Below are 194,051 nucleotides of genomic sequence, written 5' to 3' on the forward strand. Positions count from 1 at the left end.
TTTCTAAAACCGCAGCATTATTTTCTGTATTTATGCCTTTTAATTCCACATATTTAACATTTGGCAACCAAAAAGAACCACCTTCAATCCTCACAAAAATCCTGTCGAGCTGAATCTTTTTGTTATTAACCGTTACATAAACGTGGAACTTCTTGTCGTTCTCAGATTTAAGCAAATACATCGGCAGTTTTTTATGCGAAACAAACCTTAGTTCATAGTGGTCTTTACCTATCTCTTTGGCCTGAATACCATATGCAAATTTCTTTTGGATGTAGCTTAAATCCTTTTTCTCGCCCTCATCCCCATAACGAATCCAGTACACTAGAATAGGTTCTTTTCTGTCTACCTCTCCATTTTTATCTGCATTTAACTCACAGATGATTGTGTTGGTGTTAGGATCTCTCTGTAAATAAAAAAGCAGATTGGCAATTCCCTTTGGAGTTGGAAATTTTAAAGGTGAAGGATCACTTTTATCAACTACCTGAGCATATGCAGGTACAGGATTTACTATTGCTGTGATTAATAAACTAAAAAGCAACAGTATATTGAGGGTTAGTAATTTAGCGGTTCTCATTGGTAAAGTATTAGGGTTCAAAGATAAAAAGAGAATTCTAAACTCTTGATATTCAATTGTCAAATTGCCGACATTATCTTTCACAATAACACCTATAGTATAATTCTGAACCAGAACTGGTATATTGCAACAATTATGGGTTACGCGAAAGAAAGAGGAAAGCTTGAAAAGCTATCAACAAAAATAGTCGGCATAAGCATTTATGACGAGAAGAATTTAGGAATTCTAATCGATATTCATGAGCAGTACTCGCATACTGTAAGGATTCTAAAAAATAAAGAGCCGGAAACATTTAGTGATCTATACACCAATGAATTACAGGAAGTAAAAGCTGGCAAAAGGTCTCTTAGAGAGAGCGATTCAGACGAAACTCGCCAGGCTAATTTCATTGCATACAAAGAATCAATACAGCGTGCTTTAGAGAAAACGATTAAAGCTACAATAGAATCTTTATAATAATAGACTCTTTATAAGAAGAATTGAAAGTATAAAAAGACCCGATTGAAAATTCGAGGGCACTGAAAAAGTCCTTTACAAAAATGGGGCAGTTCATAAATCATGAATTGCCCCATTTTCATTAAGTTGTAAGAAGTTTTTCTAGTTAAAATTTTCTGTAGCCGACCCTGAGAGGGTCAAATTCAATTATTTCATAATTTTATTTCTCTCGGTTATTTTCGAGCCACTTTTTCAGTGCCCTTGAAAATTCAATCGGGTCTTTTTATTAAAGCCTTCTCACTCCGCTTTTCGACATCTCCTTTGGTTAATCAAAGGAGATGACGAATTATTTTTGCGTTACACGCACATCAATTCGACGATTTTGAGCCCTGCCTTCTGGAGTATCATTGCTCGCTATCGGATGATCCTGACCATAACCTTCGGCAGATAAACGCTTGGCATCTACACCTAGTTTAATCAACGCCTGCATTGCAGTATTCGCTCTTTCATTAGATATCTTCTGATTTACAGCGGCATCGCCTATATTATCAGTATAACCACCCATTTTTAGCTGCACATTTGGATAAGCTTTTAAAATGGCAGCTATATTTTTCAATTGCTCCTGAGATTCTGCTTTTAGCGTACTCTTTCCAGTCTCAAAATACAACCTATCAAATGTAAACCAGGTTGTTTTATCAACAGGTTTATTCTTATCCTCAATAAATGAAATAAGGCTATTCTCTACAGAATTCTCAGCAATGCTAAGTTCAGTACCATCTGGCAATTTCTTGCTAATTTTAGCACCCAGATCCTTAACAAAATCTCCTGCCTCGTTCAATTTACCTGCAACAGTAGATACCGCGGCATCCGCGCCCGCTTTCACCGCTCCGGCAGCAGAATCCATTGTGGCACCTGCCGAATCAATATTGGCCGATAAAGAATCTGTAACAGTGGTCATTTCTGTTTTGTTGCATCCAGATTTACCCATAATCCACCAGGCACCTAGCAAAATAACAAGCAACGGTATTAACCATTTTAAAAAGCTACCACCCGCTTTAGGCTGTTCCATAGGAGTAACATAGTTTGTTTTGGGTATTTTTACATCAGCAGGAATCTCAACCTTTGGAATATCAACTTTTGGGATATTAATACTAGCCAAACCTAAAGAATCACTTAAACCACTTGGTAGTGCAGCAGCGATAGCCGATTTGCTTTCAAAGATCTTACCTAATAAATCGGAGATATTCCATCCTTTACTGGCCATTAACTTAGAAATATAACCTGTAATTAATGGAACAATCATGGCCAGCAAACCTGTAGCTTTTGCACCACTTAAACCACTTGAAGAGGAAACCGCATCAGTTACTGCTCCTGTATCGCCACCAAATAAGCCACCAAGCAAAGATTTGCCTTTCTCCAATAAAGAATCCTGATCATCATTTAATAAATCTGCAGGGTTACTGCCGGAACCGGTAACACCGGATAAGATATTGCCTAGAAAGCCTGTATCACCGCTGGCTCCATTTTTCAGGATGCCCGCTAGAATAGCTGGGATACCTGCTGAAAACCCTGTTTGAACCTGATCTTCGGTTACGCCAGCTTTCTGACTTAAAGAAGAAATCGCATCACTGCCTATTTCATTCTTTATCATTTCAATTAAATTCATGTTTATAGTTTTAAGTTAGTATTCTAAAATAAAAACAAACACCCGCTCCTTTAATCTCCAATGGTACATAAAAAAACAGAACGTACCTACACGTTTATTAAATCTAAGATTAAGCTGCTATAAACACAAATCTAATACCTTCATAACAAACCATTTAGACATCATCCATAACATCTTGTCTCCTACAACAATTATTCATGATAGAAGTTTAGATTTGTAGAATAATAAATTTATTTTGGAGGAGCACACTACGTCAAAAATTTTTCATGAAGAGTTTTATGAAACAGGAAAAGAACTGTATGCCAAATATGGTGCTGAACTTAGGACAATCAGTTCAAGAGAAAGTGCAGACTACGGGGCACGCAATTTTAAACTACCAGGAAAAACTATTGAATTTAGAGTCTCTAAAGTTACCCCTAAAAAAGTAGGTCAATTTGTTGCTATTTGGAGAAGAAATGAACAAGGTTTAACCCAGCCTTTTGAAGAAACAGACGAGATAGATTTTATGGTAATCAGCTCAAAAACTGAGCATAATTTTGGACTATTTGTTTTTCCAAAATCCATTCTTATTGGGCAGGGAATTATCACAAGCAAGAATAAAAACGGGAAACGAGGAATCAGAGTTTATCCGCCCTGGGACAAACCAACAAATAAACAGGCTCAAAAAACTCAAAGCTGGCAAATAAAGTATTTCGTCCAAAACTTGACGTAAATAGATCAGAGTCCTAGTAGGCGACATAGTTTTAAAATGATTATCTCATGGTTTACTACATCCCCAAAGTTCCATACATAATAATCATACACAGTGGTCTGAACTCATTACCCTCACGTTGTCAAAGATCGACAAGCTGATAAACACTGGTTTTAAGGCTTTTGTAAAAAACAACACACCTGTAAATGCGGCTTATAAATACAACTCAGACCATCCTTTTATTAAGCAAGGCGAGCATTTTTTGCTCAACTAACCTAAGTTGGTATATAGCAGAGGGCATGTAGTTACTCCCGATGGTATACAGATCTCATCAGCCGAAGGGAAGATTACTTTTACCTGGCTGCCACAAAAACAGTCAACATATTGCCAATTTACCGATCTGGCGAGTTTTCTGGTGTACAATCCAGAAAAGGAAAGGGCAGTTATTTCGCAGGGCAAAGTGAATAGGTATGCGCAAAACTTTGCAATGGAAATACCTGCAGATCATCTGGGCGATACGGTCCATTACTATATCAGCTTTGCCTCGGCCAATGGAAAGTTGCAGGGCGATAGTTTGTATGTAGGCGAGAAACGGTGGGGTAACGCTCTCTATTTCGCTATATATGGGCGCAAAAAGCATTAAAAGTTGCTGTAGTTACATAGCAACAAGGCATCCATATCGCATAAACCCTTTATCAGCAAGTAAATTTGTGGATTTTTTTGACGAAGAGATACTAAAGTTTTGGAGAGCCCTTGAGGAGTATTGCTGGACAGATTGCCACTACGTCTAGTAAAACACACAATCCACTCCTCACATTAACTGTCGATTAAGAAAAAGACAGTTTTTGTTGTTATTCAAGAATCGTAATAAAGCCCCCCTATTTGTGTTGATATGTGGATTTGGGTTTTTGAACGAAAATTCACTCCCCCTAGTATACTTTAGGAAGAAAACTCCTCAACAGAATATGCAAGTGCATAACAATTTGTTTATGCTTGAATATTGAATAAAATGAACAAAATCAGAACTTATTCAAAACAAACTGTATTACAATAATTTAAGAACAAAAACCTCTCACTGACTTCCATTTCCCTCCGTTAAATAGTAACCTAAACGAAACTAAAACTGAATATAATGAACAAAAATCATTGAAAGAACTGTAATAAGTTTGCTATACCATACATCAAGGTAATTTTTTGTCCTAAAAATTATTCACTGATAGTATAGATTAAACTAATTTACCGCTCATAACCTTGAAAGCTTGTCGCTCATATGTTCAACTTTTGGGATTACTGTTAACAGTGATGTTGATGGTTTTTGGGGGCGAGGTGAAGGGGCAGACTTCGAACATTTATGCAACTTATGTAGGTCCCCCACCAACCAATACAGGTGGAAGTGCAGGGGCAGGGGGAAACGGTGGCTTCGGGGGGAGTAATGGAGTTATCGGCTCTTTCACCATAACTGGCCACAGCAATATTAACGATGCCGACCTGACCAATTTTGCTACACTAGCTCCCATAAGTGGTCAGGGAGGAGGACTGTTGGGAAGCACCGGGGGAACATCCTCTGCATACATCAATTTAAATTTCTCAGGGGCCATTTTACCAAAAACCGGCACGTCCATAATAATTAAACTAACAGCTGGAACTTTAAGCGGAGTTCAGGTACAGGCTTATAATGGTATTACTGCCCTTGGCAGTGCACAGTCATTTTCATCCCTACCGCTAAAAGGTACAAATGAATATGTATTTATTACTCCAGCAGATTGTAACAGCATAAGAATTACATCCACCACTTCTGCTGGTGCTCTACTAGGTGGGATCTCCACAAATTCAACAAATATTTACTACGCTTATATCCTTGATCCAAATTGCAATCCACCCGTTTATACAGCTATCAGAAAAACTACAATACTTGATCTGGGCTCTGCAATTAGCAACGAAACAAATGCCATTGATGGAAACCTGAATACCTTCTCCTTGTTTTCAAATGGTTTAGGTGTGGGAACAACATTGTACCAGACTGTTTATTTTTCCCAACCCTCACCTACGGGCAGCGTAGCCACATTAACCCTTTCCATTCCTCCGGCTGTCATATCTGCTGGTGTACTGGGCTACATAAATATCAACACCTACAACGGAGCAACGCTGGTCAGTAATACTTCATTCAGTGGATTATTGCTTGGAACCGATCTATTAACATTATTGAATTCAGGTGGAAAAACCACAATTTCCATTGCCCCTCCATCAGCATTTGACCGTGTAGAGCTCTCAGCAAGTTCCCTCTTAAACCTAGCAACAAGTCTAAACCTATATGAGGTACAGATAACCCCTCCAAAACCAACTTTTACAGCCCCCGGTTCAACCCCTGCTGTAATAATTTGTTCAGGAACATCCGTAACGCTTAAACCTGATGCGCCAGATTCAGGAAATGAATTGCGGTGGTATGATTCTTTAACTTCAACAACATTATTAGCCAACACCAATACTTATACGCCTACTCCATCACTTACAGCAACCAAAACCTACTATGTGGCAACCGCAAGAACAAATTGTAATGCTGAATCAGAAAGAGTTCCAATAATCGTTACCGTAAATCCTCTCCCAACTGTTTCTGCAATTATTGGTAACGCAAATATTTGCGTGGGTGTTGGTTATACATTTACCAATACGAGTGAAGATCCAGGTGTTTGGAGTACTAATAACTCTTCAGTAGCCACTGTTGATGGTACTGGATTTGTAAAAGGTGTTTCTGTTGGAACAGCTAGCATCACATATACTATTACCAATACAACTACACATTGTAGCAATTCAACTTCTTTCACTGTTGATGTATCTCCACTCCCAACAATATCTTTAGGAAATATTCCAGCCATATGTAAAGGGACTACAGCAGCCACCTTACCTTATACTGCTGTTTCTTCCGGTAGTCTTAAATATGACATCATTTGGAATACAACAAGTTTAACCAATGTTAGCGGAGCTGATCTTCCTACGAGTCCAATTCAATTGAGTATCCCTTCAAATGCACCTGTTGGTACATATACAGGAACTTTTAGTATCCGGAATACAACAAGCAATTGTACTAATTCATATCCAATAAGTTTAATGATCAACCAATCACCAGTCATTATTGTAATCACAAATCCAACTGCTTGTAAAGGAATAACAAACGCAACATTAACTTACACATCTACATATAGTCCAACCAGCTACAGCATCAATTGGGATTCCGCAGCAATAACAGATGGTTTTGTGAATGTATCATCTGATACTCCCTTACCAGCTTCTAATATAAGCATTATTGTTCCCACAACAGCAAATGTAACTACTTATGCTGGGACAATAAGTGTTAAAAATGCGAATGGTTGTATAAGCCCCCCTGTAACTTTTAACATGATCATACACCCTAAACCACCTCTTCCACAAGTAAACATAACTTCTAATTAATAAACAATTAACGTAAAACTTAAAATCAAAAAGACATGAAAACAAAAATTACATTTTTAAAAATGAGCTTCTTATTAGCTTCATTTTTAATCACTTCAACATCTGCAATGGCAGCGACATTTTATACTTGCTCTGGAACAACCCTAAATTTAGGTGTAACAAATTTACCAGCAGGAACTTCAGCTTTGTGGGATGTCAAGAAAGATGGAACTCAATTCGCTGGTTATCCCTCTGCCACCGCACCAACTTCGTTTACAGATCCAGGAAGTTACGAAGTGATACTAGTTTCGCAGACAGATGCAGCCTCAGGGCAATGTTCTTCCGATCCTGTAAGCAACACAATAATCATACTCCCTCCATTGGCATTTTCATTAAACGCACCTTCTGTTCCTGCCTATTGCCAATCCAACAACACGGTTAATTCTTCTGATATCACTCAAACAGGAGCTGCATTATCTCCAGTAAGCGGATCAGATCTAGTTTTAGAATATACTTATAGCGTTAATAATGGAACCACAACTGTAGATGGGAGTACCGTTGGTACTATTGACCAAGCTACTGGAAAGTTTACACTAACAACAACTACTCCAGGTGTCTATGTAATTACAGGAAAGGTAAAATATAAACAAGCAACAACGTTTACGAATACACTTCTAGGTACAGGTTGCGAGGTTACAGCTACAACAACTCAAACAGTCACAGTAACTCAAACTCCTGGTCAACCTACAGTTACTATTACAGCACCATAATTTAAATATTAAGGTCAGAGCTTTATGTCTAACAGAAAAATAAGTTTTGTGTCAAGTATGCTGTTGCTCAGTGCAACGGCATGCTTTGCGCAATCTTCTGGTCCGCAAACGGTGAATCTCCCGCAGGGGGCTTCTTTAAAGTTGCGGGCAAATTCTGTTAACGCATCAACCTATCAATGGCTTAAAGACAATCAAATTGTAAGTGGCGCTATTGGCCAGGAATTTACAGTATTTGTTTCTGGAACATACACTGTAATATCTTATAACACCGAAGGCTGTGCTTCCGATATTTCAGAGGCTGTCATCGTTGTAGGCGGAACAACTCCTCCTATTATTCTCAAAGCTGATATGATGGTTACCAAAACATCAGAAAACAGGGCTTTAACACTTAACGACTCATTCGATTACACCATTAACGTAAAAAACAATGGGACCGATAAGGCAACCAACATTAAGGTTACAGATGAGCTACCTCCCGAGGTCGAATTTCAGCAACTAACCCCTACTGCCGGTAGTAATGCAAGGTATAGCTTTGCAACCAGGACTGTGCTTTGGGAAATTGATAGCCTGCAAAATGGCGAATCTGCAGATTTAAGGATAAAAACTAAAGCTCTTAAAGCCGGTGTTATTTACAACACGGCAAAGGTCTCGGCTGATCAGTCAGATCCAAATATGGCTAATAACGTTTCCACTGCCAGTACTTCGGTAGCAGGTATTATTATACCAAACGTGTTTACGCCAAACGGAGATAATAAAAATGAAACCTTTGAAATACCAGGCGTACAAGCGTTTGAAAATGAAATCACCATCCTAAACAGATGGGGAGGAACTGTATACTTCAAAAAAGGCTACAATAACGAATGGACCGGACGAGGGCTTAATGAAGGTACTTATTTCTATGTACTAAGACTAAAAATAGGCACCAAATGGGAAATCTATAAAGGCTATATCACTTTATTAAGGGGCAAACAATGATGAAAAGAATCATACTTCTGTTTTTAGCATCTATTGGAATTGTGTGTAGCTCAAGTGCACAGCAAGACAGTCAGTTTACACAGTACATTTTCAATACAATCCATATTAATCCTGCTTATACAGGATATAAAAAAGAACTATACATACAGGCTTTTTATCGTGCACAATGGGTAGGCGTAAGAGGTGCACCAACAACAGTTTCAGTAGCTGTAGATGGTGCTATTGACGACGGAAATGTTGGTCTTGGATTCATCGCTTCAAACGATAAGATCGGTGCGCAAAAAAACCTTTCTGCATATGCAAACTATGCCTATAAAATTCAACTGGGTTATGATGAAAATTCCAGACTCTCTTTTGGTTTGGCAGCAGGTGTAATGCAACTTGGCCTTGATGGAGATAAATTAACCAGCATAGATCCCGATGATGAGGTTATCCCTACTGGAATGCAAACCAGATTTTTCCCTGATGCAAGGGCTGGTATTTACTACTCTAATGAAAAATATTTCGCCGGACTTTCGGCAAGTAACCTGATAGCAAGCTGGGCTGCAAAAAACTATAGCAACAATCTTCTTGTTCCTGTTCCGCAGCCGCACATATTTTTAACTGCAGGCGCTTTAATACCCATTACTTACGGATGGGCGTTAAAACCTGTTATTTTATTAAAAGACGACATAAAGGGTCCTACTTCTTTGGATGTTAACGCCTTCCTCCTACTCAATGAAAAGGTATGGATAGGTGGTTTTTATAGAACCACGGTTCCTTTGTACAACAAAAAATTCCTGCAAAAAGACCTCACTAAAAAGAATGCGCTGGGCATGATGTTCGAACTCTTTGCTACAGACAACCTAAGAGTCGGCTATTCTTACGACTATTCTCTAAACAAACTTCAGTACTACAACTATGGCAGTCATGAGTTTTCAGTAGGCATTTATTTAGGCCCCAGAAATATGCGAAAAATCAGATCATCCAGATGTTATGATTTTTAAAAGGACTATTCAGGTATTATTTTGTCCGTTTGAGCACTAAACATCTTTAATTCAAATGCCAAACCCTTCATTTTTGTAAGCACATAATTTCATGTGAACTTTGCGAGCTTTGTGATAAAATAAAAGTTCTTCGTTAATCATGAATATATTTGTACTAAATGAAAACGAAACTTCCTCTTAAAAATTTAATAAAAATAAGCTGCTGTTTTACTACAGCCGTCAGTTTGTTTTTATTTCTTTCTTCTTTTATTCAAGAAGGGGAACTGTATGGCTCTCTGGTAAAATGTTTATTTTTCCAACTGCTGCTCACGTTAATGTGCTTATCTAACATTCGTCTGTTAGTGGTTTTTGGCGATGAGAAATCGCCTCCGATAAGCAAAAGCACCAAAAAGTTTTACCTGGCAAGTTTTGTGATGAGTGCGGTAATAATTATATGTATTTACTGGCTTGGGCAATACCTTACTTTTCGCGGTATTATAGAACAACACGAACCATTTAGGGTTAGAGGTAATGTAATTTATCTGTACCTCAGTTTACAGGGATTCTTTATCAATGGTATTGTTTTGCTACTCCAAAACTTCATTATTGTACAAGATTCTAATAACCAGGTACAATTGGAGAACTCACGTTTAATTGCAGCAAGGTCTCAGGCGGCTAATGAATTATTACTTCAGCAAATACATCCGCATTTTCTGTTTAATGCCCTCAACATATTAAAATCTCTAATTAAAAGAAGTCCCGATAAAGCTGAGGATTATTTACTCCGTTTGTCTGACTTCTTACGTGTTTCCATATCGGGCAACAAAAGCGGAATAGCATCACTGAATGATGAGCTGAAATTATGTGCAGATTACCTGGAGATGCAAAAAGTAAGGTTTGGTGAGGCCCTGAGTTTTAATTTAGACATACAAGAGAAAGAAAGCTCAGGATTAGTACTTCCGGTTTTTTCGCTTCAACCGCTTCTGGAGAATGTGATTAAGCATAATGAACTAACGGATGCTGCTCCGCTGAATATAAATATCAAACAAAATGGCAACTGGATCAGTGTAACTAATAACATCCAGCTTAAGTCGAACCTGGAACATTCTACCGGTAGTGGTTTGGCTAATCTTGCAGAAAGATATAACCTGTTATCTGGTGATGAGATTGATATCAGAGATGATGGACTTACCTTTTCTGTTAGCTTAAAAATATTAAAACATGAAGATTGTAATTATAGAAGATGAACAAATAACAGCTGAGGATCTTGCTGATCTAATCATCAGATTACAACCTAATGCTCAAATTGTTGCAAGCCTAAGATCGGTAAAGGAATCACTGCATTATTTTAGAACGCATGGCATGCCTGATCTTATCTTTAGTGATATTCAACTTGGTGATGGATTAAGTTTCGACATATTTAAAGCTGTTGAGGTTACAGCTCCTATTATTTTTTGTACCGCTTATGATGAATATGCATTCAACGCTTTTCGCACAACAGGTATAGATTATATATTGAAACCAATCGTTTCATCAACAGTTGAACAGGCGCTAAAAAAATATCAAACCTTACGCAAGGAATTTACCACTTCGGCGGTTTCTTATGATTCTATTTTAGATCTGTTTGCAAACAAACCTGTGCAGAAAACATTTTCTATTTTAGTTACCCATAAAGACAAGATCATTCCTGTAAAAATGGAACACATTGCTCTGTTTTATATTAAACATGAAGAAACCTGTTTGTTTACTTTTGACGACAAAACGTATGCGGTTAGCAAGAAAATGGAAGAGCTGGAACGTATTTGTGGTGACGATTTTTTTAGGGTAAACCGACAGTGCCTGTTAAACAGAACAGCGGTTAAAGATGCCGCTCATTTTTTCTCTCGTAAGCTGATTATAAACCTCTTAGTTCCATTTAAGGAAACCATCACCATAAGCAAAGAAAAAACTCCTCAATTTTTAGACTGGCTTGCCAGAAAATAAATATACGTTTACAATTCAGCTTCAATTTTGTCCGTTTCGGTGTAAATTCTCTTTTCTTAAATTCACAAATCAACCATCTTTATATGTGTTAGGTTGAGGCAATGAGGATTGCAACCTGATAATTGTTAGACACAATCAATGAAGAGTGATGAACATAATTATTTTTAAAACCTCGGTACGGGACAAAAATGATCTTAGTACCATTAGGCGTAAGATGGACAATCTGCTTGGCACAAAAAACTGGACTTTTGCATTAGAGGATGAAGATAAAATCCTTAGGGTAGTTAGCGCCAGTTCCTATGTACCTGCCATCAGAAAAATTTTAATGAAATATGGCTTTATTTGCGAGGAATTGCCCTATTCTTTAGATGAGTTTAAAGTTTAGGTCATAATGCACACTACGCCCACTTCCGGCGGCTATTAAAATTTCTAAATCACTTAGTTCCTGCAAATCGCGTGTGGCTGTGGCTTTTGATGTTTTTGTAATTGAGATGTATTTTTTTGCTGTCATCCCTCCTTTAAATCCTTCGGTACCTGCATCTAACATTTTGATGATCGCTTTCTGCTGACGACTATTTAATTGTTCTTTATATTTATCAAAGAATCTGGTTTTCTGCAACGTAAAATTTACTAACGTTTTTGCTTTCCGTTGAGCAGTTAATGCTACTGAAACAAAATAGTTTATCCATTCAGAAATGTCATTACTTTGCTGGGCTTTTTTAAGCGCTGCATAATAGGCAGCTCGATCTATCTCAATCGCTTCAGAGAGACTAAGTAAAACCGGCCTTCCAAGAGTTTGAGAAAGTGCTTTCTCGGCAATTGCTCTTCCTATTCTCCCATTTCCATCTTCAAGTGGGTGTATTGATTCAAAATACAAATGGGCAATTGCAGATCTAACGGGCGCACTGTTAATTTCCCGAGATCCTCCTGGAGCTGTTTGATTAAACCATTCTATAAAATGCTCCATTTCTGCTGGCACCCGACTTGAAGGCGGGGCTTCAAAATGAACCGTTTCACTTCCAATTCTACCAGATATAACCTGCATTGGCTCGTCACCTTTTCTCCATGCTCCAATTCTTATTCTATTTGATGAACCCAAAAGGGCTTTATGCCACTCCCATATTTTTTTTTGAGTAAGTGGTTCTTTAAATGAATTTCGAACATCAATCATAAGTTCGCCAATCCCTGATGCTCTTCTGTCGTGCACAACATCAGATGGAATATTAAGTCCAAGATTATTACGAATGGAGGACATAATTTCCTGCCGGCTTAAAAACTCGCCTTCAATTTCAGAAGTCTTCACCGCTTCTGATATCATAATCTGCAACAATGCTTCTTGCTGAATGTCTGGTGGCAAAGTTTGTAATATGCCGTTCACTTCACCTGTTTCCAGTGTAAAGGCGTATAACATAGCCTCGCTTTTATTAAGCTGAATCTTAAAATCTGGCCAATCCGGTAGTTCCCAATTATATCTCATGAGCCGATTATTTTTACTAATCGGCTCAAATATAGTGAATTTATGAGCCGATTAGTAAAAATAATCGGCTCATAAATTCACTATGACTTTTAACGAACAATAACAGTTTTATACTGTTATGTAATCACTAAGTTCGTTACCTGCTGTGAAATCAGAAAAAAAAGATATAATTATAGTTGGTGGTGGCTTAGCCGGATTAACCTGTGCAATACATTTGCTAAAATCAGGATTTGGCGTTACCCTAATAGAAAAAAACCATTACCCGCAGCATAGGGTTTGCGGCGAATACATTTCAAATGAGGTTATTCCGTATTTGAAATGGCTTGATGCTGACCCGGCCGGGCTAAATCCAACAGAAATTACCCGATTGTCTATTTCTTCTGCCAACGGCAAAACAATAAACACAGAATTGCCGCTCGGCGGTTTTGGAATTAGCCGCTTTGCACTTGATCATTTTCTTTACCAAAAGGCGTTGCAAAATGGATGCACTTTCATAAATGATACTGTAACCGCTATTGATTTCAAGGATGATGTATTTAGCATTAGCACAGCCAAAACTGGTTTGCTTAACGCAAAAATTGCAATTGGCGCTTTTGGAAAAAGATCATCATTAGATCAAAAAATGGAACGGGGACTTATTCAAAAAAAATCGCCGTGGCTCGCAGTAAAAGCACACTACAAGGGCGATTTTCCGGATGATCTGGTTGCACTTCATAATTTTAAAGGAGGGTATTGTGGCGTTTCTAAAGTTGAAAACGACCGCATTAACATCTGTTACCTAACAGATTACCAAAGCTTTAAAGCGCATAAAAACATTACAGATTTTCAAAAACAAGTACTTTACAAAAACCCTCATTTAAAAGAAGTATTTGAAAACTGCATTCCATTGTTTGATCAACCGCTAACCATAAGTCAGATTTCTTTCGAGAAAAAAGAGTCTGTTTATAACCATATTTTAATGGTTGGAGATACCGCAGGTTTAATCCATCCTTTGTGTGGAAACGGGATGGCAATGGCCATCCACAGCGCCAAACTTTGTGCAGAATTAACCATTCAATTTTTGAATGGCAATATCTCATCAAGAAATCTATTAGAAGAAAAATATGAAAAAGTATGGAACCTGAATTTCAAAAATAGACTGGCCGTGGGGAAACTCTTGTCGGGGATTATAAGAAAAGGAAAACTCTTCGCTCCATTGTTAAATCTATTGATTAAATTCCCTTCTATATTACCTCAAATTATTAAAAAGACTCACGGAAAACCAATTATTTAAATGCTTGTAAACACCAGTCGAAGAAGCGAAGCACCTGAAATAATGGATAATTTCTCTATGGAAGGAGAAATACTAAGAGACGCTTTAGACAAAATTGCAAGCATAAACAGGTTGCTGGGCGGAAACAAAGTAACCTTGCAGGGCGTGATAACCTTAATAAAAAACACCGGGACTTTTAGCAATAATACCGCAAAAGAGATTAGCATTTTAGATGTAGGTTGTGGGAATGGTGATATGCTGAGAACCCTTGCAGATTATGCTGCCAAAAATAATTTAAAGTTTAAACTAATTGGAATTGATGCCAACAATTATACCATTGGCCATGCGCAGCAGTTATCCAAAAACTACCCAAACATTAGCTACGTATGTACAGATATTTTCAATGAAATTGAACAACAAAGCACTTACGATGTTATCCTTTGTACATTAACCCTTCACCATTTCAAAAATCCGGAAATACTGAAACTGATGAACGGTTTTAGAAATCAGGCAGAGATGGGTATTGTGGTTAACGATTTACATAGAAGTGCTATTGCTTATTACCTGTTTTTGGCGATATGCTTTGTTTTCAGGCTCAATAAAATGTCTAAAGATGATGGATTGGTTTCGATACTTAGGGGTTTTAAAAAGGCCGAGCTCCAATCTTATTCCAGGGAACTGGACTTTAAAAAATATACGGTAAAATGGAAATGGGCATTTCGTTATCAATGGATAATTCCAACTTTCAATTAACAAAAACCATTTATGAGCGTAAAGATCAAAACCATTGCTAAGCTGCTGCCCCGGTATTCAAGAAAAACTGAAGAAATTATACCTTTTTTAGATTCTTGGTTAAGCGGACAAGATGAACGTTTCATTAGAAAAGTAAAAAAGATATTTGAAAACGCAGGGGTTGATCAGCGCTATTCAATCATGTCGCCTGAAGAAGTATTCAGCAACCTGACTTTTGAAGAAAGGAATAACATTTATGTAAGAGAGGGCATAAACCTTGCTACCGAATGCTTAAAAAAAGCTTTGAAAAAAGCGACATGGTTACCTGAAGATCTGGATTATATAATTACAGTGAGCTGCACGGGTATCATGATTCCTTCGTTAGATGCATACCTCATCAATACCTTAAATCTGAAACAAGATATCGTTCGCTTACCGGTTACAGAAATGGGATGTGCGGCTGGTGTTTCGGGCATGATATACGCCAATAATTTTCTGAAAGCCAATCCTGGGAAACGGGCTGCTGTTGTGGCATACGAATCGCCTACAGCAACATTTCAGGTAAATGATTTTTCTATGGCCAACATTGTTAGTGCGGCAATTTTTGGTGATGGCGTGGCTTGTGCGTTACTGTCATCTCATTCTGATGATGAGGGTCCGGAAATTATTGCGGATGAAATGTATCACTTCTACAATGCAGAACAGATGATGGGTTTTAAACTGGTAAACAGTGGTTTGCAAATGGTTTTGGATGTTGCAGTGCCTGATACGATAGAGAGTCATTTCCCTGATATAATCCATCCGTTTTTAGCGAAACACGAGTTAACGATAGATGATATCGATCATCTGATCTTTCATCCGGGGGGAAAAAAAATTGTTCAGCTTGTTGATGACTTATTTGGTAAATTAGATAAGAATATAGAAGATACTAAAGCGGTTTTAAGATTGTTTGGAAATATGTCGAGCGCCACGGTTATGTACGTTTTAGAACGCTTTATAGAGGGTGAGCAAAAGGCCGGAGATTTGGGGCTGATGTTAAGCTTTGGCCCGGGGTTTTCTGCGCAAAGAATATTGTTGAAATGGTGATTTAAAGTTAGTTTTGCGTCATCTCGAACGCAGAGAGATCTCTCTTGAAATCGCAATCATAAACAAGAGATCTCTCTGCGTTCGAGATGACAAGACGAAAATAAAAAAGATATAAACATAACATGAATAAAGAAGAAATTTTGGCCCACTTGCCTTACTCCAAACCGTTTTTATTTGTAGATGAAATACTTCATATTGATGAAAACGGATCAAGCGGAACTTTCACATTTGATAAAGATCTTGACTTTTACAAAGGTCACTTTAAAGATCATCCGGTTACACCCGGTGTAATTTTAACTGAAACAATGGCTCAAATTGGTTTGGTTTGTTTGGGGATATACCTTACAGGAAGTGCTGAAGGTGGTGTACCGGGACATGTAATGCTAACTTCTACTGCTATTGATTTTATGAAACCGGTATTCCCGGGAGAAAAAGTAAAGGTTGTTGCAGAAAAGGTGTATTTCCGCTTTAAAAAACTAAACTGTACTGTACAAATGCTAAATGATCAGCATGAAGTGGTATGCAAAGGCACAATAGCCGGAATGGTAACCAATAAAATGAATGGATAACAGAGTTGTTGTAACAGGATTAGGTGTTGTTGCCCCAAATGGAGTTGGCTTAACTGCATTTACCGATGCCATAAAAAACGGTACTTCGGGTATTAAACACGATCCTCTGTTAGAACAACTGCAGTTTTCTTGTCAGATAGCTGGTAAACCTGAACTGTCTGATGATTTTATTGCACAATATTTTACAGCCTTAGAACTAAGGAATTTTAACAGTACAGGCATCCTGTATGGCGTTATTGCCGGTATGGATGCCTGGAAAGATGCAGGCTTAACCATTACTGAAGGTGATGAACCTGATTGGGACTGCGGAACAATATTTGGAACCGGCACTTCGGGTATTGATAAATTCAGAGAGTCTATCTATAAAGTTGATGACTTGCAACTCAGGAAACTTGGCAGCACTGTAGTGGTGCAAACGATGGCTAGCGGAATCAGCGCTTACCTGGGCGGCAAGCTTGGATTGGGAAATCAGACAACCACAAACTCATCGGCCTGCATTACCGGTACAGAAAGCATTTTAATGGCTTATGAGCGAATTAAAACCGGGCAGGCGACAAAGATGCTCGCTGGCAGCACAAGCGACAGCGGGCCTTATATATGGGCCGGATTTGATGCAATGAAAGTTTGCACTTACAAACACAACTCATCTCCAGAACAAGGATCGCGACCAATGAGTGCCAGTGCAAGCGGCTTTGTGCCTGGAAGCGGTGCAGGAGCGATGGTTTTGGAATCGCTGGATAGTGCCCTAAAGCGAAACGCAACAATTTATGGGGAAATAATAGGAGGCCATATCAATTCAGGCGGACAAAGATGCACCGGAACAATGACAGCTCCAAATAGCATTGCTGTTCAACGCTGCATAAAAGGAGCCTTGCAAAATGCAGGCATTAAAGCCAGCGAAGTAGATGCCATTAACGGGCATCTTACAGCAACCTCTAAAGACGCCACAGAAATCCAGAACTGGAGTATCGCCTTGAATAGAAAAGGTTCAGATTTCCCCTATATCAACTCTTTAAAATCTACAATCGGCCATTGCCTAAGTGCCGCCGGAAGCATTGAATGTGTTGCTTCAATTTTACAATTGCATCATGATTTTATATTCCCGAATATCAATTGTGAAGATCTAAATCCAGAGATTAGCGACGCGATAGATTTCAATAGAATTCCGCAACAATTGTTGAACACAAATGTTAATATTGTGGCTAAAGCAAGCTTTGGATTTGGCGATGTAAATGCTTGTATTATCTTAAAAAAATACGCTAAATAATATGGACAGAGCAGAATTAATAGCGAGGCTTACGCCTATTATTGCTACCTATGCACAAGATAAAGATGCAGTAGCCTCAATAAATGAAACCACTGATTTCATTAAAGATCTGAAGATCAATTCTGCAAACCTGGTTGATGTAATTTTAGATGTTGAAGAGGAGTTTGATATCGAGATTGACAACCTATCTATGGAACGAATGCTAAATGTAAGTGCTGCAATGGAAATCATTGAGGATAAACTGAAAACAAAATGATAGGCAACGATATAGTAGATCTTGTACAGGCCGCGATAGATAGTAACTGGAAACGGAAGGGTTATCTGGATAAGATCTTTAACTCTGAGGAGCAATTTATGATCACCTCCGGCATTCATCCTTCTATGATCATATGGTTGCTATGGAGTATGAAAGAATCGGCCTATAAAATATATTCAAGGGAGGCTAAACTCCGTGAGTTTGCCCCGCTTAAACTTCAATGCAGCAACCTGATCATTCACAACGATACAGCCACCGGAAATGTTTCTTATGAGAATGAGCTATACTATACTGAAAGCTATTTTGATGAGCATTACCTTCACACTATAGCCTCAACAAAACTGGAAGAACTGGGAAAGGTTGAAATTAAGATAACCGACCATGCACTGTTTGATTACAAAAAAACCAAACCGGCATCGGTAAGTCACCATGGTGCATACCTTGCCTTAGTTTATTTATAAATTCTCTTCTATCAGCAGGTTAATTATTCCATCTACCAATCCAACTTTAGGTACGTAGATCTGTTTAATGCCTGTCCACTTCATTAAAGTAATGTAGATTTCGCAGGCTGGAATAATTACGTCGGCCCTATCCGGATTAAGACCAAACACACTAATCCTTTCCTTTAAAGAATGTCCGTTCAGTTGGTTGTACAATCCTTTTAATTTCAGGAATGATAGTGGCATCCCGTCCTTTTCGTCCGACATTCTGAACAACTTATTGATGTTTCCACCAGTTCCAATACCTGCCACATTTTTAAGGTTTTTTGTATTCTCTTTGACCCACAGCCGCATATCTTCCCAGGTCTCGTCCTTGTCCTGGTTGTCGAGGATTCGGATAGTACCTATATCGAAAGATTTAGACGCTACCGGCTCTTTGTTTACAAAAACCGAAAGTTCAGTACTACCTCCACCTACGTCTATATACAGATAGCTCTTTTTAGCATCCAGGTTTTCTTCGATATGGTTAGCGTAAATGATGTTTGCTTCTCGCTGGCCTTCAATAATCTCCAGATCAAGATCGGCAACTTCTTTAATCCTTTTTATCACCTCAGCTCCGTTCTCCGCTTCGCGCATTGCAGATGTAGCACAAGCAAGATATTCTGAAACGTGATAAACATCCATCAGATTTTTAAAAGCACTCATTGTTTTAACAAGGTCTTCTACTTTACGATCTGATAACCTGTGATCTAGAAACGCATCATCTCCCAGCCTTAATGGTACCCTTACCAGGGTATTCTTTTTATAACTATAGCCTTTTTCTGTTTTTGAGATATCAGCTATCAGTAACCTTACAGCGTTTGACCCTATATCTATTGCAGCGTATCTTAACATTGCTCTATTGGTGTTTATTTTTTAAGTAATTATAGGTTTGCACCTGCGCCCTAACTTTTGTTGTGAGTCTGTTTTTATGGTATTTGTTGTTGTTTAAGCGAGTAATATCCCGGGCCTTTACATTATCTTGTAGTTGAAACTCAATGATATCTCTTATTTCCTGTCGCACTTCTTCATCTAAAACCGGGAAGCCCACTTCTACCCTATGTTCAAAGTTCCTGCTCATCAGATCTGCAGACGAAAGAAACATTTCCTCTTTATTATTATTGCCAAATATGAATACCCTGGCATGCTCCAGAAACTTATCAATGATGCTTATAACAGTGATGTTTTCACTAAAGCCTTCTATGCCCGGAACAAGCGTGCAAATGCCGCGAACAATAAGTTTAACAATTACCCCTGCATTACTCGCCTCGTAAAGTTTCTCTACTATCCCTTCGTCTGCAAGGCTATTTACCTTTAAGATTAGGTAGGCCGTTTTGCCTTGCTTTGCAAACTTAATCTCTCTATCTATCAAACCATATATCTTGGTTCTGGATTCGAGTGGCGAAACAATCAGATGCTTAAATCCTTTTATGACCATCCTTTTGTTTAAAGCATTAAAAAGCTTAAGCAAATCCTGTGTAATTTCTTTTTTAGCGGTAAAAATACTGTGATCGCAATAGAGCTTAGCTGTTTTCTCATTAAAATTACCGGTAGCAAGATTGGCGTAGTAAACGGCTCGCCCCTTCTCCATTCTTTTAACCAGACAGATTTTTGAGTGTACTTTATAATCCGTTAAGCCGTAATTAACATGTACACCTTCCTCTTCTAATTTGCTTGTCCAGAATATGTTTGCCTGCTCATCAAACCTCGCTTTTAATTCAACCAGGCAATGAACCTTTTTACCATTTTTAGCTGCATTTATCAGGGCATTTACAACTCTGGAGTTTTCTGCCAATCGGTACAGTGTAATATTGATTTCTGTTACCTTAGGATCAATTGCGGCCTCACGTAAAAACAGAATGATATAATCGTAGGACTGATAAGGTAAATTGATCAGATAATCACGTTCGCTTAGTTTATTAAAGATGCTTTCGGTACGGTGTAGACCCGCTACTTTCAAAGGTGCATTTTTTGCATATTCCAGATCTTTAGAACCTACGTTTGGAAAGGCAATAAAATCTCCGAATTTATGATATCTGTTTCCGGGAATTAAACTTTCGGCCTCTATCTTAAGTTTAGAAATCAAAACCGTAAGCATCTCAAACGGCATCTCAGTATCGTAAAGAAGGCGCATTGGTTTACCCTTTTTACGTTTATCCAGACTGGTTTTCAGGTCTTCAACAAATTTGTCATTGATGTTTTTATCTATATCCAGCTCCGCATCTCTGGTGAGCTGAATAGAATATGCATCTATAACATCATAATTAAAAACATAGAAGATATCATCTAAACAGTACTTAATTATATCCTCGGCCAGGATGATAAATTTAAGTCCATTTGTTTCAGGCAGAACAAGGAACCTTGGCAAATCCGGAGGCAGCTCTATTAGTGCATACTTCTCGCTTTTCTTTGATGTTTTTTTTGAAAGCCGAACAAAGAAATATAAATATCGATCTTTAAGTTCCGGAAAGGGCTTATCCAGATCAATCATAATAGGAACAAGAGTTGAAAGTATTCTGTCTCTGAAATGGTTGCGAACAAATTCTCCACGTGCAACGTTAAGTTGCGTTTCGTTTAAAATAAAGATCCTGTTCTGTGCTAATTCATTTATTAGTGTTGCCTGAAAAAGCTGCTCAAACTTACGCTCCTGCTTTACAACAATGTTCTTTATCTCGTTTAAAATCTTTTTAGGGTTAAAGCCCAATAATGCTTTGGCCTTATCATTTAGGTTAGATAACCGGCTTAATGTGGCTACCCTTACCCGATAAAATTCCTCAAGGTTCGACGAGAAGATAGATAAAAACTTGATCCGTTCTATGAGCGGTACGGTTTCATCGGCAGCTTCTTGCAAAACCCGTTCGTTAAAATACAACCAACTGATCTCTCTGTTTAGAAACGGCGCCTTTTTTTTCATTAAATATTATTGGTCCTCAAAACTGCAAATTCTATTGTTAAGTAATTGTTAATTATTACTCAATTAATAGGTTTAAACTTAACTCTTAATCTAACCGGCCTTATTTAGTCTTTTGGGGCGGTGTTTTTGGTGCAGCAGGCTTTGTGGCTTTTTTAACAGGAGTCTTACTTGCAGCAGGTTTTGCGGGTGCCGCCTTAGTTACGGGTTTAGCTGCAGTTTTAGCTACTGCTTTAGCAACAGGTTTTGGTGCAGTTTTTTCCGCTACTTTAGCAACAGTACCTTCTACTGATTTAGAGATTGCTTTAGCTGCTTTTTCTTCTGTTGCAATTGCAGCTACTTTAACACTTTGGGCCACTGGCCTTGCTTTTGCAACCGCTTTTTTGACTACTTTTTTTGCAGTTTTAGCTCCTTTAACTGTACTTTTCTTTACTTCTTCAACCTTTTTGCCTATAGGTTCTTTTGATGAAGTTGCTTCGTCAATTTTATTTTCTACAACTGTTTTTACATCCTTAAATTTCTTCGATAATTTTTTGGCAACAAACTTACTGGCAATCTCAATATCCTTACCTATTCTTTCTGCATCATGTCCCAGATGTTTTACAGCTTCCAGAAATTTCTCTCTTAAACTTTTTTCTAATTCTTTTTTAACCGCCTTTTTTGAGTCTTTTTTTTGCACCTTTGAGTTATTGGTTTTCATATGTTATAAGTTTTAATTTAACAGCTTATGAATGGTTCATAATAATTTCGTTTTTTTGTACAGAGAAATCAATATTTACTTAAATCTAATATATTTTTTACTATAAAGCTATAATCATGCCCACTTTCGATATTGTAAGCAAAGTAGATGCTCAAACATTTGATAATGCGATGAACAACGCAAAAAAGGAAATCCTTAACCGTTATGATTTCAGCACTTCAAAAAGCACCATTGACCACGATAAAAAAACCAATGTAATTACCATAGTTACGGAGGATGATATGCGCTTAAAAGCAATTGAAGATGCTATTATTTCCAGGATGGTAAAGCAGAATCTTGATGCTAAGAGTCTGGATTTTGGTAAAGAACAATATGCATCAGGCAACATGATCCGTAAAGAAATTACGGTTAAGGAAGGCATAGACAAAGAGACTGCAAAGAAGATAGTCGCAAAAATAAAAGCAAGCGGACTAAAGGTACAGCCATCTATGATGGATGATCAGGTTCGTGTACAAAGCAAAAGCATTGATGACCTGCAAGCTGTGATTTCACTTTGCAGAAAAGAGGATTTCGGACAACCTTTGCAATTCATAAACATGAGGAACTAATGGAAATTGAAGATCATGGTTTTATCTTTTCAGATGATAAGAATAAAATAGATCCTATTGCTATTCATCATTATCTGAGCACCCAATCTTACTGGGCAGAGAATATTCCGTTAGACATTGTTGAAAGATCCATAGAGAACTCATTGTGCTTTGGAATTTACAAAGACACTAAACAAATTGGCTTTGCCAGATGGATTACAGACAAGGCTACTTTTGCATACCTTGCTGATGTTTATGTTGAAGAAATATATAGAGGACAAGGCTTATCAAAAAAGCTGATGTCGCTAATGCTTTTCCATAAAGACCTTCAGGGATTAAGAAGATATATGCTGGCAACCCAGGATGCCCATGGCTTATATGCTCAATTCGGTTTTAAACCCATTGAACATCCCGACAGGCTAATGGGAATAGCAATTAAAAACCCTTATAAAGACTTGTAATATTTTGTAAAAACAATTTTTAAACTGTTTTTACATCATCGTCGCTATAATCCTGAATATCTGTAATATATCCATTTAGGATCAGAAAATCGAACAAAGGTTTGGCATCGGGAGTTACCGGCATATTTGCCGAAGTAACTACTTCATTTGTTTTCTTATCAAGGAATGGATAAGCAAAAAGTTTTACATTTTTGCTAAACATATCACTCACATAACTTAACAACAGACTGCTGTAATCTTCGCCAAAGTTATTTGAGTTAAATACAAATTTCAGGTTATTGATATTGGTAGATATACCTACACTTTTTGGTCTGCATCGATCCAGGTATTTAGCTAGTTTATTGTGTCTGGAAAAGTTTGATACGATTACCTTATTTCCGGTTTTACACATCTCTTCTGCTCTTTTTGCAACGGCCCTCAAATCTACTTCATGCAAGTCATCGCCGGTCGACAATAAGTTAGACATCAATACCTCTATAAGAACACTCAGGTTGTCTTCCTTTACATTTTCTGTCTTTACAAACTGATCAACAGCTTTGTTGAGCATGCTAAAATTTGGATGAGATTTTTGCGCATACTTTGTACGCAGAATCATGATATCTTTTTTATACAGCAAATCTTTAGGCAAACAAGGCTGACCCTGAGCGTCAAAAATAGCTGCATCGGAGAAGTCCTTAACGATCAGATATAGATTTAACAAGATGTTATCCGCACCTTTAAATACTGGCCCGTTCACAGAAATAAGATCTATTTCGACTGATCCAACAGTTAAATTATCTGCCAAAGACTCTATCATTGCCCTGCGGTCCTGATTGTAATAAAATGCTGCGTAAACAAGGTTAACACCAATTATACCCAAAACGTTTTGCTGTAAAGCGGCATCAGTATCAAGCAAACGAACATGAAAAAATATTTCGTTGGGCTCCCCTCCTGGCTCTGATTGAAAGCGAAGTCCTATCCAACCATGCGGGTCATTAGATTTGTTGTAGTTAAGTGTAGTTACGGTATCTGCAAAAGCGAAAAAAGTTCTGTCATCATACTTTTCGCCGCTCAATCTTTCAGTTAATAAACCAAATTCATGGTTTAACATTTTCAATAGCCTGGATTTGCTCACATATCTGCCAGACTCTTCAACACCATAAATTGCATCACTAAACGTCATGTCGTATGCTGACATTGTTTTTGCAACCGTACCCGACGCGGCACCTGCAGTAAAGAAATTACGGGCCACTTCCTGTCCAGCACCTATCTCTGCAAATGTTCCGTAAATTTTAGGGTTTAAGTTAATCTTTAAAGCTTTACGCTTAGTATCAAGGATTTCTCTTTCCATTTTGCAAAAATAGCACAATCAGATGGATTTAGACGATAAAATCCCTATATTGATGCCAATTATTTTCATACAGAAAATCTGTTCCGTAAAATCGATGCTGAACGTTAAAAACCTCGACATACAATTCCTAAACAAAGAGGATAAATCCTGGCTTAAAGCAGTTAACAATGTGAGTTTCTCCATTGACAAGGGTAAAGTACTTGGTATTGTTGGAGAGTCCGGATCAGGAAAATCTGTTACTTCCTTCTCTATTATGAGGCTCCATGATCCGCAAAGCACAATGATTGGAGGTGAAGTGGAATTTGACAACATTGATCTGCTAAATTTAACACCCGAAGAAATCAGAGACTATAGAGGCAATAAAATTGCCATGATTTTTCAGGAGCCCATGACTTCTTTAAATCCGGTTTTTACTTGCGGAGCCCAGGTCGAAGAAGCGATTATACTACATCAAAAGCTTGATAAGTATACGGCAAAAAATAAAACCATAGCTCTTTTTAAGGAAGTTCAGCTTCCGCGTCCGGAACATATATTTGACAGTTATCCCCATCAACTTTCCGGAGGACAAAAGCAAAGAGTTATGATTGCCATGGCGCTTAGCTGTAATCCGGAACTTTTAATAGCAGACGAACCTACAACCGCTCTTGATGTAACGGTTCAAAAAACGATCCTTGAGTTATTACTAAAGCTTAAACAGGAACGTGATATGGCCATGATATTCATATCTCATGACCTGGCCGTAATTAGCGAAATCGCAGATGAAGTGGCCGTTATGTATAAGGGTGAAATTGTTGAACAGGGATCGGCAGATCAGATTTTTCATCACCCACAACATCCGTATACTAAAGGTTTGCTTGCCTGCAGACCTGCACCGAATAGGTTACTAAAAAAGTTACCCGTTGTGGCCGACTTTTTAAATGAAGACTCGGATCAGGCGATTGCACATCTAATGGCACAAAATAGTTATACTGATTCTGAAATCGAACAGAGAAGGGCTCAGCTATATGGTCAAAAACCGCTATTAGAGGTTAAAGACCTGTGTACCTGGTATCCCATAAGGAATGGTTTGTTTGGCAAAACCACTGATTATGTAAAGGCAGTTGACCATATTAACTTCGATGTTTTTCCTGGTGAAACGCTTGGACTTGTAGGTGAATCGGGCTGTGGAAAAACTACCTTAGGCCGTAGTATCTTAAGGCTGGTTGAGCCTACCTCAGGACAGATCATTTTTGATGGCAACAACATCACCTCTCTTAACAGAAGAGACCTGCGTGGATTGAGAAAAGATGTACAAATAATTTTTCAGGATCCATACTCTTCTTTAAATCCAAGACTTACCATAGGCAATGCTTTAATGGAACCTTTACAGGTACATGAGGTATTAGATAATGACACCAAAAGAAAGGCTCATATATTAAATCTACTTGAACGTGTTGATCTGAAAGCCGAACATTTCAACAGATATCCACATGAGTTTTCGGGCGGTCAGCGCCAACGTATTGTAATTGCCAGAGCACTTGCCTTACAACCGCGATTTATTATTTGCGATGAATCGGTATCTGCACTGGATGTTTCTGTACAGGCCCAGGTATTGAATCTGTTGCGCCAGTTGCAGCAGGAATTTGGACTTACCTATATTTTTATCTCTCACGATCTTGCAGTTGTAAAACACATTTCTGATCGGATGATTGTGATGAATAAAGGAAAAATTGAGGAACAAGGATATCCTGATGATATCTATAACAATCCACAAGCTGAATACACACGCAAATTAATAACAGCAATTCCGGGTGCTAAATCCTTAATTTGATTGTTTAATTAGAGGGTTGTAGGCGTTGCTTGTTTATCGGTTTTCAGAACGGCCGATAATCTGATCAACGTAGTATTTATTGCTCTCCTGATCTCCCTTTCTTTAACCTTATCGTATCTTTTCAATAAGATCATTGCTTTAAAGATAACAACGTCTTTATTGATGGCTATGGTTTTAACGGTGAGGCCTCCGGGCATCACATTGTCGGCATAATTTTCAATAACCTTATTTAATTGATTTTCTATAAATTCAGGAGTATAACCATTTGCCAGCGACATTTCGAACTCGATACTTAGCTTTTTGGTATTTTGTTTGGACTGATTTACAATAACAGAGCTAAAAGCCAGCGAATTGGGAATAATTACCATATCACTATCTTCGTTTTGCAAAATCATATTGATGAGTGTAATATCTAATATTTTACCCTCATGGTCCCCTACCTTAATATGATCTCCTAATGAGAGCCTATCCGAAAACATGATAATTAAACCATTGATCATATTGGCAACATAGTCTTTGAATGTAACTGCCAATGCTGCTGCAACAATAGAAATACTAAATACCAGATCCTGTAATTTCACATCCCAGAATGAGGTTAATGCCAGCATAAAAAACACTGTGTTCAATATCGACTCAATCCGGTTAATACCCAGAATGAAATTATCCTTAATGTTGCTCTTAAACTTATGTTTTTTGATGTACCAATAAATAACCACCCATCTGATGATAGAGATTGCCAGACTTGGTCCCAGAAAGATCATAAAGCCACTCGTTATTCTTGCCAAACGTGGGTACTCAACATAGATTTGCGGCTTGTTGATATAAAAATAAACCAACAGCGAATAAATCAATGCCTTTATCAGGATCATCAGTAATTCCTTGCCGGTTTTTCTTTCTCTGTCTTCTATCATTTTATACTTTAAATAACAATAAGTTTAAAATTACTCTGCCTAAGCAAAGGTACAAAATACAACAATCTATCGCTTCAAATTGTTACCTTCGGGTGATTCATATTTTTATTATGGCAAAAAAGAAAACATCGCACTTAGAACTTGTTTTAATACAATTGATTAGTGATGTATTGGAAAAAAACAGCAATGAGGCACTGAACTACAAACAGGTTTCAGCTAAATTAAATATAACAGATCCTGAAGCAAGAGAAACAATTCTTGAGGTACTTAAAGAACAATCGAGAAAGGGTGTTTTTTTAGAACCAGAAAAGGGGAAATTCCGCTTAAAGGATTTGAAAACTTTCGTTATCGGTAAAGTAGACATGACCGCTGATGGCTCTGCATTTGTAGTTCCGGAAGATGAGTTTGAAAAAGACATTTTTGTATCGGCACGCAAACTTCATAATGCACTAAATGGTGATACCGTAAAAGTCTACATCTACGCTAAAAAAAGTGGCCGTAAAAATGAAGGCGAAGTAGTTGAGATCATTACCCGTGCAAAAACTGATTTCATTGGAGTGATAAAGATCTCTGATCGTTTTGCTTTTGTAAATATTGACGATCGTAAAATGCTCCATGATATATTTGTTCCTTTAAGCGACCTAAACGGAGCTAAAAATGGACAAAAAGTACAGGTTAGCATTACTGATTGGCCAGAAGGCGTTAAGAATCCAATTGGAAGAATAACAACTATACTTGGCGAGCAGGGCGAGAATAACACTGAAATGAACGCCATCCTGGCTCAGTTTGGATTTCCTTTGGTATTTCCGCCTGAGGTTGAAAATGAAGCAAATGCGATACCTGAAGAAATTACTGCTGCCGACTTAAAAGGACGCAAGGACTTTAGAGAAACAGTTACATTTACCATTGACCCGGCCGATGCCAAGGATTTTGATGACGCCATATCTTTTAAAACATTACCAAATGGAAATTATGAGATAGGTGTACACATTGCTGATGTGTCTCATTATGTTATCCCTAATAGTCATCTCGATAAAGAAGCTTATTCAAGAGCTACCTCAGTTTACCTGGTAGATCGCGTGATTCCTATGCTTCCAGAACGTTTAAGCAATGGTGTATGCTCCCTACGTCCAAACGAAGACAAGCTGTGCTTTGCAGCAGTGTTTGAACTTGATGATAAAGCAAATATCATTACAGAATGGTTCGGCCGTACGGTTATCCATTCGAACAGACGCTTTAGTTATGAAGAGGCTCAAGAAGTTATTGAAAATAAAGAAGGTGATTACGCTGATGAAATTCTGAAACTTAATGAACTGGCTTATATCCTGCGCGACAGGAAGTTTAAAAATGGTGCTATAAGTTTTGAAAGTACTGAGGTTAAATTTAAACTTGATGAAACAGGCAAACCAATTGGCGTGTATGTTAAAGAACGTAAAGATGCCCATAAGCTTATAGAAGACTTTATGTTACTTGCCAATAAAAAAGTAGCTGAGTTCATTGCCAAAAAAGGAAAAGGAAAGCAGAAATATACTTTTGTGTATCGTTCTCACGACTCCCCTAACCTCGAAAACCTGGGTAATTTTGCACTTTTTGCAGCCCGTTTTGGTTATAAGATAAATATGAAATCGGATAAGGAGATTGCAAAATCATTGAACTACCTGATGGAAGATGTTGAGGGGAAAAAGGAACAGAATGTATTAACACAACTTGCCATCCGCTCTATGGCAAAAGCTGTTTACACCACAAAAAAGACTAGTCATTACGGATTGGCTTTTGACCACTATACCCATTTCACCTCTCCTATCAGACGATATCCCGATGTTATGGTGCACAGACTTCTGGCTGCTTACTTAAACAACGAAAAGTCTGCAAATGAAGAAGAATATGAAATAGCATCTTCTCATTCCTCAACAATGGAAAAACGTGCTGCTGATGCAGAGCGTGCTTCTATTAAATATAAGCAGGCTGAATATCTGGAAGAAAACATAGGAAATACTTTCCTTGGCATCATCTCCGGAGTTACAGAATGGGGAATGTATGTTGAGATCATTGAAAACAAATGTGAAGGCATGATAAGGCTTCGTGATATATCTGATGATTTCTATGTACTCGATGAAAAAAACTACTGCATAGTGGGCCAGCGTAAAAAGAAAAAATACCAATTGGGCGACGAGGTAAAGGTAAAAGTAAAGAAAGTAGATCTGGCTAAACGTCAAATAGATTTTATTTTAGTACAGGATTAGACAACAACAATCAAAAGAATGCATTCTCCTTCAGAATTATTAAAGCACGTAGAACAAGCAATAAGCGAAATCCAATACCCAACATATCCTGGCAACTTATATGAGCCCATAAGCTATATTATGAGCTTAGGCGGCAAAAGAGTAAGACCTACTATGCTATTAATGGCAGTAGATTTATTTAATGGCGATATTTTTAAGGCTTTGCCCGCGGCAATGGCAATTGAAACATTCCACAACTTTACGCTTATTCATGATGACATTATGGACAATGCCCCACTTAGAAGAGGAAAGCAAACTGTACATGAAAAGTGGGGTACAAATACTGCTATACTAAGTGGCGACGTGATGATGGTTGAAGCAAACAAACACATTACAAATGTTGATGTAAGTATTTTAAAACCCGCTCTTGATACGTTTAATACCACTGCACAAGGGGTTTGTGAAGGTCAGCAACTCGATATGGAATTTGAAAACCGTAGCGACGTAAGCATTCCCGAATACATAGATATGATACGCCTTAAAACAGCTGTTTTATTAGGTGGCGCAATGAAACTGGGTGCAATTGTTGCAAAGGCAAAACCAGAAGAAGCGGAACTTATTTACGTGTTTGGAGAAAATCTGGGCATTGCTTTCCAACTGCAAGACGATATTCTGGACGTGTTTGGCGACCCGGAGAAATTTGGAAAACAAATAGCCGGTGACATCATAGCAAACAAAAAAACTTTTCTTTTGCTAAAATTACAGGAATTAGTGAGCAAAGAAGATCATACTAAACTTACCGATCAATTTACCAACAAGAACACAGAAGATAAAATCAAACACATTACCGACCTATACCATAGTTATAAGATCAGGGAGTTGGCCACACAGGAAATGAAAAGCTATCTTGACAAGGCATTTACAGCCTTAAACAAGATTACAATAGCTGAATCCAGGAAATCTGAAATTATTAAATTAGCTGAGGAGTTGATGAGCAGAGAACATTAATGATCAAATATTGATTTTACTTTTTCGTCGGTAAGTGGCTTAGCAATAAAATCTTTCACAAAGGAAAATGATTTTGCAATTGTTCTATCCATTGGATCAACTGATGAGGAGACAATAACAACATCAATAGAAATCTTGCTTTCGTCCAGCATCTTCAGAAATCTAAGACCATCAATATTAGGCATATGTAAATCCAAGAGAATAAGATCGGGCTTATTCTGCTTGATGTAATCCAGTGCATTTCCAGGATTATTGAACAAAACAACCTGCTTTTCTCTATGTTGATTTCTTATCAAAGCCTGATGCACTTTAATGGTCATCAGGTCATCATCAACAAGTACCACATGTTTTTTCTCTGGCTCTAACCCTTCATTTTCTGGCTGATTATCTGTTCCGGGCTTGCTAAGGGAAATGCAGAGTTCCTTAATTACACTATCCAGTTTTTTGGCCTGGTAATTAACATCGCTTAGCAGCTGATTTATCTTTGAAACATCATAACCTCCCAATCGACTATAGCTTGTAACGTTAAATAAGCTCGATACATTAGCCGTTAGTGAGCGTAGTTGATGAGAAGTAAGATGAGAATAATCATTAAGTTTCCTTAAATGATCCAGGCGTTCGTGATTCTTTATAATGGTGCAAACAACCTGTTCAATCTTATCTTTCATTAAAGGAGTAAACACGATCTGAAAAGATGAGTCTATCCCTTCATACGCAGAAGGGATTCTTACCTCTATGCTGAAACATTTATTGTTAAAACATTTTTCAAGTAGTTTTAGGAATTTATATTTATAAATTTGCGTAATTATTTCCTCAACATTGTCCCCAATTTTAGGCGAGCCAGTAATAAATTCCCGTAAATTATTATCAGGAACAATTTTGAAAAATAATAATTCATTTTTTCTATCAATTAGAAAAAATGAACAAGATGAATGCTCCCACACACTACTAACCAGCATTGTTAATCTTATCTAAACTATTATATTGCCCACAATTCATTTTTTACACGGATTTTTTAATTGTTTTATAAGTTTTGGCTTAATACTCATAAGGTCTATGGTGCAATTCTATACTAATATTATCCTAATTTATTTATGGTTTAGAATTTGCAACCAGATAATGGGTTTCTAATTTGACCGTATACAAATCAACACAATATAAATCAATTATGCAAGAAATACTGTCAAAAGTAAGCATCGGAGAAAGGATCAAAAACTTGCGATTAGACCACAATTTATCCCAAGCGGCTATAGCTAACACATTGAATATATCCAGAAGTAATTATTCACAAATAGAGTTAGGAAATCAGTTTCCTTCTTTTGACACACTACACTTAATCGCCAGATATTATAGCAAAAGTTATGAATGGATTTTGCATGGGGAGCCGCAAAATTCCGAAGACAATGAATCGGTTAATAAGATCCAATCTTTAATCAATAATCTTGAGAAATCCCTTGCAGGCTTTAAAAAGGCAATAGAGAACTTTGAACAGGAGTTAATTGAAATCAAAACTGAAAAATTCAAAGGCAACCACCCGAATGGGCATTAGAATTTGGCATTACTTTATAAAAAAAGGGTTTCAACATATGCTGAAACCCTTTTTTTTATAAAGTAAATATCTTACTATTCTGCAGATTCTGCTTTAGTTTCTACTTCAGCTTTAACCGCTTTTTTAGCAGGTGCTTTTTTTGCAGGTGCTTTTTCAGCAACAACTTCCTTTGCAGGAGCAGCAGCTTTCTTAGCAGGTGCTTTTTTAACAACAGGTGCTTTTTCTACAACTTCTTTAGCTACAGTAGGTAATACAGAAACATATGATTTGTTATCTTGTTTCTTTTTGAAGATTACAGTACCATCAACCAAAGCGAATAAAGTATGGTCTTTACCAATACCTACTCCTTTATCTGGATGATGTTTTGTACCACGCTGACGTACTAAAATGTTTCCAGCGATAGCTTCCTGACCACCAAATATTTTGATACCTAAACGTTTGCTATGCGACTCGCGTCCGTTTCTCGAACTACCGGCTCCTTTTTTATGTGCCATCTTGTTTTATATTTTATTAATTACCTGATTAACCTGGTAATCTTTGTTTAACAACTAATTATAAACTGATACCAGAAATCTGGATTTTGGTGAAATACTGACGGTGACCGTTTTTCTTTTTGTAACCTTTTCTACGTTTCTTTTTGAAAACGATTACCTTATCACCTTTTAAATGAGACACGATTTTAGCTGAAACTGAAGCACCTTTCAATGTAGGAGCTCCTACAGAGATTTTACCACCATCTTCAACCAACAATACATTGTCAAATTCAATACTAGCGCCTTCATCTCCTTGTAAACGGTGTACAAAAAGGTGCTGGTCTTTTGCAACTTTGAATTGCTGTCCTGCTATATTTACTATTGCGTACATTGTTAAATATTTATTATTTTAAATTGTTTATTTTTATCGAGGTGCAAATATAGAATTAATTTTTCTAAATCCACAACAGAATTACTTTTTATTCCCGTAACGTTCTTCAGCGTCATTTATACTTTGTCCAATAAGCTTTTGCATTTGAGCTGCAACATCTCTCAGCTTAGGTATTTCGTTATAATCAGTCAAATAAATCACTTTCTTTGACTTTGTTTTGTAATTGAACTGGATCTCATAACGCAGTATCTTAGGCGAATTTAAGTCAGACCCGTTATTTGCAATCACACCTGGAAAATTCCACAAACCCAATTCATTTGCTTTGCTGTGCAAATAGATCATGTCATTTTTTCTAAGCTTCACATGGGTCTTAACCAGCGAGTCTTTATCATCAAGGTATTGATAATCGCCTGTAGCAGAATTATAACTATTGGCAAGGGTTTTCCCTACTCCCCATTTGTATTCAAATGAAACAAAGTCTGCCGACCTGAAAGGGGCATTCTTTATCATTGGGGTATAATATACAATGCAATAAATCAAGAATGGCACCACAATACTTAGTGCTAAAAAAATCTTTTTTCCTTTGTTAGTCATAAATTAAGCTTCTATTGGTGCTTCATAGTCAGGATTATATTCACCCTCCCATTTTGCAATCACTACTGTTGCTAAACAGTTTCCTATTACGTTTAATGATGTTCTACCCATATCCATCAACTCATCTATCCCTAAAATTGCGGCTATAATAAATGTTGGAAGACCAAACTGATCTGCAGTAGCTATTAAAATAATTAGAGATGCTCTTGGTATTGCAGCCACTCCTTTACTGGTAATCATAAGCGTAAAAACAATCAATAACTGATCGCCAAATGACAAATGCATTCCTGCAGCCTGGGCTACAAAGATAGCAGCTAATGAAAGGTATAATGTTGTTCCATCTAAGTTAAAACTGTAACCAGTTGGAATTACAAATGATACAATTTTACGCGGAACTCCAAATTTTTCCATTGCACTCATTGCTTTAGGCAACGCTGCATCAGAACTGGTTGTAGCAAAAGCAATAGATACCGGTTCTTTTATTGCATTGATAAACTTCCGTATAGGTAATTTAATATATAAAGCTATAGGCAGTAATACAATAAGAATGAAAGCCAGCAATGCCGCATACAAGGTTGCCACCAGCATAAATAAATGCTTTAAGATATCTACTCCCATATGACCAACTGTGTAAGCCATAGCCGCCCCTACTCCAATTGGGGCAAAATACATGATCACATTTGTGAACTTAAACATGGTTTCAGATAAGCTTTCACAAAAATCAACCATAGGCTTTCGCTTCTTTTCGTCTACCATAGCTAAACCGATACCGAAGATCACAGAAAAGATCACGATCTGTAAAATCTGAGCGTCATAGATAGATTTCGCTATATTCTCAGGGAAAACGTTTCTAAAAAAGGCAAGTGTTTTATACAACCAATGTATGCTGTGTGGTAAACTCTGCAGAATGCTTTCATCAGTCAAATCCTTCACGGGTTTCGGCAATTCGTTATGAGGCATATTTTCAATATTAACCCCTACTCCAGCCTGCGAAATATTAATTGCTGCCAATCCAATAAATAATGCCATTGTGGTGGCGCAATAGAAGTACAGCATAGATTTCCAGGCCATTCGGCCCACTTGTTTCAAGTCAGAATGACCAGCAATACCATAAACCAGGGTTGCAAATAATATTGGACCAACTATAGTTTTTACGAGTTTAATAAAACCTTTGCTTAGTGGTTGTAATGCTATAGCTACATGCGGATAATCTATCCCAATAAAAACTCCTAAAATCATACAGACCAATATCCAGGTAGTTAGATTCTTTTTAATAACGGCATAAACAAACAGCTCCGCTGCAAGAATCCAACGCACTGCCATCATTATGTTATCTGGAACGGCAACAATGTCAAAATCTTTCAAAACTCCGAGCAAAGTAGCAATTGTAATAAATATCAACGTAATTAGCCCGATGCGGTTTTGTTTCATAAATTAGTTTTTAGTGGCAACAAAAGTAATTAATTGTGGTAAGCCCGCAAACATTTATTATTTTTGATACCGCAACCTGTTGTAACAATTAAAGATTACAACGATCAAACTACCATCAGCCGTTAATTAATGGAACAAAAGGATCAGTTATTTAAGCAAATTTTCGACACAAACTCCAAGAAAATCTTCCATTTATGTTATGGTTATACTGGCGACGAAGACTCGGCAAATGATCTTCTTCAGGAAACATTTTTAAAAGTTTGGCAGAATTTAGATAAGTTCCGTAATAAATCTTTGATTTCGACATGGATCTACCGTATCGCAGTCAATACTTGCTTAACCTATTTAAGATCAGAAAAAAGACAGGCAAAAGATGAGCTTACAGACAATATTATCGAAAACAGGCCAGAGGAATTGTCGGAAAAAAACGAACAGGTTGCACTACTTTACAAGTCAATATCAAAATTAGAAGAAAACGATCGCCTCATAATTACAATGGTACTCGACGAACTACCTTACAATGAAATAGCCGATATATCTGGCATCAGTGAAGGGAATCTAAGAGTAAAAATTCATCGCATTAAACAAAAACTTACAGAACTATACAATCAACATGCAAGAATTTGATCATATACAATCGCTTTGGCAATCACATTCAGTGGAGGTAAAAATCTCTTCTGAGGAAATGCTTTCGCAGGCAAAAAAAGAAGTATCGGGCATCAAAACAAGGTCACTATTGAACATTGCCGGAATGTTGATTTCTTTTGCATCTCTTGTTGCTCTTTTAATATTTTATCCATTCACATCCTGGACAACACCTGCCGGTTTAGGCATCATTATTATAGCAATAGCTGTATCTACCTTTATTCTATACAAGGATTACAAAATAATATCGAGGAATGATTTCACCCAACATCCCAATGAATTTTTATCGCAATTAAAGATCTATCAGTTAAATAAATTCTCTATATACAACAAGCTATATTGGTTTTATGCTGCAGCAATATGCCTTGGTTTTGTCCTTTATTTCTACGAAATGCTCGACAACCTGGAATTATGGTTTCAGATCGGAATAACCTCCTTCTCTGTTTTCTGGATGGCATTATGTGCAACCTTTTTGCGCAAAGCTTATTTAAAAAGAGAGAAAGAGCGCTTGGATCTTTTAATAGAGAAGTTTGAACGTATTAGCAGCCAGTTCAAAGAGCAGCCATAAAAAAAGTCATCCTACCTATCGGATGACTTCTATTATTAACTAACCCAAATTTAAATTTATCCAAACTTATTGCCGGGCTTCCTGGTTCAAATATAGGTTTAGGACTTAATGGTGAATAAGCGAAACTCACCAATTCTTTTTTAGCCATTAAATCTGTGGATCTGACTTATTTTCCAAATCCCGTTTTGGTCTTTTACAACAGTTACATAGTTCTCTTGCGTAAACAATGGATATTTAAAATCTACCCTTACCATCACTACGCAATCACTAGTTGATAAGATCTCGAAATTGGAGGTACAGTTTAATGTAATGTCGCCTCTTCTTTTATAAAAGTCTACCAGGTCCCTTTTGTTTTGTTCTACAATTTTGCCCTGCCTGGTTATTTTTAGCACAGCCTCGTTATCCATCACCTGATTAAGTAATGCCGCGTTACAATGAACATTCGCGTCAATGTAAGCTTCTATTACAGAGCTTGATTTTAAATTCACACTTGCCACTGGTTTATCAGTATCAGCAGATGCAAAAGTGAAGGAGATACTCAGTATCGCCATACACAATAGAATTTTTCTTTTCATAACCATTTTTAAAAAAAATTAAACTAAACACATATCGTACTCTAAAAGCATCGTATACGGTACAGATTACCTGTACTGGCCGGGAGTAACGTTAAATGAACTTCTAAATAACCTGATAAAGGAACTTGGGCATTCAAAGCCCACCCTATCTACAATCTCACTAACCGGATAATCCGTATTTCTTAAGTAGTATTTGGCTTGCTGAAGTCTGAATGTTGTTAAAAACTGGTGTGGCGACTGCTGATAAGCTTGTTTAAAAGTTCTAAGTAAATGGTTTATCGACAAACAAGCCATCTGTGCGATATCATCCAGTCGGATGTTCTTATTGTAATTGCTAATGATATAATCCTTAGCCATAGACAGGCGTCTTAATATTTCAGATTTGGTAACATGACTAAGGAACTTTAATGATGCAGTTCGGTTTACCACTTCAGTGTTGTATATGCTGTAATAATTTAACAAACAATCATGCAAACAATCATTCAAAAGTAATTGGTTGGTTGTGTTGCTATTGATAAGCCCTGCAAGATTTAGCAGGTTATCTTTTAATGCGCCCTGCAAAGGATAAATAGACTCTACAAAAACCGGGTTCTCATATTTATAATCAAATGGGTTATCCAGTAAAACAGCGCCACTTTTTCTGGAATATTCGAAATCCTGAACGAAACGCGGATCAAAGAAAACAGATAGTGCATTTACCGGTATTGCTGAATCAATTCTGCTGGAATAATTTGTATGATTATTTAAAAATATAAAGTTTTCCGGATGCAATCGCAACTCCCTTTTGTTTACTTTATAGTCCGCAGCGCCATTAAATACCATATTAATGGAATACTTTCCTGTTAAACCAGTAAAGCTGCTGGTACAAGAATTTTGACTTATAATTTCATTATCACCAACAAGTATTCTACTACTACTCATCACAATTAAATTAGCGTGTTTAACTCAAATCAGTCAACTTGAATGCTCAAAGTTTCTAATCAAAATTAAACCGGGATATCGTGTTTCTTTTCACCCCTGAAGGGGTATTTTGAGGTAAATGAAAAAAATACCCCTTCAGGGGTGATTTTTTAATTGTATATTGATAAATATATTTACAATCGGATTAACCTTGTATTTCCGTATCAAGTGGGCAAAAAGATATTGTTACTTTTTCTCATCCTTTTCAGCTATTGTCTCGATGGTTTTTCCCAGCGGTATAACTTTGAACAATATGACATAGAGGATGGGCTAACGCAATCGCAGGTAACTGCTATTACGCAGGACAACAAGCGTCGCTTGTGGATTTCGACTCTTGGAGGGCTCAGCTGTTTTAATGGCAAACAGTTTACCGATTACACCAAAATACGTGGTCTAAGCAGTAATTTCATTCTTGCACTGGCATCAGGAAAAAAGGATGAAATATGGATAGGATCTGCCAAAGGTTTATCAAAATACGATGGCAAGGGTTTCAGCAATTCGGCTGATACGAAAAAATGGGTTGGTGCACTAGCCACCGATAAAAATGGAACTACCTACTGTATAAAAGCCAAACGCTTATACAACGCCAACAAAGATCAACTAATAACCATTTCAAATGATACTACCGAAATAGTTACGGCTCTTAAAACAGACTATTCAGGTAACATATGGGTAGCTGTTCATGGGAAGGGATTGTATCAACTTGAAAAGGGTAAATGGAAATTATGGCCATTAGATGAAAAAATAAAGATCCTAATAGTTACCAATATTTTAGTAGACAAGCTTAATAAAGGAAAAGTATGGCTTTTAACTCCCGAAGGGATCTATGTTGCCCAGAACAATAACATTAATAAAGTCTATAACGAAATTACGAGTAAATGCAATGCCATAGCACAGGATGGGAAAGGATCAATATGGATAGGTACAAACAAGGGTGCCTACTACATTACTCCTGCCAGCGTTATCCATTTCAATTCCCAGAATGGGTTCACAGACAATGTTGTTAATGAGATATTTAAAGACGTCGAGAATAACATCTGGCTTGGCACAGATGGCTCTGGCCTATTCAGGTTTACCAATAACAGCTATGTAACATTCGACGAAACACAAGGAATAGAAAGTCGAATTGTAATGGCCATCGCCAACGGCCCTACTCCAGGATCAATATGGTTGGGCTCATATGGTGGCTTATATGAGTACAAACAGAATCAAAAGATAACAAACGTTAAAATACCATCTCAAAATCCGGACTCCTACCGTATTAATTTCTTATATAACGACCATAAAAACAACCTTTGGGTAGGCACTCCCGGTGGTGGTCTCTGGAAACACAACGGCAAGCGCCTGGAACGTATGGATACGGATAATTGGCATATAGCGTACAATGCAATGATTGAGGATAGCGGTGGCACCATATGGTTATCAACCAATCATGGATGCTTAACCTTTGATGTTAACAGCAGAAAATTTACCAGAATTACCCAACAGTTTGGTGGTGGATTAATGGAATTGGCGCGCGACTCAATAATTTTAGGCACTCAGGATGGCGCGTGGTTAGTTGCCAACAAGAAAATGCTCACCCCTTTAAAGATTAAAGGCTTATCGGGTTCTAACATACTCTGCATGCTTAAATACAAGGACTATGTGCTTTTCGGAACTGCAGATTACGGCTTAGTGATCTGGAACATTAAGACCGGGGCAACAAAATCTTTAAATACCAAGTCGGGTCTTGCATCTGATCACATCTATAGCTTGTTAGAAGATAAAAAGGGCATAATATGGGTTGGAACCGGAAGAGGCATTGATAGAATTGATCCTAAAAACTTTACAATTATACCACCGCAAAGCGAGGATGAACTGCTGGTAGAATGCAATCAGAATGCCATACTTCAACACAACAACAATGTATGGATCGGCACTACCAAAGGAGTTATTGTTTATGGAGTAAATCCTAATCCAGAGAAAAAAGTAAGTCCATATATCTACATCAATTCGGTAAATGTAACCCCAAATTACAAACCAAAATATGTTGAAGGTGTGCTTACGCTACCCTATAATCACAACCGCATTAATATCAGTTATACTGGAATTTATCTGAAAAATCCCGATGCTGTAATGTACCAATATCGACTTATAGGATTAGATAACAAATTCAGCCAGCCAAGCAGTAATTCATCTATGAATTTCACGGCTATCCCTCCCGGAAAATACACTTTCCAAGTAAAAGTGATTTCCAAAGACGGGCTTTTTTCAGTTAATACGGCTTCAGTTGTATTTGAAATACTGCCGGCATACTATCAAACGTCTCTTTTTAAGTTCTTTATTGTGATACTTATTATCCTGCTGATATTATTTATAGTGTACATCATCTTGATGCTCAATGAACGTAGACGCAAATTAAGACTAAAAATAAAGCTGGAGGAACAATTTAAGATCAGAAAACAAACTGCCGAAGATTTTCATGATGACCTGGGCAACAAGCTAACCAGAATAACAGTTCTTTCGGAAGTATTGGGTAGCATGATCGATAAAGATGATACCGAAAAAAGGAATATCTTAAAAAAGATCCGTTGCAATGTTGACGAACTGTATAATGGAACCAAAGATATATTATGGTCTTTAAATCCAAAAAATGATTCCTTAGAACAGGTATTAAACCACATTAAAGATTTCGGTCAGGAAATGGTTAATGAAACTCCTATTCTCTTTAAATTTGATATAGATCTCAATAACAAATACACCAAATTATCATTAGATATGAGCCGAAACATATTGATGATTTTTAAGGAGTCTATACATAACTCACTGAAACATGCCAAAGCCAGGGTGATAAATTTTGAGGCCAAATTAAACAACGGCATGCTGTTGATCACCCTTCAGGACGATGGAATCGGCTTTGATGTAGCACACGCTAAAGATGGGCATGGCATGAACAATATGTATGTTAGGGCAAAAAGAATAAATGCCGATTTAAAGATCATTTCTAATGACAATGGTACCAGTGTATTGTTACTTGTTAATTTTTCGACCCTAAAACATTTTAAAGATGCCTAATCAAGAAGCCGCAAGAATTGTAATTATTGAAGATGATAAAACCATCAGAGAAGGCTACCACTACCTGATAGACAATACCTCTCCATATACCGTGGTAAATGCTTATCCTTCATTTGATGTTGCAAAGCTTAAAATTGCAAAAGACAACCCGGATGTGATCATATTGGATATACAGCTGCCCGGTACAAGCGGCATTGACGCTTTACCGCAACTAAAAAAGATGCTGCCTGATGTTTACATCATTATGCTTACTGTTTATGAAACCGAAAAAATAATACTGGATGCATTGGCAAATGGTGCTTCAGGATACTTTACCAAGAATACACCTTCATCAAAAATAATCGACGCAATTAAAGAGGTAATGCATGGCGGCGGCCCCATGAGCCCAGATGTTTCAAAGAAAGTAATTATGTCTCTTCAAAAAAACCAGCATTCGCCGCTTACCAAAAGAGAAACACAGATACTGGAATTAATAGCCGAAGGCAAAGATCGTGGCCAGATCGCCAATCAGTTATTTATAGATGTAGAAACGGTTAAAACCCATGTAAAGAACATTTACATTAAGTTAGACGTCAACTCGAAAGCTGACGCCATAAATGTGGCAAGAACCAATAAGCTGATATAAGCCTATTCACTCTCTATTTCAGATATAGAGAAGCTATTACCGCTAAGTCTATATTGTAATGTTTTTAAAGTGCCATCCTTTTCAGTAGTATCTTTTGAATTTACAATAGGATAAGTGCGGAACAAGTCGCCATTCTTGATAACGAATTTATCATTACCTGCGTAGGTCTTTTTAGCTCTATCACTTAATGCCGGGAAGGTAATCTTGTTAAAATTACCATCAGAATATTCGAAAACGTTAAGATCCAGAACATTCTTCTTGCTTAACAGCTCGATGTAAATTTCCGGGTTACCATCATTATCTAAATCCATATTCCAGGCATCAGTTATAATGCCACTACGTTCATTAGAAAACGATTTGTAATTGCTTTTTAGCGAATCGGACATCAGTATCAGATAACCACCAACGCTATCAACCCCTTTACCCCAGCTTACTACCTCAAAATTGATACCTGGTCTTATCGCTATATCCTTGTAAAAAACAAACTGACCTTTTTGCTTAGCTGCAACAGGTTCACTCTGTTTTACAGCTTCATCTTTCTTAGAAGAGTCGCTGCAAGAAGCCAATAAAAGCAGCCCCGCAAATAGAAGAGGCTGCTTTATTAAGTATTTCATCAATTTCATCATTTACTTTTTAATGTAAATACAATTTATACAATGCAAACTACTATTTAGTTTTTACATCCGAAGCACCATTGTTCAAAATTGTTTCTGTAACAACGCTGCGTTTACCACTTGGCGCAATTACAATAGTTTTTAAAACACGTTTTTCGCCTTTAGGAACAATCACTTTAACAGGGCTGTTAACTAAGTTAGCAGTTTCAGACGGACGTGTAAGATCTAAAGTATAAAATACTTTAGAACCTGGTATTGGTGCTTTCAGATCAAGATTAAATTCTTCGCCGTTTATTACTTTTTCTGCTGTTAATCCAAGCGGAGTTGGAACCCAATAGTTCGTGTTGGTTTTATCTAATCTGGCCAGATGCACAGGAATACGCTCTTCAGAGAAGTTTTTAAAGTCCTTACGGTCAAGCTTGCTCCATGCAATCTCTGCCAATGAGAACATTCTTGGTAAAATCATATACTCCACTTTTTCAGGAGTTTGAATATACTCAGTCCACAGGTTGGCCTGTACACCCACAACATGTTTCTGCTGATCTGCAGTTAATTCTTTTGGCATTGGATCGTAAGCATATGCTAAAGAATAAGGTGCTAAACCACCAATATTTGTTGGTTCGTCAACAGAATTAGATTGTTTATGATCAAAGTAAAGTCCAATAGGTCCACCCGGGGTCATGATCACATCATGGTTTTGTTTTGCCGCTGCAATACCACCTTCTGTACCTCTCCACGACATTACAGTAGCGTTAGGCGCTAAACCACCTTCAAGAATCTCATCCCATCCAATAATTGAACGGCCTTTTGCATTGATGTGTTTTTCGATTCTCTGGATAAAATAGCTTTGTAATTCATGCTCATCTTTTAACCCAAGTTTTTTAATTAAGTTCTGGCAAAACTCACTTTCTTTCCAGTATTCTTTAGGGCTCTCATCACCACCGATATGAATGTATTTAGAAGGGAAAATCGCGATTACCTCGTCCAACACATCTTCTAAAAATTTAAAGGTATTGTCGCTAGGTACAAATACATCATCAAATACACCCCATTGCTGTTGCACTTGCTTTCCTTTTCTGGAACCAGACCAAGGTGTTTTAGCATCAACAAAAGTATCTCTGTTAGGGAAACAACTTAATTCAGGATATGCCGCAATTGCAGCTGATGCATGGCCAGGAAGCTCAATCTCAGGAATTACGTTAATATATCTTGCTGCTGCATAAGCAACAACCTCTTTAGCCTCTTGCTGGGTATAAAAACCTTTGTACTCTTTATTATCTGTACCTACCCCAGGGTGGTGACCAATAATGGTACCGCTTCTGGTTGCACCAACTGTTGTTAGTTTAGGATATTTCTTGATTTCAATTCTCCATCCCTGGTCTTCAGTTAAATGCCAGTGGAAATTATTTAATTTATATTGAGACATCAAATCGATGTACTTCTTGATAAAAGCTACCGGGAACATATGGCGTCCAACATCGAGGTGCATTCCTCTGTATTTAAAACGAGGATAATCGTTAATTTCTGCTGCACTTATGGTTAGCTCATTATTTTTCTTTTCAGGCATTAGCTGAATCATAGACTGAACTGCGTAGAACAATCCTGCATCTTTACCTGTTACAGTGATTTTTTTATCAGTAATATCAATAGTATAACCTTCTGCAGGTAATTTATCAGCCCCTGCCGAGGTTAATACAATTGCTCTTTCATTGGCTTTTATAGCCTTTGTTTCTCTAAGAGCAAATCCTGCCTTCGTGGTAATAGAAGCGTTTAGCAAATCTGCCATCTTTGCATTGGCTGCATCTGCAGACATCAATACAACAGTTTTGTCCAATTTAAAGGCTCCGCTTTTCTTTACTACCGAAACGGGGGCAGGAATAATGCCCATATTGGCATCTGTTTGCGCAAATGCACCCACAGACATAAATGCCACGAGAGCAACTGATAATAATCTTTTCATGTGTTAGGTTAAATAATTTATTTTAAATCAAGCCCCAAGATAAAAAAATCTTAGAGAAAGGTGGGCAAAAAAAAGGCAGAATCATACGATTCTACCCATATTTCTATTAAAATGATACTTACAACACTTCTTTTACTTCGTGTTCTTTTGCCGCCAGATAACGCTCTGCATCTAAAGCAGCCATACAACCAGAACCAGCGGCTGTAACTGCCTGGCGATAATAATGATCCTGAACATCTCCACTGGCAAAAACACCTTCTATGTTGGTTTTAGAAGTTCCAGGGATTGTTTTTAAATAACCAGTTTCATCCATATCCAACCATCCTTTAAAGATATCGGTATTAGGTTTATGGCCAATGGCCACAAAGAAACCTTCAACTGGCAAATCAGTTTCTGCACCAGATTGGTTATTTACTATTCTTACCGCAGTAACATTTTTACCGTTACCCAGAATTTCTTTAGTTTCAGAGTTATAAATCACTTCAATATTTGGCGTATTTAATACTCTGTGCACCATAGCTTTTGAAGCTCTGAACTCATCTCTGCGTACAATCATGTATACTTTTTTACAAAGCTTTGCAAGGTAAGTAGCCTCTTCGGCAGCAGTATCACCAGCACCAACTATCGCTACGTCCTGTCCTTTAAAGAAAAAGCCGTCGCATACCGCACATGCCGATACACCAAAACCATTATATTGTTGTTCACTAGGTAAACCAAGCCACTTAGCTGTGGCACCTGTCGAGATAATTACAGTATCAGCGGTGATGGTTTTAATTTCATCAACAACTACTTTGTGAGGCAAAGATGAAAAGTCTACAGAACTTACATATCCAAAACGGATATCAGTTCCAAAACGTTCTGCTTGTTTACGGAAATCTTCCATCATCTCAGGGCCCATAATGCCACCCGGGTATCCTGGGAAATTATCAACATCAGTAGTCTGCGTTAATTGACCACCAGGTTCCATACCAGTATACATAACCGGCTTAAGATCAGCACGGGCTGCATAAATTGCAGCAGTATATCCTGCCGGACCTGAACCTATAATTAAACATTGAACGTGTTCTATTTCTTCTGACATATGTGTTTCTTTCTTATTAAAGTACAAAATTACGCTTTATCCCGCTATCCGTCAAACGCTAGCGCACAACAAACGCAACATTGTGATTTCCAGATTATAATTCCGACTAAGTCTGTATAACACCTACGTTAAACTGCTTCTTTATAGGCGATTGATTGGCCGCTTCTATACCCATAGAAATTACTTTTCTGGTTTCTGAAGGGTCAATAACGCCATCAACCCATAACCTTGCCGCAGCATAATAAGGAGTAGTTTGACTGTCATACCTATCGGTAATTTCTTTTAACAGTTCTTCTTCTTTTTCCGGTGTAATCACCTCTCCTTTTGCTTTTAGTGATGCTTCCTGAATCTGCAACAACACTTTAGCGGCCTGCGAGCCACCCATAACTGCAATTTTAGCACTTGGCCAGGCATAAATTAATCGCGGATCATATGCTTTACCACACATGGCATAATTACCGGCACCATAAGAGTTTCCTATTACAATGGTAAACTTAGGCACAACGGAGTTTGCAACCGCGTTTACCATTTTTGCACCATCTTTAATGATGCCCCCATGTTCAGATCTGCTGCCTACCATAAAGCCGGTAACATCCTGTAAAAACACCAAAGGGATTTTTTTCTGGTTGCAATTCATGATAAACCGTGTTGCCTTATCAGCACTATCAGAATAAATTACTCCCCCGAACTGCATCTCCCCTTTTTTGGATTTAACAACTTTACGCTGATTGGCAACTATACCAACCGCCCAGCCATCAATACGACCTAATCCGCAGATGATGCTCTGTCCATACAATTTCTTGTATTCTTCAAATTCAGAGTTATCTACCAAGCGTTGAACTACCTCGAGCATATCATAAGGCTTTTCTCTGTTTTCTGGCAGTATTCCATAAATTTGTTCAGGATCGAGCTTAGGTAAAGCTGACTTAATTCTATCAAATCCGGCTACTTGTGGTGCACCCAGCATGCTCATGATGTTACGAATGCTATCTAAACAAGCCTGATCATTAGGATGCTTATAATCGGTTACACCAGATATTTCACAATGGGTAGTGGCTCCACCCAGGGTTTCATTATCCACATCTTCGCCAATTGCCGATTTAACAAGATAAGACCCTGCCAGGAACACAGAACCTGTGCCATCAACAATCATTGCTTCGTCGCTCATGATCGGTAAATAAGCACCACCAGCCACACATGAGCCCATTATTGCAGCAATTTGAACAATCCCATCGGCCGACATGATCGCGTTGTTTCTAAACATTCGTCCGAAATGTTCCTTATCAGGAAAAATCTCGTCCTGCATAGGCAAATAAACACCTGCGCTATCAACCAGATAGATTACCGGCAGTCTGTTTTCCATTGCAATTTCCTGCGCCCTAAGATTTTTCTTAGCAGTCATAGGAAACCAGGCACCTGCTTTTACGGTAGCGTCGTTCGCAACAATCATACATTGCCTGCCCGATACATATCCGATACCGCAAACCACACCGGCCGATGGACAACCACCCTGCTCAGCATACATTTCATCTGCCGCAAAAGCACCAATTTCTAAAAACTGACTTTCTTTATCTATCAGGTAAGAGATGCGTTCTCTTGCCAATAATTTACCCTTGTCCTTTTGTTTAGCAGCGTTCTTCTCTCCCCCACCTTTATATATCTTTTTGAGCCGTGTTTTTAAGTCATAAACTGATTGTTTATTAACGTCTTCATTCTTATTGAATTCTATATTCATATAGGCAAGTTAAATCTTTATTTTTAGGAGAACAAAAGTCCAATTTGGGCTTTGGTATAGCAGCGTTAAATATTGGTATTGTGCAGATAAAATAGAAAGGTCGTCATCATGAAATATATTCAGTATGACGACCTAAAGTAAGTATGCCAGTTAATTATTTACTATGCTTCATACTTTTTAAACACAGAAGTTGCAGTGTGACCACCGAAACCAAATGTGTTGTTCAGCACGTAATTAACAGGCTGGTGAATAGATTTACCTAATACAATATTTAAGCCTTCGGGAATTGCAGGATCAAGATTTTTAGTGTTGATAGTTCCCGGAATAATTCCATCTCTGATGGCAAGAATACTGATTATACTTTCTATAGCACCAGCACCACCAAGTAAATGACCGGTCATAGATTTGGTTGCACTAATTTTAACAGGCAAATCGCCAAATATTTTTTTAATTCCGTTTAATTCTCCAGCGTCTCCTAAACCTGTAGAAGTTGCGTGAGCATTGATATAATCAATTTTATCAGGAGTTATCCCTGCATCAGCAAGTGCTTTAGAAATACCTAAAGATGCCCCTAAACCATCCGGTGGCGTACCAGTAAGGTGATAAGCATCAGCTGCCATACCACCACCAACAATTTCTGCATAGATATGTGCACCTCTTTTTTGAGCATGCTCGAGTTCTTCCAAAATCAAAGCACCAGCGCCTTCACCAATTACAAAGCCATCTCTGTCTACATCAAACGGACGCGAAGCAGTTTCAGGATCATCATTTCTTTTTGATAAAGCATGTGCTGAGTTAAAACCACCTACTGAAGATTCAGTAATACCGGCCTCGGAACCACCCGCTACCATAATGTTGGCCTTGCCTAAACGGATAGAATCAAAAGCGCTGATAATTGCAGTGTTAGAAGATGCACATGCCGAAACAGTAGCATAATTAGGACCATGAAGTTTATTGCGTATTGAAATTACACCAGCGGCAATATCAACAATCATTTTAGGGATAAAATACGGGCTAAATCTAGGAGTTCCATCACCAAGATGATACTCTTTCAATTGCTCTTCAAAAGTACCGATACCACCATTTCCAGATCCCCAAATCACACCCACTTCATAGCGTTCAATTTCAGGCATTGTTGTAAAGTCTAATCCTGAGTCTTTAATGGCCTGATCGCTGGCTGCAATAGCGAACTGAGTATACAAATCATATTTTTTGATTTCTTTTTTATCAATATAGGCTTCGGCATCAAAGTTTTTCACTTCAGCAGCAAAGTTGGTTTTGAATTTTGAGGTATCAAATTTTGTTATTTTAGCTGCGCCACTTTTACCGGCAACTATATTGTCCCAAAATTCTTTTACTGTATTTCCCACCGGGGTTACAGCACCTAAACCTGTTACTACTACTCTTTTCATATTCACTTCTATTTTATATTTAGCGGTGCGTTTGTTTAAACTCACCGAGTTATTCCTTTTGCAAAATTACCATAAATACTTAAATCTGGTGGGCATTTATTTGTTACAATGTGTCATATTGTTCAATATTTCCATTATCCCCTCATTTTCAATTATCCACATGCCCATGCGTTCATCAGTTATACCCCCTTTCAGCTCATGAGTAAACATGGGTTTCCCATCTATTATCCTGGTTTCCAAAAAGCGGAAATTAATATTACTGTTATCATTTAGCTCTTTAGCCACTTCAACAATATGTGTTGAAATAACAAAAAAGCTCCCTCTGATCTGGCTAAATGCTGTTATGATTGAAAGTGAAGCATCGTAGGCATCTTTTACATTCGTTCCTCTAAACAGCTCATCAAATATAACCACCATATTCTTAGATGTGGTTACTTTTTGTGCAACTTGCTTTACCCTTAACACCTCGTTATAAAAATGGCTATATCCCTGATTCAAATTATCTGAAAGATTGATCGTAGTAATGAGGCCATCAAAAATGCTGGTCTCCATACTTTCTGCAGGAACAGGAAAGCCCAAATGGGCTAGATATATGGATACTGCAATAGATTTTAGCAAGGTCGATTTCCCTGCCATATTCACTCCCGTAATAAAACAAACATTTTTATCCGTACTGAAATCGATGTTATTGGGTATTGGGTGCTTCACAAATAAATGAAATACCCCTTTAATTACAATTGATCTCTCCTCTGAAGAATTGAATACAGGAAATGACAAGCCGTAAGTTCTTGCAGATTTTGCAACTGATAAATAGGCATCTAACGAATAACAAATTCCCAGAAGTTCCTTAATTTCTGTGACCTCTGAATTTCTGATTATAAAATCGTATTTCTCTAAATCAAAGAGTTTAAAAGTGTGAGGTCTTATTTGATTATGGCGCTTAATGTGTGCTTGCCTCTCTATCATTCCATGAACTTTATTGTGGAGTGATTTTAGTAGTTCAGGAGCGTTCTCAATAATTAATTCGCTGCAAAAGTCATACAACAAATGGATCAGCTTTAATACTTCCTGAGCCCCGCGTTGTCTTAAATACTGTTGCTGATTGTTCTTAAAGAAAAATCTGGAGGTAACCCCTATAATATCTATAGCAGCCGGCTGGTTGGGCTTATCATTTTGACGTAAGTAAAACTCAATAAAATCAAGCGATTCCTTATCGAAGGCTATAGTTTTATTATACTTCAACAGATATTGGATAAGATTTTTTCTCTCTTCAATTATCTGAATATCAGTTTGAGGATGATTAAAAAGGCTCCTTAACTTCTCTTTCCCTCCTATGGTTGAGCTGAAGTCGAAAAAAGAGAAAATGCACTTTTCACTAGCGGCACTTTCAAATATCTCGAGATCGTTTAAAGTTTGACTATCTATATCAAATGGAACCATTCACAAAACATGTTGATTTTCATCAATGAACTTACAACATTTTATGCTTTTTAAGTGCATTTATTTTATGATCAACTATGTGGCTTCTATGAAGCTTGGTATGGCCTGCGTTAACGCTGGTTCGGGACTGGTTCGGGAAAAGATGCATGTTTTCCGAAGCAATCTGCTCCCAGTCCTTAATCTGCCTTGATTAAGCCCAATAAGAGGTAGCTTAAAGGTCGTCATCTCCACGATAGGAGAGATCTCTGACCTTTAAATAGCTACAAAGCAAATTGGCGTAATCAAGAGATCTCTCCTATCGTGGAGATGACGACCGTATTAAAGAACCAAGACCGTCGTAAACAACAACGGCCTAGGTAACTGAATTTTAATAAACGCTTACTGCTTTCCGGTAAGCATTTTTATAGAATCAACTTCTGCTTTTTTATACGGGCTACCGTCTTTTCTGAAAATATCATGAAACCATAGTTTAGGTTCTTTTCCATCAGGCATTGGGCTATCCCATGCGTAAATAGTATTGGTTTTTCCTGCCACTAAGCCCCAGTTGTAAGCACCAATATTTTCTTTTTTAAGGATAGGCATGATGTTGCTGAATAAGCTGTTTCTTGATCTTGCCATATATTCTGTACAGATAAGCGGGCGTTTAGAAACACTTCTAAGGGTATCAATCCATTTTTGGTGATCCTTTACATCGCCATAATTATGATAAGTGGTTACATCAGAATTCTGAATCTGATAATCTGAAAGTTCTTTCAAATCTAATTTCCATACCCCTACAGAAAGCGGCTGACTAGGGTTAACTGTACGGCCCCATTCAAATACTTTTTTAAGCAGATCCATGCTTTTGTTGCCGTAGTTTGAATTTCCAGGTTCGTTGTAAAGATCCCAAAGTACAATGCGTTTGTCGTCTTTAAACGTTGTTAGTACATCTTTAACATAAGTTTCAAGCGTATCTACAAGCGTAGAGTCCTGATAATACAGATCTCCCGGGTCTCTTACCCAGCCGGAATTGTGAATACCAATTTTTGGTTCCGGTTGTTTTCCGGTTTTAAAAGTCGGATTCCAGCAATCATCAAATAGCACAAACAAGGTAGAAATGTGGTGCTTATCGGCGATATCTAAATATTGTTTTACCCTTCCTTTAAAGCCATCTTTATCTTGTTGCCAGGCAGCATGATGCAGGTAAACGCGCATTGAGTTCATGCCAATTCCTTCAGCATAACCCAGTTCCTTATCAATAGTTGTCGGGTCAAAAGTTTCCTTTTGCCACATTTCTAATTGATTGATTGCAGTACTTGGTATAAAGTCGCTACCTCTTAACCAGCCCCATTGCTCATACCATTTATTGGCCTGTTCTACAGTCCATATTTCTCTTGGCTTTTGTTCTGTTTGTGAAGTTTGATCTGCTGGTTTTTGTACGCACGACTGAAACGCGAGCCCAAGCAAACATAGTGCTAGATAATAGGTTTTTAGATTTCTCATTTTAAAAGGTTCTAGTTATAATTTAGTGATTTGTTCATTCTGTATGTTTATTAAATGTGGTGTTTTTATTTGGTTTCGGCACCAGTAAAAAGAAGTTTAAATGTCGATTCATCGGCTTGCAGCACATCAGCTTCATCGCCTTTAGCAAACTTTACATCTATAATTCCGGTTGACCGTGGTGATACTTTTGTAGCAGAATGATGAGTATGCATTACATATTTGTAATTTCCGGCTTTATCGGTAAACAAATCGCCATGCCCCGTTCCATTTTGCTTTAGTTTCTCTCTGCTTATGATCGGACTGCCTGCATATTTTTTCCATGGCCCCATAGGCGAAGTTGAAGTGGCATAACCTACTGCGTAATCCTTATTGCGAAAATCATTTGCAGAATAGATCAGGTAATACAAATTCTTATGTTTTATTACTGTTGGCCCTTCGGTAACCGGCCAATCTGTTTTCTCAGTGTTTTCCCATGGAAGCACTCCGCTAATACACTCTTTGGTGGTTTCCTGCAATACATCAGAAAGATCAGGTTTCATCTCTGAAACAAAAATCCTGTTGCCTTCTTTAAGCTTTACATGGTACATATAGGTTTTACCGTCGGTATCGAAGTACACAAAGGGATCAATCTGTTTGCCAATACCAGACAGCGACTTTATCTGCTCTTGCTTGAAGGGCCCTAGTGGACTATCGCTTTTCGCTATTGCAATCTGTTCATCAGCGGTGTAAGCCATGTAATAGGCATTTTTGTGTTTAAAAACCTGTGGTGCCCAAAAGCCTTTACTCCCAAAAGATTCTCCTTTTACAAGGGCGAAACCGTTGCTTTTACCTACAGGGCCTTTCCAGTTCTTTAAATCTGACGACTCATATACTTCAAAGCCCTTATCACTACTAGTGCCATACAAGTAATACTTGTCGTTATCCAGGAATATGGTAGGATCGGCAAGTGCTATAGGATCTTGCACCAAACGTCCTTTTATCATCCAGATTTCGGAATGGTTAGAATAGGCATTTGTGCTGGTTACCGCAACAATGGTGTTGTCGTTTAAAATAGCTACACTACTCCACAAGCACGACTTGTTTGCCGGGATAATGAATGGCGTAGATTTTCTATTGAAATTACGTGCCTCATCATCTCCGATAACCACCTTCATATCTGCAAATTCCATTTTATTGATACGCCCTTCGGTACCTTGATAAGAAAGTATGGTTTCGCCGGTTTTCAATTGCCTTAAATAAGGTGCGCCTGCATAGATATTATCGGCAATTTTATCTGCCAGGGCGTAGCTTCGGTTTGCGCTGCCAGCATCTACAGTGCTTGCCCAATTGTCTTTTAAAGTATTTCTGATGATGTAAGGTTTAAATGCGTCAAAGCCATTGTCTTCTATAGCAAAAGCGATCTCTTTTCCATTGCTAAGCAATAGAGGCACCGGCATACCATCTCGTTTCCCTGCTCTGAAACTTACAATTTGAGGTTTTTCAGTCCATGTTTGTCCGTTATCGCTGGAACGTAGCATGGAGATATTCTGCTCATCGGAATTTAGGTAGTCTCCCTCATTAGCAAAGTACAATTGAATTTCCCCATTGGGCAATTGCACTGCTGATGGCTCCCAACATCCATTTTTAAATTCATACCCTGCCTCATAAAGCAGTTTCTCGTCTTTCCATGTGAGTCCGCCATCATAGCTTTTCTTGGTGCGGATACCAAATTTTCTGGAAGGAGAAATGTCGTACGGTCTTGGGTTATAACAAGCCAGTAAGGAATGATCCTTTAATTCCAATATATCTGGTACAGACATATTTGTGCCATTGGCGCGTTGTGCAACTGAAACAGGTGCCGACCAGGTCGCTCCCAGATCGGCACTTTTGACACTAACAATATTTCCATCGGCCTCATATATGGCTAAGAGCGATTGATCGTGCAATTGAATCATCCTGGCATATCCGCAATACCTTTCGCCTGCGGCAGATGAGGAGACCTTTTTTAAGGTATTATAATCCCATTCGATATGGCTTTTAACGGATGGTTTTTGTGGAACACTAACCGTTTCGTTCTTTTTACCGCAGCCAAAAGACAGCAGTGCGCAGAATTGTACTATAGTACAGATTTGGATAACGACTCTCATTCACCTGAAGGTTTTAGGATTGGCGTATCGATCTTTACAGGTTCACCAAAATTTGGTGTTCCATCGGCATTCCAGGTAAACTTCTGCATCCGTGGGCTACGGTCGTTAGAACATGCTAACCCCGCTCTGGGATTAGCATGATAAAGAATCCAATCTTCCGTTCCGTCTGGTGATTTAAAAAAGCTGTTATGGCCTGGACCATAAGCTCCGCTTTCCGGTTTCTTAGTAAACACCGGTTTATCTGTTTTGGTCCAATCTGCCGGCTTCAGTGGATCGCCGTTCTCTTTTAAACTAATCATACCCAAAGAATAATCATCTGTCCAGCAACCACTGGCCGAAAAGATCAGAAAGGTTCTTCCATTCTTGTTGGTTAGGATTTCGGGCCCTTCATTTACATGAGGTAAACCTATCTTTTCCCAGTCGTATGTTGGAGTAGAAATCTCTGCTCTTGGTGTAGCCATTTTCCATGGTTCATCGGCTAACTGGGCAATATATAATCGCTGTGTATTATCAGTTGCTGAAATATGTCCGCTCCAGATAATGTAATTTTTACCATTGCTGGAGTACACCGTAGCATCTATGGCAAAGAAATCAGCATTGTTATCCTTTATCTGTCCTTTTACAACCCAGCTACCTTTTGTAGGATCGACATTACTGTTTTCCAGCACAAACATGCGCTGGGTAGATAAATCTCCAGACGATCCGGCAGTATAATAGATGTACCATTTGTTGTTCAGAAAATGTAGTTCGGGTGCCCATATATTCTTTGAATCTGCACCTGATGCAGGTGCTTTATAAGCCACGGTAACTTCAGCCCTGCTTAACTGTGAAAGGGCTTTTGTTTTACGTATAGCAACCTGAGTTCCCTGGGTATTCATGTAATAATAATACCCATCCTTTCTGATAACCCATGGATCTGGTCCGCTGCTGAGCAGGGGATTTGTGAAAGTGGTTATAGCAGGCGCAGGCTTGTCTTTATCAGGTTCAGACTTTTTCTGGCTCTTGCTACAACCAACTACGGCTTGCAATAGCAGAATAATGGTTACACTTCTTAAAAACATAGTTTCTGAATTAATAATTAGGGTTCTGTGAAAGGTTAGTGTTATTGTCTACTTCGACCTGTGGCAATGGCAATCTGATGTGTTTTCCTACAACGAAATTCTTAAAGTCGGGGTCGCGTAATGCAACTTTATCTACGTTCGCTTTGTTGTCAAGGTCACCCCATCTTTTTAAATCGGCCCATCTAACACTTTCACCACAAAGTTCTAAGCTTCGCTCTACTTTCAATCGCTCTCTGAAGAGGTCTTTATTGTTACCAATTGCAGGATATGCAGTAGCCAGGCCAGCCATGTTTACCCTGGTACGTACACGGTTTACGTATTGATAAGCATCCGCAGTTTGCCCAAGCTCATTTAATGCTTCTGCATACATCAGTAAAACATCGGCAAAGCGAATTACCCTGTTGTTAACCTGATTAAAATAATCTTCATTACTGCGCATATAGTCACGTGAGTATTTTTTGAACCAGGCTTCATCAGCACCCCACTCCCAGCTTCTGCCATAAGTCTTATCGCCAAAATCAGCTTCAAGACCAGGGTAGAATAAGGTATATCTTAACCTTGGATCAATTTTATTATCAGTAGTTTTCTCTTTTTTAAACTCATTAACCAACCAGAATCTGGCTTGTCCATCTGACCACCCTATACTTCTAGGTGCAAAAAATTGAGCACGATTACTACCCACATTTGCACTTGGCCCGTCACCTTCTGCAGATTTATTGACATCAGAAAATTGAATTTCAAATACAGACTCCTTGTTATTTTCGTTTTCTGCTCTGAAGTTATCTTTATAATCAACAAGATCATAATAATTTTTTCCTGCACCAGTTACAAGATAGTCAAAAGCGGTTTTAGCATCGGCCCATTTATGTTGTTGCATCAGTGCTTTACCCAGTAATGCTTGTGCCGCGCCTTTTGTAGCACGACCAATCTCACCTCCGGTCCATTGTTCAGGCAGGTCAGCGCTTGCCTCTGTAAGGTCTTTTTCTACCTGTGCCCAAACCTGAGCTAAAGAGCTTTGTTCAGGTAAATCTGTTGGTGTTTGAATGGTGGTTACAATAGGAAAGTTCTCCCACAATATAGCGGCGTAATAGTAATAAAAACCTCTCAGGAACTTAGCCTGCGCAAGTATTTCAGCTTTCCTTTTCGCGTCAGCAAAAGGAATTTCCGGCACATAGGTTAATACCTGATTACACCTGAAAATTGCCTTGTAGGTATCTCTGTAAGTATTCACATTTCCTTCCCAGAAATTGTAATTGATATACTGGAAACGGGTCCAATCGCCCAGCTCAGTCCAGGGACTGTTGCTCCATCCTTCATCAGAAGTTAAATCCAGTCTGAAATAAATCCACCTGTTCCACCCACCATTTTGGTAAAACATGGCATATGCTGCATTTACACCCTTTTGGGCATCGCTTTCAGTTTTCCAGAACTGGTCAACTGTTAATGTATTTGGGTTGTCCTGATCTAACAATGACTTTTTACAGGAGAACATCAGGACGAGTGCACTAAGCACTAATATTTTTGAAATTATCTTTTTCATGTTTCTAATATTAAAATCCGAAGTTTAAACCAATAGATACTGTTCTTAAGTTAGGAAATGCACCAAAGTCAAATCCTTTTTCAAAAACACTTCCGTTACTAAATTCAGGATCCAGTCCTGTATACTTAGTGATAGTGATCAGATTTTGTCCGGAGAGAATCACCTTAGCATTATTAAATCCTATTCTTTTTAATAGTGTATTTGGGATATTATAAGAGATACCAATGTATTTCATACGTGCGAAACTTCCATTTTCCAACCAACGATCGGTATCGCCCCTGGCATTGATGGTACTGCTATAAAAAGCGCGAGGTACACTTGTGTTAGGATTTTCAGGAGTCCATGGTTGAACACCGGCGCGATAGTTAGAATTGTCTGAGAAGTTATCCATTACACTTCTTGGTCCGTTAAACACTTTTGAGCCAAAAGAACCAAACCAGTCCATAGAAAATTCAAACCCTTTATATGCGGCCCCGATGTTTAAACCCAACTCATAATCGGCCCATGGACTCCCTACAACTACTTTATCTTTATTTGTGATTTCACCGTCACCATCGTTATCCTTATAACGAATATCACCAGGCTGAGCAGAAGGCTGAATAACTTTACCATTTGCATTTTTATAACTAGCGACTTCGTTTGCGTTCTGGAACAGACCATCTGTTTGCAGTACATACCACATACCAATTGGCTGACCAACTTCGGTAACCGTATTGCCGACAAAAGTTTTGTTCTTGTTATAGCCCAAACCCAGTACTTTATTATTTAACGTGGTTAAGTTTGCAGTAACATTGTATTTAAATTCACTTGAGTTTTCGACATATGATGCAGTAAACTCAAACCCTCTGTTACCTAATATACCACCGTTTACAAAAGGATTTCCTCCATCATTACCAGTAGAAATAAGCAATGGGTAGCGGATTAATACTCCATCTGTTTTTGAAATAAAGTATTCAGCACTGATTGAAAGTTTGTTGTGAAGAAAAGCAGCATCAATACCATAATTTTGCTGAGTTACTTCTTCCCAGTGCAAATCCCTGTTTGCAAGCTGTACCTGAGTTGAACCTGACTGAAGATTTTGGTTTGGCCCCATTGGAATTGTAGAGAAGGTATTAACAAAGGCCATATATTCATATGCACCAATATCACTGCTTCCTAAAGTTCCATAGTTAGCTCTTATTTTCAGATCATCAATCCAGGAAGACTTGAAAAAATCTTCCTTACTGATACGCCATGCACCCGACACAGATGGGAAGCTACCAAATTTATAATCAGGCCCAAATCTGGAAACACCATCAGTTCTGATAACTGCATTTAGTAAATACTTATCGGCATAATTGTATTCTAACCTGCCGAAGTAAGAAATGAGATCTGCGCGATTCCTGTAACCGCCAGTTTGTGCTTCATTTCCCTGATCTAAAACATCATAATAGTGACCTGTGGTAGAGTTCTGTAAGATATTACGCTTAGTTCCCCACATTAAAGCATAATTATCTTTTTGATAAGACTGTCCACCGATAACTGTTAATGAATGTTTGCCAAATTCTTTATTGAAAGTAAGTGTGTTTTCTATAAGGACTGTGGATGACTCTCCTCTATTCTCATTTAGTATTGCAGGGTCATAAGCTTGATTAAGTGTCCAGAATCCATCCTTTTTCAAATAAGTATAATGATCTCTGCTGGTTTCGTAACCAAGACTAGTTCTGAACTTTAATGGCTTAAGTAATTGCAATTCAGCGAATAAATTACCTCTGATTCTTAAATTTTGATTTATACGATCTTCAAGGTTCGCTATAGCAAGCGGATTAGTTCCAAATGTTCTGGCTTTGGCTTCGTCTCCGTAACCATACCCTCCCGGATGGCCGGCATCATAAACTGGTATAGTAGGCAACATACGAACAACATCAAGTATTGGGTTACCCGACATCTCGTTGTTTTTGGAACTGCTTATTGCCAGATTTTCACCAATGGTAAATATGCCTTTGGTCCCTTTTGTATTAACTCTAAAACTAAGTCGATCAAAATCAGTACTGATTACCGTACCTTTGTTTCCAAAATAACCACCTGAAACAAAATAGGTAGCATCCTTACTTCCACCAGAGAAACTTAGGTTATAATCCTGTACATTTCCTGTTCTAAATGCTACATCCTGCCAATCTGTATTTGTATTTAGATCCAGCTGTTGGCGGTTTATTTTGGCATTATCATAAGCCATAAAATTTAATCTCGAAAACTCTTCTGTTTCGGCAAGATCATACCTGGGAATAGTTTGCAAGCTACTTTTTCCTGAAAATTCTATTTTCATAGGACCATCAAGACCTCTTTTGGTAGTAATGATAATTACGCCATTCGCTGCTCTCGACCCGTAGATGGCTGCTGCAGATGCATCTTTAAGAATTTGTATGGATTCAATATCGGCCGGATTAAAGTCGCGGTTGGCACTGGTAACCAAACCATCAATTACATACAGCGGATTGTTAGCCCCAAAGTTCTTTAATCCTCTGATCTGGATCTGGGCTTCCGAACCGGGTTGTCCACCGCCCCTTACTCTGATACCGGTAGCTAAACCCTGTAATGATTCTGCAACAGTAGTTCCTTGTCTTTTCTGAACATCTGATGCCTTTACAATAGAGATAGCACCTGTGAGGTCCTTCTTTTTCTGCGTTCCGTAACCTACTACTACTACTTCACTTAAATCGGAAGCTGATTCAACTAGGGATACATTAACGGTTGATCGGCCGTTAACTGCAACCTCCTGAGTAGTGTAACCGATATAAGAAAACACAAGAACTGCATTTCCGGCATTAGGCACTGAAATGGTATAAGCACCATTCTGACTTGTTGTGGTAGATGCAGATGTTCCCTTGACCTGCACCCCAACTCCTATTAATGGTCCCGATTTATCTGATACGGTTCCAGTTATGTTGCTCTGGGCAAATACTGCCTGGCAACAGAGGATAAATAATGAACTAAGAATAAAGCAGAGCTTTAACTCTTTGCTAAAGTGTAATTTTTTTTTCATGCTCATTTACAATTTATATTTGGTTGGTTCAACTCATTCCGTAACGGCGTGAATTGTTATGCTAATTGAGGAATTAACATTTGATCTTACTGATCAAACGTTGTTCAATTTGTCTCAATTCCTCGCATAATGGCAGAAATAAGGAATTCATGTTCCTTTTTGGGGGTTTTCGACCTATCTTTATAATAACCAATATAAAATAGCATTGAACAAGTTTTTATTGATATTATCCATACTCATTGGTGTGGTCGTTTCAACATTCGCACAGTCATATACCTTCAGACATTATCAGGTTGAAAACGGCTTATCTTATAATTCTGTAATCTGCAGTTTGCAGGACAGAAAAGGATTTTTATGGTTTGGAACTAAAGATGGTCTGAACAGATTTGACGGTTATACCTTTAAAATTTTCAGGAATGACCCCGACAATCCTAAAAGCATAGGCAATAACTTTATACACAGCCTTTACGAAGATAAGAATGAGAACATTTGGGTTGGCACACTGATCGGGCTATACAAATACAATCCATTAAATGAAAGTTTTGATCTTGTTGAATCTACGAAAAACAGAGATATAAGGGATATTAAGCTAGATCGTAAAGGTAACATCTGGTATATAGCAGGTTTAACGCTTTGCAGATATAACGAGAAATCTAAAAAGCTAAACACATTTGAACAAAGGGTACACTCAGGAGCTACATCTTTAACTATTACTGCAAATGATGAGGTTTGGGTTTCAACAACGGATGGGTTTATTCAGAAATACAACGACAAAAAAAATACGTTTGAAAATTATAATGTATTTATTAATTCTAAGCCAACGATTTCGTCCTGGATAGAAAAACTGCATGATACGGGAAAAGGATTCTTTTTTATTGGGACATCGAACCAGGGTATTAAAACATTTGACCTCAACACCCTCACTTACAAAGATATTTTAGTTGCAAACCCAGATCAAACACCCATCTATGCAAGGGATTTTATTACTAAAGATAACACTGAATACTGGATAGCTACAGAATCTGGTCTGTTCATTTACAACATAAAAACAGGTAAATACAGTAACCTGCGGAATAAGTTTAACGATCCATATTCAATTTCTGACAACGCGGTATATACATTAGCCCGGGATAAGGAAGGAGGAATATGGGCAGGAACATATTTTGGAGGGGTAAACTACTACCCTAATCAATATACTTCGTTCGACAAATTCTTCCCCCAGGGCGGAGGCAACAGTATAAGCGGCTACGCGGTTAGAGAGATTTGTAACGACAAAGAGGGTAATATCTGGATTGGTACCGAAGATGGCGGGCTAAATAAATTGAACCATAAAACAGGTGTTTTTGAGCATTTTAAGCCTACCGGAGATAAAACAAGTATATCACATACAAACATTCACGGGTTACTTGTTGTGGATGATGAGCTATGGATTGGAACTTTTGAGCGTGGACTGGATGTAATGGATATAAAAACGTCGAAAGTGATCAGACATTATCGTGCCGGACAAGCCCCAAATGAATTGAAAAGCAATTTTATTGAAAGTCTGCTTAAAACCCGGTCGGGCGAAATTCTGGTGGGTACATCATTTGGCTTGTACCGCTACAATAGAGCGGGCAACGACTTCACCTTGCTAAACGAAGTGCCCGGGAACCTGCATTATTCAAATCTGATTGAAGATAGCCATGGTACTATTTGGGCAAGTTCTTTACGAGATGGACTTTATTTTTATAATCCGACCAATAGAACATCCGGCTATTACAAATACGAAGAAAATAATAGAAAAAGTTTAAGTTCCAATGCCATAAACAGCACATTTGAAGATGCAAACGGAGGTTTGTGGGTGGCCACAGAAAATGGTTTAAATCAGTTTAATGAGAAGGAACGAAACTTTAGGAGGTATAACAGCAAAAGCGGCTTTCTGAGTAACGTATTCTATAAAATTCTCGAAGACAGGAATGGTAATCTATGGATAAGTACCTCGAGAGGCCTGGTATGCTTTAACCCTGCTACCAATCGAATTAAATCATACACTAAGGCGAATGGGCTTCTTAGTGATCAATTCAATTATAGCTCCGCATTTAAAGATGCTAATGGAAGGATGTATTTTGGCAGCGTAAAAGGGTTGATTAGTTACTTTCCCGATCAGTTCAGACAGAATAAATTTGTCTCACCGGTTTACATCACCGGTTTTCAGGTTTATAATAAAGAGATAGAAATTAATAAGAAGAATTCTCCTTTAAGCCGCTCCATTAACTTTACAGACGAGATTGAGCTGGCCCATGACCAATCGACTTTTAGTATAGACTTTGCCGCTTTGGGGTATACAGCGCCGGAAATGACTGAATATACCTTTAAAATGGAAGGATTGGATAAAAGTTGGACTTATTTAAAAACCAACAGGAAGGTATATTTTACAAACTTATTTCCTGGCACATACGTATTCAAGTTAAAGGCAGCAAACAGCAGTGGTATGTGGAGCAACAAAATCACTGAGCTAAAGATCATTATAAAGCCACCGATATGGGCCAGTCCGCTTGCCTTTTTATTTTATGCCTTAGTAATTGCAGTGGCTATATACTATGCTATCCGTTATTATCATCAACGCATCAGCAACAAAAATAAGCGCAAAATTGAATTGTGGGAATCGAAAAAAGAGAAAGAACTGTATCATGCTAAGATTGAGTTTTTCACTTATGTTACCCATGAGATTCGTACTCCGCTAACTTTAATTAAAGGACCACTAGAGGAGGTAATGAAAAAGACCGAAGAGATACCTGCTATTACGGATAACCTGGTGATCATGAAGAAGAATACCAATCGGTTAATTGAGTTAACAGATCAGTTGCTGGACTTTAGAAAAACTGAAATTAAAGGGTTTAACCTCAACTTTGTAAACATTAACGTGAGCAAGTTACTGGAAGAAAATTGCTTAAGGTATAAATCAGCGATGGAACAAAAGGAGCTTAGGTTAACTGTTAATTCACCAGAGAAACCACTTTATGCATACGCAGACCCCGAAGCTTTAAATAAGATACTAAGTAATTTGATTGACAATGCGGTTAAATATGCCTCTGAACAGATTGCTATTACTTTAAATTCAGATCCGAATAATTTTGATATCGAAGTAAAAAGCGATGGGGATCTTATTCCGTTTAACATGCATAAAAAAATCTTTGAGCCATTTTATAGAATGGAAAGCAATAAAAATCAAAGAGGTACAGGAATAGGTTTACCCTTAGCCCGTTCATTGGCAGAACTACATGAGGGAACATTGCAACTTAGGACTAATGATGGCATTTGGAATGTATTCTCTCTTGTTTTACCTAAGCATCATGAAAGAGAATTTAAAATAAATGACGACCTGCCAGATGAATTACCAGTAGTTAGGGAGGTTACACAAGAAAATAAAAACATAGAATCTCCTGTTATTTTACTGGTTGAAGACAACATTGAGATCAGGGAATTTATAACAGATAAATTGATTAAAGATTTTCAGGTAATCCAGACCGGTAACGGAGAGGAAGCTTTGGATGTTTTAAAACAAAAAAGTATTCATTTAATTATCAGCGACATTATGATGCCTGTAATGGATGGTTATGAATTGTGTAAGGCCGTTAAAGACAATCTGGAATACACGCATATTCCGATTATCCTGTTAACAGCAAAAAACACGTTGCAGTCTAAAATTGAAGGTCTGGAAGTTGGTGCTGATGCTTACCTGGAAAAACCATTTTCTCCGGATCATTTGCTTACCCAGATTTCAAATCTGCTTGCCAGTCGTGATAAGATTAAGAATTACTTTGCCAGCTCTCCTTTGGTGCACATTAAAAGCATGGCATACAATAAAGCCGATGAAGCATTTCTTGAAAAGCTAAATGAAATTATAAATAAAAACATTGATAATAAATCACTAGATGTAGATCTGCTGGCAGATGCAATGAACATGAGCAGACCAACATTATACAGAAAGATAAAGGCGATCTCTAATCTTTCGCCACATGAACTGATTAATATAACAAGGCTTAAAAAAGCAGCAGAATTGTTAGTTGAAGGAAACTACAAAATATTAAAAATTGCTTCTATGACGGGGTTTAGCTCGCAAGCGCAATTTGGAAGATGTTTTGTTAAACAGTTTGGAATGACCCCGTCTGAATATGCAGGATCAAAACATTTAGTTATTACTGAGGGTGTATCATAAAATTATGATGCACCCTCAGTACAATATCTTTTTCTACTACCTAAAAAGTATAAATGCTATGATTAAAGTGATGATAATATTGAAGCCTTGTGCAATTAAAAAGGCATAGAAAGGTTTCTTACTGTTCTTACCAAACAGGTCCGCAAAATTGGTTTCTAATCCGATACTGGTAAAGGCAAGTACAAACCAAAGTCCCTGTAAGTTCTTTAAGCTACCTTTAACTTCGGCATTTACTTCTGGAGTAATGAAGAAAGAAAATAATAATGAGGCCGCAATAAAGCCGATTACAAATTTAGGGAAACGCTCCCAAATCACTTTAAGCGTTGGTTTACTTTCTTTATCTTTTCCGGCAGGATGTTGTGTGTATGTCCAGTATACTGAAATCGCAAATGCTGCAATACCTAACAATACATTTTGAGAAAATTTAACAATGGTACTGATTTTTAACGCTTCCTCTCCTACCAAAGAACCTGACGCGACTACTGCCCCAGTTGTATCTATACTACCGCCTAACCATGCGCCTGTAACTGCTTGCGGAAAATGAAAGTAGGCCGCAATATAAGGCATAAAGATCATCATAGGTATTGCCGTAATAAGTACCATGGATATCACATAGGATAGTTTTTTTGAATCGCCTTTAATGGCCCCTGATGTAGCTATTGCTGCTGATACACCACAAATAGAAACTGCACTGGAAATCATCATGGTTAACTCATCATCTATCTTCATTTTTTTACACAGCCAAAATGCAAAGTACCATACAGAAAGCACTACAACCAAGGCTTGGATTAGGCCCAGAGAGCCCGCCTTTAATACATCAGAAAAGATTACACTTGTACCTAACAACACCAACCCTATTTTAACAAACAGCTCGGTAGATAAAGCTGATTTAAACCATTCTGGTAACTTAAAAAAGTTACTGATTGCCAAACCAATAGCCAGACTAAAAATTACTGCTTCCAAATTCAATGCTTTAACCTGGCTATTGCCTGCAAGCACAAGCGCTATCATGGTTAAAACGTAAACAGATGGAAAGGTTAGCACTGCGCTTTTAACAGATTTCCCTGTTAAAAAAGAACCCAATGCAGCTATGATGATTACCAGTATAAATTGCAATCCAATATACCCAAGGTTGGATGCTGTAAGTACTGATGAGGTGAGATCAGCTATGCTGGACCAGTTAAATACTGGAACGGGCAATAGCAGTCCTGAAAGCGTTAAAATGATTGTTAATGCTCCAAGGATAACTACTACCCAATCTTCATGAATGTTTAGTTTTTTAGTTTCTGACATTTGAATTTAGTTTGATTTGTGTATTGTGTTTGTTTTGTTTTAAATTGTGATAGAGAAAACGTCTTTTAAGGCGCGTTTTGCGGCGTGATAACCACACATTCCATGTACTCCCCCTCCCGGAGGAGTTGATGAGGAACACAGATATAGACCCTTTGCAGAAGTTCGATAAGGTGAACTGCGTAAAGCTGGTCTTGTAAAAATCTGTCCAAGGTCAATTACACCACCGTTAATATCTCCTCCTATATAATTTGGATTGTAAGCCTCCACCTGTGCGGTATTCATGGTGTGCTTTGCCAATATCCTATCTCTGAAACCGGGAGCAAAGCGCTCTATTTGTTTTTCAATAGTTTCAGTCATATCTGTTACCGATCCATTTGGCACATGACAATAAGCCCATGCCGTATGCTTTCCTTCCGGAGCCCTCGATGTATCATATAAACTTTGCTGTGCAAGTAATACAAAAGGTTTGTCGGCATGTTTACCCTGCCAGCTAAGCTTTTCAGATAAGGTAATTTCTTCCAGCGTATTGCCAATATGTACCGTTCCAGCGCGACGTGCTTCTTTTGCAGTAAAGGGAATGGCTTCATCCAATGCCCAATCAACTTTAAAAACGCCCATTCCGTAGCGATATCTTTCCAATTGCCATTTATAAATGGAAGAAAACTTATGACCAGCTATTTGCAACAATTGCTTTGGTGTTACATCAAATAATACCGTTCGGGAAGAAGGCAATTCATCTAAAGATTTTATATAACGTCCCGTTTCAATTTTACCTCCTAACGCAATAAAATAAGATGACAATGCATTTGCAATTTCTTTTGATCCACCCACGGGAATAGGCCATCCTTTTAGATGTGCTGCAGCCATTAATACTAACCCTATTGCCGATGTTGTTAAGTTAGACAGCGGTTGAATAGAGTGTGCTGCCATTCCGGCCCATAATCCTCTTGCGGCTTTAGTTTTAAATCTTTTAGCTAAGAAAGTTGCCGATGTAAGTGCATTTAATCCAAATTTAGCCATAGCAATGGGGTGTTTAGGAAAATGCAAAGGACCAAGAACATCGACTGCTATATCTGGCCAGTCTTTAACAAGCGGCTTTAATAATTTAAGATAGGCTTGTTCATCGTCGCCAAGCAATCTTGCAGTTTCTTCTATAGAACTTCCCAGGACAGCCGCCGTACCGTCATCAAATGGATGAGCAGCAGCAAGATCTGGAAATGTATAAAACAATCCATAATCCTGAAGCGGAAGTGTATTAAAAAATGGCGAGCCAATTGCAAGCGGATGAATAGCAGAACAAACATCATGCACAAAGCCAGGTAAGGTAAATTCGGCAGACCTTAATCCGCCACCAATCTCATTCTTTCCCTCAATAATCAGTACCGACAGGCCTTCCTGTTGTAATGCTATGGCAGCTGCTAAACCGTTTGGCCCTGAACCCACCACTACTGCATCAAAATCTGGTTTTCCCACTATAATCTATTTCTTACTTAATGATAATTTATTTTCGTTTAACAACCTTGTTACTGCATCGTGAAGGTAGGGATATTTGAATTTAAATCCATTCTTTTCCAAAACTGACGATACCACTCTTCTTCCTGAAAGGACAAGTTCTGCCTCTGTACCAATAAAAACAGCACCTATTTTAATAAATATAGCAGGGTTTGGTAACCCAAAGGGAATGTTAACAGACTGTCTGATCGTTTTCATAAATTCTTTATTAGTTACCGGAAAAGGGCTGGCTGCATGAACAATTCCTTTAAAATCAGCATCTAAGATCGTATATCTAATCAGATCCGTAAAATCCTGCTCATGTATCCAGGTCATGTATTGGTTACCTGTGCCTATTTTGCCGCCTAGTCCAAACTTAGCCATATTCAGGAATGGTTTTAAAATGCCACCATTTTGTTGCAAAACCATTCCTATTCTTAAAAACACTTTTCGCGTTTTCGGAGTATCATATCTATCGAAAGCTTTCTCCCAGGCCTTACAAACTTCCGGAGAAAAACCACTTCCTGTAGGTGAATCTTCAACTTTCACTTCATCACCAGAATTCCCAAAAATAGCTGCAGATCCCGCATTAACCCATACTTCAGGCGGTTTGTTCAATTCTCCTATTGCCTTTCCAATAATTAGTGTTGCATCCACTCTCGAGTCAATGATTTCCTGTTTATTAGCATCTGTGTAACGGCAGTTTACAGATCTCCCTACCAGATTAATTATAGCCTTGCTGCCTTCCAGTTCCTTAGTCCAATTGCCTATGTTTTTGGCATCCCAAAGTATATATCTGATATTCTGTTCATTCTTCCTTATCGTTCTGGTCAGCAACACAATTTCATAATCAGGAAAAGCTTTTATTATTGCAGATCCTAAAAAACCCGTTCCTCCGGCTATAACTATTTTATTACTCATTGAATTTAAGGTTTAATATTCCTTTACTGAACTATATCGGCCTTCAACCAAAGGATACTTTTTATCAGATCTGTCTAAGACTACATAAATAGAATCTCTAAATTCATTAATTCCGTTAAGAATAATTCTATTTGCCGTGGGCCTGCTGTAGTGCAACACTTGCGTTTCTTCTTTGTGATTCTTGTTTTTGTTCTGCAAATAAAGGATATGGTTTACTGTATCTGCTTTATAGAAAAAGTACCTGCGTTCACCGGCCATACCACCAACCTCCCATCTGGTTACCCCCAGGTCACGGTTTTTCTTTAGCTTGTCTAACTGATCAGAATCTTGAGTATTTACCTGATTAAGTCTATTATTCTTTTTATCATTCTTTACACGGAGCGGAGAATAACCAATCATGCGGTCGGCAATGGCCCCACGATTGGTTTTATAGCTTAATGACGACCAACCTTCAAATGTTGCATCTTGCCAGCGTATGGAGTCTTGAGGGGTATAAGGAACTACCTTGTTATTTAACCTGTATTCTGTTACGTTATAATAGCCTTTTGCTCCCGCTAATCCGGGAGTACTCGGGATGTTATAATTGTTTCCGTTAAAAAAACCATATGCCCACAAACCAGCCGCAACCGGAACAAACAAGAAATTAAAAGTCCATTTTACACCTGCGGCGAGATTGCGCTGCCATTTTTCGGAGATAACCGGCTGATAACGGTAAGGTAAGATGTCTTTTTCATTTACCAGCAGATTCCAGATTTTAGGTAAATCGTACCACACTATAAATATACCAATAATGGCAAAATAAGCCGCAGGAACTGCTACACCAGCATCATAAGCATGGTTGGCAATACAGATGTTAAATGTTACCACAGCCGCTAGTGCCGCTCCCAAAGGAGAAGTTTTTCTATTTAACAACAACAGTCCGGGAAGGATTTCGGCGAATCCAAGAAATACAGTATACCAGAAAGAAACACCAACATGCGACCAGTATAACTTCTTCTCCGCCATATCGATAAATGGCGTATTTAGCATCCCAACTGTAGGAAAAACCATTTGCATCGGAAAAGCTTTCTTTAATCCCCATCCAATCATCCCATATGCCAGGCGATAACGAGCAAGTACCCTGATCCAATAATAAAGCTTACTATATTCTGTGGATTTCTTATCAAAAGCTGTCCAGATCAATCCTCCAACAATAGATCCTGCAAATAGCAGAATCAAATTAATATAATTTAATAACCCAAACACCCCTTCTTCTGATTCTATGGTTACAATCTGTGGGGGCCAGAACGCTACTATGGCTTGAAAATCATGATAAGTGATCTCCGAAAACTTTAAAGCGAAAAGCTCTTCATAAAACTTTGGATAAGTGGGAATACACAAAAAAAGCATATACAAAAAGCCTATCCGAAATGCTATTTTCTGATAGTTCTTCCATTTGCCGGTTTTAGGCGATTCTTTAACTACTTCCTGCTCTTGTTTGTCTGCTGCTGCTGCTTCTGCAGGAGCATCCAGGTTTATCTCTAATGTGGACATTTTAATTTCTTTTAAGTGACAACTAGATTTTTACAGGTTTACGGCGACCCTCGAACATCATATACTTCTTATTTATTTTGGCAAGAACCACATGTATCGAATCTCTGTTTTCGTTAATACCCGACAGTACTATTGTGGAATCATTTGGCCGCTCATACTTGAGCTGAAGCTTTTCATTCCGTTGATTTTTGTTCTTATTCTGTAATGAAAGCGTATGGTTTACAGTATCGGCATCATAGTAGAAATAGTGGCGACCGGCATATCCTGCCAGTTCATAGTTTCTATCAATATCTTTTTCATGAACTTCTTCGCCGCTCGACAAGTCTATTTTAACGGGGCGATTCACTTTAATCGTTAGTGTCGACCATTTTTCGAAAACCACATCCTGCCATCTGTTCGGATCAGTTTTGGAGTATGGTATAGTATCTTTATTTAATACAAACTCCTTTACATTATAATACCCAAATGCTTTACTTAAACCTGGTGTATGAGGTATTTTATAAGGATCATTTGTGTAATTATCATAAGCCTTATATGCAAAGAGTACAACAAAGGCCAGAAATGCTATTTTTAATCCTTTCCGCGCATTTCTTAAACGACTATCCGTAAATTTTGGAATAAATTTATTGGCATAAGCCGGTGTTTCTTTAATGAGCAGATCATATAATCTGGGGATATCGTATACAAATAAGAAAGTTGCTAAGAGCACAATAAAAGTACTTAGCGCCTGCTCACCTATATCATAAAATCCATTTGCTACCGCTACATTCCCTAAAAAACCGAATATTAGTCCTACACCAAACGTGACTGTCTTCCTGTTAAAAAGCAAGAAGGCAGCAAGTATTTCAACAAAACCTAAAAAAGATTCGTACTTAGGTGCTATGCCTACCGTTTGGAAATATATTTTCCAGGCAAAATAATCTCCATAATTAGTCAGCAGATTACTTAACGAAGGATATGGCATCTGCAACGGAAAAAATTTAATAAAGCCATAAGTAACCAGTACAAACGCAAGGCGATATCTCACCAATACCCTTAACCAGTAATATAACTTGGTATATTCCTTTCTTTGGGCATCTGCTTTACCCCAAATGACAGCACCTACGGCTGCAATAACGATAAATACTACCCAGTTTGCAAAACCTCCAATACCCCATTCAGCAATTTGATTGTCAGAAAAAAACTGAGGTTGGTACTTAGTTAACTTAAACAGATCGTGAAAATGGAGGTGAAGCCAATTGATAGAGAATAGCTCTTTGTAGAACTTCCAGTCTATAGGAATAATCTGTATCACGAGAAAGATAAAGAAGAACCGGAACAAATTCTTTTCCCAGGGTTTCCACTCCCGTGATTCATTGTTTGTGTTGGTTGTTATTTTGCTCATAACAAATATATTTTAATGATGTTAAAACTTTAATTTCTGCCGTAACCCGGGTTCTGAACAAGTGATGGATCGGCAATGATCTCTCCTGCCGGTATTGGAAAAATGTATTTATTAGGATCGTTCAGGTTCAGGACTGCAGGGGCTCTACCTGTTCTGACCAAATCAAACCACCTGAAAGGTTCCAGGGCAAACTCTACACGCCTCTCATTTTCTATAGCTAACAATACTTCATCCTTATTCAGACTTGCGCTTATTTCAGGCACGCTCGACCTAACCCTTACCGCATTTATATCTGCAATTGCACCGCTTAAATCAGGTACTGTTTTAAGTACACGTGCTTCGGCCCTGTTAAGAAATAATTCTGCCGTTCTGATAATGTATCCAGCAGAAGTGTTAGTGGGATAAATACCACCAATAAATTGTCCTGCAGCATTTTTCACAGAAAGGATTTTACGATCACCACCAACAGCAGGATCATTCAAAAGATTGTGAATTACTGCTTTTGGTTCAAGTGCCCTGTTACTGGTATTCCATTGAGCGTAACCCGCATTAACATCATTTACACTGTAAGAAAGTTCTAATACAGACTCTGATGTTCCCGCAGCAAGATTAAAAGGTTTAATCAATTTATACCCGGGATTTGCCAAAACAGTATTGATATCGGCTTCGGCCTCAGTATATTTTTTCTGATATAGATAAAGTCTGGCTCTCAATGCAACTGCTGTAGACCTGGTTATCCTGTTCCTCACAATAGTAGTAGGCAGCAAGGGTTCTGCCTTGTTTAAATCTTCGAGTACCTGAGCAAACACTTCCGCCTGTGTACTTTGCTTAACGCCTAGTTTATCAGCCACCACATTAGTTGGTGTTAAAAATATCTGCACATTGCCAAACACCCGGGCAAGATCAAAATAAGATAAGGCCCTAATGGCATAAGCCTCACCTAACAGCTGATTTTTAAGATCATTACCAAGCTTATTATCTGTTACCAGGGGCACCTTTTCAATAATATGATTGGTGCGGTTAATGGTGTTGTAGAAGTTCCCCCAATAGGTAGATAAGAATGCAATATCTGACCGCAGATCATAATTGATTACATTCAAATCCGTTTGGGCATTGTTTAGTGATTTAATGTCTCCACCCGATTGAAGTATTGTATTCTGGAAAGCGCTTCCATAATTAAGACTTGCCAATCCGCGGTAAGCGCCTCTTACTGCAGCTTCTGCTGATGATCTATCGTAGATCGTAGTTTCATCGGGTATGGTATCGTATGGTGAAACTTCTAAATATTTTTTGCAGGAGAACAGTGATGAACTGATCAGCAATAAAAATAGGAGTGTTTTATTTTTAGTATTCATGATTCTAGTATTAAAATGAAATGTTGGCTCCAAACTGAATTCCTCTTGGTTGTGGTGGTGTGGCTGTATCCAAACCGTCGAGATTCTGGCCTGCACTACCCGAACTTTCCGGATCAGCACCTGAATATTTTGTTTTAAGCCAAAGGTTAGTTCCCAAAACATACAGCCTTACTTTGCCCAACCTTACTTTAGAAGTTACTGATGCAGGCAAAGTATAACCTAAAGAGGCCGCTTTAAGTCTGATAAAAGATCCATCCTCCAGATATCTGCTGTTCTGTTCGATGTTGTAATTATTACCCACACTGGTAACTCGAGGAGTATTGGTTATATCTCCTTCTTTTTGCCACCTGTTCAGTTGGCTCTTTAAAATCGATCTGGAGGCATCTCTTGTGCCCCCACCTTCCAAAATGTATTTGTTAAAATTGAATACTTTATTGCCATATTGGTAAGTAAACAATACGTTAAAATCAAATCCTTTATAGCTGATATTATTAGAAAAACCTCCAAAGAAATCAGGAATGAGATTACCCATCAGCTGACGATCTGCCGTGGTCACAGTAGTTCCTGTGGTTCCATCGGCATGCTGAAATATAGCATCTCCGGTTGTAGGGTCAACATATAGCTGTTTGTATAACCAGAAACTTCCCAGTGCAGCCCCTTCCTGTGTTCTTCTATACTCTCTGGCTTCAAAGGTGATGGGGCTAACCAGTTTCTCCGCGCGGTTTACATTTCTTGAAATGTTAAAATTTGCTGACCATTCAAAGTCCTTAGATTTAATAATTGTTCCGGTTATTGCCAGCTCAATTCCCTTATTACTTACTTCACCGGCATTAGCTAATGTGCTTGAATACCCTGTTGACTGTGGCACAGGCAAATAAAGCAAAGCATCTGTGGTGTATTTGTAGTAAGCATCAAAATTCAGAAACAACCTATCCTTAAATAAACCCAAATCAATTCCTGCGTTGTAGGTAGTGGTTTTTTCCCATTTCAAGTCAGGATTTTTTAATTGAGCAGGTGCTACGCCAGGTTTAGGTCCGCTTGTCAGGTTATCAGGATACGCCGCCGAGCCAGACCATAAACCCAATGCGGCATAGTCATTAATACCATTTTGATTCCCGGCAGAACCGGCACTTAGCCTAAGCTTGAATTCAGATATGGTTTCTGAATTTTGTAGAAAGGCTTCCTGTTTGATCCTCCATGAAGCGCCTATACCTGGAAAGAATCCCCAGCGATTATTGGCACCAAATTTAGATGAACCATCAGCTCTGATTACGCCTTCAAGAAAATATTTGTTATCGAGACTGTAGTTCAGCCTACCAAAAAATGAAGCAAGTGTAGACTTCGATCTTCTCTGATCTGCTGTTCTTACAGAAGCAGCAGAGATTTGCTGAAAGAAATTATTTGGGAAACCCTGCCCTACTTCCTGAGCTACCTTAACATCGGTACTCTGAATACTATTTCCAATTAAAACAGTAATATTTTGTCTCGAATTAAGTGCCTTTACATAGGATAATGTTTGTTCATTCTGAATAATTGTGCTGGTAGTAAACACCTCTTTTCTATAACCCAATGGATTGGGGCTGCCACCAATAATTGTTTGATCGTTAAAGAACTCACGTTCATTATAGTTATCGTAATCTAAACCAATTGAAGATTTAAACTTAAGACCGGGTAAAATATTAACTTCTATAAACTGATTACCTATATACCGAATGCTTGTGGTTGAGATATTGGTAATATCAGTATTTACAAGATTATCAATATTTTCATAAATAGAACCTCTGGCTGGCGTTCCATCTGCGTTGTATAAAGGTAAATAAGTCGGGTGATGCAATGCGGCAAGTAAATGTCCGGCCTGCTGACCGGCGCCACCTCTAACTTGCTGTCTGAATGTTCTGTAAACACCATTACTTGAACTAAGGGTAACTTTATCATTCAGCTTGCTATCAAGATTTAGCTTAAAACTTCCACGCTGAAAATCAGCTGGCTTTAATATCCCTTCCTGATCGGTATAACCGGCACCTATATTATAACGGATCTTCTCACTTCCACCTTGAATACTGAGGTCATAATTCTTAACCTGCGCAGTCCTGAAAACCCTGCTTAATCGATCATAAGTTTGCTGATCTTCTGGGTTACCTCTTCCTGGAACACCATTAATAACATCTGTTACTGGTCTGAATGGACGATTCTCGTAGGTTTGATTTAGGCTAGGCTTGTCTTTACCTGAATTTACCCACTGTTCATTAACCAACATGGCGTGCTCCGGACCGGTAGTGAGTTCCCATAATCGATCAGGATCTGCCTTTTGCCAGCCATGTGATATCTCTAAATTATATTTTGTTTTACCTAAAAGGTACTCTCCTCTTTTAGTGGTTACTAAAATAACTCCATTGGCTCCACGAGAACCATAAATTGCAATAGCACTTGCATCTTTCAGTACTTCAATGCTTTCAATATCCGCGGGATTGATATCCGCCAGGGGCGATGTTTTTTTCCCACCCAAATCAAGAGTCGACAAAGAGTTGTTATTCACAAATACACCATCAATAACATATAATGGCTCGTTACTCGCGTTAATAGAAGCGGTACCTCGCACCTGTACTTTTACACCTTCTCCCGGAGAACCTGAGTAAGTTCCCACCTGGACACCTGCCGCCCTACCTTGTAACTGGGCATCAAAACTGGCTACAGGAATCTGCTTCGTTTCGGCAGCATTTACCTTAACAATAGCGCCTACAACACTTTTACGCGTTTGGGCACCATACCCAACAACTACAACGTCATTTAGCTGACTTGCACTCTCTTTTAATTCTACCAGGATTGGGCTTCCATTGGCCACAACCTGTTTTTTTTCGTAGCCTACATAAGTAATTTCTAAAGTATAAGGGAATTTCTGACCGGTAACAAAATCGAACTTTCCATTTTTGTCTGTCTGGACAACATGTGTAGTACCGGTAATGTGGATACTTACCCCAGGGATTCCAAGCTTTGTTACAGCGTCAATAATTTGACCTTTAAGAGTAGAATTAATAAGAGGTTGAGTTTGGGAGAAGGAAATGAGCGGTAAAAAGATCATTACCACGATACTGCTCTTCAATAGCAGTGTCTTTTTTAACAAGGAATAAGCACTATATAAATGCTTACCCTTTTTAAAATTTTGCATAACTTTAAAAAGTTTTAATTAATTAAATTCTATTGGTTGAAACGAGTTGGCATTTCAGTAAGTGATTGGCGTTGCGTACTGAATGCTTTGATAAAGGCAGGATTCTAATCCTGTCTTTATTATTTCTTTATAGCTTGAAATGCTATTGCATGGAACAGCAACAACAGTGAGAAGAAAATCTCAATCGATTTAGACTGCAGAGCGCAATTTCTTTTTTTAAGTGTAAAATTCTTTTCATTGTTTGGTTTTGTTTCTTATCAATTCAACGCAAATGTAATTGCATTTTTGTTAAAAACAAATAAAATCTATGGATTTAATAGAGTATTAGTGAAAAAAGATATAAAACAATACCTTAGGCTTTAATTAAGTTTAAACACATTATACGATCCAAACACATTAAAAATGAAGAAGTATCAACTTTTGCTCTGCCTTTCGTTCATAGCACTTTCCCTATCCGCACAAAAAAAATCAAAAGAGACTTCTGGAAATCCAATATTTCCAGGTTGGTATGCCGATCCTGAGGGAGCTATATTCGGCAAAGAATATTGGGTTTACCCAACCTTTTCTGCCAAATATGAAGAACAGACATTTATGGACGCCTATAGTTCCAAAGATCTTGTTACCTGGAAAAAACATCCGCACATTCTTGATACAAGCAATGTTAAATGGGCTAAAAAAGCTGTATGGGCACCGTCAATTACTAAAAAAGGAAATAAATATTATCTCTTTTTTGGTGCTAATGACATTCAAAATGATAATGAAATTGGTGGTATAGGTGTTGCCGTTTCAGATAAACCGAACGGCCCATTTAAAGATCTTATAGGAAAACCACTGATCGATAAATTTCATAATGGTGCACAACCAATTGATCAATATGTTTTTAAAGATAAAGACGGACAATACTATCTATTTTATGGTGGCTGGTCTCATTGCAACGTTGTAAAATTAAGTGATGATTTTAAAAGCATTGTGCCGTTCCCTGATGGAACAACTTATAAAGAGGTAACGCCTAAGGGATATGTTGAGGGAGCTTTTATGTTTATCAAAGATGGAAAGTATTATTTCATGTGGTCTGAAGGTGGATGGACCGGTCCGGATTATTCAGTAGCTTACGCCATATCAGATTCACCTTTGGGTCCATTTAAACGTATAGATAAGATCTTAAAGCAAGATCCATCTATCGCTACCGGCGCAGGTCATCATTCTGTAATCAAGAATCCAAAAACTGGTGATTATTACATTATATACCACCGTCGTCCATTAGGAGAAACCAATGGTAATCATAGGGTTACCTGCATAGATAAAATGGAATTCGATGAAAACGGACTGATCAAACCTATCAAAATCACTTTCGAAGGTGTAAGTTCTAATCCCCTGTAGGGCGGTTAGCATCCCCCCAGTCGGACAATAACCGGAGAACCGGCTCAAGCCGCAATCCTAACTCTGTAAGCTTATATTCTACCCTGGGCGGAACCTCAGGGAAGATCATTCTACTTACCAAACCATCATTTTCCAGTTCTCTAAGCTGTAAAATCAATATCCTCTCGGAAATATTAGGCATTGATTTACGAAGTTTACTATACCTTAAACTTCCACAATTTAACAGACGCCACAATATAGTGGGCTTCCAACGACCGCCAATTAAGTCTAAAGTATAGGCCATACCACAACTAGCATTTATCTGCACCTCGTTTTCAAGGTTTGTAGAGCTCTCTTTTCTCATTACTTACATTTATGTTAGTACTATACAATTTTATCAGTACATACAATTGTAAAAGTACAAATATACCTTTGCAATAAGTATTTAAACTAATATTTATTACAGAAAACAGATATGGAACATTTGAAAAACAAAGTAGCAGTAGTAACAGGTGGAAGTCGTGGTATAGGAGCTGCAATTGTAAAAAGACTTGCAAAAGAAGGTACAACTGTCGCTTTCACATATGTAAATGGGAAAGAAAAAGCAGACGCATTAGTTAATGAGCTAACAGAAATAGGTTCAAAAGTTTTGGCAGTTAAAGCAGATAACGCTATTGAAGGAGAAATAACAGCCGCAATACAAGAGGCAATTACAACTTTTGGGAAATTAGATATTTTAGTTAACAGCGCAGGTGTTTACATTGGGAAACCATTTGAAGAACATACCCTCGCTGATTATGACATCACTATGGCAGTAAACGTAAAAGCTGTAGTGGAGGCCTGTCTAATTGCTGCGAAAAAGATGGAAAACTCGGGTAGGATCATAACCATAGGAAGTAATATGGCTGATAAAGTACCTGCTGCCCAGGGCACATTATATGCAATGAGCAAATCTGCCCTAAGTGGACTTACAAAAGGCCTGTCGCGTGATTTGGGCCCGAGAGAAATTACTGTTAATCTGATACAACCGGGTCCTATAAATACAGATATGAACCCTGAGACCTCAGAACATGCAGACTTTCAGCGAAGCTTAATGGCAATAAAAAAATATGGCAAACCAGAGCATATAGCAGATGTGGTAGCTTATTTAGCAAACCCCGACAGTGGCTACACCACAGGCTCAATAATTACAATTGATGCTGGAACTACCAGCTAATGGCTAACATACAGCGCAACCATTTTAGTTTGCGCTGTATCCTTGTTATTCCCAAATATTATTTACGGCAGTAAGGATAACCGGCTTACCATCTGTAACCATTATAGTATGTTCATGTTGCGCGACATAGCCACCTTTATTACCAACCAATGTCCATCCATCCTTTTCCTGGTCAGCATAAGTTGAAGCGGTGGCAATAAATGTTTCAATAGCTACAATAGAATTCTTTCTGAAGCGTGTAGTATTAAATCTATCATAACAGTTCAAGATCTCATGCGGTTCTTCGTGTAAACTTCTACCTACTCCATGTCCGGCAAGGTTTTTTATCACCTTATATCCAGATTTACGGGCCTCTGTTTCAATCAATCTACCGATATCTGCAATCTTTACTCCTCCTTTTATCTGATCTATGGCTTTACGCAATATTTGTTTTGATGCATCTACAAGCGGCTGAAGCTCATTTATATCTTCCCCTAAAATAAAAGAACCACCATTGTCAGCCCAAAAGCCATTTAACTCGGCAGATACATCAATATTAATGATATCGCCTTCTTTAAAAACTTTATTTTCTGTAGGAATACCATGAGCAATCTCATTATTCACGCTTATGCACGTCCATCCAGGGAAGTCATAAGTCAGCTTAGGTGCCGATTTTGCGCCTAAGGCGCTTAAAATTGCTCCTCCAAAATCATCCAATTCTTTAGCTGTCATACCTGGAGCAGCATGTTCCCTCATTTGTTTAAGGGTTTCTGCTACCGCATTACTGATCTGTTGCATTCCTGAAAGTTCTTCGTCTGATGTAATTGACATGGTCTTTTTTTATACAAAGATAGAAATATTCAACAATCTGTAGAGGAACTCCACAGCTTTCCGAAACCGCCAATAAAATAAACCACTGAAAATCAGACTGGTGCCAAAAAACATATACTTAGGCACTATTATGTAGCATAGTCTAAACATAATTAACAAGAATATTAATTGAAATTTAAAATAAGTATTATGAAAAAGATCATTTTATCAGCAGCATTTTTAGCAGTAGCAGGATTAACAACAGTAAAAGCAAGCGACATTAAAAACTCAGTAGAAGTTGCTGTAAGACAAGATAGTACTACAAAAACTCCAGTTGAATTAAAAGACCTACCTGAGCCGGTTCAAAAAACTTTACAAGCTGAACCAGCAAAAGAATGGACTCCAACTGCAGCATTCCTTGTTGTTAACGCAGACAAATCGGAGTATTACTTGATCAATGTTAAAAAAGGAGAAGAAACAGGATCTCTTAAGATCGACAAAGACGGTAAAGTGGTTCAATAAATCACGATACATATATAGCTAATACACACAAAAGCCGGAGGATTCCGGCTTTTGTGCTTTTTATTAAACCGATATTTAGAATAAATCATCATATTTAATCGTTGTATATAAATATGAGAATAGGACTAATTACGCTTTTATTATTTTGCGGCTATGCTACTACGTATGCTCAATCTTTCAAGTATCCGGTGCTTAACCCTCAAGGAAAAACCATAAAATCACTTATACCAGCTCAATGGAAGGTTATAGATTCTGTGTACGGAGATTTGAATAATGATAAAGTTGAAGATCTGGCCTTGATTTATGAGTTTTACGCTGCTGTTAAAGAAAACAGGGCGTATGGAGATAATACAACAGAACTTATCACCGAAATCCAAAGACCCAGGATGCTGGCAGTCTATTTTAAATCGGGCAGAAATTACAAATTAGTTACCCAAAACAACAATTTTATTTTAAGATCAGAAGAAGGTGGCTCAATGGGTGATCCCCTCCGTCCTTTGGTTATCGCAGATAATGTACTCAACCTCGCTTTTGAAGGAGGCGCAAATTGGAGATGGAAACTTAATTACAGCTTTAAATATCAGGATAAAGATTGGCAGCTTACCAAGGCAAGCAATTACTCTTATCATAGCGGATCTGGTGATATGAATAGTAAAAAGTATGATTTTGTAAACAAGAAACGCATTATTACTATTGGTAAAATCAATAATAAGGATTCAGGAAACGAGATTATTGAACAGAATTTAACATTTAAAACGCTGCGTAATTTTTCGAGCTTTAAAAAACCCTGGACCTGGGAATTGGGCCCAGATGAGTTTCTATAACTCCTACCACATATCATACTCAACTTAGACTCTGGTAAAGTAGTCTGTTTTAACGCAAAAAAGGGCCTGAATCATCACTGATTCAGGCCCTTTTTTGAATTATTTAATCCAAATTATTAACGTGAATAATTTGGAGCTTCTTTAGTGATTGAAATATCATGAGGATGACTCTCTCTCATTCCGGCAGCTGTAATGCGTACAAATTTAGCTTTCTGTAAATCTTCAATAGTTGCAGCACCACAATAGTGCATACCTGCTCTTAAGCCTCCTACATATTGATAAATCACCTCGGCCAATGTTCCTTTATAAGGTACGCGACCAACAATACCTTCCGGCACCAATTTGGTAACTACATCTTCCTCATCCTGGAAGTAACGGTCTTTTGATCCTTGTTGCATTGCTTCAACAGAGCCCATACCACGGTAAGATTTAAACTTACGTCCTTCGTAAATGATGGTTTCACCTGGCGACTCCTCTACTCCGGCGAATAAAGATCCTGCCATAATAGAGCTAGCTCCGGCTGCTATAGCTTTAACAATATCTCCTGTTTGTTTGATACCACCATCAGCAATTACAGGAATTCCTGTGCCAATTAATGCCTGAGCACATTCAAAAACTGCATATAACTGTGGTACACCAACACCAGCAATGATTCTGGTAGTACAGATAGAACCTGGACCAATACCCACTTTTACTGCATCAGCTCCGGCAGCTGCCAAAGCTCTTGCAGCTTCCGCTGTAGCAATATTACCTGCAATAACCTGTAAGTCGGGGAACTTAGCTTTAATGGCCTTAACCATATCGATAACACCTTTAGAGTGACCGTGAGCAGTATCAACTGTAACTACATCAACTCCTGCTTGTACCAGTGCAGCAACACGATCAATGTTATCAGCAGCTACACCTACTGCAGCACCTACACGTAATCTGCCGCGTTCGTCTTTACAAGCTTTAGGATAGTTTTTATATTTTTGAATGTCCTTAAAAGTGATTAATCCTGCTAGTTTACCTTCTTTATCAATTACAGGAAGTTTTTCAATTTTATAATCCTGTAAAATTTCCTCTGCCTGTAAAAGAGTTGTACCCTCTGCAGCAGTGATCAGGTTTTCGCTAGTCATCACTTCAGAAACTTTACGTTGCATATCTTTTTGGAAGCGCAAATCTCTATTGGTAATTATACCAACCAATTTACCATCTGAATCTATAACAGGAATTCCACCTATTTTAAATTCTTTCATGATCTGGAAGGCATCCGCAACTTTAGCATCTTTACTTAAGGTAACTGGATCCTGGATCATTCCGCTTTCTGAGCGTTTTACTTTTCTTACCTCCTCTGCCTGACGCTCGATGCTCATGTTTTTGTGAAGCATACCGATACCACCAGCCTGGGCAATGGCAATAGCCAATCCAGATTCAGTTACAGTATCCATTGCAGCAGAAACTACAGGAACATTAATACGTATTTTTTTTGTAAGGAAACTCCCTGTATCCACGTCACGTGGCAGAACTTCAGAGTAAGCTGGTACTAATAATACGTCATCGTATGTTAGTCCTTCGGCGATAAATTTATTGGGATCGAGTTGCATAGCAAATAATTTATGAGTTACTATTTGCCGGGCAAAAATACGATTAATATTGATACTACGCAACAGTTTTGCAAATATTGGGCTTAGGCCCTAAAAGTTTACAATTAAATTAAATAGCGCCAGAAAATAATATTGAGCAAATTGTTTTATACTTTTGCGTAAAAATTAACGACATGAAGAAAACGCTCTTTTCAATTGCGCTTGCAATTGCTACAACGGCATGCTATGCCCAAACGCCAAAAGTTAAAACTGACACAGTTATAACTGATCTATCTTACACAACTGTTGATAAAACTACCCAATCTCTAAAGCCAACTACAGGTGCAATAGTTACAGAACTTAATTTCAATCCCTTTAAAGGAAACTTAAGCTTAAACAACTCTCTTAATCAGATTAAGGTAAGATATTTTATTAGCCCCGACATTGCTTTAAGACTAGGTTTTCACGCAAGTCAAAAGGATTCAACCGCAAACGTAAATAATCCCTACGGGCCACAGGGTATTTTTGTTAAAAATGAAAGAAAAAGCACTTTAATTGGACTTAATTTCGGTGTTGAAAAACATTTCAAAGGCACCAGGCGCTTATCCCCCTACATCGCTGCAGATATTTCGGTAAGCAGTAAATCTGCAAATCAGGAAATTAAGGACAATGGCGTTTCTACATCCATTAAAAATGGCTGGCTCGAGACAATCTATTTACCAAACAATCAGAGCTATTACACTCAACTTCAAGAAAATGCATACACTCGATATGGCATCAATCTAATTACAGGCTTTGATTTTTATATTGCCAAAGATTTCTTTTTTGGTTATGAGTTCAATTTTAACTTATCAAAAACTGAATATAAAAATATTCGAACCACAGTTACGGGACAAAATACTGGCACAGGGCAACCGACTACCAACTTCAACGATACAGGAAAGAAATCTGCATCAACATTTGGCCCTACACTAATAAATGGCGTCCGTATTGGCTATTCATTTTAATACGGAACTCGATATGAAAAAGAATATATTACTAATAGCGATTACTTTAATTTCTTTACTTCAGTTTCAAAGCTGCAAAAAAGACAATCTTACCGGTCCGGAAATTCAAACGTTATCAGCGACTGCACTGGCGCCAAACGCTGCAACCTTTATTGGCAACATTGTTAGTAAAGGTAATTTTAATCCTTCTGACTACGGTTTTATATACAGTACAACATCAGATGTTAGTGATGTAAAAGGAACAAAAGTTTCTTTAGGTAAAGATGTACCTCAAGGAGAATTTACAAAGGAAGTCCGTAACCTTAGCCTAAATAGTCCATATTATCAATCAACCCTTTTTGTCAGGGCTTATATAACAGATGAAAAAGGAACTGCATTAGGGAAAACTATACAAATAAACCTACCTACTCAACAGGCTGGGAATGTTAGTCCAAATTCCGGAAAAGTGGGAGATCAGGTTAAGATTACCGGAAAATTCTATATAGAATCCGATAGCGCAATTGAAGTTACCTTTAATAACATAAAGGCCAAAGTACTATCTACTTCCGATACAGAAATTGTAGCTGAGATACCTCAAGGGATTCAAGCAAGACATGGTAATCAGCTTAGTATAGAAGTAAGCATTAGCGGACAGAAGGTTTCAGTTTCAAATGGTTTTACTATATACGCCAATGTTAAAGATTTTTCTCCAAAATCAGGACCAATAGGTACACTGGTTACTTTTACGGGTGACAATCTTCCTGACTACTATAATTACCCAAGTACTTTTAGTATATTTTTTGGAAACATACAGGTAAATACCTTATATGGAAGCATCCCTCAAATATCCGTGCCTTCTACTGTTGAGGTGAAATCAGAAGTTTCAGTAAGATTAGCCGATAAAAAATTTGTTTTACCAGGCGAGTTTACAGTTACTCCTCCAGTAATAACTGGCCTGAATCCAGCGGTCACTTTACCCGGAACTTCAGTTGCAATTTCCGGTAATAATTTCCCAGGCAATTTCGAACATAATCAAGGGATGCCTACTGCTACTATTGGAAGCACGGATGCGCAAGTTTTTCCTGATTATCAAGGTGGTTTTACTATGATCGTTCCTGAAAGCTTGTCAGCAGGTGATTATACAATTACCTTTAAATCAGGTCCAAATACGGTAACCGCACCTAAGAAGCTTAAAGTCCTTTCTTATGCATTTACTAATTTTTCGCCTGCATCAGGTGCTCCTGGTATGGAAATAGATATTACAGGAAATTTTATTAAAGATCAGAGTTATTATGTTTACTTTGGAACTATACCTTCTTCTGGCGCCGCTACTTCCGCAACAAATTTAAAAATAGCCGTTCCAGGAGGAATTAATGCGGGGAATGTAAAACTTTATCTGGAATTTGCCGGAAAAAAATATACAATAGCTAAAGAATTTAAAATGCTTGGACCCGCTATTACTTCTTTTACACCAACATCTGCCGTTGCTGGATCCATTGTAACGATTAAAGGTGAGGGCTTTGCGCAGAATTATTATAGCACTGTTGTTAAATTCGGCACTATTGAAGCACCGATTACAAGCATCACCGAAAACACAATCACTGTAGCCGTACCTTCCAATTTAAATCCTGGCACAATGAAAATAACTGTGATTTCGAATGGACAAACGGTGATAAGTTCTACTAATTTTACCGCTACAAACTAAAGTGATAAACACATTATATTAAACTAAAAGAGCTTATCTAATAAATTGAGATAAGCTCTTTTAGTTTAGAAGCAAACCTTTACAATCCAGTATCAAAACGCTTAACCCCTGTCCCTATTCTAACAGGTTCAGGATTCTTTGCAGGATTAAATGGATCATAATAATAAATTGATGCTTGCTGAAACAGCGGCATATGCTTTTTTAAACGCTGCATAAATGCTTGGAAATCCTTTGCGTTTTTACTCCATGCGGCTTCTGCAAGTGCAGTTATTCGCGGAAACAACAGGTAATCTAATCGTTGATCGCTTTGAATCGTCTCTGTCCATAGATCAGCTTGTATGCCCAAGATCTGTTTTTTACTTACTGAACCATCTAAGTAATTATCCTGAGAAAAAGAATAAACGCTTTCTAATGCATTGTATAATTTATTGCTCCATTTGCGGCCGTAATTATGGGTGCTATCCTGAACAAAATCAAAATAAAATGGCAATCTCGGACACAACACGGTTTCATAACCCTTTTTAAGAGATAGATTTAGCATATCAGGTTTATCATGTCTCCACCAGAAGATAATTGTCTTGTCTTTAGGGAGATCAACTTCCGCCATCTCATCCCACACAAGTAATTTCGCATTCATACTGTATACCGAATCTGCCATACGTTTCATGAAGTATTTTTCTACTTCTTTAACATTTGCCAGTCCTTTACTTTGCATTAGCGTTTTAATATCCGCATTTGTAGACCATTGCTGATTGCCATAGCTTACCTCATCGCCCCCAAGGTGAATCATTCCTGAAGGAAATAATGCATTGGTTTCGCGCAGGATATTTGAAAGATATTGATAAGTACCTTCTTTACCAGGGTTGAATGTGAATTCAGGATGTCCTTCAGACCCACCTCCACTAAATTCTGGATATGCGCGGTTCGCTGCAGAAGCATGTCCCGGCATATCTATCTCTGGAATAACAGTAATAAATCTCTGGGCTGCATAAGCGACTACTTCCTTCACCTGTTCTTGCGTATAATACTGTGAGGGTAAAGTTCCATTCAAAAAATCACCAATGCCACCAATTAGAGCCAGCCCCGGATATTTTTTAATTTCAATACGCCATGCAGGCTCATCGGTAAGGTGCCAGTGGAAACGATTCAATTTATAGAAAGCCATCCAATCCAGAATAGATTTAACTTTTGCTACACCAAAGAAATGTCTTGATTCATCAAGCATCAAACCTCGCCATTTGTATAAAGGACTATCCTGTATCTTCCATCCTTCTAACGAAAGTGAACCTTTTAAATTTTTCGACTGTCTGGCAATCTGCAGCAACGACACAACCCCATAGAAAGCCCCTTCAGCATCACTAGCTGTTATTGCAACTCCTTTTGAATTGATTTCCAAAGTGTATATGTCTGAGCTCTTTTTTGATGTAAGTACTAATTTTACCCCAGGTTCTTTTGATGTATTGGCAACACTTAAGGGTAGACCCTGCTCTTTCAGTAATTCTTGTTGAAGATAATGAGCCACCGATTTTAAAAGTTCAGATTCTGCAAGTATAGGAGTATGCCCAGTGAGCACAAAAGAGCCATCGGTTTTAGCAAACTTTACTGGCTGAGGGATAATCGGACATACTTCCTGAGCATTTGTGATTTGATAACCAATCAGCAAACTACAAACCAGTATTAATCTTTTTAAATTCATTTACTCAATTATTTTATACCATTATCTGCCCATCCATCCCCCATCTACTGTCATCACGGTGCCGTGCATATAAGATGAGGCCTCTGTAGCCAGAAAAACTATTGGACCTTTAAAATCTTCTGGTTCACCCCATCGCCCTGCAGGAATACGCTCCATAATAGAGCGACTACGGTTCTCATCAGCTCTCAGTGCAGTTGTATTATCGGTTGAAATATATCCGGGTGCTATTGCATTTACATTTACCCCTTTAGCTGCCCATTCATTAGCAAAAGCTTTTGTTAACTGGCCAATTGCCCCTTTACTGGCTGCATAACCAGGCACGGTAATGCCACCTTGAAACGTTAGCAGAGAAGCTGTAAAAATTACCTTTCCTTGTCCACGCAAAACCATTTCTTTTCCAATTTCCCTGGTAAGGATAAAAGGAGCTGATTGATTTACGGCGACCACTTCATCCCAATACTCATCAGGATGTTCGGATATAGGTTTTCTTAAAATTGTTCCTGCATTATTTACAAGAATATCTATTATCGGGTGATCTCTTTTTACCTGATCAATAAATAGTTTAAGTGAATTGCGATTGCTAAAATCGCATTGATATGCGTAGAATTTCCTGCCAAGCGAGGTTATAGATTTTTCTACATCACTTCCTGATAGCTCTAAATTGGCGGATACGCCAATAATGTCGGCTCCTGCCTCTGCAAGGGCCTCTGCCATAGCCTTACCTATACCTCTTTTGCACCCTGTAACTAAAGCCGTTTTTCCTTTTAAATTAAATAAATCAAGTATCGCCATTTTTTCTTTGTTAAGAGAGTACCTCGTCATCTCGGCGCCAGGAGAGATGACGATTAGTGCTTTTTTAAAACATCATTTATTATTGAACATTAACCTTCAACGGTTGATTTAATTTCTGATTAAAAGTGTCCAGATGTTTAAACCATTCATTTGCAGTAGTAATTTCATTTCCCTTGCTCCATGCAGAGCCATTATAGTAAACAACCGGCTCTTTGCCTTTAACCAAAGTATGGGTTAGCAAATGAACCTTATCGGTATTCATTTTTACCTTTCCACCTGGAATAATCGTTGCTACCCCGGTAATTCCATCTGCACCATGCTCTGGCTCCCAGTAACCCATTATGCCTTGTTTTTCATCCATTAGGATAACCCCTGGCTCAGCTCTTTTAACTATCCCTATTACCGCAGGAAGATCCGCTCCGTCTGAATAAGTGTAATCAGCTTGTATACGGTTAAAGTGAGAGCCTGCATCCAGAGATATTGTTTTTACTACTTTTACCAGTTTACCTGCCACATTCCACTCATCATAACCTAACTGAAATGAGGTACGCAAAGGCCCATTATCCAATACCTTCCAGTTATGATAATTTTTAGAATAGTAAACTGAATCATTAACATAAGGAGCAATATCACCTGCCCCTAAAGTTAATCCTACACTATAATAATCCATTCCATCACCATGATCTGTATGGTAATCACCAGTTTTGTACCAATCATTAATTACCAGCTTACTTGATCTTTTAACCCAAATGTCTATTCCAAAGGCATTGTCCTTTCTAGTTTCTAATGCTTTACCGTACATGCGGTTAGCAACTTTATCGTTCTCCCACGCAAAGTCATCATAGCGTTCAGGGACATAGCGACCATATGTCTTTTTAGTTATAGCAGCAGGTTTGCCTGCAACTATTAGGAGTTTAGCAGTCCCTTTTGCTTTAACGTTAATTTGTACCAGTAAATTCTGTATAGCTACTTCTCCTTTGTGTTCCAACTGAAAAGGAATTTCTTTTTTGGTAGCTGCATCTAATACTTTGAAATTCGCAGTATCAATACCGGGATATTTTGTGATAATGGTAGCCCAGTTAATAGACAATACCTCACCTACCCGCGCTATATCAGATGAATTACTCACTATAATGGTTGTTTTCACCACATTGGTTTGTGCCTGTACAAAGAATGATGCTCCGGGCAGTAACAATAATAAAGCAAATACTTTTCTCATAATCTCTTTATTATTTAAGCTCATTAATTGCACAATGATCCATATCTCCATAGTCAAGATTTTCACCTGCCATACCCCAGATAAACGTATAATTACTTGTACCCGCTCCTGAGTGTATAGACCAGTTAGGCGAAATCACGGCCTGCTCATTTTGCATCCAGATGTGTCTGGTTTCCTGTGGTTCGCCCATAAAATGGCAAACACTTTGTCCTTGCGGTACTTCAAAGTAAAAATAAACCTCCATCCTACGGTCATGAGTATGTGCAGGCATAGTGTTCCAAACGCTTCCACTCTTTAACTCAGTCATACCCATTTGTAATTGACAAGTAGGCAAAACACTATTCACCAATAGTTTATTTATAACGCGGTGATTTGCTGTTTCAGGACTTCCGAGCTCAACAATTTCTGCCTCAGCTTTTGAAACCTTTTTACTTGGATATTTATGATGGGCCGGTGCAGAATTAATATAAAATTTTGCAGGCTTCTTTTTATCGGCAGATGCAAATGTTACATTTCTAGTCTCCTTACCAATATAAAGCGCTTCTTTAAAATCCAGATCATAATTAACTCCGTCGGCCACAACAGTACCTTTACCACCTACGTTAATAATCCCTAGCTCTCTTCTTTCTAAAAAGTATTCAGCTTTTAAACTATCAGGATTTGAAAGTTGTATAGTTTCATTTACGGGCATTATTCCTCCGGCTATATAGCGATCGTAATGAGACAAAGTAAAATGTATATGGTCGGCCTCGAATATCTCGGGGATTAAAAAATTTTTACGCAGATCCGCGGTGACCATTTGCTTTGTTTCATTTGGACTAAGAGCGTATCGGCTTTCAAAATGTGTTTGCATGTTTTATCTTTTTTATTAATATTTTTATAAATACCAGTTTTTATAGCGATGTAATGCCTCTAAGAAATAGTAATCTGCATAGGTCAACGGAACATCAACTTCGGATTTATGCGGTATTGAACCTACGCTATGTTTTAACAGAAATCCCCCATTCTCACCCAATTTTGCACGATAAGCATCAGAGGCTAACGTTTTTAATGCTGTTTCAGCGGCGCTCACATATTGTTTACCTTCCTTTTTATCTGAATACTGAGCGAGCTCCAATAATGCCGAAGCCATAACCGCACCCGCAGAGGCATCACGAAGCGCATTTGGTATTCCCGGAGCATCATAATCCCAGTAAGGAATCATGTCTGCAGGCATATTGCGATCATTTAACATAAATTTGGCAATATTTTTTGCCTGATTTAAATATTGTTTGTTTTTAGTAAAACGATACATCATGGTGTAACCATATAAGCCCCAAGCCTGTCCCCTGCTCCATGCAGATGAATCTGCAGCTCCCTGCGCGGTTATTTTTTGTAAAATTTTACCTGTTTTCATGTCATAATCAATAACATGATAGGAACTAAAATCTGGTCTGAAATGATTTTTAATGGTGGAATTTGCATGTCTAACTGCAATCTCTTTGTACTTTTTATCACCTCCATGGTCACTTACCCAGCTTAACAACTCAAGGTTCATCATGTTATCTATAATAACAGGACCAGCCATTTTTTTGCTGGAATTCCAGGATTGGATCACACCGGCCTCGGGATGGAAGCGTGTTGACAAAGATTCTGCGGCTGTATCTATTGTCTTTTTATACGAAGGATCTTTCAGGATTCGGTAAGCATTACCAAAACTGCAATACATCATAAAACCCAGATCGTGATTACCTGTATAATGCTTTTCCTTTTCTAAAATAGAAAGACGTCCTTTAGCCTCCTTCAGAATGTCAGCATCTTTTGTATACTCATAGATATAAAGCAGCGTACCAGGAAAAAAACCACTACACCACCATTTGGTATCACTTGTTTCTACTTTACCTGTGTTTTCGTAATAGGTTTTAGGCATTACATCTGCAGGTACATTTTTGGCAAGCACCTTGTATTGTTGATCAGCAAATTTAAATTGCTCGTCAATCAATTGGCTCATTTTTCCGTCCTTACTTTGGGCGCTTAGCATGCCATTATTTATCAGTAAAAAACAGATTACAACAAATAGTTTTCTCATCATCAATGTTATTTAATATTTAGTTTTTAGGTTGTCATTCTTCTAATTAACTGAACAGGTATCGTTATTGGTACTGTTCTTTCATCAGTTATATTGGTATTATTCTTCAAAGAATTTATTAAGGCTTCAACTATCTTTTTACCCACCTCGTCAGGAAACTGCTCTACTGTAGTTATCGCAGGAGTAATTATTGATGTTCTGGGGTCATTTGAGTAACCTATAATTTTTAATTCGCCAGGCACATCAATTCCCTTTTCTCTCGCAAATTCAAGAGCTGCTATTGCACTTGTATCATTGTCGGTAAATAAACCGTTAGGCACAACATCCCCTTCAAACATTTTTCGCATCGCTTCTCTCGCATTGGCATGTGTCAATTCCTGATGAAACACCCAGTTTTCATTTACAGAAAGCTTATGTTGTTCCATCGCTTTTACAAACCCCGCCGATCGGTCCTGATATAAATTTGAAGTTAAAGGCCCCGAAATATGAGCAATCTTTTTACAGCCAGTTTCAATGAGGTGTGAAGTTGCGATGTATCCTCCTCTAAAATCATCACCTTTTATTATGGTTGCTTTTTGTTCATTTAAAGGTACGCGATCGTAAAAAACTACTGGTGTACCATTTTGCAAAAACTTATCGAAATGGCTAAAATCTGTGGTACCCAACGTACATGCTGCAATTAAACCATCAACTCTTGAGGACAAAAGTATCTCTGTTAGTTCCTTTTCCATATCTAATGAGTCATTAGACTGGCATATGATCAGATTATATCCATACTTCTGTAAACCATTCTGAATAGTGGTAATAACCTCTGCGTGAAAAAACATTGAAATCCTCGGCACAATAAGTCCAATGGTATGTGTTTTATTGCTGCGTAAGCCTGAAGCCATATTATTGCGCCTATAACCCAGCTGAGCAGCCATTTTTAGTACATCATTTTTTGTTTTTTCCTTTACATGGGGATGATCATTAAGCGCACGTGAAATTGTTGCAGGCGAAAGCTTCAACGCTTCCGCAATATCCAGAATTGTATTTTGCTGTACCTTTTTTTGGTTGGCCATTTTAATATTATATGAGGCTATTGATTTAAGCTAATCCATATACCAAGCTAATCAATATTACAATTATATGAAAACGTTTTCATAAATTCCAACAAATTAATTCGGCAAGGTTTAAACATTATAAAAACACATAAGTAGTTCATGTAATTTAGGTTAAACTAAGACTTACCAACTTTTTTGTTACAAAAAAATGTCGAATGAATATCATTATATGAAATCGTTTCCGTTCTAAATAGCAAACTAATCTGCATAATATTCTTAATAACATTATATTTACCGCTGAGCACTGTATATTTGCTTGAACGCACAACCTAAACCAAATAAGATCAGATACTTTTAGCCATGACTGTTGGACTTTTTATTCCGTGTTATATTGACCAGTTCTACCCAAACGCCGCTATTGCAACCTTAACTTTATTGAAGAAACTAGGAGTCGACGTGGTTTATCCCACAAAGCAAACCTGTTGTGGTCAGCCTATGGCCAATTCGGGCTTTGAACATCTCACACAAGGATGCAATGATTTATTTATAGAAAACTTTTCTGAATTTGATTACGTGGTATCCCCTTCCGGGAGCTGTGTACTTCATATTAAGGATCATCTTCATGCCGATAAAGCCGAAGACAAGGCCCTTGGAATCAGAAAAAAGATCTATGAGTTAACTGAGTTCCTTACTGATGTACTTAAAGTGGAGAAATTAACTGCAAGCTTCCCTCATAAAGTCGGTGTACACCAAAGTTGCCATGGGCAGCGTGGATTAATGCTTGCGCAAATGAGTGAGCTCGTTGAGGCTCCTTTCTCTAAACCACTGCACCTGCTAAATATGGTTGAAGGTCTGGAACTGATTAATCTCAAGCGTCCTGATGAGTGCTGTGGTTTTGGTGGTACTTTTTGTGTTGCTGAAGAAGCCGTATCTGTAAAAATGGGTAAAGACAGGGTTGCAGATCATCTTAACGGTGGTGCCGAATATATTACTGCAGCAGACATGTCTTGCCTGATGCATATGGAAGGTATTTTACGCAGACAAAACAGCAATGTGAAAGTAATACACATTGCCGAGATATTAAACGCACAGGAATTTTAAACCTACAACCAGCAATAATAAGATGAGTACAGGAGCAAAAGATCACGCTCAATTATCAGATATCTTTAATAAAGATGAAGCGCGTGTAGACTGGCATGATGAAACGCTTTGGTTTGTGAGGGCCAAGCGGGATAAGGCTGCGAACAGTCTACCCGAATGGGAAGCCTTGCGTGAAACCGCATCACAAATAAAAGACAATGTTCTATCAAACTTGCATGATTACCTTTTGCAGTTTGAGGCCAATGCCGAAAAGAACGGCATAAAAGTTCATTGGGCAGCCAATGGTGAAGAACACAATAAAATAGTTCATTCCATTTTAAAGGAAAGCGGCGTAAACCGCATTGTTAAAAGCAAATCAATGCTTACCGAGGAATGCCATCTAAATGATTATCTCCATAAAAACGACATAGAGGTTATAGATACTGACTTAGGGGAACGTATTGTGCAACTGGCTGAAGAACCACCCAGCCACATCGTACTTCCTTGTATTCATAAGAAAAAGGAAGAGATAGGAGATTTGTTCCACAAGCATCTTGGCACACCCGAAGGTGCCTCTGATCCGGTATTTTTGACTGCCGCAGCAAGGGATCATTTACGTGAAAAGTTTATTACCAGAAAGGCTGCCATCACCGGAGTAAATTTTGCAATAGCTGAAACGGGCGAGTTTGTTGTATGTACAAATGAGGGAAATGCCGATATGGGTGCACATCTTGCCGATGTACATATTGCTTGTATGGGAATTGAGAAAATCGTACCCTTACGTAAGCATCTTTCTGTATTTCTAAGGATACTTACCAGAAGTGCGACCGGACAACCCATTACCACCTACTCCAGTCATTTTAAAAAGCCAAGGCCAGGGCAGACCATGCACATCGTTTTGGTAGACAATGGCAGGACTACACAACTTGGCAGAGAAGATTTCCGCAACTCACTTAAGTGTATCCGCTGTGCGGCATGTATGAACACCTGTCCGGTTTATCGCAGAAGTGGCGGACACAGTTATCACACTGCAATCGCAGGGCCTATTGGTTCCATATTGGCTCCAAACCTGGACATGAAAAACTATGCAGATCTTCCATTCGCTTCCACTCTTTGTGGGTCGTGCAGCAATGTGTGTCCGGTAAAAATAAACATTCATGAACAGCTTTATAAATGGCGTCAGGTAATTGTTAAAGAAGGTTATGCAGATCCAAAAAAGGCAATGGCCATGAAAGCAATGGATTTTACATTATCAAATCCATCAATATATAAAATCGCTGGAAAAGCAGGTCGCTGGGTTTTAAAACATGCCCCCTTCACCGTAAACAACAAACTTAATCTTTGGTATAAACACAGAGAAATGCCTGAGTCTCCAAAACAATCATTTGGAGAATGGTATAAACAAAATAATAAAAATGACTAGCAGAGAAGAAATACTGGCTAAAATAAAAATCAATCAGCCAGGCACCAGGCCGTTACCGGCAGACCTTACTACTGTACCAGGTGGAATGGAAAGCATAACACAATTTAAAACGGTACTATCTGCCATAGGTGGAGCAATAGTTGAAGTTTCAAATTTTGAAGAAATCGCGCAATACATTCAACAGGAATTTAAAGCTAAAAAAAGACTCATATCTACTCTACCTGAACTTGCTTCAGTAACCGAATCGGGATGGGAGAATAAAGATCCGCATAGCTATGAAGATGTTGATCTTGCTATAATTAAAGCCCATTTTGGTGTTGCCGAAAACGCAGCGCTATGGGTTACCGAAGATCTGATGCAACAAAGGGTTGTCCCCTTTATTTGTCAGCAATTAGCTGTTGTGGTAAACAAAGCCGACATTGTTGCTACCATGCACGACGCCTATAGTAAAATAGGTGACGCCGAATATGGATTCGGATCCTTTATTGCAGGGCCATCAAAAACTGCAGATATTGAACAATCTTTAGTACTTGGAGCCCACGGGCCAAAAAGTATGACCGTATTTTTATTAGGCTAGGGATAACCCTAGCCTAATTTAAAATATTCTTTAGCGTTGTAATAACAGATATCGCTGATAATCTGCCCAATCCATTTCTCGTCATTAGGTAATATTCCATTCTCCATTTCTGCTCCAAACAGGTTACATAGTATTCTTCTGAAGTATTCATGTCGTGAATAAGAAAGGAAGCTACGTGAGTCAGTAAGCATACCTACAAAATTGCTCACCATCCCCATATTAGACAATGCGTTCAATTGCTTTTCCATGCCATCTTTTTGATCCAGAAACCACCAGCCAGAACCGAATTGCATTTTACCTTTCATCCTTCCATCGGCAAAATTACCAGTCATAGCTGCAAAAACCTCATTATCTGCAGGATTAAGATTATAAATAATGGTTTTAGTAAGCTGATCAGTTACACTCAGATTGCCTAAAAATCCTGACAATCTTTCAGCATGTCTAAAGTCTCCTATAGAGTCATACCCCGTATCAGCACCTAATTTATTGAACATTCCAAGGTTGTTATTTCTAATTGCGCCCAAGTGAAACTGTTGTACCCAATCCTTTTCATGATATAATTTGCTCAATTCCGTTAAAACATAACCGGCAAAAGCGTCCGGATTAGAAAACACAGCACCATCGGTTTTTAAGAAACTGATAAATTCCTTTCTCTCCCCGTCAGTTAAGTTATATGTCGCAGGCAAAGTAGCTAATCCATGGTCAGAAACACTGCAATTATGCGCAGCGAAATAATCAACACGCTGTCTTAAAGCCGCGATTAACCCATCAACATCTGTTATAGCAATTCCTGAAACAGCAGAAAGCTGTTTTACATAATCCTTAAATTGAACTGCCTTATCAATCAATAAAGCTTTATCTGGTCTGAACGAAGGTTTTACTTTTACTGAAAAATCACTCTCACCTAACTGTTTATGATATCTAAGATCATCGCAAGGATCATCTGTTGTACCAACCATTTCAACTTTAAAATGGTTTAACAATCCTTGTGTAGAAAACTCATCTTTTGTAAGCAACGCATTACAGTCTTCATAAATTCTTTTACCGGAATCAGCATGTAGAAAAGAATTGATACCAAAAGGATTTTTAAGTTCCATATGCGTCCAATGAAATAAGGGGTTTCTAACTGTTGCAGGCACCACCCTTGCCCAGGCCATAAATTTATCCTGATCTGCAGCACTTCCTGTAATCAGCTCTTCGCTAACACCCAATGCACGCATGCCTCTCCATTTATAGTGATCACCTTTCAGCCAGATCTCAGTCAGATTAGCAAACTTCTTATTTTCTGCTATTTCTTGTGGTGGCAGGTGATTATGATAATCAATTATAGGTAGGTTTTTTGCATAATCATTAAAAAGTATTTTCGCTTTTTTGCTGCTCAACAAAAAATCTTCAGGTATTACTGCTCCTTCTATCATGTTATTTATCTAAAAACTGGTTTATTATTCCGAACTCTAATCCTCTCAACTCAGCGAGGCCTTTTAATCTGCCGATGGCTGAATAACCTGGGTTAGTTTTTTTCTTGAGGTCATCAAGCATCTGGTGACCATGATCAGGTCGCATTGGAATGCTAATCTGTCTTTTCTGTTGTATCAAAATGATTTGTTTTACAACATTATACATATCTACATCACCTTCTAAATGGTTGTCCTCATAAAAATCACCCGCTTCATTTCTTTTTGTACTCCTTAAATGAATAAAATGAATTCTTTCTCGAAATACATCTACCATTTCAGGCAGGTTATTATCCGCTCTTACACCAAAAGAACCTGTACAGAAGCAAAGTCCGTTATTTAATGAAGGAACAGCAGTAAATAATTTCTGAACCTGCCCGGCTGTACTAACAACTCTTGGTAAACCAAAAATAGGATAAGGTGGATCATCAGGATGAATAGCCAGTTTTATTCCTGCAGCATCGGCAACCGGAACAATTTCTGAAAGAAAATGAATAAGGTTTTGAGAAAGTCCGTCTTCATCGATTCCTTTATACTTATCTAATGCGTCCTGAAACTGTTTTAAGGTGAAACTCTCTTCACTTCCAGGCAAGCCTGCAATAATATTTCTTTGCAACACTAACCGTTCCTCGGAAGTCATTTGCTCGAAACGCAATCTACCCTTTTCAAGTTCCTGATAGGTGTAATCATTAACTGCATCTGGCCTGTTCAGCATATATACATCAAATGCCACAAGTGCTGCTTTTTCGAACTTTAAAGCTTTAGCGCCATTTTCAAGTTCAAAGGCAAGGTTGGTTCTTGTCCAATCCAGCACAGGCATAAAATTGTAGGTAACAACCGATACACCACAAGAAGCCAGATTCTTTAAGGAAGTCTTATAATTGGATATATAATTTTCAAAGCCTTTATCCTGAGTTTTTATAGATTCATGAACGGGTACACTTTCTACAACATTCCACTCAAGACCAGCTGTTTCAATTAGATTTTTATGTTTTAAGATCTCTTCAACCGTCCAAATTTCTCCATTTGGAATATGATGAAGTGCACTAACAACTCCTGTGCAGCCAGCTTGTTTGATGTCTGATAAGCTTACCGGATCTTTAGGACCAAACCACCTCATGGTTTGTGTCATTCTGTGTATTTTACTGCCTTGGCTCATATTATATTTAGTTTCCTTATACCGTAATTTACTTTTGTAGTAATAGATGGTATAAAAACTAAATATATATGTTGTTTACAAGATTAAATGCATACTAAACCGCATTTATTATCGAAAACGTTTGCGTCCGGTTATTATGCAGGTACTTCTTCTTTCTCGAACAAGTCCATTACATCATTCCAGTTATCAACTCTTTGATGATGTGTTTTGTAAACATTATGTGCAGCAGTAAACATAATCGTTTTGCCCTTAAAATAATCAAGATTTTTGCAATGGTCATCTATCATGTAATCTGTATTAATAATACTTTTATCGCCACAAAAAACTATGTTTTTCCAACTAATGAATGGAAAATATTCTTGCAACCATTCTTGCTTTTCAGATAAACATTGAGGAAATTCCATTGCCGCTGAAACAACGTATACATCGTAAGTTTCCATGAGTTCTTTTACCGCCTCAATTGCTCCTGGCATTACAGGTATTGTCCTGAAAAATCCAGGCGTATAAACAAATCTTTTTACCGCTGTCTTATCAGGAAACCCTTCCGATTCAAGTACTCCCAACATGTCTTTACGATTTACTTTAACACCATAGTCTCTCTCATACCAGTTTATGAAATGGGTCTCTGTATCGGCGAGCACACCATCCATATCAATAGCTATTGTTTTTTTCATATTTTATTTATTTATATCTTGTAAGAAGTTGCAACAAAAATACAATGTTTTGCAACATATTGCAATTTAATTTTCTTAATATTGCATAATATTGCAAACAAATTATGATAAAGGCAGAAAGACTACAGCAGATAATAGATCACATCACTAAAGAAGGCAAAGTTCTTTTAGGAGATTTAAGTAAACTATTAAATGTTTCTGAAGACACGGTAAGAAGAGATATTAAGGAATTATCAGATGAAGGTTTGCTTAAAGCAGTTCGCGGAGGAGCAGTCTTGCACTCTCCTATTCCAAGACATTATAGAGAAAGAGAAAATTACGACGTTGGCCATAAAGAGATAATTGCGGCCAAAGCCCTAAAATTCATTAAGGATGGCCAGGTAATCATATTCGATGCCGGAACATCAGCTTTAGCTGTTGCAACCGGCTTACCTAAGGAAATTAACATAACCGTAGTAACCAATAATTTCCCTGTAGCCAATATCTTGGAAGACCACCCAAATGCAGAGGTGATTTTTGTAGGCGGACGATTAAATAAATCCTCCTTCTCTACAATGGGGCATGATGCCATACAAGCCATTAAAAATGTTCGTGCCGATATTTGCTTTCTGGGTATCTGCAGCATCGACCTAAACATTGGGGTTACAGGCTTAAATTATGAAGATAGTCAGATGAAGAAAGCGATGGTTGAAACATCTAAACATATTATTGCACTTTCAACATTTGAGAAATTGGATACAGCTGAAAATTACTACATCTGTGCAACAAATGAGTTAGATACCATCATCACAGATATAGATCCAAAGGAAGGCAAGCTACAACGATATAAGGATGCTGGTATTGAAATTATTTAACCTGATAACGATAAACCTGTCTTCCAAGTAAACCATCTGCGTTGATCCCTTCTACAGTTACGCGGTAAGTTCCTTTGTTATCTGAATTGAAATAACTGAGCCTGGCTTTACCTTCCTTATCAGTAACCGTTGCAGGGTTCCAATAGATAGTGCTTCTTAAATCTGCAAGGGAGTTGTTAACTTCGTTATTACCATATTTAGGTACATAGAACTCCTTTACCGAAGCAAACCCTTTTGGAGCATAATAAACTACCGATGGATCATATTTTTGACGAAAATTACCACTTTTAGTATAAATTGCCATAACAGAAGGAAGCTTTTCAGGAGGAAATCTGGCAATATAACCAGACAATAATCTTGCGGTTATAACCTTACTGTTATAGGAGAAATAGATCTTTTTTATATCAGAAACATCAGATAATAAAAGGCTCTGATAATCTTCAGGTTCAATCAAGACATCGTCTATTAATGTAACATAATATCCATTTAATAGCCAATTACCATCTTTAAAGACAAACGAAATCCTGGTTTTATCCATTTCTTCTAAACACTCTTTAAGTGTTGCACATGGTCGCCGACTATCTGGTCGATACACTTCATCGGCCTGGCTTTCATTGATATGATTTCCAAACTCCCATCTTTTGCTCGCACTTATTTGAACTTCTCTTAGTTGCTGCAATCGGCTAGCTTTTCCATGTTTCCGCAAATCCAGATCCTGTTCAATATTATTTTCTATTGAGGCTTTAAGTACTGAAGGAATATTTGTATTGATGTCACCTATATTAGCATTGGGGGTTGCCTCGTGCTCCTTTACTTTATCGAGCTGAAGCTCTAATCTTTTTCCATTTTTCAAAGTCCTACCCTGAATGGTAAAATCAATTCCTTCGGTAATGAGCAGATTGCTGAATTTAAATAATCCGTTCTTATCTGAGACGGTATCTAAAATCAAACCTAATTTGTTATTTACTAAAGTAACCTTACCCCCTATTACAGGCTTATTGCCTAATGTAACTAACTTACCTGTAATGTCTGTGACTAACTTTTCGGCTTTAAATATTGGGGGTACTTGCTTGCCCAATATCAGATTCTTCCAAACAAACCGTCTATATCCTTGGGTAAGCATTAAAATATCAAGATTTGCTTTGGTTTCAACTGTGGGCTTATAGAAATAATAATTAGGCTTTTCTATATAACCTTTGATATCTGAACTTAGCAGCAACTGAGAGATTATCGAATTTTCGCGAGTTTCATCAGATGGAACTACGGCTTCATTGATTACTGAAACTGAAAAGTTTCCTACAAGGGGTTTGCCCAAAGCGTCTTTAGCATCCAGATCCAGTTCTACTTTTTCCCGCACATCATATTCCTTTTTTGAGCTATTAATTTTTAAATCCATCAAATCATTTCTCTGTAAAAAGACAATTCTTTCATTTAATGGATTACCCTCTTTGGAGAATAAACTGATCTGCAAAATCCCCGTTGGAAAATCTTTGGCAGGAATGGGAATAGATGTTGTAGATTTATTAATAGCGATACTAGCCGCGTATTGAACATCCCCCCCACATTGGACTACTAAACTAACAATCTGACCTTCCTTTTTCAAGGCAGGGCCTCCAGCATTTACCCTTACTAATATGATGTCTGTCTCTAAGTTATTATACACCGAAAGCACATAGCCATCGTCAAGCGCATCTGGCAACTTCAAGGTATTTACTGATCCATCAGGATAGGTTATTTTCGCCTGATAGCTCTTTCCTTTCTCTGGTATCAGTTGAAAATATCCCATCCCAAGATGTTTACTTTCAAGCTCTACCACCTCATTGTTTTCATTATCCATAATTACTCCCTTTATGGGAACGCCCAATCCATTGGCACCTGTAGCCTTAAATCCTATTCTGGACTTTACTCCATTAACCAAACCACCGCCTTCAGGAAAAAACTGAACATCTGTTTTTAATGAAGCTGTTCTTATTGGAAATGATTTAAAAATATTTGCATCCTTGGCAATTGCAATCTTTGTTAATAAGTATGAATTCAAAACTTCGCCGGGTTTTGAGCCGGGAATGTTCACAGAGATTTCACCAAGTTCATTGGTGTTACCACCCCCGGTTGCAAGTATCTGAAAGCTTTTTCTTAGTTCATACCTGATAGGTTTACCTACATAAGACTCACCTTTCTGATTGGTGTATCTTAATAAGGCACTTACTTTGGCATTTGCCTCGTCTTGTGTGTAGATGTAATCTATTTTTGCAAAAACAGTATTTGCTGCAGAGTTACCCACACTAAAGGTTCTGTCATAAAAATATTCCGGTCCGGCATTACGCATCCATTGGGTATACGCTCTTAAGCGATAATTCCCTTCTCGAATAGCGGTATCCGAAAGCACGATACTACCTTTAGCCATCCCCGCCATAAGCGGCAATTTAAGCGACTGAGCAATAGAATCACCTTCATTAATCAGCTCTACATAAACAGCGCCACTAAGTGCTGATAACTGGTGTTTGCTACCAATAGTCACATACGTTTTAAACCATATCGTATCTCCAACAATATAATAAGGCTTATCAGTATGCAGGTAAGCCTTTTCCTGAGGATTATTCTCTGCCCAACTTTGGAGAGAAGCTAAAAGTTTCTCAATGGGTTCCTCTTCTCGGCCTGTAAAAGCCACCATGCCAATAAATGCTATTGAACAAAATAGGAAAATGGAGCGTTTCAATTTCATAGTTGTCTTAGTAAATGATTAAATACCTGCAATCAAATACAAAGACAACTATGAAGTCTCCATTGAGGACACCCATTCAAGAAAAATAACACTTATTATTTAACTTCGTATTTATAAACCTGTCTTCCTAGTAATCCATCTCCATTAATACCTTCAATAACTACACGGTAAACACCTTTTGTATCTGCATTAAAAAAGCTAATCTTTCCTTTACCATTTGATCCGACTAAGACACCAGGATTCCAATACACCGTACTTCTTAGATCTGTTATACGACTGTTACTATCATAAACCGGAGCGTAAAATTCCTTTACAGGGTTAAAACCTCTTGGCGCATAACTTACTACTTCAGGAGTATATCCCGAACGCAATACTCCAATCCCTCTTTTCGTTGCTAAAAATAAGCTAGGTCCTCCGGTCATACTCATTATGGCAGCATTGGTACGAGCAACATCAACCCTATCAATATCTAATGGATCCAAATAAAACAGATCCTGAACCTCGCAATCATTAATTTCTCTACCATCAAGAAATACTTTCATCCTTTCATTTCTTGAAAACGGCATGGTAACTGGTCCGCAATCAGCTTCGGCCGATCTGAATTCAACATTGGTGACCGTAGCTCTTAACCACTCCAAAAGTGTCCCAAATGCCTGCACATTACTCGGCCTGTAAGTAAAATCTGCGTGTCCATCTAATACAAGATCATAGCCAAATAGCCTTTTACGCTTTTTTGCACTAATTATAACCTCATTAAGTTGTTGAGCCCGACCCATTTGTCCATTCCTCACCATTTCCGCATCTTGTTTTTTACTATTCTCAAGAGAAGCCATCAATGACTTACCCAGATCAGTATCCAGATCGCCAACATTCATATTTGGTGTTCTGTCCTGATCACGAATTTTATCAACCTTTATTTCTACGTTTTTGCCACCTTTTGCATTTCTGCCTTGCAAGGTGAAACTGATTTCATTAGTAATTAACAGATCACTAAATTTATAATACCCTTCTGCGTTGGTCACTGTATCAATTACCACCCCTAATTTATTATTTATCAATGTTATCTTTCCTCCGGCAATGGGTTTCTCTCCCAAACTCAATAACCTTCCTGTAACATTAGTGGTTAATTTCTCTGCTTTAAAAGCAGGCTGAAATGGCTTACCCGCGGTTATATCTTTCCATACAAACCTTCTGTAACCCTGTGTAAGCATTAATAGGTCAAGATTTGATTTGGTTTCTTCAGTAGGGTTATTAAAATAATAGCTTGGTTTCTCTATGTAGCCCTTAATATCAGAGCTCAACAATATTTGAGAAAATATAGTATTTTCTTTAGCCTCATCAACTGGAACAGCCTCTTCACTAACTACAGATACCGAAAAATTGCCCGAAATTGGAGCTCCATTTGCACTGGCGGCACTTACGTCTATTTCAACCTTTTCCTTTGCTGCATAAACTTTTTTAGCTGTCGATAATTTAACATCCATCTGATCATTGTTCTGGATAAAAATAATCCTCTCATTCATTGGATCTCCGGTCGAAGAAAACAACGTAAACTGGGTAATTCCAGATGGTAAATCTTTTGCCGGTATAGATAAAGATGTTTGTGCCTTACCTATCGGCATACTGCTTGCATAACTTACACTACCGCCCGATTGAGCAATCAAACTAACAGTTTGGCTGCCCTTTTCAAGTACAGAAGGATTTGCTATAATACGCACAAGAACAGTATCTGTTTCAGTATTATTATAAACAGAAAGAACATATCCACTTTCCAGAACAGGAGGCAACTTAACAGACTTTTCTGATCCATCAGGATAAGTCACTTTTGCCTGATAAAGTTTACCCTTTTCAGGCATTAATCTAAACTGTCCCATTCCAAGATGTGTTGCTTCAAATGTTTCTACTTCTTTGCCGTCATTATCAATTATAACTCCTTTAACCGGAACACCTAATCCATCAGTTCCCGTTGCCTTAAATGCAACCCTTGTACGAACACCACTTACTAAAGGACCACTTTCCGGAAAAAACTGAACATCAGTTTGTGTCGATATGCTTTTGATTGCAAACTCTTTTATCACAATTTCTTTCTCCCTGGTCTGAAGCTTGGCTGTTAGGTGCTTATCTTGTAATTTACCAGATTTACCACCTTGTAATTTTATTTTTAGCTGCCCATAATTATCGGTTTCTTTATTGCCGCTAAACACCTTTTCATAGCCATTTTCTAAAAGTGCATAATCAACCTTCCTGTTACTTAAGGCTTCCCCTTTATCATTTGAATAGGTTAACACAGCAGTTACAACATCTTTCGAGCCATCTTTGCTATATTCATAATTGATTTTACAGAAAACAGTATTTGCAACCGAATTACCAACTCTGAGTATCTTATCATAAAAAAACGCGGGATCCGAATTACGCATCCATTGTGTATAGGCTCTTATCCGATAATTGCCGTCACGTGAGCTGCTGTCAGGCAATACAAAACTCCCTTTGGTCATTCCGGCAATAAGTGGTAGCTTTAATGATTTTGCAAGTGAATCTGCCTCGTTATAAAGATCAACATATACCGCACCACTAAGTGCCGAAAGCTGATGTTTGCTGCCAATGGTTACATAGGCTTTAAACCAAATGGTATCACCTACCATGTAATAAGGTTTATCGGTATGAAGGTATACCTTTTCTTGTGGCTGAGTTTCTGTCCATTTTTGCAGTGAGGCAACTAGTTTTTCTACAGGATCGTTGTCCTTTTGCGTAAAAGAAAAAGCAGCTGCAACTAGCAGCACTGAAAAAACAGGAATAGCAATTTTAAGAGCGTTTTTAAATTTCATACGGTTTAATTTGTTTGGTTGGTTGGAATTTCATAAATATAAAAAAATATCGTGAAGAGAATATTTATTAGGTGTAAAAATTAAGAGATAATCATTTGCTAACTGGTTTGGGTAATAATAGTTTATATCGTCTGCTTCCAATAACTCCGTTCATATTACTCCCTTCAATGGTAATTGTATAAGATCCAGGAATATCGGCGGTGTAAAAAGAGACATTTGCTTTTCCCTGGGCATCGGTGGTAACGTTTGGTTCCCAATGTATGGTAGCTCGAAGATCAGGATTCATCTCTGATACATTAGCGGCAATATACTTTGGTCTGTAAAATTCCTGAGGATACATAATTGGCAGAGGTCGGTAGTAACCAACATCAGGTTTGTTAATTCTATGCCAGCCAACTCCACTGTAGGTGGTCAATTCTATAAAGGCAACATCAATATCTCTTCTCGAGGTATTAGGCATCACCCCTCCATTAGCACCAAAATTACTTGCAAAAGCAGCCATATCAGCCTTTCCGACACCAGAAATCCTTCTTTCGTCAGAAAAACCTCCTCTACTATAAGAAGCGGTATATTTCCTGCTATACATTACTTCCAGACCACGAAAAGTTGCTATTTTAAGATCCTCCAAATCCTGTTTAATGTCATCCACTCTTGGATCAGGAATGTCGCTATAAAATAATGGTATACCTCTTCCATCCACGGTAATAGTTACATCATAATGATTCATCTTAATCTTTGCAAAACCATCCTCGTTGATTACCCGAAATCCGGGAACCTTTTGCTTGAGCAATTGATACAAACTCATAACACCAGATTCTTTGATATCCTTTTCATCAAAAATCAAATCAGCTTTACCAGGCCCATTCTGATTAAAAGAGCCCTTGATTAACTTTTTATCTATAATTTTCACTTCTTTTAATGCAATACCACTTGCACCAAGCCTTTCCTCTTTTAATAGAATAGCTTTATTTTTGACGTAATTCAATTGGGTAGTGTCAGTATTTACATACCAAGGCATCATCTTATTTCGAAACATTTCGCGGGCCGGAGGAAACTTTTGACGATCCACTTCCACTTCGCCAAAATTCATAGTTCTACCCTTTGGGGTTCTCGCCTGAATAAAAAATGATCCGGAATCTATTTGGGGCAAAGCGGTGAATATAAATCCTCCTTGTTGATCAGTTATTGCTGTAGTAATAAAAAATGGCTTTTGTGAAGAGATTAGCATTTGAGCTCCAGACACCGGTTTTTTCAAAATATTGGTAACTCTACCTGTCACCCTAAAATCCTTCTCAGCAGCAAATTTAGGCGATACGGATTCATTAAATACATCGTCCCACTTATACCCTGTCCATCCCTGGGTAAGCATAAGATTATCAAGTGCTGTCCAGGCTTGCTTATCCCTTTTATTGAAATAATACCCGGGGGTTTCTACAGTGCCTTTTAACCCTGCATTTAACAACAGGCTGACTTCAATATCATGATTACCTAAACTATCTGCTCTAACCTGCGAATCATCGGTTACTGATAAAGAAAAACTTCCCACTACAGGATTGCCATTTACATCTTTCACCTCTATAGATAATCCAACACTATCTCTTTGTAAGAAGGACATTTTATTAGGCAATACATTAATCTTAGCCTGATCCTGATGATCAATAAATGCCACACGTTCATTCAAAGGCTGCTTTTCTTTTAACAATGTAAACCGTGCAATGCCTGTAGCAAATTTACTTTTATCTACAATCAGCTTTGGTTTCTTAAAATCTACCTGTTCCGCGTAACAAACTATTCCTCTGGAAGTCCCTACTAAATAATAAATACTGTCAGGATTAATGGCACCCGGAGTAGCCATTACATTGACTACAAGAGAATCACTTTGCTTATCATTAATCACATGCAAACTAGTTCCTGCAGGTTTTACCAAAGGTAACGGATAGCTTTTATCCATTTCCATTGGTCTATTTAATCTCGCTGAATATATTTCGCCCTCCTTAGGTACAAATTCAAATGACCCCATTCCATTAACCAAACTCGCAATTGAGGCAATGGTATTCCCTTTGCTATCATACACATCACCTTCAAATCTCACTCCTTTCCCATCTTCGGCAAGTGCTTTAAACCCAACAACTGATTTTAGTCCCGCTACAAGCGCTCCACCCTCTGGTAGAAATTGCAGATCAATATTTTGCTCTCGATTAATATTCAAGGGGACAATTAGAATCTGATTTCCGTCATTTTTAGTCAGGCTATTAATCTCTATTCTTATATTTTTGCCATCTGCCTTTTCCTTCAGGTTGAACATCAAAGCCAGATCACCTTCATTAGTAGTTCTTAATTGATCCTTAAAGAGCAGCTTATCCGCCTCCATCACTCTAATCCCTACATCACGCAATCCAACAGCAACTTTATCTGTACGCATCAGGTTAATATTTACTTTAACCTGATCCTTATCTGCAACTTTATTAACGGCTGCCTGCGATTTCACCAGCCATGTATTCTGACTAGGCTTACCCAAATAGAAGCGTTTGTTGAACAAATATTCATCTCCAAAGTTCTGCATCCAATTGGTATAAGCCCGTAAAGTATATCCCCCTTCATGAAAAATCTTTGCAGGTAGCGGAATCTGTCCCCAGCCCAAACCTTCCTTCATAGGGATACTTATTCTTCTAACTACCTCAGCACTATCATCATTAAGCTCAACATATAATATCCCACTTTTTTGTGAAGCCGACAAATAGGAAGGATCAAACAAATAAGCCTTAAACCAAATCGTGTCACCAAGATTATAATAAGGCTTATCTGTGTGCAGGTAAGCCTTTTCTTCTGGCAGTTTATGATGAAAATTCTGCAATGCAGAAACTATATCTTTTGCGCTATGCGATGGTGGTTGCTGAGCCTGAAATTCATCACCCTCAACCTTATACCTGTAAACTTGTCTGCCCAACTCCCCGGCAGCATTAATCCCCTCAATAATCACTTTATAATTCCCTGGTCCATCTGCATTAAAAAAGTCGAAAGTGGTTTTTCCTGCATCAAAAGTTCTTACATTAGGATTCCAATATATAGTTGAACGAAAATCAGGAACCTGATTATTCAAACCCGGGCGATCATACCTTGGCGAATAAAATTCGCGTGCTTTATTAAAACCCCTTGGTAAAAAATTGACCATGCTTGGATCGTATTTTGTTTTCATGGATTTATAGGTGGTAATTAGCAAGGATGCTCCATTCAGGTATGATTTTAAAGCAGCATTCTGCCTAACAACCTCAATTTTAGCAACATCTTTAGCGTCTAGGGAGTTCCCCTCAAATATATCCGCTGCTTCACTAAAACTAAGTTTTCGACCATTTAAAATAACCTGCATAGGCATCCAAACTGGAGGGATCAAATCTGTATTTAGAAAATGAGGATAAAAAATATTCCGTTCGTATTCTGTTTTATACTCTCTAAATTGAATCCCGTTTAGTCTTCCTTCAATACAGTCCCTAAAACTTGCACATATTTGGGGGTTTTCGATGATATAGGTTTGATCTGCATGCCCTTCAGGAATTACCAGCGCACCTTGGGGCGAATAACTTTCAACTCTATTTTTTCTTGCATTGATTTTTACCTCCCGTAATCTCTGCACCCTATCCAGCTTACCCATTTTAACCAATACCTCTTCCTGCTTTCTTCCATTTTCCAAATAGGCTTTAGTGGTACCCGTAATGTCTGTATTTACATCCGGCAGGTTTTTGTTTTTACTTAATTTTTGCACAGGAATGCTGTCAAGAATAACTTCTACTTTATTTTTGTTCTTTGCGGTTCGTCCCTGTATATTAAATTTCACACTATCAGTTAACACTACCTGATCAAATTTGAACCTTCCGGCCGTATCAGTCGTTGTGCCTTCCAATATGCCAGCCCTCATAGACATTAAGGTTACTTTCCCTTTACTTACAGGTTTATTAGCAAGGGATACTACCTTTCCGGAGATCACAGTTCCTAATTTTTCTGCAATAAACTTCGGTTTAACCGACAAGCCACTTGAAACTTCTTTCCAGGTAAACCGTCTGTAGCCTTGCGTCAACATTAAGTTATCTAGTGCCTTATTAACGGACTCATTTTCAGCAGTAAAATAGTAATTGGGTTGCTCTATGTATCCTTTAATATCTGAAGTAAGCAATGTTGAAGATAGTATTGTATGTTCATTACTTTCGTCCAGAGGCACTTTATCTTCGTTGACCACTGTAACCGAGAAACTTCCTGCCACCGGCTTACCCTTTGAATTAAAAGATTGTAGCCCAACACTCACATTTTCTCTCGATTTGTAGCTCTGCTTTGCCGTGCTTATTTCCAGCTTCATCTGGTCCTTGTTCTTTATAAAGGCAACTCTCTCGTTTAGCGGCTCTCCACTTTCATTAAATAAAGTGAACTGAGCTATTCCTGTCGGAAAATCTTTCTTCAATAACCAAATAGAGGTCATGGATTTGGTAATATTAAGGGGTGTAGCATAAATTGTCTCTCCACCCGTCTGCGCAATAAGGCTAACATTTACTGGTGTAACCGCTACCGGCGACAAATTAACTCTCACCAATATGCTATCCTTACTTGGTTGATAAACTGCAAGTACAAAACCTGTATTTTCTGCTTTAGGTAAAGCAATAGTGCTTTCAGAACCATCAGGATACTTTACTTTTGCAGTATAGGTTTTTCCCTCTTGGGGTTTTAATTTGAACGTTCCCATCCCGGCATGTTCACTTTCAAAATCAGCAACACTGTTACCTTGCTCATCTATTATGCTCCCCTTAATAAGAATACCCTTTCCATCCATCCCCAAGGCTTTAAAACCTATTCTGGAAGCAACTCCGTTTATCAGTATCCCTCCTTCTGGAAAAAACTGAACATCACTTTGTAAAAAGCCGGCCTTTATTGCAAAGTTTTTAGTAATCTTTAATTTACTATCCGCCTCTATAGTAGTCTGTATATAAGCTCCTCGTAAGTTCTCAGGCTTATCATTCTTGATATCTATATAAATATTCCCATTAGCATCAGTCTTTACAGTTTTTGCGATTACAGCTTCACCATTTGATACAACCCTATAGCTAACCACTCTCCCCGAAATCGCTTTCCCATCATCATCACTATAATTCAACTGAGCAGTTATTGCTGGTTTGCTATCAATAACTTTATACTTATAATCTATTTTAGAAGTAATTTCATTGCTATACGGACTGCCCACCATAAAAGTGCGGTCATAGAAATAATCTTCGCCGGCATTTCGCATCCATTGTGTATAAGCCCTTATCCGATAATTCCCTTCTTTAAGTTCTTCACTTAAATCAAAATTGCCCATTGCCATGCCCGCTGTAAGAGGTAGCTTTAAAGATTTTTCAATTGAATCTCTTTCATTTATCAGCTCCACATATACTGCTCCGCTTAAAGCGGATAGCTGGTGCCTGCTGCCCACTGTTACATAGGCTTTAAACCAAATGGTATCGCCTAATGCATAATACGGCTTATCGGTATGTAAATACACTTTTTCCTGTGGATTAGTTTCTACCCATTTTTCTAATGTGCCTACTAATCTCTCAATAGGATCCTGCCCTTTTGGTACAAAAGCCAGGAAAGTTAGAACTGATAACAAAAGTGCAATTCTAAGGGGTCTGGTGGATTTTTGATTTTCCATTGTTTAAATGTGATTGCGTAATTAAAAACAAAGACATTTCAGAACAACCAAATAGGGACAACATCTAAAATTATTTTAACAATAACATAATCTTATACTTAGACAATAGTAATCTTCTACCAATACATTCGCTGCTTAAACATATACGATACATGAAAAGAATGCTACTATTTAGTTTCCTTGTAATTGGTTTACTCAGCTGTAAAAAAGAGAAGCCATCAACAGACCAGGAGGTTGTTTTAAATGAAGATCCGGCCACTTATGCTGAGATTGGATCTCTTGATATCGGAGAACTTGGCGCAGCTGAAATCTCTGCATTTGACCCTGCAACAAACAAACTCTTTGTTGTAAAAAATGAAAATGAAGGCGAGCCAAATCAGGTTAATAGAATTGAGGTTGTTGATTTTGCAAATCCATCAAATATGAAAGCCACTGGTTTTATAAGTGTTACTCCATATGGAGGTGCTGTTAACAGTGTTGCAGTGCATGATGGCAAACTAGCTGCAGCTATCCAGGCTAACAACAAACAAGCAAACGGTAAGGTTATCGTATTTAAAACCACCGACCACAGTAAAATCAGTGAAATTAATGTAGGTGCGTTGCCAGATATGGTTACCTTTTCTCCTGATGGAAAATACATTTTAACCGCAAATGAAGGAGAACCTGATACCGATTATACAAGTGATCCGGCTGGTACAATCTCAATAATATCTGTTAATGACAATTACGCGGTAACAACCATCGACTTCTCGTCTATGATAGGTCAACAAGCTGCATTAACAACCAAAGGGTTCAGAATCTTTGGCATGGGCAAAAGCTTTGTAAATGATATAGAGCCCGAATACATTACAGTTTCTGACGATTCAAAAACTGCATGGGTTACTTTACAAGAGAACAATGCAATAGCTAAAATCGATATCGCTTCTAAAACCATCACTAATATATTCCCGCTTGGTTTTAAAGATTACAATACTGACGGTAACGAAATAGATCCGAGCGATAAAGACAGTGGCTTTGCTCCCGCAAAATGGCCTGTAAAGGGCATTTATATGCCAGATGCTATTGCCGTACTTGAGCAAAACGGAACTCCATACTTATTTACTGCCAACGAAGGTGATGCAAGAGAATATGATGCCTTCTCAGAAATAAAAAGAGTAAAGGATATTGTGCTTGATCCTACAGCTTTCCCAAATGCTGCCGAATTAAGAAAAGATGGTAAACTTGGTCGTTTAAACATTACAACAACCCTGGGAGATGCTAATGGTGATGGAGTTTTCGATGCATTATATTCATTAGGATCCCGTTCGTTTAGTGTTTGGAATGGTAATAATGGAAGTCAGATTTTCGACAGCAAAAATGAGTTGGATGCTAAATGCGCCACTAACAACACATATGATGATGGCAGAAGCGACGACAAAAGTGTTGAGCCCGAAGGAATAACAATTGGAACCGTTGGAACCAAAAAAGTTGCCTTTGTAGGTATGGAAAGAGCCGATGCAGTAGCAGTATATGATGTAACTAATCCGGTTAAACCAGTTTTCTTACAGCTTTTAAAATGTGGTGATGCACCTGAAGGAGTACTATTTATTTCTGCAAAAAATAGTCCTACCAAAAAAAGCTTATTGGTAGTAAGCAGTGAAAACGATGGTGTAATCAAAGTATATACACCAAAAACGATATAACAACTCTCATTATTAGTTGCTTGTTTGCGCCCCGTGGGGGTACAAACAAGCAATTATTACCAACACAATGGCCATAGTAGCGGCAACGGCCCTGATGGTATTTAAATAGTTCCATGTGTTCTCGAAGCCACTCCTTTGCAACCTCATGGCTTCCGCAGTTGCAGATTTCAGGTCGAAAGTATCCAATGCATTATTAAGTGGTACATTACCAAAAATAGTAACGCCAAAAGTGCCTATAATGTAACACAAAGCCGCAGCAACCAATAACCAGAACTTAAGCTGAACAGGTTGACCATAATGCAGGTATGCGCTTAATGGCAATAGCACCAATGCTCCAAAAAATCCGGCAAAGAATACCGGATTTAATATCGCTCTGTTAATTTCTTGCATTGCAGTTAAATACCCTTCATCCGACAGCTTTGCCAAACCCAGATTCACTGAACAAGACCAGGCATAAAACAATCCGGCCATCAGCGCAGTTGTGGTGCCCGCAAGCACCAATACTATATTTGTTAACGAGATCATACGATTTAACTTTTCCATAAATTACTAAAGATTTCTTAGATATTCCTTAAGCTCAAATGGTTTGCGCTTCAATAATTCCTCTAGTGTATCATCTACATAAGAAAACTCATCAGCTTTAATGCTATCCGCCAAACTCAACTGCCAGACTATCTGCTCATCCGGCATTTGAAACTTATCCAGCTCTTCAGCTAAAACAACATTAGGGATATTCACATAAGAAACCTCTATCCCCCTTTCCGCTGTTAAAATTGCAGCTACATCTTTAAAAGTATAAGCCTTTGAACCCGTTATTTCGTACCGCCTATTTTCATGGCCATTACCTGCAAGTACGTTACTTAGCGCCTCAGCAATATCCACACGCGACACAAAACTTACGGCTCCATTACCTGCCGGATAGTAAATATTGCCATGCTCCAATGCCTCGCCAATAAATATTGGAATAGTTTCCATATACAAACTATTGCCAAAAAAGGTATGCGGTATTCCTGAATCCAAAATAGCCTTTTCTGTTGCCAAACATTGTTGCGTTGCCATAAAGTACGCATCCAATTTTGGCTTTACAGCACCAGTATAAACAATATGCTGCACGCCCTGCTGTTTTGCGGCCGTAACCACATTAGCTTCCTCTTTAACACCCTGATCGCCTATACTTATTGCAGATATTTGCAATAGCTTATCAACTCCCTTCAATGCTTCATTTAACGATTCAAGATCATCATAATCGGCAATGCGAATTTGAATACCTGAATTTTTTAGATCCTCCATTTTCTTTGGATCTCTTACTATCGCCACAATTTGCTCTGGCTTAATCTTTTTCAATAGAAAACCTATAGTTGCTTTACCAAGGTTTCCGTTTGCTCCTGTTATTGCTATCATAATTTCTTTTTTTACCAAAATTATGAGCTATACAAAACCATGAATAGAACAAAACCGACACTAAATATTATTTAAATAAAAAATGGGCTATTTAATGAGCTCAGGAAAATTCTCAACCAGCTCGTTTGATTGTTTTTGATATTGCTCAGGACTGAATCCTGTAAATTCTTTAAAAGAACGGATAAAATGAGATTGATCGGCGTAGCCATTTTCAAAAGCTACATCTGTAAGGATATTATATTTATTATTTCTCAGCTGACTTAAAGATGCCTGAAAACGACATACTCTGGAAAACAATTTCGGACTGACACCAATATGCTGGTTAAACCTCCGCTCAAAACTTCTTTCAGATAATCTTAAATCCTGTTGCAACTCTTTTAAGGTAATATTACCATTTGAACTGATCATTTTAGATACGGCATGCTGTGTTAAATCATCAGGAACATTCCTGTTTTTAGCAATCAAATTAATCAGGTAGCCTGAGATAAGTTCTATTTGATGAGCCTGAGATGAGGCATTCAAAAGTCTTTCTGATAAGTTGTAATCCGTCTTTTTTGATGTCAGATCTACATCTAAACAAGTATTTGTAATTTCAACAGCACTAAACCCAAATATAGATTTTATTGCATCCGGATAAAAGTAGACCCCAATAGTATTGAATTTTCCTGCCGTACGGATTTCCGTGTGTTTAGTTGTTTGTCCGTATAAAAACACTTCCGGCAATTTGTAATCATGAGATTCCGAAAAGGTCCCCTCCTCTGCCTGTCCAAAAATCATTCCCGGACACCCATCTGGAAGTGCAACAAATGTTGTAGGTGCGCAACCATTATTTCCGCCCTCTAAAATCCAGAAGTAGCGAACATATCTTTTAAGATAATCAGGCGGCTGTACCAGTTTGCAATTCATTCTATTTGTTTGACTCAGCTGTTAGCATAAAATTACAAATAATTTGTAAAGTCATAATTCTTAATCTGTTTGTCAATTATTACATTACGCTGTTTATACTATTTTGTACAAATAGTAAATACCCCGTATCTTTGATATATATTAATATTTCAACAATTAATATAGGCTATCATGAAAGAAAAACCAGATACTCTGGAACAGGCCGTATTAACCGAATACAAATACGGATTTGTAACAGACATAGATACAGACGTAATTGCCAAGGGCCTTAGCGAAAACACCATCCGACTTATCTCGAATAAGAAGAACGAACCGGAATGGATGCTGGATTGGCGACTTAAAGCTTATAACCACTGGTTAAAGCTAGAGGAACCAAAATGGTCAAATGTTAAGTACCCTATAATCAATTATCAGGATATAATATATTATGCGGCTCCTAAGCCTAAAAAGCAGCTGAACAGCCTTGATGAGGCCGATCCGGAGTTGCTGGCTACATTTGAGAAGCTTGGGATTTCTCTGAACGAACAAAAACGACTTACAGGAGTAGCTGTAGATGTGGTAATGGATAGCGTTTCTATTGCTACCTCATTTAAAGAACAACTTTCGGAAATCGGGGTTATCTTTTGCTCAATCAGCGAAGCTATACAGCTACATCCCGAATTGGTAAAAAAATACCTTGGATCGGTAGTACCTATGACGGATAACTATTTCGCAGCGTTAAATTCTGCGGTATTTACCGATGGCTCGTTCTGCTATATCCCTAAAGGAGTCCGTTGCCCAATGGAACTTTCAACCTATTTCCGCATCAATACAGAAAATGCGGGTCAGTTTGAACGTACCTTAATTATCGCCGAAGATGAAAGCTACGTAAGCTATCTGGAAGGTTGTACCGCCCCGATGCGTGATGAAAATCAGTTGCACGCAGCTGTGGTAGAACTTGTTGCCCATACAAAGGCAGAAATCAAATACTCAACTGTACAAAATTGGTATCCTGGCGACAAAAATGGCTTGGGCGGTATATACAACTTCGTAACTAAACGTGGCATGTGTAAGGGCGATCATTCTAAAATCTCCTGGACACAGGTCGAAACAGGCTCAGCAATTACCTGGAAATATCCTAGTGTAATCCTAAAAGGAGATCACTCTATAGGTGAGTTTTATTCGGTGGCGTTTACAAACAACCATCAACAGGCCGACACAGGTACAAAAATGATTCACCTTGGTAAAAATACAAGGAGCAGAATAGTGTCTAAAGGAATCTCTGCCGGACATAGTCAAAACAGTTACAGAGGATTGGTTAGAGCCAGCAAACAAGCCACTAATGCACGTAATTATTCGCAGTGCGACTCTTTACTGCTAGGCGATAAATGCGGGGCACATACCTTCCCTTACATAGAAGTTAAAAATAAAACCGCAATTGTAGAGCATGAAGCAACTACTTCAAAAATTGGAGAAGATCAGCTCTTTTATTGCAAACAAAGAGGCATTGATGCAGAAACCGCAGTGGCTCTTATTGTAAACGGCTTTGCCAAAGAAGTAATGAATCAGCTGCCAATGGAATTTGCCGTTGAAGCACAGAAACTACTAGCCATCAGCATGGAAGGCAGTGTAGGTTAAAAAAATTATAAGAATTATGCTATCAGTAAAGAATATACACGCAAACATCGACGGAAGAGAAATTTTAAAAGGAATTAACCTCGATATTAAACCAGGGGAAGTACATGCTATTATGGGCCCAAATGGTTCCGGAAAAAGTACGCTTGCCTCTGTACTTGCCGGCAGAGAAGAATATGAAGTTACAGAAGGAGCCGTTTCTTTCTTAGGCAAAGACTTGTTGGAACTATCAACCGAGGACAGGGCTCGCGAAGGTCTGTTCCTTGCCTTTCAATATCCGGTAGAAATACCAGGTGTAAGTACCACCAACTTTATAAAAGCTGCTGTAAATGAAAAGCGCAAATACCTTGGTCAGGAACCTCTTGATGCCGTTGCTTTTTTAAAGATGATGAAAGAAAAGATGGCTTTGGTCGAAATAGATCAGCGTTTATTGAGCCGTTCCATCAACGAAGGTTTTTCTGGTGGAGAGAAAAAACGTAACGAGGTTTTCCAAATGGCTATGCTTGAACCCAAACTCGCAATCATGGACGAGACTGATTCAGGCCTGGACATTGATGCACTTCGCATAGTTGCAAATGGCATCAACAAGCTCAGAAGCCCCGATCGCGCAATATTGCTGATCACCCACTATCAACGTTTGCTTGATTATATCCAGCCAGATTATGTACATGTACTTTACAATGGCCGCATTGTTAAATCGGGCACTAAAGAACTGGCGCTTGAACTGGAAGAAAAAGGATACGACTTCATCACTGATGAGGTTGATTTAGCTGCCAATCAATAGCAGTCAATTTAAAAGACTTTACAATGAACAATATAACTTATTTTAAAGATCAGTTTGAACAGCTGCAGGAAGCAAATCCGAATGACACAATTGCCGATTTGAGGCAGAATGGATTTGATGCATTCACTAAAGATGGCGTTCCAACATATCGCGATGAAGACTGGAAATATACAAACGTAAGTAGCCTGTTCGACAAAGAATATCTAATAGCAGAAAACTCCACAATTACTTTGGCGGATGTGAACACTATCAGATTACCGGGCTACAAACAAGCAAATGAGCTAGTGTTTGTAAATGGACGCTTTATAGCTAACCTTTCTACCATCCGTTCCGGCACCACAGACCTTGTAGTATTGCCCCTTGAAGAAGCTGCTAAGGGAGAATATAAAGAAATAGTCGCTGCACACTTAAACCAAAGCAGTAATTACTTAAACGATGGCATTCATGCCTTAAATACTTCTTTTATCAATGGTGGTGTTTTCGTTCATGTCTTAAAGGGCAAAGAACCAGAACATCCTGTCTATTGCTATCATATTTTAGATGCGAGGCAAAATCCGGCCCTTGCGCAACCGAGGAGTCTGGTCTTGGCTGACGAAAATAGCAGACTACAAATAACCGAAAGCTATACTACGCTTGGTGCGTCAGACAGTTTTAACAACCAGGTAATGGAAGTAGTGGTTAAAGAGAATGCATATGTAGAGTATTATAAGATTCAAAATGATACCGCAAATGCCAGCCAGGTAAGCAGCACTCATATCAGACAAATTGGACGAAGCTATGTACACACGGTAACCATTACACTAAACGGAGGCATAGTACGTAACAATATGAATCTGGTGCTTGATGCCGCTGGTAATGAAACCCATCTTTATGGTTTGTACCTGTTAAAAGGTAAAAGCCATGCTGATAACCATACACTGATAGACAATTTAAAACCAAATTGCTTTAGCAATCAATTATACAAAGGAATTGCTGACGATACCTCTACGGCCGTTTTTAATGGCCGCATTATGGTTCAACCCGATGCACAAAAAACCAATGCTTACCAGAGCAACAAGAACATCCTGCTATCAGAGAATGCAACCATAAATACAAAACCGCAGCTAGAGATTTTTGCAGATGACGTTAAATGCTCACATGGTTGCACCATAGGTCAGTTAGATGAAGAAGCAATGTTTTATCTGAGGGCAAGGGGCATTCCAAAAGAAAGCGCTGAAGTGCTTTTACTACAAGCTTTTGCTGCTGATATCGTTGACCAGATCAAGCCGGAACCTTTACGTTCTTACGTATCTAAACTTATCTATGAACATTTAGCAATTCAATAACATGGCCATTTTAGATCTCAGACAGCAGTTCCCAATACTTAACCGCATGGTTAAGGGCAAACCTTTGGTGTATTTTGACAATGCTGCCACTTCTCAAAAACCGCAAGTGGTTATTGATGCGCTTACACATTATTACACGCATTACAATGCCAACATACACAGAGGTATCCATACCCTTGCAGAAGAAGCCACTATGGCTTATGAGGCTACCCGTCGTACTGCACAAGAGTTTATAGGTGCAGTATCTGAAGAAGAAATCATCTTTACAAGAGGCACTACAGAAGGGATTAACCTGGTTGCATATACCTGGGGCCGGCAAAACATAGGAACGGGCGATGAGATTATTATTTCTGGCATGGAGCACCATTCTAACATCGTTCCATGGCAAATACTTTGCGAAGAAAAAGGTGCTGTTTTAAAAGTTATTCCTGTTAACGATAATGGCGAGCTTGAAATGGATACCTACAAAGCTTTGCTTAGCAGCAAAACCAAGTTGGTTTCTGTTGTTCATGTTTCAAACTCATTAGGTACAGTTAACCCGATTAAAGAGATCATTGAAGGAGCACATCAGGTTGGTGCTAAAGTATTGATAGATGGTGCACAGTCAGCTGTACATCTTGATATCAATGTACATGAAATGGATTGCGATTTTTTCGCTTTCTCTGGTCATAAAGTATATGGGCCAACAGGTGTTGGTGTGCTTTACGGTAAGAAAGAGTTGCTCGAAAGCATGCCTGTTTTTCAAGGTGGCGGCGAGATGATCAAGGAAGTTACCTTCGAAAAAACTACCTATAATGATCTGCCTTATAAATATGAAGCAGGTACACCAAACATAGCCGATACCATTGCATTAAAAGCAGCACTAGATTTTATTAAAGAAACCGGAAAAGCTACTATAAGAGCCCATGAAGAAGAATTACTTGCTTATGCTACAGCTCAATTCCAAGCCATTCCGGGTCTTAAAATTATTGGCAATGCCAAAGAAAAGGTAAGCCTGATCTCTTTTATTATTAAAGGTGTACACCCTCAGGATGTTGGCGTTTTGCTGGACAATCAAGGAATTGCAGTTAGAACAGGACATCATTGCACACAGCCGTTAATGGCACGCTTTGGCATTCCGGGCACTATAAGAGCATCCTTTGCCCTTTACAACCAAAAAGAAGAAATAGATGCACTGATTACAGGTTTGCATAAAACCATAAAAATGCTTTCATAATGAATATTAAGCCGATACATGAAATAGAAAAAGAGATAATTGAGGACTTTGCATTGTTTGATTCATGGGAAGACAAGTACGAGTACATTATTGATATGGGCAAAAAGTTGCCTGTTCTGGAGGATGAGCATAAGCTTGATGAAAACAAAATAAAGGGATGCCAGAGTACCGTGTGGCTGGTGGCCTCCTATAATGATGGCCGTGTATTTTTTAAGGCCGATAGTGATGCAATAATTGTAAAAGGTTTGATCAGTATGCTTATAAATGTACTATCTGGCCATACCCCTACTGAAATTATTGACGCCCGATTGGATTTTATAAGAGAGATCGGCATGATGACCCATTTGGCACAGACCCGTTCTAACGGTTTACTGTCAATGATAAAACAAATGAAAAATTACGCTATCGCTTTTCAGGCGATTAACAGTCAAAAAACTGATCATAAATAAATTAAAAGGTCATGGATAAAGAAGAATTAAAGCAGAAAGTGATCGATTGTTTACAAACCATTTACGATCCTGAAATTCCTGTAAGTATTTATGAACTGGGGCTTATCTATGAAACAGAGATATTGCCTCCGCTAAACAACGTGCAGATTGTGATGACGCTTACCGCTCCCGGATGCCCTGCTGCACAATCTATCCCTTTAGAAGTAGAGCAAAAGGTAAAAGAAATTGAAGGTGTAAATGAGGTTACTGTAATTGTAACCTGGGAACCTGCCTGGAACAGAGACATGATGTCGGAAACAGCACGGTTCGAATTAGGAATGATGTAATAATAAGAACAATGAAAATTACTGCTCAGGAAGAATATGGCTTAAGGATACTACTCCACATAGCCCGACATGGTGATAAAGAAGGAGCAAGCATTCCTATGATTAGCGACGCAGAGGGACTTTCTGCTGCCTATGTGGCCAAGCTTACCCGTACGCTTCGTCTTGCGGGTTACATAAACAGTACACCAGGTAATAAGGGGGGCTATATTTTAGCTAAGCCTGCCGAAGACATAAACATTAATCAGGTGATGAAGGTGCTTGGCGGTTCTCTATACAGCAATAAGTTCTGTGAGGACTACTCCGGATCATTAAAACTATGCACCAACTCTGTAGATTGTTCTGTGCGTTCTTTATGGCAAATGATCCAGTTATCTGTTGATCAGTTATTGGATCATATTTCACTTAAAGAATTGATTAGTACAGAGCAGGAATCTAACCTTCAGATCATCAACAAAATAAATGCCCTAAGAACGGCTAAACTATAATTTAGCATCTTGCTATAGTATTTGAATAACTTTTTTTCATTTTCTCAGGAGATTTTCCCTTTTCCTTTGTTATAGTTAAAACACTAATTCAACTTATTATGAAAAAGATACTACTGTTTGCGGTTTGCCTGCTTATTTCTGGCTTATCCTACGCTCAGGATATAACCGTTAGTGAGGTTCCTCCTGCTGTATTAAACGCTTTTAACAAGTCGTTTCCAAAAGCTACAAGAGTAGAATGGGAAAGAAAAGGCGACTTATATAATGTCGAATTTGACATAGCCAGAAGAGATCATGAACTTTGGTTAACCAGTAAAGGAGGCATTGTTAAACATAAAAAAGAACTTCGTTCCTCAGAATTACCGGCAGCGGTGTTGAATACCCTTAAACAAAACTATAAAGGATTCAGAATTGATGATGTAGATCGTTATGAAGAGGGTAAAAAATTCTTTTATAAAATTGAATTGAAGAAATTACTCGAGGAACAAAAAGTTATTGTTGACCAGAATGGTAAAATATCAAACAAGATATATTAGATGACGGCAGCTTTAAAAGCATGCCGTCATCGGTAATTTATTTAAGCCCTAAAGGTTCTTCATACTAATTGCCTTTAAGCGGGCAGAAGGCTCTGTAAATACAAAATAAACATTGTATTTACCTTTAAGCACCTCAATATCAGCAATGGTATTTAAACTGCCGTTTTCTTTCGAAGATGATTGCCCGATAAGTTTTCCTTCCGGTGAATCGATGCGAATCTCAATTTTACCTGCCGACACATTGTCTGCACCAATAAATTCAATCTTCTTAATATCCGTTAAATCAACTTTATTTAGTTGCAGATAAGCACCTTTGCTCTTAGCCGTCGCAACAGACTTGTTGTCGTTAAAGCTAATCTCATTAGCGTTATCCGTATTGTTAACAAGCACATAAGGATGGCGCAAAACAACTATATCTTCACCAAACTGCGCTGGCGCAAGTTTAGTTCCATGATCTTTATAGGCTGCTCTAAAAATAAAGCTTCCTTTGTTAGGCTGATCTGGTTGAACATTTGTAGTGTATGATCCTGTTACCGGAAGTGATTTCTGCGTAGTTTTCTTTTCACTAAAGCTCAATACATATTTAATGATCGAGTTCACTTCATTAGTAGACATAGATGAGTGCGCTGGCATCATTGCATCACCCCATACACCCGAACCGCCGTCAATAACCTTTTTAGTAAGCTTTCCTTCTGCAGTTTTATCTCCTTTATACTTTAACGCCACTTCTGTAAATGATGGACCTAAAGATTTAGTATCCACAGCGTGACAAGCATTACAATCACTTTTCTTGATTAAAGCCTTTGCTTTAGCATATTGTGCAGAAACATCGAATTGATTCTGATTTTGCGCTACAACAGTTAAGTCATATCCCTCAGACAAGTAATTGATGGCTACAGAAACCTGGGAAGCCGGTATTCTTTTATCAGCAAGGCTTCCATCCTCCTTATCTGTAACACTAACCGCATAATTGATTATACTGGCAGGGAAATAGAAACTAGAGTTCCCTTTTGTAAAGTTAAACTTAACTACAGGGGTTGCATTTCCGGCTACCAATTCAACCGATTTACTATTTTTTGCACCATGCGGATCTGTAACAGTAAGTGTAGCTTTGTAAACACCAGCTGTTGCCAGTTGTACTTCAGGGTTAGCCGTTTTAAACGTTTGTTTTAACACTCCGCCTTTGGTAATTTTCCATTCGTACTTTAATACATCACCATCACTATCAGTTGTACCTGCCGAAGATAATTTTACTTTTAAAGGCAAAGCACCGGCAGTTTTATTTGCAGTTGCCTGTACCTGAGGTTTGCGGTTACCGCCATTAAACTCAATTTTGATTAACTCAGCTTCCGGATTATCTTTAAAGTATCCGTTTCCATATTCAAGCACATATAAACTACCATCAGGGCCAAATTTCATATCAATCGGACCTCTTAAAGTAAGCTCAGGCAAGAAACGCTCCATAGATTTATACATGCCATTTTCATCAAAAGTTACCGCTAATATCCAGCCACGTACCCAGTCGGTAATTAACCATTTACCTTCATAATATGCAGGAAACAAATATTTAGCATTGGCAAAATCAGACTTGTGAAATACCGGACCACCAACTGCACTTCTGCCACCACTACCCATCACCGGAAACTCTTCACTGGCCGCATAAGGATACCAGATCATGGCTGATACCGCAGGAGGTAATTCTTTTAATCCCGTATTATTTGGGGAATTATTTATTGGTTTTTGTACATCGTACAACTCTCCCGATTTCTTAGTCGCAAAATCATAATAACGATATGCCTGGTTATTCCCTATAAAATAAGGCCAGCCATAGTTACCCGACTTTTTAGCCACATTAAATTCATCATAGGATCTTGGACCTCTAGATTCTGAAGAGTTTGAACCATCCGGACCAACTTCACCCCAGTATAACCAACCAGTATGACTATCTATAGTTAACCTCCAGGGGTTTCTATTACCCATGGTATAAATTTCAGGGCGGGTATTTGCTGTCCCCTTAGGAAACAGGTTGCCTTCTGGAATGGTATATGTACCATTTGGTTCAGGATGGATACGCAAAATTTTACCTCTTAAATCGTTAGTATTACCAGACGATTTTTGAGCATCACGCGGAGCCTCTCCCGGACGTTCGTCGATAGGTGTAAAACCATCCGAAGATCTTGAAAAGGTATTATCACCAGTACTTAAGTACAAGTTTTTATCCTTATCGAATAACATACCGCCTCCTACGTGGCAGCATTCTTCACGTTGAACCACCACGTCTAATACTTTCTTTTCAGTAGTCATGTTCAGTTTACCGCCAGCCCATGTAAATCTGGAAAGCCTGTTTACCGATACATCTTTTGGAGAATAGTAGATGTAAATCCATTTGTTTTTAGCATAATCAGGGTCAAGGATAACCCCCTGCAGCCCGTCTTCACCTTCGGAACGCTCACCTTTTTTGCTTACGTACTCCCTGCTAACAGCAAAATCTGCTATTACATCCATTTTATTAGTTGCAGGATCGTATATTTTTAATTTCCCTTTACGCTCTGCATACAAAACCTTTCCTCCATCCAGAATTTGGAATTGCATAGGTTCTTCTAATTTTTGTTGAAGCACAACTTTGGTAAACCTGTTATCGTCAGGTTTTTCCTGCGATTGCGCCTTTACTATATATGAAGAAACCAATAACAGCGACAATGCTGTTATTGGTTTCAATAATGATAATTTTATCATGTTTGGGGTTAATTACAATTTAGATACAAGGTTACGGAAGTTAACTACACTAGCAGCTACATCAGCGCTGTTGCTTTCCCAGTTGTATTCATATTCAGCTGAGATGGCTCCTTTAAAGTTTTGTCTTTTTAACTCTGCGATAACTGCAGGGATGTTAGAAACACCTTCTCCCCAATGCACGTCATGTCCGCCTTTACCTTTTTCATGAAGATCTTTCATGTGCGAGTGTAATACGTGTCCGTCAAGTTTTTTCAAGCACTCAACAGGATCTAATCCTGAACGTACCCAGTGGCCTATATCAGCGCAAGCGCCTAAGCGTTTGCTTTTCCCTTTAATCGCATTTAACACGATATCAGGATTCCAATAATGAGATGGGTTTGGGTGATTGTGAATAGCAACATTGATCTGATATTTATCGCATAGATCAGATACCAACTGCAAATCTTTCTCATTAGGTTCTGAAGTAATGGTATGAATGCCCATGGCTTTGCAGAATTCGAATAATTTAATCCATTCAGCTTCGCTGTTAGCGCCTGTTACACCAAATGCTACAACTTTTACGTTGTTTTCTTTAAGCTTTGCTAAAACAGCTTGTCTTTTCGCGTCATCCATATCAGGTCCCATTGTTCCTTCTATACCGCCACCTATTTTCTGACCTGGGAAAGCCTCTACATATCTTAAGTTACAGCTGTCGATCTTTTTAATTGCCTCAGCAAATGTGAATAATCTGAAAGTATAAGCTTGAGAACCAAGTTCCCAGCCCAATTTTACTTCCGGATTTTTAGCAGAAGCATTAGATGCTCCTGTCTTTACACTTTTACAGGCAGCAAGACAAGCCAATAAAACAACAGCAAATTGTAGTTTTAAAGCAAATCTATTTTTTAATAAATTCATGTTTGGTTAATTAAAGTTTGAAAATTATCTAGGTTACATTTGTTATTCTATCTCTCCAAAATCTTATTCTGTAAAAAGACGCCAACAATATAGTTATTCTTGAAGTTTTTCCTTTTACTAATGAATCGAAATATTTTGGTTACTAAAAATCGTCTTTTAAATAAGCCGTAAGAATGGACTTAATAAGTTAAATCATGGATAATATGATCAGACAGTCTTACTCCTCTCTATTTCAAACTCGGTATCAACACCCAAAGCACTTCTGTTTTTAGAGGCGGCAACAGCAAGTTCATCGCAGCGTTCATTTTCGGGATGGTTATTATGCCCCTTTATCCAAACGAATTTAACATGGTGTAGCTTATAAACGTTAAGAAAACGCATCCAAAGGTCTTTATTCTTTTTGCCTTTAAATCCTGTTTTAACCCAACCAAATACCCACTTCTTTTCTACAGAATCAATCACGTATTTGGAATCTGAGAATATGGTAATTTCTTGTCCTGGATTTTTTAGTGCATTTAAGCCTACTATAACCGCCAGCAATTCCATTCTGTTGTTCGTAGTTAAACGGAATCCCGCACTCAGTTCCTTATAGTGAGACCCTGAGCGTAAAATCACTCCGTATCCACCTGGCCCTGGGTTGCCGCTAGCTGCTCCATCGGTATAAAGTTCAATCATATGTTAGGCAAATCTAGCTTTTTAAGCCATAAAAGCAATTTTTAGGGTACTTTTTATATTTCCACCAGAATTTAATCCACTGAGATTTAATCGATTAAAAAAAAGATCTGATCTAACTGAAAAAAGATTTGAATAAAATATTTTAAATCGTACTTTTGTAGCGTTGAAAAACACATGGTGGTTTTAGCTCAGTTGGTTAGAGCATCGGTTTGTGGTACCGAGGGTCGTGGGTTCGAGCCCCATATTCCACCCCAAGTTTTTGAAAAGCAGTCTGAAAAGACTGCTTTTTTTGTATACAGGGTATTTTGGTATGTCAGAAAGGGACAGTTTAGGGATCAAGCGGAATTCTTGGGGGGGGAAGAAAATAATTTCTTTCTTTTGCGATTGTAAATCAAACGACAATTTTCATTTTGAGCGCAGCCGCAGAAACCCTTATCAGTTTATTATTACCAGAAGGCATTCTGGATTATTTTGAATTAACACAAGTAGAAAAAGAAGGTAAGATGTTGAATATCTACCTTGAAGAGAAAAATATAGGCCCTGATGGCTATACAAACAAAGACCTTGAGTCCAAAGGATTCTTTCCAGAGGTGAGTATCCAGGATTTTCCGATCCGCGGTCAAAAAGTCGCTTTATGCATTAAACGGCGTCGTTGGACAGTTAAGAAGACTGGAGAGATCATCAGCAGGGATTGGGATTTAGTAAGAAAAGGGGCACGAATGACGACGGAATTCGGCCTTTTTTTAAAAGGAATATTTGGATAATCATCCTATCAGCTGTTACCATTTAGGTCATTACTTTCAGGTAGAGGGCAAACAACTACAGGAACAATACAAAGCGCATATCAGTGATTACAATAGTTGGGAGCAAAAAGATCATGCAGACCAGTGGATGTTGTTCACAAAGAATATCAGTCCATATTTGAGCATCGACGAGACTGCTTTATCCAATGGAGAATTATATACCATCATCACTAATAAGACTGCAAAAGGTCGTAAAGGCGCTATTGTAGCAATGATCAAAGGTACAGTAGCCGAGGATATTATCGTCGTACTGAAAAAAATACCCGAAAGACTTCGCAAACGAGTACAGGAAGTCACCATGGATATGGCTGCAAACATGCAGTTAGCAATTAGGAGATGTTTTACCAATGCGCACAGGGTTATCGACCGTTTCCATGTTCAAAAGCTTGCTTATGATGCTGTACAGGAATGCAGGATCAAATACCGATGGGAAGCTTTGGATGCAGAAAATGAAGCGATTAAACAAGCAAAGAGAAATAAAACCATCTTCCGTGGGGAGGTACTTTCCAATGGAGATACGCTAAAGCAATTGCTGGCCAGAAGCAGGTATTTGCTATTCAAGCACCATAGCAAGTGGACGCAGGTTCAAAAAAATCATGCGGAACTACTCTTTGAGCGATATCCAGAATTAAAAAAGGCTTATAAACTATCTCTTAGATTAGGCGAGATATTTAAGGTATGTAAAAGCAAGGAGCAGGCATTTAAAAGACTGGCATTATGGTATAATGATGTGGAAGATTCCGCAATAGAAGCATTCAGAACAGTATCCAGATCCATACAGGCTCATTATTTATCTATTCTGAATTTCTTTACTAACAGATCAACGAACGCTTCTGCTGAATCATTCAATGCAAAGGTCAAAGCTTTCAGAGCAACTTCCAGAGGGGTAAGAGATGTCAAATTCTTTCTGTTCAGACTTTCTAAAATCTATGCTTAAAGTTTCTTCCCCCCAAGAATTCCGCTTGATCCATCATTCTCCAGCGTCTTTAATAATCTGTGTAGTTAACCAATCAGAAATCCGAAAATTAGTTTGTTGTATTTTGACAATGTATGGTTTAACTGCTGGAATGATACCGTTAAGCTTTGCGTTAAGTATAACACCAACGGTTCCGGTGATGTTAAGTTCAAGCTTTTTAGCAAATCTCCTAGCTCCTGCATCATCTATAATGAGTAGGTCAGCATGGATTTCTGATGCAAGCGCCATCGCACTGGCCTCACCTATATCCACAGTTTCAGCATAATTATATAATAAATCACGATTCTGCAGGCTGTTACATCAACCCAATTAGGTAGTCTTTTACCAAATTCAGCAGCTATCTCAGGAGTTGTTATTACTTGTTTGTACAAGGATTGGAGCAAATGCATACCATCTATTTTGTCCAGCGTAATGAAACAGCTGGCATCGGTAATGACAATTTTATCCTGTATGAGCATGCTTAAATGTTTCAAGATCTTCAGCTGCACTTTCGTCCAGGTAGTGCACGTCGTATTTGATTAAGATTTCAGCAAAATCCCATTTTTTCATTTGGCACATTTCAGCGGCTTGTCTTAAAGTAAGCTTACCTGCTTCATATAGCTTGGCTGCAATAAGGCGTGTTGTTTCATCATGCTCTCTCTCAAGGGCATCAGGAACTTGTATGGTCATTGTAGTCATGATATAAAGATACGTATTATTAAAATTTAAAACAAAATGGGTGCTGATGATAGAATGGATTTTGATATATTACAAAGGGTAATTATTCTATTTTTGTTTAATTTGCTATCTCAGAATTTCAACAGTGGACAATCTACTATTATACAGGTCTTTATTTAAAGGGCGCGAAGATGTTTATGCTATTCATTGGTCAAAAGGAACTAAAAGTGGTTACATGCCTGCTAAATTATATGATCCTTATATCAGCAAGGTTTATAAAAAAAGTACAAACCCCAATAGTTCAGAGACCGCAAATTATCTTCCTTTGACTGACGATCAAATTCAAAGACATCTTGAAGGTAGACAGCTAACAGGATTGCATCCACTTTTACAAGACAATACGTCTTGGTTGATAGCGGCAGATTTTGATAAAAATAGTTGGTTGGAAGATTGTAGAAGTTTCATTACTATATGTGCAAGCTACAATATCCCTGCTTACCTGGAACGTTCGCGCAGTGGTAAAGGTGGGCATGTTTGGATATTTTTTAATCAACCATATCCGGGCCTTTAAGAGCAGAATAATTGTACTTACTTTATTAGAGAGAGCAGGGATAGTCTCTACTTTTGACAAAAACTCTAGTTTTGACAGATTATTCCCCAATCAAGATAAACATTCAGGTAAAGGATTTGGAAATCTGATTGCCTTACCTTTGTATAAACCTACATTGGAACTTGAGAACAGTTGCTTCATTGAGTCAGAAACAGCTCTCCCTTATAGAAATCAATGGGAGTTTTTAAGCAGCATTCGCCGAATTTCTATCAATGACTTAGACCAAATATTTCTTTCGTTGACCAGTTCTAAAAGTTTAAACGTTATTGAGCCAGGCAGCTTGTAATTAAGTTGTCAAATACTATTGAAATCAATCGAAATGGAATAAGTACTGCCTTGGCATCTTTTCTGAAGGATGAACTTAATTTTTTCAATCCAGACTTTATCATTAAAAAGAATCTATTTAAAAAAGGAAATCTTTTAGGTAAGAATGTTGAAATGTTCCAGCTTAGCGCCGGTGATGCTAACCAGACATTATATGAGTCGGGAGAAGAATTATTAAAGGATGTATTGATTAGAGGTAATTATCGGCACAAAATACAGCTAAGATATTTATCAGACTTACATCTTGGAAATGTATTGAAAATAAGATTTGTGTTAAGTCCGTTTGCTTTTGTTTTTCTTCTAACTGGAAAAGAGCAATATCATATTGTAATGGAGACACTGGATACGGATGAGGCTACTTATATATGGCATACCTCAAAAGAAGTTTCGGAGCTCAAAAATGCGCTTCATAATGTTGATAAAGATCTTAATAAGATTCGAAATGACGGGAGATTTGCATTTTTACAATCAGTACCGATAAATTTCAGCCGCGTTTTTACATGATTATTCGGATGAACGAAATGGATTTGTGATCTGGAAAGATGATTTAGAGCAATATCTGACTTAATTAAAATATTTCGTCACTACTAGGGATGTTACAACATCCCTAGTAGTGACGAATTTCAGACGATATAAAATCATTTTCGTGGACTAAAATAGTTTAACTTTTTAGCAGCTTTCCAAGCTCGTCCATTTCATCCATTTTTCTTTATAAATCGGCTAATCGCTTCAAATCAGCAATAAAACGGGATGAAATTTGTCCCATAAATGACCCTTTATGGGACGAGGACTTTAAAACAGATTTTCGTCTTTTTTTTACTTGTAACTCTTTGTTTTTCAAATAAATAAGATCAGCCGTTTTGTTCATGGAAGTGGTTCGATACAGGGCTCCATCAAAGGTCAATTTTTCCGGATATAGCATCCCTAGTAGATATCTTTTACCCTCTATCCGATTATGCTCGCATTTGCTGACAAAGCCATCCGGATTTTCTGGATGGCTTTTTTTGTTTGATTTCTTCCAATGGCAGGGCCTAAAACATGAATTTAAAATAAATTTGTGTAACCAAGTGGTTTCTTTTATATTTGTAACCAAATGGTATCAGATTATGGAAATGAGAAGAGATGTTTTTCAGGCAATTGCAGACCCGACGCGCCGGGAAATTATTGGTTTGCTCAGTGAGCGTTCCTTAAACCTGAATGCTGTGGCCGGTCATTTTCAGGTGAGCAGGCCTGCAATTTCCAAGCACATTAGGATTCTGACCGAGTGTGGGCTGATCATGGTGTCGCAAAAAGGAAGGGAGCGTTTTTGCAGCGCGGATATGCGTAAGCTGAAGGAAGTAGACCTGTGGCTGAGCCATTATAGGAAATTCTGGAACAGGAAGCTGGATGCCCTCGGGGAATTTCTGGAAAGGGATAATGCGGAAGATTCAGTCTTAAAGAATAAAAATCAACCAAAAAAATAACAGCTATGGAAACTAAACCACTGATTGTAGAACGTGTTTACAATGCCCCTATTGAGAAAGTCTGGAAGGCGATAACCGACCGGGACCAGATGAAAGCATGGTATTTCGACTTCGAAGAATTTAAACCCGAAGTGGGTTTCAAGTTTCAGTTTACCGGCGGGGATGAAAATGTGCAATACCTGCACGAATGCGAGGTCCTGGTGGTGGATCCCCCGCATAAACTGAGCTATTCCTGGAGGTATCCGGATTATAAGGGTTATTCGGTTTTAACCTGGGAGCTGTTTGAAGAAGGCAAACACAGAACCCGGCTGAAACTCACGCATGACGGTTTGGACAGCTTCCCTCAGGATAATTCGAACTTCAGAATAGAAAGCTTTACAGGGGGCTGGAATTATTTTGTCAACGAAGGCCTGGTTTCATTTGTGGAAACAGAAGTGATCAGCAAGCAGATCACCATTTCGGCTGCGGCGGAAGCTATCTGGGATATTTTACTGCATCCTGCAGACCAGTGGGGCAAGGCTTTTGGTGAGGGCTCGTTTGTAAAGACGGACTGGCAAACTGGCTCTGAAGTGATCTGGACGGACGCCAGTGGGGACATTGGCGCCAGGGGTATGGTCAAAGCGCATCGGCCGCAGGAGTATTTACAGGTAGATATGTACGATGAACTTAACCCGGCCGCTGATGCACAGACCGGAGAATATTCGGAGGTATACCGGTTGGTAAAAGCTGAAAGCGGGGCCTATGAACTAAGAATCGAATCGGGGCCGCTGGCAAAAAAATATATCCCTCAGCATGAAAAAATGTGGGACCAGGCCTTAGAGATCATTAAGGATTTATCGGAAAAACGGTAATCCACCATCTGGCTGAACTATGTCCTGGTGGAAGAACAATATGCTCATTCGAAAACCCACTAACCTCGTTTTTGAAGCTTTCATCAATCCGGAGATCACCAAACATTTCTGGTTCACTAAAGGCAGTGGCCGGCTTAGCTCGGGTGCCAGGGTGACCTGGGAATGGGGAATGTATAATGTCTCTACCCCGGTGCAGGTGGTGGAAATTATTAAAAATGTAAAGATCGTTATTGACTGGAACGACCCTGCGACCCGGGTGGAGTTTAACTTTAAGGCGATTGACGCCGATTCGACTTATCTGGAGATTAGCCAGTATGGTCTGCATTCCAAGGGTGAAGCACTTCTGGCTGAAATTAAATGGGAGCAAAAGTGGCGGTGGTCGATGTACTGCAAATCACGGATTGGCGCTACTTTATTAATCTATTTTGAATAGCTTATAAATTCCTTTTGTAATTCTAAAATTTCTAAAAACTGTCCATTTCAAGCAAACAGTCGGACATATAAAAGGGTTTAGTTTTATCACTACTAGCGATGTTTTGGATATCCCTAGTAGTGATAAATTTCAATTTACATTCAGATCATTTTCGTGGACGGGAATTATTGGCTTTCATCCGTTTTCCAAGCTCATCAAATTCATCAATATTTCTTTGCAAATCGGCCAACCGCTTTAAATCAGCCACAAACCGAGAATTTATCGGCACCATCAGCCACCCCAGTTTTGAAAGCAGTCTGAAAAGACTGCTTTTTTTGTTTAAGGGTTCGAGTCCCTTCTTCCGCACACTATCTATGGGTTGGATCGGTATCTTTTATAATCATCAAAACATCATGTATATAATCTTTGCATGATTAAGTTGTCATGTATAAAAAATTAAATTATCTTTACATGATAAGAGTCTCATATATAAAAACTTTGTATGAAGAAATTGGCCAAATTGAGAAGTGATGTACCTTTTAATGAATTGCCTCCGCTGCCCCCTGATCAAATTAAAGTGGAGACAATTCCTGTTTTAAGGCAAGTCGTCCAATCTTCAATAGCCCTTTCCGAATTAAAAGGACTAGCCTATACACTCCCTAATCCTTCTATACTTCTGAATGCTGTAATACTCAAAGAAGCTCGCATGAGTTCTGAAATTGAGAATGTAATTACAACTCATGATAGGCTCTATCAAGCATTGTCTGCAAGTGGCTCACAAATAGATCATGCTACCAAGGAAGTTTTACGCTATAGGGAAGCTATGCTCGCCGGGTTTAAAATGATCGTTCAAAAGGGATTTTTGAATACAAACGGAGTATTGGCTATACAGGAAATACTGGAAGAGAATAAAGCAGGACTTAGAAGATTGCCTGGAACCTCATTAAAAAATGCTGTTACTGGTGAAGTCATTTACACTCCGCCGGATGATTATGATACAATCCTTGCGTTAATGAAAAACTTAGAGGAGTATATAAATGAACCCGATGTACTTTCTCCATTGATTAAGTTGGCAGTTCAACATTACCAGTTTGAAAGCATACACCCATTTTATGATGGTAACGGCAGGACCGGAAGAATTATTAATGTTCTTTATTTGTGCCTGCATGGGCTTTTAGACAGTCCCGTACTTTATTTAAGTGATTATATCATAAAACATAAACCTGATTATTATAGATTACTTGGAGAAGTGAAGACAAAGGACAATTGGGAAGAGTGGATATTATTTATTCTAAAAGCCATAGAAGAAATTTCTAAACAAACCACTGATCAAATTAAGTCAATCAATCAGCTCTTTTTGAAATTACAAAATGGAATAAAAGAGAAGGCGCCCAAGCTTTACAATAAAGAACTATTAGAGTTGTTATTTGAGCAACCATACTGTAAAATAGAATTTGTTATTGATCGACTTAACGTTTCAAGGATAACAGCTTCCAAATACCTTAACGGATTAGAAAAGATCGGAATATTGCATTCTAAAAAAGTCTGGAAGGAAACTATATATATCAATATAGAGCTATTTGAACTTTTGAAAAAATAAACTATTAGAGATTTTGAACTTCTCTAGTAGTGATAAATGTAAGGCCAGCTCAAAATCATTTTCGTGGACAAAAATAGCTTAGGATTTTAACAGCTTTCCAAGCTCGTCCATTTCATCCATTTTTCTTTTTAAATCTGCCAACCGCTTCAAATCAGCCACAAACCGGGATGAAATTTGTACCATAAACAACCCAGATAGTTTTAAACCCCTTTAATTTACTTTAAAGGTTTTTTTTTGCCCAAAAGGGGATCAACCCCAAAACTTACCTGTTAGCAATCAGCCAGTTACATTACCACAGGTAAGACATATCGAATGTGAACCTCTGTCATCCACCTTCACATCCACAATTGATAACCACAACGCAATCACTATATGACTACTTTTCTCACACTTGCGTGTGTATATCACTTAACGTGGTTATAGTTAGAACAAGTTTTTTGATTCTATTAGGCTTTTTTATAAGTGAGGTGAAAGTCGTGCTCCCAGTTTTTAGCATCTACGGACTTCTCCCAGTATCCCGAGATGATGTTTTTATCTTTGTTGATCTCACCTGTAAAGCGTTGTATAAATTGGGGTCCATTGCGCCATATCTTCCATATTCTATTTTCAAAACTCATTTCATATACCCGAGAAGATTGCTGATCATCTATGTAAAATACGGTGTAGTTCTGTGCATCTTTATCATGACCAATAAACCATATCGCCCACGGCGTTTCCATATTTTTTGTACCCTGCCTCAAAATTAAAAATTCACCTTCTTCAAACCATTCAAAGGATGCTCTTGCCGTAATAATTGCATTGGCATCCGGTAAGAAAGATGCATTTGATATTTCCATTTCCCATGTGCCAATAAATTGCTTTAACTCTTGTAATGCCGGATTGATATTGTTTTTCATTGGAAGATAAGTTGATAATTATGTTTATAGTTACTATTCTTTATTGATTTTTTTTTCAAAGATTCGCTCAACTAAGTTGATCTGATTGATCTATAATACAAAGATGGGAACTAATATAGCGTCAAGTGATGTGCAAAAGCGACTATCTTAGGGGGTTATCACGTCAAAATTATCTATAGGCAACTTTTTAATTTGGTTTATAACTCAAATTCGGAAATTCAACCAGAGTATATCTCAATTCTGAAGGAGAATTTATAACTTGATGCATTAAGAAAACGAACAACCTTAAATACCAGTCATGCATACCATTTTACCTTTCTTTTTGGCCATGATAGCCGCTATTGTATTATTGAATATGTGGGCTAATAAACTAAAGATCGCATATCCTATACTATTGGTGGTAGCAGGGCTGCTGATAAGCTTTATACCAGGATTGCCTGTAGTGAGAATTAATCCAGACCTTATCTTTTTCATATTTCTTCCACCACTACTTTGGGAGGCAGCCTGGTCCATCTCGTTCAAAGAGATGAAAAAATGGTGGCGCATTATTGGCAGCTTTGCATTTCTGGTGGTGTTTTTTACAGCACTTTCGGTAGCATTAATCACTAATCATCTTATTCCGGGCTTTACTATTGCGCTGGGTTTTTTATTAGGTGGCATTGTATCACCACCCGATGCAGTAAGTACAGGAGCCATTACAAAATTTGTAAAAATCCCAAAGTCTACTTCTGCTATTTTAGAAGGAGAAAGCCTGTTAAATGACGCCTCTTCGCTTATTATCTTCCGCTTTGCGCTGGTTGCGGTAGGTACGGGTCAATTCATCTGGCAAGAGGCAGCACTAAGCTTTCTGTGGATGGTGATCGGCGGTGTTGGGATTGGCCTGTCATTAGGCTGGTTATTCGTGCAGGCACATAAACGTTTACCTACTGATGCACCTTCCGACATAGTCTTTACACTTATTGAACCCTATTTTATATACTGGATTGCGGAACAAGTCCACAGCTCTGGTGTAATGGCTGTTGTAAGCGGAGGTCTGTTCATGTCGGCCAGAAGAATGATCTTTTTAAACAGTTCCAGCCGTATTAAGGGGTATAGCGTATGGGAGAGCTTTGTGTTCATTTTGAATGGTATTGTTTTTCTGATCATTGGCCTGGAACTTCCCGAAATCGTAGATGGTCTGCATTCAAAAGGCATTCCTTTACGCACTGCCATTGGCTACGGATTGCTGGTAACCGGAATATTGGTCGCTGCAAGAATATTAAGCTCCTATGCCGCGTTGGTAGCCACAATTATTTTTCGTCCAAGCGTAAGACCTCACGCATCTTCGGTAAGAAGACGTTGGCTGATGCCATTGTTGCTGGGCTGGACAGGAATGCGGGGTGTAGTTTCACTGGCTGCTGCTTTAGCTATTCCCGTAGCACAAGATAATGGTGCAGAATTTCCATATAGAAACCTGATCTTGTTCATCACTTTTGTAGTGATATTACTTACGCTTCTAGTACAAGGGCTTACCCTCCCATATTTTATAAGCCGCACCAATCTTTTCGGTTCAATATTTAATGAAGAAGGGGAAGAATTGGCCAGAAAAAAAATGAAACACGGACTAAAACAACATGTATATCAATTCCTTAAAGATAAATACGACAACGAACTAATTGGCCACGCCGGTATGGAGAAATTCCTTAAACAATGGGAAGAAAGAGCAAAGTCTGCAGATGATAGCTGGATGAACGAAAAGATGAAAGTAATTTTTGTAGAAGTACTCGAAAGCCAACGTCAGTACCTTGTCGAACTCAATAAAGACCCCAAGGTTGATGAAGAAATCATTCGTCAGCAATTGTATCAAATTGATTTAGAAGAAGAGCGATTGAAAATAATATAGTATAAGATCAGACAGATCAATCTCAAAATGAGCTTTACCTTTGGAGTGCTTGTTCAATCTTTACTTCCCCAGAAGGTCGCTTCACCGCTCCCCTTCCATTAGGAATGCCAAACACAGGATTTCCATCCTTTCCAAAAGTAAATCGCTGCAGATATACCTCTCTGTTATCCCAACCCCCATCCAAAGCGGCTTTGGAATGGTAATAAATCCAATATTCACTGTCATCAGGCGAAGTTGTCATACTTGCATGTCCTAATCCATGAACTGTAGAAGTACCTTGGAAAACAGGTTTTGAAGATTTTATCCACGATGAGGGGCTCAGCGGATCTTTACCTTTTGTTAAACGAAGCTGCCCTAATTTATAGTGCTCAGTCCATGAGCCTCGGGTAGAGTAAATAACAAACACATCATCATTGTGTTTTAATATTTGGGGTCCTTCCTGCAACACGATATTATCACCCTTTTCCCAGTTGAGTTCTGGCTTTGACAATAACACACGTTTTCCAAGCGTCCATGGATTTATCATTTCTGCGATATAGAGATTCTGATCTACATCATGATGGTCGTGAAGTGTTTCCCAACCAGACCAAACGGCATATTTCTTATCATTTAATTCCAGAACAGTCATGTCTATAGCCCAGCAATTGTCTTTCTTTTGATTAGGATCATCACCTGTGTACAGCCTTTCCTTATCTGTATAAGGGCCAAACGGGCTGTCACTTTCCAGTACTCCTGCCCTTTGCGCATAATAAGGAGCTCCCTTATGCACAGAACCTGCGTAATAAATGTACCATTTACCATCTATATGATGAATTTCCGGGGCCCAAAGATTATAGCTATTCCATTTGTCTTCTGGCGGAGTCCATACTACCTCTTTCTTTTCGAATTTTGTCAGATATCTTGATTCTGTAACGGCAAACCCACCCTTTTCATTGAAAATCGTATAGTATTTACCATCATGTTTTGTAATGTATGGGTCAGCTCCCTTACGAAGCGGATTCATAAACGTTTCAGAGACCTTACCCTTTTCGGTCTGTTGCGCGTTTAGGTTCAATGAAAATGCTGTTAGCAGAAAAACGATCGAAAAGACTTTGTTCATAGTAGAAATACTTTGGCTAAATATACAAAAAGAAGCCTCGATCATTTCACCAACTAAAAGTAACAGTATTGTTCACTTAAGAACACGTCTGTTCGCTTATGAACAGAGAAGGCAAAAAAATAATTCATAATTAATTAACAATCAACATATTAAGCTAAAATCTTAAATTGGCACATGCTTAGCTATTTACAGGAAAATGATTGGAGATGTTTTATATCAATATTAAAATTGCCTTACGAAATCTTTGGAAACACAGAGGTTATACCTTTATAAATACGGTTGGCCTGTCCATAGGTATGACTTGTGCACTGATCATATTCCTTTTTATACGACAATATCTGAGTGCCGATAATTTCCATCCAAATGCAGACAGGATCTTTAGGGTAGTTTCCCTCGGTAACGGTACAGAAGGAAAAGTCCCTATGATGGGTGTTCCTGTACCAATGGCCGGCGCATTACGCACAGACTTCCCTCAATTAGAGAAAGTTGCAAATCTTGTACAGGGTTATCATCTGGTAGAGGTTGTAGGAGAAGATAGGTCGACAAAACAATACTATAAAGAGTACGGAACTGCATTTTATACCGACCCAGCCATTTTTGATATCTTTAATTTCCCCTGGGCGTTGGGTGAACCAGCGTCATTAAATGCCCCCAATCATATCGCACTTACACAAAGTACGGCAACACAATACTTTGGCAACTGGCAAAATGCTATGGGTAAGAAGCTTAAGCTCAGCGGTGATGAAACTTTTTACGAGGTAACCGGAATCATAAAAGATCTGCCAAAAAATACTGATTTCCCTATCCATCTTGTCATCTCTTATCAAAACTTTGGAAATGCCACAAGTATGCGCTGGAACTCGGTAAACATGGGTCATAATTGCTATGTGATGGTAAAACCTAATACTGATATTAAGCAATTGCAAGTTCAGCTGGATGGGTATACCAAAAAATATTATGATGCAAAAGATCCACTTTCGAATACACATCTCTTTCAACCCTTTTCTGACGTACATTTAGATAGCGAGTTTGGTAATTTTTCACCCAGGCGATACACCCCATTGCAGATTAATTCTTTGAGGATATTAGGATCGCTAATCTTGTTAATTGCCTGCATCAATTTTATTAACATGGCAACCGCACAGGCAATTGGCCGTTCAAAAGAGGTAGGAATCCGTAAGGTCTTAGGCAGCAATCGCAAACAACTTCTGTTTCGTTTTTTAGCCGAAACTTTTGTAATCACGTTTGTAGCTATCACAATAGCTTGTATTGCTACTGAGATTGCACTGCCAGCGGCAGGAAATTTTCTCGGTCAGCAAATTCCATTCAATATCCTTCAATACCCTGTTATCCTCGCCTTTATACTTATCCTTTGGCTGGCGGTTAGTTTCCTTGCGGGTCTGTATCCCGCCGTTTTCGTATCTGGATACAACCCAATAAATGCCCTCAAAAATAAAATCTCACAAGGAAATAAAGGGATCTGGAGTCTAAGAAGTGTCCTCCTAATTTTTCAATTTACAATAACATTGATTTTCATTATCGGAACTCTTGTAGTACTGAAACAGATCGATTACTTTAAAAATAAGTCACTTGGATTTAATAACAATGCCATTTTACAGGTCGATGTCCCGACAGACTCCATTAGCAAAACCAGGTTTGATACTTTTAAACAAAAGTTATTGCAACGTAGTGGAGTAGAAATGGTAACCTATGCCTATACGCCTCCAAGCACCTCTTCTAATAACTTTACCAGTTTCTACTTCAATAATTCTTCTCAGAAAACAGATTTCCTGCTTTGTAATAAACCGGCTGACGAGGATTACTTCAAAATATTTGGTTTGAAAATGATAGCAGGAAAACCTTTGTCCAAAAGCGATACGGTGAATGGCTATATATTAAACGAAACATTGCTGCACAAACTTCATCTTAAAGATCCTAAAGATGCGTTAGGAAAATATATCCAGCTAAATAGAAGGCCATTAGCCCAAATAATTGGAGTGGTAAAAGACTTTAACAATCTCAGTCTGCATGGAGATATCTCTCCAGTCATATTTTATACAAGTAAAGAAGAGTATGCAAGTGCATTTGTGAAGCTTAATCCTCTCCATATGCAAGAAACTGTTAAAGAAATAGGGGCAGATTTCAAATCAACTTTTCCTGATCAATTTTATGAGCCAAGCTATTATGATGAATACATTGCCAATTACTACATCGTCGAAGAAAAAACAGCTGTTTTATTGAGCTTTTTTACATCAGTGGCTATATTTATTTCTTGCTTTGGCCTGTTCGCACTCATCTCATTTGTAGCTGTTCAGCGCACCAAAGAGATGGCAATTAGAAAAGTATTGGGCGCTACTACAATTGAACTCATTAGCGTTCTCAATCAATCCTTCATGAAGATGATCGTCATAGCCAATCTTATAGCCTGGCCTTTAGCCTATATTTTGTTAAATCGCTGGCTACAGGGATTTGCCTATAAAATAGACCTGCCAATGTTACCATTTGTACTTGCGGCATTGGGGTCTATTGGAATCATTGTGCTCACTGTAGCACTAAGGACCTATAAAATGACTACTGCTAACCCGGTAGAAGCGCTAAAATATGATTAGAGTTGGTCTCACCACTTTATCTTCCTTTTATTTATGTTTATTAACTTGCTGGTTTTGTTAAATGCCAAAGCAAAATCTGCATTATTTATGCTTACAGAAGAAATTGCTTTGTCAGAATTAACCAGCAATGAAAGATCATACCATGATATATTCTTATTAAGGACCGTAGCGTAATCCAAGCTTATGGTAAGGGTTTTGCCTGCAATCGTCTCCTTTTTTGTTACGTGATCTTTAATATATTGATATTCTAAAAACTCTCTCAAGCTACAAAATATCGCTACATCTTTAGCTTTTAAAACGATATTATCAATCCACTGATTAAAATTTTGCACGGCTTTAGGGTCTTTGATTCCGTGAGTACCTATCTCAAAGAAATCAAAAGTATTGCCTGTAAACAATGAATTAGCCAACTCCCACTGGGCACCATTATTTGACCAATCATCACTAAATGCTCTTCTTATAGCTAGATAATTAAATGGTTTTATATCACTTAACTTATTCTTAGGATTATACTTTCCAATTTGCACAAAATCATCAAATGTCCCTTGCGATGAACCACCAATATAACCATAAGCAGACGCCGCTTTATGAAACCCCACATAGTTACTTGGCACAACAAGTGTATTCATTTTATATCTCTCATTTAACAATATCATTTCATCCAGGTCACGGACGTTCTTCACACGATCACTACCGTTATTAAAATTTCCATCTTCATTGTGATAATAGGAATGGTTCATTATGTCCATACCTTTTTGTATCAATGGTAATCGTTGTGTATATGTAGCTGCAAAATCAGTGTACAGCCCAATTTCCTTATTATTATACTGATTTTTGCCATTCACGGCTAAGCCTAAACTATAATTCTTTTTATTACCACAGCCATCAGTGTAAAAGGCATTTGATAGTTTTTGATAAGCATTTGTAACGGTTAAGGCAGCATCATCAAACTCCATAAGTATTGCCTTACTTTTATTATATTTCAGTTTGGGGAAACTTGCACTTGCTGAAGTTGGATTGTCAGCAAACACAACTTTTATTTCAATTTTCCCATTAAAAGCAGGTATTACTGCACCTTCAGGAATTGAAGGTGGGAGTATTTCTTCTTTAACCGGGGCTTTCTCAGAAACGATCGGGACTTTGTTATTACAACTGAAAACTAAAATTGAGCATATTGCAAATAGACCGAAGGCTGATACTTTTCCCATAACATGTTTTCGCAAAAATACATCTTTTTATCTATTTAAATGTCATATACAGATGTTTCATTCCAGCTTAAACCGCTTCATACTTAATATATTCATGCTCAAAACTTCCATCCGCATAAAGATTTAAAAGAGAATAGCCGGGAACGGTTTGCTTATAGGCACTTTTACCATCATCACCCGGTTCCCACCAAAAACCACTTGTAGCACCATTACACAAATAAGCCACATCATTATACCAAACTTTGTCAAGCAAATGAATATGTCCGCTTAAGCAAAGTTTAATGTTCTTATTCTTATTAAAAACTTCTATAAATTTCATAATATCCAGATGATTGTAGCTGCCGCTAACTTTAAACGGACCTCTAAAATCTGGTTTATTATCTACAATGCCTGTACAGCTCAATAAAGGATAATGCGACATGATCAGTGTAGGCTTATCCTGACTGTTCTTCTGTACATCCTGTACAAACCAATTCCACTGCTGATCATCCAGCATTCCCGGATTTGTAGGATGATTACTGTCCAGCATAATAAAATGCCAGCCATTTTTATCAAAGCTGTAATAATTATGCTCCATTTGCAGCATCTTTAATACCCCTGCTTTACCTCCCAGCTCATCATCCTTACCCTGCCACCACATGTCATGATTTCCCAATACATGGTGCATAGGAATACCTTTAACCACTTGAACACTTTCATTCCAGCAAGCCCATTGTTGCTCTACCCTATCTTTGGTAATGTTGTCGTAATCCGCAGCATAAATAGAATCACCCCCATTAAGAATAAGATCAACCTTGTCTTTTTTGATCATTTCCAGACATTTCTTAAAACGGGCAACTGCATTATGTTCCGGCCTGATATGCACATCAGTGATGTGTGCAATTTTTAAAGCCTTCTTCTTTATGGGAGCTGCAATTGATGCTTCTGCAACACTGCTCAATGCAATTGTTCCTGCTGCAACTCCAAGTGATTTAATTAAATCTCTTCTTTTCATTTATGTGTTTGAATTTATTTACCCCAATTTCCTGTCGGATATATATGGAACAATCGGATAAATGTAAGTCTCCATTTTTACGCCTAGTTTTTCGGGCGAGGAACCCACAAAAACAGTCTTTTTACCTTTTATCCTAATTCTGCCATTATGCTCTATTTCAATCATCGCCCATAGCGGATCTTTATAAGGCACCGTATATTTGATATAAGGCTTAGCCTTATCAATCTCTGCAGAATACCTTACCTCTTTGTAATCATCTCCAAGCCATTGGTAGGATGCACTATTGATCTGCACATAATGAATATCATTAATATGATTGTAATAGTCCTGATGGTGGTGTCCACTGACCACCAGAATAACCTTTTGTCTGCCTGCTTTTTCATTGGCTTGCTCAAAGGTGTAACGCAGTAAAGTTCCATTCTCTAATCCTCCAGAATCGTTGTCTATTCCCTGGTGGCAAAAGATAACAGTCGGAAAAGAAGTTGCATCCAAATCCTTTTTCAACCATTCCAATTGTGTCTGAGAAATATATCTTGCATATCCTTTTGGACGATCCGGACTTTCATTATGTTCATTGCCATCTAGTACCACGAAATGAAAGCCATTTTTGTCAAACGAATAATATTTTGATCTTGCTTTCCAGAATTCAACCACCTGATCGCGTGTATATCCACCATCATTGTCGTGATTACCAATAACATGAAACTTATCGCCTTTAAATTGATTCCAAACATCCAACAATGGAGTATTGGCTTCCTTAGGTACGCAAAAATCGCCTCCTTGAATGATAAAATCGGGTGATTCAGCATTCATTTCTTTAATGAAGGCTGACAAGCGCTCAATACCGTCGTGCATAATATCATGATGCAAATCAGTGATCATTCCAATCCTGATTTTTTTATCTGCCGGACTTAATTCAGGATATCTTGCAAAAAGCAAAGTGCCACCTGCAAGACCAGTTGTTTTTAAAAATTCTTTTCTATCCATTTCTTATTTTGTAACTTAGAACTCATGCCTTTAGGCGCATTAAATATACAAATACTAAATAAATGTTTAATATTTGTATCCTTATTAATATATAAATAATATCAGAACAACATATTGCCTATAACTGCGCCTCACATAGTTCACACATTCTACACATATTCTTCACAAAAAGGTACCCGTTTGTGGGTTTGGTGTGAAGGAGGCGTGAATAATATGTGAAGAAACACTAATCTTGTGAAGAACCATTTAACTTAATCATAACTTCAGGTAATAATTATTTAACCCGAATAACCTTATTATTGCTATTTTTAATACCATCATTTCTAAAGTTTCACCATGTCAAACAGAAGAATTTTCCTTAAAGGTGGCCTTGCAAGTATACTGTTAGCAGGTCTTTCAAAAAGTGTTTCGGCCTTAACGCCAAAAACCCATACTAATCTGCCTATGGGTGCAAAAGCAAAACTTCGCTTTGCAATCGCATCAGACGGCCATTATGGGCAGGCCGGAACAAACTACAAAGAAGACCACGAAAATATCGTTCAATGGATTAATGAAGCCCATAATATTAATGCACTTGATTTTGTAATCTTTAATGGAGATCTTGTTCATGACCGTCCCGAGTTACTTACTGAAGTAAAGGAAACCTATTTTAGCAAACTCCAAGTTCCATTTTATGCTATCCCCGGCAATCACGACCTTGCTGATGCAGCACTTTGGAAATCTGTTTTCGGTTATGAGGATAATTATTCCTTTAAAAAAAATGATGTTGGTTTTATCCTGGCAAACACCTCAGATACTAAAGGTAAATACATATGTCCCGACAATAATTTTATAAAACGAGAGCTCGAAAAGTTTAAAAACTTAAAGACCGTCCTGGTGGTTTTACACATACCTCCGCATTTCTGGGTACCAGAAAGTCCATTTGTTGATTGCCCTGAAACCATTACCCTACTGCATAGCTACAATAATGTTAAAGCAGTTTTTCATGGACATGACCATAGTTTGGATGCGGTATTTTACACCAATAAATTACCTCATTTTTTTGATGCACATTATGGTGGTAACTGGGGTACACAATATAAAGGCTATAGAATTGTTGAGGTTGATGAAGCCGGCAAAATAACTACGTATCAGGTTAATGCGAGTAAGAATCCAGTACTCAATGAAACTAAGTTTTAGGGTTACTGAAATTGCAATAGTGCTTTTTAACAATTAAAAAGACTACCTTCACCAGCCTGCGGTTTTATTCCCGTATAAACCCGCTACTTTTGAAAAACACATTTGATTGCCTGATCGATTCTTTTATAGACCAACAGGTGGGCATTGCCGATCACTTTTTAAGTGAGGGCCTTGCTGCCGATTTAAAGGAAAACCTGATTTCTCTTTACAGTAACAAAATGCTCCTTTCGGCCGGAACAGGAAACGACAAGGTAATAAGACATAATTCTGAAGTGCGTGGCGACCGTATATATTGGCTAGACCGCGACCACGATACTCCTTGTGAAAATGCCTTTTTTATCTTAATGGACAGGTTTGTAAAGTATTTAAATGAAACCTGTTATACCGGAATTACCGGATACGAGTTTCATTATACCTTATATGAAAAAGGTAGTTTTTATAAAAAGCATCTTGATCAGTTCCAAAATAACGATAGCAGAAAGTATTCAATGATCATCTATTTAAACACAAACTGGATACTAGCCGATGGGGGTGAATTGTGTATCCACCACGATGATCATTTGCAAAACATATCTCCTGAAAACAGAAAGAGCGTATTTTTTAAAAGCGATGAGCTTATGCACGAGGTTTTGCTCACACATCAACCTAGAATGAGCATCACTGGATGGTTAAAGATTTGAAATTACTGAGCCGAAGGAGGCGGAACATCTACCCCCCACTGCTGATTAGGCTTCGTTCCCATTATTAATACCATTTTCCCACCCTTCATCAATTCATCTCTGTATAACCAGCAATTGTTTAATGGTTTACCGTTGAACGTGGCCGACTGCACATAAACATTCTCTACTGAAGTATTTTTCGCTTCTATAATCAACTGTTTTTTATTACCCAGTATAATTGTTGCCTTTTCAAAAAGAGGACTGCCCAATTCAATTATAGGTCGGAGATCGGTAAGTCCTTTCACATCAAACAAACCTAACGCTGCCATTACATACCATGACCCTAACTGCCCCTGGTCCTCATCTTGCCCATAGCCATAGCCATGAATGGTTTCTGTACCATAAAACTCATCACAGATCGCTCTTGTCCATTTTTGAGTAAGCCAGGGCTTACCAGAGAAATTAAATAACCAGCTGACATGTAAATTAGGCTGATTACCATGATTATAAATTGATTTCACCCCGGAAAAGGCATCAATCTCTTTACCACCTCCAAAACTGTTTTTTTGTGCAACCGTAAAAACACTATCTAAACGATTGTTAAATTCAGTTTTACCCATTTGAGCGATTAAGCCAGCAGGATTATGAGGTATATAAAAAGTATATTGAATGGCATTACCTTCCTGAAAACCCCTCCATGGCTGGTAAGGATCGAACTTATCTATAAAGGAACCATCTGCCCTTTTAGGATGTATCAATTTATTTTCAGGATTAAAAAGCAATTTCCAGCCATCAGATCTTTTAATCAGGTTCTGATAATCGTCTTTTTTACCTAAAGCTTTGGCCATTTGCGCTGCAGCAAAAGCACTAAAACTATATTCCAATGTGTGTGATGCAGAAAAATTTGATCCTAATGAATCTGTTTCCCCTTCGGCATAAGGTACAAAACCGCGCTCAATAAATTGCTTGGTGTCCATTTTTCCTGAACCTTCATTTCTGTTTACCCATTCCAGTTCATTTGCTTTTACAGCTTTATAAGCCAAATCTACATCGTAATCTCTGATTCCTGAATTATATGCACCGGCAATGGTAAGCCCTATAAAATTTGTTCCTACACCAGATGCAAACTGCCCATTTGCAAGTCCATCGCCAAACCAACCTCTGTGTTTATAAACTTCTAAATGAGTTTGTACAAAATCTTTATATCTATCCGGATAAGAAAGTGCCCACAGCTGGGTAAGGTTCCAAAAGGCGCCCCAAATGGCATCCGTGTTGTAGAAATTATACTTGGGTTTCCCTTTTTCATCAAGGGGTAACTGCCCTATTGTTCCGCCGTATTGAGGGAATGTTCCGCTCACATCACTTGCAGTTCCCCGGCCCAATAAACCGTGAAACAGGCCGGTATAAAACTTTACTTTATTGTTTTTATCAGTTCCTTCAACATAAATTTTACCCAGTTCCTGCTCCCACACTTTTTGAGCTCTTGCCTTAGCCTGGTCAAATGAAAGGCTTGTTGCCTCTGCCTCGAAGTTTCTTTTAGCATTTTCTGTTGAGGTATACGACAAACCTACTTTCATCTCCACAACAGCTCCTTCGGTCGTTTTATATTCCAAAAACAAACCTGCCCCCTTACCTTTTGCAGATGTGCTGTTCTGAGAAATACCTTCGGCATTAAAAGAACCTGTCTTTATTGGCTTCTGACTTGTTTCTCCCCAGAAATACATGGTAATCTGGCCTTTTGGATCATAAGTTTTAATGTATTTTGGGTATGTGGTTACAAAACCTTCAAAATGAGTATCATCAATCATGCGTACAGCTGCATCTTTCACCTCATCACTTTCGCCCTGCTTATTCCCGATATCCAAAATAACCCTCGATTGATCATTTTTAGGAAAAGTATAGCGATGAAACCCAACATGTTCCGTTGCTGTAAGTTCAGCTGTAATATTGTAATCATCTAACACAACTTTGTAGTAACCAGGCTCGGCTACTTCATTTTTATGATCAAAATGAGAGCGATAACCATCCTCACTACCTTCCAAATCACCGGGCTTCACTTTTAAAGGACCATTTGCAGGCATAAAAGACACGCCCCCAATTTGCCATTCATGAAAATGGACAAATCCTTCTATAGAGCTATGCCTGGTATCATACCCCACCGCTTCCCATCCCGATTTATTGCCATAGTGACCATTGGTTGATGGTGCAAGTTTTGCCATCCCATAAGGTAAAGCAGCTGGTGTAAAAAAGAACCAGCGACTATGGGCAGTACCAATACCAGAATCTACATACTTTAATACACCTTCCTTCTTTACCTTGCAGGAAGATAGTACTGCAACTGCTAAAAAAGCGGCTATTATGATATTACTATTTCTTCTCATCCCAAAATGATTCTATTTCTTCCAATGATTTACCCTTGGTTTCGGGCAATAACCTGTAAACAACAAAAAAGGCGACTAAACAGAAAAAGGCAAATACCCAGAAGGTTGCGGGTGTTCCGGCCTGTTTTAATAATATTGGTGTAACCTGTCCCATTATGGTATCGGCCACCCACATCACCATTATACTTACGCCCAAGGCTTTGCCTCTAATATTTGTTGGAAATATCTCAGATGCTACTACAAACTTTAAAGGGCCTATAGAGAACGCAAAACAAGCCAAAAAAAGCGTAACACTAATAATTAAGAATATACTTGAGGTAAGACCCAGATAAAACAGAAAACCTGTAACAAATAAACTTATTGTTGCCCCAATTGTACCAATTAAATAAAGTGGCCTCCTGCCCCAATCGTCAACTTTCCATATCGCAATAAAAGTAAATACCAGATTGGCCACCCCAAATATGATCTGTCCTAAAAAGGAATTACTTAGAGCAATACCTGCATCATTTAGTATGGATGGCCCATAATAAATGATGGCATTTATACCGCTTAATTGAGAAAACAAGGGCAGCAAAATACCAAGCAGCATGGCTTTCCTTAATTTAGGTGATAACAGTTCTTTATACGAGCCGTTATCATCATTTTTTTCTCCGCTTAGGGCTGCCTCAACAGCTTCCTCTTTACCGTTATTTATGCTTTTTAAAATGGCTAACCCTTCCAGGTTTCTGCCTTTTTTTATTAACCACCGTGGACTTTCGGGTACAAAAAACAATCCTACCAGAAACAGTGTGGCAAGCACCCCACCTATACTAAACATGCCACGCCATATTTCTTTAATGTAAACAAGGTCAATTAACCCAGAGGTCGCTGTATGATGTTCAGAATAATTTAACAGCACCGAATTGGTTATATAGGCCATCAAAATCCCTACAGTAATTGCCAGCTGGTAAAAAGTAACCAGTCTCCCTCTAATAGCTGCCGGAGATATTTCTGAAAGATACAAGGGTACTACAATTGACGCAATACCAACACCTATACCACCCAATAATCTTGATGCAATTAACCAATCAAGAGATGTTACCAAAGAACAGCCAATGGCAGAGAAAAGGAATAAAATTGCAGAAATGAAGAGTAGTTTTTTACGTCCAAGTCTATCACTCAAATCTCCTGAAAATGCCACCCCCACAATACAGCCCACAAGAGCCGAAGAAACAAACCACCCTTCCTGTAATGGAGTTAAATTAAATTGTTTCTCTACAAAGGGCAATACTCCAGATATTACCGCCATATCAAAGCCAAAAAGCAAGCCTCCTAAAGATGCAACAAGGGTAATTAAGCCCAAATAAGTTTTATAATTATTATTCATACTTGCTCGGTTTATAAATGGTTAGGTATTAGGTTAGGTTATTCTTTACAATTCAATATCATGTTTAAGGAAAGCTTTAATCACTTTTGCTCTTCCTGTTCCATGATTTATCAGCTTATATTTCTGCGTTGCCGCTGGAATAATAAAGGTCTCGGCATAATGAAATTTATTGGTCTCATTCTCTTCAATCTCAACTGAAATGGAAGTGCCATCAACAAGCATCAACACATGACATCTGTCCTCAGTATCAATAATCAGTTCAGTATCAAATTCAATACGATGTACATCATAAAAATGATCCTTATGCGTTGGTAAGTGTAGTATTTCCCAATCATCACCTCTATCAAATAAGACTTGCTTAGCAATTAGCTCTTTCGGTACCTTTTCACCTTTTCTTTCAAACCTAAGGTTATTAAAGGCATGCTCTATATTAATCGGTCTGGGTTCGCCATTAAGATCAAGAGATAGCCAGTCGTACATTTTAAACGTAAAAATATATGGAGTAGCGCTAATCTCGAGCACCATGTTATTTATCCCGGAGCTATGAACAGTACCATTAGGAATTAAATATAGTTCATGCTTGCGCGAAGGAAAGCTACGTACATATCTCTCTACTAAAATCTCTTGTTTTTTAAGTTGGCTAAGTTCCAATGCTTTTCTGAATTCCTGAGGATCTATATTCTCCTGAAAACCCAGGTAAACCTTTGCACCTGGCTCGCAATCCAGGATGTAGTAGGTTTCATCCTGAGTAATGGTCTCTCCAAATTTTTCTCTGATATATGATTTTGATGGGTGACACTGAATGGACAGATTACCTCCTTTAAAAGTATCCAGAAAATCAAAACGAATAGGGAAATAGCTACCAAACTGTTTGGCATGTTCACCCAGTATGGCTTTATACTCAATCGTCATTAAAAGATCAAAAGGTATTTCCAGCAAGTTTCCGTCACTCTCCAACACAATACCATTCTCTGGCGTGATTAACTCAAATGACCATGCATAATTGACCTCTTTGATATTTAAGCCCTGCAGGTGTTTCTTCATCCATTGCCCTCCCCACGAGCCACTTTCAAACCAGGGACGTGCACGCAAAACAGAGTGGCTAAGTTTATGTAATCCATCAACCAGATCTTTTTTGAACAACCAGTTTGGCCTACCTACTCTTTGCCCATCTGCAACTATAGCAATCTTTTCAAGCAATTCGGCCTTATGTTGGTTTAGTACTACCCAATCTACAAAGTAGAAGCGTTTATACATTTTAAAGGCTTTGTCTTTAAAATTATTCCCAAGATTCCCAATTGACCCAGCTCGCATGCGGTATTGTATTTCGTTCTTAGGGATATCAAAATACACCACCGGTGCATCCCAATTGAGTAAACCTGCACCAATACCAATTACAATATTGATGTCTGCCTGATCATCTTTTTCGAGTGCTAAAAATTCATCAATTTTAAAGAAATCTTTAAGATTAAGGTTGGTTTTAAATCCCCACACATCTTCGGCGCCACCTAAAAATGGCTTAACCATTTTCTCTACTTCGGATTCACTTTTAAAATAATCTGCTGTAAAATGCCATTTTACAGAAAAACCGTTCTCTTCAAGTTTCTTCTGAACCTCTTCTTGAATATCGCTAAAAAATACTCCTCCATATCCATCGATGAGCACGTTTTTCTGTTCAATGATCCAGGCTACTAAACTACCAAAGCCGCTATATATTTTACCTTTCCCTAATTTGTGATAGGGCATTGAGTTGTAACTATTGTCTTCTGTGGAACTCTCATATACGTGTTGCTGCAACAATGGTTGCGTGCTATTTCTCCATTTATACTCACTCATACTTTTGCCAGTTTGAATTTTTTCATTTTCTGTAGCCTCAGAAGCTTCTATCATAATTTCAACTACCCTTTATTTATTAACAACCAAACATATGTATAAACATAAAAAACCAACAAAAATAGCTTAATATCACCATAAAAGCCGAATAGTGGTAAATCACATCCAACGTAAGAACCAAATATGTACAAACATAGTGATTTAATAATCCATTGCAAATATATTTTCATAATATTGCAATAGAGAAAAACAGATATAAAGGGCAACCTTAAAGCCGTATATAAATATGAAATTAGCACTCAACCATAAAAGTCCCATTCCTCTGCATATACAAGCAGAAGAGTTGTTGCGTAAAATGATAGCAGACCCTCAATTTCAAAACGGCAAATTATTGCCCAATGAAATTGACCTTGCCAATCAACTGGCTATTTCCCGTACCACACTTCGTCAGGCCTTAAACAAACTGGTATATGAAGGATTGTTAATCCGTAAAAAAGGAGTTGGAACAAAAGTAGCAGATGCCATGATCAGTTCTAAGTCTGCAAACTGGCTAAGTTTCTCTCAGGAAATGAAAGCCAGGGGCATTCCGATCAAGAACTTTGAATTACATGTAAGCTGGATTTATCCTGAAGAAGTAATTGCCAATTTCTTCAACATCAAAACCGATCAAAAAATATTAAAACTTGAACGTTTAAGAGGCAAACCTGAAGGCCCTTTTGTATATTTTGTTTCCTATTTTCACCCCCGCACAGGGTTAACAGGTGAAGAGGATTTCAAAAGACCTCTTTATGATATATTGCAAGCCGATTACAACATCATTTCGGAATTATCAAAGGAAGAGATCAGTGCAAAAGCAGCTGACAAGTTCATTGCCTCAAAGCTCGAAACAGAACCTGGGAGTCCTATCTTATTCCGTAAACGCTTTGTCTTTGATCAGGCAGATCGTCCTATAGAATACAACCTGGGATACTACAAGGCGGATAGCTTTATTTATACCGTAGAGAGCAGAAGAAGCTAAAATTATAGGCCCCAATTCTTATTGGGGCTTGCCCCCATCTTTAGTACTAACTTACCACCCTTAAGCAGTTCTGATGCTGGAAACTTAAATGAGTTTAATACTTTGCCATTAAGTGTTGCACTTTGTACATATTTATTGGATCTGGATACATTTGGCGCCTCTATACTAAAGGTTTTGCCTCTGCCGTATTGCTCACCCAACCCGATGGTTACTTTAGAAAAAAGCGGACTTCCAATTTCATATATAGGATCAGTGCTGCAGCCACCATCAGTCTGGAAAAGTCCCATAGATACCATAATAAACCAGGCACTCATCTGACCCTGATCTTCATCACCAAGATATGCATTAGATACATCAAACCCGTAATAACGATTTATAATTGAGCGACTCCAGTATTGTGTAAGCCAGGGTTTCTTAACCCAATTAAACAGGAAGGCAAAATGCATAGACTGCTGATTACCCTGGATTACCGGATAATCCCAGTATTGATCGCCGGGGGCATTAAAGCGTAATTTATAGCTTTCCTTAAAACCCCACTCCAGGCGTTCTACAAACTTATCTTCTCCAATTTCCTTAGCCAGTCCGGGCACATCCTGTGGCACAAAATAGGTTAGCTGCCAGGCATTCCCCTCTACATACTGTTCATTGGCTCCTGACTTAAAAGGGTCAAAATCAGGAAACCACGAGCCGTCTGACTTACGTAAACGGGCATAACCTGTTTCCTTATCTATTGCATTTTTCCAATAGTTTGCCCGAAGCGTAAACTCTTCTGCAGCTTCCTTTTTACCCAATGCTTTTGCAAACTGTGATACAGTCCAGTCATCATAAGCATATTCGAGCGTATTAGAGAACCTTCCCTTATCGTATGGCACATATTTATGTTTTAAATAAGGTAAAAGGTCTCTGTTTCCTGCAAATCCCAATCCTACTTTTTGGGCAGGTGTAGTTTGCATTTTATACACGGCTTCAAAAGCTTTTTGGGTATCAAAATCTCGAATACCCATCTGATATGCGCCAACTATCAAAGGAATTTCATGCTCAGCAACCATTACAGGCACATAGTTCATTCCTGCCGGACCTTTTGCAAGCCAGCCATTGGCATCATACATCGCCAATTGTGATTTAACCCACCTGGATGACCACTCCGGAGTAACAAGATTCCAAAACTGATTGAGGTTCCAAAATGTATTCCAAAAAGCATCGCAGCCTAAAGCTAAAGCATTTGGATCCTTAAGTTGCTGAATCTTTTGTGTAGCATCAACCCACTTGCCATCCAGATCGCTCCAGGTATTACGACTAGCCAATGCGCGATACATGTTGCTATAAAACCTTACTTTTTCACGCCTGTCGTTAGTAGTAATTGCCAAACGCCCCATCAGCTTATTCCACGCATCACGCTGTCCATTGCGAACTTTGTCGAAACTCCAACCATAAGGCTCTGTAACTTCTTTCAATAAATTTTGAGAGGCATTCTCAATGCTTACAAGCGATATTCCTGTACGTGTTTGCACTACCTGGTTCTTTCTCGTATCAAATTCTACATACGCCCCTGCATCTTTAACCGTACCTGCATTTAGAATATCCTTTTCACTCAGATCGTCGTTTAACCAGGTACCGAATTTTTTAATTGGCTGATCAAACTCAATTACAAAGTGAATCTTATAATCCTGATTAACATCACCAGACCATGCATTAGGTGTAAATTGCCTTGTAAAACCTTCTATCCTATAATCGCTTACTTTTCTTAATGAAACATCCTTTAATTGATAAGAATATTCTGCAGGGATCTGGAGGTCGATCATTACCCTCGAATTCCCGGCCTTAGGATAGGTATACCGTTGAAAGCCGCATCTGGTTGTAGCCGTTAGCTCGGCCTTAATGTTATAGTCGGTAAGCATCACTTTGTAATAACCTAAAGGCGCTTCCTCTGTTGATTTATCAATTTGAGATCGATAACCATCTCCAGCCTTACGCTCATCTCCAACTTTAATTTTTAGCGGACCATTAACAGGCAACATCCCCAGGCCAGCCATAGTCCATTCATGAATGTGGCTAAAAACCCCAACACTTTCAAAAGACGGATCATAACCTGCTGTCCATCCGGCATTTTGATTATCAGGACTCAATTTAACCATACTAAACGGCATCCATGGACCTGGAGCAATCATCCATCGCGAATGGGCCGTACCCATCCTGGTATTTACATAATCAGCAGAAGTAAATTGTTGTTGTTTTGATCGCTTAACTGTCCCCTTTTCCAACAATACTCCATTGCTAAAAATCTCGTACCTGCTTTGCTTTGGAGTAATTACAGCAGGCATCGGAACCTCAAACTGATATCTGGAACTATCAAGTTTTTCTTTAAACAGAAGTTTCCCGTCTAGTTTAACAGTAAGTTCGGGGTTTCCTGAAAGGTGCTGTGCATCTACAAGCAATGGCTGAATCTGTTTACCATTCTTGGTTAACTCGTACTCAGCAGCTTTTACATTCCTTAAAAAGATAGCTTTATTATTAACCAACACTGCACTCTGAGGGCCTTCCAATCTCACCTGATCGAATACCATCCAGGAACCATCCAGTGAAGTAAGTACCATCTCGTTTCCTCCTTTACGGAGCATTCCAGATTGAACCGGAATTTCTATTTTATATTCCTTTGCGTCATTCAGATCACCTTCAACAACCCGACCTGATTTGTACTTTGGCAACTGTTTTACAAAAGCTTTACCGTTGATGATCACTTTAAGCAGCGGAGGAGAATCACCTTGATAGCCCAGTAAATCAATAACAAAATTCCATTCTCCCTGCACTGGAAAACTGGTTAGTCCAAACAATATGTTTGCAGTATGAGTTCTTAAACCAGAGGTACTGCCCGTGCCTCCCCAACCATCTTTTGGGCCAGGCAAAACATATGGCCAATCCTTTTCAGGTTTTGAAAACCCAATAAGAAAAAACCGGTCTTCCCATCCAAAATCATGATCTAAAAAATGCTTATACCCAGAAGGAGCAAGCGCCATATCTTCATCCTTATTATCCGAAGATCCTATCTCCCAGATCACTTTCTTCTGGGCACACAATGGTACTACCGCGAAGCTCAAAAGCATCGCTAACAATAATACCTTTAAATTGTCGCGGTAATTACTCATCATTTGCTGTCAAAATTATTTTTTAGTCTTCTGTTCAAGTTCCGTAATTGCACTCCACAAAACCCCCGCTTCTCCTCTAAAACTAGATGAGCCCTGAGGTTTGTTGTCTGGTGTGTACCACTCATAAAAGCCTTTGTTTTTTATCACACGATCTAACATTGGCGCCATGGCTTCACAAGCTTCCTCAAGAAGATCGTAACGGATAAGTTGAGACACCATTCTACCACCAAACCAAGTCCAGTCTCCACCATTCTGATACGAATAAGGCCCCATGCCAGTATTTTTAAAAAACCCTTTTGGATATACCGGATATATAGTTAAACCTATTGTTGCGGCATTGGCTTTCTTCACATTTTCCTGCATTTTATTGTAAGCAGCTTTCACTTCTTCTTTACTTAAAAGACCAGCCTCTATTGCAATTGCAGTTCCTCCGTGATAATAAATCTCCGATTCATTAAATGATGCGGGAAATGGCGAACCATTTAAATATATATGTGGTACAAATTTCTGTTGAGTTTTATCCCAAAGGTGTTTACGAACATTTGCAGCTAAGCTTCCTTTGATGTCTTTCCAATATCTTTGTGATTTTGAAGATAAATCTGCCATGTCAAGAAAATCATTAATGGCAATTATGAACATTGCATTATCATAAATATCTATGGTTCTGTGCGAGTTAGAATCTAATACAACACCCCAGCTATGTTCTGGCTGAACATCTCCCCAGTCTACAGTTGTTGCACCCCATACCAATCCGTATTTCTTTTCGAAGCGCTTGGTAAGCAAAAACTCCATAGCTTGTTCCAGGTGTTTTTGTACAGATGCCCCAGCAACGGTATCCTTCAAAATGGTTTTATCGCCAGTACCTCTTATATACTTAGCAATGGCTTGTACAAGAGAAGTCTCCTGATCTGTTTCTACCGTATTTTTATGCCCGGCATAACCTGGTGCAAGTGCTGAATGATAAAAATCATATGAAACACCGCCTTTTTTTATCGGAATATAGCCGTCTAAAATTCCCCCGTCTGGTTGCTGAAATTGAAAGAAAGTAATCAAATGTTTTTTTATAAGATCTTTATCATTCACTTTACAGGCAACAGTCAAAAAGGTATTAAGATCTCTTATCCATACCTCACCATAACCATCTCCGGCTGTAAAACCTTTCTTTATTAATGTCTCTGCCATTTCCTTTACGGAATCAGCGGAAGGTTTAATAGATTCAACTTTTTTAGACACACTGGCGGATAAAACACTTTGTCCATTCGTACTTTTACTCAGGGCAAAAGCACTTAAACAAGTTATTATTAGTATTCTTATTCTCATATATGCTATTTATTAGACGTTTTAGGATTCGTTACAAGCAATGATTTATGCTATTTGTACATACATAGTTACATATTAATTTTATGCAATCAAATTTTTCAGTGTTAAATTTCAATTTTCGCATAAAAACATCCCCCAGACCACATTTTTTAATGTAACCTGGGGGATTCAAACAACTTAAGTAAAAGCTTTATTTTTTTCCCAAAGTGATTTCGGGCCAGTTATCAGTTCTGAATGGCGACGCCGGCAGGCCTGCACCATTTACAAAATTACACTGTGGGTTATCGGCCCAGGCATACCTTACCGAAACAGGATTAGGCACTTCAGCGCTACTAACAATAACCTGATTTCCTTTTATTACAGCTTTAGCCCAATGAAATTTCTGATCGGAACCCGCAACCGAAAAGCCAATTAACTCTCCACCATCACTAGCCTTTAAACCGCCATCGGTAGATCCAAAGGTTAATGCTATGGTATTACCGTCAATTTTTTGTGATTGGTATACCGGGCCGCTATAAGGAATTTTAACCCCATAATCTTTAGCTAGTGCTATAAAAGCTAGTCGCTTACCAACATCCTGTTTGTTTTTTGGATGAATATCAACTGCATCTCCTATGTCAATAGAAACGGCCATCCCGGTATTTGGAAGTGAAAGCGTTTCACGCTGCGCATCTCTTAACTCTGCCCACTCAGACGACTTTGGCTCCTTTACTGCTTGCATAAAATTAGCGAGCTGAACAAAGTAAAAAGGAAAGTTAGGTTGATTCCAGCTTTTTCTCCAATCTTTAATCATTGCAGGAAAGAGTTTGCGATATTGATTTGCCCGGCCGGCATTACTTTCTCCCTGGTACCAAATAGCTCCCTTAATCGGGAATTGCAAATACGGATTGATCATCGCATTATACAATACCGTTACTCTGTTAGGGCCATCATTTGAAGCAGGCATAGGCGCTACGTCTTTTAAATTTAACCCTACCTTGTATTGCCAATCTCCATCAAGCGATAAACGCTCGCCATTTGCAGACACCAGTGATAATATATTTTTATCTGCATAAAGACCACCATCACCGGCACCATCAAACACCCTTACTACCAGAGCAAATGTTCCTGCTTTTACTTTATTTGCAGGGATAGTATAAGCACGTGGCACATTAAATCCTTCTGTTTGACCTATTTTTTCGCCATCAAAAAAAGTAACGTCATTATCATCTATAGTACCCAAATTAACCTTTACCTCTTTACCTGCCCATGATTGAGGGATAGTTATATTTTTTCTAAACCAAACAACGCCATCAAAATCAGGCATCCCACTCTTCTCCCATAACGAAGGCAAAGCCATGCTTTTCCATGATGAAACGTCAAGTGAAGCATCCAACCATGCAGGTTTACCCTGAGCTATACCAGCATCTTTATCTAATACCAGCTTTTGCCAGGCTTCCAATTTCTGTTTAAAGCTAGAGGCGTCTTTATCTTTACCGGAAGTTTCAATTTTGTTAACTGCTTCCACAAAATCCGGTATAGTTTTAAGTGTACCTGCACTAGTCCACGCTTCCGCAATAGTTCCCCCCCATGAGGTATTTATCAATCCAATAGGAACTCCCGTTTTTTTATTGATCTCGCGGGCAAAAAAGTAGGCTACTGATGAAAAATTCGCAACATATTTTGGTGTACATGCTTGCCACCCATCATTATATACCTTAGCATCTTTTAACGGCGAATTGCTGGTTACCTGAACAGTGTGCAACAATCTGATATTCGGATAATTCGCATCGCTTATTTCCTGCTCATAATTATTAACTTTCCCCCATCCTGCCAATGGCATTTCCATGTTAGATTGTCCTGAGCAAATCCAAACATCACCAATAAGCACATTGCTTAACTTAGTAACATCCCCATCAGAAATACTGATATTATATGGCCCACCATAGGAAGGAGTCGGTAATACAATCTTAAACTTTCCATCACTACCCGCTTTAGCAGTATAAGTTTTATTGTTCCAGGTAGCGGTAACCTTTACAGTTTTTCCTGCATCGGTATTTCCCCAGATGGCAACATTGGTTTTTTGTTGAAAAACCATGTTATCACTAAATACAGAAGGTAAAGTTACCTTTGCCTGCACAACGGCGCTTAAAAATAATGAGGCAAGCAATAAGCCGCCTTTAAAGAATTTAACGGAATCGAGGTTCAAGATGTTCATTGTTTAATTTGGTTACATAATGCAATACCAGATCGTTATAAACTATTAGAACCAGGTATCGCTATACACAAACATATTAAATATTAATATATTTTCATTAAACAAAAAGCATCTATTAATCTATACCGCCCACTACCCCCATCTGTTCTAGTTTAGCCTCAGTACCAGAAACATAACGGGAATCTGATTTTTTCTCTGAAGAGAATTCCATCATTAATGACTCCGCAACATGAACCATATGTTCTGACCCTATAAATATAGCTGTGCGCTGATGCAGTTCTGTTGGTTCTATTTCTAATATCCTGTTAAAACCATCCGAAGCAACTCCTCCGGCTTGTTCAACGATAAAAGCCATTGGATTACATTCATACAATAACCGCAGTTTTCCATTAGGAGATCTGGCAGTGGTAGGATAAATATATATGCCTCCCTTTATTAAATTTCGATGAATATCGCCTACCATCGACCCAATATACCTCGATGTATATGGTCTATTGGTGGCCGCATCTTCAACCTGAACATATTTTAGATATTTTTTTACTCCTTCCGGAAAATGGACATAGTTCCCTTCATTTAAGGAATAAATATTTCCATTTGGGGGTATCTTCATATTTGGATGAGATAAGCAAAACTCTCCGATGGAAGGATCTAAGGTAAAGCCGTTTACCCCTTTACCTGTGGTATACACCAACATGGTTGAGGATCCATAAATCACATAACCTGCTGCCACCTGCTCCGTTCCTTTTTGCAAAACATCCTGCAAAGTAGCCTCTCCGTTTGTTGATTTTCTTCTGTAAATCGAGAAAATAGTTCCTACGGCAACATTACAATCAATATTAGAAGAACCATCGAGCGGGTCAATGCACACTATGTATTTGGCATTTTTAGATACTGGTGAATCGATTTTCACAAACTCATCCTCCTCTTCTGTTGCAACAATACAACATTCACCACCACTGGTCAGTGCACTTATAAATTGCGTATTGGCATACACATCAAGCTTCTGTTGCCCCTCACCCTGAATATTCATGGTTCCGGCAGCTCCCAGTATATCAACCAGACCTGCTTTATTCACCTCCCGGTTAACTATTTTGGAGGCAATACCAATATCCCGAAGCAATCTTGAAAGCTCTCCTTTTGCATAAGGGAAATCGGCCTGTTTTTCTATTATAAATTGACCCAGTGTTTTTATACCTGACATATACTTAGTGTATTTAATACGTTATCTAACGCCTATTTCTATGACCTCTAAGTTATGTATTTTTTCTTCTGAAACAGAAAATCTAATTAAAGTTTTAACCTTATGCCAACCCGAATTTCCTGCTGCACCGGGATTTATATGTAAACAATCGATTTTCTTGTCGTACATCACCTTTAAAATATGTGAATGCCCGGTAATAAATAATTTCGGAGGCTTAGTGTACATTTCACCCTTTACCTGCGGAGCATATTTCCCCGGATAACCCCCAATATGTGTTATCCATACATCAAGGTTTTCGCAATTAAAACGCAAGTGTTCAGGGTAAAGGCTTCTAATCTCTTTACCATCAATATTTCCGTAAACGCCACGAAGTGGTTTAAAGGCGGCAAGCTCTTCGGCTACATTGGGTCCAAAATCTCCCGCATGCCATATTTCATCGCAATCGGCAAAGTGTTTAAAAACCGCTGGATCCAAAAATCCATGTGTATCAGAAATCAGGCCTATCTTAGTCAAAGTATATGTTCTTAATATGTATCAAACAAAGCTATGTATAATGACATTTATACAACTAAAAAGCCAGCAAGAAATCTTTAAGTAATCTCTTATAGGCTTCGGTATATATTTTTTCAGATTCGTAAATGAAGAAATTACTAATCTTTGGCGCAACCACTTTCCGCTGGAGGCAAATGATATGGCGAAAAACAGGTTTACTTTCATCAGAACAAACATTTATTCTTTCACCCAGCGCCAGATTAAATGCTGCTGCCCCCGCAACCACAAACTCTGCTTGCTTAACCGGGAGTATTAACCAAATACATCCATCATCAGTTAATAGTTCTGAAGTTTTCATTAACAGCAACTCAAAAAAATCCTGATCAGCGTGCCTTGCAATCCCTTTTCTTTGTTCCGGATTTTTAAGGTCGTTAACAAAATAAGGAGGATTGGAAACAATTAAGTCATATTTAACATCTGTATTATACGATGCTATAGCACAATGGTGGGCTTTAACTCTTGCAGAAAAATTAGAATTGTTAAAATTAGCTGAAGCCGCTAATGCTGCCGATTCGTCTATCTCTACAGCATCAACTAGTGCCTCTGGAAAACGCTGCGCCAGCATTAAAGCAATAACGCCCGTACCGGTTCCAATATCGAGTATTTGTTTAGTGTCATTTTTTTGAACAATAGCGCCTAGTAACACTCCATCAGTATTAATTTTCATGGCACAACCCGACTGGTTTACCTCAAACTGCTTAAATTTAAAAATACTTCCCATACGCTTCTGCGAATATATTACATTCTAACCTCGCGGTTTTAAAATTTTAACGCTAAATTTGCGGCTCAAAACACTACAATGATTTATTTCTTCTCCAATCAATCCAATACAGTTTTCGCTTTACAAACCGCGCAAAACTTATCCGATACTGATATTACAAAACTAGAATGGCTGTTTGGCGGTGCAAAATTAAAGCAAGAAACCGTATTAACAGACTTTTTTGTCGGACCTCGAGCAGCAATGATAACTCCATGGAGTACAAATGCGGTAGAGATTACACAAAATATGGCCATCGAAGGAATCATCAGGATTGAAGAATTTCATAAAGTAGAAGAAGGTTTTTCTGACTTCGATCCAATGTTATCTCAAAAATATAAGGAACTTAATCAGGACATATATACTATTAATATACAACCGGAACCTATTATTGAGGTTAGCGATATTGCTGCCTATAATAAACAGGAAGGTTTATCACTAAGTGATGAAGAAGTAGAGTACTTAAATGGTCTTTCTCAAAGACTTGGAAGAGCACTTACTGACTCAGAAGTATTCGGTTTTTCTCAGGTAAACTCAGAACACTGTCGTCACAAAATCTTTAACGGTAAATTCGTTATTGACGGTGTGGAACAACCTACATCTCTTTTCAAGCTGATCCGTAAAACATCAGAAGAAAACCCCAATGATATTGTTTCTGCCTATAAAGACAATGTTGCCTTTATTAAAGGTCCGGTAGTTCAGCAGTTTGCACCTAAACGTGCTGATGAGCCCGACTATTATGCAATCAGCGATTTTGAATCCGTAATTTCCGTAAAAGCAGAAACACATAACTTCCCAACAACTGTAGAACCATTTAATGGTGCTGCAACCGGATCAGGTGGCGAAATTAGAGACAGACTTGCAGGTGGACAAGGCTCACTACCTTTGGCTGGTACTGCAGTTTATATGACAGCCTTATCAAGATTGGAAGAAAATCGCCCTTGGGAAAAAGGTGTTGAAGAAAGAAAATGGCTATACCAAACTCCAATGGATATCCTAATCAAAGCTTCTAATGGAGCAACTGATTTTGGAAATAAATTTGGCCAACCGCTAATCACCGGTTCGGTTCTTACATTCGAACATGAAGAAGGCGGACGCAAACTTGGTTTCGATAAAGTAATCATGCTTGCTGGTGGTGTTGGTTATGGTAAGGCCAGCCAGGCTAAAAAACAAAAACCTTCTGAAGGTGATAAAATTGTTGTCCTGGGTGGAGAAAATTATAGAATTGGTATGGGTGGTGCTGCAGTATCATCTGCAGATACCGGCGCCCTTGGGAGTGGAATTGAATTAAATGCCATTCAGAGATCTAATCCTGAAATGCAAAAAAGAGCAGCTAATGCTGTACGTGGCATGGTAGAGAGCGATCATAACAGCATCGTATCGATACATGATCATGGTGCCGGTGGTCACTTAAACTGCCTTTCTGAACTGGTTGAAGAAACCGGTGGAAAAATAGACCTTGATAAATTACCTGTCGGTGATCCTACCCTTTCAGCTAAAGAGATTATTGGTAACGAATCTCAGGAGCGTATGGGTCTGGTAATCGGACAAGAACATATAGAAACACTTCAAAAAATTGCAGATCGTGAGCGCTCTCCAATGTATACTGTAGGTACAGTTACAGGCGATCACCGCTTTACATTTGAATCTGCAACTACCGGCGTTAAACCTATGGATCTTGAACTGAAAGACATGTTCGGCAGTTCTCCAAAGGTAATCATGGAAGACAAAACCATTGATAGAAAATACGAGCCGGTTACTTATGATAAAGCCCAGTTAAATGTTTATCTGGAACAAGTATTACAACTTGAAGCTGTTGCCTCTAAAGACTGGTTAACCAATAAGGTTGACCGTTGTGTGGGTGGCCGCGTTGCCAAACAACAATGTGCCGGACCACTACAATTGCCACTTAACAACTGTGGTGTTATGGCGTTAGATTTTCAGGGAAAAGAAGGCATCGCAACTTCAGTAGGTCACGCTCCCCTATCTGCATTAATTGATCCGGCAGCCGGAAGTCGTATTGCTATTGCCGAATCTCTTTCTAATATTCTGTGGGCACCATTAAAAGATGGACTAAAAAGCGTTTCCCTTTCAGCCAACTGGATGTGGGCATGTAAAAACGAAGGTGAAGATGCCAGATTATACGAAGCTGTAAAAGCTTGTTCTGATTTTGCAATCAGCTTAGGAATCAATATCCCAACAGGTAAAGATTCCTTGTCGATGAAACAAAAATATAAGGGCGATGAGGTGATTGCACCGGGTACTGTGATTATTTCAGCTGCAGGAAATTGCAACGACATCACTAAAGTTGTTGAGCCCGTTTTACAAAAAGATGGCGGTTCAATTTACTACATCAACCTATCTAACGATACTTATAAACTTGGTGGTTCTTCCTTTGCACAAATCTTAAACAGAATTGGTAATGAAACACCTGATGTTAAAAATGCAGATCAACTTAAAAATGCTTTTAACACACTTCAGGAATTAATAAAAGCTGACAAAATACAAGCAGGACACGATATAGGTAGCGGTGGTTTAATAACTACTTTACTGGAACTTTGCTTTGCCGATCGTGATCTTGGTGCATCATTAGATTTTTCTTCTTTAGGTGAGCAAGACATTATAAAATTACTTTTTGCTGAAAACATCGGCATCGTATTCCAGGCAACTAGCGATGTTGAGGCTACCCTTTCTGCAAATGATGTTGCTTATCACAAAATTGGTGAGGTTACTTCAACCGCAAGCTTACAAGTAAAAAACAATTCAGATACCTTATCTTTTGACATTGATCACTTACGTGATGTATGGTTCAAAACTTCTTATCTGTTAGATAAAAAACAAAGTGGACCAGTAAAAGCAAAAGAACGCTTTGACAACTACAAAAACCACATACTTAAATACAACTTCCCTACTCAGTTTGACGGAAAGAAACCGGTTATTGATGCTTCAAAACCAAGACCAAAGGCAGCTGTTATTCGTGAAAAAGGAAGTAACTCTGAACGTGAACTTGCTAACGCCATGTACCTTGCAGGTTTTGACGTAAAAGATGTTCACATGACTGATCTTATTGCAGGCAGAGAGACTTTAGAAGACATACAGTTCATTGGTGCGGTTGGTGGTTTCTCTAACTCCGATGTTTTAGGATCAGCCAAAGGATGGGCAGGAGCTTTTATGTACAACGAAAAGGCTAAAGTTGCACTTGAAAACTTTTTTAGCAGACCAGATACATTATCTGTAGGAATCTGTAATGGTTGTCAGCTTTTTGTTGAGCTGGGCTTAATCAATAAAGACCATGCAGAAAAACCAAAAATGCTGCATAACGAAAGTGGTAAACACGAAAGTATATTCACCTCATTAACCCTACAAGAAAACAATTCAGTTATGCTTTCTACATTGGCAGGAACTACATTGGGTGTATGGGTTTCACATGGTGAAGGCAGGTTCCAATTACCTTACTCAGAAGATAAATATCAAATCATAGCAAAGTATGCTTATGAAACTTATCCTGCAAGCCCGAACGGTTCAGATTATAACACAGCAATGATGTGTGATGAGTCTGGTCGTCACCTGGTAATGATGCCACACATTGAGCGTTCATTATTCCAATGGCATTGGGCAAATTATCCGAAAGAACGTAAAGATGAAGTTACACCTTGGATGGAAGCCTTTGTAAACGCCCGTAAATGGGTTGAAACGCATAAAGGATAAGAGCTCAGCCTCTTCCATTATTGCATTTGTCTAAAAATTAATTAGATTTGGTTACAACAGATGTGTAGCAATAGCTCCCATCCTTCTTAACCAAATCTAATTCAATGTTTAGATAACTATGTTATCCTACCAATCTTATACTGATAATGAATTGGTTCTTTTGTTCAAAAAGGATGACCATGCTGCCTTCACAGAAATATATATTCGTTATTCCTCTGCTTTATATAATAGTGCATACAAAATACTGCAAGACAGAGATGAAGTTAAAGATTTAGTTCAGGAAGTATTTACCACACTCTGGAACAGGAGATCGGATTTCACTTTAAATACAAATCTTGCCGGATACTTGTATGTTGCAGTTCGTAACAAGGCACTAAAGACTATCTCCCACCAACAAGTTAAATCAAAATATTCAACGCTCTTACAACAGAACGCTACAACTGAAGCACAGATAGTTACAGACTATGCAATTAGAGAAAAACAACTTGTAGAAATCATTGATAGCCATATCAATGAGCTTCCTGCCAAAATGCGACAGATACTGAATATGAGCCGAAAATCTTACCTCACTCATAAAGAGATAGCCAATGAGCTAGACCTATCGGAGAGTACAGTAAAAAAACAGGTAAACAATGCTCTGAAAATTTTAAGACTTAAACTAGAGGCCTTTCTTGTGCTGTTTACATTGCTAATATTAATGCTTCTTTAAGCCTTCCCAAATAAATTTTCATTTTTTTCTACGCCCTGAACATTTCTTAAAGGTCTTTAGATTAATAAGGACAATTATACGATCCGTCAGCATGGAAAAAAAGAAAATAGAAGAGCTACTAAATAGATATCAGACAGGGGAATGCACTGAAGAAGAAATAGCCTGGATAGAATCTGTTTACAATAAAATTCAAAAAGAAACTAAAGTTGAACTGACAGAAGATATCATAAAAAAAGACCTTTATGATGTTTACCAAGCCTTACCACAGTCACATAAAACAAGAACTATATACCTATGGCAGCGGATTGCAGCCTCTGTGATCCTTGTATTATCAGCATCTGCTGCTATGTATTTCTATTTCAAAAAGCCTGCCCCTGCTAATTATGTAGTACAGGCTCCAGCAAAAACCGATCAAAAGAATTTCGCGCCAGGTATCAATAAAACCTTCCTGACGTTAACAGATGGTTCTAAAATATATCTGGAAACTGCGCCAATTGGAAAAATAACCGATCAGGGAGGCGTGAGAATTACCAAAATCAAAGAGGGAGTAATTTCGTACGCTCAAATTTCTAATCAAGTCAACCTGGTAAATCCCAAAAACACAAATATCATAACAACTTCAAAAGGCGGACAATATCAAATTATCCTTCCTGATGGTTCGCATGTTTGGTTAAATGCACTTTCATCCTTAAAATTCCCAATCTCCTTTAACGGAAAAAAAAGAGAAGTAGAACTAAAAGGAGAAGGATATTTTGAGGTTGCAAAAAATAAAATCCACCCATTTAATGTATTAACCCAAGATCAGGAAGTAGAGGTACTCGGAACTCATTTCAATATCAATAGTTATGAAGACGAACCCACAACTGAAACAACACTATTAGAAGGAAGCGTAAGGATCCTACAGCTTAAAAGCAACAAATCAGCACTACTTAAACCAGGTCAACAGTCTCACCTAAAAGGCAACGGCGCTATACAAGTTAATAGTGTTAAAACTGAAAACGTTATTGCCTGGAAAAACGGATTATTTCAATTTCAAAATTCCGATATCAGGAATGTGGTTCGCCAACTGGCACGTTGGTACGATGTTGATTTCGAGTTTAAAGGCCCAATACCAGTTATCAAACTTTGGGGTGAAATCCATAGAAACACAGATGTATTAAACGCCTTAGAAATCTTAAGTTACTTCGATCTGAAGTATACCATTGTAAACGCGCAAAACAGAAAAAAAATAATTATAACCAAATAGAAATCTTAAATAACCAATGAAAAGGTTTAACATATAAAAACCTTTAATTATCCCTTTTCCGAAAATCGGAACCGCAGTTTTTTACTACTAACCAAGTATTAACTTAATCCAAATGAAGCTAAACCAGTATGAAACGGTATTTACTATACCACTACTTAAATTTTCAGTAAATTTTAGTGCTACCTTAACAATTCTCTTTCTTTTACTCACTTGTTTGCAAGTATCTGCAAAACCAGTACAAAGAATTACTATATCCAAAAAGAACTCACCAATAGTACAGATTTTTGAGGCTATTAAACAACAATCTGGATATTCCGTAGTTTACAATAGCGATGATCTAAAAGAAAGAAATGTCAGTTTAAATGTAAAAAACTCTACAGTTGAAGAGACAATGGAGGAAAGTCTTAAGGACAGTCCGTTTGCATTTAAAATCTTAAATAAAAACATCCTTATCAAAAAGAAGGATGAGCCATCCGTATTTTCTCCTTCAACAACTAAACCTCAGGCTAAAGAAATAAAAGGAAAAGTTGTAGATAAGCAGAATATCTCTATACCGGGTGTAAGTATTAAATTAAAAGGAACGTCCATTGGAACAGTTACAAATGGAGAAGGACTATATGCCATTTCAATACCAGAAAATACTGGCACCCTTGTTTTTAGCATGGTTGGATATACGACCAAAGAAGTAACCATTGGCAGTGATCAGACTATAAACGTAATCCTGCTAGAAGAAACCTCGGCACTTAACGAAGTGGTGGTTATAGGATATGGCACCCAGAAAAAATCAGACGTTACTACCGCCGTATCATCTGTGTCAGCAGAAAGCATAAAAGAGCGACCTGCTTTAAACTTTGGCGAGGCCATTGCCGGTCAAATGGCCGGAGTTCAGGTTCAGCAAACTGGCGGTGCCCCTGGCGGGGAAGGACTAGCCATAAGAGTTAGAGGAGTTGGCTCAATTACCCAATCCAATGATCCTTTATATGTTGTAGATGGCTATCCAATGGAAGGTAATGCATTCAGACTATTGAACACCTCAGATATTGAAAGTATTCAGGTTTTAAAAGACGCCTCTTCTACAGCCATTTATGGTTCAAGAGGTGCAAACGGTGTTGTTATTGTAACCACTAAGAAGGGCAAAGTTGGCCCGCCAACAATAAATGCCAACACTTTTATAGGATTTCAGGAACTGGGCAAAGAAGTAGAAATGATGAACAGGGATCAATATATCCAGTGGTTTATTGATGGTAGAAACCAGGCTTGGTTAGATGCACAAATTATCACATCAGATCCAAACCAACAACCCCATTCCATTACAGACCCCAACTCACGTCGTAGTCTGTACTCTGGTGCAAGCACTCAATATATGATACCAGATGGTACGGGAGGATATAAATACAACTTTCTGGACCCAGCCTCTGTAGCACAAATGCCCGACAACAATTGGCAAGATCTTTTATACAGAAAAGCTTTAACTCAAAAAAGTGAACTATCGGTTTCTGGAGGAACAGAACATACTCAATATATGTTTTCCGGAAGTTATGCCAAGCAGGAAGGTATAGTTCTAGGCACAAACTATGACCGTTTTAATTTTCGCTCAGCCATCAACTCTAAGGTTACCAAGAGTCTGAGCCTTGGCATGAATATGTTGGCCTTCTCAGCAAAAGGCAGAGAGCAGGAAAGCGGCAAATACTCTCCGGTAATGTTTGCACTGCAATTGCCCCCAATCTTTCCGGTAAGGAATGATGATGGAACATACGGTTCGATGGTTCGAAATCCGGAAATACTTGCCGGCGATGTTGCAAGCCCAATCGGTGTAGCAGAGCAGGTTCAAAATTCCAGAAATCGATATGGTTGGCTGGGGACTGTTTTTGCTGAATGGGAAATCATTAAGGATCTAAAATATAAGATCAATATTAATGGTGGAATTCAGGACAACCAGCAAAAGATCTTTGAAGCTTCTTTTATAGATTTTGATGCTTCTAAAGGTCCGCGCCCAGCTAAAGGTATAAATCAGCGTGCATCAGATTTCGACTGGGTAATTGAAAACACCTTAAACTACTCCCGTACTTTTTCTGATAAGCACGTATTATCTGCCCTTGTAGGTTATACCACTCAAAAACATAATCTGAAAAATATGTACGGCGAAGCCCGTGGCTTTGCCAACGACCAGATTACAACCCTCAATGCAGGCACTATGTATGCCTTATCTAGTGATGAGTCAGAATATTCAATGATTTCTTATCTGGGCAGGATCAACTATGCATACGATAATAAATACTTATTTACAGCCACCTTTCGTGGTGATGGTTCTTCCCGTTTTGGTATGAACAAAAAATGGGGAACCTTCCCTTCTCTGTCTGCAGGGTGGAAAATTTCTGAAGAGAAATTTATGGAGAACATTAAAGCCATAAGCGATCTTAAGATTCGTGCAGGCTTTGGTATTTCAGGAAACAACAGAATTGGCGATTATTCTGCTATTGGTCTTCTAACTTCAGGCTTCTATCCAACCGGAGGAACACTTCAAAATACTACCAACCCAAGCACAATGTCGAACGTTGATCTTGGATGGGAAAAAACAAGACAATATAACCTTGGATTTGAACTTGGCTTAATAAATGACAGGATAAGAATTGAAGGTGATTTTTACGACAGCCAGTCTATTGACCTTTTATTAAATGTTCCTGTACCGGTAATTACAGGATATTCTACCCAAATTCAAAATATCGGAAAAGTGCAGAACAGGGGTATGGAATTCCTGGTTACGACCAGAAACCTTCTGGGTGACTTTAAGTGGAATACCAACTTTAACATTTCATTTAATAAAAACAAAGTATTGGAAGTTGGAGCAGATAACCGTCCTATTTATGGCAGCGCTCCTAATGCAAATAATGCGTTCATTACAACTGTTGGCTCTCCTATTGCAAGTTTTTATGGATACAAATATGAAGGCGTGTTCCTTACCCAGGATGAATTAAACAAATATCCGCACTTAAGTGCAGATAAAATAGGCGATGGCAGATACGCTGATATCAATAAGGATGGTATTCTAGACCAAAATGATAAAACGATTTTGGGCAACAATAATCCCGATTTTACCACCGGTCTAACCAATAACTTTTCATATAAAAACTTCTCTTTGGGAGTTCAGTTTACTGCATCATATGGAGCAGAATTATTTAGTTTCTATAAAAGAATGGTTGGAATATATCATGGTGATAGAAATGGGATGATAGAACAGATTGGTAGATGGAGATCTACAGACGATCCAGGAGATGGAATTCACTTCAAAGCAACGAGAACTCCTTCGGGTTGGCAAAGAGACCCTTCCTCGGCATGGGTTCAGGACGCATCATATTTAAGACTTAGGAATGTAAATTTTGCATATAATTTCAGTGAAAATTTTACCAAAAAAATAAAGGTAAAGGCTTTAAGTGTATATGTAACCGGAAGCAATTTATTTACAATAACCAATTATACAGGATATGATCCGGAAACGAGCAGCGAAGGTGCCGGACTTACAAAAGGTGGCGATTACTTGGGCTATCCAACTGCAAGGACGTTTATCCTTGGACTTAATTTGACGTTTTAAACATTCATTAATGCTTATATTTTAAATATATGAAAAAGATAAATCTATTATTCGTAGCAGTCTTCTTTCTGGCATCATGCAGTGATGACTTTATTGACCTGAACCCGAAATCAAATTTAAATGCCAATTCATTCTATAAAACACAACAGGACATTAATCAGGCAACCCTTTCTGCTTATGGCAATTTGCGTTCATTATACAATTCAACATATGTGAGGCTTGGCGAAATCCGTTCAGACAACACTACCTATTCCTGGCTGTCGGGAAACCCTGCAAATGAAAAAGGCATAGATGAATTTGCCTCTCCCTTACTTCCTGAAAACAACTTTATAACAGACATGTGGGATGACAGTTATAAAACAATACTAAGATGCAATATTGTTCTTGGTCGCAGCGATGCAGCTACCTTCACTGATGAAAAATTAAGAAGTCAGTATAAAGCAGAAGCCAGTTTCTTAAGAGCGCTTGTTTATTTCTGGCTCAATAGGGCATTTGGAGGGCCAGCTTTAAATGGCCAGCTTTTAGGGGTAATCAAAGCAGACAAAGAACTAAGTCAAACTGAAGCATATGCACTTGGGCGTGCACCATTGCAAGAAATGTATGATTTCATCATTGCAGACCTAAAATATGCCGAAGCTAATCTTCCTCAGTCATACGGAGGCACAGACAAAGGTAGAGTAACCAAGGCCGGAGCCTCAGCGTTGCTTGGTAAAGTTTATTTAACCATGGCAGGCTATCCGCTTAATAAAGGAGGCGAATATTACAATCTTGCCAGTCAAAAACTTGCAGAAGTAGTAAATAATTCTGCGTATTCTCTGGTTCCAAGCTATAAAGACCTGTTTGATGTTTCTAAAAAGAACAGTACTGAATCTCTTTTTGAAGTTCAATACATGAAAGGCGCACCAAATGGAGCAACTGGTAGTCCATGGAATAACAATTTCGCTCCAAGATTTTCAGATAAAGAGGTTGTTTTGGTGGGCGACAAGGGTGGTGAGAACTCTCCTACCCAATACATGTCAAATGCTTATGAAACCGGAGATCCCAGGAAATTTGTATCCATGCGAGATGGCTGGATCAATGCTAAAACCGGAGCCTTGCAAACCGAGAAATATGTGCGTAAATACTATGATGTTTCAACAAGCGGTTCAGACAATGGCAACAATTGGATAGAATTACGTCTGGGAGACGTGTACTTACTTTATGCTGAGGCGCTGGTTCGTGGCGGGGGCGACAAGGGAATTGCCCTAACTTATCTAAACAAAATTCGGGAACGGGCAAGAAAAACTCCTGGCGACCCTAATATTCAACCAGCACCGAATTTATTACACGATTATCAATTGAGTGAATTCAGCGGTGATCAGGCTTTCCTGTTAGCAATTGAAAACGAGCGCCGTGTTGAGTTGGCTTTTGAGAATCACCGGTGGTTTGACCTTGTAAGAACAGGACGAGCCAAAGATGTGATGATTGCAGAACAACAGTTTGATGGTTACAATAGCTTTACCTGGAGTGATAATGCATTGACTTATCCTATTCCAATGACAGTGATGCAGTCAAATCCACAAAAAATAATACAAAACAAAGGATATACCCAGATGTAACATGTTTATACATGTTGCATTAATCAACTATCGTTAACAATTGTTTCGCTAAATTTATTTATATGAACTCAAAAATAACCCCGGTGTTACTAGTGATACTCCTTCTTACAGGAGTATCATATGCTCAAAACAAAGATAACTCCCTTACCAAACAGGAAATCAAACAAGGTTGGAAACTCCTTTTTGATGGTCAAAGTCTTAACGGATGGACATCTGTTGGGAAAGATACGCCACCAGCTACAGGATGGAAAATAGAAAATGGCATTTTATCTGCAAAAAAGGAAGGAGAAAAAGGAGGTGGTGATATTTTTACAAAAGATGAATATGCTGATTTTGATCTCTCTGTTGACTTTAAGCTTTCTGAAGGAGGAAATAGTGGAATAAAATATTTCTTCACTAAGTATACTAAAGGAGGTTGGCTCGGATTAGAATACCAGATATTAGATAATGTAAAACACCCTGATGCAAAATTGGGAAGGAATGGCAACCGTTTACAGGCTGGTTTGTATGACATGCTACCTTTAGATGTACCACAGGAGAATAAAACCGGTGAATGGAACCGAGCAAGAATCGTAGCCAAAGGCACTAAAGTAACTCATTACTTAAATGGAAAAAAGACGCTTTCCTTTGACCGCAGCAGTGATTCCTACAAAGAAGCATGGAAGCTAAGTAAGTTTAAAGATTCAGAACCACCGTTTGGTCAGGTAAAAAAAGGGCATATTCTACTTCAAGACCATGGGGATGAAGTTTCATTCAAAAATGTTAAAATCAGAGTTTTATAGAATTCCAAAACAATCAACCAAAAACCAATTATGAGCAACAATTCAAGAAGAGATTTCATAAAAAAAATAGGTATCGGAACAGCAGCTTTATCTGTTGGAAATAGTGTATTCGGAGGAACTGCCTCTGGGTTTAGTGCCAAAAGCTATAGAAATATTATTGGCGCAAATGACAGAATAAACATAGCAACTATCGGCGTTAATAGCCGTGGCAATAGCATGGGAGGTACAATTGCCAAACAAAAAAACACGCAAATAGTTACAGTTTGTGATGTAGATTCAAGAGCCATTCCTAAGGCAATAAACACTATTGTGAAAGCTGGTCAAACAACTCCACCAAAATCTGAAAAAGACCTGCGCAAGGTTCTGGAAGATAAATCTGTTGATGCAATATACACGGCAACTCCTGATCATTGGCATGCACCATTAACCATTATGGCTTGCCAGGCCGGAAAACATGTATATGTTGAAAAGCCATTAAGCCATAATCCAAGAGAGGGTGAAATTGCAGTAGCAGCAGCCAGAAAATACAACAGAATAGTGCAAATGGGCGCCCAACGTCGCTCTGCCCCTACGCTAACCAAAGGAATACAGCTACTCCATGAAGGGATAATTGGCCGCGTATATATGGCAAAAACATGGTATACGAATACGAGGAAAGAAACCTTTTTAAAGCCAGCAAATGTACCCGACTGGCTGGATTATGATTTATGGCAGGGACCAGCACCACGTATTAATTACAAAGATGGTTTAATCCACTACAACTGGCACTGGTTCTGGAACTGGGGAACCGGCGAAGCGCTAAATAATGGAACGCACGAGGTAGATGTAGCCCGTTGGGGTCTGGGAGTAGATTTTCCGACCCGCGTTAGCTCTTCCGGCGGAAGATATCATTTTAATGATGACTGGGAAACCCCAGACACGCAGGTAGTAACGATAGATTATCCTGGTAAGGTTACCTTGCTTTGGGAAAACAGAAGCTGTAACGGAAGAAAAGTTGAAGGACAGGAAAGAGGAATTATCTTTTATGGTGAAAAAGGAAGCCTGGATACCGGAGATGATGCTTATAAAATATATGATCTTCAAGGAAAGCTAATTCAGGATGTGACACCAAAATCTGGCGGAGAATCTTTAGAGGGAAGAAATACAGCGAGTCCAAGTTTAGGGATGGATAGTTTGCATATGGCAGATTTTCTTGATGCCATCAGAAACAACAGGCGTCCGAACTGTGATGTTGAACTCGGTTACAAAAGCTGTGTAGCCATGCAGTTAGGCAATATATCATGGAGGGTTGGTCGCGACTTAAAAATTGATCCGAAAAACGGTCACATCGTTGGCGACAAAGAAGCTCAGAAACTATGGGGCCGTTCGTACGAAAAGGGATGGGAACCCAAAATCTAAAAATCAATCTTTATGAATATATCCAGGTTATGCTTCAATATTATATTACTGCAGGGAATATGCATTTTTGGTGCCTTTGCTCAGCCTCCGAATACCTTAACCAGTCAAGAGAAAGCATTGGGATGGAGTTTGCTTTTTGATGGGAAAACATTTAACGGATGGAAAAAGATAGCTGAAGGAGGATGGGAAATTAAAAACGGAGAGCTGCTTGCTGTAAAACCCGAAAACGGCAAGCAAATGGATATTATAACCAATGCTCAATTCGACAACTTTGAACTTTTCTTTGAATTTAAAATCTCAAAAGAAACAAACAGTGGGGTTAAATATCTGGTAACAAATGATTATGAAGCACAAAAAGGTACTTTCTTAGGTCTTGAATATCAAATATTAGATGAAATGAACTTTAAATATCCAGAGCGCGGTGAAATTCGCTCACTGGCATCATTGTATGATCTGATATCTGCTGATAAGAAAAATCCCGCATTGCTTGAACACTGGAATATAGCCAGAATCATTGTAAACAAGAATCATATTCAGCATTGGTTAAATGGGCGCAAAGTTGTAGATTATGACAGGAGCACAGAATCTTTTAAATCATTAATAGAGAAAAGCAAGTATAAATCCCTTAAAAATTTCGGACAATCAAAAAAGGGACATATTCTTTTGCAGAATGAAGGTTCACCTATTGCGTTCCGTAGTATAAAGATCAAGTGGCTTTAACCAGATGTTAAAGCCACTTTACACCTTTCATTCTTAAGTGTAACCAAACAACTCTCATTATTGTAGCTTTCTCTTAAACTGGCTTCATTCTTTTTATATTCAGTTTTAAGGTTCTTTCTATTTAACCCCTGTGCAAATCGCCTAACATCATCTTCACTTTTCAAGATCAATCCCGGTACCTGCTTAGGTTTATTGTCATCTCCTATTGCTACCATAGTAAAGTAGCTGGTATTGGTATGCTTAATTACATGTGTTCTCAAATTTTCTGAAACAACTCTTATTCCTATTATCATGGAGGTGTTACCAACGTAGTTTACTGATGCCATCAAAGAAACCAATTCTCCAACTTCAACTGGCGCCAAAAAATCAACCACATCAATTGATGCTGTGATACAGTAGCCATCAGAATGTTTTGCCGCACATACGTAAGCAACTTTATCCATTAAGCTTAAAATAATACCTCCATGTATTTTTCCTCCAAAATTAGAGTAAGAAGGAATCATAAGTTCAGTAAGAGTGGTTTGAGAGTATTCTACTGGTTTAAAATCTAACATAAATGGGTCTTTTGACACGCAATTTAGTTTTTTATCACAAAATAGCATCAAAAAAGGGGTTATAAACTTAATTACAACCCCTCACCCTATCCTTTACACTGAGAGCGCACCGAATATTTTTGAAATTATCTGTTTATGGTAAATGAAAGCGGCATATTATACCTAACTCTAACGTTTTGATCATTTTGTCGGCCCGGTTTCCATTTTGGGGACTTACTAATTACCCTTACCGCTTCTTCATCACATCCATATCCTATACCTTTTAAAACAGTAACGTTTGATACAGAACCATCTTTCTCTATTACAAAGCTGATAAAAACCTTACCCTGTGCATCAACTTCCTGCGCCGCATTCGGGTATCTTAAATTCCTTTGTATAAATTTAGCCCAGGCTTTCATTCCCCCTTCAAATTCAGGGTAGGCTTGGATATCTCCTATTTCATGAATCCCCGTATCTTCCTTCTCACCATTCCCTACACCATTACCTGGAGCTATACCATTACCATTGCCCTCAACAGGAACCGATCCAAGTGACGTCTCAACTCCCGATTGCGTAACAGGCCCTACTGCCGCATGATCTATTTGTTCTAGAGTTGGCGGATCGGTAATTAATGGCCTATCCACAACAATTGGATTTGAAACGGGCTTTACAGTTTTAATTTTTTCTTTTATTGGTTCAGTTTTGGGCATTTCTGTCTTTTCCTGAAGTTTTAGTTTCTCTATTGGTCGATCAGCAATATTTATATCAATAACACGATCAGGTTTTAAAGGTTCGATGAGTGCATCTGCGTCTTTACTAATAAAATGTTTGTAAATCATTGGGCCAGCAAAAAAAAGAACAAAAAGCGGGGCAGCAATAAATAAAGCGCGTGCTGTAGTGCCTGATGATTGAGATCTTAGTGCATAAGCACCATAGTTTTTATTTCTGTTTCTAAATACAAGGTCGAGCCACTCTGCCTTGTGTAAATTGGATGAGATGTTAAACATAATTTCAATTATTAGTTTTAAACAGGATGTAGAATACCCGTATATTCCATAACACTTTAAAAAAAACTTAAATCACGATGTTTTTTCACCAAAACACAGAAAAATATCTTCTCCGCTAAAAATCATAAAAAACGGCAGTTTTATAGATTTTTAGTGTTTTCCCAACAAAAACAAGAAATTTTTCAGACAAAAAACAGCAAAAACGAAAAAATAACACCAAAAAATATAAAAATAAATGAACAAACTGTATATTTACCCTTCGAGAGACAGACTTAACCTTCCAAATAAATAAGCCGCCTCTTCAACTTATTTTTCTTCTTAAAAACTGATTTTCATCTAAAAAGCGTAAATTTTATGTTAAAATTTGCTAACATTTGTATTTTTACACACAATTTGATGGAAATTATTAATTAATAATCCTATTTTTGATAAAATTTTAAACAAATAAATGAAAAGCTTAAGAACAATTGCATTAAAAGAAGCGCAGACAAGAATTTCACCAGAGGTAAAGTCACCTTCGACTAAAATTTCTGATTTTTTTGGCGTTAATGTTTTTGACAAAAGAAAAATGAAAGATTTCTTGTCAAAAGAGGTTTATCAGAAATTAGTGGCATCGATTGAATCGGGCGAACTAATTAATCATGAAGATGCCAACCACATCGCAACGGCTATGAAAGGCTGGGCAATGGCTAAAGGCGCTACTCACTATACCCACTGGTTTCAACCATTAACCGGTACTACAGCTGAGAAACATGATTCATTTTTTGAGCCTAGCAGCGATGGCGCAATTGAGAATTTCGCAGGTAGTGCGCTAGTTCAACAAGAACCAGATGCATCAAGCTTCCCTAATGGTGGTATCCGTAATACTTTCGAAGCACGCGGATATACTGCATGGGACCCTTCTTCTCCAGCATTCATTATGGAAAGCAAAGCTGGTAAAACACTTTGTATCCCAACTGTATTTGTTTCTTATACCGGTGAAGCACTAGATTACAAAGCTCCTTTATTAAAAGCACTTGCTGCTATGGATAAAGCTGCTGTTGACGTTTGTCAGTATTTCGATAAAAGCATCACTAAAGTAAATGCATCTTTAGGTATTGAACAAGAATATTTCCTTGTTGACCTTGCATTATATAATGCTCGTCCGGATTTAGCATTAACCGGCCGTACTTTGTTCGGTCATATGTCTGCAAAAGGACAGCAATTAGAAGATCATTATTTCGGATCTATTCCTGAGCGTGTATTCACCTACATGGTTGATTTCGAAAATGAAGCTTTAAAATTAGGTATTCCTTTGAAAACCCGTCATAATGAGGTTGCTCCTTCTCAATTTGAGTGTGCTCCTATTTATGAAGAAATCAACCTTGCAATTGATCATAACCAATTGTTAATGGACTTAATGGAAAAAGTTGCTTTAAGACATAACTTTAAAGTTCTTTTACATGAAAAACCATATGCTGGTATCAACGGATCAGGTAAACACAACAACTGGTCATTAATTACTGACACTGGTAAAAACTTATTATCTCCAGGAAAAACTCCGAAAAACAACTTGATGTTCTTAACATTCTTTGTTAACACTATCAAAGCTGTTCATGAGCATGCTGATTTATTGAGAGCAAGTATTGCTTCAGTAAGCAACGATCACCGTTTAGGTGCTAATGAAGCTCCTCCTGCAATCATCTCTATCTTCCTTGGTTCTCAATTAGCTGAGGTATTAGACGAGATCGAATCATCAAGAAGCATCATTAAAAAAGTTAAAAATGAAGATTCTTTATGGTTAGGTATTCCTAAGATCCCTCAGATCTTGTTAGACAATACTGACCGTAACCGTACTTCTCCTTTTGCCTTTACAGGTAATAAATTTGAGTTAAGAGCTGTAGGTTCTTCTGCTAACTCTTCTGCTCCTATGACTGTGTTAAACACAATCGTAGCTGATCAATTGATCAAATTCAAAACTGAAGTTGATAAACTGATCAAAAAAGGCGAGAAAAAAGATGTTGCATTGTTAACTATTCTTAAAAAATACATCAAAGAATCTAAAGATATCCGTTTTGAAGGAAATGGTTACAGCGATGAGTGGGCTGAAGAAGCTGCTAAACGTGGTTTATCAAACATCAAAACTACTCCAGTTGCTTTAGATGCTTACGTAAGTGAAAAATCTACTGAGTTATTTACTAAACTCAACATCTTTAATGAGCGTGAGTTACATGCCCGTCATGAGATCTTGTTAGAAAGCTATTACAAAAAACTTCAAATCGAAGCAAGAGTAATGGGTGAAGTAACAAACAGTATGATCATTCCTGCCGCTATTGCTTACCAAAATTCGTTAATCGAAAATGCTAAAGGATTAAAAGAACTTGGCTTATCAGGTGATGCATTAGCAACTCCACTTTCTATCATCAACAAAGTATCTGAGCACTTAAATATCGTTAAAACCAGCATTGACGCAATGCTTGAGCAACGTAAAAAAGTAAATGCAATTGAAGATTCACGTGAGAAAGCGATCAGCTACGATGAGAAAGTAAAATCTTACTTCGATACTATTCGTTACCATACAGATAAATTAGAACAAATCGTAGATGACAGCGTATGGCCTCTACCTAAGTTCAGGGAATTATTGTTTATAAAATAAACCAAACTCCTAATAACCAACTATTTTTTAGTTTTATAACCTCTGCTTTAATTAGTAGGGGTTATTTTTTTATTAGTTAGTATGTTTTTTTTCTACATTAAAGTTTTAACATTAAGGGGTTTCCCTATCTTTGCAACAACATGAGTGATAACAGGTACAACCAGCGTGGCGTTTCTGCCTCGAAAGAAGATGTGCACCAAGCCATCAAAAACATAGATAAAGGTATTTTTCCGCAGGCTTTCTGTAAGATCATCCCTGATATTTTAGGCAACGACGAGGCTTTTTGCAACATAATGCATGCTGACGGTGCAGGTACAAAATCTTCATTGGCTTATGTTTACTGGAAAGAAACCGGTGATATTTCTGTTTGGAAAGGCATTGCTCAGGATGCAATCATTATGAATATTGATGATTTGATCTGTGTTGGCGCTACCGACAATATTTTATTGTCATCAACAATTGGTCGTAATAAAAACCTGATCCCTGGTGAAGTAATTGCTGCCATTATTAATGGCACTGAAGAGATTTTAGCTGAGCTTAGGTCTCAGGGCATCTCTATTTACTCAACTGGTGGCGAAACTGCCGATGTAGGTGATCTGGTACGTACAATCATTGTTGATTCAACAGTAACATGTCGTATTGAACGTGAAAAAATCATCAGCAACGACAAAATACAGGCCGGTGATGTAATCGTTGGCCTATCTTCATATGGACAAGCCAGCTATGAAACAGAATATAATGGCGGTATGGGATCTAACGGACTTACCTCTGCTCGTCATGATGTATTCGATAAATCTGTAGCAAACAGTTATCCTGAAAGTTTTGATCCTGCTGTTCCTTTTGATTTGGTATTTTCTGGTGGAAAGAAACTAACCGATCCGATTAAAATTGATGACCAAACGGAAGTAACTGCCGGCAAACTGGTATTATCACCTACACGCACTTATGCTCCTGTTATAAAAAAGGTATTAGAAAGTCACAGGCCTCAAATTCATGGTATCGTTCATTGCAGCGGTGGCGCACAAACTAAAGTGCTTCACTTTGTTAATAACAATGTTCATATCATAAAAGATAATTTATTTCCTATTCCTCCCCTGTTCCGTTTAATACAGGAAGAGTCTGGTACAGATTGGAAAGAAATGTATAAGGTATTTAATATGGGCCACCGCATGGAATTATATGTTCCGGCTGAAATAGCTGAAGACATCATTGCCATCTCTAAAAGCTTTAATATTGATGCTCAAATTATTGGTCGCGTAGAGGGCTCTACCCAAAAACAAGTAACAATTGTTTCGGAAAATGGCGAGTTTGTTTATAATTAACATATAAGCTTAGTAATAGACCTAAAAGGGTGTATCATAATCATGGTACACCCTTTTTAGTACATAAAGAATCAGCAATGAGATCATAATGTAACGCACATCGTCATCTCGAACATTGTGAGAGATCTCTTGAACTGGCATAACCAAGAGATCTCTCACAATGTTCGAGATGACGAAAGTTCAAACAAGTTATAAACAATGCTTTATTTCTTTTGCTTTAGCGCTTTTGCAATAGCTTGCTCAACAAGCGGCTCCATAATTGCGTAACCAGCTTTATTAGGATGAATACCATCTTCAGCTAAGCTTTTCGGCAAGCCATTTCTTTCATCTTTCATCGCAGAGAAATAATCTACATAAATGAATTCATTTTTTTCAGCATAAGCTTTAATCCATTTATTTAATTCAATTACTTTATCAGCAGGTTCCACCCCCGGTTTCCATGGGAAGGCGAAAGCAGGTAACACAGAAGAAAGTACCACCTTAATCTTATTTGCTCTTGCAATTTCGGTCATAGCAGTGATGTTGTCTTCAATCATTTCCAGAGTCGAAGGACCTGTATTACCAGCAATATCATTGATTCCGCAGAGCATCACAACTACTTTAGGTTTTAGCGCAACCACATCCTGATGAAACCTGATGAGCATCTGTGGTGTAGTCTGCCCACTAATCCCACGACCAATATAAGGTCTGCTGGAAAAAAATTCAGGCCGATTGTTCTTCCATCCCTCAGTAATTGAATTACCCATAAAAACAACTCTATTTTCATTTTTAGCAGGTGCACTGAGCTTCGAATTCTCTTCCTGATATCTTTTTAGATTAGCCCAGTCCTGTGCCTGAGAAAATTGAATGGAGAGTAAAATGGCTGGAATGATCAGCCATTTTTTAGAAGTTATTTTCATACTATTCATTTGGTTAAAGTTATTTTCTAGTGTTTTACCTTATAGAATTTATAAGCAAACATAAAGATCACAATATAACAGATTATTGGTGTATAATATGCATGTGCAATTCCTGCACTGTCAGCCACCGCTCCCATTATAAAAGGGAAAAATGCGCCTCCAACAACTCCCATTGATATAAATGAAGAAGCTTGTTGTGTACGTGCACCAAGATTTTTAAGCCCAAGACTAAAAATAGTAGGAAACATGATACTAAAGAAAAAGTTGATCATAAGAAGCGCAACAAAAGATACCCATCCAAAGCTTTGAGCAACTATAACGCACATTAGAATATTACCAATAGCAAATATTGCCAGCAACTTATTAGGTGCGATTACTCGCATTAAGAAGGTACCCAAAATACGACCTGTAAGCATCATACCCATAAACACCACCATATAATACCCTGCTTCAGAATCGGTAAAGCCCATTTTTTCGTGTCCGTAATTAATAAAGAATGCCCATGTTCCGGCTTGGGCTGCAACATTAAAAAATTGAGCTATTACTGCCCATACAAAATGCTTATGATCAAATAGCTTCTTATCAGGAGCGGTATCAACATTTACGGCATTCTCATCTACTGCTGTAACATGTGGATCTATTAAAGCTGGTATTTTAACAAAAGAAAATGCAACTGCAACAAGTAGAATAACAGTTCCAATAACAGCATATAATATTTTTACTGAGGTAAGATCTGTACTACCCTCAACATTATTACTTAGTAAAAAATAACTTCCTATTGCGGGCCCCAACATAGTTCCAACCGCATTAAATGTTTGAGCAAAGTTTATACGAAGATCACTAGTACGTTGGTCTCCTAAAGAGGCAACAAACGGATGGGCAACTGTTTCTAATGTTGATAAACCGCAGCCGACAATGAACAATGCAATACCAAAGAAAGCAAAGGAAGAGATATTAGCTGCAGGCACAAACAAGAAAGCTCCTGCCGCGAAAAGAGATAGTCCTAAAAGGACTCCTTTTTTGTATCCGAAGCGTTTCATAAACAATCCGGCAGGTATACCCATCACTGCATATGCACCAAATACTGCAAACTGCACAAAGGCAGACTGGAACTTGGAAAGACTCATTGTATGCTGAAAATGTTTATTCAACACATCAGCCATTGTAATTGCAATACCCCAGAACATAAAAAGGGAGGTTACAAATATTATCGTTACCAGGAATTTCTTCTCAGTAAAGGCTGCTTTAACTTTTAATTCGCTCATAATTTTGTTATAAATGGTTAATTTATTATTGGTTTAGGTTGTCTGTTACTTATTTTGATACTCCCCAGGTCTTGTTTGGCTTAGCTCCCATTTCAAGTTCCAATTTTCCTCCCGCAACTAACTGCTCATGAGTAAACCATGGTGTATTTAGCACTTGTCCGTTGAACTTGGCACTTTGAATATATTTATTTACAACTGAACAGTTGTTTGCTATCAGTTGAAATTTCTTTCCGTTAGAAAGCTCTATTGTAACATTCTGGAATACCGGACTTCCGATTGTATATACCGGAATACCTGGCGTAACGGGATAAAATCCCATCGACGAGAATACCACAAAAGCTGTCATACCACCACCGTCTTCATCACCAGGAATACCGAATACATTGTCTTTAAACCAGGTGTCCAAAAGAAATCTGATGCGTTTTTGAGTTTTCCATGGCGAAGCCGTGTAATTAAATAAATAAGGGATGTGAAAGCTCGGCTCATTCCCCATAGAGAACTGACCAACCATACCCGTTGCATCCGGGAACTTAGCCCAGTTTTCATATTTACTTCTACCAAGCGGCTCTCTATAAAGCTGATCTAATTTATTCTCGAAGCTTTTTGCACCACCAAACAATCCTATCAGGCCTTTAACATCCTGTTGCACTTGCCATAAATAAGTCCAGCCATTATTCTCATCATAATAGTCTCTGCCGCCCATACCGCCATCAAACTTAGGATCTATATCTACCCAGTTACCATCTTTATCTTTTGGTAAAAACATCTGAGTTTTGCTATCCCATAAATTCTTATAGTTACTACTTCTTGCTATAAACTTGGTGTAATCCTGATCCTTTCCAAGCTCTTTGGCCATTTGCGCAACAGCCCAGTCATCATAACTATGCCCTAAAGTTACTGCTACAGCCTGGCGTTTTTCCCAACTATGCACATTAGTAACAGTTTCTTTTTCATCTTTTTTCAGGGATGGAAAATATCCTTTTTCATAGTAAAAATCCTCGAGTTCACCTTTTGGACCATTTTTCCATGGTAGCATTGTTGCTTCATTTGCATTTTTAAGCATCCCTTCATAAGCTTTATTAACATCAAAGCTTTTTATTCCTTTACGGTAAGCATCAAGAAAGGTAATTGATGAGTGAAATCCATTCATGCATGGATTATCGCCAAACAACAACGGAAATGTAGGTACCCATCCACTCTGCGTATACATGTTTACATAAGAGTTCATCATGTCACCTTCCTGTTCAGGGTTAAGGATTGTGCGAAGTGGGTGATGTGCAAGGTAAGTGTCCCACGACCAATCGTCTACATAAAACGGACGCGTAGTTTTATGAACCTGCTTATCATAACCACTATAATATTGGCCATCCTCAGTAATATCAACCATACGCTCATAACAACGATATAAAGCAGTATAGAACGAACGCTTTTGAGCTTCTGTTCCTCCTACTGTTTTAATTTGATTGATTACTTTCGACCATGCTTCTTCTCCCTTTTTAACTTGCTGCTCAAAGGTTGAGTTTTTCAACTCATTGTCGAAATTCTTCTTAGCCTGCTCTGCACTGACATAAGAAATGGCATATTTAAATTCAATATTTTTTGGTGCATTTTTCGGAAACCTAACCCATGCTTTTAAGTCCTTTTCATCTACCGAATTGGCCACTATAGCTTTACCATCCTTTAAACCACCCAATACAACATCCGTATTAAAAGCGCCATACATGTAAACTTTAATATTTCCATTGTAGGTTTCTATACCACTTATTTCTCTTTTTGAAATTGACTTATATTCATGTTCACCACCATTATATACACCAAGTAACAATCCTTTTTCACTGTTTTCAGGATATTCAAATTTGAATATACCCGTCTTTTTTCCTGGAGTAAACTCAACTTTTATTTCTTCATCAATCAACCAGGTAGTATAATACCAGGGGCGGTTTATCTCCAGATCATGATCATAAGTCATCTTTTTGTTCCAATCAGATGCCTCTATATCCTTTACAGTTGGTTTAATAGAAAAAACCTGCCCCATCCTATGTGAAACAACATTTAAAGGGAAACTGGAAATCTGATCCGACATATAATCAGGTCGTTGAGCAAACATCCTTATCATTTGGTTAGGAAGTTGTACGGTTGGTCTGGTAGGTTCTAAAAGCTGACCTACGTTACCAATTATTGGATCCACATATTTTAGGTTACCAGTTCCCTCATACTGGTTCGTCTGGGCCATGGCAATACCCTGACCAAAAAGCAAAGCTGCCGAAAAAGCAATCTTGAGTTTGGACGTAATTGTTCTATTAAAGATTAAGGACATAATACTGATTAGTTTATAAGTTTGGTTCTTAAGTTTTCACAATGTGTGCAATGCTAAAGATATAAAACTCATTCCATAAAAAACAGCATTATTTATGTTACTAAACCCTTATAGCAAACCAATAAACCGCAATTAAAAAAGGGACGGTTTGCAAATGCAAACCGTCCCTTTTTTAATATCAACAATAGCAGATTGTTTTTAAAGCTACCGTCATCTCGACGTGAAGAGAGATAGCGAACTTGTCTGTGAGAGATCCTGAGCTAAACTCAGGATGACGATCGATTCAGATAAAACTCCTTCCTTTCTGCTCCTTCCTATCCTCTTTTCCAGAAAAAATGATTCCTCTTATTTTTTCAAATCTAATTCCTCAATCAAATTCTTAGCACCGCCGAGCACATCAATACACCATAACACATAGCGTACATCCACACATATGGTACGTTTAAACTGTTTATCAAAAGCGATATCACCGCTCATGGCTTCCCAGTTACCATCAAATGCTAAACCGATCAGTTCACCATTACCATTAATAACCGGCGACCCCGAATTACCTCCGGTGATGTCATTATTGGTAATAAAACCAACGGTTAAAGTTCCGTCATTACCATACTGACCAAAGTTCCTTTTATTATAGTTTTCGATCAGGTTGGCTGGCAAATCAAACTCACTGTCGCCAGGAATATATTTTTGCATAACACCATCAATGGTAGTTGTTGTCTTATAAACAATACCATCTTTTGGAGAATAGTCCTGCACATTACCATAGCTAAGGCGCATCGTTGAATTTGCATCAGGATACATTATTTTCCCTGCATTTTTCTCTAAAATCGCTTTCAGATATAGGTTGTCCAGTTCCTCCTTTTTACTTTCAAAATCAGCAACTATCGACCCAAAGTTGGCCTTAACATAGTCTGCAGGATAAAGATTTACTGCATACTTATACCCAGGATCATTTTTAATGGCATCAAGAGAAGGATTAGAAGCCATAAATGCCTTTAATTTCTCTGGCTTAATAAAATTACTATTCTCCCAAAGGTAATCTGCATACTTTTGGAAAGTAGCTTCCGGATTTCCTGCCCAGTATTTCTCAGCAATTTCGCTAAAGAACTTAGGCTGTGATTTTACGGGAACATCATTATAAAAAGACGCAAGAATTTGTGCAAAAATCTTCCTGTCTGCAATTTCATTATATGTTTCCTGATAAGTTCCAATAGCTTTATCAACACCTCCCTTTACCTGAGTTGCAAAAGCATCATCACCTTTCTTTTGATCCATTGCATTCCATGCTCTGCCAATTGAAATGGCATTTGGAACCCATGCAGATGCTAAGAAACCCTCATTAATGTAAGTACGTTGAACAGATATCGGATCAATACTTTTATAGATCTGGTCATACTGCTCCATTAAACCGGCAAATTCAGTTTTCTGAGCAGCCCATTCAGTAAATGCCTTTTCCTCTTTTCTTTTAGATTCAGAAACTTTTAAGCGCTTTAACTGCTCAGTCTGGCCGATATAATATTTCCAATAATTTGCAATATTGGCATATTTAGATGACAACTTTAAGCGTGTTTCAACACTTTTATCCATTTCTGCTTTCCATGCTTTCAAACGAATATCACGAAGCTTAACGATGGTAGGACTTACTTTTTCAGTAGCCAGATCAACTCCATAAGAAGTTAAGTACCTATCTGTACGACCAGGATATCCATAAACAATTGAAAAATCACCATTCTTTACCCCTTTAATAGATACCGGCAAGAATTTCTTTGGTTTAAAAGGAACATTTTCTGCTGAATATTTTGCAGGAGCATTATTTTTAGCAGCATATACTCTGAAAACAGAAAAGTCTCCTGTTTGGCGAGGCCATTCCCAATTGTCAGTATCACCACCATATTTACCAATATTTTGTGGCGGTGCACCTACTAAACGGACATCATCAAAACGTTCATAAACAAAAAGGATGAACTGATTAGATTTATAAAAATCCTTTACATTAGCTTCTATTGTTGGGCCAGTAACAGCCGCTTTTGAAATGGTATTAAATACCTCAAGCATTTTAGCAGCTTTCTCTGCTCCTTTTAAGCCTTTTGTTGCTTCGTTAACCTGAGGGGTTACATCTTCCATCCTTTGAAGAAAACGGACAAACAAACCATCAATTGGTTTCTCTTCACCATAGTTTTTGGCGTAAAACCCGTTATCAAGGATATTGTTTTGAGCGGTTGAATTCGATGCAATGGCATCATAACCACAGTGGTGATTGGTAAAGATCAAACCTTTATCAGATACGATCTCACCTGTACAGAAACCACCAAAATGAACAATGGCGTCCTTTAAACTCGATCCATTTGCATTATACAGGTCTTTTGCAGTCAATTTAAAGCCCTGTTTTTTCATTTGCTCATAGTTTTTACCTATCAGCATAGGGATCCACATCCCTTCATCTGCTTTTACTGTGTTTACAAAGGAAAATACCATTGCACACAACAGCAGATATACTGTTTTCTTCATGATGAAATAATTAGTTAGTTATGCTGTAAAGTTAATGAATAACTGGGTTAATCTATAAAGAAAAAACCCGCTGAGTAAGTTTTAGCCGTTCCGCTAATCAATACCCTATCCCCTGCATTTGTACATTGAAGCTTCCCTATTCTGTCTGACAACTGCAGGGCACTCATCTCTGTTTTCGCCAATTTTTCTGCCCAATAAGGAATTAATGAACAATGCGCTGATCCGGTAACCGGATCTTCAAATATACTTGCATGAGGAACGAAGAAACGGGATACAAAGTCTACCTTATCACCTTTTGCGGTTATAATAATACCACCTGGCTCAAGATTTATTTGATTCAGAATCTCTCTGTCGGGCACCAAATCTCTAATGTCTTGCTCATTATCATAAACCAGCATGTAGTCTCTTGACTTAAGTACTTCTTTGGGTTGTTTATTTAAGGATTTAGAAATGATTTCGGGCAACACTGCCGGCTCGGGCTTTCTTGATGGGAAATTTAAAGTGTACTGCTCATCAACTATCTTAACCTCTAATGGTCCGCTTTTAGAATTAAAGATAATCTTGTCGTTCGGATAATTTAGTAGCGTTTTTAAAACATGGGCAGTAGCCAGAGTTGCATGACCACACAAATCCATCTCATGCTCTGGGGTAAACCACCTTAAACTGAAAGCCTCTCCCTCTGGCACAAAAAAGGCAGTTTCAGGAACGGCATTTTCATTAGTAATCTTTAAAAGGAGGCTATCTGGTAGCCACGATTCAAGAGGAACCACACATGCAGGATTACCACCAAAAAGCTGGTCAGTAAATGCATCGATCTGATAAAGTTCTATTTTTTTCATCTTCTATGTTTAGATTTACAATTTAATTTCGAACAGGTTAAGGCTCCCACCCCTGTAGTGAACCGGCAGTTCCTCTTCAAACCCTATTAGTGTAACTCCCTTATCAGCAAAGCCACAGTTAAAATAATAATTATTCAACTTGTCGTTACCACTGGTAGTATCCATTCTTATAAATTCCTTACCGGTCTCTTTTGCATGACCTTTGGCCCATTCTATAATTTGCTTCACAAAAGAACTACCCCTAAAAGCCGGATTGGTTGCAATGCGATGAATGTAAATAGATGGATCTGCATTTCTTTCTTTCCAGATTAGCGGGTCATCATAATTGATCACAAAAACACAGGCTATTTCACCATCCGCCATAATCTTGTACTGCCTCTTTTCATCAATCTCTTTTTTAACAAGCGATCTTTCAAAGCCTTTCCAATAATTAATGGTTTGTTTCTTTTGATACTCAGTAGCATCATCATAAATTTTAAAAATAGAATCTAAGTCTTCCTGGGTGCTATGTAAAATGGTCATATCGGTACTGTTAAAATAATAACACAAAATTCAACAATATAATTACACCAACACAGATACAATTTTATTAAATTTGACCAATACAGTTTTAAACTATGGAATTAAAGCAAGCCCCCAGATCAGAGCCATACTTATATCTTCAAATTGCTGCCCGCATCGAAAAGCAAATTATGAATGAGGTGTTAAAAGCAGGTGATAAGCTTCCATCCGTAAGAATGCTCTGCAGAGAACTAGGCCATAATATGAGTACCGTTACACAGGCTTATTATGAATTGGAGAGCAGATCGCTTATTGAAACCAGACCAAGATCAGGGTATTATGTTTGCGTACCTCCTAAAAAACGTTTAGCCGTACCCGAAACAAGTAAACCTTCGTCCGGATCTGTTCTGCATAGTCAGGACGATCTTATTACCCGTGTTCATCAAGACAGTGCAAACCCAAAAATAACACTGCTTTCGTTAGGTGTGCCTCATAAAAGCCTTCTCCCTATCGCAAAATTAAACAAGGGGATGATACAAGCCATGAGAACACTCGATGGCAGCGGTACAGCTTACGACCAGGTACAAGGAAATGACAAGCTTAGAAGAGAGGTTGCCAAATGGTCTCTTTCATGGGGTGGCGATCTGGATGATACAGACATTATAACAACCGCAGGTTGTATTAACGCTGTTGCTTACTGTTTACTGGCCACAACAAAACCAGGAGATACGGTAGCAATTGAAAGCCCTGCTTATTTTGGCATCCTTCAGCTCACCCAAACCATGGGGCTAAATGTTCTCGAACTCCCTACAAATGCAACTACAGGCATAGAACTTGAAGCTTTAAAAAAAGCGCTAACGACAAACAAAATCAAGGTTTGCCTATTGGTTAGCAACTTTAATAACCCTTGCGGCTCTTCTATGCCTGCCGAGCATAAAAAAGAGGTAGTTAAATTACTGGAGCACTATAATGTACCTTTAATTGAAGACGATCTTTATGGCGATCTTTATTTTGGAGCCAACAGGCCAACCACCTGCAAAACATACGACGAAAGTGGATTAGTGCTTTATTGTAATTCTGTATCTAAAACACTTGCGCCCGGCTATAGAGTAGGCTGGGTTGCCCCAGGAAAGTTTAAAGACAAGGTGATGAAGTTAAAATCGAGTCACGCACTTTCGTCTACCACAATCACATCAGAAGTTGTTGCAGATTTTCTAAAGAATGGACGTTACGAGAATCATTTAAGAAAAATACGCCAGATACTTTATAACAACAGCCTGAAGTATAGCAGCGCTATAGCCAATTATTTCCCCGAAAACACACGGGTAAGCAGACCTGATGGAGGATATTTCTTATGGGTAGAGCTGAATAAAGATGTTAGTACACTTGATTTGTATGAACGTGCAATAAAACACAACGTAAGTATTGCTCCAGGCCGAATGTTTAGTTTAAAACAACAATTCGACAATTGCTTAAGGTTAGGCTTTAGTCTTCAATGGAGCGACGAAGTGGAAAAGAAAATTAAGCTGTTGGGGATGCTGGTTAATAGGGGCTAAATCGAATACTACGACGAAATGGTTTGTCCTTCAAGCCAGGCCTTAAAACCGTTTACCCTTTCCCTGCTTATAATGGCCTCAACCTCAACAGCGGGCGACAACTGCAAAATAAACCTGCTATTATAATAGGTAGTAATTTTTTTTATCGCATCAATATGAATAATTAGTTTCCTGTTGATTCTGAAAAACAGGTTCTTATCAAGTAATTTCTCAATCTGATCTAAAGAATAATCCAATGGAATCTTTTGATCAGTCATTGTAGTGGCCCAGGTTAACCCATCAGCAAAGTAAATATGGGCAATATCCTTAGCTTTCACATAAATAAGCTGATTGTTAATTTTACCTATAAAACGTGTATTCTCCCGCTTGGAAAACTCTTCTGCAATTTTAGAAATGTTAACCCCGGAATTTGCCGGAAGCTTAAAATATTCATACTTCTCCATTGCCCGCTTAAGGTCTTTTACATCAATTGGTTTCATCAAATAATCAACACTATAAACCTTAAATGCCTGCAATGCAAAACTGTCGTACGCCGTTGTAAAAATAATAGGGATTTGAACATCCCTCCTTTCAAAAAGTTCAAAGCAATTACCATCCGATAATTGTATATCCATAAATATCAGATCAGCAGTATTAGCCTGATCATCCAGCCATTTAACACCGTCTTCAACAGACTCAATAATAGCCACCACATCAATCACGGGCAAACATTTTTGCAGAAGTTGAATCAACCTTTCGGCATTATGCCTCTCATCCTCAAATATTATAATCTTCATAACTATGTATTATTGGTACGCGTACTGTAAATGTATTATCTGTTTCGGTTATGGTAATTCTTTTATCACTTGTTAGCTCGTACCTTTTACTGATATTATCCAAACCAACACCAATAGAATTCTGGACACTTGCACGTTTTCTCAGATCGTTTGCAATAATAAGATACTCACCTTCGTCTTTTATACAAATGCGTAGCGGGTCATTGGCCGAAAAGCGATTATGTTTTACTGCATTTTCGACCAGCATTTGCAAAGTTGCCGGCGGTACCATACCTGTACATTTTACCTCTTCACTAATGTTTATATGGAATTCTATGCTGCTCTGATGCCTTATCCTGATCAGGAAAGAATAAGATTCTAAAAATTCCAGTTCTGTTTTAATGGTTACCAGATTTTCAAATTTCTTATCCAGTATATACCTGTAACTCTTAGCCAATTGTGTAATATACTCGGCCGATAAATCTGGACTTTTATATACCAGATTTGTAAGCACACTTAGTGAGTTAAAGAAAAAATGAGGATCTATCTGACTTTTCAACACATCGTACTTAGCCTGGATATTCTCGCGCATTAACCGTTCTGCATTCAGCTGCGATTCCTTCCAGTTCTTGTAATAAAGAACCACACCATTGTAAGCAAGTATTAAAAGGTAGAAAATGAAAGTACCAAAATTCAAATCATAGCTAAAAGCCACAAAATGATTCCAGGCTTCATATTGCTTAAATAATACAATATCGAATACAGAATAGCATAACCCAAACAAATAAGCTACAAGCAGACCATATAACAAAAGGCTAATGCATAAAAGCAACAGCTTAGACGAAACACTTTTATTAAAAATATTCCTATCTATATATTTCGATAGCCTGGCTGCTCCCTCCCATGAAAATAAGCCGAAAATGATATACAGCAAACTAAAAGCCTGCCCTCTTAATAAGAATGAACCAACTTCGTGCGGAAACGTAAGGTCAAAAGATTTAAATATCAGGCTAAAAACATACAGCACCAATACCCTTAAACCGTATTTAAAATATTTATTCTGAAAAATCTGTTCAACTTTGGCCGGATTCATCCTTATCAGCATTATTAAAAAACCAATCAACATAGTAGTAAGCTCAACAGTAATTATTTTCTTTGAACCATGTTAATGCACTACCTATGGCCTTATCTATCGGGGTGTATTTTACCAGTAGTTCCCGTTCAGATTTTTTGCCCGAATAGTAGTTATATAAACACAGCATATAGGCCGAAGAATACGTCAGCTTACCCGATGTTTTGCTAAATACTCCAACCAATGTACCCATTATTCCTATCATTTTTAAAACGAATTGAGGTATGCGTACCATGGCAGGATCCTGTCCAGCTACCTCATTCAGTAATTTAAAGAACTCTTTATAAGTTAAATTCTCCCCAGCCAGCAAGTAACAATCACCTATTTTACCTATCTCCAATGCATTAGCAATACCTGTGCATACATCATTAATGTGTACAAAATTTTTACCCCCTGGCGGATAAAAAACCAACCGTTTGTTTATACCATGCAGTATGATTTTACCAGAACTGGGTTTTACGTCAAATTGCCCGATCATAAATGTTGGGTTTACAATTATTGCCTGAAGGTTTTTACGTTCAACCTGTTCCAAAACATATTGCTGAGCAATGTATTTACTGTTGATATACCCTGAATTTACATGTAACAGTGTAAAGGAGTTCAATTCATTAGCCGGCTTAATTTTATTACCTGGCCCTATAGTGTTTGCAGTACTAATGTGGATTAGCTTTTTCACATTATGTTCCAGGCAAGCATTAACTACATTTATAGTGCCTCTAACATTAATTAATTCGTACTCTTTAAAAGTTACGGCCCATTGTTGGGTTATAGACGCCGTATGCACTACATAATCGCAGCCCTTTACAGCCATAGATACTTCATCCTGATTACTGATATCACCATGATAGATTTCGCATGGCACATCAGAAATTACATTAGCATCTGAGGTACCTCTCATCATCAGCTTAACCTCATAACCTCGCCTGAACAATTCACGAGCGACATTTGAGCCTAAAAAGCCATTACCACCGGTTATTAAAACTTTCATTATTCTTTTGGATATTATTTAATTGCAATTTCTTTTTTGACTGCGCGCGATACGATTCTAAGTTTCATCTCCATAGGTAAAATCCCCATTAGCCTATGATTTATCTTATTCCATAAACCCGGAATTATTACCGCTTTTTTAAGTATGGTTTGTTTTAGCGCAATACGAACAATCTCGGCCGTAGTTAACAAACCAATCCGTCCTTTTGAACCCTGCCCCATTATCCTTATGGACACCCCTGAATTTGTCATTATCGGCCCCGGATAAACCACACTAACCGACAAATTGGTGTCGTGCAGTTCCTCTCTTAACCCCAATGAAAATGAAGAAATAAACGCTTTTGAGGCTGGATATACAGTTTTATAAGCTATTGGCGTAAAAGCAGCCATACTAGAGATATTCATGATATGGCTTTTCTGGTGTTTTAACAAATGAGGCAATAGCATTTGAGTGATAGAAACCATACTTCTGATGTTAACCTGCAAAATTCTATCCATAGCTTCTAAGGAGCTTTCTGTTATAGAAGCCGTACCACCAATGCCCGCGTTATTAATTAAAAAGTCGACCTCAAAATTTTCTATAATGTAATTCAACCTTTCTATGAGCAATATGCTATCGGTTATATCAAATTCAAACACTTTAGCCTCTATTTGATATTCAAGCGCGAGGTTTTCGGCAATCGAGGTCATATTGCTTCCAGGAAGGGCAACCATAATAATATTCATTCCCATAGCCGCACACTGAATAGAAAATTCTTTTCCTAACCCTGAACTGGCACCGGTAATTAATGTATATCTAATGTTTTTCATAGGTGTGTTTTTTATTTATTATGCAGTCAAAACTTCTAATAAATTGTTTAATGTTTACGCATAAAAATTCCTGCTCTATATAATTATTAAGCCCTATGTACTCCTGCTCATTTGCAGGCGAGATCGTTTTTCCGATAATATATTCAAGGAGAAGCATATTGATTTCGTCCAGCTCATCCGTTACCACATAGCCAGATAATAGCCTTAACAACCGGCTAATCATTAGCAATTCTGTCCATGAACTTTCAAAGCCCTCAGAAACAGTCAGATTTTTATAAATTGCTTTTTCAATATTTTCTAAAAAATCTACCAGTAGATTAGAAACGCTGGTATCATTGAGTTCATAATCAACTATTACCACTGTTATTCTGCGCACAGTTTTGTGCAATGAAATCAAATCCGAAGTATCGCCAAGTATCCTGACACTTACTCTATTTTCAAAAAGACATCCTGTTAACATATCACTATTAGCTTATTTCTTATACAAAGCTGTAGATCTGTTAATCAGGAAAAGACAAATAGTTGATGAAGCGTAGATATTTCGGTTTGAATTGTACTTATTTACTGCCGAGCCAAATTAAGCTGTTAAGGACCAGTTTATTTTGAACTTCGTTATCAAACGTAAATGATAGATCCTTGTTATGAGGTGTATGTTCATAATCAATATCGTTATGCCCCATATTCATATATACCATTTTATAGTTCTTATTTGTCCACGCTACAGGATAATAACCACTATGCCATATCTCGTAAGGTTTAGGCCCTGTACCCAGAGGAAAGCTGCTGCTGTCAATTGACAATAGTATTTTAATATTTGGGTTCTTTGTAAGGTCATTTGTCCATTTATACCACTCATTTGGGGCTGAGTTGAATGTATCAGGTAAGTTTTTTGTGGTAGGATGCTTTTTATCTTCGACCCGAAGAACAGCTGACGTTGGTCGCCAGGTATTGCTTCCATAAGATCCGGAGCCTAGAAATTCATTATGGTACCAATCCCAGTTTTGTGGAAAGTCTGACGGAGTTAATGCAAAGGCCGAAAAGTGAAAGCCCATCCACGCCCCTCCGTGTTTCATATAATTTTCAAATGCTTGTCGCTCCGCTGGTTTATCAGGCCGTGTATCTAAAAAAATAACCACCTGGTATTTTGAAAGAAAGCTTGCATTAAGATTGTCCCAGTTATTGGTTGAATCATAAGTGAAATTACGCTCCTCTGCCATTCTTGGGAACCATTTATTGGCTTCATGAACAAAGCTTATGTGAGCCTGATCATTTTTACCGGTATAAAATGCAATTACTTTAAATTTACGATGCTTGTTTTGAGCATTAGCTGCCAAAAAAAGAAAACAAAACATGCTACATATTAGCACGTATTTTAACAAGACTTGGGTAAGTAAAAAGGAATGTATTCGATTCACAGTCTGGAGGCGTTTGTTCTTACCTTAATTGAAAAGAACTTAGCTTGTAAATCCAAATTACTAATTTTAATTACAAATAACTATTAGCGGATTATATCCCTAATTGCTTTCTTCTATTTTCTCGAAGAACTGTTTTAATTCATCGAAAAATATTAGTGTTTTAAGTCGCTCTTCAGTTTCAACCTGAACAGCTGCATGACCTGCCCATCCACTGTACAACTTATCTAGCATCTCATGTATTTCTTCAAAAGAATGTTCACTCAAAAACTCTTTTGTAGTCATTTGTAATTTTTCTGATTCTGTAATTTCTAAAGACATTATATAGCTCCTCCTAATAATTTACTGATCCCAATTGTAACTTATTCGTTGTAATAACGTAAAAAAAAAGAGAAATGGTATAGCTAAATGTCATTTGATTGAAATTTAACTATTAGCCCAAAATGGCTGTTATCTAAAAGCAAAAATTTAAATCATCTGTAAATCATGATGTTAAATTACTAATTCCAGTATAAGATAAATTCTTGTTGACAGGGCAATGCTAGGGCTATTTCCCTATTAAGTCCCTAGCAACGCCCTACAAAAACATCCCAAACCACCTAATAGTTAACCACTTAAAGCAATATTATATTTATCTTTATTTAACTCTGGGATATTTCTAAGCGTCCCTGCAACTAAACTTAATCAAATATAAAAAAATGGGTAAACTTAAAAACGGCATCCTTGGGGGTGTATCGGAAAAAGTAGGTACCGTAACATGCTATGACCTTAATGGCCAATAAATTATAAGGTCCAACGGAGAAACAACAATCCACCAACAATCAAACAACTTAACAATCGCCAGCAAATGAAAGTCATAAATGAGTTCTTTTCTGGAATGAAACAACTTCTTAAAACAGGTTTTGGCCCTGAAGCCAGGGGCACGACTAAAAATTATCAGAATCTGGCTATTGAATATAACAAACCAAATGCTTTAAAGGGTTATTTTCCTGATGTGGAAATCGACTATTCAAAATCATAATTAGCACAGGAGATCTATCACTGGCATTTAACCCTACAGTGGAAATGGTAGCTGAAGGATTAAAATTTAATTGGGATGTACAACATAACATCCCGCAGGAAAACTCTGATCGTGTAATGCTTTTGGCTTATGCCCCAAACAGTAAGGAAATGAGCTTTAATAATACTGGTGCACAAAGAATAAAAGGATGCGATATCTTAAAAGTCATACCGTAAATGAGAAATGAACCGCTTGGGGTATACATGTCCTTTGTATCTGATGATAGGCTAAGTGCCTCGAACAGCCAATATTTGGGTTCGATAACGGCATTATAGTGCATAATACATTGTTTAAACAAAAAAGGCTCCTAAATTG

The 194,051-nt window shown here is 38.2% G+C and carries 158 protein-coding genes, 1 tRNA gene and 1 pseudogene (1 of these 160 only partly in view); 74 read left to right on the forward strand and 86 right to left on the reverse strand.

The window, feature by feature from the left end; translation table 11 throughout:
• Window positions 1-574, reverse strand: the 5' portion of a protein-coding gene (locus HQN86_RS25885) for a DUF4833 domain-containing protein (protein WP_172663731.1). Its footprint begins 14 nt before the window's first position; the window shows 574 of its 588 coding nt (coding positions 1-574); its start codon is at window positions 572-574; its stop codon lies beyond the left edge, outside the window.
• Between the two features lie 45 nt (window positions 575-619).
• Here HQN86_RS25885 and HQN86_RS25890 point away from each other — a divergent pair, with 45 nt between their 5' ends.
• The gene (locus HQN86_RS25890; RefSeq protein WP_246269740.1) at window positions 620-1,030 is read left to right on the forward strand and encodes a hypothetical protein; all 411 of its coding nucleotides are present in this window, start codon (window positions 620-622) and stop codon (window positions 1,028-1,030) included.
• A 325-nt stretch (window positions 1,031-1,355) separates the two neighbouring features.
• On the opposite strand, the gene HQN86_RS25895 is transcribed toward HQN86_RS25890, so the two are convergent.
• Entirely contained in the window at window positions 1,356-2,675 is a 1,320-nt protein-coding gene (locus HQN86_RS25895) for an OmpA family protein (RefSeq protein WP_172663732.1), read from the reverse strand.
• A 235-nt stretch (window positions 2,676-2,910) separates the two neighbouring features.
• Between HQN86_RS25895 and HQN86_RS25900 the strand changes: the two genes are divergently transcribed.
• The 9 genes from HQN86_RS25900 (at window position 2,911) to HQN86_RS25940 (ending at window position 11,870) form a co-directional block, all read left to right on the forward strand.
• Window positions 2,911-3,387: a MepB family protein gene (locus tag HQN86_RS25900; RefSeq protein WP_216854517.1), complete on the forward strand. Its 477-nt coding sequence runs from the start codon at window positions 2,911-2,913 to the stop codon at window positions 3,385-3,387.
• A 259-nt stretch (window positions 3,388-3,646) separates the two neighbouring features.
• Window positions 3,647-4,009 (forward strand): DUF6266 family protein, encoded by a 363-nt coding sequence (locus HQN86_RS25905; RefSeq protein ID WP_172663733.1) that lies wholly within the window; start codon window positions 3,647-3,649, stop codon window positions 4,007-4,009.
• Window positions 4,010-4,647: 638 nt separating this feature from the next.
• Window positions 4,648-6,813, forward strand: a complete 2,166-nt coding sequence (locus HQN86_RS25910; protein ID WP_172663734.1) for an Ig-like domain-containing protein — start codon at window positions 4,648-4,650, stop codon at window positions 6,811-6,813.
• Window positions 6,814-6,848: 35 nt separating this feature from the next.
• Window positions 6,849-7,562, forward strand: a complete 714-nt coding sequence (locus tag HQN86_RS25915) for a hypothetical protein (protein ID WP_216854518.1) — start codon at window positions 6,849-6,851, stop codon at window positions 7,560-7,562.
• Window positions 7,563-7,586: 24 nt separating this feature from the next.
• Window positions 7,587-8,537 (forward strand): T9SS type B sorting domain-containing protein, encoded by a 951-nt coding sequence (locus HQN86_RS25920; protein WP_172663736.1) that lies wholly within the window; start codon window positions 7,587-7,589, stop codon window positions 8,535-8,537.
• The gene (locus tag HQN86_RS25925) at window positions 8,534-9,523 is read left to right on the forward strand and encodes a PorP/SprF family type IX secretion system membrane protein (protein WP_216854519.1); all 990 of its coding nucleotides are present in this window, start codon (window positions 8,534-8,536) and stop codon (window positions 9,521-9,523) included. The genes HQN86_RS25920 and HQN86_RS25925 overlap by 4 nt, the downstream gene beginning before the upstream one ends.
• A 314-nt stretch (window positions 9,524-9,837) precedes the next feature.
• A complete protein-coding gene (locus HQN86_RS25930) occupies window positions 9,838-10,749 on the forward strand; it encodes a sensor histidine kinase (RefSeq protein ID WP_172663737.1) in 912 nt (303 codons plus the stop codon).
• On the forward strand, window positions 10,724-11,485 hold the full coding sequence (locus HQN86_RS25935) for a LytR/AlgR family response regulator transcription factor (protein WP_172663738.1): 762 nt from the start codon (window positions 10,724-10,726) through the stop codon (window positions 11,483-11,485). Before HQN86_RS25930 ends, HQN86_RS25935 begins: the two co-directional genes overlap by 26 nt.
• Window positions 11,486-11,633: 148 nt before the next feature.
• Window positions 11,634-11,870: a hypothetical protein gene (locus HQN86_RS25940; RefSeq protein ID WP_172663739.1), complete on the forward strand. Its 237-nt coding sequence runs from the start codon at window positions 11,634-11,636 to the stop codon at window positions 11,868-11,870.
• On the opposite strand, the gene HQN86_RS25945 is transcribed toward HQN86_RS25940, so the two are convergent.
• Window positions 11,850-12,962: a Fic family protein gene (locus HQN86_RS25945; protein ID WP_172663740.1), complete on the reverse strand. Its 1,113-nt coding sequence runs from the start codon at window positions 12,960-12,962 to the stop codon at window positions 11,850-11,852. The two genes, HQN86_RS25940 and HQN86_RS25945, sit on opposite strands and share 21 nt — an antisense overlap.
• A gap of 145 nt (window positions 12,963-13,107) precedes the next feature.
• Between HQN86_RS25945 and HQN86_RS25950 the strand changes: the two genes are divergently transcribed.
• The 7 genes from HQN86_RS25950 to HQN86_RS25980 all read left to right on the forward strand — a co-directional run bounded on the left by HQN86_RS25950 (window position 13,108) and on the right by HQN86_RS25980 (window position 18,585).
• Window positions 13,108-14,235 carry an NAD(P)/FAD-dependent oxidoreductase gene (locus HQN86_RS25950; protein WP_172663741.1) on the forward strand — a complete coding sequence of 376 codons (1,128 nt, stop codon included), beginning with the start codon at window positions 13,108-13,110 and terminating at the stop codon, window positions 14,233-14,235.
• A complete protein-coding gene (locus HQN86_RS25955) occupies window positions 14,236-14,967 on the forward strand; it encodes a methyltransferase domain-containing protein (protein ID WP_172663742.1) in 732 nt (243 codons plus the stop codon).
• Between the two features lie 12 nt (window positions 14,968-14,979).
• Window positions 14,980-16,032, forward strand: coding sequence for a type III polyketide synthase (locus tag HQN86_RS25960; RefSeq protein ID WP_172663743.1), 1,053 nt, complete (start codon window positions 14,980-14,982; stop codon window positions 16,030-16,032).
• A 122-nt stretch (window positions 16,033-16,154) separates the two neighbouring features.
• On the forward strand, window positions 16,155-16,601 hold the full coding sequence (locus HQN86_RS25965; protein WP_172663744.1) for a 3-hydroxyacyl-ACP dehydratase FabZ family protein: 447 nt from the start codon (window positions 16,155-16,157) through the stop codon (window positions 16,599-16,601).
• On the forward strand, window positions 16,594-17,868 hold the full coding sequence (locus HQN86_RS25970; protein ID WP_172663745.1) for a beta-ketoacyl-[acyl-carrier-protein] synthase family protein: 1,275 nt from the start codon (window positions 16,594-16,596) through the stop codon (window positions 17,866-17,868). Before HQN86_RS25965 ends, HQN86_RS25970 begins: the two co-directional genes overlap by 8 nt.
• A gap of 1 nt (window position 17,869) precedes the next feature.
• On the forward strand, window positions 17,870-18,124 hold the full coding sequence (locus HQN86_RS25975; RefSeq protein ID WP_172663746.1) for an acyl carrier protein: 255 nt from the start codon (window positions 17,870-17,872) through the stop codon (window positions 18,122-18,124).
• Window positions 18,121-18,585, forward strand: a complete 465-nt coding sequence (locus HQN86_RS25980; RefSeq protein ID WP_172663747.1) for a 4'-phosphopantetheinyl transferase family protein — start codon at window positions 18,121-18,123, stop codon at window positions 18,583-18,585. Before HQN86_RS25975 ends, HQN86_RS25980 begins: the two co-directional genes overlap by 4 nt.
• Here HQN86_RS25980 and HQN86_RS25985 read toward each other — a convergent pair.
• The 3 genes from HQN86_RS25985 to HQN86_RS25995 form a co-directional block, all read right to left on the reverse strand.
• Window positions 18,580-19,458 carry a Ppx/GppA phosphatase family protein gene (locus HQN86_RS25985; protein ID WP_048904584.1) on the reverse strand — a complete coding sequence of 293 codons (879 nt, stop codon included), beginning with the start codon at window positions 19,456-19,458 and terminating at the stop codon, window positions 18,580-18,582. The two genes, HQN86_RS25980 and HQN86_RS25985, sit on opposite strands and share 6 nt — an antisense overlap.
• A 4-nt stretch (window positions 19,459-19,462) precedes the next feature.
• Window positions 19,463-21,517, reverse strand: a complete 2,055-nt coding sequence (ppk1, locus tag HQN86_RS25990; protein ID WP_172663748.1) for a polyphosphate kinase 1 — start codon at window positions 21,515-21,517, stop codon at window positions 19,463-19,465.
• Window positions 21,518-21,617: 100 nt separating this feature from the next.
• Window positions 21,618-22,214, reverse strand: a complete 597-nt coding sequence (locus tag HQN86_RS25995; RefSeq protein ID WP_172663749.1) for a hypothetical protein — start codon at window positions 22,212-22,214, stop codon at window positions 21,618-21,620.
• A 116-nt stretch (window positions 22,215-22,330) separates the two neighbouring features.
• Here HQN86_RS25995 and HQN86_RS26000 point away from each other — a divergent pair, with 116 nt between their 5' ends.
• Window positions 22,331-22,822 (forward strand): YajQ family cyclic di-GMP-binding protein, encoded by a 492-nt coding sequence (locus HQN86_RS26000; protein WP_172663750.1) that lies wholly within the window; start codon window positions 22,331-22,333, stop codon window positions 22,820-22,822.
• The gene (locus tag HQN86_RS26005) at window positions 22,822-23,262 is read left to right on the forward strand and encodes a GNAT family N-acetyltransferase (RefSeq protein WP_172663751.1); all 441 of its coding nucleotides are present in this window, start codon (window positions 22,822-22,824) and stop codon (window positions 23,260-23,262) included. The genes HQN86_RS26000 and HQN86_RS26005 overlap by 1 nt, the downstream gene beginning before the upstream one ends.
• Window positions 23,263-23,281: 19 nt before the next feature.
• Here HQN86_RS26005 and HQN86_RS26010 read toward each other — a convergent pair whose 3' ends face one another.
• Window positions 23,282-24,592 carry a nicotinamide mononucleotide adenylyltransferase gene (locus tag HQN86_RS26010; RefSeq protein ID WP_172663752.1) on the reverse strand — a complete coding sequence of 437 codons (1,311 nt, stop codon included), beginning with the start codon at window positions 24,590-24,592 and terminating at the stop codon, window positions 23,282-23,284.
• A gap of 22 nt (window positions 24,593-24,614) precedes the next feature.
• Between HQN86_RS26010 and HQN86_RS26015 the strand changes: the two genes are divergently transcribed.
• Window positions 24,615-26,402, forward strand: coding sequence for an ABC transporter ATP-binding protein (locus HQN86_RS26015; protein ID WP_317171746.1), 1,788 nt, complete (start codon window positions 24,615-24,617; stop codon window positions 26,400-26,402).
• A gap of 8 nt (window positions 26,403-26,410) precedes the next feature.
• Here the strand turns inward: HQN86_RS26015 and HQN86_RS26020 are convergent, their stop codons facing one another.
• A complete protein-coding gene (locus tag HQN86_RS26020; RefSeq protein ID WP_172663754.1) occupies window positions 26,411-27,313 on the reverse strand; it encodes a mechanosensitive ion channel family protein in 903 nt (300 codons plus the stop codon).
• A 110-nt stretch (window positions 27,314-27,423) separates the two neighbouring features.
• On the opposite strand from HQN86_RS26020, the gene rnr reads away from it, so the two are divergent.
• Complete coding sequence (gene rnr / locus HQN86_RS26025; RefSeq protein ID WP_172663755.1) at window positions 27,424-29,556, forward strand: ribonuclease R; 2,133 nt, start codon at window positions 27,424-27,426, stop codon at window positions 29,554-29,556.
• An 18-nt stretch (window positions 29,557-29,574) separates the two neighbouring features.
• A complete protein-coding gene (locus HQN86_RS26030) occupies window positions 29,575-30,543 on the forward strand; it encodes a polyprenyl synthetase family protein (protein WP_172663756.1) in 969 nt (322 codons plus the stop codon).
• Here HQN86_RS26030 and HQN86_RS26035 read toward each other — a convergent pair.
• Complete coding sequence (locus tag HQN86_RS26035; RefSeq protein ID WP_216854520.1) at window positions 30,540-31,502, reverse strand: response regulator; 963 nt, start codon at window positions 31,500-31,502, stop codon at window positions 30,540-30,542. The genes HQN86_RS26030 and HQN86_RS26035 overlap by 4 nt on opposite strands.
• Before the next feature lie 209 nt (window positions 31,503-31,711).
• Between HQN86_RS26035 and HQN86_RS26040 the strand changes: the two genes are divergently transcribed.
• Window positions 31,712-32,092 carry a helix-turn-helix domain-containing protein gene (locus tag HQN86_RS26040; protein WP_172663758.1) on the forward strand — a complete coding sequence of 127 codons (381 nt, stop codon included), beginning with the start codon at window positions 31,712-31,714 and terminating at the stop codon, window positions 32,090-32,092.
• Between the two features lie 74 nt (window positions 32,093-32,166).
• Here the strand turns inward: HQN86_RS26040 and rpmA are convergent, their stop codons facing one another.
• The 4 genes from rpmA to HQN86_RS26060 form a co-directional block, all read right to left on the reverse strand.
• Complete coding sequence (gene rpmA / locus HQN86_RS26045) at window positions 32,167-32,586, reverse strand: 50S ribosomal protein L27 (protein WP_172663759.1); 420 nt, start codon at window positions 32,584-32,586, stop codon at window positions 32,167-32,169.
• 58 nt (window positions 32,587-32,644) lie between these two features.
• Complete coding sequence (gene rplU / locus HQN86_RS26050) at window positions 32,645-32,956, reverse strand: 50S ribosomal protein L21 (protein ID WP_048904572.1); 312 nt, start codon at window positions 32,954-32,956, stop codon at window positions 32,645-32,647.
• 81 nt (window positions 32,957-33,037) lie between these two features.
• A complete protein-coding gene (locus HQN86_RS26055) occupies window positions 33,038-33,550 on the reverse strand; it encodes a hypothetical protein (protein WP_172663760.1) in 513 nt (170 codons plus the stop codon).
• A 3-nt stretch (window positions 33,551-33,553) separates the two neighbouring features.
• Window positions 33,554-34,981, reverse strand: a complete 1,428-nt coding sequence (locus tag HQN86_RS26060; protein WP_172663761.1) for a dicarboxylate/amino acid:cation symporter — start codon at window positions 34,979-34,981, stop codon at window positions 33,554-33,556.
• Between the two features lie 129 nt (window positions 34,982-35,110).
• On the opposite strand from HQN86_RS26060, the gene HQN86_RS26065 reads away from it, so the two are divergent.
• Both HQN86_RS26065 and HQN86_RS26070 read left to right on the forward strand, forming a co-directional pair.
• A complete protein-coding gene (locus HQN86_RS26065) occupies window positions 35,111-35,608 on the forward strand; it encodes an RNA polymerase sigma factor (RefSeq protein WP_048904569.1) in 498 nt (165 codons plus the stop codon).
• On the forward strand, window positions 35,595-36,194 hold the full coding sequence (locus tag HQN86_RS26070; RefSeq protein ID WP_172663762.1) for a hypothetical protein: 600 nt from the start codon (window positions 35,595-35,597) through the stop codon (window positions 36,192-36,194). The genes HQN86_RS26065 and HQN86_RS26070 overlap by 14 nt, the downstream gene beginning before the upstream one ends.
• Before the next feature lie 140 nt (window positions 36,195-36,334).
• On the opposite strand, the gene HQN86_RS26075 is transcribed toward HQN86_RS26070, so the two are convergent.
• Both HQN86_RS26075 and HQN86_RS26080 read right to left on the reverse strand, forming a co-directional pair.
• Window positions 36,335-36,769, reverse strand: a complete 435-nt coding sequence (locus HQN86_RS26075; protein ID WP_172663763.1) for a nuclear transport factor 2 family protein — start codon at window positions 36,767-36,769, stop codon at window positions 36,335-36,337.
• Between the two features lie 66 nt (window positions 36,770-36,835).
• A complete protein-coding gene (locus HQN86_RS26080) occupies window positions 36,836-37,690 on the reverse strand; it encodes a helix-turn-helix transcriptional regulator (RefSeq protein ID WP_216854521.1) in 855 nt (284 codons plus the stop codon).
• A 207-nt stretch (window positions 37,691-37,897) separates the two neighbouring features.
• Between HQN86_RS26080 and HQN86_RS26085 the strand changes: the two genes are divergently transcribed.
• Both HQN86_RS26085 and HQN86_RS26090 read left to right on the forward strand, forming a co-directional pair.
• Window positions 37,898-40,783, forward strand: a complete 2,886-nt coding sequence (locus HQN86_RS26085) for a ligand-binding sensor domain-containing protein (RefSeq protein ID WP_317171747.1) — start codon at window positions 37,898-37,900, stop codon at window positions 40,781-40,783.
• Complete coding sequence (locus HQN86_RS26090) at window positions 40,776-41,408, forward strand: response regulator (RefSeq protein WP_172663765.1); 633 nt, start codon at window positions 40,776-40,778, stop codon at window positions 41,406-41,408. The genes HQN86_RS26085 and HQN86_RS26090 overlap by 8 nt, the downstream gene beginning before the upstream one ends.
• 2 nt (window positions 41,409-41,410) lie before the next feature.
• On the opposite strand, the gene HQN86_RS26095 is transcribed toward HQN86_RS26090, so the two are convergent.
• The 11 genes from HQN86_RS26095 to HQN86_RS26145 form a co-directional block, all read right to left on the reverse strand.
• Entirely contained in the window at window positions 41,411-42,022 is a 612-nt protein-coding gene (locus tag HQN86_RS26095) for a hypothetical protein (RefSeq protein ID WP_246269741.1), read from the reverse strand.
• Window positions 42,023-42,074: 52 nt separating this feature from the next.
• On the reverse strand, window positions 42,075-43,982 hold the full coding sequence (locus HQN86_RS26100) for a beta-N-acetylhexosaminidase (RefSeq protein ID WP_172663767.1): 1,908 nt from the start codon (window positions 43,980-43,982) through the stop codon (window positions 42,075-42,077).
• A 118-nt stretch (window positions 43,983-44,100) separates the two neighbouring features.
• Window positions 44,101-45,063, reverse strand: a complete 963-nt coding sequence (trxB, locus tag HQN86_RS26105; RefSeq protein WP_048904563.1) for a thioredoxin-disulfide reductase — start codon at window positions 45,061-45,063, stop codon at window positions 44,101-44,103.
• 106 nt (window positions 45,064-45,169) lie between these two features.
• On the reverse strand, window positions 45,170-46,798 hold the full coding sequence (locus HQN86_RS26110) for an acyl-CoA carboxylase subunit beta (protein WP_172663768.1): 1,629 nt from the start codon (window positions 46,796-46,798) through the stop codon (window positions 45,170-45,172).
• Window positions 46,799-46,959: 161 nt separating this feature from the next.
• On the reverse strand, window positions 46,960-48,210 hold the full coding sequence (gene fabF, locus HQN86_RS26115; RefSeq protein WP_172663769.1) for a beta-ketoacyl-ACP synthase II: 1,251 nt from the start codon (window positions 48,208-48,210) through the stop codon (window positions 46,960-46,962).
• Between the two features lie 96 nt (window positions 48,211-48,306).
• The gene (locus HQN86_RS26120) at window positions 48,307-49,650 is read right to left on the reverse strand and encodes a MutS-related protein (RefSeq protein WP_172663770.1); all 1,344 of its coding nucleotides are present in this window, start codon (window positions 49,648-49,650) and stop codon (window positions 48,307-48,309) included.
• Window positions 49,651-50,028: 378 nt separating this feature from the next.
• On the reverse strand, window positions 50,029-51,132 hold the full coding sequence (locus HQN86_RS26125) for a cellulase family glycosylhydrolase (RefSeq protein ID WP_172663771.1): 1,104 nt from the start codon (window positions 51,130-51,132) through the stop codon (window positions 50,029-50,031).
• Window positions 51,133-51,197: 65 nt separating this feature from the next.
• Window positions 51,198-53,258 carry a family 43 glycosylhydrolase gene (locus HQN86_RS26935; protein WP_246269742.1) on the reverse strand — a complete coding sequence of 687 codons (2,061 nt, stop codon included), beginning with the start codon at window positions 53,256-53,258 and terminating at the stop codon, window positions 51,198-51,200.
• A complete protein-coding gene (locus HQN86_RS26135) occupies window positions 53,255-54,319 on the reverse strand; it encodes a glycoside hydrolase family 43 protein (protein WP_172663772.1) in 1,065 nt (354 codons plus the stop codon). The genes HQN86_RS26935 and HQN86_RS26135 overlap by 4 nt, the downstream gene beginning before the upstream one ends.
• 10 nt (window positions 54,320-54,329) lie before the next feature.
• Window positions 54,330-55,859 (reverse strand): RagB/SusD family nutrient uptake outer membrane protein, encoded by a 1,530-nt coding sequence (locus tag HQN86_RS26140; protein WP_172663773.1) that lies wholly within the window; start codon window positions 55,857-55,859, stop codon window positions 54,330-54,332.
• A gap of 10 nt (window positions 55,860-55,869) precedes the next feature.
• Window positions 55,870-58,881: a SusC/RagA family TonB-linked outer membrane protein gene (locus HQN86_RS26145; RefSeq protein ID WP_172663774.1), complete on the reverse strand. Its 3,012-nt coding sequence runs from the start codon at window positions 58,879-58,881 to the stop codon at window positions 55,870-55,872.
• A gap of 205 nt (window positions 58,882-59,086) precedes the next feature.
• Between HQN86_RS26145 and HQN86_RS26150 the strand changes: the two genes are divergently transcribed.
• A complete protein-coding gene (locus tag HQN86_RS26150; RefSeq protein ID WP_172663775.1) occupies window positions 59,087-63,079 on the forward strand; it encodes a hybrid sensor histidine kinase/response regulator in 3,993 nt (1,330 codons plus the stop codon).
• 36 nt (window positions 63,080-63,115) lie between these two features.
• Here HQN86_RS26150 and HQN86_RS26155 read toward each other — a convergent pair whose 3' ends face one another.
• From HQN86_RS26155 to HQN86_RS26185, 7 genes are read right to left on the reverse strand one after another with little or no spacing between them, the layout of a single operon-like run.
• Window positions 63,116-64,372: a YeiH family protein gene (locus HQN86_RS26155; RefSeq protein ID WP_048904555.1), complete on the reverse strand. Its 1,257-nt coding sequence runs from the start codon at window positions 64,370-64,372 to the stop codon at window positions 63,116-63,118.
• A 39-nt stretch (window positions 64,373-64,411) separates the two neighbouring features.
• Window positions 64,412-65,845, reverse strand: a complete 1,434-nt coding sequence (locus HQN86_RS26160) for a phytoene desaturase family protein (protein ID WP_172663776.1) — start codon at window positions 65,843-65,845, stop codon at window positions 64,412-64,414.
• Between the two features lie 6 nt (window positions 65,846-65,851).
• Window positions 65,852-66,784: a TIGR01777 family oxidoreductase gene (locus HQN86_RS26165; RefSeq protein ID WP_172663777.1), complete on the reverse strand. Its 933-nt coding sequence runs from the start codon at window positions 66,782-66,784 to the stop codon at window positions 65,852-65,854.
• Window positions 66,785-66,796: 12 nt separating this feature from the next.
• The gene (locus HQN86_RS26170) at window positions 66,797-68,317 is read right to left on the reverse strand and encodes a DoxX family protein (protein ID WP_172663778.1); all 1,521 of its coding nucleotides are present in this window, start codon (window positions 68,315-68,317) and stop codon (window positions 66,797-66,799) included.
• Between the two features lie 22 nt (window positions 68,318-68,339).
• Window positions 68,340-69,701 (reverse strand): DoxX family protein, encoded by a 1,362-nt coding sequence (locus HQN86_RS26175; protein ID WP_172663779.1) that lies wholly within the window; start codon window positions 69,699-69,701, stop codon window positions 68,340-68,342.
• Between the two features lie 29 nt (window positions 69,702-69,730).
• On the reverse strand, window positions 69,731-71,056 hold the full coding sequence (locus HQN86_RS26180) for a RagB/SusD family nutrient uptake outer membrane protein (protein ID WP_172663780.1): 1,326 nt from the start codon (window positions 71,054-71,056) through the stop codon (window positions 69,731-69,733).
• A 10-nt stretch (window positions 71,057-71,066) separates the two neighbouring features.
• On the reverse strand, window positions 71,067-74,222 hold the full coding sequence (locus tag HQN86_RS26185) for a SusC/RagA family TonB-linked outer membrane protein (protein ID WP_172663781.1): 3,156 nt from the start codon (window positions 74,220-74,222) through the stop codon (window positions 71,067-71,069).
• Between the two features lie 402 nt (window positions 74,223-74,624).
• Between HQN86_RS26185 and HQN86_RS26190 the strand changes: the two genes are divergently transcribed.
• On the forward strand, window positions 74,625-75,602 hold the full coding sequence (locus HQN86_RS26190; RefSeq protein WP_172663782.1) for a glycoside hydrolase family 43 protein: 978 nt from the start codon (window positions 74,625-74,627) through the stop codon (window positions 75,600-75,602).
• On the opposite strand, the gene HQN86_RS26195 is transcribed toward HQN86_RS26190, so the two are convergent.
• Window positions 75,589-75,945: a winged helix-turn-helix transcriptional regulator gene (locus HQN86_RS26195; RefSeq protein WP_172663783.1), complete on the reverse strand. Its 357-nt coding sequence runs from the start codon at window positions 75,943-75,945 to the stop codon at window positions 75,589-75,591. The two genes, HQN86_RS26190 and HQN86_RS26195, sit on opposite strands and share 14 nt — an antisense overlap.
• Before the next feature lie 111 nt (window positions 75,946-76,056).
• Between HQN86_RS26195 and HQN86_RS26200 the strand changes: the two genes are divergently transcribed.
• A complete protein-coding gene (locus tag HQN86_RS26200) occupies window positions 76,057-76,797 on the forward strand; it encodes an SDR family NAD(P)-dependent oxidoreductase (RefSeq protein ID WP_172663784.1) in 741 nt (246 codons plus the stop codon).
• A 45-nt stretch (window positions 76,798-76,842) separates the two neighbouring features.
• On the opposite strand, the gene map is transcribed toward HQN86_RS26200, so the two are convergent.
• A complete protein-coding gene (map, locus tag HQN86_RS26205; RefSeq protein ID WP_172663785.1) occupies window positions 76,843-77,607 on the reverse strand; it encodes a type I methionyl aminopeptidase in 765 nt (254 codons plus the stop codon).
• Between the two features lie 189 nt (window positions 77,608-77,796).
• On the opposite strand from map, the gene HQN86_RS26210 reads away from it, so the two are divergent.
• The gene (locus HQN86_RS26210; protein ID WP_048904544.1) at window positions 77,797-78,108 is read left to right on the forward strand and encodes a hypothetical protein; all 312 of its coding nucleotides are present in this window, start codon (window positions 77,797-77,799) and stop codon (window positions 78,106-78,108) included.
• A 113-nt stretch (window positions 78,109-78,221) separates the two neighbouring features.
• Window positions 78,222-78,932, forward strand: coding sequence for a hypothetical protein (locus HQN86_RS26215; protein ID WP_172663786.1), 711 nt, complete (start codon window positions 78,222-78,224; stop codon window positions 78,930-78,932).
• A gap of 116 nt (window positions 78,933-79,048) precedes the next feature.
• Here the strand turns inward: HQN86_RS26215 and guaB are convergent, their stop codons facing one another.
• Window positions 79,049-80,518 (reverse strand): IMP dehydrogenase, encoded by a 1,470-nt coding sequence (gene guaB / locus HQN86_RS26220; RefSeq protein WP_068887433.1) that lies wholly within the window; start codon window positions 80,516-80,518, stop codon window positions 79,049-79,051.
• Window positions 80,519-80,691: 173 nt separating this feature from the next.
• Here guaB and HQN86_RS26225 point away from each other — a divergent pair, with 173 nt between their 5' ends.
• Window positions 80,692-81,504 (forward strand): hypothetical protein, encoded by an 813-nt coding sequence (locus HQN86_RS26225; protein WP_172663787.1) that lies wholly within the window; start codon window positions 80,692-80,694, stop codon window positions 81,502-81,504.
• Between the two features lie 13 nt (window positions 81,505-81,517).
• Window positions 81,518-83,188 (forward strand): IPT/TIG domain-containing protein, encoded by a 1,671-nt coding sequence (locus tag HQN86_RS26230; RefSeq protein ID WP_172663788.1) that lies wholly within the window; start codon window positions 81,518-81,520, stop codon window positions 83,186-83,188.
• Window positions 83,189-83,267: 79 nt separating this feature from the next.
• Here the strand turns inward: HQN86_RS26230 and HQN86_RS26235 are convergent, their stop codons facing one another.
• From HQN86_RS26235 to HQN86_RS26260, 6 genes are all read right to left on the reverse strand, one after another.
• Window positions 83,268-84,884 carry a beta-N-acetylhexosaminidase gene (locus HQN86_RS26235; RefSeq protein WP_172663789.1) on the reverse strand — a complete coding sequence of 539 codons (1,617 nt, stop codon included), beginning with the start codon at window positions 84,882-84,884 and terminating at the stop codon, window positions 83,268-83,270.
• A 21-nt stretch (window positions 84,885-84,905) separates the two neighbouring features.
• Complete coding sequence (locus tag HQN86_RS26240; RefSeq protein ID WP_216854523.1) at window positions 84,906-85,676, reverse strand: SDR family oxidoreductase; 771 nt, start codon at window positions 85,674-85,676, stop codon at window positions 84,906-84,908.
• Window positions 85,677-85,755: 79 nt separating this feature from the next.
• A complete protein-coding gene (locus HQN86_RS26245; protein ID WP_172663790.1) occupies window positions 85,756-86,895 on the reverse strand; it encodes a DUF4861 family protein in 1,140 nt (379 codons plus the stop codon).
• Between the two features lie 10 nt (window positions 86,896-86,905).
• Window positions 86,906-87,748 (reverse strand): 5-dehydro-4-deoxy-D-glucuronate isomerase, encoded by an 843-nt coding sequence (kduI, locus tag HQN86_RS26250; protein WP_172663791.1) that lies wholly within the window; start codon window positions 87,746-87,748, stop codon window positions 86,906-86,908.
• A gap of 24 nt (window positions 87,749-87,772) precedes the next feature.
• Complete coding sequence (locus tag HQN86_RS26255) at window positions 87,773-88,966, reverse strand: glycoside hydrolase family 88 protein (protein WP_172663792.1); 1,194 nt, start codon at window positions 88,964-88,966, stop codon at window positions 87,773-87,775.
• Window positions 88,967-88,989: 23 nt separating this feature from the next.
• Window positions 88,990-90,024, reverse strand: a complete 1,035-nt coding sequence (locus HQN86_RS26260) for a LacI family DNA-binding transcriptional regulator (protein WP_172663793.1) — start codon at window positions 90,022-90,024, stop codon at window positions 88,990-88,992.
• A gap of 342 nt (window positions 90,025-90,366) precedes the next feature.
• Between HQN86_RS26260 and HQN86_RS26265 the strand changes: the two genes are divergently transcribed.
• The 3 genes from HQN86_RS26265 to HQN86_RS26275 are packed head-to-tail and all read left to right on the forward strand — an operon-like array spanning window position 90,367 to window position 93,086.
• Window positions 90,367-91,107, forward strand: a complete 741-nt coding sequence (locus HQN86_RS26265; protein ID WP_172663794.1) for a (Fe-S)-binding protein — start codon at window positions 90,367-90,369, stop codon at window positions 91,105-91,107.
• A 22-nt stretch (window positions 91,108-91,129) separates the two neighbouring features.
• Window positions 91,130-92,509 carry a lactate utilization protein B gene (locus HQN86_RS26270; protein WP_172663795.1) on the forward strand — a complete coding sequence of 460 codons (1,380 nt, stop codon included), beginning with the start codon at window positions 91,130-91,132 and terminating at the stop codon, window positions 92,507-92,509.
• Window positions 92,502-93,086: a LutC/YkgG family protein gene (locus tag HQN86_RS26275; protein ID WP_172663796.1), complete on the forward strand. Its 585-nt coding sequence runs from the start codon at window positions 92,502-92,504 to the stop codon at window positions 93,084-93,086. The genes HQN86_RS26270 and HQN86_RS26275 overlap by 8 nt, the downstream gene beginning before the upstream one ends.
• Window positions 93,087-93,094: 8 nt before the next feature.
• On the opposite strand, the gene uxaC is transcribed toward HQN86_RS26275, so the two are convergent.
• The 3 genes from uxaC to HQN86_RS26290 all read right to left on the reverse strand — a co-directional run bounded on the left by uxaC (window position 93,095) and on the right by HQN86_RS26290 (window position 96,373).
• Window positions 93,095-94,504 carry a glucuronate isomerase gene (uxaC, locus tag HQN86_RS26280; RefSeq protein ID WP_172663797.1) on the reverse strand — a complete coding sequence of 470 codons (1,410 nt, stop codon included), beginning with the start codon at window positions 94,502-94,504 and terminating at the stop codon, window positions 93,095-93,097.
• A gap of 1 nt (window position 94,505) precedes the next feature.
• Window positions 94,506-95,672, reverse strand: a complete 1,167-nt coding sequence (gene uxuA / locus HQN86_RS26285; RefSeq protein ID WP_246269743.1) for a mannonate dehydratase — start codon at window positions 95,670-95,672, stop codon at window positions 94,506-94,508.
• A gap of 161 nt (window positions 95,673-95,833) precedes the next feature.
• On the reverse strand, window positions 95,834-96,373 hold the full coding sequence (locus HQN86_RS26290; RefSeq protein ID WP_172663798.1) for a 5' nucleotidase, NT5C type: 540 nt from the start codon (window positions 96,371-96,373) through the stop codon (window positions 95,834-95,836).
• 104 nt (window positions 96,374-96,477) lie between these two features.
• On the opposite strand from HQN86_RS26290, the gene HQN86_RS26295 reads away from it, so the two are divergent.
• Window positions 96,478-97,227, forward strand: coding sequence for a DeoR/GlpR family DNA-binding transcription regulator (locus HQN86_RS26295; RefSeq protein WP_172663799.1), 750 nt, complete (start codon window positions 96,478-96,480; stop codon window positions 97,225-97,227).
• Here the strand turns inward: HQN86_RS26295 and HQN86_RS26300 are convergent.
• The 3 genes from HQN86_RS26300 to HQN86_RS26310 all read right to left on the reverse strand — a co-directional run bounded on the left by HQN86_RS26300 (window position 97,220) and on the right by HQN86_RS26310 (window position 108,445).
• On the reverse strand, window positions 97,220-99,949 hold the full coding sequence (locus HQN86_RS26300) for a carboxypeptidase-like regulatory domain-containing protein (protein ID WP_172663800.1): 2,730 nt from the start codon (window positions 99,947-99,949) through the stop codon (window positions 97,220-97,222). The genes HQN86_RS26295 and HQN86_RS26300 overlap by 8 nt on opposite strands.
• 95 nt (window positions 99,950-100,044) lie before the next feature.
• On the reverse strand, window positions 100,045-102,774 hold the full coding sequence (locus HQN86_RS26305) for a TonB-dependent receptor (protein ID WP_172663801.1): 2,730 nt from the start codon (window positions 102,772-102,774) through the stop codon (window positions 100,045-100,047).
• A gap of 91 nt (window positions 102,775-102,865) precedes the next feature.
• Complete coding sequence (locus HQN86_RS26310) at window positions 102,866-108,445, reverse strand: hypothetical protein (RefSeq protein WP_172663802.1); 5,580 nt, start codon at window positions 108,443-108,445, stop codon at window positions 102,866-102,868.
• A 152-nt stretch (window positions 108,446-108,597) separates the two neighbouring features.
• On the opposite strand from HQN86_RS26310, the gene HQN86_RS26315 reads away from it, so the two are divergent.
• Window positions 108,598-110,127, forward strand: coding sequence for a choice-of-anchor I family protein (locus HQN86_RS26315; protein ID WP_172663803.1), 1,530 nt, complete (start codon window positions 108,598-108,600; stop codon window positions 110,125-110,127).
• 12 nt (window positions 110,128-110,139) lie between these two features.
• Here HQN86_RS26315 and HQN86_RS26320 read toward each other — a convergent pair whose 3' ends face one another.
• The 3 genes from HQN86_RS26320 to HQN86_RS26330 form a co-directional block, all read right to left on the reverse strand.
• Window positions 110,140-110,670 (reverse strand): anthrone oxygenase family protein, encoded by a 531-nt coding sequence (locus tag HQN86_RS26320; protein ID WP_172663804.1) that lies wholly within the window; start codon window positions 110,668-110,670, stop codon window positions 110,140-110,142.
• 6 nt (window positions 110,671-110,676) lie between these two features.
• The gene (locus HQN86_RS26325) at window positions 110,677-111,528 is read right to left on the reverse strand and encodes an SDR family oxidoreductase (RefSeq protein ID WP_172663805.1); all 852 of its coding nucleotides are present in this window, start codon (window positions 111,526-111,528) and stop codon (window positions 110,677-110,679) included.
• 87 nt (window positions 111,529-111,615) lie between these two features.
• Window positions 111,616-112,434 (reverse strand): helix-turn-helix domain-containing protein, encoded by an 819-nt coding sequence (locus HQN86_RS26330; protein ID WP_172663806.1) that lies wholly within the window; start codon window positions 112,432-112,434, stop codon window positions 111,616-111,618.
• A gap of 171 nt (window positions 112,435-112,605) precedes the next feature.
• Between HQN86_RS26330 and sufB the strand changes: the two genes are divergently transcribed.
• The 8 genes from sufB (at window position 112,606) to HQN86_RS26370 (ending at window position 119,166) form a co-directional block, all read left to right on the forward strand.
• On the forward strand, window positions 112,606-114,051 hold the full coding sequence (sufB, locus tag HQN86_RS26335) for a Fe-S cluster assembly protein SufB (protein ID WP_172663807.1): 1,446 nt from the start codon (window positions 112,606-112,608) through the stop codon (window positions 114,049-114,051).
• Window positions 114,052-114,067: 16 nt separating this feature from the next.
• Window positions 114,068-114,832 carry a Fe-S cluster assembly ATPase SufC gene (sufC, locus tag HQN86_RS26340; protein ID WP_048904523.1) on the forward strand — a complete coding sequence of 255 codons (765 nt, stop codon included), beginning with the start codon at window positions 114,068-114,070 and terminating at the stop codon, window positions 114,830-114,832.
• A gap of 23 nt (window positions 114,833-114,855) precedes the next feature.
• Window positions 114,856-116,157: a Fe-S cluster assembly protein SufD gene (gene sufD / locus HQN86_RS26345; protein WP_172663808.1), complete on the forward strand. Its 1,302-nt coding sequence runs from the start codon at window positions 114,856-114,858 to the stop codon at window positions 116,155-116,157.
• Between the two features lies 1 nt (window position 116,158).
• Window positions 116,159-117,373, forward strand: a complete 1,215-nt coding sequence (locus HQN86_RS26350; protein WP_172663809.1) for a cysteine desulfurase — start codon at window positions 116,159-116,161, stop codon at window positions 117,371-117,373.
• A complete protein-coding gene (locus HQN86_RS26355; RefSeq protein WP_172663810.1) occupies window positions 117,373-117,822 on the forward strand; it encodes a SufE family protein in 450 nt (149 codons plus the stop codon). The genes HQN86_RS26350 and HQN86_RS26355 overlap by 1 nt, the downstream gene beginning before the upstream one ends.
• Before the next feature lie 11 nt (window positions 117,823-117,833).
• Window positions 117,834-118,148, forward strand: a complete 315-nt coding sequence (locus HQN86_RS26360; protein ID WP_068887476.1) for an iron-sulfur cluster assembly protein — start codon at window positions 117,834-117,836, stop codon at window positions 118,146-118,148.
• A gap of 11 nt (window positions 118,149-118,159) precedes the next feature.
• Window positions 118,160-118,633, forward strand: a complete 474-nt coding sequence (locus HQN86_RS26365; RefSeq protein WP_172663811.1) for an RrF2 family transcriptional regulator — start codon at window positions 118,160-118,162, stop codon at window positions 118,631-118,633.
• Window positions 118,634-118,731: 98 nt separating this feature from the next.
• Entirely contained in the window at window positions 118,732-119,166 is a 435-nt protein-coding gene (locus tag HQN86_RS26370) for a PepSY-like domain-containing protein (RefSeq protein WP_172663812.1), read from the forward strand.
• Window positions 119,167-119,214: 48 nt separating this feature from the next.
• Here the strand turns inward: HQN86_RS26370 and HQN86_RS26375 are convergent, their stop codons facing one another.
• The 3 genes from HQN86_RS26375 to rnhA all read right to left on the reverse strand — a co-directional run bounded on the left by HQN86_RS26375 (window position 119,215) and on the right by rnhA (window position 123,471).
• A complete protein-coding gene (locus HQN86_RS26375; RefSeq protein ID WP_172663813.1) occupies window positions 119,215-121,902 on the reverse strand; it encodes a PQQ-dependent sugar dehydrogenase in 2,688 nt (895 codons plus the stop codon).
• Window positions 121,903-121,914: 12 nt separating this feature from the next.
• Window positions 121,915-122,796, reverse strand: a complete 882-nt coding sequence (locus tag HQN86_RS26380) for a sugar phosphate isomerase/epimerase family protein (RefSeq protein ID WP_172663814.1) — start codon at window positions 122,794-122,796, stop codon at window positions 121,915-121,917.
• A gap of 207 nt (window positions 122,797-123,003) precedes the next feature.
• Window positions 123,004-123,471: a ribonuclease HI gene (rnhA, locus tag HQN86_RS26385; RefSeq protein WP_172663815.1), complete on the reverse strand. Its 468-nt coding sequence runs from the start codon at window positions 123,469-123,471 to the stop codon at window positions 123,004-123,006.
• A gap of 177 nt (window positions 123,472-123,648) precedes the next feature.
• Here rnhA and HQN86_RS26390 point away from each other — a divergent pair.
• From HQN86_RS26390 to HQN86_RS26400, 3 genes are all read left to right on the forward strand, one after another.
• Window positions 123,649-123,725, forward strand: a tRNA-His gene (locus tag HQN86_RS26390).
• 156 nt (window positions 123,726-123,881) lie between these two features.
• Complete coding sequence (locus HQN86_RS26395; protein WP_172663816.1) at window positions 123,882-124,235, forward strand: ISAon1 family transposase N-terminal region protein; 354 nt, start codon at window positions 123,882-123,884, stop codon at window positions 124,233-124,235.
• Window positions 124,228-125,211 (forward strand): ISAon1 family transposase, encoded by a 984-nt coding sequence (locus tag HQN86_RS26400; RefSeq protein WP_172663817.1) that lies wholly within the window; start codon window positions 124,228-124,230, stop codon window positions 125,209-125,211. The genes HQN86_RS26395 and HQN86_RS26400 overlap by 8 nt, the downstream gene beginning before the upstream one ends.
• A gap of 33 nt (window positions 125,212-125,244) precedes the next feature.
• Here the strand turns inward: HQN86_RS26400 and HQN86_RS26405 are convergent, their stop codons facing one another.
• Window positions 125,245-125,502 carry a DUF3368 domain-containing protein gene (locus HQN86_RS26405; RefSeq protein ID WP_172663818.1) on the reverse strand — a complete coding sequence of 86 codons (258 nt, stop codon included), beginning with the start codon at window positions 125,500-125,502 and terminating at the stop codon, window positions 125,245-125,247.
• A gap of 189 nt (window positions 125,503-125,691) precedes the next feature.
• Window positions 125,692-125,919, reverse strand: coding sequence for a UPF0175 family protein (locus HQN86_RS26410; protein ID WP_246269744.1), 228 nt, complete (start codon window positions 125,917-125,919; stop codon window positions 125,692-125,694).
• A 133-nt stretch (window positions 125,920-126,052) separates the two neighbouring features.
• On the opposite strand from HQN86_RS26410, the gene HQN86_RS26415 reads away from it, so the two are divergent.
• Genes HQN86_RS26415 through HQN86_RS26420 form a run of 3 tightly spaced genes read left to right on the forward strand, consistent with a single transcriptional unit; the run spans window position 126,053 to window position 127,345 of the window.
• Window positions 126,053-126,478 carry a TOTE conflict system archaeo-eukaryotic primase domain-containing protein gene (locus HQN86_RS26415; RefSeq protein ID WP_172663820.1) on the forward strand — a complete coding sequence of 142 codons (426 nt, stop codon included), beginning with the start codon at window positions 126,053-126,055 and terminating at the stop codon, window positions 126,476-126,478.
• Window positions 126,438-126,803 carry a TOTE conflict system archaeo-eukaryotic primase domain-containing protein gene (locus HQN86_RS27215; RefSeq protein WP_394367898.1) on the forward strand — a complete coding sequence of 122 codons (366 nt, stop codon included), beginning with the start codon at window positions 126,438-126,440 and terminating at the stop codon, window positions 126,801-126,803. Before HQN86_RS26415 ends, HQN86_RS27215 begins: the two co-directional genes overlap by 41 nt.
• A gap of 5 nt (window positions 126,804-126,808) precedes the next feature.
• Window positions 126,809-127,345 (forward strand): hypothetical protein, encoded by a 537-nt coding sequence (locus tag HQN86_RS26420; protein WP_172663821.1) that lies wholly within the window; start codon window positions 126,809-126,811, stop codon window positions 127,343-127,345.
• A gap of 205 nt (window positions 127,346-127,550) precedes the next feature.
• On the opposite strand, the gene HQN86_RS26425 is transcribed toward HQN86_RS26420, so the two are convergent.
• On the reverse strand, window positions 127,551-127,934 hold the full coding sequence (locus tag HQN86_RS26425; RefSeq protein ID WP_172663822.1) for a hypothetical protein: 384 nt from the start codon (window positions 127,932-127,934) through the stop codon (window positions 127,551-127,553).
• A 13-nt stretch (window positions 127,935-127,947) separates the two neighbouring features.
• On the opposite strand from HQN86_RS26425, the gene HQN86_RS26430 reads away from it, so the two are divergent.
• From HQN86_RS26430 to HQN86_RS26445, 4 genes are all read left to right on the forward strand, one after another.
• Window positions 127,948-128,304 (forward strand): ArsR/SmtB family transcription factor, encoded by a 357-nt coding sequence (locus HQN86_RS26430; protein ID WP_200815594.1) that lies wholly within the window; start codon window positions 127,948-127,950, stop codon window positions 128,302-128,304.
• Between the two features lie 5 nt (window positions 128,305-128,309).
• Window positions 128,310-129,155: an SRPBCC family protein gene (locus HQN86_RS26435; RefSeq protein WP_172663823.1), complete on the forward strand. Its 846-nt coding sequence runs from the start codon at window positions 128,310-128,312 to the stop codon at window positions 129,153-129,155.
• Between the two features lie 19 nt (window positions 129,156-129,174).
• The gene (locus HQN86_RS26440; protein WP_172663824.1) at window positions 129,175-129,588 is read left to right on the forward strand and encodes an SRPBCC domain-containing protein; all 414 of its coding nucleotides are present in this window, start codon (window positions 129,175-129,177) and stop codon (window positions 129,586-129,588) included.
• 481 nt (window positions 129,589-130,069) lie between these two features.
• On the forward strand, window positions 130,070-131,167 hold the full coding sequence (locus HQN86_RS26445) for a Fic family protein (protein WP_172663825.1): 1,098 nt from the start codon (window positions 130,070-130,072) through the stop codon (window positions 131,165-131,167).
• A gap of 446 nt (window positions 131,168-131,613) precedes the next feature.
• Here the strand turns inward: HQN86_RS26445 and HQN86_RS26450 are convergent, their stop codons facing one another.
• Window positions 131,614-132,063, reverse strand: a complete 450-nt coding sequence (locus HQN86_RS26450; RefSeq protein ID WP_172663826.1) for a hypothetical protein — start codon at window positions 132,061-132,063, stop codon at window positions 131,614-131,616.
• Window positions 132,064-132,361: 298 nt separating this feature from the next.
• Between HQN86_RS26450 and HQN86_RS26455 the strand changes: the two genes are divergently transcribed.
• Window positions 132,362-133,945 carry a Na+/H+ antiporter gene (locus HQN86_RS26455; protein ID WP_172663827.1) on the forward strand — a complete coding sequence of 528 codons (1,584 nt, stop codon included), beginning with the start codon at window positions 132,362-132,364 and terminating at the stop codon, window positions 133,943-133,945.
• A 34-nt stretch (window positions 133,946-133,979) separates the two neighbouring features.
• Here the strand turns inward: HQN86_RS26455 and HQN86_RS26460 are convergent, their stop codons facing one another.
• A complete protein-coding gene (locus HQN86_RS26460; RefSeq protein ID WP_172663828.1) occupies window positions 133,980-135,044 on the reverse strand; it encodes a glycoside hydrolase family 43 protein in 1,065 nt (354 codons plus the stop codon).
• A 206-nt stretch (window positions 135,045-135,250) separates the two neighbouring features.
• Here HQN86_RS26460 and HQN86_RS26465 point away from each other — a divergent pair, with 206 nt between their 5' ends.
• Window positions 135,251-137,653, forward strand: a complete 2,403-nt coding sequence (locus HQN86_RS26465) for an ABC transporter permease (RefSeq protein ID WP_172663829.1) — start codon at window positions 135,251-135,253, stop codon at window positions 137,651-137,653.
• 8 nt (window positions 137,654-137,661) lie between these two features.
• On the opposite strand, the gene HQN86_RS26470 is transcribed toward HQN86_RS26465, so the two are convergent.
• The 3 genes from HQN86_RS26470 to HQN86_RS26480 form a co-directional block, all read right to left on the reverse strand.
• Window positions 137,662-138,861 carry a polysaccharide deacetylase family protein gene (locus HQN86_RS26470; RefSeq protein ID WP_172663830.1) on the reverse strand — a complete coding sequence of 400 codons (1,200 nt, stop codon included), beginning with the start codon at window positions 138,859-138,861 and terminating at the stop codon, window positions 137,662-137,664.
• Between the two features lie 67 nt (window positions 138,862-138,928).
• Window positions 138,929-139,855, reverse strand: a complete 927-nt coding sequence (locus HQN86_RS26475; RefSeq protein WP_172663831.1) for a metallophosphoesterase family protein — start codon at window positions 139,853-139,855, stop codon at window positions 138,929-138,931.
• Window positions 139,856-139,873: 18 nt separating this feature from the next.
• Window positions 139,874-140,842: a metallophosphoesterase family protein gene (locus HQN86_RS26480; protein WP_172663832.1), complete on the reverse strand. Its 969-nt coding sequence runs from the start codon at window positions 140,840-140,842 to the stop codon at window positions 139,874-139,876.
• A gap of 336 nt (window positions 140,843-141,178) precedes the next feature.
• Here HQN86_RS26480 and HQN86_RS26485 point away from each other — a divergent pair, with 336 nt between their 5' ends.
• Together HQN86_RS26485 and HQN86_RS26490 are read left to right on the forward strand one after the other, a co-directional pair.
• Complete coding sequence (locus tag HQN86_RS26485) at window positions 141,179-142,021, forward strand: metallophosphoesterase family protein (protein WP_172663833.1); 843 nt, start codon at window positions 141,179-141,181, stop codon at window positions 142,019-142,021.
• 89 nt (window positions 142,022-142,110) lie between these two features.
• Window positions 142,111-142,701: a 2OG-Fe(II) oxygenase gene (locus HQN86_RS26490; RefSeq protein ID WP_172663834.1), complete on the forward strand. Its 591-nt coding sequence runs from the start codon at window positions 142,111-142,113 to the stop codon at window positions 142,699-142,701.
• 2 nt (window positions 142,702-142,703) lie between these two features.
• Here HQN86_RS26490 and HQN86_RS26495 read toward each other — a convergent pair whose 3' ends face one another.
• Genes HQN86_RS26495 through HQN86_RS26505 form a run of 3 tightly spaced genes read right to left on the reverse strand, consistent with a single transcriptional unit; the run spans window position 142,704 to window position 148,317 of the window.
• Complete coding sequence (locus HQN86_RS26495; RefSeq protein WP_172663835.1) at window positions 142,704-145,061, reverse strand: GH92 family glycosyl hydrolase; 2,358 nt, start codon at window positions 145,059-145,061, stop codon at window positions 142,704-142,706.
• On the reverse strand, window positions 145,048-146,427 hold the full coding sequence (locus HQN86_RS26500; RefSeq protein ID WP_172663836.1) for a sugar porter family MFS transporter: 1,380 nt from the start codon (window positions 146,425-146,427) through the stop codon (window positions 145,048-145,050). The genes HQN86_RS26495 and HQN86_RS26500 overlap by 14 nt, the downstream gene beginning before the upstream one ends.
• 45 nt (window positions 146,428-146,472) lie before the next feature.
• A complete protein-coding gene (locus HQN86_RS26505) occupies window positions 146,473-148,317 on the reverse strand; it encodes a class I mannose-6-phosphate isomerase (RefSeq protein WP_172663837.1) in 1,845 nt (614 codons plus the stop codon).
• 229 nt (window positions 148,318-148,546) lie between these two features.
• Between HQN86_RS26505 and HQN86_RS26510 the strand changes: the two genes are divergently transcribed.
• Window positions 148,547-149,278 (forward strand): GntR family transcriptional regulator, encoded by a 732-nt coding sequence (locus tag HQN86_RS26510; protein ID WP_172663838.1) that lies wholly within the window; start codon window positions 148,547-148,549, stop codon window positions 149,276-149,278.
• A gap of 2 nt (window positions 149,279-149,280) precedes the next feature.
• Here HQN86_RS26510 and HQN86_RS26515 read toward each other — a convergent pair whose 3' ends face one another.
• From HQN86_RS26515 to HQN86_RS26540, 6 genes are all read right to left on the reverse strand, one after another.
• Window positions 149,281-152,424, reverse strand: a complete 3,144-nt coding sequence (locus HQN86_RS26515; protein ID WP_246269745.1) for a GH92 family glycosyl hydrolase — start codon at window positions 152,422-152,424, stop codon at window positions 149,281-149,283.
• Window positions 152,425-152,436: 12 nt separating this feature from the next.
• Window positions 152,437-153,741 (reverse strand): glucosidase family protein, encoded by a 1,305-nt coding sequence (locus HQN86_RS26520; protein ID WP_216854524.1) that lies wholly within the window; start codon window positions 153,739-153,741, stop codon window positions 152,437-152,439.
• A 190-nt stretch (window positions 153,742-153,931) separates the two neighbouring features.
• On the reverse strand, window positions 153,932-155,938 hold the full coding sequence (locus tag HQN86_RS26525) for a sialate O-acetylesterase (protein WP_172663839.1): 2,007 nt from the start codon (window positions 155,936-155,938) through the stop codon (window positions 153,932-153,934).
• Window positions 155,939-156,053: 115 nt separating this feature from the next.
• Window positions 156,054-157,139 (reverse strand): class 1 fructose-bisphosphatase, encoded by a 1,086-nt coding sequence (fbp, locus tag HQN86_RS26530; RefSeq protein WP_172663840.1) that lies wholly within the window; start codon window positions 157,137-157,139, stop codon window positions 156,054-156,056.
• A gap of 21 nt (window positions 157,140-157,160) precedes the next feature.
• Window positions 157,161-157,652 carry a metallophosphoesterase family protein gene (locus HQN86_RS26535; RefSeq protein WP_172663841.1) on the reverse strand — a complete coding sequence of 164 codons (492 nt, stop codon included), beginning with the start codon at window positions 157,650-157,652 and terminating at the stop codon, window positions 157,161-157,163.
• Between the two features lie 55 nt (window positions 157,653-157,707).
• Window positions 157,708-158,412 (reverse strand): tRNA1(Val) (adenine(37)-N6)-methyltransferase, encoded by a 705-nt coding sequence (locus HQN86_RS26540; RefSeq protein ID WP_172663842.1) that lies wholly within the window; start codon window positions 158,410-158,412, stop codon window positions 157,708-157,710.
• A gap of 78 nt (window positions 158,413-158,490) precedes the next feature.
• On the opposite strand from HQN86_RS26540, the gene purL reads away from it, so the two are divergent.
• The 8 genes from purL (at window position 158,491) to HQN86_RS26580 (ending at window position 172,198) form a co-directional block, all read left to right on the forward strand.
• Complete coding sequence (gene purL, locus HQN86_RS26545) at window positions 158,491-162,156, forward strand: phosphoribosylformylglycinamidine synthase (RefSeq protein ID WP_172663843.1); 3,666 nt, start codon at window positions 158,491-158,493, stop codon at window positions 162,154-162,156.
• Window positions 162,157-162,274: 118 nt separating this feature from the next.
• Window positions 162,275-162,865 (forward strand): RNA polymerase sigma-70 factor, encoded by a 591-nt coding sequence (locus tag HQN86_RS26550; RefSeq protein ID WP_172663844.1) that lies wholly within the window; start codon window positions 162,275-162,277, stop codon window positions 162,863-162,865.
• A 91-nt stretch (window positions 162,866-162,956) separates the two neighbouring features.
• On the forward strand, window positions 162,957-164,111 hold the full coding sequence (locus tag HQN86_RS26555; RefSeq protein ID WP_172663845.1) for a FecR family protein: 1,155 nt from the start codon (window positions 162,957-162,959) through the stop codon (window positions 164,109-164,111).
• Between the two features lie 112 nt (window positions 164,112-164,223).
• The gene (locus tag HQN86_RS26560; protein ID WP_172663846.1) at window positions 164,224-167,700 is read left to right on the forward strand and encodes a TonB-dependent receptor; all 3,477 of its coding nucleotides are present in this window, start codon (window positions 164,224-164,226) and stop codon (window positions 167,698-167,700) included.
• Between the two features lie 29 nt (window positions 167,701-167,729).
• On the forward strand, window positions 167,730-169,298 hold the full coding sequence (locus HQN86_RS26565; protein WP_172663847.1) for a RagB/SusD family nutrient uptake outer membrane protein: 1,569 nt from the start codon (window positions 167,730-167,732) through the stop codon (window positions 169,296-169,298).
• 62 nt (window positions 169,299-169,360) lie between these two features.
• Window positions 169,361-170,080: a 3-keto-disaccharide hydrolase gene (locus tag HQN86_RS26570; protein ID WP_172663848.1), complete on the forward strand. Its 720-nt coding sequence runs from the start codon at window positions 169,361-169,363 to the stop codon at window positions 170,078-170,080.
• A 30-nt stretch (window positions 170,081-170,110) separates the two neighbouring features.
• Entirely contained in the window at window positions 170,111-171,478 is a 1,368-nt protein-coding gene (locus HQN86_RS26575; RefSeq protein WP_172663849.1) for a Gfo/Idh/MocA family protein, read from the forward strand.
• Between the two features lie 12 nt (window positions 171,479-171,490).
• Window positions 171,491-172,198, forward strand: a complete 708-nt coding sequence (locus HQN86_RS26580; RefSeq protein ID WP_172663850.1) for a 3-keto-disaccharide hydrolase — start codon at window positions 171,491-171,493, stop codon at window positions 172,196-172,198.
• Here HQN86_RS26580 and HQN86_RS26585 read toward each other — a convergent pair.
• Both HQN86_RS26585 and HQN86_RS26590 read right to left on the reverse strand, forming a co-directional pair.
• Window positions 172,195-172,752: an acyl-CoA thioesterase gene (locus tag HQN86_RS26585; protein ID WP_172663851.1), complete on the reverse strand. Its 558-nt coding sequence runs from the start codon at window positions 172,750-172,752 to the stop codon at window positions 172,195-172,197. The two genes, HQN86_RS26580 and HQN86_RS26585, sit on opposite strands and share 4 nt — an antisense overlap.
• A gap of 125 nt (window positions 172,753-172,877) precedes the next feature.
• Entirely contained in the window at window positions 172,878-173,738 is an 861-nt protein-coding gene (locus tag HQN86_RS26590; protein WP_172663852.1) for an energy transducer TonB, read from the reverse strand.
• A gap of 448 nt (window positions 173,739-174,186) precedes the next feature.
• On the opposite strand from HQN86_RS26590, the gene HQN86_RS26595 reads away from it, so the two are divergent.
• Both HQN86_RS26595 and HQN86_RS26600 read left to right on the forward strand, forming a co-directional pair.
• Window positions 174,187-176,373 (forward strand): glutamine synthetase III family protein, encoded by a 2,187-nt coding sequence (locus HQN86_RS26595; protein WP_172663853.1) that lies wholly within the window; start codon window positions 174,187-174,189, stop codon window positions 176,371-176,373.
• Between the two features lie 140 nt (window positions 176,374-176,513).
• Window positions 176,514-177,695, forward strand: a complete 1,182-nt coding sequence (locus HQN86_RS26600; protein ID WP_172663854.1) for an AIR synthase related protein — start codon at window positions 176,514-176,516, stop codon at window positions 177,693-177,695.
• Window positions 177,696-177,898: 203 nt separating this feature from the next.
• Here the strand turns inward: HQN86_RS26600 and HQN86_RS26605 are convergent, their stop codons facing one another.
• The 6 genes from HQN86_RS26605 to HQN86_RS26630 all read right to left on the reverse strand — a co-directional run bounded on the left by HQN86_RS26605 (window position 177,899) and on the right by HQN86_RS26630 (window position 186,045).
• Entirely contained in the window at window positions 177,899-178,594 is a 696-nt protein-coding gene (locus HQN86_RS26605) for an SGNH/GDSL hydrolase family protein (protein ID WP_216854525.1), read from the reverse strand.
• A gap of 26 nt (window positions 178,595-178,620) precedes the next feature.
• Window positions 178,621-179,859 carry an L-fucose:H+ symporter permease gene (gene fucP / locus HQN86_RS26610; protein ID WP_172663856.1) on the reverse strand — a complete coding sequence of 413 codons (1,239 nt, stop codon included), beginning with the start codon at window positions 179,857-179,859 and terminating at the stop codon, window positions 178,621-178,623.
• 49 nt (window positions 179,860-179,908) lie between these two features.
• A complete protein-coding gene (locus tag HQN86_RS26615) occupies window positions 179,909-182,176 on the reverse strand; it encodes a GH92 family glycosyl hydrolase (protein ID WP_246269747.1) in 2,268 nt (755 codons plus the stop codon).
• Between the two features lie 345 nt (window positions 182,177-182,521).
• Complete coding sequence (locus HQN86_RS26620; RefSeq protein ID WP_172663857.1) at window positions 182,522-184,684, reverse strand: S46 family peptidase; 2,163 nt, start codon at window positions 184,682-184,684, stop codon at window positions 182,522-182,524.
• A 47-nt stretch (window positions 184,685-184,731) separates the two neighbouring features.
• A complete protein-coding gene (locus HQN86_RS26625; protein WP_172663858.1) occupies window positions 184,732-185,523 on the reverse strand; it encodes a PhzF family phenazine biosynthesis protein in 792 nt (263 codons plus the stop codon).
• 15 nt (window positions 185,524-185,538) lie between these two features.
• Entirely contained in the window at window positions 185,539-186,045 is a 507-nt protein-coding gene (locus HQN86_RS26630; RefSeq protein WP_172663859.1) for a GNAT family N-acetyltransferase, read from the reverse strand.
• A gap of 95 nt (window positions 186,046-186,140) precedes the next feature.
• Between HQN86_RS26630 and HQN86_RS26635 the strand changes: the two genes are divergently transcribed.
• Window positions 186,141-187,580 (forward strand): aminotransferase-like domain-containing protein, encoded by a 1,440-nt coding sequence (locus HQN86_RS26635; RefSeq protein ID WP_172663860.1) that lies wholly within the window; start codon window positions 186,141-186,143, stop codon window positions 187,578-187,580.
• Window positions 187,581-187,588: 8 nt separating this feature from the next.
• On the opposite strand, the gene HQN86_RS26640 is transcribed toward HQN86_RS26635, so the two are convergent.
• The 7 genes from HQN86_RS26640 to HQN86_RS26670 form a co-directional block, all read right to left on the reverse strand.
• The gene (locus HQN86_RS26640; RefSeq protein ID WP_172663861.1) at window positions 187,589-188,356 is read right to left on the reverse strand and encodes a LytR/AlgR family response regulator transcription factor; all 768 of its coding nucleotides are present in this window, start codon (window positions 188,354-188,356) and stop codon (window positions 187,589-187,591) included.
• Window positions 188,337-189,440, reverse strand: coding sequence for a sensor histidine kinase (locus tag HQN86_RS26645; RefSeq protein ID WP_246269748.1), 1,104 nt, complete (start codon window positions 189,438-189,440; stop codon window positions 188,337-188,339). Before HQN86_RS26645 ends, HQN86_RS26640 begins: the two co-directional genes overlap by 20 nt.
• 31 nt (window positions 189,441-189,471) lie before the next feature.
• Window positions 189,472-190,455, reverse strand: coding sequence for an NAD-dependent epimerase/dehydratase family protein (locus tag HQN86_RS26650; protein WP_172663863.1), 984 nt, complete (start codon window positions 190,453-190,455; stop codon window positions 189,472-189,474).
• 14 nt (window positions 190,456-190,469) lie between these two features.
• Window positions 190,470-191,264, reverse strand: coding sequence for an SDR family NAD(P)-dependent oxidoreductase (locus HQN86_RS26655; protein ID WP_172663864.1), 795 nt, complete (start codon window positions 191,262-191,264; stop codon window positions 190,470-190,472).
• Window positions 191,251-191,724: a hypothetical protein gene (locus HQN86_RS26660; protein WP_172663865.1), complete on the reverse strand. Its 474-nt coding sequence runs from the start codon at window positions 191,722-191,724 to the stop codon at window positions 191,251-191,253. Before HQN86_RS26660 ends, HQN86_RS26655 begins: the two co-directional genes overlap by 14 nt.
• A gap of 97 nt (window positions 191,725-191,821) precedes the next feature.
• Window positions 191,822-192,616, reverse strand: coding sequence for a ThuA domain-containing protein (locus HQN86_RS26665; protein WP_172663866.1), 795 nt, complete (start codon window positions 192,614-192,616; stop codon window positions 191,822-191,824).
• A gap of 162 nt (window positions 192,617-192,778) precedes the next feature.
• Window positions 192,779-192,961: a hypothetical protein gene (locus HQN86_RS26670; RefSeq protein WP_172663867.1), complete on the reverse strand. Its 183-nt coding sequence runs from the start codon at window positions 192,959-192,961 to the stop codon at window positions 192,779-192,781.
• 562 nt (window positions 192,962-193,523) lie between these two features.
• On the opposite strand from HQN86_RS26670, the pseudogene HQN86_RS26940 reads away from it, so the two are divergent.
• Window positions 193,524-193,912 (forward strand): annotated as a pseudogene (locus HQN86_RS26940) (DUF6266 family protein).
• The last annotated feature ends 139 nt before the right edge of the window (window positions 193,913-194,051 follow it).

Source organism: Pedobacter panaciterrae, from assembly GCF_013204795.1.
In the GTDB taxonomy this organism is placed as follows: domain Bacteria; phylum Bacteroidota; class Bacteroidia; order Sphingobacteriales; family Sphingobacteriaceae; genus Pedobacter; species Pedobacter panaciterrae.

Excerpts from the sequence above, each read along its gene's own strand:
- HQN86_RS26640 (WP_172663861.1), bottom strand. The coding sequence starts at position 188,356 with ATGAAGATTATAATATTTGAGGATGAGAGGCATAATGCCGAAAGGTTG.
- HQN86_RS26015 (WP_317171746.1), top strand. The coding sequence starts at position 24,615 with ATGGATTTAGACGATAAAATCCCTATATTGATGCCAATTATTTTCATA.
- HQN86_RS26375 (WP_172663813.1), bottom strand. The coding sequence starts at position 121,902 with ATGATAAAATTATCATTATTGAAACCAATAACAGCATTGTCGCTGTTA.
- HQN86_RS26315 (WP_172663803.1), top strand. The coding sequence starts at position 108,598 with ATGAAAAGAATGCTACTATTTAGTTTCCTTGTAATTGGTTTACTCAGC.
- HQN86_RS26495 (WP_172663835.1), bottom strand. The coding sequence starts at position 145,061 with ATGAGAAGAAATAGTAATATCATAATAGCCGCTTTTTTAGCAGTTGCA.
- HQN86_RS26435 (WP_172663823.1), top strand. The coding sequence starts at position 128,310 with ATGGAAACTAAACCACTGATTGTAGAACGTGTTTACAATGCCCCTATT.
- HQN86_RS26440 (WP_172663824.1), top strand. The coding sequence starts at position 129,175 with ATGTCCTGGTGGAAGAACAATATGCTCATTCGAAAACCCACTAACCTC.
- HQN86_RS26615 (WP_246269747.1), bottom strand. The coding sequence starts at position 182,176 with ATGTCCTTAATCTTTAATAGAACAATTACGTCCAAACTCAAGATTGCT.
- HQN86_RS26380 (WP_172663814.1), bottom strand. The coding sequence starts at position 122,796 with ATGAATTTATTAAAAAATAGATTTGCTTTAAAACTACAATTTGCTGTT.
- HQN86_RS26470 (WP_172663830.1), bottom strand. The coding sequence starts at position 138,861 with ATGGGAAAAGTATCAGCCTTCGGTCTATTTGCAATATGCTCAATTTTA.
- HQN86_RS26330 (WP_172663806.1), bottom strand. The coding sequence starts at position 112,434 with ATGAATTGCAAACTGGTACAGCCGCCTGATTATCTTAAAAGATATGTT.
- HQN86_RS26075 (WP_172663763.1), bottom strand. The coding sequence starts at position 36,769 with ATGAAAAGAAAAATTCTATTGTGTATGGCGATACTGAGTATCTCCTTC.
- HQN86_RS26500 (WP_172663836.1), bottom strand. The coding sequence starts at position 146,427 with ATGAATAATAATTATAAAACTTATTTGGGCTTAATTACCCTTGTTGCA.
- HQN86_RS26005 (WP_172663751.1), top strand. The coding sequence starts at position 22,822 with ATGGAAATTGAAGATCATGGTTTTATCTTTTCAGATGATAAGAATAAA.
- HQN86_RS27215 (WP_394367898.1), top strand. The coding sequence starts at position 126,438 with ATGTTTGGATATTTTTTAATCAACCATATCCGGGCCTTTAAGAGCAGA.
- HQN86_RS26040 (WP_172663758.1), top strand. The coding sequence starts at position 31,712 with ATGCAAGAAATACTGTCAAAAGTAAGCATCGGAGAAAGGATCAAAAAC.
- HQN86_RS26520 (WP_216854524.1), bottom strand. The coding sequence starts at position 153,741 with ATGAGAATAAGAATACTAATAATAACTTGTTTAAGTGCTTTTGCCCTG.
- HQN86_RS26035 (WP_216854520.1), bottom strand. The coding sequence starts at position 31,502 with ATGCTGGTTAGTAGTGTGTGGGAGCATTCATCTTGTTCATTTTTTCTA.
- HQN86_RS26485 (WP_172663833.1), top strand. The coding sequence starts at position 141,179 with ATGTCAAACAGAAGAATTTTCCTTAAAGGTGGCCTTGCAAGTATACTG.
- HQN86_RS26255 (WP_172663792.1), bottom strand. The coding sequence starts at position 88,966 with ATGATGAGAAAACTATTTGTTGTAATCTGTTTTTTACTGATAAATAAT.
- HQN86_RS26595 (WP_172663853.1), top strand. The coding sequence starts at position 174,187 with ATGAAAAGCTTAAGAACAATTGCATTAAAAGAAGCGCAGACAAGAATT.
- HQN86_RS26665 (WP_172663866.1), bottom strand. The coding sequence starts at position 192,616 with ATGTTTTGTTTTCTTTTTTTGGCAGCTAATGCTCAAAACAAGCATCGT.
- HQN86_RS26310 (WP_172663802.1), bottom strand. The coding sequence starts at position 108,445 with ATGGAAAATCAAAAATCCACCAGACCCCTTAGAATTGCACTTTTGTTA.
- HQN86_RS26480 (WP_172663832.1), bottom strand. The coding sequence starts at position 140,842 with ATGGATAGAAAAGAATTTTTAAAAACAACTGGTCTTGCAGGTGGCACT.
- HQN86_RS26475 (WP_172663831.1), bottom strand. The coding sequence starts at position 139,855 with ATGAAAAGAAGAGATTTAATTAAATCACTTGGAGTTGCAGCAGGAACA.
- HQN86_RS26570 (WP_172663848.1), top strand. The coding sequence starts at position 169,361 with ATGAACTCAAAAATAACCCCGGTGTTACTAGTGATACTCCTTCTTACA.
- HQN86_RS25930 (WP_172663737.1), top strand. The coding sequence starts at position 9,838 with ATGTGCTTATCTAACATTCGTCTGTTAGTGGTTTTTGGCGATGAGAAA.
- HQN86_RS26370 (WP_172663812.1), top strand. The coding sequence starts at position 118,732 with ATGAAAAAGATACTACTGTTTGCGGTTTGCCTGCTTATTTCTGGCTTA.
- uxuA (WP_246269743.1), bottom strand. The coding sequence starts at position 95,672 with ATGACACAAACCATGAGGTGGTTTGGTCCTAAAGATCCGGTAAGCTTA.
- HQN86_RS26620 (WP_172663857.1), bottom strand. The coding sequence starts at position 184,684 with ATGAAGAAAACAGTATATCTGCTGTTGTGTGCAATGGTATTTTCCTTT.
- HQN86_RS26365 (WP_172663811.1), top strand. The coding sequence starts at position 118,160 with ATGAAAATTACTGCTCAGGAAGAATATGGCTTAAGGATACTACTCCAC.
- HQN86_RS26185 (WP_172663781.1), bottom strand. The coding sequence starts at position 74,222 with ATGCAAAATTTTAAAAAGGGTAAGCATTTATATAGTGCTTATTCCTTG.
- HQN86_RS26030 (WP_172663756.1), top strand. The coding sequence starts at position 29,575 with ATGCATTCTCCTTCAGAATTATTAAAGCACGTAGAACAAGCAATAAGC.
- sufB (WP_172663807.1), top strand. The coding sequence starts at position 112,606 with ATGAAAGAAAAACCAGATACTCTGGAACAGGCCGTATTAACCGAATAC.
- purL (WP_172663843.1), top strand. The coding sequence starts at position 158,491 with ATGATTTATTTCTTCTCCAATCAATCCAATACAGTTTTCGCTTTACAA.
- HQN86_RS26510 (WP_172663838.1), top strand. The coding sequence starts at position 148,547 with ATGAAATTAGCACTCAACCATAAAAGTCCCATTCCTCTGCATATACAA.
- HQN86_RS26155 (WP_048904555.1), bottom strand. The coding sequence starts at position 64,372 with ATGTCAGAAACTAAAAAACTAAACATTCATGAAGATTGGGTAGTAGTT.
- HQN86_RS26195 (WP_172663783.1), bottom strand. The coding sequence starts at position 75,945 with ATGAGAAAAGAGAGCTCTACAAACCTTGAAAACGAGGTGCAGATAAAT.
- fbp (WP_172663840.1), bottom strand. The coding sequence starts at position 157,139 with ATGTCAGGTATAAAAACACTGGGTCAATTTATAATAGAAAAACAGGCC.
- HQN86_RS26175 (WP_172663779.1), bottom strand. The coding sequence starts at position 69,701 with ATGAGCAAAATAACAACCAACACAAACAATGAATCACGGGAGTGGAAA.
- rpmA (WP_172663759.1), bottom strand. The coding sequence starts at position 32,586 with ATGGCACATAAAAAAGGAGCCGGTAGTTCGAGAAACGGACGCGAGTCG.
- HQN86_RS25965 (WP_172663744.1), top strand. The coding sequence starts at position 16,155 with ATGAATAAAGAAGAAATTTTGGCCCACTTGCCTTACTCCAAACCGTTT.
- HQN86_RS25895 (WP_172663732.1), bottom strand. The coding sequence starts at position 2,675 with ATGAATTTAATTGAAATGATAAAGAATGAAATAGGCAGTGATGCGATT.
- HQN86_RS25915 (WP_216854518.1), top strand. The coding sequence starts at position 6,849 with ATGAAAACAAAAATTACATTTTTAAAAATGAGCTTCTTATTAGCTTCA.
- HQN86_RS26515 (WP_246269745.1), bottom strand. The coding sequence starts at position 152,424 with ATGATGAGTAATTACCGCGACAATTTAAAGGTATTATTGTTAGCGATG.
- HQN86_RS25920 (WP_172663736.1), top strand. The coding sequence starts at position 7,587 with ATGTCTAACAGAAAAATAAGTTTTGTGTCAAGTATGCTGTTGCTCAGT.
- HQN86_RS26625 (WP_172663858.1), bottom strand. The coding sequence starts at position 185,523 with ATGAAAAAAATAGAACTTTATCAGATCGATGCATTTACTGACCAGCTT.
- HQN86_RS26215 (WP_172663786.1), top strand. The coding sequence starts at position 78,222 with ATGAGAATAGGACTAATTACGCTTTTATTATTTTGCGGCTATGCTACT.
- HQN86_RS26555 (WP_172663845.1), top strand. The coding sequence starts at position 162,957 with ATGGAAAAAAAGAAAATAGAAGAGCTACTAAATAGATATCAGACAGGG.
- HQN86_RS26455 (WP_172663827.1), top strand. The coding sequence starts at position 132,362 with ATGCATACCATTTTACCTTTCTTTTTGGCCATGATAGCCGCTATTGTA.
- HQN86_RS26020 (WP_172663754.1), bottom strand. The coding sequence starts at position 27,313 with ATGATAGAAGACAGAGAAAGAAAAACCGGCAAGGAATTACTGATGATC.
- fabF (WP_172663769.1), bottom strand. The coding sequence starts at position 48,210 with ATGAAAAGAGTAGTAGTAACAGGTTTAGGTGCTGTAACCCCGGTGGGA.
- guaB (WP_068887433.1), bottom strand. The coding sequence starts at position 80,518 with ATGCAACTCGATCCCAATAAATTTATCGCCGAAGGACTAACATACGAT.
- HQN86_RS26295 (WP_172663799.1), top strand. The coding sequence starts at position 96,478 with ATGATAAAGGCAGAAAGACTACAGCAGATAATAGATCACATCACTAAA.
- HQN86_RS26300 (WP_172663800.1), bottom strand. The coding sequence starts at position 99,949 with ATGAAATTGAAACGCTCCATTTTCCTATTTTGTTCAATAGCATTTATT.
- HQN86_RS26065 (WP_048904569.1), top strand. The coding sequence starts at position 35,111 with ATGGAACAAAAGGATCAGTTATTTAAGCAAATTTTCGACACAAACTCC.
- HQN86_RS25935 (WP_172663738.1), top strand. The coding sequence starts at position 10,724 with ATGAAGATTGTAATTATAGAAGATGAACAAATAACAGCTGAGGATCTT.
- HQN86_RS26260 (WP_172663793.1), bottom strand. The coding sequence starts at position 90,024 with ATGGCCAACCAAAAAAAGGTACAGCAAAATACAATTCTGGATATTGCG.
- HQN86_RS26120 (WP_172663770.1), bottom strand. The coding sequence starts at position 49,650 with ATGGTTCCATTTGATATAGATAGTCAAACTTTAAACGATCTCGAGATA.
- HQN86_RS26210 (WP_048904544.1), top strand. The coding sequence starts at position 77,797 with ATGAAAAAGATCATTTTATCAGCAGCATTTTTAGCAGTAGCAGGATTA.
- HQN86_RS26355 (WP_172663810.1), top strand. The coding sequence starts at position 117,373 with ATGAATATTAAGCCGATACATGAAATAGAAAAAGAGATAATTGAGGAC.
- HQN86_RS26055 (WP_172663760.1), bottom strand. The coding sequence starts at position 33,550 with ATGACTAACAAAGGAAAAAAGATTTTTTTAGCACTAAGTATTGTGGTG.
- HQN86_RS26095 (WP_246269741.1), bottom strand. The coding sequence starts at position 42,022 with ATGAAATACTTAATAAAGCAGCCTCTTCTATTTGCGGGGCTGCTTTTA.
- HQN86_RS26660 (WP_172663865.1), bottom strand. The coding sequence starts at position 191,724 with ATGTTAACAGGATGTCTTTTTGAAAATAGAGTAAGTGTCAGGATACTT.
- HQN86_RS26270 (WP_172663795.1), top strand. The coding sequence starts at position 91,130 with ATGAGTACAGGAGCAAAAGATCACGCTCAATTATCAGATATCTTTAAT.
- ppk1 (WP_172663748.1), bottom strand. The coding sequence starts at position 21,517 with ATGAAAAAAAAGGCGCCGTTTCTAAACAGAGAGATCAGTTGGTTGTAT.
- sufD (WP_172663808.1), top strand. The coding sequence starts at position 114,856 with ATGAACAATATAACTTATTTTAAAGATCAGTTTGAACAGCTGCAGGAA.
- HQN86_RS26125 (WP_172663771.1), bottom strand. The coding sequence starts at position 51,132 with ATGAGAAATCTAAAAACCTATTATCTAGCACTATGTTTGCTTGGGCTC.
- HQN86_RS26465 (WP_172663829.1), top strand. The coding sequence starts at position 135,251 with ATGTTTTATATCAATATTAAAATTGCCTTACGAAATCTTTGGAAACAC.
- HQN86_RS26655 (WP_172663864.1), bottom strand. The coding sequence starts at position 191,264 with ATGAAAAACATTAGATATACATTAATTACCGGTGCCAGTTCAGGGTTA.
- HQN86_RS26165 (WP_172663777.1), bottom strand. The coding sequence starts at position 66,784 with ATGAGTAATAAAATAGTTATAGCCGGAGGAACGGGTTTTTTAGGATCT.
- kduI (WP_172663791.1), bottom strand. The coding sequence starts at position 87,748 with ATGCAAACACATTTTGAAAGCCGATACGCTCTTAGTCCAAATGAAACA.
- HQN86_RS25980 (WP_172663747.1), top strand. The coding sequence starts at position 18,121 with ATGATAGGCAACGATATAGTAGATCTTGTACAGGCCGCGATAGATAGT.
- rplU (WP_048904572.1), bottom strand. The coding sequence starts at position 32,956 with ATGTACGCAATAGTAAATATAGCAGGACAGCAATTCAAAGTTGCAAAA.
- HQN86_RS25975 (WP_172663746.1), top strand. The coding sequence starts at position 17,870 with ATGGACAGAGCAGAATTAATAGCGAGGCTTACGCCTATTATTGCTACC.
- HQN86_RS26060 (WP_172663761.1), bottom strand. The coding sequence starts at position 34,981 with ATGAAACAAAACCGCATCGGGCTAATTACGTTGATATTTATTACAATT.
- HQN86_RS26080 (WP_216854521.1), bottom strand. The coding sequence starts at position 37,690 with ATGAGTAGTAGTAGAATACTTGTTGGTGATAATGAAATTATAAGTCAA.
- HQN86_RS25995 (WP_172663749.1), bottom strand. The coding sequence starts at position 22,214 with ATGAAAACCAATAACTCAAAGGTGCAAAAAAAAGACTCAAAAAAGGCG.
- fucP (WP_172663856.1), bottom strand. The coding sequence starts at position 179,859 with ATGAGCGAATTAAAAGTTAAAGCAGCCTTTACTGAGAAGAAATTCCTG.
- HQN86_RS26590 (WP_172663852.1), bottom strand. The coding sequence starts at position 173,738 with ATGTTTAACATCTCATCCAATTTACACAAGGCAGAGTGGCTCGACCTT.
- map (WP_172663785.1), bottom strand. The coding sequence starts at position 77,607 with ATGTCAATTACATCAGACGAAGAACTTTCAGGAATGCAACAGATCAGT.
- HQN86_RS26190 (WP_172663782.1), top strand. The coding sequence starts at position 74,625 with ATGAAGAAGTATCAACTTTTGCTCTGCCTTTCGTTCATAGCACTTTCC.
- HQN86_RS25955 (WP_172663742.1), top strand. The coding sequence starts at position 14,236 with ATGCTTGTAAACACCAGTCGAAGAAGCGAAGCACCTGAAATAATGGAT.
- HQN86_RS26070 (WP_172663762.1), top strand. The coding sequence starts at position 35,595 with ATGCAAGAATTTGATCATATACAATCGCTTTGGCAATCACATTCAGTG.
- HQN86_RS26580 (WP_172663850.1), top strand. The coding sequence starts at position 171,491 with ATGAATATATCCAGGTTATGCTTCAATATTATATTACTGCAGGGAATA.
- HQN86_RS26135 (WP_172663772.1), bottom strand. The coding sequence starts at position 54,319 with ATGTTTTTAAGAAGTGTAACCATTATTCTGCTATTGCAAGCCGTAGTT.
- HQN86_RS26565 (WP_172663847.1), top strand. The coding sequence starts at position 167,730 with ATGAAAAAGATAAATCTATTATTCGTAGCAGTCTTCTTTCTGGCATCA.
- HQN86_RS26635 (WP_172663860.1), top strand. The coding sequence starts at position 186,141 with ATGGAATTAAAGCAAGCCCCCAGATCAGAGCCATACTTATATCTTCAA.
- HQN86_RS26410 (WP_246269744.1), bottom strand. The coding sequence starts at position 125,919 with ATGACCATACAAGTTCCTGATGCCCTTGAGAGAGAGCATGATGAAACA.
- HQN86_RS26290 (WP_172663798.1), bottom strand. The coding sequence starts at position 96,373 with ATGAAAAAAACAATAGCTATTGATATGGATGGTGTGCTCGCCGATACA.
- HQN86_RS26010 (WP_172663752.1), bottom strand. The coding sequence starts at position 24,592 with ATGGAAAGAGAAATCCTTGATACTAAGCGTAAAGCTTTAAAGATTAAC.
- HQN86_RS26630 (WP_172663859.1), bottom strand. The coding sequence starts at position 186,045 with ATGACCATTTTACATAGCACCCAGGAAGACTTAGATTCTATTTTTAAA.
- HQN86_RS26240 (WP_216854523.1), bottom strand. The coding sequence starts at position 85,676 with ATGGCGATACTTGATTTATTTAATTTAAAAGGAAAAACGGCTTTAGTT.
- HQN86_RS26560 (WP_172663846.1), top strand. The coding sequence starts at position 164,224 with ATGAAGCTAAACCAGTATGAAACGGTATTTACTATACCACTACTTAAA.
- HQN86_RS26350 (WP_172663809.1), top strand. The coding sequence starts at position 116,159 with ATGGCCATTTTAGATCTCAGACAGCAGTTCCCAATACTTAACCGCATG.
- HQN86_RS25985 (WP_048904584.1), bottom strand. The coding sequence starts at position 19,458 with ATGTTAAGATACGCTGCAATAGATATAGGGTCAAACGCTGTAAGGTTA.
- HQN86_RS26225 (WP_172663787.1), top strand. The coding sequence starts at position 80,692 with ATGAAGAAAACGCTCTTTTCAATTGCGCTTGCAATTGCTACAACGGCA.
- HQN86_RS26320 (WP_172663804.1), bottom strand. The coding sequence starts at position 110,670 with ATGGAAAAGTTAAATCGTATGATCTCGTTAACAAATATAGTATTGGTG.
- HQN86_RS26140 (WP_172663773.1), bottom strand. The coding sequence starts at position 55,859 with ATGAAAAAGATAATTTCAAAAATATTAGTGCTTAGTGCACTCGTCCTG.
- HQN86_RS26505 (WP_172663837.1), bottom strand. The coding sequence starts at position 148,317 with ATGATAGAAGCTTCTGAGGCTACAGAAAATGAAAAAATTCAAACTGGC.
- HQN86_RS26600 (WP_172663854.1), top strand. The coding sequence starts at position 176,514 with ATGAGTGATAACAGGTACAACCAGCGTGGCGTTTCTGCCTCGAAAGAA.
- HQN86_RS26360 (WP_068887476.1), top strand. The coding sequence starts at position 117,834 with ATGGATAAAGAAGAATTAAAGCAGAAAGTGATCGATTGTTTACAAACC.
- HQN86_RS26100 (WP_172663767.1), bottom strand. The coding sequence starts at position 43,982 with ATGAAAAGATTATTATCAGTTGCTCTCGTGGCATTTATGTCTGTGGGT.
- HQN86_RS26445 (WP_172663825.1), top strand. The coding sequence starts at position 130,070 with ATGAAGAAATTGGCCAAATTGAGAAGTGATGTACCTTTTAATGAATTG.
- HQN86_RS26540 (WP_172663842.1), bottom strand. The coding sequence starts at position 158,412 with ATGGGAAGTATTTTTAAATTTAAGCAGTTTGAGGTAAACCAGTCGGGT.
- HQN86_RS25970 (WP_172663745.1), top strand. The coding sequence starts at position 16,594 with ATGGATAACAGAGTTGTTGTAACAGGATTAGGTGTTGTTGCCCCAAAT.
- HQN86_RS26550 (WP_172663844.1), top strand. The coding sequence starts at position 162,275 with ATGTTATCCTACCAATCTTATACTGATAATGAATTGGTTCTTTTGTTC.
- HQN86_RS26650 (WP_172663863.1), bottom strand. The coding sequence starts at position 190,455 with ATGAAAGTTTTAATAACCGGTGGTAATGGCTTTTTAGGCTCAAATGTC.
- HQN86_RS26000 (WP_172663750.1), top strand. The coding sequence starts at position 22,331 with ATGCCCACTTTCGATATTGTAAGCAAAGTAGATGCTCAAACATTTGAT.
- HQN86_RS26645 (WP_246269748.1), bottom strand. The coding sequence starts at position 189,440 with ATGCTGATAAGGATGAATCCGGCCAAAGTTGAACAGATTTTTCAGAAT.
- HQN86_RS26450 (WP_172663826.1), bottom strand. The coding sequence starts at position 132,063 with ATGAAAAACAATATCAATCCGGCATTACAAGAGTTAAAGCAATTTATT.
- HQN86_RS26200 (WP_172663784.1), top strand. The coding sequence starts at position 76,057 with ATGGAACATTTGAAAAACAAAGTAGCAGTAGTAACAGGTGGAAGTCGT.
- HQN86_RS25960 (WP_172663743.1), top strand. The coding sequence starts at position 14,980 with ATGAGCGTAAAGATCAAAACCATTGCTAAGCTGCTGCCCCGGTATTCA.
- HQN86_RS25940 (WP_172663739.1), top strand. The coding sequence starts at position 11,634 with ATGAACATAATTATTTTTAAAACCTCGGTACGGGACAAAAATGATCTT.
- HQN86_RS26325 (WP_172663805.1), bottom strand. The coding sequence starts at position 111,528 with ATGATAGCAATAACAGGAGCAAACGGAAACCTTGGTAAAGCAACTATA.
- HQN86_RS26245 (WP_172663790.1), bottom strand. The coding sequence starts at position 86,895 with ATGAGAAAAGTATTTGCTTTATTATTGTTACTGCCCGGAGCATCATTC.
- HQN86_RS26230 (WP_172663788.1), top strand. The coding sequence starts at position 81,518 with ATGAAAAAGAATATATTACTAATAGCGATTACTTTAATTTCTTTACTT.
- uxaC (WP_172663797.1), bottom strand. The coding sequence starts at position 94,504 with ATGATAGAAGGAGCAGTAATACCTGAAGATTTTTTGTTGAGCAGCAAA.
- HQN86_RS26235 (WP_172663789.1), bottom strand. The coding sequence starts at position 84,884 with ATGAATTTAAAAAGATTAATACTGGTTTGTAGTTTGCTGATTGGTTAT.
- HQN86_RS26430 (WP_200815594.1), top strand. The coding sequence starts at position 127,948 with ATGGAAATGAGAAGAGATGTTTTTCAGGCAATTGCAGACCCGACGCGC.
- sufC (WP_048904523.1), top strand. The coding sequence starts at position 114,068 with ATGCTATCAGTAAAGAATATACACGCAAACATCGACGGAAGAGAAATT.
- HQN86_RS26935 (WP_246269742.1), bottom strand. The coding sequence starts at position 53,258 with ATGAGAGTCGTTATCCAAATCTGTACTATAGTACAATTCTGCGCACTG.
- HQN86_RS26575 (WP_172663849.1), top strand. The coding sequence starts at position 170,111 with ATGAGCAACAATTCAAGAAGAGATTTCATAAAAAAAATAGGTATCGGA.
- HQN86_RS26110 (WP_172663768.1), bottom strand. The coding sequence starts at position 46,798 with ATGAATATAGAATTCAATAAGAATGAAGACGTTAATAAACAATCAGTT.
- HQN86_RS26460 (WP_172663828.1), bottom strand. The coding sequence starts at position 135,044 with ATGAACAAAGTCTTTTCGATCGTTTTTCTGCTAACAGCATTTTCATTG.
- rnhA (WP_172663815.1), bottom strand. The coding sequence starts at position 123,471 with ATGATTGAACTTTATACCGATGGAGCAGCTAGCGGCAACCCAGGGCCA.
- HQN86_RS26090 (WP_172663765.1), top strand. The coding sequence starts at position 40,776 with ATGCCTAATCAAGAAGCCGCAAGAATTGTAATTATTGAAGATGATAAA.
- HQN86_RS25925 (WP_216854519.1), top strand. The coding sequence starts at position 8,534 with ATGATGAAAAGAATCATACTTCTGTTTTTAGCATCTATTGGAATTGTG.
- HQN86_RS26670 (WP_172663867.1), bottom strand. The coding sequence starts at position 192,961 with ATGACTACAAAAGAGTTTTTGAGTGAACATTCTTTTGAAGAAATACAT.
- HQN86_RS26605 (WP_216854525.1), bottom strand. The coding sequence starts at position 178,594 with ATGAAAATAACTTCTAAAAAATGGCTGATCATTCCAGCCATTTTACTC.
- HQN86_RS26265 (WP_172663794.1), top strand. The coding sequence starts at position 90,367 with ATGACTGTTGGACTTTTTATTCCGTGTTATATTGACCAGTTCTACCCA.
- HQN86_RS26305 (WP_172663801.1), bottom strand. The coding sequence starts at position 102,774 with ATGAAATTTAAAAACGCTCTTAAAATTGCTATTCCTGTTTTTTCAGTG.
- HQN86_RS26145 (WP_172663774.1), bottom strand. The coding sequence starts at position 58,881 with ATGAAAAAAAAATTACACTTTAGCAAAGAGTTAAAGCTCTGCTTTATT.
- HQN86_RS26180 (WP_172663780.1), bottom strand. The coding sequence starts at position 71,056 with ATGAATACTAAAAATAAAACACTCCTATTTTTATTGCTGATCAGTTCA.
- HQN86_RS26585 (WP_172663851.1), bottom strand. The coding sequence starts at position 172,752 with ATGTTAGATTTTAAACCAGTAGAATACTCTCAAACCACTCTTACTGAA.
- rnr (WP_172663755.1), top strand. The coding sequence starts at position 27,424 with ATGGCAAAAAAGAAAACATCGCACTTAGAACTTGTTTTAATACAATTG.
- HQN86_RS26275 (WP_172663796.1), top strand. The coding sequence starts at position 92,502 with ATGACTAGCAGAGAAGAAATACTGGCTAAAATAAAAATCAATCAGCCA.
- HQN86_RS25945 (WP_172663740.1), bottom strand. The coding sequence starts at position 12,962 with ATGAGATATAATTGGGAACTACCGGATTGGCCAGATTTTAAGATTCAG.
- HQN86_RS26525 (WP_172663839.1), bottom strand. The coding sequence starts at position 155,938 with ATGAACATCTTGAACCTCGATTCCGTTAAATTCTTTAAAGGCGGCTTA.
- HQN86_RS26170 (WP_172663778.1), bottom strand. The coding sequence starts at position 68,317 with ATGTCCACATTAGAGATAAACCTGGATGCTCCTGCAGAAGCAGCAGCA.
- trxB (WP_048904563.1), bottom strand. The coding sequence starts at position 45,063 with ATGTCAGAAGAAATAGAACACGTTCAATGTTTAATTATAGGTTCAGGT.